This is a genomic window from Microbacterium terricola, assembly GCF_027943945.1.
GTDB classification, from domain to species: Bacteria; Actinomycetota; Actinomycetes; order Actinomycetales; family Microbacteriaceae; genus Microbacterium; species Microbacterium terricola.
The window spans coordinates 1196743-1424712 of record NZ_AP027141.1 but is presented as its reverse complement, the minus strand read 5'-3'; the positions used below and the strand labels follow the sequence as shown (position 1 = coordinate 1424712).

Genomic DNA, 227970 nt, shown 5'->3' with positions numbered 1-227970 from the left:
TTCCAGATCAAGCTCGGCCCCGGCGGCATCCGCGACATCGAGTTCACGGTGCAGCTGCTGCAGCTCGTCCACGGGATGTCCGACGAGGGCATCCGCCAGCGCGGCACGCTCGACGCGCTCGACGCGCTCGTCGCCGAGGGGTACATCGGACGCAGCGACGCCGCGGCCTTCGCACGCGACTACCGCATCCTCCGCCTGCTCGAGCACCGCGGGCAGCTGCGGCAGCTGCGCCGCACCCATCTGATGCCCTCGCGGCAGGAGGACCTCCGGGTGCTGGCCAGGTCCACACGCCTCGCCGACTCCGGCCCCGCGATCTGGGGTCTCTGGGAGTCGGTCAAGCGGGAGGTGCGCGACATCCACGTCCGCATCTTCTACCGTCCGCTGCTGTCGGCGGTCGCGGCCCTCCCGGCCGAGGAGCGCGCGCTGTCCACCGCCCAGGCCCACGACCGTCTGGCCGCCATCGGGTTCACGGACCCCGCGGGGGCGCTGCGGCACATCGCCGCCCTCACCAGCGGCATCAGCCGCAAGGCGACCATCCAGCGGCACCTGATGCCCGTGATGATCCGGTGGTTCGCCGACGGCGTCGACCCGGACTACGGGCTGCTCGCGTTCCGGCGGATCAGCGAACGCCTCGGCGACACGCCATGGTTCCTGCGGATGCTGCGCGACTCGTCCGCGGCGGCCGAGAGTCTCACGCACGTGCTGTCCGGCTCGCGCTACGTCGGTGAGCTGATGGAGTGGACGCCCGAGTCGGTCGCCTGGCTGGACGATCCGGAGGCGCTGCGCCCGCGCAAGGGCACCGTCCTGCAGGAGGAGGCCAGGGCCATCCAGTCGCGGCACGACTCGACGGCCGACACGATGCGCGCCGTCAGGGCGCTGCGCCGGCGGGAGCTGCTCCGCACGGCCATGTCGGCGCTGCTGACCGACCTGACGATCGAAGGCGTCGCCGCATCCCTCACGACGATCACCGAGGTGACCATCCAGGCGACGCTGCGGGCGGTCCGCCGGGAGATCGTGCCGCCGGAGGACTCCGCGCTGGACTTCTCGGTGATCGCGATGGGCCGCTTCGGGGGCGCGGAGCTCGGCTTCGGATCCGACGCGGACGTGATGTACGTCTACCGGGCCAACGGTCTTGACCCCCAGCGCGCGAACGACCTCGCTCTGCAGCTCGTGGCGGGCCTGCGCACGCACTCGGAGGACCACAGGGTGCCGCTCGACCTCGACGCCGACCTCCGGCCGGAGGGTCGCAACGGCCCGTTGGCCCGATCGCTCGACTCGTACGCCGAGTACTACCGCCGGTGGTCGCTGTCGTGGGAGGCGCAGGCCCTGCTGCGCGCGCGAGGGGTCGCAGGCAGCGTGAAGCTCATCCGTGCCTTCACCGCGCTGGCGGACGACGTGCGGTATCCGGCTCAGGTGCAGGAGCAGGGCCTCCGCGAGATCAAGCGCATCAAGGCGAGGGTCGAGAACGAGCGGCTGCCGCAGGGCGCCGACCCCACGAGGCACCTCAAGCTCGGGCCCGGCACGCTGAGCGACGTGGAATGGCTCGTGCAGCTGCTCCAGCTCGAGCACGCGGCGCAGGTGCCAGGGCTGCGGACGACCTCGACGATGGACGCCCTGCGGGCCGCAGAGACGGCCGCACTGGTGCCCGCGGAGTCGGCCGACCTGCTGGCGGAGGCCTGGCGGCTGGCGAGCAGGCTGCGCTCGGCCAACACGCTGCTGTCCGGTCAGACCAGCGACGTGCTGCCCAGCGACCGCATGCGGCTGGACGGCATCGGCCGCCTACTGGGCTACCCGCCGCGCTCGGCGAGCCAGGTCGAGGAGGATTACCTGCGGACCACGCGCCGCGCCCGCCGCATCTTCGAGAAGCTGTTCTACGGCTGACGCGCCGACCGGGAAGCAAGAAGGGGACCCCGTTCCCGGGATCCCCTTCTGCGTCTGCGGTGCTGGTTACGAACGCCGAGGAGCGTGACGGTCGGCTAGCCCTGGAGGCTCGCTGACAATCCTTCGTCCATGCGATGACGGCCTTGAGGACGACGGCGGCGCGTAGGGTTGATCCACGAATCTCGACCGGAAGGCCCCGTAATGAGAGTCACATCGCTCATCGCATCGTGCGCGTGTATCGCGCTGGCGGGCGCGCTCATCGCGGCGGTCCCGGCGGCAGCCGCACCGACGATCCAGTCGAAGGCGCAGGTCCCCGTGGGCACAACGGTCGACGCTGGCTACGTCGACGTCGACGGCGACGGCAAGAAGGACAAAGTCGCCGTCAAGAAGGTCGCCGCGAACAAGTACAGAGTCGCCGTCCGAACGGCGACGCAGCAGACGGACTCCACGACGATCACATCGACGATCGAACAGAAGGGTTGGGCCGTCCTGGCGGATGCTGCCAGGCTCGATGACGCAAGTGGCCACGAGCTCATGTTCGTCGCCAGCTCACGCGACATTTCGGGCGGCATGGCCCTTTCGTACGTCGTACTCACGTGGCGCAAGGGCGCGCTCACGCGCGAGGCGACGCCGTATCCGCGTGACAACGCGTCTGGAAACAACTACCACTGGCGCATATCGGGGCCGACGCAGGATGAGGACAGTCTGGCGACGGATGAGGACATTCTGGGGACGGCGACGGAAACGAACGGCTACATCTTCTACTCGAAGGACGGCACGCGGTATGTGCAGCGGTACCAGACTCGGCTGGCTACCGACTCGCAGTGGACGGCAAAGTTCACCACGTCCACGTGGAGCGCGTCCGGGTGGGTGATGTCTTCGGAGAAGACGAAGACGCTTACCCCGAGACAGGTGTTCAACTCGTACCCCGGGGGCTGGGACGGAATCGGGATCTACGACGTCGACTAGATCCCCCGTACGAGTGGACCAAGCCTGAGGTGCCCATCACCATTGACCCGAAGCCGTCTCGGCGCGTTCGTGCGTGGGTGCGATTCGGGGACACCCCCGTCCGGGTCGCCCCGCGCGCATCGAGAAGGCCCCCTCCGTGACAGTCACGGAGGGGGCCTTCTCTGCGCGGTAGCCGAAGACAGGCTCGTTTCGCGAGCTCGACCGGACTATGGGCGTCCTGAGGAGGTCGCAAAGACCTGATTAGGCACTAAATTCCAGGTCAGACCCCGAAGTACAGCTCGTACTCGAACGGGTGCGGGCGTGCCGCGATCGGCTTGATCTCGTTCTCGATCTTGTACTCGATCCACGTCTCGATGAGCTCGGGCGTGAACACGTTGCCGCGCGTCAGGAACTCGTTGTCCGCGCGCAGCGCCTCGAGCGAGTCCAGCAGCGAGTTCGGCACCTGCGGGATGTTCTTGGCCTCCTCGGGCGGCAGCTCGTAGAGGTCCTTGTCCACGGGCTCGTGCGGCTCGATGCGGTTCAGGATGCCGTCGAGGCCCGCCATCATCTGCGCCGCGAAGGCGAGGTACGGGTTGCCCGAGGCGTCCGGCGCGCGGAACTCGATGCGCTTGGCCTTGGGGTTCGTGCCCGTGATCGGGATACGGATGGCCGCCGAGCGGTTTCCGGCCGAGTAGACCAGGTTGACCGGGGCCTCGTAGCCCTTGACCAGGCGCTTGTACGAGTTGATCGTCGGGTTGGTGAACGCGAGGACCGCGGGCGCGTGCGCGAGCAGGCCGCCGATGTACCAGCGGGCGGTGTCGGAGAGGCCGCCGTAGCCCTGCTCGTCGTAGAACAGCGGCTTGCCGTCGAGCCACAGCGACTGGTGCGTGTGCATGCCGGAGCCGTTGTCGCCGAAGAGCGGCTTGGGCATGAAGGTCGCGACCTTGCCCCACTGCTCTGCGGTGTTCTTGACGATGTACTTGAACTTCAGGATGTCGTCCGCCGAGTGCACCATCGTGTCGAAGCGGTAGTTGATCTCCTGCTGGCCGCCGGTGCCCACCTCGTGGTGCGAGCGCTCGAGGACGAAGCCGGCCTCGATGAGCTTGAGCGTGATGTCGTCACGGAGATCGGCCGTCTTGTCGACCGGGCTCACCGGGAAGTAGCCGCCCTTGTACGGGGTCTTGTTGGCGAGGTTGCCGCCCTCTTCGACGCGGCCGGTGTTCCATGCGCCCTCTTCGGAGTCGACGCTGTAGAAGCTGGAGTTCTGCTTCACCTCGTAGCGGACGTCATCGAAGATGTAGAACTCCGCCTCGGGGGCGAAGAACGCGGTGTCGGCGATGCCGGTCGAGGCGAGGTACTTCTCCGCCTTCTTCGCGACCTGGCGCGGGTCCTTGTGGTAGATCTCCCCGGTGCGCGGGTTGTAGATGTCGAAGATCATGATGAGGGTCTTCGCCTCGCGGAACTGATCGATGTACGCGGTGGTGACATCGGGGATCAGCTGCATGTCGGACTCGTGGATGTTGGCGAATCCGCGGATCGAGGAGCCGTCGAAGAGCTGGCCGACGGTGAAGAACTCCTCATCGACGGTGGCAGCGGGGATGTTGAAGTGCTGCTGGACACCGGGAAGATCCGTGAAGCGGATGTCGAGGAACTTGACGTCCTCGTCCTTGATGAACGCGAGCACCTCGGATGAATCTTTGAACATGGAGTCTCCAAGATCGGGTGAGGAACGGCCACCTCGAGGGGGCTTGACCTGCACGCTATCGGGAGGGCATTGCCCGGCAGTGACGCAAATGTTTCCGGGATGTTACGCGCGCACCAGCACGGTGCCGGCGAGCTTGTCGTGCAGGCCGCGCTGGTCGGCATCCCAGATCACCGCGGGGATCACGATCAGCAGCAGCAGGGTGCGGATGATGGGCCGCATCAGGCCGACCCAGCCGCCGCTCACGAGCTGCAGGCGCAGACCGAAGATGCGGTGCCCCGGGCTCCCGCCGATCGTGGGGATGAACACCAGATGCAGGATCGCGAAGACGAGCAGCGGGGAGAAGAGCGTGAGCCCCGCCTCCGACGGCAGCGCGAACTGGTCGTACCCGAGGAACGCCGTCGCGATGAGCGAGGCGGCGATGTAGTCGACGATCAGGCCGCCGGCCCTGCGGCCGAAGCGCGCGACCGAGCCGCTGCCGGTGGCGGGCAGACCGAGGCGCTCGCCCGGGTAGGCGTTGTCCGTCGAGGTCATGTCAGCGCGGGCGCGGTGCGCGCACCCTGGAGGGGTCGATGCCCTTCGGGATGGGCAGGGAGGCGAGCGACTGCGACACCGAGTCGACCCGCTTGATGACCGCAGCCATCGTGGTGCGGTCGATCTTCTTCGGCAGCGCCTTGATCGTGGGCGCCAGCTTCGAGATCGGCACATCATCGTCGCCGTGTCCGACGTAGAGCACCGTCACGGGCACCCCGGAGGCCACTCGCTGCGCCTTCGAGCGCTCGTCGTTGATCAGGCGGGTGAGCCGGCCGCGTGAGCCCTCGCCGACGATGACGACGCCTCCGCGCCCGATGGCGCGGTAGACCGCCTCCTGCGTCTTCGGGTTGATGCCGACCGGCATGTCGGAGCCCTGCCAGTGGCGCCCGAGCGCGGTGGACATGATGTGACCGGCGGCCCCCGGCATCCCGTCGAGCTTGCGGTACATCGCCAGCGTCGACAGTCGTGTCATCGTCATGAGCGAGCCCAGGACGCCCGCCATGAGGCCCGTGACGCCCCACAGGATGACGCTCCAGACCGCAACGGGCGGGACCAGGAATCCGATGCCGACGCCGGCGGCGATCCCGGCGAGCAGGATGCCCGCCAGCAGGAACGGCAGCCAGCGGTATGCCTCGTGCGTGAACGTGTAGAGGGACCGGATCTGCGAGAAGAAGCCGGGGCGCTTCTCCGGCGCGGTACTGCGAGCTGCCATACCCCCCAGCCTACCCACTTGTCGCCCTCGCGCCTGCTCCTCCCCACGGTCTCCCGGCACGCCCGAGTGCCCGGATCGGCGCGGAACGCGCCCGCGACACGCAGCGTGCGCGAGCCTACGAGGATGATGTCGACAGCGCCGACCGGCGCGGACGTGCTCACGGGCGTCCTCCGTCACGTCCGGCGGATGGATGCTGCGGAGGCGCCGTGGCCGGGAGTGCTCGTGCGCACGGCCGACGGCACCCTGCGCCTCCGCGTCGACGCATCCGACCTCGGCGCGGACTGGACGGGATGGGGCTGCACAGAGGCGGAGCACCTGCTCGCGCCGATCGACGTGCTGCGGACGCCGGAGGGACACTGCGTCCTGCTGCCGGTGTGCACCGAGCGCCTCGACGCCTTCCTCGACAGGCGGCAGGACGCCCCGTTGTCCGCGGGGGAGGCCGTCACCCTCGCGGTCAGCGTGCTGCGCGGCGCGAGAGAGGCCGGCGCCGACACGATCGGCCAGTGGTGGCTCACGGACGGCGGGCGCCCCGTGCTGGCCACCGACGTCGGCGACAGCCCCGCCCTCACGGTGACCGCCGATCTCCTCCGGCGGCTGGCGGACGATGCGGGCGACGAGGGTGCTCTCGACGCCGCGGCTCGCGCCCTGCGAGACGACCCGTTCGCGCGTGTGGCGTGGGACGCGCTCGAGGCCGAGCTCTTCGCTCAGTCCGAGCCGCGCGCGCTGGGCGTCGCAGGCCCGAGCTCCGGCTCGGGCGACCGGTGGCGCTCGGACGAACCGGCGGAGGTCGCCCGCGCCGGCGGATGGCTCGCCGGTGCGATCGCCCGTCACGTCGACGGCGAGCTGGCCGACATGGTCTCTCGGGCGACGACCGGGCTGTGGCGCCGACTGCGGCCTGCTCCCGGCAGCCCTCGAGGACGTCGCCGCGGCGCCTGGGTGGCCGCCGCGGCCGCGTGCGGCGTCGTCCTGGCCGTGGGGATGCTGTGGCCGGCCGAGCCGGACGCGGGGGAGCCGGCGACGGCAGCTCCGACGGGGAATGCGGCGCAGCCCTCCGTGACCGCCACCCCGCGCCCGCCCGACGCCGCGCCGAGCGCGGTCGCGTCCACGGACGGCGACCTGGATGCCGCGGGCGACGCCGTGCTGACCGCACGCACCGCGTGTGCGGGCGAGGCCAGCTGCCTGAGCGCCGTGGTCGAGGACCCCTCACGCACGTTTCCCGCGGGGGTGACGGACCTTCCCGCGGATCAGCGGGAGATCACCCTGCTGGACTCCTTCGGCGGTGCCGCCGTGCTCCGCGTCGATGCCCGTGCGCGGAAGACGGCATCTCAGCTCATCGTGCTCGTCGCCAGGGACGGAAAATGGCTGCTCCGCGACGTCCACGACGTCGCGGAGCAGCCATGATCACGGGCTGCGCAGCCTCAGATGCCGAGGTTGCCCTGGAAGTCGGCCGCCTCGAGGCGGGCCTTGACCGCACCGAGGAAGCGCGCAGCATCCGCACCGTCGACGATGCGGTGATCGTACGACAGCGCGAGGTACACGTACGAGCGGATACCGATGGCGTCGACGCCGTCGACCTTCACGACACCGGGCTCCTTGACGACCGCGCCGGTGCCGAGGATCGCCGACTGCGGCAGGAACACCACAGGCGTGTCGAACAGGGCGCCGCGCGAACCGGTGTTGGTCACCGTGAAGGTGCCGCCGGCGAGCTCGTCGGGCTTCAGCTTGTTCTCGCGCGTGCGTGCGGCCAGGTCGGCGATCTCACCCGAGATCTCGGCGAGCGTCTTGGTGCCCGCGTCGCGGAGGACCGGCGTGAGCAGTCCGCGCTCCGTGTCGACCGCGATCGAGATGTTCTCGGTCTGCGGGTACACGATGTTCGTGCCGTCGACCGTCGCGTTCACGACGGGGTAGGCCTGGAGGGCCTCGGCCGCGGCGAGCACGAAGAACGGCAGGAACGACAGCTTGCCGCCCGTCTTGGCGACGAAGTCGGACTGCACCGCGGTGCGGTAGCCGGCCACCTTCGTGACGTCGACCTTCACGACGGTCGTGAGCTGTGCGGTCTGCTGCATCGAGGCGACAGCGCGCTCGGCGAGGACCTTGCGCAGGCGGGAGAACGGCTGCGTCGTGCCGCGCAGCGGCGACACCTCGAGCGGTGCGGGAGCCGGAGCGGCCGGTGCGGCTGCGGGCGCGGCCGGCGCCTTCGCCGCCTCGGCGGCCTTCAGCACGTCCTCCTTGCGGATGCGTCCGCCGACGCCGGTGCCGGTCACGGTGCCGAGGTCGACACCCTGCTGCTGAGCCAGGCGGCGCACCAGCGGGGTGACGTACGCGACGTCCTCACCGACGGCGGCTGCGGCAGCAGCGGCCGGAGCAGCGGCAGGAGCCGGAGCGGCAGCGGCAGCGGCAGGAGCAGCAGCGGCCGGAGCCGGAGCTGCGGGAGCCGGGGCGGCGGGCGCCGGAGCCTCGGCCGCGGGAGCAGGCGTCTCCGCCGGCGCCTCAGCCGCCGGGGCGGCAGGAGTCTCGGCCGCGGGTGCGGCGCTGTCGCCGATGCGCGCGAGCGCTGCACCGACCTCGACGGTCTCGTCCTCGCCGACCAGGATGGCCTGGAGCACGCCCGCGAAGGGCGACGGGATCTCGGTGTCGACCTTGTCGGTGGAGATCTCCAGCAGCGGCTCATCGACCTCGACGCTGTCGCCGACGGCCTTGAGCCAGCGGGTCACGGTGCCCTCGGTCACGCTCTCGCCGAGTTCGGGGAGGACGACGTCCTTGCCCTCGCCGCTCGCCGCGGGCTGGGCCTCGGCCGCAGGTGCCTCCGCAGCAGGCTGCTCGGCAGCGGGCTGCTCGGCGGGGGCCTCAGCGGCAGGAGCCTCAGCGGGCTGCTCAGCGGGGGCCTCCGCGGCCGCACCCGAGCCGTCGCCGATCTTCGCCAGGACGGCGCCGACCTCGACGGTCTCGTCCTCCTGCACGAGGATCTCTTCGATCACGCCGCTGACGGGCGAGGGAATCTCGGTGTCGACCTTGTCGGTGGAGATCTCGAGGAGTCCCTCGTCCTCCTGAACGGTGTCGCCGACCTGCTTGAGCCAGCGGGTGACCGTACCCTCGGTGACGCTCTCGCCGAGCGCGGGGAGGACCACGGAAGTGCTCATGGACTTGTCTCCTTCAAGATTCGATGTCTGTGTCTAGCTTAGTGATGCGCGGAGCCGGGGGTGTCTGCGTTCAGAGCGCGTGCAGCGGCTTGCCCGCGAGCGCGAGGAAGGCCTCGCCCAGGGCCTCACTCTGGGTCGGGTGCGCGTGGATGAACGGCGCGATGTCTTCCGGATGCGCCTCCCACCCGACCGCGAGCTGACCCTCCGTGATGAGCTCGCCGACCCGATCGCCGACCAGGTGCACGCCGAGGACCGGGCCGTCGACGGCACGCACCACCTTCACCAGGCCCGCCGTTCCGATGATCTCGCTGCGGCCGTTTCCCGCCAGGTTGTACTCGTAGGCCACCACCCCGGCTTCGCCGTGCGCGGCGACGGCCTGCGCCTGGGTGAGCCCGACCGATGCGACCTCGGGACTCGAGTAGGTCACGCGCGGGATCTGGACATCCGGCACGAGCACCGGCGACAGTCCTGCGATCTCCTCCGCGACGAAGATGCCCTGCTGGAATCCTCGGTGCGCCAGCTGGAGACCCTGCACGATGTCGCCCACGGCCCACACATGCGGCACGGCGGTGCGGAGGCGCTCGTCCGTGCGGACGAAACCGCGGTCGAGCTCGACGCCCGTCTCGGCGTATCCCCGCCCATCGGTGGCAGGTCCGCGCCCGACGGCGACGAGGAGGTAGTCGGCCTCGATGGCGGTGCCGTTCTCGAGGCTGACGGTCACGGTGTCGTCGGTCTGCGTCACGCCGGCGAATCGAACGCCCAGCGAAGAGACGATGCCGCGTTTGCGGAAGGCGCGCTCGACCGCCTTGCTCAGAGCGATGTCCTCATTGGGCACGAGGTGGTCGAGCGCCTCGACGATCGTGACGTCCGAGCCGAAGGAGCGCCACACGCTCGCGAACTCGACCCCGATCACGCCGCCGCCGAGGATGACCACCCGACCGGGGATCTCGTCGAGCTCGAGCGCGTGCTCGCTGGTGAGGACGCGGCCGCCGATCTCGAGGCCGGGGAGGCTCCTGCTGTACGAGCCCGTCGCCAGCACGACGTCGGTGCCCCGGTAGAGGTCGTCGCCGACCCGCACAGCCGGACCGGCCTCGAGCCGCCCCTCGCCGGCGACGACGGTGATCCCGCGTGCGGCGACGAGCCCCTGCAGTCCCTTGTACTTCTTGGCGACGATCCCCTCGCGATAGGTCCGCACACCGGCGGGGTCGACACCCTCGAACGTCGCGCGGACACCGACAGCCGCAGCATCCTTCGCGGATTCGGCGACGTCTGCGGCGTGCAGCAGCGCCTTCGTGGGGATGCAGCCGCGGTGCAGGCACGTCCCGCCGACCTTGTCCTTCTCGATCAGTGCCACGGAGCGCCCGAGCTCGGCGGCACGCAGCGCGGCTGCGTAGCCGCCGCTCCCGCCGCCGAGGACCACCAGGTCGAACGTGTGCTCGGTCATGCTGCCGCCTCGCCCTCGATGTAGCCGATCAGCGATCGGACGGTCGCTCCGGTCGGTCCCTTGTCCGTGTAGCCGAACCCGCCGCCCTTGTTCATGCCGACGCCGGCGATATCCAGGTGCACCCACGGGATGCGGGGGGCATCGGCCTCGTCCGACACGCGACCGACGAAGTGGCGCAGGAAGAGACCGGCGAACAGGGATCCACCGGCGGGATCGCCGATCTTCGCGTTCTGGAGGTCGGCGATGGGGGAGTCCAGCTCCTCGGTCATGTGGGCGGGGAGGGGCAGTCGCCACGCGAGCTCCCCTGCGGCCTCGGCGGCGGCGAGGTAGCCGGCGACCGCGTCGTCATCGCCCATGACCCCGGCGTGCCGGGTGCCCAGCGCGACGGTGATGGCACCGGTGAGCGTGGCGACGTCGACGATCACGTCGGGGTGCTCCCGGCTGGCGGCGACGAGTCCGTCCGCGAGCACGAGGCGCCCCTCCGCATCGGTGTTGAGCACCTCGACCGTCGTGCCGTCGAGGATGCGCACGACATCTCCCGGGCGGGTCGCCCGGCCCGACGGCATGTTGTCCGCGACGCACAGCCAGGCCGTCACCCGGATGGGGAGGCCGCGCTCGGCGATCGCGCGCAGGACGGCCAGGGCGGTCGCCGCGCCGCACATGTCGTACTTCATGCCGACCATGCCGGCAGCGGGCTTGAGCGAGAGGCCGCCGGTGTCGAACGTGATGCCCTTGCCGACCAGAGCGATATGGCGCGAGGCGCCGGCCGGTGCGTAATCCAGCCGCACGAGTCGTGGCGGCCGGTCGGATCCCTGCCCGACCCCGACGATGCCTCCGTAGCCGCCGTCGCGCAGCGCCTGCTCGTCGAGCACCGTCACCTCGACGGGGAGGTCCGCCACGGCCGTGACGGCGCGCTGCGCGAAGTCGTCCGGCCCGAGCCATTCGGCCGGGATCGACACGAGGTCCTTCACGAGCGCCACGGCCGCAGCTCCCGCGCGCACGGCGGCGACCTGCTCGTCGGTCAGGGATGCGCCGTGCACGACGACCTGCGCGGCGCGGGGTTTCGGGGCCTCGGTCTTGTAGCCGTCGAACCGGTAGCCACCCAGCGTCGCGCCCTCGGCCGCCGCCTGCGTCAGTGCGGCGTCGTCGACGAGCAGCCCGACGGCGACGGTGGCGAACCCGGTCAGCTGACGCAGACCTGCGCCGACGGCATCCCGCACGGCGGCGACGTCAGTGCTGCCGCCGAGCCCCACGACCGCGAGGGGTCGCTCGACGCTCGCGGGGACGTGGAGCCGCTGATACGAGCCGACGGCACCCGTGAAGCCGACCGCCTGCAGCGTCGCCTCCAGCCCGGGCCAGCCGTCGAACGCCCCCGGCGCGGCACCAGCCAGGGCGGGCACGGCGAGGAGGATCGCGTCGGCGTCGGAGTCTCGGAGGGGGGACGTGCTGAAGGTGAGCTCGGGGAGCGACATGCACCCATCCTAGGGACGCGCCGCGCGGGCCCCGCCGCGGATGTTCGCTGTGAGCGGGACGCGCGCGCGCCGTCCGTCCCGGGCGGCTCGTAGCATTGAGTCATGCCTTCGTCCGCCGCGCTGTATGAGACCGTCGCCACCGCGCCGAGCGTTCCGCGCGGCCTGCCGCTGGTCATCACGCTGACCGGCTTCACCGACGCGGGCGGCGCCGTCGCCCGTCTGGTCGACTACCTGCGTGACGACCTCGACCTCGCGCCAATCGCGTCGTTCTCGAACGATGTGCTGCTCGACTATCGCGCGCGGCGTCCGCTCATCTCGTTCGACCAGGACCACCTCACCGGGTACCGCCCTGCTCGCCTCGAGCTCGCGCTCGCGCACGACGCGTTCGGTCAGCCGTTCCTGAGCCTGGCCGGCTACGAGCCCGACTTCGCCTGGGATGCGTTCACCCAGGCGGTGCTGGCGCTGGCCGAGGCCTACGAGGTGTCGACCGTGACATGGGTGCACGCGATCCCCATGCCGGTGCCGCACACCCGCCCGATCGGCGCGACCGTGAGCGGCACACGCGCGGAGCTGACCGAGGCCCACTCGGTCTGGAAGCCGCACACCCAGGTCCCCGCGAGCATCGGCCACCTGCTGGAGTACCGCTTCGCCGAGGCCGGCGCCGTGGTCGCCGGGTTCGCCCTGCTCGTTCCGCACTATCTGGCCGATACGGACTATCCCGCAGCGGCCCTGGCGGGGCTCGACAGCCTGACCGCAGCCACGGGTCTCGTCTTCAGCGGCGACTCGCTGCGCGACGAGAACCGCGAGTACCTCGCGAAGGTCGACGACCAGGTGTCCGGCAGCGATGAGCTCGCCCGGATGCTGCAGGGCCTCGAGGAGCGCTACGACGCCTACATGGCCGGATCGACCTTGGCCACGCCGATGATCCACACGGGCGATCTGCCGAGCGCCGACGAACTCGCGGCCGAGCTGGAGCGCTTCCTGGCCACGCGCCCGCACGGCGACGACGACCGCCGCTCCTGACCGCCACCGGCACTCGTCGCGGGGAATGCCGTGCCACGGCGCGCGGTTGAAGGTTGTGATACTCCACAGGCGTGCGCCGGCGCAAGCAGCGCGCGACAAGTGTGCGAGAATAGACCATCTGACCCGTTGTCAAACCGGTTCGGCGCCTGGTGCGCCGTCATCCGGGACTTGACAAGGGTCTTACTAGTGTCCGAAACCCAACCGCGGACGGTTCACCCCGTCCGCCGGTGAAAGGCGAACCGTGACCGCAGGCACGAAGACCACCACCCGCACCGCGAAGGACACCGACGCGTCCGACGAGACGACCGGAGGCGCCGCGACGAAGGCGGAGCCCGCGAAGAAGACCACCGCCGCGGCAGCCAAGAAGCCGGCCGCGAAGACGACGGCGGCCAAGGCGCCCGCCGCGGCGAAGGCAGCGCCCAAGGCGGCACCGAAGGCAGCGCCGAAGGCCAAGGCAGCCCCTCGTAAGGCGTCCAAGGCCACGGCCGCGGACGAGTCAGACGAAGAGGACGTGCTCGAGGACGACGTCGAGATCGACGCGACCGACCTCGAGACGGACGACGACACCGACGCCAAGGGCGCAGCCGCGAAGACCACGGCGCCCGCGGACGCCGACACCGACGCCGATGAGGACGACGACGAGGCCGAGACCAAGCCGGCCTTCTCCGAGCCGCTTCCCACCGGCGCGATCGTCATCTCCACCTCGGACGAGGACGACGTCCCGGTCTACTCGACCCAGATCACCGGCGCCACCGCCGACCCGGTCAAGGACTACCTGAAGCAGATCGGCAAGGTGCCGCTGCTGAACGCGGCCGAAGAGGTCGAGCTCGCGATGCGCATCGAGGCGGGCCTGTTCGCCGAAGAGAAGCTGTCGCACATGTCGGCCGCCGAGAAGTCGAAGCAGCTGGGTCTGGACCTGCAGTGGGTCGCCCGCGACGGCCAGCGCGCGAAGAGCCACCTGCTCGGTGCGAACCTGCGACTGGTCGTCTCGCTCGCCAAGCGCTACACCGGTCGCGGCATGCAGTTCCTCGACCTCATCCAGGAGGGCAACCTGGGCCTCATCCGTGCCGTCGAGAAGTTCGACTACACGAAGGGCTTCAAGTTCTCCACCTATGCGACGTGGTGGATCCGTCAGGCGATCACCCGCGCGATGGCCGACCAGGCCCGCACGATCCGCATCCCGGTCCACATGGTCGAGGTCATCAACAAGCTCGCCCGCGTGCAGCGGCAGATGCTCCAGGACCTGGGCCGCGAGCCCACGCCCGAGGAGCTCAGCCGCGAGCTCGACATGACCCCCGAGAAGGTCATCGAGGTGCAGAAGTACGGCCGCGAGCCGATCTCGCTGCACACGCCCCTCGGTGAGGACGGCGACAGCGAGTTCGGAGACCTCATCGAGGACACCGAGGCGGTCGTCCCGGCCGACGCGGTGGGCTTCACCATGCTGCAGCGTCAGCTCGAGTCGCTCCTCGACTCGCTCAGCGAGCGCGAGGCGGGCGTGATCCGCATGCGCTTCGGCCTCGGCGACGGTCAGCCCAAGACGCTCGACCAGATCGGCGACACGTTCGGCGTCACCCGTGAGCGGATCCGCCAGATCGAGTCCAAGACGATGGCCAAGCTCCGTCACCCCTCGCGGTCGCAGTCGCTGCGGGACTACCTCGAATGAGCGGCGACGCCACGGCCGGGCAGGCGAACGCCGGCAAGTCCCTCACGGTCACGATCGAGGGCACCGCGTACGCGCGCGTGCCGATCCGCACCAGGGTGGTCATGCCCGGTGACGACCTCGATGCGTTCATCACCGAGTACGCGGGTGACCAGGTGCAGCAGGGCGACCTGCTGTTCGTGACCGAGAAGATCGTCGCCATCACGCAGGGCCGGTCGTTCCCGATCGATTCCGTGCAGCCGCGCAGGCTCGCGTTCTTCCTGTCGAAGTACGTCACCCGCACGCCCTACGGCATCGGGCTCGGCATGCCCGAGACGATGGAGATGGCCCTGCGCGAATGCGGGACGCCCCGCATCCTGCTCGCCGCCGCCGTCGCCGCGGTCACGAAGGCGTTCGGACGCAAGGGTGACTTCTACCGCATCGCCGGTGACAAGGCGCGCGCGATCGACGGGCCGACCAAGGGCACGATCCCGCCCTACAACAAGGCCGTCGTGCTCGGACCCGACAAGCCCACCGAGGTCGCGAAGCGCCTCAAGGCGCTGCTCGGGGTGGACGCGGACGTCGCGGTCGTCGACATCAACGACCTGGGCGGCAACATCCTCGGGTCCACCCTGGACAAGGCGGGGGAGAAGCGCCTCGTCGCGATCCTCCGCGACAATCCGCTCGGCCAGGGCCACGAGTCGACCCCGCTCGGCATCGTCCGCCCGGCCTGACCCGCACACCTCACCGAGACCCACTTCTCGCGTCGAGACCCACGCCCCGCGGCGAGGTCTCACGCCGAGAGGTGGGTTTCGGCGTTTCCGGGACGGACGGGGGGTCTCGATACGCTCGCAAGCTCGCTACTCGACCTTGACACGCAGATGACTCAACGCGGGCTTCGCTCGCATTGAGTCATCTCGTGTCAAAACCCGATCGCGGCGCGGTAGCGCGGCTTGTGGCCCGTGCGGATGCCGGTGACGCTGGGCTTGTTCTCGTACACCCCTGCGCCCCAGTTGCCCTCCACGAGCACGGGACCCTCGGGGGTGACCACGATGTCCCAGCCGACGTACTGCACCTGGGGCACGACGCGGGCGACCTGGTCGACGAACGCGGCGACCTCGTCGAACAGCGGCAGCTGGAAGTCGGCGATGACCGCCCCCGAGTCCGGGTGCGTCGCGTGGACGTGGCCGTGCGAGTCGTACCCGGGGCCGGTCGCATGTCCGTGCTCGTCGAGCATCGTGTAGAAGCCGCCGAACGTCATCTGGTCGCTGACGGCGCCACGGCCGAACTTCTGCGCCATCGCCAGGATGTGGGTCCGCTCTCCGTCGAAGAACGCCGTCACCCGCGTCGTGTTGACGGTGCCGGGGCAGACCGCGGCCAGATCGGGATGCTGGCGGATGACCTCTTCGATGAGCAGCTCGCCGCGCTCGAGCAGACCCCGGTGGAAGCCGTCCCAGTCGTCGATCTCGGCGGCGTGGTAGCGGTGCACTCCGGTGCCGGCCTGACCGACCGGCTCCTTCGTGACGATGGTGCCGAGACGCTCCGCGAGAGCGCGCACCTCGGCGGCGTTGCCCGGCTCGACGACCATCCACTCACGGCGCAGGAACGGGTCGAACGTGCGGTCGAAGGCGATCTTGTCCTGGAACAGGTGCCGGAAGTCGGGGTGGTCGTACTTCTGCGAGATCTGGTTCGACACCGGGTGCGTCATGTACGTGTCGCGCTCGGCGCGGGTCAGGATGGCGAAGTCGTAGTCGATGTAGTCCTGGAACCCGACGTTGCGGAACCCGGCCTGCCACAGCATGTCCACCAGCACCGCCGGCGTCCACTTGTCGTGCAGCTCGGCGGCCTCCTTCGCGCGGTCGACCACGGACCCGACGTCGATGCGGCGGGCGCGGCCGGCGAGGTAGCGGAGGCGGGACGAGAGGCCGAGGCCCTGCTGTGACATGGATGCTCCGGGATCGGGACGGGGACCCCGATAGTCTAGTCAGCGTGACTGCGGCGACCCTGGGCGAGACCCCCGGTCCGCGCAGGAGCGCACCCGTCGCCTCGATCGATCACAGCGCTCTCCGCGCGAACGCGGCGGCCCTCCTCGCGGCGGCAGGCGGAGGAGAGACGGTCGCCGACCTGCGCCACGATGCGTGGGGCCATGGCGAGAGACTCGTCGCCCGCACGCTGTTCGGGGTGGGGGTCGACGCCGTGATCGTGAAGCAGTCGAGCCTGCCGGGCGGGCGCGACGGAGCGGATGCTGCGCGCTACCGTGCCGAGCCCGATGCCGGCGCCGATGCCGGCGCCACGCTCGACGCCGCCGCCCTCTACGGCCTCCCTGGTTCGGGCGGACGGCCGGTCATGCACCTGCGCGGCTTCGTGCTGAGCGTGAAGGAGCTCCGTGCCGGCGAGGGCGTCTCGTACGGGTACCTGCATCGGGCGCCGGCCGACACGCGGATCGCGCTCGTCACCGGCGGCTACGCCCAAGGCATCGTCCGCTCGCTGGGCGGCGCGGTGGACGTGCTCGTCGCCGGTGCGCGACGGCCCCTCATCGGACGCGTCGCGATGGACGTGTGCGTCGTCGACATCGGCGATGCCTCCGTCGAGCGCGGCGACCACGTGGAGTTCTTCGGCGACCCCGACTCCGGGCACCCGTCGCTCGCACCCTGGACCGCCGCGACAGGCCTGACGGCTGCCGAGATCGTCACCGCGGTCGGCACCCGCAGTCAGCGGGAGCACACGTCGTGAGCGCCGTCCTGCGCGTCGACCTCGACGCCTTCGCCGAGAACCTGCGCCGCGTCCGCGCGCAGGTCGCGCCCGCCGCGCACATGCTCGTCGTGAAGGACGACGCCTACAACCACGGCCTCGCGCCGATCGTCGCCCGCGCGTGGAGCGAGGGCGTGCAGTGGTTCGGCGCCTTCGACGTCCGCACCGGCCTGCAGGTGCGCGCCGAGCTCGGCCCCGAGGCCCGGATCTTCGTGTGGATCGTCGCCACCGCGGAGGAGGCGGCGCGCGCCGTCGCCGCCGATCTCGACATCGGTGTCGGCGACGCCCTCCTGCTCGAGGACGTCGCGGCAGCGGGCGGACGCGCCCGCGTGCACCTGAAGATCGACTCCGGCCTGCACCGCAACGGCGTGCGGCCGGAGCACTGGCCGGATTTCGTCGCGCGCGCGGCCGCGCTGGAGGCGGACGGCATCCTCGAGGTCGTCGGCATCTGGAGCCACATCGCCGAGGCCTCCGATGCCGAGGACGACGCCGCTCGTGCCGCGTTCGACGCCGCCGTGCAGACGGCGCAGGAGGCCGGCCTCCGGCCTTCGCTGCGGCATCTGTCCGCGAGCGCCGCCGCGTTCGCGCGGCCGGAGTTCCGGTACGACCTCGCGCGCATCGGCGCGTTCGCCTACGGGATCCGCCCCGCCGGCGGTCCGGGGGAGCCGGAACTGGGGGTCCGCCCGATCGCGGCGCTGACGGCATCCGTCATCCGCCTTGACGACGAGCACGCCGTCATCGGCATCGGCGCGCTGGACGGCCTGCCGTCCACCCTGGCCGGGCTGGTCGACGTGCGCACACCCGGCGGCATGCGGCCGCTGCGGGCCCTCGGTCTCGAGCAGAGCATCGTCGACCGCTGGGAAGACGCCGCCGTCGGCGACGTCGTCACCGTCTACGGCGAAGGCGCGGCGTCCGCGACCGATCTGGCCGAGCGGATCGGGTCGATCGGCGAGGAGATCGCGCTGCGGATCTCACCCCTGGTGGACAGGGACTACCGGTCGAGCTGAACGGTCAGACCGTCTCGGAGAGCCGGGCCGTCTCGTCGTGCCAGCTGGTCGCGATCGCGCGGAGCTTCTCTTCGTACTTGCGGCCGTGGTGGGCGCAGAAAAGCAGTTCGCTCCCATTGACCTCAGCGGCGATGTACGCCTGCGCGCCGCACGAATCGCAGCGGTCGGCGGCCGTGAGGCGGTACTCGAGGAGGGCGGTCTGCTCGGTCGGTGTCGATAGCGTGGTCATTTCGGGTCCTCCTCGTGCGCGTCGCGTTCTCAGTCCGTTTCACCCTTGCGGGTCATGACATACAACCACGCCGATGTTTCGAGAATGCCGCGAACGGGTGACATTTCGCTCAGCGCGTACCCGCGCCCGAGGCCCCCGTGTCTGTGCAGCCCGACGTCGGAGCCCGCGGATACGCTTGAGGATTGTGACAGCCGAGTACTCCGCCCATCACCTCCAGGTCCTGGAAGGGCTCGAGGCCGTGCGCAAGCGCCCCGGCATGTACATCGGCTCGACCGACTCCCGCGGCCTGATGCACTGCCTCTGGGAGATCATCGACAACTCCGTCGACGAGGCCCTCGGCGGCCACGGCACGCGCATCGACATCGTCCTGCACCCCGACGGCAGCGTCGAGGTGCGCGACCGCGGCCGCGGCATCCCCGTCGACGTCGAGCCGCGCACGGGCCTGTCCGGCGTCGAGGTGGTCTTCACGAAGCTCCACGCGGGCGGCAAGTTCGGCGGCGGCTCGTACGCGGCATCGGGCGGCCTGCACGGTGTCGGCGCGTCGGTGGTCAACGCCCTCTCGGAGCGCCTCGACGTCGAGGTCGACAGGGGCGGCAAGACCTGGGCCATGTCGTTCCACCGCGGTGAGCCTGGCGTGTTCGCCGGCGACACCCCGCAGTCCGCCTTCACCCCGTTCGACAAGAGCTCGGAGCTGCGGGTCGCAGGGCGCGCCGCGAAGGGCTCCACGGGCACGCGCATCCGCTACTGGGCGGACACGCAGATCTTCACCAAGGACGCCGGGTTCAACGTCGCCGAGCTCGAGCAGCGCGCCCGGCAGACGGCGTTCCTCGTTCCAGGGCTCGAGCTCGTCATCCGCGACGAGCGGCCGGCCGCGGCGGAGGGCGACGCGCCCATCGAGCGCAGCTTCCGCTACGACGGCGGCATCTCCGAATTCGCCGAGTTCCTCGCACCCGACGCCGGGGTCACCGACACCTGGCGCCTGAGCGGCACCGGACACTTCACCGAGACGGTGCCCGTGCTGCAGCCGGGCGGGGCGATGGTGGCCACCGAGGTGCAACGCGAGTGCCACGTCGACGTCGCGGTGCGCTGGGGCACCGGGTACGAGACGGTATCCCGATCGTTCGTGAACATCATCGCGACGCCGAAGGGCGGCACCCACCAGCAGGGCTTCGAGCAGGCGCTGATGAAGGTGCTGCGCGCGCAGATCGAGCAGAACTCCCGCAAGCTCAAGGTGGGCAACGACAAGCTGGAGAAGGACGACATCCTCGCCGGACTCACCGCGGTGATCACGGTGAGCCTGCCCGAGCCGCAGTTCGAGGGCCAGACGAAGGAGGTGCTGGGCACCCCTGCCGCGCGTCAGATCGTCTCGTCGGTGGTCGCCAAGGAGCTCGCCGCCCGCTTCTCGTCGCCCAAGCGCGACGACAAGTCGCAGACGGCTCTGCTGCTCGACAAGGTGGTCTCCGAGATGAAGGCGCGCATCTCCGCGCGCACGCACAAGGAGACCCAGCGTCGCAAGAACGCGCTCGAGTCGTCCTCGCTGCCCGCGAAGCTCGTCGACTGCCGCTCGAACGACGTCGCCGACTCCGAGCTGTTCATCGTCGAGGGCGATTCCGCGCTCGGCACCGCGAAGCTGGCCCGCAACAGCGAGTACCAGGCCCTCCTGCCGATCCGGGGCAAGATCCTCAACGTGCAGAAGGCGTCCATCAGCGACATGCTCGGCAACGCCGAGTGCGCGTCGATCATCCAGGTCGTCGGCGCCGGATCAGGGCGCTCGTTCGACATCGACGCGGCGCGGTACGGCAAGGTCATCATGATGAGCGACGCCGATGTCGACGGCGCGCACATCCGCACGCTGCTGCTGACGCTCTTCTTCCGCTACATGCGGCCGCTCATCGAGGCAGGGCGCGTCTTCGCGGCCGTGCCGCCGCTGCACCGCGTCATCGTCGTGAATCCCGGCAGCAAGCCGAACGAGACGATCTACACGTACAGCGAGCAGGAGCTGCATGCGCTGCTGGCCAAGCTCACCAAGTCCGGCCGCCGCTGGCAGGAGCCGGTGCAGCGCTACAAGGGGCTCGGCGAGATGGATGCCGACCAGCTGGCCACCACGACGATGGACCGCAGCGGTCGCACGCTGCGCCGTGTCCGGCTGGAGGATGCTGAGGCCGCCGCCTCGGTGTTCGAGATGCTGATGGGCAACGAGGTGGCTCCGCGTCGCGAGTTCATCGTCGATGCTTCCGCCCGGCTCGACCGCGACCGCATCGACGCCTGACTCGCCACCGCCCTCAGCCTCCATGGCCGGCATCGAAGCCTGGCTGTCGGGATGGGGACGGTGAGAGGATCGAGTCGATGGCAGATCAGGTCTCCTCCGCACGCATCCTCGAGCACGTGCAGCGCCTCGGCGAGCAGCATCCGCCGATCGAGCTCGCCTCCGTCGACCGGCACGTGCACGATCCTCGCGCGGTCGCGGGCCGATACGGCCATGTGATCGACTACCTCGCCCGGGTGGAGCTCGAGGTGGATCGCAACGTCCTCGAGCTGCTCGTCCTCCTGCCCGACGTGAGCGAGGTGGACCGGATGTTCTACGCGGACGTCTGGCAGCCACAGGAGATCCAGCACGGGCTGATCCTCGACCGGCTCCAGCAGGACCTCGGGCGTCCCGCGGCCGAACCGGAGCTCGAGGTGTCGTTCAAGATGAAGATCCTGGGCGCCCTGGCCCACTTCTCCGCGATCCAGGACATCGCCCGGCTCCTGTACTACCTGACCGGCGCCAGCACCGAGCGTCAGGCCGTGCTCGCCTACAACGTGCTCTACGACGGCATGCACGGCATGGGGGAGGGGGCGATCGCCGAGACGATCATCGCCCCGATCCGGCGGCAGGAGCCCGGACACTTCGCGTTCTACCGGATGAGCGCCACGGAGCTCGTGCAGAGCGGCGCGCTGCGGCCGTGGCAGCTGCACCTGGCCAGAATCATGCGCGAGAAGAGCTACAACCTGGTCGGCACCAACGGGCAGGACCGCTATCGGGCGCAGGTGGGCGGCGTCGCCCACGCGTTGGGATTCGACGCCGACGTGGAGAAGTACGCCCGCGAGGTCGGACGTATCGAAGCGCAGCTCCTGTGGGCGGACCGCAACGGCATGGACTACCCGCCGTACGTTCTCAAGGCGCTCCTCGACAGCATCGACCTCTACCGGGAGCGCGGGTTCGACGCCAGGGGCTGACGCGGGCGACGCCGCGACCTGCCGCCGGGTCTCTCACCGGATCGCGGTGCCCACCGCGGCGATGACGCCGTCGAGCGGCTGCCCCGACGCGTCGCGCTTCGCGCCGGTCGGCGGCAGGGTGCGCACCGAGCCGTCCGCGCCGACCGCCCTGGGCTCCTCGCCCACCCAGGCCACCGTGAGGGTGTCCTCCCCGCGCAGGAACCGCTGAGCCCGCACACCGCCGGTGGCTCGTCCCTTCGGCGGGAACTCGCCCAGCGCCGAGACCTTGCCCGACCCGGCATCGGCACCGAGCAGCGCCTGCGTCGAGCCGGCGATCGTGACGACCGAGACGTCAGCTGTGGGGTCGATGACGGTGAAGTGGATGACCTGCGCGTCCGGGGTCACCCGCACGCCGGCCATGCCACCGGCCGAACGCCCCTGCGGCCGCACCGCGCCGGAGTCGAATCGAAGGAGCTGCGCGTCGCTGGTGACGAACACGAGCTCCGTGTCGTCGGGGGCGGGGGCGGCGCCGACGACGCGGTCGCCGGGCTTCAGGGCGATGACCTCGATGTCGGGCTTGGTGCCGATCTCGCTCGCCGCCACGCGCTTGACGACGCCCTGCGCCGTGCCGAGGGCGATCGGCGGCGACTCGACCAGCGGCACCAGCGCCACGACGTGCTCGTCCTTGCCGAGCCCGAGGTACTGGTCCACGCGCACGCCCGCGGCCGGCTGCACGGAGTTGCCCGGCACCGACGGCAGATCGACGGGGGAGAAGCGCACGAGGCGTCCCGCGCTCGTCAGGGCGCCGATGTCGCCCCGGGTCGTCGTGTCGACCGAGGAGCGGATCGCGTCGTGCTTGGAGCGCCGCGTCGGGGGCACGATGCCGTTGCCGACGCCTTCGGCGTCGAGCTCCTGCGGCTGACGCAGATCGGCCCGAACCATCCGCCCGGTGGCGGAGAGGAACACCCGGCACGGCGCGTCGGCGATCTGGAGGTCGGCTGCCGCCGCGGCGCGGGAGGGCCGGGTGGCGACGGGTCCGCCGTTCAGCAGCAGCGTGCGCCGGGGCGTCCCATACGCCTCGGCAGCGGCATCCAGCTCGCTCGCGACCTGCGCGCGCAGCAGCACCTCGCTGCCGAGCAGCTCGACCAGCTGGGCGATCTCCGCCTGGAGTGCGTCCCGCTCCGCTTCCAGCTCCATGCGGGAGAACTTCGTGAGGCGGCGCAGCCGCAGCTCGAGGATGTACTCGGCCTGCGCCTGCGACAGCTCGAAGACCTGCATGAGCCGCGTGCGCGCCTGCTCGCCGTCGTCGGACGAGCGGATCACCTGGATGACCTCGTCGATGTCGAGGATGGCGATCAGAAGGCCCTCGATGAGGTGGAGCCGCTCGCGACGTCGCGCCAGACGGTACTCGCTGCGGCGGGTCACGACCCGCAGCCGGTGGTCGAGGTAGACGCGCAGCAGTTCGCGCAGTCCGAGGGTCTGCGGCTGGCCGTCGACGAGCGCGACGTTGTTGATGCCGAAGGAGTCCTCGAGCGGGGTCAAGCGGTACAGCTGCTCCAGCACGGCCTGCGGGTCGAAGCCCGTCTTGATGCCGATCACCAGCCGCAGCCCGTTCCTGCGGTCGGTCAGGTCGGTCACGTCGGCGATGCCGGTCAGCTTCTTCGAACCGACCGCATCCTTGATCTTCTCGATCACGCGCTCGGGACCCACCTGGTACGGCAGCTCGGTGATCACGAGGCCCGTGCGCCGTGGACCGAGCTGCTCGACCGCCACCTTGGCGCGGGTGCGGAAGGTGCCCCGCCCGGTGGCGTAGGCGTCCTTGATGCCCTCCAGCGCCGTGATGATGCCGCCGGACGGAAGGTCAGGACCTGGTACGAACGCCATCAGGTCCTCGACCGTGGCGTCGGGATTCTCGAGCAGGTGGATGGCGGCTGCGACGACCTCGATCAGGTTGTGCGGGGCCATGTTCGTGGCCATGCCGACCGCGATGCCGGCGGCGCCGTTGACGAGCAGGTTGGGGAAGGCGGCGGGCAGCACCTCCGGCTGCTGGAACTGGCCGTCGTAGTTGGGGATGAAGTCGACGACGTCCTCGTCGAGGTTCTCCGTGAGGGCGAGGGCGGCGGGCGCCAGCCGTGCCTCGGTGTAGCGCGGTGCGGCGGGGCCGTCGTCGAGCGAGCCGAAGTTGCCGTGGCCGTCGACGAGCGGCACGCGGAGCGAGAACGCCTGCGCGAGCCGTACGAGCGCGTCGTAGATGGGGGCGTCGCCGTGCGGGTGGAGCTTTCCCATCACCTCGCCGACGACACGGGCGCTCTTCACGTGGCCGCGGTCCGGCCGCAGACCCATGTCCGCCATCTGGAACAGGATGCGGCGCTGCACGGGCTTCAGCCCGTCGCGGGCGTCGGGGAGGGCGCGGGAGTAGATCACCGAGTAGGCGTACTCGAGGTACGAGCCCTGCATCTCGGCGGAGAGATCGATGTCCTCGATCCGCTCGGCGATCGGCGACTGGGGAGGGTGTGCAGGCATGACTGTTCCGGGCCTCGAGTGGACGAACGGGCAGGGCACGCAACCCCTGTGCGAGACTGGCCCCGATGTCCCTCAGCCTACCCGTGGACCCGCCGCGAGCCCGGAGCCTCACCGGAGTCGTCCCGCAGATGATCGCCGCGCTGAGCGGGGGATCCGACTGGTTCGCACCCGCGACGAGCGCGATCGTCCTGCTCGTGGACGGCCTCGGCGCACAGAACCTCGCCGCGCGTGCCGGGCACGCCCGCTTCCTCAGCGGAGCGAGCTCCAAGAAGGACACCGCGCGCACGGTCTTCCCTTCGACGACGGCGACGGCCCTGACCGGACTCCTCACGGGTGCCCCCGCGGGCAGGCACGGGATCCTGGGCTACCGTGCGCTCGTCCCGGAGCGCGACGAGGTGATCAACCAGCTGCGCGGATGGGACACCGACGGCCTGCCGATCTCCTGGCAGCGCGCACAGCCGCTGCTCGAGCGGGAGGCCGGCGCCGGTCGCCCGTGCTTCATCGTCTCCAAGCCCGAGTACGCCGGCACCGGCTTCACCGCCGCGACGATGCGCGGGGCCGAGTTCCACGGTGCGGCCGATCTCGCCGACCGGTTCGGGCTCGCCGCGCACCTGTCTGCGCAGCATCCGGGCTCCCTGATCTATCTGTACGCGAACGAGCTCGACGCGATCGGACACAAGCACGGGTGGGAGTCCGAGCGATGGACGCACGCGCTCGAGCGCATCGACGGCGCCGTCCGCACCCTGGCCGGCGCCCTGCCGGCCGACGTCGGTGTGGTGGTGACCGCAGACCATGGGATGGTCGATGTGCCGCGGCACCGGCAGCTGCTGCTGACCGACGGTGACGAGCTCGTGGACGGCGTGCGCCACATCGGGGGCGAACCACGGATGCTGCACCTGTACGCCGAGGACGGGCAGGCCGCCGCGGTGCTCGCGGCGTGGCGGGCGGCGGAGTCGGGGCGCTCGTGGGTGCTGAGCCGGGACGAGGCGATCTCAGCCGGCCTGTTCGGCGATGTCGACGCCGCGGTCGCGCCGCGGATCGGCGATGTCCTCGTCGCGGCGCGCGCGGGGATCGCGTACTACGACGACCGTCTCACCGACAAAGCGCCGCAGAAGATGGTCGGCCAGCACGGATCCCTCACGAACGAGGAGCGGGTGGTTCCGCTCATCCGGCTCGGGGCGTTCGCCTGACGGCGCCCGCTCTTCGCGAAGAGGGCTACTCGTCGGTCCGGGCGCCGAAGACGATCTCGTCCCACGACGGCATCGACGGACGGCCCTTGCGGCGGCCCGCCTCCGCGACGGCCGGCCGATCCACGTCGGCGATGGGCTCAGGGAGCGGCGGCGCCTCGTCGTAACCGGGCTCGAGCGCATCGAACAGTGCGACGGGGCTCTGGCCGCGATCACTGTCGCCGTCGACCATGCCGGGCAGCGGCTCGCGCTGACCCCGGCGACGGCGCAGCGCCTCGAGCAGGTCGGCGGTCTCCGCCGACGTCACGCTCGTCTCAGCGGCCCGCTTGATGGCGGCCTGCTGCACCGCAGGGGCGGTCGGCGAAGGGAGTTCGGGAGCATCGAGGTCGGCGTCGGGCAGGCGACGAGGGCCGAACGCGCCGCTGTCGAAGCGGGAGTCATCCTTCGGCGCGGCCGAGTCGAGGGCGCGCAGGCGCGGGATCAGGCCCTCGGGGAGCGAGCCCTGGCGCGAGAGCTGGATCGCGTCGGCGTTCAGCGGCGAGAGGGTCGAGCGGCGAGGGTCGAAGCTCCACCGCGCGTCGTGGTCCACCTCGGCGGAGGTGAACTCGAGCTTGACGATCCAGCCGGTCTGCTCCTTCCAGCTCGTCCAGCGCTCACCCGATGCGGCGGCCTCGGCGAGCTTCGCGCGGACGGCGGCGCCGAATGTGGGGTTGACGTCGTGTTCGAGGTCGGAGCCCAGCAGCACGGGCACAGCGAGCGCCAGTCCGACGATGTGCTCGCGCTCGGCCAGGACAGGCCCCTCGAAGCGGGCGACGTCCTCGACACGCGCGCCGAGGAGCTCGGCGACCTCCTGCGCGGACAGACCAGAGCGGATGTGCGCCTGGATGTCACGCGGGCTGAGCGTGCTCGTCTTCTGCTCGCCCTCGCGCTCGCGACGCACCTTGCGCAGTTCGATGCGCAGCACGTCGTCCAGAGCGAGGGAGAATCGCTCTCCCGATTCGGTCGCCAGGACGAGCACGTCGTCCTCGGTGCCGATCACCTTGAGCTGTTCCATGGGGAATCGCCTCTCCGATCCAGCGGTGTGCGCCCATGGTTTCACAGCCCGGTGCGCAAGCCGGGAATATCCGGCGCGCGCCGCGAGTTTCCCGCCTTGACAGCCCGATGAAACCGCACGGCGCATTTGCGAAAAGCCCCCAGGTCGTGCAAACTGTCGCCGCCCGTCAGGGCCTGCATACTCGAGATACTCCGGAAGTTGAGACCGCCGAAATGGCTACCGATTACGACGCCCCCCGCAAGACCGAAGACGACAGCGAGTCGATCGAGGCCCTGAAGGAGCGGGTCCCCGACAAGCTGTCGGGAGCGGTCGGCGACGAGGACGCGGACAACCCCTCAGGCTTCGAGCTGCCGGGGGCCGACCTGTCGGACCTCGAGCTCGACGTCGTCGTGCTGCCGCCCCAGGAGGACGAGTTCACGTGCTCGAACTGCTTCCTGGTGAAGCACCGCTCGCAGCTCGACCACGAGACGAAGACCGGCCCTATCTGCCAGGAGTGCGCCGCGTAGCCTGAGCCCGCCGGACGGCCGCCGCGAGGCGGTCGGGCGTGCGCGACGAGATCACCCACGTCGGCGCGGGGTCGTCGGCATCCTCCACGTCGATCGTGAGGATGCCGTCGATGCCGCCGCGGATCACGTGCCAGGCATGCGCAGGGAGTCCACCTCCACGCGCGTGTCTGGCCTCCTCGCCGGTGAGCGCGCGAGGCGTGCCCAGCAGGGCGACGTCGATATGGGCGCGCCCGGCGAACAGGACGCCGTCCTTCACCCGCACGACGGGGGATGCGGCGACCATCACGAGGATGATCAGCACACCCACCACGACGCCCACGGTCAGCGACACGGTCGCATCCAGCGGCGCGAACACGAGGGCGGCCATGGGCGCGCACACGGCGGCGCTCACGATCGCCCACAGAGATGGGCTGAGTCTTTCGCGGTAGTCGACGGCCGTCGTGCGGCCGTCACGCGCTGCTGTCTTCTGCATTACCCTCGTTGCGTGACCGAAAGCGTGGACGTCCCCATCATCGCATCCGACGCACCGGTGTACGCCCACCCCGGCGACGCGGGCGCCGACCTGACGGCGGCGGAGGCGGTGCGCCTCGAACCCGGCCAGCGCGCCCTCGTCGGCACCGGCCTGCGCATCGCGCTCCCCGAGGGCTACGTCGCGTTCGTCGTGCCGCGCAGCGGCCTGGCCGCCAAGCACGGGATCACGATCGTGAACTCGCCCGGCACGGTCGACGCCGGCTACCGGGGCGAGATCAAGGTCTCCCTGCTGAACACCGACACCGATCACGCGTTCGACGTCGCCGTCGGCGACCGGATCGCCCAGCTCATCGTGATGCCCGTCCCGCGCGCACGATTCATCCCCGTCGACACCCTCCCGGACAGCGTCCGCGGCGAGGGGGGCTTCGGCTCGACGGGCTACCAGAAGGACGGAATTCCGGCATGACCGAAATGACACCCGCCGACGACGCCGCAGAGGACCAGGTCGAGGGAGAGACGGAGACTGCCGAAGAGACGGCCGACGTCTTCACCCAGGAGACCCGCGCGGCCGGCGGCCCGTTCGACGAGACCGAGGCCAATCCGGTTCGGCCCTACATCGACCTCGGCGGAGTGAAAGTCCTGCCGCGCGAAGGCCTGAACCTGCGACTCGAGGTCGAGGAGCAGACCAAGCGCATCGTCGCCGTCGGCCTCGACTACGCAGACTCGACTCTGCAGGTCCAGCCGTTCGCGGCACCCCGCTCCGCCGGGCTCTGGGAGGAGACCCGCGAGCAGATCCGCGAGCAGATCCGCCAGCAGGGCGGCCGGGTGCAGGAGCGCCAGGGTCCGCTCGGCCCTGAGCTGCTCGCCGAGGTGCCCGTGGTCGCCGGTCCCGACGCGGCTGCCGGCAAGCGGCTCGCCCGCTTCGTCGGCGTCGACGGTCCCCGCTGGTTCCTCCGCGGCGTCATCGGGGGAGCGGCCACGTCCGATGTGGATGCTGCTGCCAAGGTCGAGGACCTGTTCCGCTCGATCGTGGTGGTCCGCGGAGGATCGCCCATGCCGCCCCGCGACCTCATCCCGCTGAAGATGCCGGCGACCCCGGGCAGCGCGTGACCGCGCCCGACCAGGCGCCCGAAGACCAACCCGAGCAGGAGCCCACCGCATCCGACCTGCTCGGTGCAGCGCTCGGCAGCGCCGCGCGCCGCGCCGGACTCGACCCGGCGGCCGAGGCCAGCACCGGCCACGTCGTCTGGCACGCCATGGGCGGCTGGCGCGGCATCCTGGAATCCGTCCTCCCCGGTCTCGTGTTCATCGTGGTCTACACGCTCACGATCGACCCCGAGAGCGGCGACGGCGACCTCTGGCTCTCCCTGGGCCTGTCGGTGGGCATCGCGGCGGTGTTCACCGTCGTCCGCCTGATCGCCCGGCAGCCCATCACCGCCGCCGTCGGAGGACTGGTCGCCGCGGGAGTCGCCGCGGCATTCGCGGCGTTCACCGGCGAGGCGAGCAACAACTTCATCCCCGGGTTCGTGACCAACGCGCTGTACGGGTCGGCGTTCCTCATCTCGGCCCTGGTCGGCTGGTCGCTGATCGGTCTCGCGGTCGGCTTCCTGATGGGCGAGGGCACGGCCTGGCGTCGCGACAAGCGCAAGCGCCGTGCGTTCTTCTGGCTGGCGATCGCCTGGGCGGGGCTGTTCGCCGCGCGCCTGCTCGTGCAGCTCCCGCTCTACTTCGCGGACAACGTCACGGCGCTCGGAACGCTCAAGCTGATCATGGGTTTGCCCCTGTTCGCGCCCCTCGTCGCGGTCACGTGGCTCGCCGTCCGCGCGCTCTATCCCCGCGCTGCGGAGTGATACATTTATCTTGACATCAAGATAAATTTCCCTCCGTTCGGGTTAGGTTCGCCTCACTAGCCGAGGCCGCCGGAGCGGGGGAAGATGGGCAGTGACGGGCTCCGCCCGCTCCTCCCGCCGCCGACGAAGGAGACAGACGTGTCCACGGTTGACAGCTTCGGTGCCAAGAGCACCCTGACGGTCGGCAGCACCGACTACGAGATCTTCCGCCTCGACACCGTCGACGGCTACGAGAAGCTCCCGTTCAGCCTGAAGGTGCTGCTGGAGAACCTCCTCCGCACCGAGGACGGCGCGAACGTCACCAAGGAGCAGATCGAGGCGCTCGGCTCGTGGGATGCCGCGGCAGAGCCCAACACCGAGATCCAGTTCACGCCCGCGCGCGTCGTGATGCAGGACTTCACCGGTGTCCCGTGCATCGTGGACCTCGCCACCATGCGCGAGGCCGTGGAGGCGCTGGGCGGCGACCCGAAGAAGATCAACCCGCTCTCGCCCGCGGAGATGGTCATCGACCACTCGGTCATCGCGGACCTGTTCGGCACCGAGAACGCCCTCGAGCGCAACGTCGAGATCGAGTACCAGCGCAACGGCGAGCGGTACCAGTTCCTCCGCTGGGGCCAGACGGCGTTCAACGACTTCAAGGTCGTCCCCCCCGGCACCGGCATCGTGCACCAGGTCAACATCGAGCACCTCGCCAAGGTCATCTACGACCGCAACGTGAACGGCGTGCTCCGCGCCTACCCCGACACCTGCGTCGGCACCGACTCGCACACCACGATGGTCAACGGCCTCGGCGTGCTGGGCTGGGGCGTCGGCGGCATCGAGGCAGAGGCGGCCATGCTCGGCCAGCCCGTGTCGATGCTCATCCCGAAGGTCGTCGGCTTCAAGCTCTCCGGCGCGATCCCGACCGGCGTGACCGCGACGGACGTCGTGCTCACGATCACCGACATGCTCCGCAAGCACGGCGTGGTCGGCAAGTTCGTCGAGTTCTACGGCGAAGGCGTCGCCTCTGTGCCGCTGGCCAACCGCGCCACCATCGGCAACATGAGCCCCGAGTTCGGGTCGACCGCCGCCATGTTCCCGATCGACAGCGTCACGATCGACTACCTGCGCCTCACCGGCCGCGACGAGCAGCAGCTCGCGCTGGTCGAGGCGTACGCCAAGGAGCAGACGCTCTGGCACGACGCGTCGCGCGAGCCGGTCTTCAGCGAGTACATGGAGCTCGACCTCTCGACGGTCGTCCCGTCGATCGCCGGCCCCAAGCGCCCGCAGGACCGCATCGTCCTCTCCGAGGCGAAGCAGCAGTTCGAGAGCGACCTGAACAACTACGCCCAGGTCTCGCACGACCTCGTCGACCTCGAGGGCTCCGAGTCGTTCCCGGCGTCCGACCCGCCCGGAAACTCGCCCGAGGACGAGCACAGCCTCCACCAGCACCACCACCGCAGCCACGCGCCGCAGACGGCCTCGAAGCCCTCGCCGGTCACGCTCGCGGACGGTGAGAAGTTCGTCCTCGACCACGGCGCGGTCACGATCGCCGCGATCACCTCGTGCACGAACACCTCGAACCCCTCGGTGATGCTCGCCGCCGGTCTGCTCGCGCGCAACGCGGTCAAGAAGGGCCTCAAGGCCAAGCCGTGGGTGAAGACCACCCTCGCGCCCGGCTCCAAGGTCGTCACCGACTACTACGAGAAGGCCGGCCTGACGCAGGACCTCGAGGAGCTCGGCTTCTACACCGTCGGCTACGGCTGCACGACGTGCATCGGCAACTCCGGACCCCTCATCGAAGAGGTCTCGGCGGCGATCAACGAGAACGACCTCGCCGTTACCGCGGTGCTCTCGGGCAACCGCAACTTCGAGGGCCGCATCAACCCCGACGTGAAGATGAACTACCTCGCGAGCCCGCCGCTCGTGATCGCGTACTCCCTCGCCGGCTCGATGAACTTCGACTTCGAGACCGACGCGCTGGGCAAGGACCACGACGGCAACGACGTCTTCCTCCGCGACATCTGGCCGGACTCCGCAGAGGTGCAGTCGACGATCGACTCGTCGATCAACAAGGAGATGTTCACGCACCAGTACGCGAGCGTCTTCGAGGGCGACGAGCGCTGGCAGACCCTGCCGACCCCGACGGGCGACGTCTTCGAGTGGGACGACGCCTCGACCTACGTGCGCAAGCCCCCGTACTTCGACGGCATGACGATGGAGCTCACGCCGGTCACCGACATCTCGGGTGCGCGCGTCATGGCGACGCTGCTCGACTCGGTCACGACCGACCACATCAGCCCCGCCGGCAACATCAAGGCGGACAGCCCGGCCGGTCAGTACCTGGCCGCGAACGGCGTGGACCGCAAGGACTTCAACTCGTACGGCTCCCGCCGTGGCAACCACGAGGTGATGATCCGCGGCACCTTCGCGAACATCCGCCTGAAGAACCAGCTCGTCCGCGAGGTCAACGACGGCGCAGAGGTCGAGGGTGGCTTCACCCGCGACTTCACCCAGGAGGGCGGCCCGCAGTCGTACATCTACGACGCGAGCCAGAACTACCAGGCGCAGGGCACCCCGCTGGTCATCTTCGGCGGCAAGGAGTACGGCTCCGGCTCGTCGCGCGACTGGGCGGCCAAGGGCACCAGCCTTCTGGGCGTCAAGGCCGTCATCACCGAGAGCTTCGAGCGCATCCACCGCTCGAACCTCATCGGCATGGGCGTCGTGCCGCTGCAGTTCCCCGCCGGCGAGAGCTGGGGGTCGCTCGGTCTGGACGGCACCGAGATCGTCTCGATCTCGGGTCTCGAGCAGCTCAACGAGGGCGTCACGCCGAAGACGGTCCACGTGACCGCGGCGCCGAGCGAGTTCTCTCCCGAGGGCAAGCAGACGGTCGAGTTCGACGCGGTCGTGCGCATCGACACGCCCGGTGAGGCCGACTACTACCGCAACGGCGGAATCCTGCAGTACGTGCTGCGGTCGCTGGTCTGATCCACCTGCACTCGAGGGCTCCCGGTCGCATGCGATCGGGAGCCCTCGCCGTTGTCGGATGCGACGACGCGTAGACTCGATGGATGCTGCGGCGCGCCGCGCACGACGACGAAAGGCGGACGGCATGGGCCTTCTGGAGGAGATCGGCGGTCCTCGCGACCTCGACGCCCTCTCCACGGAGCAGCTCGAGCAGCTCGCTCAGGAGATACGCGACTTCCTCGTGGAGAACGTCGCCCGCACCGGCGGGCACCTGGGTCCGAACCTCGGCGTCGTCGAGTTGACGATCGCCCTGCACCGCGTGTTCGACTCGCCGAACGACCCCGTCATCTTCGACACGGGACACCAGTCGTACGTGCACAAGCTGCTGACCGGGCGGCAGGACTTCTCCAAGCTGCGCGACCGCGACGGCCTCGCCGGCTATCCGCAGCGCTCCGAGAGCGTGCACGACGTGGTGGAGTCCTCCCACGCCTCCAGCTCGCTCAGCTGGGCCGACGGCGTCTCGCGCGCCCTCACCCGCACCGGCCGACGGGACCGGCACGTCGTCGCGGTCGTGGGCGACGGCGCCCTCACCGGCGGCATGACGTGGGAGGCGCTCAACAACATCTCCGACGACAACGACCGCAACCTCGTCATCATCGTGAACGACAACGGCCGCTCGTACGCTCCGACGATCGGCGGCATGGCACGCTACCTCAACCGTGTGCGCACGACCGACTCGTACCGCACGCTGCGCGAGGGCTCGTCGTCGTTCTTCGGCAAGTTCGGCCCGGCCGGCCGTGCGGTCTACCGCGGCGTCCGCGGCGGCACGCACGGCTTCCTGTCGCGCTTCACGAACAACGCGGCGCTGTATTCCAATCTCGACATCAAGTACCTCGGCCCCGTCGACGGCCACGATCTCGGCACGATGATCGAGACACTGCAGCTCGCCAAGGACTACGGCGCGCCGGTCATCGTGCACACGATCACCGAGAAGGGCCGCGGCTACGCGCCTGCGCTCATGGACGAGGCCGACCAGTTCCACGCCGTGGGACGCATCGATCCGGTCTCGGGGGAGTCGCTCAGCACGTCGGCCGCACTCGGCTGGACCGACGTGTTCTCCGACGAGCTCCGCGCGATCGGCGAGGAGCGCGCGGACATCATCGGGGTGACCGCGGCGATGCTGCGCCCCACCGGTCTGCTCGAGTTCGCGCAGCGGTTCCCCGATCGTGTGTACGACGTCGGCATCGCCGAGCAGCACGCGGTCGCCTCGGCCGCCGGCCTCGCGTTCGGCGGTCTGCATCCGGTCGTCGCCATCTACGCGACCTTCATGAACCGCGCGTTCGATCAGGTGCTGATGGACGTCGGGCTGCACAAGGCCGGCGTCACCTTCGTGCTCGACCGCGCGGGCGTGACCGGGCCGGATGGCCCGAGTCATCACGGCATCTGGGACCTCGCGATGCTGCAGCTGGTGCCGCACATCCGGATCGCGGTTCCCCGCGACGAGGTCCGCCTGCGCGAGGAGCTGCGCGAGGCGGTGGCCGTCGAGGATGCACCGACCGTCATCCGCTATCCGAAGGGCGCCGTCAGCCCTGAGCTGCCCGCCGTGGAGCGCCTCGCGGACGGCGTTGACGTGCTCCGCCGCGCGGACACCGAGGACGTCCTGCTCGTCGGCATCGGCCCGATGGCGCATCTCGCGATGGAGGTCGCCGACCGGCTCCGTGCGCAGGGGATCGGCGCCACGGTCGTCGACCCGCGATGGGTCGTACCCGTGCAGCCCTCGATCGTCGAGCTGGCAGCATCCCACCGTCTGGTGATCACCATCGAGGACGGCATCCGCGTCGGCGGCGTCGGCACGCGCGTCCGTCAGGTGCTGCGCGAGGCCGGGGTCGACACGGCGGTCGATGAGCTGGGTCTGCCGGACGAGTTCATCGCGCACGCCTCGCGTGAGCAGATCCTTGCCGACGCCGGACTCACCGCCGGCAAGATCGCGCAGGATGTCGTGGCTCAGGTGCTCGGGACGCGCATCCCGGTCGCCCGCCCCGCGACGGCCGAGCTGCCGCTCAGCGCGTGGGAGCGCGGTCGAGCCGAGGCGTAGCCGCGCCTACGCGGATCGTCAGGCTCGCACCTCGCCGACCATCTCGAGCAGCTCCCGCAGCGGTGCGCGCAGCACGGGCACGCGCGTGAGCGGGAGGGCGAGCTTCAGCAGCCGGAGCCCTCGGCTCAGCAGCGCCTGGGTGCGCTCCTGACCGGGTGACGAGTCGTACACCCAGAACAGGGCGAGCAGCAGGTGGGCGAGCACGAGCGCGCGGGGGAGCGCGTCGACGAACTCGGACGGCAGCCGGTGCGTCGCCCCGCTGACGGCCTCCTGGAAGAGCCCCTCGACGACCTCGAGAGCCGGCGCGGACTGCACCGACAGCGGGTTGATCGCCGAACGCGGCGAGACCGCGGCGGAGAGTAACTCACCCGCATGCGGGTGGTAGGGCTCGAGCTGCTCGAGCCCGGTGCGGTAGACGATGCCGAGGCGCTCGATGAGATCGTCGGATGCTGCCAGCAGCGGCTCGGCGGCGCTCCGATGGCCTTGCTGCACGTCGAGGTAGAGCTCCTGGACGAGCTGGTTCTTCGATGCGAAGTGGTAGTTGGTCGTGCCGACCGAGACTCCGGCCTCGGCGGCGATCTGCCTGATCGTCGTCGCGTCGTAGCCACGCTCGCGGAACGAGGTGAGGGCGATGCCGCGCAGCAGCGCGCGCGTGCGCTCGCTCTTCGTCGACGGGACCTCGGATGCGCTGAACATGTTCAGAGTCTAGGCCGCTTGCGTCGCTGAACTGATCTGATCGGGGTCAGAAGTCGATGGCGTCGGCGTATTGGTCGGGTGGGGTGAGCCAGGGTGTGTCGAGGTATCGGCGGCGGGTGAGGAGTGGTTCGTCTGGAACGAATCTGACCTGGGGTTCGGGCCGGTCGGTGTGTTTTCGGCCGGAGGGGCTGGTCCACACGAGCACTCCGGCGGCGATCTGCTGCACGGTCCAGGGTGCGGCGTGTTTCAGGGTGTGGTGCCGTTTGCAGAGGTGGGCGAGGTTGCAGACGGTGGTCTTGCCGCCGGTGGCGTAATCGTGGGTGTGGTCGATGTCGCAGCGGTGCGCGCGGCGTCGGCAGCCGGGGAACCGGCAGTGCTCGTCACGGACCTGCAGGAACCGGGTGATCGCGGCGGTGGGCCGGTACCGGTCCACCGCGAGGATCTGTCCGGTAGCAGGGTCGGTGAACACCCGCTCCCACACGGGCGACTGGGCGGCGAGGATGCGGGCGGTGTCGGGGGAGATGGGTCCGTGCCCGGCGAGCAGGCACGGCTCCGTGCCCGCCCCGGTCATCGTGAGCACCGGGATCGTGACCTGCACGGTCGCGCGGATCCCCCCGATCCCGTCACCGGCGACCGCCCGGTCGGGCGTGCCGGTCAGCAGCAGGTCGGTGACGATGTCGGCACGGAGCTGATCCATGGTGCGCGGGTCCGCGTCGGCAGTCCCGTCGCCAGAGGTGTGGGCTCGGTCGGCTGCATCGCCGTCTGAATCTGTGTCGGATGTCGTGTCGGTGCTGTCGTTGCGGAGGGCGCGGGCCTGGTCGGTGAGGCGGGCTTCGATGCCGTGCACGAGGGCGGCTTCGGCGATCAGGGTGAGCGCGGCCATCCCGTCGGCAAGGTCCGACACGTCCACCCGCCGCGTCCCGGCCGCATCCGCATGCCGTTCCGCGAGGGTCCGGTGCAGGAACCGTTCCGCGAGCACCCGCACCACCGGGCCCAGCCGGCCCGGCGTGACCCCGACCGCCCGATCCAGAGCCGCCCGGATGTACGCGGCGCGGTCGGTATGGTCGTCGATCCGGTCGCCGGCGTCGTGGATCACCGCCGCATGCTGCCGGGAGATCTCGCCCCGCTCCACCGCGTCCACCACCGGCCCGAACCGGGCGCACAGGTCCGTCGCCTCGGTCAGCAGCCGGGTCACCGTCCACTCACTCATCCGCACCGCACACGCGAGCTCCGCGACCAGGGACCGGCGGGCCATCTCCCCGACCGTGGCCCTCCCGGTCCCCGCGACCTCCGCGACCAGCGTCCCGACCCGGGCGAGCAGCCGGATCTCCGCAGCCTCCACCCGGGCCCGCTGCCGCCGCAGCGCAACGAACTCGTCCACGAACTGCTCCACCCGCCGCGACACCACCCGACCACGCTCCGCCGCCCCCGCCGCAGACACCCCGGGCACCGGCCCCACCGGGCCTTCGGGCACCGGCCCCTCCGGGGCGGGCTGAGCAGGAACAGCAGACATGAACGGGAACTCCGAGCAGACAGGAACACGGGCCGAGAGCACCCCCGGACGCGAACCCCCGCGCCCCCACTCAGCCCCGTGCGTCCTCACTCACCCGCCGGCGGATGCCACCGGCATCCCACCCGAACCACTCGATCTCTCGCTACCACACACGATACGACCCACCTCCGACACTCACGACGAGGGGCGGGGTCCGATCTTCGGACAGCGGAAACGCCCCTGGCAGCGCATGCCAGAGGCGTCTCCGAACGGCGATGTCAGCCCGCGATGCCGCGGATGGGCGGCTCGTGGAACGTGGCGCCGAACACGCGCTCCGACGCGCCCTCGCGGTCGAGGTAGGGCGATGCGCCGCCGTCGATGAACGGCCAGCCGGCGCCGAGGATCAGGCACAGGTCGATGTCCTCGACCTCGGGCACGACATCCTCATCCAGCATCAGCTTGATCTCCTGCGCGAGACCGTCCTGGACCCGGCCGAGGATGGTCGCGGCAGACGCCGGCGTCGAACCGACGTGACCCTTGAGCACCTTCTCCGCCGCCTTCGTGAAGCCGGTGACGCGTCCGCCCTTGTCCTTCTCCACGACGCCGTCGAGCTCCGCCAGCGCGTGGAAGTTCTCGTTCGCGTAGAAGCGGTCGGGGAAAGCCCGCACCATCGTGTCCTGCACGTGCGCGGCGACCTTCCAGCCGACGAGGTCGATGAGCTGGAACGGGCCCATCGGCAGACCGAGGGGCGCGAACGCCTTCTCGACATCAGCGACCGGCGTGCCTTCGTAGACCGCTCGCGCGGCCTCGCCCATGACCTTGGCCAGAAGACGGTTGACCACGAAGCCGGGCGCATCCGCGGTGAGGACCGCGTTCTTGCCGAGGCCCTTCGCGACCACGAAGGCCGTCGACAGCGCGGCGTCCGCCGTGTGCGGCGTCTTCACGATCTCGATCAGCGGCATGACGGCCACCGGGTTGAAGAAGTGGAAGCCCACGAGGCGCTCGGGGTTCTTCAGCTTCGCGCCGATCTCCTCGACCGACAGCGACGAGGTGTTTGTTGCGAGGATCGCGTCCTCCGCGATGATCTGCTCGATCTCGCCGAAGACCGCCTGCTTGACGCCGACCTCTTCGAAGACGGCTTCGATGACGAAGTCGCAGTCCGCGTACTCCGCCTTGTCGGTGGTGCCGCGGATCAGACCGCGCAGCTTGTTGGCCGCGTCGCCGTCGAGGCGTCCCTTGGCCTCGAGCTTGGCGATCTCGTCGTGGATGTAGGCGAGGCCCTTGTCGACGCGCGCCTGGTCGAGGTCGGTGATCAGCACCGGCACCTGCAGCCTGCGCACGAACAGCAGGGCGAACTGGCTGGCCATGAGCCCGGCGCCGATGATGCCGACCTTCGTGACCTTCTTCGCCAGCGCCTTGTCAGGTGCCCCGACCGGACGCTTGGCGCGCTTCTGGACGAGATCGAAGGCGTACATGGATGCGGCGAACTGGTCTCCCGTGACGAGCTCGGCGAGAGCCTCGTCCTCACGGGCGAATCCCTCCGCCTTGGTGCCGCTCTTCGCCTTGTCGAGCAGGTCGAGCGCGACGTAGGGGGACCGGGGCACGGTGCCGATCTTCGATTCGAGCATCCCGCGGGCCATCTTGATCGCGATGGGCCATTTGGTGAGGCGCTCGATCTTGCCCGGCTCGTTCCGGCGCTCGACCTTGGTCGCGCCGGTCAGGACCCGATCCGCCCACCGGAGCGAATCCTCGAGGTAGTTCGCTGCGGGGAAGATCGCGTCGACGATCCCGTAGTCGAACGCCTGCTGGGGCTTCAGCATCCGGTTCTGCTTGAGCGGGTTGGAGACGACCACCTCGAGCGCGTTCTCGATCCCGATGAGGTTCGGCAGCAGGTACGCGCCGCCCCAGCCGGGGATGATCCCGAGGAAGACCTCGGGGAGGGCGATCGCTGCGGCCGACGCATCCACGGTGCGGTAGCTCGAGTTCAGTGCGATCTCGAGTCCGCCGCCGAGCGCCAGCCCGTTGATGAACGCGAACGACGGGACGCCGAGCTCGCTCAGCTTGCCGAGCACGTGGTGACCGAACTGGGCGACCAGCTTGGCGTTGTCCTTCGAGCCGACCTTGGTGATGTCGCTGAGGTCGGCGCCGGCCGCGAGGATGTACTGCTTGCCGGTCACGGCCACCGCGTGGATCTCACCGGCAGCGGCGCGCACCTTCAGCGCGTCGAGCGTGGCGCCGAGCTCCTGGAGCGTGGCCGGCCCGAGCGTGTTGGGCCGGGTGTGGTCGCGCCCGTTGTCGAGCGTCACCAGTGCGAGCACCTTGCCGGAGGCGAGACGGATGTCGCGCACGGGGGAGTGCGTGATCACCTCGCCGTCGGTCATCGCGAGGATGGGGGAGAAGTCGATCTGTTCGTAGTTCGTCATCGAGTCGGCCTTACTTCTTCTTCTTGCCGTCGAAGAACGGGTTCTCCCAGATGACCGAGCCGCCCTGTCCGAGGCCCACGCACATGGCGGTGAGGCCGTAGCGGACGTCAGGGCGCTCGGCGAACTGGGCGGCGAGCTGGATCATGAGGCGCACGCCGGACGCGGCGAGCGGGTGGCCGACGGCGATCGCGCCGCCCCACTGGTTCACACGCGGGTCGTCGTCGGCGATGCCGAAGTGGTCGAGCAGCGAGATCACCTGGATGGCGAAAGCCTCGTTGAGCTCGAACAGGCCGATGTCGTCGATGGTGAGACCGGCCTTCTTCAGGGCCTTCTCGGTGGACGGGATCGGACCGATGCCCATGATCTCGGGCTGGACACCCGCGAACGCGAACGAGACGAGACGCATCTTCGGGGCGAGCCCGAACTCCTTGACCGCGCCGCCGCCGGCGAGCAGCGACATGGTCGCGCCGTCGGTCAGGGGGGAGGAGGTGCCTGCGGTCACGCGCCCGTGCGGGCGGAAAGGGGTCTTCAGCGCGGCGAGGTCATCCATCGTGGTCTGAGGGCGGCGGCCCTCGTCCTCGGTGGCCAGACCCCACGCGCCGTCGGCGCCCTTCACGGCGACCGGGACGAGATCGGGCTGGATCTTGCCGGCGTCGTACGCGGCCTGCACCTTGTGCTGGCTCAGCATGCCGAAGCGGTCGGAGCGCTCCTTGGTGAGGTGCGGGAAGCGGTCGAAGATGCGCTCGGCCGTGACACCCATGTTCAGCGCGCCCGGGTCGACCATCTTCTCTGCGACGAACCGCGGGTTCGGGTCTGCGTTGCTGCCGATCGGGTGGTGTCCCATGTGCTCGACGCCGCCGGCGAGGGCGACGTCGTACATGCCGACCCCGATCGATCCGGCCATGGTGGTCACGCTCGTCATCGCGCCCGCGCACATCCGCTCCACGGCGAAGCCGGGCACGGTCTGCGGGAGGCCGGCGAGGATCGCCACCGAGCGCCCGAGGGTGAGCCCCTGGTCGCCGGTCTGCGACGTCGCCGCGATCGCGACATCGTCGATGCGCTCCGCCGGCACGCCGGGGTTCCGCTCCATCAGCCCGATGGTCGCCTTCACGGCGAGGTCATCGGCTCGGGTGTTCCAGTACATGCCTTTTTCGCCGGCGCGCCCGAAGGGGGTGCGCATTCCATCGACGAAGTAGACATCCGAAAGCTCGGCCACTCTGCCTCCAATTTTCAGGGATCTCCCCGAGCCTAGGAGCGCGGCTCGACCGCCCGGAATCGGTTGGGTCGAATCTACGAAGCGGTTTCAGGGGCGTCCGACGGCGGTTGCACGGAATGCACAAAGGCATCGACGATCACCTGTGCGGTTTGCGCAATCTGCCAGGGGCGCGCACCGAGCGCGAGCAGCGCGTCGCCGACGGATGCGGCATCGAGCGGTGCGGGCGGAGCCCACGCGACGCGCCGCAGCATCTCAGGCGTAAGGAGGTTCTCGGTCGGCATCCCGAGCTCCTGCGCCGCCGTCTCGACGGCGGGTCGAGCGGCCTTCAGCCGCGCGTCGGCCTCGGGGTTGCGATCCGACCAGGCGCGCGGCGGCGGCAGGGTGTCGCCGCCGGAGACCCGCTCGGGCGGGAGGTTGGTCTCGGCGCGACCTCGCTCGATGGCCGACCACCAGCGGTCGAGCTGGGTGCGGCTCGCGCGTCCCGTGAAGTCCCGCATCGCCGCGAGCTCCTGCTTGCTCTTCGGGTCGGCGAGGACTGCGGCGACCAGCGAGCGGTCGGGCACGAGCCGACCGGGCGAGATGTCCTGCTGCTGCGCGTACTCCTCGCGGGCGAGCCACAGCGATCTCGCGACCGCCAGCGACTTGCGCCCGCGCACCACGTGCAGACCGCTGAGTCGGCGCCAGGGGTCTTCCCGTGCGGGCTTGGGGAGCCGGTTCAGCACCGCGTCGAACTCCTCCGCGGCGAACGCGGTCTTGCCCTGCTCGTCGAGTTCGGCTGCCAGCGCGTCGCGCACGTCGATGAGGTGCTCGACGTCGAGAGCGGCGTACTCGAGCCACGACTGCGGCAGCGGCCTGGTCGACCAGTCCGACGCCGAGTGGGCCTTCGCGAGCGTGATCCCCAGCGTGTCCTCGACGACCGCGCCGAGACCGACGCGCTCGTGCCCGAGCAGTCGCGCGGCGAGCTCCGTGTCGAAGATCGTCGGCGGCACGAGATCGAGCTCGCGCAGCGACGGCAGGTCCTGGCTGGCGGCGTGCAGCACCCACTCCACATCGCCGATGGCCCGCTGCAGGGCGGTGAAGTCGCCGATCGGCGGCGGGTCGAAGAGGAAGACGCCGGCGCCGCGCCGGAACACCTGGATCAGGTAGGCGCGCTGCGAGTAGCGGAAGCCGGAGGCCCGCTCGACATCGACGGCGACGGGTCCGTGGCCCGCGGCCAGTGCGTCCGCGGCTTCGGCGAGAGCGACAGCATCCGCGAGTACGACGTATTCAGCCACGAGACCCCTTGCGCGACGATCCGAGAACGGAGATCCCCTCCGACCCGGGCGGGAGGCCCGCGAGCATGCAGACGAGCTCAGCCCATGCCTCGATGTGCACCGTCAGATCGCCCGTCGGGCTCCAGGAGGCACGCAGCTCGATCTGTGCTCCATCGCCCTCCTCGGCGAGCGTGCCGAAGCCCTTCGACAGCGTCTTGGTCGCCGTGCCGGACGCGGCGCGGTAGTCGGCGCCGCGCGAGTCGAGGGCGTCGACGAGCCAGGACCAAGCGACATCGGCGAGGAGCGGATCGATGCCGATGTCGGTCTCGAGCGGTGCCTGCGCGAAACAGACGATCCGCCATGCCCCATCCCACGGGCTCGGCTCGTCCTCATCGTGCAGCAGCACGAGTCGACCGGTGCCGTACGGGGAGTCCACCCCGTCCTCTTCGGGGCGCACGTCGCCTGCGAGCGCCAGCGCCTCCGGAGCGAGACCGGTCGGGGCCGGGATCTCGCGAACGACGAAGTCGGATCGGAATTCGGTGGCCCGCACGGCGGCAGCCGCCTGCGCGAACGCGGACGGCGCCGCGGGAGGATTCTCAGCCACGCGGACAGACTAGAGTGAGGCCACGATGGTCGTCCCCAGGCGCGCCGCGATGACCGGCGCCTCACCTCTCACGATCGCCGCAGTCCGCACGGCTCTGATGGTGCTCAGCACCGCCCTCGCCGGCGTGCTCGCCGCGATCGGGCTGGCGAGCCTCGTGGCGGCACGGCGCGTCGTCACCCCTGCCGGCCGGGTGCCGGACACCCGCATCCTCGATCTCGACACCGCGGCGCAGACGATCACGCTCACGCGCACGGCCGACACGGGCCTGCCGGGCCGCTACGCCCTGTTCACGACGGGCACCTCGCAGTATCTGAAGCTCGGGTCGGTCCTCGCCGAGGATGCCGGGAGCGTCAAGCGCAAGCTGCTCACCCACGTCGCCCCCACCGCCCGGCTCGGCGCAGACGCCGCCTTCAGCGGCTGGTACTACGACAGCGCGGACGAGCTCCAGCTGCCGTACACCGACGTCGCCGTGCAGACGCCACTCGGACCTGCGCCGGCGTGGGTGTTCCCAGCGCCCGACGGAGGCGATGTCTGGGTGGTGCAGGTGCACGGCCGTGGCACCACGCGGGCGGAGTGCCTGCGCGCCGTGCCGCTGTTCCACGCGCTCGGTGTCACCTCGCTGCTGGTCTCATACCGCAACGACGGTGAGGCTCCCGCGAGCCGCACGGGCACCTACACGCTCGGCGCCACCGAATGGCGCGATGTCGAAGCCGCCATCGAGTACGCCCGCTCGCACGGGGCCCGCCGGGTCCTGCTGATGGGCTGGTCGATGGGCGGCGCTGTGGCTCTGCAGACGGCTCTGCAGTCGCGTCACGGCGATCTCATCGCCGGCGTCGTCCTGGAGTCGCCGGTGATCGACTGGCGGGTCGTGCTGGACTACCAGGCGAAGCTGGCCAAGCTGCCGCAGGCAGTGTCGGACCTCGCGATCGGCGCGCTCGGCGCGGAGTGGGCGACCCCCCTCACCCGCGGCGCGATCCCGTTCGACCGGCTCGATGTGGTCGCCAGGGCGGCGGAGCTGCAGCATCCGATCCTCATCCTGCACAGCGACGACGACGGCTTCGTGCCCTCGGACGCCTCGCACGCGCTGGCGCAGGCGCGACCCGATCTGGTCGACCTGCGCGTGTTCGACACCGCGCGTCACGCGAAGCTGTGGAACTACGACCAGGAGCGGTGGAGCAGCAGCATCCGGGACTGGGTTCAGGCGATCGGCATCACGGACGCACGCGCAGGCGCAGATAGCTGAACCCGGCCTCGTCGACGAGCATCCCGGCGACGTCGGTGGCGAGTCGCCGCTGCACCGGCAGGAAGGCGTGCGCCGCCGGCTCGAGGGCAGGCGCCACGGTGACGCAGTACTCGTCGATGAGTCCCGCCTCCGCGAACTGCGCCGCGAGGGTCGGACCGCCCTCGCAGACGAGACGTCGCAGGCCCCGCTCGGCGAGCGCAGCGACGATCGCCGCGGGCTGGAGCCTGCCGCCGTCGTCCGGCACCGCCACGACCTGCACGCCGTGCGGCAGGACCCGCGCGGCGATCTCATCGGCGCGCGACTGCGGGCACACGATCAGCACGCGGTCCGGTGAGGCTCCCGCCTCGAGCGACAGCCGGTGGCCGGCCAGGTCGCCTGAGCCGGTGACGATCGCGAGCCGCGCGGTGCGGGGCACGACGTAGCCCTCCGCCCGCACGCTCTGCGCGCCCACCACCACGACATCGGCATCGGCCCGCAGGACGCCGAGGATGCGGCGATCCACGCGGTTCGTGAGCGTCTCGCTCGTGCCGTCCGAGCCGGCCGCCGAGCCGGTGAGGCTCGTGATCATGTTCAGGCGCACGTAGGCCGGATCCGGTCGCGCGTAGCGCTCGGCGATCCAGGTGCGTCCTTCGTCCGAGGTGACGTCGGTGGACGCGCCGGTGCGGGGGACGACCTCTGTGACGATCATGGAGCGGTCAGCTCGCGCGCTTCTCGCGCACCTGCCGCTGCACACGCAGCAGCATCCCGGTCATCCCGGCGATGCGCAGCGGCGAGACCGCCCGGGTGAGGCCGATGCTCTGCGGGTAGTCGTCAGGGACCGCCAGCACGTCGTCTGCGGCGAGGCCGCTCAGGCCATGGGCGAGGATGCTGGCGAATCCGCGCGTGGTGGGAGCCTCCGGCGGCGCGGTGGCGTGCATCGTGACGACGTCGTGCTCATCGACCTCCACGACGATGTACACCGGCGACTGGCACTCCGCGACCCGCTCGGTGAGCTCCGGGTGGTCGGCATATCGCTGCGGGACGGCCGGGAGGTCCTGGGAGTACTCCAGCAGCAGCTGCAGACGATCGGTTTCCTCGAGCTCGAGGAACTCCTCGCGGATCTCTGCGAGCGAGGCGGGAAGAGCGGATTCAGACATCGCGCCCATCATCCCACGCAGCGACTACGCGCGCTTCGGCACAGCGCCAGGCGCGGATCCGGTGACGATCGGCACGCGCACCGCGCTGCCCCATTCCGTCCACGAGCCGTCGTAGTTGCGCACCCCGTCGAAGCCGAGCAGGTGGTGTAGGACGAACCAGGTGTGACTGGACCGCTCGCCGATACGGCAGTACGCGATCACCGCATCGCCTGCGGACAGACCTGCGTCACCCTGGTAGATCGCCTCCAGCTCGGCGCGCGGCTTGAAGCCGCCGTCCTCGGCGACGGCGCGGCCCCAGGGAACGCTCTGCGCGGACGGGATGTGGCCGGCGCGCAGGGCGCTCTCCTCCGGGTAGGCGGGCGCGGTCGTGCGGGTCCCGTCGTACTCCTCCGGGGAGCGCACATCGATCAGCGGGCTGCCCAGATGGGCGAGCACGTCGTCCTTGTAGGCGCGCAGGGCGCGGTCGTCCCGGTCGATCACCGGGTATTCGGTCGCGGGGCGCGTGGTGGGCTCTGTGGTGAGCGGGCGCCCATCCGCGATCCAGCCGTCGCGACCCCGATCGAGGAGACGCACGTCCTCGTGGCCGAACAGCGAGAACACCCACAGGGCGTAAGCGGCCCACCAGTTGTTCTTGTCGCCGTAGATGACGACGGTGTCGTCGCGGGCGATGCCCTTGCGGGAGAGAAGCTCGGCGAAGCCGGCGCCGTCGACGTAGTCGCGCACCACCGGGTCGTTCAGCTCGGTGTGCCAGTCGACCTTGACGGACCCCGGGATGTGGCCGACCTCGTAGAGCAGCACGTCCTCGTCGGATTCGACGACCACGAGGCCCGGCTCGCCGAGGTGCTCGGCCAGCCACTCGGCGGTGACGAGGCGGTCGGGATGGGCGTACTCGGCGAACTTCGCCGACGTCGAGTCGGGTGCGACGGGCATGGTCACTCCTGGGTAGCGCGGATCGGAGCCGCGGATCGGACGGCATAGGGTGGAACCGTTCCCTGCCATCCTGGATTCCCGGGTGGGGGAGTGCACCCCGCCCGTAAGACTGCGATACAGGACTGCCCGCATGACCGCTGCCGCGTCACCGATTGGGATCGTGCACCTCACCGAGCGCGCACCGCAGATCTCGGGTGCCGAGATGGTCGCCGCCCTCGTCCCACCCCCGCAGTTCGACGACGCGACCTTCGACTCGTACCGGGCCGACGCGGCCTACCCGTCGCAGCAGGACGCGAAGGATCGGCTGATCGCCTTCGCCGGGGTGGGCGCACCCGCGGCGCGCGGCGGACTGTTCCGACGCGCCAAGAAGGAGCCGGAGCTCAAGCCGGGCGTGTATCTCGACGGCGGGTTCGGCGTGGGCAAAACCCACCTGCTGGCATCCGTCTACCACGCCATGCCCGCACGCCGGAAGTACTTCGGCTCGTTCATCGAGTACACCGCCCTCGTCGGCGCACTCGGCTACAAGAACACCGTCGAGCTCTTCCGGGGCGCCGATCTGCTCTGCATCGACGAGTTCGAGCTGGACGACCCCGGCGACACCATGGTGATGACCCGGCTGCTCGCCGAGCTGGTCGGCAGCGGCACCCGCCTGGCCGCCACGTCGAACACGCCCCCCAACGCACTCGGCGAGGGCAGGTTCGCGGCTCAGGACTTCCTCCGCGAGATCCACGCCATGTCGGCGAGCTTCGACACCATCCGCATCGACGGCACGGACTACCGCCACCGCGCGGTCGACGGTCACGCCGCCACCCTGACCGACGAGGCGTACACCGCTGCGATCGCGGCGGCCGCAGCATCCGGCGTCGCCTCGGACGACGCCTTCGCCGATCTCGTCGGACATCTCGCTCAGGTGCACCCGTCGCGCTACATCAGGCTGATCGACGGACTGTCGGTCGTCGGTCTCCGCGATGTGGCGGAGTTCTCCGACCAGTCCGCGGCCCTGCGGTTCGTCGCGTTCATCGACCGCGTCTACGACGCGCAGCTGCCGATCCGCGCCACCGGGCTGTCACTCGACCGGATCTTCCCTGACGAGATGCTCGGCGGCGGATACCGCAAGAAGTACCTGCGCGCTGTCTCCCGGCTGGTCGCATCCACCCTCTCCTGAGCGGTCGCTCCGTCCTTTCGCGGAAACGCGAAACGTGATGTTTACACCCGACGGGCATGCGTAACCGTCTGGAAACACGGGGTGGGCGGCGCTTGAAATGCGCTCTCGCGACACTGGGGACACCCGACGCGACACCTGCGTCCCTGCAGAGAGGTTCCATTCGAGATGGATCAAGGCAATACCGCATTCATTCTCCTCGCAGCCGCACTCGTCCTCCTGATGACGCCTGGACTGGCGTTCTTCTACGGAGGCCTGGTCAAGGCGAAGAGCGTCATCAGCATGATGATGCTCAGCTTCGGCGCACTCGGACTCATCGGAGTCCTCTGGGTGATCTACGGCTACGCGATCGCTTTCCCGGGCGCTGAGGGCACGCTCGCTCCCTGGTCCATCGACTGGAGCGCCATCGGCCTGACGAGCCTGCTCGAGACCCCCGACGGCGCGGCGTACCCGCCGCTCGCCTTCGTCGCCTTCCAGGCGACGTTCGCGATCATCACCGTCGCGCTCGTCTCCGGCGCCATCGCCGACCGCGCAAAGTTCGGCTCCTGGCTGATCTTCGCGGCCATCTGGGCCACCGTGGTGTACTTCCCGGTCGCGAGCTGGGTCTTCAACTTCGGCCTGGCCGAGGACGGCAGCTTCGCCTACGGCGGCTGGATCACGCACGGCCTGCAGGATGTCTTCGGACTCGGCGCGATCGACTTCGCCGGTGGTACCGCGGTGCACATCAACGCCGGTGCCGCAGCGCTCGCCCTCGCCCTGGTGCTCGGCAAGCGCGTCGGCTTCCAGAAGGGCGTCCACGTCCCGCACAACCCGCCGTTCGTCCTGCTCGGCGCCGGTCTGCTGTGGTTCGGCTGGTTCGGCTTCAACGCCGGCTCGGAGCTCGCCGCCGACGGCACCGCCGCACTCGCCTTCGTCAACACAATCGCCGCTCCGGCAGCAGCCCTGCTCGCCTGGCTGATCGTCGAGAAGATCAAGGACGGCAAGCCCACCTCGGTCGGCGCCGCATCCGGTGCCGTCGCCGGCCTCGTCGCCATCACCCCCGCGTGCGCCTCGCTCACCCCGATCTGGGCCATCGTGCTCGGGCTCATCGCCGGTGCGGTCTGCGCCCTGGCGATCGAGCTGAAGTTCAAGCTCCGCTTCGACGACTCGCTCGACGTGGTGGGCATCCACCTGGTCGGCGGCCTCATCGGAACGCTGTACCTGGGCTTCTTCGCCACCGGCACCGGCCTGTTCACCGGCGGCGACGGCACCCAGCTGCTCGTCCAGGCGATCGCCGCCTTCTCGGTGCTCATCTACTCGTTCGTGCTCGCCTACGCCATCGGCTTCGCGATCGAGAAGACGATCGGCTTCCGCGTCAAGAACGAGGACGAGATCGCCGGCATCGACACCGTCGTGCACGGTGAAGAAGGCTACGTCCTGGCCGAGACTCGCGCCTGACCTGTTCCAGCCGAGAAGGGCGTCGCGGATTCCTCCGCGGCGCCCTTCCTCGCGTGCGCGTAGCCTGGCGCCCATGGAAGCGCACCCCGGTGACGGGCACGACCCTGACACGGCGACGATCGAGGTGGAGCTCCCGGCGCCCGGCGCGCTGCGGATCGCCTACGCACCGGATGCCGATGGGTCGCCGGACGCGGGCGAAGTGGTCTGGACCTGGGTGCCGTACGTCGAACGGGACGGGCGCGGCAAGGATCGCCCCGTGCTGGTGATCGGCGCACACATGGAGGATCGCGTCTACGCGGTCCGGCTGACGAGCCGTTCGCACGATGGCGAACGCGACTACCTGCCGATCGGCCCCGGACCGTGGGATTCGCAGGGGCGGCCGTCGTGGGTCGACGTCGACCAGCTGTACAGCGTGCACGTGCACGGGATGCGCCGCGAGGGGTCTGCGCTGGACGAAGCGACGTTCGACCACGTCGCCGCCCTGCTCCACGAGCGTTTCGGCTGGGCGCTGGGGGAGACCGGCCCGCTATCGTGACGGGGTGCGTCTCCTCACCGCGATCCTCGACCTCTTCCGGCCTCGTCCGACACTGCGGCCCCGGCGTGGCCTGCCCAAGCAGGCCGACCTGTCGCGATCGGGCGCGCTCGCGACCGTCGAGGTGACGCTGCCGCCGCACGGAGGCCTGCGGGTCGAGTACGCGCCGAGACGGAACGGGATGGCCGACGCGGGCGAGATCGTGTGGGCGTGGGTGCCCTTCCAGGAGGATCCCACGCAGGGCAAGGACCGTCCGCTCCTCGTGATCGCGCGGCAGGACTCGCGGCGGGTGCTCGCGCTCAAGCTCACGAGCCGGCCCCGCGACCGCGACAGCGATCACCTGGCGATCGGCGCAGGCCCGTGGGACGCGAGCGGCCGGCCGTCGTGGATCGACATCGACCAGCTGTACAGCGTGCATCAGCACGGCATCCGACGGGAGGCCGGAGCACTCGATCACGCCGTGTTCGTTCGCGTCGCGGATGTCCTCCAGCGCCGCTACGGCTGGGAGAGGGCCTACTGACGAAGAAAGGCCCGGGTCTCCCCGGGCCTTCTGATGGTGGGCGATACCAGACTCGAACTGATGACCTCTTCCGTGTGAAGGAAGCGCGCTACCAACTGCGCCAATCGCCCATGACCCCGCGGGGTGGAGTCTCGATATTACCGGATGCGGGGAGTGCTCGTTGACCGCCTGCCCGAGACACGCGCGAGACGCGCCTGGTTTTGCGTGTGCGTCAGTTTCGGCTAAAGTCGATCAAGTGCCCGGAGCGATTCGGGTCACGCGGATGTAGCGCAGTTGGTAGCGCACAACCTTGCCAAGGTTGGGGTCGCGAGTTCGAGTCTCGTCATCCGCTCGAGTGCGGTGATCCTCTTTCGAGAGGATCTCGCCGTGGGTCGAACCACACACGGTGGCGTGGCCGAGCGGCTAGGCACCGGCCTGCAAAGCCGTTTACACGGGTTCGAATCCCGTCGCCACCTCGCCTCATAACTGAACAGCCTTCACAGGCGCGATTGGCGCAGCGGTAGCGCGCTTCCCTGACACGGAAGAGGTCACTGGTTCGATCCCAGTATCGCGCACCGAAAGAAAAGCCCCGGGTGACCGGGGCTTTTCTTGTATACCTGAACCGGCGGGTCCGCAGCCTGGGCGCTGAGCGGGGGGCACGCCTCGACCGTGGCACCGTTCTCAGACGGCCTTACGTGCTCACCAGCCGGGGCTACCGGATCGTGGAGGTTGCTTTCGAGACCTTCGCCAGGGTCGTGTAGCCCGCCTTCTTGCCGGTGACCTTCACTTTGATGGTCTTCCCCCGGTCGGCCGCTGTCAGCGTGTAGGTGGACTTGGTCGCGCCCGTGATCGCGGTGCTGCCCCGGTACCACTGGCGCGTGAACGTGACGCCGGACGGCTTCCATGTGCCCGTCGTCGAGGTGAGCTTGCTGCCAACCTTCGTGGTGCCGGTGATCTTCGGGGTCGCCGCGGTGATGGTGCCGGCGGCGACGGTCTTCGTCGATGCGGAGACCTTCGACAGGGTGGCGTAACCGGCCTTCGAGCCGATGACCTTCACCTTGATCGTCTTGCCCTTGTCGGCAGCGCTGAGGGTGTACGCGGACTTCGTGGCGCCGGAGATGGCCGAGTTGCCCCGGTACCACTGGTATTTCACGGTCGTCGCGGCTGGCGTCCAGGTGCCGGGGAGGGCGGTGAGCTTCGCGCCGACTCTCGCGGTGCCGGAGACCTTCGGGGCGGGTGCGGTGAACGCGCCAAGAACGGCACTGGTCGGTGCGGATGTCTTGGTGATGTTGCCGTCCCCGGACCACCCGGTGACCTTCACACTGATGGCCTTGCCGGCATCCGCTGACGTGGGTGTGTAGGTGCTGGCGACGGCACCGGCGATCGGAGTGCCGCCCCGGAGCCACTGGTAGTCGAAGCTCTCGTTCCACCAGCCCCAGAAGCCGAGCGAAACCGACAGCGGCTTCCCGACAGTGGCGGTCTTCGGGATGTTCGGCTCGTCCGAGCCACCCTCCGCCGCGAGCGTGTAGTACCACCAGCCGGTCGTGCCGACATCCCAGTCCGGCCGGTACTCGAGCGTGCCGAAGATACCGCCGGCGGCGACGTCCTCCGCGTTCGGGGTGTACGTCGTCGTGCACGTGATGGTCTCACCCGGCTGCATGGTGTCCGGGAGTTCGTAAGCGTGCTGGTACGCGACCCAGGGGTCGGGGAATCCGACCCCAGCCATCTCGCACCCGCCGGTGAACGCGGAGGCGTTACGGTTCTGCATCATCGACACGACGACCCGCGCGTTTTCAGGGAAAGTGATGGCGCTGGACTGTGCGTTCTTCGCGGTGAACGTGAAGGAGACCTGCTCGCCCGCGGTGAAGATGTACGCCGACTCAGGCACCTCGATGCTGAGCGCGAGCGGCGAGGCGTCGAGTGCCTGCGCTGCGGCGGGTACGGCAACCACCCCTGCGAGTGCGAGCACTGCGGTCACCGCACCAGCTGTGATGCGCCGTGCGGCGCGCGTCAAACTACCGGTCACCGGATCCCCAATCCGCGGCTCTTCGGGGAGCCGACGAGCCGAGCATATTGGGATTGCCGCAGCTTCAGCCAGCAGATCTTCGACCAGAGGATGGGGAGCCTTAGTCGAACCGCCGCTGGAGCTATGTCGACGGTTCTGGATACGACCCAAAGAGATGTCCGGAGGTCGCGGACTTCTCATGCGACCGATCACCGAGCGGTTACGGCCGCTGCAGAAAGTGATGGCGTCGCCAGTCAGGGTGTCGCTAATGTTCAGCCAGGTCCGATCTCGGGCCACTGGGGATCTCTCTGGGGGAGATGGCTGTGGGGAATAGCTTCGTCGCGCGTGCGCGCATCAGTACTGCCCGGCAATGGGCGGCGGGTCTCGCGCTCGCGCTCACCGTGTCCATGGTCGCTGCGCCGCCCGCTGCCGCCGCGTCGGTGACGGAGGTGGAGCCGAACAGCACGTCTGCTCAGGCGCAGAGTATCCCCTTGGCGACGACGGTGAACTCCACCTTCGGGACCTCCGGTGACTGCGACAACGGGGCATACGACTGCGACTTCTACCGCGTGACCCTCGGCACCTCGGGCCGGGTGGTCATCGACCTCCGGTTCTCCGACGCGCTCGGGACGGACGGGAAGCTCGATCTGCATGTGCTGGATGGGGCGGGGAAGACGATTCAGTACGAGAGCGTGAAGACCACCGACTACAGCGGTGCCAGGGTGCGCGGCCTCGCGCTGTTTGCAGGCCCGGGCACGTACTACGTGTCGCTGAAGGCACGCGTCACCGGGTTCTCGAGCAACGCCATCTGGAAGGGCCAGCCGTACACGCTCGCGGTGAAGACGTCCGCGATGCCTTCCGAATCAGAGCCGAACAGCACCTCCGCGACGGCGGATCTGCTCGCGCTCGGAGGCAAGGTGAACGGGTCTGTGCTGTATGGGGACAGCGTGTGGGGAATGGACAGCGACTACTATCGGCTGCCGCTGACGAAGGCCCGCAAGATCTCGATCGACTTCCGGTTCCCGTGCGGACTCGGCACCGACGACATCTACGACATCGAAGTGTGGGTCGGAGACGAGTACCTGACGACATACGACGTCCCCGGCGGCTGGTGCTCGGGCTCGAAGCTCCGCGCCAAGACGATCGCCGCACCGGCAGGAAACGCCTACATCATGGTGGACTCCAGCTTCGGCTCCGGGACCACTGTCAAAGGCAAGGCGTACAGCCTCACCGTCCGTGGCGTCCTCACGAAGGGCACCCCCACCGTCAGCGGGACGGTGAAGGTCGGGAAGACCCTGACCGTGAAGCCCGGCACGTGGAAGCCGGCACCGGTCGCTCTCTCGTACCAGTGGCTCCGGAACGGGAAGCCGATCGCGAAGGCCACCACGGCGAGCTACAAGCTGACCACCGCCGACCGCGGCAAGAAGATCTCCGTCAGGGTCACCGGACGCAAGTCCACGTACCTGACCGCGTCCAGCGTCAGCGCAAGCAAGACTGTCCTGTAATGGCCGAGCGGACCTCCCAACGGGCGAGCCTGATTGTCGCGCTTGCCGCACTCATCGGCGGCGGACTCATCACCCTCACGGCGGCGGCACCCGCCAGCGGGAACGCCGAGCCGCCCCCGGGGTATGTCGACCGATCAACGGAGCTCACCAACCTGGGCGTGCCCCTCGACGAGCAGGAGTACTACCTCGAGGAGGAGCCGCAGGAGACGGGCCCGGCACTAGAGCCCGTCCAGTTCACGCTCATCGTGGAAGGCGACGACTAGCCACTGCCATCATTCGCGGCTGAGCTCGACGGTCTTCGTCCCCTCAGCGACTGCTATCGCACGCGTTCCATGGGGGATCTCGACAACGCACCCCGCAAGGCTGGCGAGACGGAGACCCGAGTCGTCCCCGGAACCGAGTGCCGCTCGGTTTGACATCGCGGCTCGCCATGGCGGATGCTGTGCAGGCTGTTCCCCCCGCCCCCTTGTCACGATGGAGTGCCATGAGGCCCATCCGACGTCCCGTCGTCGCGCTCATCACCATGCTCGCCCTGGTCGCCGTCCAGGCGATCGCCGACCCCACCGGGCTGCTCGCGCTCGTGGGATGGTCCGGCGCCGGCGCACGCGTCGACGCCGCCTGGACATGGGCACCGTACGTGGTCTACCTGCCCGTCCTGCTCGGCGTACTGTGGTGGGTCTCGGTCCGCGCAGGGGACCGCTTCTGGACCCTCGTACCCGGTGTCGTCCTCGCGGTGATGCTGGCGCAGGCGGCCACCGGCCTCGTCATGACCTGGGATCCCGCGATCGCCGCCTGGGCCGCCGCGTACGTCACCGCCAAGGCGGTGCCTGCGGCGCTGATCGTCGCTGCGTTCGCGCGATGGTTCGGCGGCCCCTCCGACCGCCAGAAGCACGAACCCGGCGCCATCTGGGTGCCCGCCGCGCTCTTCGCAGCCACCGCGCCCCTGCTCGCCGGCCTGTGGTGGACGAGCACGGTCTACGCCCCCGGCGTGCCCGCGGCGCGCCCCGACCGCGGCGTGCTGTCGGTCGTCGTCGCGATGGTGCTCATCGCCGGCGCCACCGCACTGTGCCTGCAGTGGATGCGCGCCCGCGTTCCCGGAGTGCTCGCCGGCTGGCTGGCCGCGCTGGTCGCCGGAGGCATCGTCGGCCTGCTCCAGGCGCTGATCGCCCTCGTCGTCGACGGGTTCCACGGTGACATGTGGCCGCTGATGTCGGCGTACGTCGCCGTCGCGGACGGCCTGTCCTTTGGAGCGTGCCTGGGCTGGATCGCCGGTGCGGGCGCCGTCGTCGCCGATCGAGTGCTCGCCAAGAGCGGCGTGCGCGCCCCCCGGTTCGCCGCGGCGGGTATCGCCGCGGTGGCCGTCATTGCAGTGGCCGTGACGGCCCTGACCCCTCCGACCGGTGCGGCGGCAGCATCCGACGATCAGATCGACTCAGGGTTCCTGCGCGCCGAATCCGGCGTGATCGCGGACGGGGAGGGCAACGAGGTCCTGCTCCGCGGCGTCAACGTCAACCAGCTCGTCGACTTCTACCGCCCCCGGCCCGAGGTGGACGACACCACGCCCCTGACCGAGGACGACGTCGCCGGGATCGCGGCGCAGGGCTTCAACGTGGTGCGGCTGAACATCTCCTGGTCGGCGCTCGAGCCGACCAGGGGCACCCTGAGCGACGCGTACCTGAAGCAGATCGACGAGGCGGTCGAACTCGCCGACGCGCACGGCCTGTACGTCGTGCTCGACATGCACCAGGACTCGTGGTGGAACGAGGGAACCCCGGCCGACGCGGAATGCCGTGCCGGCACGGATCCGATGTGGGGATACGACGGAGCGCCGGCGTGGGCCACGAAGACGGATGGCGCGCCACGCTGCCAGTTCCAGGGTCGGGACATCTCGCCCGCCAGCGACCGGGCGTTCCAGAACTTCTACTTCGACGCCGACGGCGTCCAGACCGCTCTGATCTCGACATGGGCCGCGCTCGCGGCAGAGTTCCGGGACGAGCCGGCCGTCGCGGGATTCGACCTGATGAACGAGCCGGGCTTCGGCGAGACCGCGCCGGTCACGACATCGTTCCTCCTTGGTCGGTTCTATGACCGCGCGATCCAGGCGATCCGCGACGCCGGCGCGCCGCAGATCGTGTTCGTCGAGCCGAGCATCCTCTGGTCGGGTCTCGGGTTCGACAGCGGCCCTCCGCCGCGGTTCACCTCGGACCGCAACATCGTGTTCTCCCCGCACCTCTACGCCGAGTCGATCACGATGGACCGCGCGCTCGGCCTCCCGCCGATCGTGTCGATGGAGCGTCAGTTCACCCTCGCGCAGCGCGCGGCCGACGCCTACGGCGCTCCGCTGTGGTCGGGGGAGTACGGCTACTGGGGCGAGGACGCCGACCGCGTGGAAAAGCTGACGCGCTACGCGGACCTCGAGGACCAGCACCGGCTCGGCAGCGCCTACTGGGTCTGGCGGCAGGCGTGCGGCGACCCGCAGGGCGGGATCGTCGACGTGACCGATGCCCTCATGCGCACGGACTGCGCGACAGGAGAAGACGTCGCACCCCGCACCGACCTCCTCGAGATCCTGGGTCGGGCCTATCCCCGGTCGGCGCCCGGGGTGCTCACGGCACTCACCGGCGACGGCACCCACGTCGACCTCGCCGGGCGGGCAGACGAGCAGAGCTGCGGTCTGGAAGTGTGGGTGCCTGGCGCGGTCGAGCCCGACGTCACCGTGTCGGGGGTCACCGACGTCGCCACGGCTCAGGTGCCCGGTGGCTGGATCGTGACCGGCTGCGCCGAGGGGGAGTACGCGCTGTCGACCGACGGCTGACCCTGTCTCGACACCGGAGCGCCGCGCGTCGGTATGATCCGCGGATGGGGACACCGAGGTCGCTGGTGTGGCGACGTGGCGCGGCGGCGGCGTGCGCCCTGGCGTCCGCCGTGTCGCTCGGCGCGTGCGCGAGCTCTTCGACTCCGCCCAGTTCGCAGTCGGCATTCGTGCGCGCCGACGATGTCGCGCTGCGGACAGTGACCCTGTCGGAGGCGACCGCCGTCCCTGCGGTGGTCGAAGCGAGCCGCGCGCTCGGCACGACGGCGCTGTCGCTGGCCCCGCAGGACCAGAACGCGGTGGTCTCGCCGGCGGGCCTCGCGACCGCGCTGGCGATGCTCGCCGAGGGCGTCGGCGGTGCGAGCCTCGCCGAGCTGGAGAACGTCCTCGGCGCGCCCGGAGCCGAGCGGCGCGATGCCTTCGCCGCCCTGCGGGCTGCACTGCTCGAGTGGGACGGGGATCCCGCGTCCGCAACGGGAGGCGACCTTCCGGAGCGCCCACTCGTGCACCTCGCCGACGAGGTCGTCGTGCATGGAGGCTTCCCTGTGCACGAGGACTATCTTCGCGCCCTCGCGTCGGGCTTCGACGCCGGCGTGCAGTATGCCGACTTGAGTTCTGCGTCGGGCAAGGCGGTGCTCGACGAGTGGGTGGCCCGCCACACCGGGGGACTGATCGAGGAGTCGGCGATCACTCCGAACCGTGACCTGAAGCTCGTCCTGCAGGACGCGATCGTCCTGGCGGCGCGCTGGCGGACGCCGTTCGACGCCTCCAACACCTCAGCAGCTCCGTTCAGGCTCGGCGACGGCAAGACGGTCGATGTCGAGACCATGAGCAGCCACGACCTCCACGCCGCATACGCGGAGGTCGACGGCTGGGTGGCGCTGCGCCTGCCCTACACCGATGCGCTGCACGCCGACGTCCTGCTGCCGCCCACGGGAACGGACCCGGCCGCGCTGACCCCCGACCTGCTGGACGCTGTGTCGAGCTCGCTCGACAGCGCCGCACTCGCGCGCATCGGTCTCGCGCTGCCCACGCTCGACATCGCTCCGCCGGCGCTGGACGTGGTGCCGATGCTGCCCGCCCTCGGCCTCGGCAGCCTCCGGTGCGGGTCCAGGACAGATCTGCGCGGGATCGCGGACGCCGAGCTGTGCCTCGGTCAAGCCGCGCAGCAGAGCATGCTCACGATCGACGAGGACGGCACCGTGGCTGCTGCGGTCACGGAACTCGGCATCGTGGCGACCTCCGCAGACGTGGTGGATCACGAGGTCGCATTCGACCGGCCGTTCATCGTCTCCGTGTCGCACACGGAGACCGGATGGCCGCTCTTCCTCGCCGCCGTACGGGATCCCCGACACGGATAGACTCGGAAGATGGAACAGCGCCGGATCACCGTTCTCGCGGCGGTCGTCGCGGCCGCCGGCACGCGAACGCTTCAGGCCTGAGCGGGCAGGGCGCAGCGCGCGCCCGAAGCTGAGCACCACCTTCCGAGCAACCCTCCTGGAGAAGTTCCCTTGACTGACGTCGTCATCCCGTCGGACGTGCCGTACCCCGCCGACGGCTTCGCCCTGTTCCCCGATCGCTCCGTCGTCGCACTCCGCGTCAACGGCGAGCTGAAAGACCTCGCCACCGTCGTACAGTCGACGGATGCCGTCGAGCCGGTGACGATCGACAGCGCGGACGGCCTCAGCATCCTCCGTCATTCCGCCGCGCACGTGCTCGCGCAGGCGGTGCAGCGCATCAAGCCGCAGGCGAACCTGGGCATCGGGCCGCCGGTCGAGAACGGCTTCTACTACGACTTCGGCGTCGACCAGCCGTTCACGCCCGAGGACCTGAAGGCCATCGACAAGGAGATGCAGCGCATCGTCCGCGAGGGCCAGCGCTTCGTCCGCCGGGTCGTGACGGACGTCGAAGCGCGTGCCGAGCTCGCGAACGAGCCGTTCAAGCTCGAGCTCATCGACCTCGCCGGCGGGCCCGGCTCGGGTGCGCACGCGGCCGAGGGCGCCTCCGTCGAGATCGGCGCGGGCGAGCTCACCATCTACGACAACGTCGATCGCGACGGCGTGACGGTCTGGAAGGACCTCTGCCGCGGCCCGCACGTGCCCAGCACCCGGGTGATCGGCAACGGCTGGGCGCTGCAGCGGATCGCCGGCGCCTACTGGCGCGGCAGCGAGAAGAACCCGCAGCTGCAGCGCATCTACGGCACCGCGTGGCCGACCAAGGACGAGCTGCGCTCCTACCAGCAGCGCCTCGAGGAGGCCGCCAAGCGCGACCACCGGAAGCTCGGCAAGGAGCTCGACCTCTTCTCGTTCCCCGACGAGATCGGCTCCGGCCTGTCGGTATGGCACCCCAAGGGCGGCATCATCCGCCAGGAGATGGAGCAGCACGCCCTGCTGCGTCACCGCCAGGGCGGGTACACCTACGTCTACACCCCGCACATCACCAAGAAGGACCTGTTCATCAAGTCCAACCACCTCGTCACCTACAAGGAGGGCATGTTCCCGCCCATCCACCTGGACGAGGAGCGGGACGAGCAGGGCGAGGTCACGAAGCAGGGGGTCGACTACTACCTCAAGCCGATGAACTGCCCGATGCACATCCTCATCTACAAGGAGCGTGGCCGCAGCTACCGCGATCTGCCGATGCGTCTGTACGAGAACGGCACGGTCTACCGCTACGAGCTCTCCGGCGCGCTGCACGGGCTGACCCGCGTGCGCGGCTTCACCCAGGACGACTCGCACCTGTTCGTCACCCCCGAGCAGCTGGAGGACGAGGCCGAGAAGGTGCTCGACTTCGTGCTGTCGATGCTGCGCGACTTCGGCCTCACCGAGTTCGAGCTCGAGCTGTCGATGCGCGACGACGAGAAGGACAAGTGGATCGGCGACGAGGAGCACTGGGCGATGGCCACCGACGCGCTCCGTCGGGTCGCGCAGGCCTCCGGCCTGAAGCTCACCGAGGTCGCGGGCGAGGCGGCCTTCTACGGGCCGAAGATCGATCTGAAGACCAAGGACGCGCTCGGCCGCACCTGGCAGCTGTCGACGGTGCAGATCGACTTCAACCTGCCCGAGCGCTTCGAGCTCGAGTACACCGGGTCCGACGGCGAGCGTCACCGTCCCGTCATGATCCACCGCGCGCTGTTCGGCTCGGCTGAGCGGTTCTTCGCGATCCTGCTCGAGCACTACGCGGGCGCGTTCCCGGTGTGGCTCTCGCCCGTGCAGGTCGTGGGCATCCCGGTCGCCGACGAGTTCTCGGACTACCTGCAGGCGGTCATCGCCCGACTCCAGGCCGACGGCGTGCGTGCGGAGCTCGACCACAGCGACGACCGCATGCAGAAGAAGATCCGCACGCACACCACGCAGAAGGTCCCGCTCATGCTCATCGCGGGCGAGCAGGACCGCTCGGCGAACACGGTGTCGTTCCGCTTCCGCGACGGCTCGCAGACCAACGGCGTGCCGATCGACGACGCCGTGGCGCTCATCCGCGCGGCGATCGACGGCAAGGTGCTCGTGAACTCCGCGGAGGACCTGGCGTGACCGAGGAGCTCGTCGACGCCGCATCGCTCGCCGGTGTGCCCGACGGGTTCCAGCGCCTGTGGACGCCGCACCGCATGGCGTACATCAACGCCGGCGCCGACGCCATGCGCGCGGACTGCCCGTTCTGCGCGGCGCCCGGCAAGTCCGACACGGACGGCCTGATCGTGCACCGCGGCGAGACTGCGTACGTGCTCCTGAACCTGTTCCCGTACAACTCAGGGCACCTGCTCGTCTGCCCGTACCGGCACATCCCCACCTACGACCAGGCGACGCCGGAAGAGGTCGCCGAGATCGGCGCGCTGACGCAGACGGGGATGCAGGTGCTGCGCGAGATCGCGCGGTGCGACGGATTCAACATCGGCATGAACCAGGGCGCCGTCGCCGGTGCCGGCGTCGACGAGCATCTGCACCAGCACATCGTGCCGCGCTGGGCGGCGGACGCGAACTTCTTCCCGATCATCGCCAGGACGAAGGCCCTGCCGCAGCTGCTCGGCGAGGTGCGCGAGGCGGTCGCGGCCGCCTGGCCGGCCTGACCGGGGGGAGGGCTCAGCGGACCTGGGTGACCTCGAACTGCATGCTCGGGTGCGCGTAGGACTCCTGCGCCTCGATCAGCTGCAGCTCGCGCTGACCGGACACGTGCGTGCGGGTGAGCAGGTCGAACACGCTCGACGTCGTCCGCGCCAGGGCATCGGCGGCATCGCCGCTGGCAAGGTAGTGCGCGGTGAACAGCGCGGCCGTCACATCGCCCGACCCGTTCGCCTTCATCGGGATGTGCGGCGTCTGCACGATCCACGCGCCGTCGTCGGTCACCGCGAGCATCTCGATCGTGCCCGTGGGCCGGTCGGGGCGCTCGACGCTCGTGACGAGCACGGTCCGCGGGCCCATGTCGCGCGCGAGGTCGGCTGACGCGAGGGTCGACGCCAGGTCGGCCGGCTCGGTCTCGGTCAGGAAGCCGAGTTCGAACTGGTTCGGGGTGATGATGTCGGCGGCCGGCACCACGCGCTCGCGCAGCAGCACGGGAATGGCCGGAGCCACGAAGCATCCGGACTTCGCGTTGCCCATCACGGGGTCGCACGCGTACACGGCGTCGGGGTTCGCGGCCTTGACCCGCGCGACCGCGTCGAGGATGACGTCGCCGATGCCCTCGCCGCCCTGGTAGCCGGAAAGGACGACGTCGATCTCCGGGAGGACGCCGCGCTCCTCGATGCCGGTGATGACCTCGCGCACGTCGTCGGGGGAGATGAGCGGACCGCGCCACGCGCCGTATCCGGTGTGGTTCGAGAAGTTCACCGTGTAGACCGGCAGCACCTCGACGCCGATGCGCTGCAGCGGGAAGACGGCGGCGGAGTTTCCGACGTGACCGTACGCGACGGCCGACTGGATCGAGAGGATCTTCACCGCTCGATCATCCCACGCGCGAGACGGCGGACACCGCGGCTGCCACGTCCCGCGCCAGCCGTTCGGCGTCGTCGTCGTCGAGGTCGTGCACCGTCAGGCGCAGGTGGCTCGCGGCCGCGGCGTCGGCGAGCACGAACTCGTCGCCGGGGCGTGCGAGCCAGCCGCGGCGCATCAGCTGGGCGGTCACGCCGCGGGCGGGCACCGGCAGCGGCACCCACAGGTTGAGGCCGTCGCCGACCTCGGTCGGCAGGCCGTGGGCGGACAGCCTCCCGGCGAACGCCGCGTTGCGATCGGCGTAGTGCGCCGCGGCCGCGCGGATGCGCTCGAGCACGTCCGCGTCGCTCACGAGCGTGTGCGCGAGTCGCTGCAGCAGGTGGCTGACCCAGATCGTGCCGGGGCTCAGCCGCATCGCGAGCCGCTCGGCGGTCTCCGGATCGGATGCGGTGACCGCCAGGCACATGTCGGGCCCGAGGAACTTCGAGACCGAGCGGATCAGTGCCCAGCGCAGCTGCTGCGGGCCGATCAGCGAGTGGTACGGACGTGACGAGAGCATCGAGAAGTGGTCGTCTTCGATGACGAGCACGTACGGGTGGTCGGCGAGGAGCGCCCGCAGTGCCACCGCCCGCGCGGCGCTGAGGCTCGCACCGGTCGGATTCTGCGCCCGCGGCGTGCAGACGACCGCGCGCACCCCCGCCTCGAGCGCTGCCTGCAGGCCCGCCACCGTCATCCCCTCGGAGTCCACCGGGACCGGGACGGTGCGGTAGCCGCCGAGCCGCACCGTGTTCATGCTCGGCAGGAAGCACGGGTCCTCCAGCGCGACCGCGTCGTCGCGCGTGAGCGTCTGGGTGAGCAGCCGCTCGATCGCGTCGGAGGCGCCGCTGGTGACGGTGAGCCGCAGCTCGAGCGCGGGGTCGACGGCCGCGCGCATCCAGTCATGCGCCCAGCCCTCGAGCGCCCGGTCGATCACGGGCTCGCCGTACAGCACCGGCCGGCCCGCCATGCCGGCGAGGGCGGCCGACGGGTCGGGGATGAGGTCGGGGTCGGGGTTGCCCGTGCCCACGTCGCGCAGCACCGTGTCGGCCGCGTAGCCCTCCTGTGCGATCGGGTCGGGGTCGGCGATCCTCGTGCCGCCGCGGCCCTTCGAGGTGACCAGGCCCGCGAGAGCGAGCTGACGGTAGGCCGCCATCACGGTGTTGCGGTTGACGCCGAGCCGCTCGGCGAGCGCTCGGACCGGCGGGAGTGCGTCACCGGGCCGCAGCAGCCCACGTTCGCGCTGCTCGCGCACGCTCTCGACGATCTCGGATGCGGACGCCCCCGCGATCTCGCTCTGCACCGTCATCTGAGCCTCCCTGCGGCAAGTGTACGAGGTGGGACATGCTATCTTTTGGCCTAGGTCAAAGAAGGAGCCTCGCATGTCCACGCCCACCACCGGATCCTCCCGCGTCAAGCGCGGTCTCGCCGAGATGCTCAAGGGCGGCGTCATCATGGACGTCGTCACCGCCGATCAGGCGAAGATCGCCGAAGACGCCGGCGCCGTCGCCGTCATGGCGCTCGAGCGCGTGCCGGCCGACATCCGCGCCGAAGGCGGCGTCTCGCGCATGAGCGACCCCGACATGATCGACTCGATCATCGAGGCGGTCTCGATCCCGGTGATGGCCAAGGCCCGCATCGGCCACTTCGTCGAGGCGCAGATCCTGCAGGAGCTCGGTGTCGACTACATCGACGAGTCCGAGGTGCTCTCGCCCGCCGACTACGTCAACCACATCGACAAGTGGGGCTACACGGTGCCGTTCGTCTGCGGTGCGACCAACCTCGGCGAGGCGCTCCGCCGCATCAACGAGGGCGCCGCCATGATCCGCTCGAAGGGCGAGGCGGGCACCGGCGACGTGTCGGAGGCCACCAAGCACATCCGCAAGATCACCAGCGAGATCAACGTGCTGCGCTCGATGACGAAGGACGAGCTGTACGTCGCCGCGAAGGAGCTGCAGGCGCCGTACGAGCTCGTCGCCGAGGTCGCCGAGACCGGCGCCCTGCCGGTCGTGCTGTTCGTCGCCGGCGGCGTCGCGACCCCCGCGGACGCGGCGATGATGATGCAGCTCGGCGCCGACGGCGTCTTCGTCGGGTCCGGCATCTTCAAGTCGGGCAACCCGGCTGAGCGCGCAGCGGCGATCGTGAAGGCGACGACCTTCTTCGACGACCCGAAGGTCGTCGCCGAGGTGTCGCGCGGACTCGGCGAGGCCATGGTCGGCATCAACGTGTCCGACCTGCCGGCGCCGCACCGCCTCGCCGAGCGCGGCTGGTGATCTCGATACGCGGGCTGCGCCCGCTACTCGTTCCAAGGAGCAGGGAGCATGAGTCCTAGGGTCGGCGTCCTCGCCCTGCAGGGCGATGTGCGTGAGCACGCGCGCGTGCTCACCGAGCTCGGCGCGGACGTCAGCCTGGTGCGACGCCCGGACGAGCTCGCCGCCGTGCAGGGGCTGGTGATCCCCGGCGGAGAGTCGAGCGTCATCGACAAGCTGTCCCGCACGTTCGGGATGCAGCATCCGATCCGCAACGCGATCGCCGCCGGCCTGCCGGTCTACGGCACGTGCGCCGGCCTCATCCTGCTCGCCGACCGGATCACCGGCGCGATCGACGGCCAGGAGACGTTCGGCGGCCTGGACGTCGTCGTCGCCCGCAACGCCTTCGGCAGCCAGGTGGACTCGTTCGAGACGACCCTCGGGGTCGACGGCTTCGACGGGCCGCCCGTGCACGCGACGTTCATCCGCGCGCCGCTCATCACCCACGTCGGCGAGCGCGCGACGGCGATCGCGACGCTGCCGGACGGCGGCGTCGTGGCCGTGCAGCAGGGGCCTCTGCTCGGCACCTCCTTCCATCCAGAGGTGTCGGGGGAGACGCGCTTCCACGAGCGCTTCCTCGCTGTCGTGCGTGCGGCGTAGCCTGACGGGCGTGACCGAGTGGATCGCGCTCCTGCGCGGAGTGAACGTGGGCGGGATCACCGTCCGCAGCGCCGACCTGGCTGCGCTGTTCACCGAGCTCGGACTGAAGGACGTGCGCACCGTGCTCGCGAGCGGCAATGTCCGGTTCGAGGCGGATGCTGCACCCTCCCGCCGCGGGCCGCTCAAGGCCTCCATCGAGAAGGGCCTGGCCGACCGCTTCGGCTACGACGCCTGGATCCTCCTCGTCACACGTGACGAGCTGCGTGCGGCGATCGCGGGGTTCCCGTTCGACGCGTCCGACGACGGCAGGCAGCCGTGGGTGGTCTTCTGCGTCGACGCCGACACCCTCGGCGAGCTCACCTCTGCCGCGGCATCGCTCGACGCAGACGTGGATCCGGTCGCCGAAGGGCCAGGCGTCGTCTACTGGAATCCGGCGAAGGGCTCCACCACCGATACCGCCTTCGCGAAGGTGCTCGCCAAGAAGACGTTCAAGAGCCGCACCACCAATCGCAATCTGCGCACCCTGGTCAAGATCCTCGGCTGACCTGCTCCTCGGCCAGTCGTGCGATCGCCGCCACGGTGCGGTCGATGTCATCTTCCGTCGTCGCCCACGACGACATCGAGCAGCGCAGCGTCGGGTGCCCGTCCCACTCGGCTCCGGTCAGCGCCGCCGTCCCGTCCGCGAGGATCGCGGCGCCCAGCGCCCTGGTCGCGTCGTCGTCGTCGAGCCGGAACATGACCTGCGTGTAGACCACCTCGTGGACGACGGTGATCCCCGGCACACGACCTAGCCCGGCTTCGAGGCGCCGCGCGTTCGCGTGCAGCCGGTCGACGAGGGCGGCCGCGCCCTCTCGGCCGAGCGATCGGAGCGCCGCCCACACCGGCACGCCGCGCGCACGGCGAGACAGCTCGGGCGTGACGTCCCACGGGTCGAGGCTCGTGAACACGAGGTAGTCGCCGCCGGTGCGGAACATGGCGATGGAGTCGGCCGGGTCCCGGACGATCGCCATGCCGCAGTCGTACGGCACGTTGAGCGTCTTGTGGGCGTCGGTGGTCCACGAGTCCGCGCCGCCGATCCCGTCGGTGAGGTGATGCAGTGCGGGAGAAGCCGCCGCCCACAGTCCGAACGCGCCGTCGATGTGCACCCAGACGCCGTGCTCCTTGGCGAGCGGCACGAGCTCGGCCACCGGATCGAACGCGCCCGTGTGCACTTCGCCCGCCTGCAGGCAGACGATCGTCGGGATGCCGGATGCCCCCGCGAGCGCGGCGACCAGGCCGGCGGGCAGCATCCGCCCCTCGGCATCGGCCGGCACGACGGTGATCTCGTCGGCCCCGATCCCGCAGAAGCGCAGCGCCCGGTCTATCGAGCCGTGCCGGTGGGCGCCGACGATGACCCGCACGGGCGGCGCGCCGCGCAGGCCCGCTCGGGTCAGATCCCAGCCGGCGCGCCGCAGCACCGCGTGCTGCGCGATCGACAGGCACACCCAGTTCGACATCTGCGCACCCGTGACGAACCCGACCGAAGCGGTGGCAGGCAGCCCGAGCAGGTCGCAGATCCAGGCGCCCGCGATGCGCTCGAGGGCTACCGTCGCGGTCGTCATGGTGCTCGAGCCGGAGTTCTGATCCCAGGCCGAGACGAGCCAGTCGGCCGCGAGGGCCGCGGGCAGGGTGCCGCCGATCACGAATCCGAAGAACCGACCGCCCGGGATGCCGACGAGTCCGGGCGTCGCCCGGGCGGCGAGGTCGGTCACCAGGGTCTCCGCGTCGACACCCGTGTCGGCGAGCGGGCCGCCGAACTCCGCCAGCATGTCGTCGAGGGTCGCGCGAGGCCAGACGGGGCGATCATCGAGGCCGGCGAGGAACTCGAGCGCGGCTGACCGCGCAGCGCCGAGGGCGCGTTCTCGTTCGTCCATGCCGACAGTGTGCTCCGCCGGCGGCGTCTGCACCACCGGCGTGATCGCGTCGACGCAGCGGCGCCACCGCCCCGGTTGCCCGGCGGCCCACAGGCGAGTATCTTCCCCTCATCCGCGTGCCCGAGGGGACGGGCGAGGAGGTTCGCGCATGGCCACAGCACTGCCCGCATCCGGGGCCGAGCCGCCCGACGGCGCCGGCTGTCAGCCGGACGACCTCATCCTGGTCCACAACGCGTTCCGCCGGCTCTACGCGCTGCTGCCGGACGGGGTGCGCGGAACGCCGGCGCACGATCGCGCGCGCGTGGCGGCGGTGGAACGCAACGTCGCGCTGGTCAATGCGGCGCTGCACCACCACCACCGCTTCGAGGACGAGTTCTTCTGGGACACCCTGTCGACGCGGCGCCCCGCCTGCGCGATCCATGTGGACCTGATGAAGGAGCATCACGCCCAGGTGGCTGCCCTGCTCGATGCCACGCCGCCCCTCGGAGCCGCCTGGCGGGAGCAGCCGGTCGGCGCCACCGCGGAGTCCCTGGCCTCGCACCTCGCCGCCATCGGCGCGCTGCTGCGCGTGCATCTGGCCGCGGAGGAGGAGCTCATCGTCCCGGTCATCGAGCAGAGTTTCAGCCAGGCGGAGTGGGATGCGCTCGGGACCGAGGCGCAGAAGGCCTACGACCGTTCGCAGATCTTCCTGTTCTTCGGCCTGATCCAGGACTCGATGACCGAGGAGGATGCGGCCGAGCTGCTCAGCGAGGTTCCCGCGGTCATCCGTCTGCTCTACCGCCTGTACGGCCGGCGGCAGTACGAGAAGAAGCTCGACCTGCTCTCCGCGGGAACCGCGCGTCCCGGCCGGTACGACAGCGGCGTCCTCGGCGACGCACCGTAGACTGGTCGGCATGTCCGGCCACTCCAAGTGGGCGACGACGAAGCACAAGAAGGCCGTCATCGACAGCCGTCGCGCGAAGTCGTTCGCCAAGCTCATCAAGAACATCGAGGTCGCCGCCAAGCTCGGCGGTGCGGACCTCTCAGGCAACCCGACGCTCTACGACGCCGTCCAGAAGGCGAAGAAGACCTCGGTCCCCAACGACAACATCGACCGCGCGATCAAGCGCGGTGCGGGGATCGGCGGCGAGGCCGTCGAGTACACCACGATCGTCTACGAAGGCTACGGACCCAACGGCGTCGCCCTGATGATCGAGTGCCTCACCGACAACAAGAACCGCGCGGCGGCGGAGGTGCGCACGGCGCTCAGTCGCAACGGCGGCACCCTGGCCGATCCGGGCAGCGTCGCCTACAACTTCCACCGCAAGGGCGTCATCGTCGTCTCGGGCGAGGGCACCACCGAGGACGACGTCATGATGGCGGCCCTCGAGGCCGGCGCCGAGGAGATCGAGCCGCACGCGCAGGGCTTCGAGGTGCTGACCGAGCCGTCGGATCTCGTGCCTGTGCGCAAGGCGCTGCAGGACGCGGGCCTGGACTACGAGTCCGCCGACGTGGAGTTCGTGCCCTCGCTCAAGGTGGAGATCGACGCCGACACCGCCCGCAAGGTCTTCCGCCTCATCGACGCACTCGAGGACAGCGACGACGTGCAGAACGTCTTCAGCAACTTCGACCTCACCGCCGACGTGCAGGCCGAGCTCGAGAACGACGAGTAGACCCTTCCGACGGGATGCTGCGGGGCGCGCCTCGGCTCGCCTGTCGCACCTCTCGCCTAGCGTGGGGGAGTGGCAACCACCCGCAGCGGCGTCCTGAGAGTCCTGGGCATCGACCCCGGCCTCACCAGGTGCGGCGTCGGTGTCGTGGACGTCGCACGTGACCGCTCGGCGACGCTCGTGCACGTCGGAGTGGTCCGCTCGGCGCCGACCATGCCGATCGAGGAGCGCCTGGCGACGATCGCCGCGGGGCTGCGCGCCGTGATCGATGCGCACGATCCTCAGGTCGTGGCCGTCGAGCGCGTCTTCGCTCAGCACAACAGGCAGACCGTGATGGGCACCGCTCAGGCCAGCGGCATCGCGCTCCTCGTGGCCGGCGAGCGGGGACTCCCCGCGACCACGCACACCCCCACCGAGGTGAAGGCCGCCATCACCGGCTACGGCGCCGCCGACAAGCGGCAGGTGCAGACCATGGTGGCCCGGATCCTGCGCCTGGACGAGCTGCCCCAGCCGGCCGACGCGGCGGACGCCCTGGCGCTCGCGCTCTGCCACGCGTGGCGAGGCGGGGTGCGTCCGAGCGGGGCGGTCGGCGCGAGCGCGCTCACTCCTGCTCAGCGCGCGTGGGCAGACGCCGAGCGCGTCGCCCGCCGGTGAGCGTGTCGCTCGAACAAAACTGCGAACCCCTCCGTAGGCTCGATCCATGATCTCCTCACTGCGCGGCCGCGCCGTCCACGTCGACGCCGAGGCTGTCGTCGTCGAGGTCGGGGGCATCGGTCTCTCGGTTGCCGTCCCCGCGCCCACGGCACGCGCGGTCCATCTGGGCGACGAGGTGCACCTGCACACGCACCTGGTCGTGCGCGAGGATGCGCTGGCGCTGTTCGGCTTCGACAGCCGTGAGGAGCTCACGGTCTTCACCCTGCTCATCTCGGTGACCGGGGTGGGCCCGAAGTCCGCCCTCGGGGTGCTCTCGACGCTGACGGTTCCGCAGATCGCCGACGCGGTCAGCGCCGACGACGATGCGCCGTTCCGGCGCGTGTCTGGCATCGGCCCGAAGACGGCGAAGCTCATCGTCGTGCAGCTCGCCGGCAAGATCACCGCGGCGTCCGCCGTCACCGGATCGGCCGGAACGGCGACGACGCCCGATGTGATCGCGCGGGTCGCCCAGGCGCTGATGGGGCTCGGCTGGTCGGAGCGCACGGCCGCGGACGCGGTCGCGACCGTCGCCGCCGATGCGGCCCCCGCCGACCGCGCGTCGGTGCCCGCCCTGCTCCGGCTGACCCTCGCAGCATTGGGCCCGGCCCGTCAGGAGGCGGCACGTGGATGAGCTGAGGGATGCGGCGGAGCCCGTCGACGAGACGGAGCTCGCCATCGAGGGCGCACTGCGCCCGGCCTCGCTCGCGGAGTTCGTCGGGCAGCACAAGGTGCGGGGGCAGATGCAGCTGCTGCTCGACGCCGCGCGGATCCAGTCACGGCCCGCCGACCACATCCTGCTCTCCGGTCCTCCCGGTCTCGGCAAGACGACGCTCGCGATGATCGTCGCGCATGAGAGCAACCGGCCTCTGCGGATGTCCAGCGGCCCCGCGATCCAGCACGCCGGCGACCTCGCCGCGCTGCTGTCGAGCCTGACGCCGGGCGAGGTGCTCTTCATCGACGAGGTGCACCGGATGGCGCGCTCCGCCGAGGAGATGCTCTACCTCGCGATGGAGGACTTCCGCATCGACATCATGGTCGGCAAGGGAGCCGGGGCCACCAGCATCCCGCTCGACCTCGCGCCGTTCACCCTCGTCGGCGCCACCACGCGCTCCGGGCTGCTGCCCAACCCGCTGCGCGACCGCTTCGGCTTCACCGCGCACCTCGAGTACTACGAGCCTGCGGAGCTCGAGCGCGTGCTCGAGCGCTCGGCGGCGATGCTCGGCGTGACCCTGCCGCCGCAGGCGCGGGCGGAGATCGCGCGCCGCTCGCGGGGGACTCCGCGCATCGCGAACCGGCTGCTGCGGCGCGTGCGCGACTACATCATCGTGTACGGCGACCCGTCGACGGGCTCAGGGGCCGGAGCGACGGAGGCGATCGTCGATGCCGCGCTCGACCTGTACGACGTCGACCGGATCGGCCTGGATCGCCTCGACCGTGCCGTACTGGACGCCGTGGTGCGGCGCTTCCGCGGCGGCCCCGTCGGGCTCAGCACCCTCGCCGTCACGGTGGGGGAGGAGGCCGAGACCATCGAGTCGGTCGTCGAGCCGTATCTCGTGCGCATCGGCTTCCTCGGGCGGACGCCGCGCGGGCGTGTCGCGACCCCCGAGGCATACGAGCATCTCGGCGTTCCGCACGGCGACTCAGCGCTGAGATTCGATGACCTATAATCGCTGAAGGCTCACGAGCCCCTCTGCGCGGCCTCTCGCGCGCCTCCCCGAAAGGTTTGTCCCCTCATGGCTGATTGGATTCTGCCTGGCCTTCTGGTCGTGCTCCTCGTCTTCATGTTCTGGAGCTCGCGTCGTCGCATGGCGAAGCAGAAGCTCGAGCAGGAGGAGAAGGCGAACCAGACCGTTCCCGGCGCCGAGGTCCTGCTGCAGGGCGGCCTCTACGGCACGATCGTCTCGTTCGACCCCGAGAACCTCGACCAGCCCGCGATCGTCGAGCTCGCTCCGGGCGTCGAGATCAAGGTGCACAGCCAGGCGATCCTGCGCGTCGTGACGCCGACCGTCGTCGAGGAGGGCGCAGACGCCCCCGAGATCGAGACGATCTCCGAGACCGACGCACCTGAGATCGAGACGATCGAGGAGACCCGTGCGCGTCTCGACGACGAGAGCACGCCCGACACCGATCCCGGAACCAAGCCTCAGGCCTGACCCGCTCGCCCGTCAGGGCACCCGAGAAAGCTGACCCCTCGTGGCGACATCCACCCCCGTCCGGCACGCCTGGCGCGCGCTGACCGCTCTGCTGGTGATCACCGCTGTCCTGTTCGGCATCAACGCCCTCGGCGTCTATGTCTTCAAGGGCAGCTCGTGGACGCCGGAACTCGCCCTGGATCTCCAGGGCGGCACGCAGATCATCCTCGAAGCGCAGACCGCGGACGGCACCGCTCCCACGTCGGAGCAGCTGGACCAGGCCGTGACGATCATCCGTCAGCGCGTCGACGCCTCCGGCGTCGGCGAGGCGGATGTCACCACCGAGGGCGGCAAGAACATCGTCGTCCAGATCCCCGGTCAGGCCGACGAGGAGACCCGCCAGCGGATCGAGGCGGCGGCACAGCTGCAGCTGCGCGCCGTGCTCTACGCCGGCGCTCCCGCCACCACTTTCGTGGGTGAGGACGGCGAGGAGACTCCGTACCCGACGCCGGACCCGACGCTGAACTCCACGCCGACGGCCTCGCCGACGAACGGCAGCGACCCCGCGTGGATCACCGACGCGCTGTACGCCGAGTACCTCGCGTACGACTGCACCGACCCGGCGAACGATCCGGCATCGGCGCCGGAGGACGAGCCGCTGATCACGTGCGACGCGGACAACACGGTGAAGTACATCCTCGGACCGGTGGAGCTCGACGGCACCTCGATCACCGACGCGAGCGCCGGCCTCGAGCAGACCAGCGGCCAGTGGGTCGTCAACATCAAGTTCGACGACGCGGGCACGAAGACCTTCGGCAAGATCAGCGAGCGGCTCTACGGCGCCGAGGCTCCGCTGAACCAGTTCGCCTTCGTGCTCGACGGATCGGTGCTCTCTGCGCCGTCCATGAACGCCATCATCCTCGGCGGCAACCCGAGCATCTCGGGCAGCTTCACGCAGGAGACGGCGCAGGCGCTCGGCGACCAGCTCAAGTACGGCGCCCTGCCGCTGAGCTTCGAGGTCGTCAGCTCCGACACGATCTCGGCGACGCTCGGCTCGCAGCAGCTGCAGATCGGCCTCATCGCCGGCCTCATCGGCCTCGTGCTGGTCGCGATCTACTCGCTGATCAGCTACCGGGCCCTCGGCTTCGTCATCATCGCGTCGCTCGCGGTGATGGGCATCCTGACGTACGTGATGCTCTGCATCCTCGGCTGGCGCCTCGGATTCCGCCTGTCGCTGGCCGGTGTCGCCGGTCTGATCGTGACCATCGGCTTCACCGCCGACTCGTTCATCGTCTACTTCGAACGCATCCGAGATGAGCTGCGCGACGGGAAGTCGATCACCGGCGCCGTCGAGGACGGGTGGGGTCGCGCGAAGCGCACGATCTACATCTCGAAGTCGATCAACATCCTCGCCGCCGTGGTGCTGTACATCCTCGCCGACGCGACGGTGAAGGGCTTCGCGTTCACGCTCGGCCTCACCACCGCGCTCGACATCCTGATCTTCATCCTGTTCACGCACCCGGTGATGCAGCTGCTGGCGCGCACCAGGTTCTTCGGATCCGGTCACCCGCTCTCCGGGCTCGACCCGACCGCGCTCGGCGCGGTGTACCGCGGGCGCGCGCAGTTCCGGGCGCCCTCGGCGGCCGCGCCGAAGACCGCGGCTGAGCGCCGCAACGCGAAGTCGCGCGGGGAGGCGGAGCGCAGGCAGACGATCGCCGAGCGCAAGCAGGCCGCCCTCGCGGCCACCGATGCTCCGAAACCCGGCTCGAAGACCCAGGAGGGAGAAGACTGATGCGCTCCATGAGCCAGCTCGGCAACGACCTGTACACCGGAAAGACCTCGTTCCCCTTCGTGGGACGCCGGCGCCTGTGGTTCCTCATCGCGGCACTCCTCGTCATCGGCTCGGTCCTCGTGCCGCTGGTGCGGCCGATCCAGTTCTCGATCGAGTTCACCGGTGGGTCGCAGTTCACCGTCTCGAGCCTCTCCAACCCCGATCAGGCGCTGGCGACCGAGGCCGTGCAGTCGGTCGTCCCCGACGCCCACACGAAGGTGACCACCGTCGGCGACAGCGCCGTCCGCGTGCAGACCGACCAGATGTCGCCCGACGACACCCAGGCCGTCACCGCCGCGCTCGCCGACATCTACGGCGTCGACGAGAGCGAGGTCACGTCCTCCTTCATCGGCCCGAGCTGGGGCGCTGACGTCACGCGGCAGTCGCTGTGGGGTCTCGCGATCTTCCTCGCGCTGACATTCCTCATCCTCGCGCTGTACTTCCGCACCTGGAAGATGTCCGCGGCCGCCATCATCGGCGTCGTCGACGTGCTCATCATCACGATCGGCATCTACGCCCTGTGCGGCTTCGAGATCTCCCCTGCCGCCGTGATCGGATTCCTGACGATCCTGGCCTACTCGCTGTACGACACGACGGTCGTCTTCGACAAGATCCGTGAGAACACACAGGAGGACGGCGAGGTGTCCGGGCGCACGTTCGGCGAATCGGTGAACCTGGCCGTGAACCAGACGCTGATCCGCTCGATCAACACGACCGTCGTCGCCATCCTCCCGGTGGGCGCGATCCTGTTCATCGGCGCCTTCGCGCTCGGCGCGCAGACCCTCAGCGACATCTCGCTGTCGATCTTCGTCGGCATCATCGTCGCGGCCTACTCGACGCTGTTCGTCGCCGCCCCGCTGTACTCGCTGTTCCGTGAGAACGAGCCGGGCCTCGCCGAGCGCGACGCCCGCATTCTCGCGGCTCGCGAGCGCGCGATCGCCCCGGCCTGAGCGGCCGGGGCGCCGGCGGCCCGGGCGTAGGATTGACCGGAACAGCGGAGGGGAGGGATCGGATGGCCGAGACCGTCCCGCCCGCCCAGTCCTCCTCACTGCGGCGGCTGGTGCCGCGCATCTTCTCCCGGTCTGCGCGCCGCGACGACGTCGAGCAGCTGCTGCGCACCGTGCGCACCCACCACCCCAAGGGCGACCTCTCGATCATCGAGCGCGCCTACACGGTGGCTGCCCAGGCGCACTCCGGTCAGGCGCGGCAGAGCGGTGAGCCCTACATCACCCATCCGCTCGCTGTCGCGCAGATCCTCGCCGACCTGGGCCTCGGTCCGAAGGCCATCGCGGCCGCCCTGCTCCACGACACGGTGGAAGACACCGGGTACGGCCTCGATGAGCTGACCGCCGAGTTCGGCGACGAGGTCGCCCTGCTCGTCGACGGGGTCACCAAGCTCGACAAGGTCAAGTACGGCGAGAGCGCCCAAGCCGAGACGGTCCGCAAGATGATCGTGGCGATGTCGCGCGACATCCGGGTGCTGCTCATCAAGCTCGCCGACCGACTGCACAACGCGCGCACGTGGGGCTTCGTCCCGCCCGAGAAGGCGGCGAAGAAGGCCACCGAGACCCTCGAGATCTACGCGCCGCTCGCGCACCGGCTGGGTATCCAGACCGTCAAGTCCGAGCTCGAGGACCTCTCGTTCGCAGTGCTGCACCCCAAGCTGTACGCCGAGATCGAGGGGCTGGTCAAGCAGCGCACCCCGCAGCGCGAGCAGTACGTGCACAACGTGATCGAGGCGGTCGACACCGACCTGCGCGAGCTCCGCATCCGCGGCCGCGTGATGGGCCGCCCCAAGCAGCTGTACTCCGTCTACCAGAAGATGGTGGTGCGCGGCCGCGAGTTCGACGACATCTACGACCTGATCGGGATCAGGGTGCTCGTGACGAGCGTGCGCGACTGCTACGCGGTCCTCGGCGCCATCCACGCCAGGTGGACGCCGCTGCCCGGCCGGTTCAAGGACTACATCGCGACCCCGAAGTTCAACCTCTACCAGTCGCTGCACACCACGGTGATCGGCCCGGGCGGGCGCACGGTCGAGATCCAGATCCGCACGAACGAGATGCACCAGCAGGCCGAGTACGGCGTCGCGGCGCACTGGAAGTACAAGGAGCAGGTCAACGGCGGCAAGCCGGGCGGCAAGTCTCTCGACAACGACATGGCGTGGCTCGCGCACATCTCCGACTGGCAGGCCGAGACGGCCGATCCCGGCGAGTTCCTCGACTCGCTGCGGTTCGAGATCGGCGCCAAGGAGGTCTACGTCTTCACGCCGAAGGGTCGGGTCATCGGGCTGCCCGCCGGCGCGACTCCCGTCGACTTCGCCTACGCCGTGCACACCGAGATCGGCCACCGCACGATGGGCGCGAAGGTCAACGGCCGGCTCGTGCCGCTGGAGACCGAGCTCGGCAGCGGAGACGTGGTCGAGGTGTTCACCTCGAAGAACCCGGATGCGGGTCCCAGCCAGGACTGGCTCGGCTTCGTCCGCAGCACCCGCGCACGCAACAAGATCCGCGGATGGTTCACGAAGGAGCGCCGCGAAGAGGCGATCGAGCAGGGCAAGGAGGCGATCGCCCGCGCGATGCGACGGCAGAACCTGCCGCTGCAGAAGCTGATGAGCCAGGACTCGTTCACCGAGGTCGCGCACCAGCTGCGCTACGAGGACGTCTCCGCGCTGTACGCGGCGGTCGGCGAAGGGCACGTGTCGACGCAGTCCGTCATCGAGAAGGTCACCGCGCTGGTCAGCGCCGACGAGGACACCTCCACCGGCGCCCTCGAGCTGCCCGCGATCGGACGCTCCCGCCAGTCCCGCAACTCCGATTCCGGTGTGCTCGTGCGCGGCGCTCCCGACATCCTGGTGAAGCTCGCGAAGTGCTGCACGCCGGTGCCGGGCGACGAGATCGTCGGCTTCGTCACCCGCGGCAGCGGTGTCTCCGTGCACAGGACGGACTGCACGAACGTGAAGTCCCTGATGACCGACGCCGAACGCCTCATCGACGTGGAGTGGGCGCCCACGACCAAGAGCGTGTTCCTGGTGCAGATCCAGGTCGAGGCGCTCGACCGGTCCGGGCTCCTCAGCGACGTCACCCGGGTGCTCAGCGAGCACCATGTGAACATCCTGTCCGCCACCGTCTCGACCACCAACGACCGGCTGGCCCTGAGCAAGTTCGTCTTCGAGATGGGCGACATCGTGCACCTCGACCGGGTGCTGAACGCGGTGCGCCGCATCGACGCGGTCTACGACGTGTACCGCGTCACCTCGTCCTGACGCAGCATCCGCAGCGCCTTCGCCTTTCCGGGCAGCGGTCCGTGCTCCGACAGCCACGCGACGGCCCCGCTGCGCACGCGCGGCATCGCGTCGGCCATCGCGGCGGCTGCGGCCTGGTACCGTGGATCGGCGATGCGCGCGAGGTCGGCGAGCGTCCGCGGGGGAGCGGTGACCCACACGCCGCCGATCCTGACCAGATCGGCGGGATCCACCTGGAGGTCGCGGTACACGATGCGCCGACCGAGGACGTGGTGCAGTCGCCGGCTCGCCGCACGCTGCACGGTGTGCCGCCCCGGCGGGTCAGGGAGCACGCCGTGGATCCAGGCCGCGCTCAGGTGCGTGGCCGCCAGGTCGGCGCCGAGCAGCTCCGACAGCGACCCCGCCCGCAGGGCGGCTGTCTCGACCGCGTCCGCCGGGATGTATCCCTCGCCGAGATCGACGAGGTGGCCGTCGAGGCAGGCCGCCGTCAGCTCGGCCGTCGAAAGCCGGTCACCCGCGAAGTACAGGAACGGCGACCCCATACCGCGAGTGTGCCGGAGCGGCCGCGCCGACGGCGGGGCCGTCCGCTCTCTGTGGAGAACCGGACAGCCCGCCCGTCGGGGGAGAGGTCAGCCGCCGAGCGCCTTGAGCCACGCCTGACGCGCGCTGAGCGCCTCGCGGGCCGCCGCGATCGCGGCCTTGTCGCCTGAGGCCTCCGCGGTGGCCAGCTCGGTCTCGAGCTTGGCGATCGCGTCGGTGAGCTGTCGCGTCATGTCGTTGGCGCGCGCCTTGGTCTCGGGGTTGTTGCGCTTCCAGTCGGTGTCCTCGCGCTGGCGCACGGCGAGCTCGATCTTGCGCAGCTCGTCATCCAGCGCGCGCTCCTTGTCGCGCGGGAAGATGCGTCCGATGTCGTCCCAGCGCCGCTGGACGGCGGTGAGGAGCGAGCGCGCCTTGGCGGTGTCGGACTCGTCGCCGATCACGCGTGCCTCGTCGAGCAGCGCCGACTTGGCCTCGATCTTCTCGACCGAGGCCGCGGCGTCGGCCGCCTCCCGCTCGCCGCGCGCGCTGTAGAGCGCATCGCCCGCGGCCTTGAAGCGCGCCCACAGTGCATCGTCGGCCTTCTTGCCTGCGCGTCCGGCGGACTTCCAGTCCTCGAGCAGGTCACGGTAGGCGCCGATCGCGTCCTCGCCGCGGGGGGCGAGGGCCTCGGCGCGCTCCACCAGCCGCGCCTTGCGGTCGCGGGCTGCCTTGTGGGTCTCGTCGAGCTCGGCGTAGAACTCACGGCGGTGCTTGTCTACGATGGCGCGCGCGTCGCGGAATCGCTTCCAGAGCTGCTGCGCGATCGACTTCGGCAGGCGCGGGCCGTTCTGCTGGTGGTTCTGCCACTGGTCGAACAGCGAGGTGAGGTCGGCAGAGGCCTGCTTCCACTGCACGCCGCGCGGATCGCGCGCGGCGAGGGCCTCGGCCTTCTCGACGAGGTCGGTGCGGAAGCGGATGGCCTCGTCGACCGCTTCGCGAGCGGCGGCCGCTTCGGTCTCGGATGCGGCTGCCAGCGAATCGGTGAGCGCTGCGAGTCGTGCGTCGAGCCCGGCCAGGTCACCGACCGCGGAGGCGCCGACCACTTTCTCGCGCAGACCGGATGCGGTCGAGCGGAGGTCGGACGCGGACGCGCCGCCACGACGGTGGCGGACCTCGAGCAGGCTGACCTCTGCGGCCAGATCGGCGTACTTGCGCTCGAAGTAGGCGAGCGCCTCGGCGGGGGAGCCGTCGGGGAACTGGCCCACCTCGCGCCACTGGTCGCCCTCACGCACCGAGACGGTGCCGTCATCGGTGACACGACCCCACGGCTCCTCGGCGGGGCGCGGCTTCGGAGCCACCCCCGATCCGGAGGGACGCGGCCGGGGCATCGGCGACGGCGACGGAACCGGCGCCTTCGGGACCACGGGAGCCTCCTCGGCGGGGGCCTCCTCGGCGGGGGCCTCCTCGGCGGGAGCCTCCTCGACGGGAGCTTCCTCGGCGGGAGCCTCCTCGGCGGGGTTCTCCGCCGTCACGGGAGCCTCCTCGGCGGGGGCCTCCTCGGCGGGGGCCTCCTCGGCGGGGGCCTCCTCGGCGGGAAGGTCGGGAGTGGGGTCTGCTGCGGCAGTCACGAAAATGCACCTCATCACGGCTCACGCCGTCTGCGGGGGATGGACGGCCCCAGCCTAGTACGGAGCAGTCCGCCCGCTCAGGCCGATCCGCTACGGCGTGACGGTGGGCGAGGGGGTGGCGGAGCCGGTGGGCGCCGGCGTGGCGGTCTCCGTCGACGTGGGAGTGGGCGTCGCGACCGGCGCGGTCGCCGACGGCGTCGGCGTCGGTGTGCCCGGCCCCGCGGTGAAGTAGAGCGTCTGCGCACCGAGCACGGCGAGGATCAGCACACTGCCCGCGACGCCCGCGATCACGTTGTCGCGCGTGCGGCGCCGCTGCTGCCCCTCGTGCAGCTGCTGACGCGCCTGGTACACGCGTGCACGTTCCCGCGCTTCACGCGCGGCGCGATCCTTGCCCACTGCGGCCACGGGTCCTCCCTCGTCTCCGGGAGACCCCGGCTGGTCGATCCTACGCATCCGCGTCGAGGCGCTCCAAACCCCGACGTCGCCCGCGGCGGCTAGCCTGGACGGGTGAGTTCTCCGACCGCGCTCTTCCAGGGGCAGACGCCCCTCGCGGTGCGGATGCGGCCGGTCTCGCTCGATGAAGTCGCGGGGCAGTCCCACCTCCTCCGACGCGGTTCTGCACTCGTCGCGCTGGCCAGCCCCGACACGACCACGACCGCCACGTCGGTCATCCTCTGGGGGCCGCCGGGCACGGGCAAGACGACGCTCGCCCAGGCGATCGCACGCTCGTCGGGTCGGCGCTTCGTCGAGCTCTCCGCCGTCACCGCCGGCGTCCGCGACGTGCGCGAGGTCATGCAGGACGCACTGACCCAGCGCGACCTGTACGGGCAGTCGACGATCCTCTTCCTCGATGAGATCCACCGCTTCACCAAGGCCCAGCAGGACGCCCTGCTCCCCGGTGTCGAGAACGGCTGGGTCGTCCTGATCGCCGCGACCACCGAGAACCCGTCGTTCTCGGTCATCTCGCCTCTGCTGTCGCGATCGCTGCTGCTCACCCTTCGCCCGCTGACCGACGACGACCTCGGGATGCTGATCGACCGCGCCGTCGACGACCCGCGCGGCCTCGCCGGTGCCGTGACTCTGCTGCCCGAGGCGCGCGACGCCCTCGTGCGGCTGTCCTCGGGCGACGCACGCCGTGCGCTCACCGCTCTGGAGGCCGCAGCATCCGTCGCCGGCCCCGCGCCGGACGACGACGAGCCCCCGGCAGATACGGCGACCGACGGCGCTGAGGCCGTTCCCGAGGTGACCGCCGACCACGTCGCGCAGGCGGTCGACCGCGCGCTGCTGCGCTACGACCGGCAGGGCGACGAGCACTACGACGTCATCAGCGCGTTCATCAAGTCGATCAGGGGCTCTGACGTCGACGCGGCCATGCACTACCTCGCCCGCATGATCGAGGCGGGGGAGGACCCGCGCTTCATCGCCCGCCGCCTCATCATCTCGGCCGCGGAGGACATCGGCCTCGCCGACCCGCAGGCGCTCCCGCTCGCCGTCGCCGCCGCCGATGCCGTCCAGTTCATCGGCATGCCGGAGGGTCGCATCCCGCTCGCCGAGGCCACCGCCTATCTCGCGACCACGGCCAAGTCGAACGCCGCCTACCTCGCGATAGACAAGGCCATCGCCGATGTGCGCTCCGGCGGCTTCGGGCGCGTGCCGCCGCCGCTGCGCGATGCGCACTATCCGGGCGCCAAGCGGCTGGGCCACGGCAAGGGCTACCGGTACCCCCACGACTCCGAGATCGGCGTCGTCGCGCAGCAGCATCTGCCCGACGAACTGCGCGGCCGGCGCTACTACGAGCCCACGAACCACGGCTCCGAGCGCGACGTGCAGGCGAGGCTGGAGAAGATCCGCCGCATCCTCGACGGCGAATAGCCCCCTGCGCCGGCTCTGGTAGACTTAATCGGCTCGAAACGGAGTTTTCGGGCATCCCCTCTCTTCTTGACCGACCTTCCGGCATGCCCCGGCGTGCAGTCCGGACAGGGCGAGGAGAGGCGATACGTCCGCGAGTCGTGAAAGACACGACCGCGTCATCGGAAGGATCCTTCGTGGCAACGAAGTCCCAGGACCGCCGCAAGGTGCGCCTCTCGCGCGCCCTCGGCATTCCACTGACCCCCAAGGCCGCCCGCTACCTCGAGAAGCGTCCCTACGCTCCCGGCGAGCACGGCCGCACCAAGCGCAAGCAGGACAGCGACTACGCCGTCCGTCTCCGCGAGAAGCAGCGTCTGCGTGAGCAGTACGGCATCCGCGAGAAGCAGATGCGCAACACGTTCAACGAGGCCCGCCGCAAGGACGGCCTGACCGGTGAGAACCTGGTCGAGCTGCTCGAGATGCGTCTGGACGCCCTCGTGCTGCGTGCCGGCCTCGCCCGCACCACCGCGCAGGCCCGCCAGCTGGTCGTGCACCGTCACATCCTCGTCGACGGCCAGACCGTCGACCGCCCGTCCTTCCGCGTGAAGCCGGGTCAGCTCATCCACGTCAAGGCCAAGAGCGAGGGCACCGAGCCCTTCCAGGTCGCAGCCGCCGGCGGTCACGCCGAGGTCCTGCCTCCCGTTCCCGGCTACCTCGAGGTCGAGCTCGACAAGCTGCAGGCGCGCCTCGTGCGTCGCCCCAAGCGCGCCGAGGTCCCCGTGACCTGCGACGTCCAGCTCGTCGTCGAGTACTACGCCGCTCGCTAAGAGCACCTCTCGCTCGTTCGAGCGGAGCCGAAGGGCGTCGGGGAGACCCGGCGCCCTTCGTCGTTCTACGATGGGGGAGGCCGCGCCCGCGGCGGAGGAGTGGTGACATGAAGAAGTTCGTGTGGTTCGTGCTCGGCATCGCCGGCGGATTCATCGCCGCCCACTTCCTGAACAAGGACCCCCGCGGCCACGAGCTGCTCGCCGAGGTCGATGCGCGCATCACCGAGTTCACCGATCGCATCGGCGACGCCTACCGCGAGCAGGAGGCCCGGTTCTCGGGCCTCGTCTCCGACGCGAAGGATGCCGCATCCGCCGCCGTCGACAAGGCACAGGACGTCGCCTCGGCCGCCGCGGACAAGGTGCAGGAGGCGACCGCGGCCGCCGCCGATGCCGCCCAGGACGCCGCAGCCGCCGCCGCGAACGCCGTGCAGAGCGCCGCCGCCAAGCTCGACGACTGACCACCCCGACTTCCGCCCCACCCGGGGCAGACGCACGCCCACCGAGGATCCCCCGCATGAAGACCGCCGAGATCGCTCAGCGCTACCTGGACTACTTCGAGAAGAACGGCCACACGATCGTCCCGAGCGCCTCGCTCGTCACCGACGACCCCGCGCTGCTGTTCACGGTCGCCGGCATGGTGCCCTTCATCCCGTACCTGAGCGGCGACGTCCCCGCGCCGTACGCGCGTGCGGCCGACAACCAGAAGTGCATCCGCACGAACGACATCGAAGAGGTCGGCAAGACCCCGCGCCACGGCACGTTCTTCCAGATGCTCGGCAACTGGTCGTTCGGCGACTACTTCAAGGAAGGCGCCATCACCTTCGCGTGGGAGCTGCTGACCTCCTCCGAAGCGGACGGAGGACTCGGCTTCGACCCGAAGGACCTCTGGGTCACCGTGTACGAGGAGGACGACGAGGCGCGGGAGCTGTGGCTCCGCATCGCCGGCCTGCCCGACGAGCGCATCCAGCGGCTCGGCAAGGACACCAACTACTGGAGCACGGGCCTTCCCGGCCCCGCCGGCCCCTGCTCGGAGATCTTCTTCGACCGCGGACCCGCGTACGGCATCGACGGCGGTCCCGCGACCGACGACGACCGCTACGTCGAGATCTGGAATCTCGTGTTCATGCAGTACGAGATCACGGATGTGCGCTCGAAGTACGACTTCACGATCGTCGGCGAGCTGCCCGCGAAGAACATCGACACCGGTATGGGCCTGGAGCGCATCGCGTTCATCAAGCAGGGCGTCGACAACATGTACGAGACCGACCAGGTGCGCCCCGTCCTCGACAAGGCCGTCGAGCTCGCCGGGAAGACCTACGGCGCCGACCACGAGGACGACGTCCGGTTCCGCGTCATCGCCGACCACATCCGCTCGTCGCTGATGCTGCTGTCGGACGGCGTGACGCCGTCCAACGAGGGCCGCGGCTACATCCTGCGCCGGCTCATGCGGCGCGCGATCCGCGCGATGCGACTGCTGGGTGTCGACGGGCCGACGTTCGCCGACCTGTTCGCCGCCTCCCGCGATGCCATGAAGGACGCGTACCCGGTCGTCGCGAGCGACTACGAGCGACTCTCCCGCTACGCCCTCGCCGAGGAGGCCACGTTCCTGCGCACCCTCGCGGCGGGCAGCGAGATCCTCGACGAGTCCGTCGCGCAGACCACCAGCCGCGGCGGCACGCAGCTCAGCGGATCGCAGGCGTTCCTCCTGCACGACACCTACGGCTTCCCGATCGACCTCACCCTCGAGATCGCCGAGGAGGCGGGTCTCTCCGTCGACCGCGACGCGTTCGACGCGCTCATGAAGGAGCAGCGCGACCGCGCCAAGGCGGACGCGCGCTCGCGCAAGCGCCAGCTCGCCGACACCAGCGTGTACCGCGACTTCCGCGCGCAGGGCGAGACCGTCTTCACCGGCTACAGCGACCTCGAGACCGAGTCGCGGGTGCTCGGCGTGCTCGTCGACGGACTGTCCGTCGACCGCGCCACGCAGGGCCAGATCGCCGAGGTGATCCTCGCGGAGACGGCGCTGTACGCCGAGTCGGGCGGCCAGGTCGCCGACAAGGGCATCATCGTCGGCCCCGGGTTCGAGCTCGAGGTGCTCGACGTGCAGAAGCCCGTCGCCGGGCTCATCAGCCACACCGTCGAGGTCACCACCGGCGAGGTCGGCGTCGGCCAGCCCGCCACCGCAGTGGTGGACGCGGCCAACCGCCGTGCCGCACAGCAGGCGCACTCGGCCACCCACCTCGTGCACGCCGCCCTCCGCGACACGCTCGGCAAGACGGCGACCCAGGCCGGCTCGCTGAACCGCGCGGGCTACCTGCGCTTCGACTTCGCCTGGGGCGAGGCCCTGTCGCCGGACACCCGCACCGAGATCGAGGAGATCGCCAACAACGCGGTCCGGGACAACCTCGAGGTGACCACCCGCGTGATGAGCCTCGATGAGGCGAAGTCGCTCGGCGCGATGGCCCTGTTCGGCGAGAAGTACGGCGAGACCGTGCGCATGGTCGACATCGGGGGCCCATGGTCGCGCGAGCTCTGCGCGGGCACGCACGTGGCCTCGAGCGCCGAGATCGGACTCATCAACCTGGTCGGCGAGTCGTCCGTCGGCGCATCGAACCGCCGGGTCGAAGCCCTGGTGGGGCTCGACGCCTTCCGCGAGCTGGCGGCGGAGCGCGCGATCGTCTCCCAGCTGACCTCCTCGCTGAAGACGCCGCGCGACCAGCTGCCCACCCGCATCGCCGAACTCGCCGCCAGCCTGAAGGCCGCGGAGAAGAAGATCGCGGCGTTCGAGTCGAAGGCCCTCGGCGACCGGCTGCCGGCGCTCGTCGACACGTCGTCGGTGCGCGGGCCCTACCGGGTCGTAGCGGAGTCGCTCGGCACCGCCGCATCGACCGACGACGTCCGCTCGCTCGCGCTCCAGGTGCGCGACCGGCTCGGTGCAGAACCGGCCGTCGCGGCGCTCGGCGCCGCGGTCGACGGACGCCCCGTCGTCATCGTCACCGTCAACGAGGCCGCGCGTGCCGCCGGCGCCAAGGCCGGCGTGCTGGCGAAGGCCGCGGCAGCGATCCTCGGCGGAGGCGGCGGCGGTCGCGACGACATCGCGCAGGGCGGCGGCGCGGACGCGGCGGCGCTCCCGGCGGCCCTCGCGGCCGTGAAGGACGCCCTCGGCGCCGCATGACCGGGTTCCGACGAGGCGTCCGGCTCGGCATCGACGTCGGCAAGGCCAGGGTCGGTGTCGCGAAGTGCGACCCGGACGGGATGCTGGCGACCCCGGTGGAGACCGTGGCCCGCGACGAGGGCGCCGAGCGGCGCGTGATCGACCTCGCGACGGAGCACGGCGCCGTCGAGCTGCTAGTCGGGCTGCCGCTGAACATGCGCGGCGAGGACACCGCGTCGACCCAGGATGCGCGGGGCTTCGCCGCCGCGCTGGCGACAGCATCCGGTCTGCCGGTCCGGCTCGTCGACGAACGGCTGAGCACCGTCTCCGCGCACGCCGCGCTCCGTCAGTCCGGTCGCTCCCAGCGAACCTCTCGTAGCATTGTGGATCAGGTCGCCGCCGTCGTCCTTCTCCAGCAGGCACTCGATGTCGAGAAGAGCACCGGCCGCGCGGCCGGCACTCTCGTCCCACCCAGCCAGGAGCCCGCCTGACATGCCCGACCCGACGTCGAACGACGATGAGTTCGCCGACCTGTTCCAGAAGCTCCCTGATCCGCGCGGTCGGGTGACGCCGCCCGCGGTCGCGGGCGCTCCCGCGACCGAGCCCGCCGCCTCCGAGGCGCCCGGTTCCCGCCGCGCCGCCCGCGAGGCCGCAGCCGCGGGCCAGCAGGCGGAGCCCACGACACCGCCCCTGGCACAGACCACCGCACCGCCCACCGAGCCGGCACCCGTGACGGCCCCCGCGCCGACGTCGTCCGCCGCCGGGCTCGAAGACCTCTTCACCGGCAGGACGACCACCCAGGACCTCGGCCACGTGCCGCCGCCGCCGAGCAGGCGCAAGCGACGCGCCGGCGGCTGGATCGCCCTCGGCATCGTCGTCGTGCTGCTCGGCGGACTCGCCGCAGGCGGGCTCTGGGTGTGGAACTCGTACGAGCCGCAGATCCGCGAGCTGATGGGCTGGGAGGAGCCGCTCGACTACGAGGACGGCATGGCGACCGGCGAGGCGGTCATCGAGGTCGTCGACGGCGACACCGGCCAGTCGATCTCGCCGAAGCTCTACGAGGCCGGCGTCACCATGACGCCCGAGGCGTTCTACTCGTACCTCGTCGACACCGGCCAGAACCCGCCGTTCGTCCCCGGCGTGTTCCAGCTGCAGAAGAAGATGACCTCCGAGGCCGCGCTGGCCGCGATCCTCGACCCGGAGAACAAGCTGGAGAACTCCGCGGTGATCCCCGAGGGGCGCACGGTCGACAACACGCTCGAGCTGCTCTCCGAAGGCATGGGCATGCCGCTGAAGGATCTGAAGGCGGCCGTGAAGCACCCGGCCGACTACGGTGTCGAGGCGGACAGCCTGGAGGGCTGGCTGTTCCCGGCGATGTACACGGTGAACCCCGACACGACGGCGCCCGAGCTGATCCAGAAGATGGTCGACCGCACGATCGAGGCGCTCGACAAGGCTGACGTGCCCGAGGCCGACCGGCAGGAGATCCTCACCATCGCCTCGATCATCCAGCGCGAGGCGCGGTTCGAGGACGACTTCTACAAGGTCTCCCGGGTGATCCAGAACCGGCTCTCCCCGGATAACCAGGAGACCTACGGCAAGCTGCAGATGGACTCCACCGCGCAGTACGGCTACGGCGAGATGCACGACGGCACCGTCAGCTCCTCCGCCGAGGCGCTCGCCGACGACAACCCGTGGAACACCTACATCCACCCCGGCCTCCCGGCGGGTCCGATCGCCAACTCCGGCGAGCTCGCGATCGACGCCGCGATGCACCCCGCCGACGGCGACTGGCTCTACTTCGTCACGGTGAACCTCGACACCGGCGAGACGGTCTTCACGAGCAACCTCGCCGACCACGAGGCCGCCGTCGCGCAGTGGCAGTCCTGGTGCGCCGACCACCCGGATTCGGGGTGCTGAGCCCGGACGCCACACGGCTCGCCGTGTGGGGCGACCCGATCGCGCACAGCCGGTCGCCCCAGCTGCACGCCGCCGCCTACGCCGTGCTGGGCGCGGACTGGACGTACGAGCGGCGCCAGGTGCCCGAGTCGCTGTTCGCGGGCTTCCTCGCCGAGCTCGACTCCACCTGGCGCGGGCTCTCGTGCACGATGCCGCTCAAGGCCGCGGCGTTCGCCGCATCCGTCGTCCGCGACCGCCGCGCGAAGCTGACCGGCGCCGTCAACACGCTGCTGCTGGACCCATCGGGGCCGCGCGGGTTCAACACCGACGTGGGAGGCATCGTCCGCTCGCTGCAGGACGAGGGCATCACGGCCGTCGACGGCGCCCGGATCGTGGGCGCGGGTGCGACGGCGGCATCAGCCCTCGTCGCCCTCACCGAGCTCGGCGCCCGGCACATCGAGGTCGTCGCGCGGCGCCCGCACGCCGTGGCGCCGCTCGAGGCCATCGGCGAGCGGCTCGGCGTCACGGTGCGCCCGGTCCCGCTGGACGCACCGGCGCACGCGCCACTGCCCGTGACCGTCGCGACGCTGCCGGGGGACGTGCGCCTTGCCGCACCGTCGGCCGAGGCCCTCGCGGTCGGTGGCGGGCTGCTGGTCGACGTCGTGTACGGCCAGTGGCCCACCCCGCTGGCGCAGGCGTGGCCGGCGGGCGGCGGGCGGGCCGTGTCCGGCCTCGGGATGCTGCTGCACCAGGCCCTGCTGCAGGTGCGGGTCTTCGCCCACGGCGACGTCGACGCGCCGCTCGGCGGTGAGGACGTCATACTCGCCGCGATGCGCCAGGCGCTCGATGCGGGCGTGGGAGACTAGAGCAATGCTCCGCGTGCTCACGGCCGGCGAATCTCACGGCCCAGAACTCGTCGCCATCATGGAGGGCCTTCCCTCCGGCGTCCCCGTCTCCCGTGCCGCCATCCAGGCCGACCTCGCCCGACGCAAGCTCGGCTACGGTCGCGGCTCGCGGATGAAGTTCGAGGAGGACGAGCTCACGATCTCGTCGGGGGTCGTGCACGGCACGAGCCTCGGCAGCCCGATCGCCCTGCGCATCGGCAACACGGAGTGGCCCAAGTGGGTCGAGGTGATGAGCCCCGAGCCGGTGGAGCTCACCGACCGCTCGCGCGGACGTGGCGCGGCGCTGACGCGTCCTCGCCCCGGTCACGCCGATCTCGTCGGCATGCAGAAGTACGCCTTCGATGAGGCACGGCCGATCCTCGAGCGGGCCAGCGCCCGTGAGACCGCGGCGCGGGTCGCGCTCGGCGCCGTCGCCCGCGGATTCCTCGGCGAGCTCCGCATCCGGCTCGTCAGCCACACCCTGTCCATCGGACCCGTTCGCGTTCCAGACGATGCCGTGCTCCCGTCGCCGGACGACGTCGACGCGCTCGACGCCGACCCGCTGCGGTGCTTCGACGCCGCCACGAGCGCCCGCATGGTGGCCGAGGTCGACGACGCCCGCAAGGAGGGCGACACGCTCGGCGGCATCGTCGAGGTGCTCGCGTACGGCCTGCCTCCGGGGCTCGGCTCGCACGTGCACTGGGATCGGCGACTCGATGCCAAGCTCGCGCACGCCCTCATGAGCATCCAGGCGATCAAGGGCGTCGAGGTCGGCGACGGCTTCGAGACCACGCGTCGTCGCGGCTCCGCCGCGCACGACGAGCTGTTCGTCACCGGAGACGGCATCACGCGCTCCAGCGACCGCGCCGGCGGCACCGAGGGCGGAATGTCCACCGGAACCGTCCTGCGCGTGCGCGCGGGCATGAAGCCGATCGCGACGGTGCCCCACGCGCTGCGGACGGTCGACGTCGCCACCGGCGACACCGCCTCGGCGCACCACCAGCGCTCCGACGTCTGCGCCGTCCCTGCTGCGGGCGTCGTGGCCGAGGCGATGGTGGCGATCGTGCTCGCCGAGGTCGTCCTGGAGAAGTTCGGCGGCGACAGCGTCGCCGAGACCCGCCGCAACCTCCGCGCGTACCTCGACGCCATCCCGGAGACGCTGCGCACCACCGCGGTCAGCGACGCTGACCTGCTCGAGCATGACCTCGGCTGACGCCGGGGCCATCGTGCTGGTCGGCCCCATGGGCGCCGGCAAGACGAGCGTCGGACGACGGGTGGCGCGCGCACTGGGCACCACCTTCACCGACACCGACAAGATGGTCGTCCGAGAGCACGGACCCATCCCTGAGCTGTTCGTGCGGTACGGCGAGGCGCACTTCCGCGGGCTCGAACGGGCGGCGGTCACCGAGGCGCTGGCCGGCGGCGGCGTCGTGGCGCTCGGCGGGGGAGCAGTGCTCGACGCCGGGACCCGCGCCCAGCTCGCCGAGCACCGGGTCGTGCTGCTCACCGTCGCCCCGCACATCGTGTCGTCGCGCATCCTCGGCTCCGACCGCCCGCTGCTCGCGGGCGAGGAGGATCCGATCGCGCGCTGGCAGCGGATCTTCGACGAGCGCCTGCCCCTCTACGAGCAGGTCGCCGATGTCACCTTCGACACGTCGACGGGCCCCCTCTCGGGCGTCGTCACCGCGATCGTCGACTGGGCCCAATCGACCACCCGACCGGAGGACGAGGCATGACCGAGACCACCACGATCACCGTCGCGGGCGATCGCCCGTACGACATCACGATCGGCCGCGGCATCCTGTCCGGTCTGCATGAGACGCTGCCGCCCGCTGCGCGCAAGGTCCTCGTGGTGCACCCGCCCACGCTCCGCGTGCAGGCCGAGGCGCTCCGTGCCCAGCTGCTGGGTGATCGTGAGGTGCTGCTCGCCGAGATCCCCGACGCCGAGGCGGGCAAGCGCATCGAGGTGGCCGCGTTCTGCTGGCAGGTCATGGGACAGGCCGACTTCACCCGGACCGACGTCGTGATCGGCTTCGGCGGGGGAGCGGTCACCGACCTCGCGGGCTTCGTCGCCGCCACCTGGCTGCGCGGTGTCGCCGTCGTGCAGGTGCCGACCACGGTGCTCGCGATGGTCGACGCTGCGGTGGGCGGCAAGACCGGCATCAACACCGCCGAGGGCAAGAACCTCGTCGGCGCGTTCTGGCCCCCGCACGCCGTGATCTGCGACCTCGAGCTGCTCGACGGGCTCAGCCGCAACGAGCGCGTCGCCGGCTTCGCCGAGGTGGTCAAGGCCGGCTTCATCTGGGCGCCGGAGATCCTCGACATCATCGAGGCAGACCCCGAGGCGGCGATCGACCCGGCCACGCCCGGGTTCCGCCGTGCGATCGAACTCGCGATCGACATGAAGGCACGGGTCGTCGGCGAGGACCTCCGTGAAGCGGGCCTCCGCGAGATCCTCAACTACGGCCACACCCTCGGGCACGCGATCGAGCACGCCGAGCGCTACCAGTGGCGGCACGGTGCCGCGATCTCGATCGGCATGGTGTTCGCCGCCGAGCTCTCGCGCCTGGCCGGACGGCTCAGCGACGAGGTCGCGCAGCGCCACCGTGACGTGCTCGGCGCGCTCGGCCTGCCCATGACCTACCGCCCCGGCGCGTGGCCGCAGCTGCTGGCGACGATGCAGCGCGACAAGAAGAGCAGGGGCGGGATGCTGCGCTTCATCGTCCTGGACGACCTCGCGCGCCCGACGGTGCTGCAGGCCCCGGACGAATCGCTGCTGTTCGCCGCGTACCAGGAGCTCGCCGGGTGACCGAGCCGGTCGCGGTGCGCCGCGTGCGTGCCGACGAGTGGGAGCTCGTGCGCGCGCTGCGCCTCGCCGCGACGGCCGACCCCGACGCCGCCATCGCCTTCCTCGAACTCCACCACGATGTCGCGGCCCGGCCGGACGAGTTCTGGCGAGACCGGGCGGCGCTGGCCGCCGAGAGCGAGACGGTCGCCCAGTTCGTCGCCGAGATCGGCGGCGAGAGCGTCGGCAGCCTGTCCGTCCTCGTCAGGGCGACCGGTCAGACCGACCACCTCGGCAGGTTCATCGACGATCGCCGCGCAGATGTCGTCGGCGTGTGGGTGCGGCCGGACAGCCGCGGGATCGGAGCGGTGGACGCACTGCTCGAGGCCGCGGCGGAGTGGGTGTCGGCGCTCGGACTGCGGCGCGTGCAGCTGGACGTGCACCGCGACAATGCACGGGCGCAGGGCGCCTACCGACGGGCCGGTTTCGCGCCCACCGGCGAGACGCTCACCGGGCCGATCGGCCCCGAGATCGTGATGGAACGTCCGCTGCCCTGAACGACGGATGCCGCCCCCGCCGCAGCGGAGACGGCATCCCTCAGCCGCGATCAGGCCGCGACGGGCTCCGCGACCCGCTCGGCCCGTTCGCCGAGTTCGCGGGTGGGGACGGTCTTCGTCTCGTGGGCGGTCAGCGCGCTGATGGTCGCGATCAGGCAGATCACGCCGGTGAAGATGCTGATCACCACCCAGCCGCCGTCCGCGACACCGCCGAGGGCGGTCACGATGGTCGGCGCGAAGCCGGCCATCAGGAAGCCCAGCTGCGTGCCGATCGCGACGCCCGAGAAGCGCACCCGGGTGCTGAACATCTCGCCGTAGAACGACGGCCACACCGCGTTGGCCGCCGCATAGCCGAACGAGAACGTCAGCACCGCGAGCAGGAACGTCACGAACCCGTTCCCGCCGCTCATCGACAGCATGTAGAACGGCATCAGGACGGCCGACGACACCGCGCCGTAGATGAAGACCGGCTTGCGGCCGATCCGGTCGGCGAGCATCCCGAACAGCGGCTGGGTGCCCAGCGCGAAGAAGTTCGCGACCACGACGAGCCACAGGGTCAGGCTCGCGGCGAGACCCACCTCGGCGCCGTACGCCAGGGCGAGGTTGCCGAACACGGTCGAGACCGCGGCGATGAACGCGCAGCAGATCACGCGGAGCACGTCGCGCCAGTGGTCGCGCAGCAGCGGGATGAGCGGCATCCGAGCGATCCGGCCCTCCGCCTTGGCGTTCTCGAACTCGGGCGTCTCATGCAGCGACCGGCGGATGAAGTACGCCACCAGGACCACGATCGCGCTCAGCCAGAACGGGATGCGCCAGCCCCACGTGTACTTGATCTCGTCGGGGAGCGCGACCACGGGGATGAACACGAGCGCGGCGAGGATCTGCCCGCCCTGGGTGCCCGTGAGCGTCCAGGAGGTGAAGAACGACCGCCGGTCGTCCGGCGCATGCTCGAGCGTGAGCGAGGAGGCGCCGGCCTGCTCACCGGCGGCGGACAGGCCCTGCATGAGACGGCAGAGCACCAGCAGTGCCGGGGCGAACCACCCGATCTGCTCGAAGCCGGGGAGACAGCCGATGATGAACGTCGACACGCCCATCAGGACCAGGGTGAACATCAGGACCTTCTGGCGGCCGATGCGGTCGCCGAAGTGACCGAGGATGACCGCGCCGACCGGACGCGCGATGTACGCGAATCCGAAGGTCGCGAACGACATCACGAGGGCGGCGTCATCCCCGGAGGGGAAGAACACGGTCGGGAAGATGAGCGCGGCGGCCGACCCGAACAGGAAGAAGTCGTAGTACTCGACGGCGCTGCCCATGAAGCTGGCGATCGCCGCCTTCACAGGGGTCTTCCGCGTCGTTGCGGAGGTGGTCATGGATGCTCCAATCAGATGAGGATGGGTTGGGGTGCGACAAGGGACTGGAAGTGGCGGGTCATGCGGTCGGCGTCCGGGCGGACGCCGGTGATCAGCTCGAAGGCGTCGACGGCCTGGTACACGGCCATGCGGCCGCCGTCGAGCGTGCGACAGCCCGCGGCGCGCGCCGCCTGCAGCAGCGCAGTGTCGAACGGACGGTAGACGATGTCGGCGACCCAGAGCTCCGACCGCAGCAGGTCGGGGGAGAAGGGGGTGCCCGGGTGCTCCTTCATGCCGGTCGGGGTGCAGTGCACGACGCCGTCCGCCCGCGCGAGGAGGTCGGGGAGGTCATCGGGTGCGGCACTCGCGACGGGCCGGTCGTGGCGTGCGGCCAGTTCGCGGGCGAGCTCGCCGGCGCGGGTCTCGTCGACATCGACCACCGTGAGGCGCGTCACTCCGAGGCGCATGAGCGCGTCCGCGACCGCGGAGCCGGCGCCGCCGGCCCCGAGGATCACGACGTCGCCGGTCGCGGCACCGGGCAGTCCCGCGCGGAAGCCCGCCTCGAAGCCGGTGGTGTCGGTGTTGTAGCCCGTGCGACCGTCGGGGGAGAACAGCACGGTGTTCACGGCGCCGAGCGCCGCAGCGCGCGGGTCCACCTCATCGAGGTGGTCGAGGACGAGTCGCTTGCAGGGATGCGTGATGTTGAGGGCGTCGAAGCCGAGCCGCTCCGTCCAGGCCAGCACGTCGCCGATGTCCTCCGGGGCGATCGCCAGTTCGGTGAGGTCGATCGTGCGGTAGACGTAGTCGAGTCCGAGCGCACGCGCCGCCTCCATGTGCATGGGAGGAGTCAGCGACGGGGTGACGCCGGTGCCGACGAGGCCGACGAGATACGGGCGTGCCGCTGTCACGAGTACTCCTTCGTACGTTCGGTTCCAGTAATGTACTAACTGGTACGTTCACAGTGAACACGCGAAGAAGCGTCGTGTCAAGAGGGGAACCCGGCTGCGCCGGTCAGCGGATCAGACGGTCAGCCAGCCGACGACGACATCGCCGATGATCGCGCGCATGTGCTCGCGGCGCTTCGGGTCGTCGAACGAGATGTCGAAGAGGTACCCGAATGTGTAGCGGTTCGCCACCTGGAACACGCAGTAGGCGCTGATGACGAGGTGCACGTCGATCGCATCGACGTCGGTGCGGAAGACGCCGCTCGCACGACCGCGCTCGAGGATCTCGTCGAGGAGCGTCTTGGCGGGCTGCCCGAGCGACTTGAGGGTCTCGATCTGGCGGATGGACTCGCCGCGGTGGATGTTCTCGATCGCCACCAGGCGCACGAAGGCCGCGTGCGAGACGTGGTGATCGAAGGTGAGCTCGGCGAGCCGCCTCACCGCGACGACGGGGTCGGTGCTGTCGACGTCGATCGCACGCTCGGCCTCGCGGATGCCGCGGTAGGCGCTCTCGAGGACAGCCCGGTACAGACCTTCCTTGCTGCCGAAGTAGTAGTAGATCATGCGCTTCGTCGTGCGGGTGCGCTCGGCGATGACGTCGACCCTGGCGCCGGAGTAGCCGTCCTCGGCGAACACCTCGGTCGCCACCGCGAGCAGCTCGGCGCGGGTGCGTTCGGCGTCTCGCTGCAGGGTGGTCACGCCGCCAGGATAGCCCAGCGGGGGAGCGACCCTACCCGCACAATGTACCAACTGGTACATTGACGCCATGCGGACATCGATCGCGACCGTGTGCGTCAGCGGCACCCTCGTCGACAAGCTCCACGCCTGCGCGGCCGCCGGCTTCGACGGAGTGGAGATCTTCGAGCCCGACCTGATCGCGGCCCCCGAGAGCCCGGAAGAGGTGCGCGCCCTCGCCGCGCGCCTCGGGCTCACGCTCGACCTCTACCAGCCGATGCGCGATGTCGAGGGCGTCGACGAGGCCGGGTTCGAGCGGGTCCTCGCCCGCGCGGAGGCGAAGTTCGCGCTCATGCAGCGCCTCGGCATGGATCTGGTGCTCTGCTGCAGCAACGTCGCCACCGCGACGATCGACGACGACGACACGAGCGCCGGCCAGTTGCGTCGCCTCGGCGACCTCGCGACCCGCTACGGCGTGCGCATCGCCTACGAGGCGCTGGCCTGGGGTCGCTTCGTCGACGACTACCGCCGCTCGTGGGAGATCGTCCGCCGCGCCGACCACCCGGCGGTCGGCCTCTGCCTCGACTCGTTCCACATCCTCTCGCGCGGACACGACCCCGCAGCGATCGAGCAGATCCCCGGCGAGAAGATCTTCTTCGTCCAGCTGGCGGATGCGCCCCTCCTGTCGATGGACGTGCTGTCGTGGAGTCGCCACCACCGCCTGTTCCCCGGCGAGGGCGGGTTCGACCTCGCCGGGTTCGTCGGGCACGTCCTGCGCGCCGGGTACGACGGCCCGCTCTCGCTCGAGGTGTTCAACGACACGTTCCGGCAGACGGATCCCGCGCGCACGGCACTGCACGCGCGTCGCTCGCTCCGCTGGCTGGAGGATCGCACGGCCAGGGGCGGCAGCATCCCCTCCACCGCACCCGTCGCCCTGCTGCCCGACAGCGCGGAGCCCGCCGGGTTCGACTTCGTCGAGATCCGCGCCGAGGACACGTCCGAGATCGAAGGGATGCTGGCCAGTGTCGGCTTCACCCCGCGGGGGCGCCATCGCACGAAGCCGGTGACGCTGTGGACCGCGGGGCGCGCGCGGGTCGTGCTCAACGAGCAGCACGCCCGCGACCAGGCGCCGCACCTGGCGGCACTCGGCTTCGAGGTGGACGACGCCGAGGCTGTCACCCGGCGGGCGACCGAGCTGCGCACACCGCGCGCCTACCGCCGCACCTACGCCGCCGAGCAGCCGCTCGCCGCGGCGGTCGCCCCCGACGGCACCGAGGTGTTCTGGGGCCAGTCGGCGGACGAGGGCGAGCCCGCCTGGGTCGCGGAGTTCGAGCACGGCGACCCGGTCCGCGAGAGCCGCATCCTCGACGTCGACCACGTGAGCCTCACCCAGCCATGGCAGGTGATGGACGAGTCGGTGCTCTTCTACACGGCGACGTTCGCGCTGCGGTCGGAGAGCGCCACCGAAGTGGCCAGCCCCCGCGGGCTGGTGCAGAGCCGCGTGATCGCGTCGCCGGGCGGGCGCATCCGGATCCCGCTGAACGTCGCCCCGCCGATCGTCGCGGAGCGCGGCTCGGCGACCGGCCTGCCGCAGCACGTCGCGTTCGCGTGCACCGATGTGGTGGGTCTCGCCGAGCAGGCACGGGAGCGAGGCCTCGAGCTGCTCGCCATCCCCGACAACTACTACGCCGACCTCGCTGCGCGCACCGACCTCCCCGAGGAGCGGATCGCTCGGCTGCGGGAGCTCGGCATCGTGTACGACCGCGACGGCGCGGGGGAGTACCTGCACTTCTACACCCGCACCGTGGGCCAGATCTTCTGGGAGTTCGTCGAACGCCGCGGCGGATATGACGGCTTCGGCGCCGGCAACGCCCCGATCCGCCTCACCGCCCAGAACGCGGACGGACCCGCTGGTAGGGTGCGACGGTGACCGCCCCCCGCCGCCTGCTGCTCGTCAACGGACCGAACCTCAACCTGCTCGGCGTGCGCGAGCCGGGGATCTACGGCAGCGACACCCTCGCCGATGTCGAAGCCCTCGTCGCCGCGCGGGCCGCGACCCACGGTTTCGAGGTGCGCGCCGTGCAGAGCAACCACGAAGGGGTGCTGCTCGACGCCATCCACGACGCCCGCACCGACTGCGCGGGCATCGTGATCAATCCGGGCGGCCTCACCCACACCTCCGTCGTGCTGCGCGACGCCCTGTCCGGCGTCTCGCTCCCTGTGGCTGAGGTGCACATCTCGGATGTGATGGCGAGGGAGTCCTTCCGCCACTTCTCCTATGTCGCCGACGTCGCCGTCGTGCACGTCATCGGGCAGGGCGTGCCAGGGTACGGGACGGCCGTCGACCTGCTCATCGACGTGATCGCCGGCCAGGCCGACGGCTGAGCATCCTGCCCTGCGCGGCAGCATCCCGTAGAATCGAACGTCGGCGCTTCGACAGCCTCCGCAATCCGCGTGAGCAGCGCCCCACACGAACGGACCTCCTTCCCTCATGGCATCCACCGCAGACATCAAGAACGGCGTCGTCCTCAGCATCGACGGCCAGCTCTGGAACGTCATCGAGTTCCAGCACGTGAAGCCGGGCAAGGGTGGCGCGTTCGTCCGCACGAAGCTCAAGAACGTCCTGTCGGGCAAGGTCGTCGACCGCACCTACAACGCGGGCGCGAAGATCGACATCGAGAACGTCGACCGCCGCGACTTCACGTACCTGTACAACGACGGCGACAACTTCGTCTTCATGGACGTCGCCGACTACGACCAGCTCAACGTGGCAGCGGCGACCGTCGGCGACGCAGCGCACTTCCTGCTCGAGAACCAGCAGGTGCAGATCGCGCTCAACAACGGCAACCCGCTCTACGTCGAGCTGCCCGCGTCGGTCGTGCTGGAGATCACCTACACCGAGCCGGGTCTGCAGGGCGACCGCTCGTCGGCCGGCACGAAGGCCGCCACGGTGGAGACCGGCTACGAGATCCAGGTCCCGCTGTTCGTCGAGCAGGGCACGAAGGTCAAGGTCGACACCCGCACGGGCGACTACCTCGGCCGTGTGAACTGACGCGTGGGCGCCCGCACCAAGGCGCGCAAGCGCGCCCTCGACATCCTGTTCCAAGCCGACGTCCGCGGCGAGGAGGTCGCGGCGACGCTGGCCGCGGAGGCGAAGCGCGCGTCGAACGAGCCCGCCCGAGAGGCCTCATGGCTGTACGCCCGTGAGATCGTCGACGGCGTGATCGACAACCGCGACGAGATCGACGAGCAGATCACCACGTTCGCGAAGGACTGGTCGCTCGCGCGGATGCCCGCCGTCGACCGCGCGGTCCTGCGCATCGGCGTGTGGGAGCTCCTGTTCAACGACGAGGTCCCCGCGGCCGTGGCCATCGACGAGGCCGTGGAGCTCGCCAAGGAGTACTCCACCGACGAATCGGGATCGTTCGTGCACGGCGTGCTCGGCCGCATCGCCCGCACCGTCTGACCTGATGTCCTGGCGCGCGCTGCTGCCGCCTGACGCCCCCGAGCGGCACACGCCGCTCGCGCTCGGCGTCGAGCTGCGCCAGCGCGAGACCGCGCGCGCGGCCCACTGGGGGCCGCGGCGAGTCGAGGCCGTGACGGCGCGCGACCTCGCGCACCGTCAGAGCGACCTGCTCGTGGGGCTCCGGCCGCTCGTGCGCGGCACCCGCGGACAGTGGATCAAGGGCACGGTCTCGTGGGATTCCGTGCGGCGCCCCGGCGGCGCCCACGATCCGGCTCAGGCCAGGTGGTTCGCCGAGCTGTACACGCTGGCGCGAGATCTGCGCGTGCTCGGCGCGTTCAGCGACGTCTCGGAGTGGGTCACGCTCGACGCGGTCGAGTCGGCGCTGCTGTGGGCCCATCTCGCCCGCGCGACCGATCTGGGCATCCCGTTCGTGCCGACCAGACCGGGGCTCAGCGTGCGGCTCGCCGAAGCGGCCGAGGCGACTCTCGAGATCGCCCCCGACGGGGCGGGGCTCCGCCTGTCCGCGCACGTCCGCATCGACGGCGCGCCGGTGGACGGCGCGACCGTGCGTCCGGTCGGCCGCACCGGCGTGTACGCCTTCGCGATCGAGGGCCCCGCCGTGGCGCTCACCCTCGCACCCGCGCCACTCGGCGACGCCGTGCACGCCGTGCTCGCCAGCGGAGCGCCGCTCACCGTCCCCGCGGCCGACCGCGCGGAGTTCCTGCGCGACGCGTACCCGCGCCTCAGCCGCCAGGGCGACGTCTCGGCCGCACGCGGCTTCGAGCCCCCGCCGATCGCACCGCCGGTCCTCGTGGCGCGCGTGCGGTTCCACCCGGGCGACGAGATCGCGCACACGCTCGAGTGGGAGTACCCGGATGGCCGGCGCCATCCCTACCCGCCGGGCGGCGGCCCCGAGCGCGACAGCGACGGCGAAGCGCATCTGCGCACCGTCGTCGAGCACGCGTGGACGCAGGCGGGCCCGCTCGCCTTCGCCGCGGAGGGGATGCTGCGCGGCATCGACGCGGCGGAGTTCGGCGCGCATGTGCTCCCGGCCCTCGAAGCCCTGGACGGCGTCCGGGTGGAGGTGAGCGGCGCACCGCGCGCGTACCACGAGCTGACCGGCGATCCGCGGATCACCGTGTCGACGCTGGAGACCACCGACGTGGACTGGTTCGATCTCGGCGTGCTCGTCACCATCGACGGCCGCCGCATCCCCTTCCGGCCCCTGTTCACCGCGCTCGCCCTCGGACGCAAGAAGCTGCTGCTGAGCGATGGCCGGTACTTCTCCCTCGCGCACCCCGCGCTGCACCGGCTCCGCGACCTCATCGACGAGGCCGCCGACCTCGACGAATGGGAGACCGGGCCGCGGATCAGCCGCTATCAGCTGCCGCTCTGGTCGGATTTCGAGGATCTCGCCGACGTCTCGGAGCCCGCGGTCTCGTGGCGCGAGACGGCGAGCGCGCTGCGCGACGTCGAGCGGGTCGAGTCGACCCCTCCGCCGGCGGGCCTCACCGCGGAGCTGCGCCCGTACCAGCAGGCGGGGCTCGACTGGCTGGCGTTCCTCTGGCAGCACCGGCTCGGCGGCATCCTCGCCGACGACATGGGGCTCGGGAAGACCCTGCAGGTGCTCGCCCTCCTCGCGCACGCCAGGGAGCGCGGCGAGCGCCGCCCGTTCCTCGTCGTCGCCCCCACCTCGGTGCTCTCGACCTGGCGGGATGAGGCAGCGCGGTTCGCGCCGGACCTCGCCGTGCGGCTCATCCAGAGCACCGAGGCGAAGAGCGGGATGCCGGTGTCCGCCGCCGCCGCGGACGCCGACGTCGTCGTCACCTCGTACACGCTGCTGCGCCTGGACGAGCCCGCGTTCACGGCTCTCGAGTGGGGGATCGTGGTCCTCGACGAGGCGCAGTTCGTGAAGAACCCGCAGACCCGCCTCTACCGTGCCGCCCACGCGCTGCGGACCCCCGTCGCCTTCGCCGTCACCGGCACGCCGCTGGAGAACACACTCGGCGAGCTGTGGACGATCCTCTCGCTCACGTCGCCCGGGCTGTTCCCCTCCGCCCGGCGCTTCCGCGAGGAGTACATCAAGCCGATCGAGCGAGGCAAGGTGCCGGAGAACGCCGAGGGCGGCCCGTATCGCGCGCGCCGGCTCGAGCGCCTGCGCCACCGCATCCGTCCGTTCCTCCTGCGCCGGACGAAGGACCTCGTCGCCACCGACCTCCCGCCGCGTCAGGAGCAGGAGCTGCACATCGAGCTGAACGCCGCGCACCGGGCGGTGTACGACACGGTGCTGCAGCGCGAGCGCAGGAAGATCCTGGGCCTGCTCGACGATCTCGACCGCAACCGGTTCATCGTCTTCCGCTCGCTCACCCTCCTGCGGATGCTGGCGCTCGCGCCATCGCTCGTGGACGCGGACGACGGGTCGGTGCGCTCGAGCAAGCTCGACGCGCTCCTGGAACAGCTCGACGAGATCGTGGCAGAGGGCCATCGCACCCTCGTGTTCAGCCAGTTCACCTCCTACCTCGCGCTCGTCGCCCAGGCACTGGACGCGCGCGGCATCCGCTACACCTCCCTGGACGGCTCCACCCGGAACCGCGCCAGGATCATCGAGGGCTTCCGCACCGGCGACGATCCCGTCTTCCTCATCAGCCTGAAGGCCGGCGGCTTCGGGCTGACCCTCACCGAGGCCGACTACGTGTTCCTCCTCGACCCGTGGTGGAACCCCGCCGCTGAAGCCCAGGCCGTCGACCGCACGCACCGGATCGGCCAGACGCGGCCGGTGAACGTCTACCGGCTCATCGCGGCCGGCACGATCGAGGAGAAGGTGATGGCGCTGCAGCAGCGCAAGGCCCGCCTCTTCCGCGCCGTGATGGACGACGACGCGCTGTTCTCGCAGGCTCTCACCGCCGACGACATCCGTGGTCTCTTCGACCACGCGGACCGGCCTCCGAAGCCGATTTCCCCGGCCCGTCCCACGGGCTCCGGAGCACCGCTCGCGTAGACTCGTCTCCGCTCTACACGGGAGGTTTTCATGCGGATAACGGGCCTCGGCCACGCCGGGATGTTCATCGAGACGGCGGGCGGCAGCATCCTCTGCGACCCCGTCATCGGCCCGACGTTCTTCGGATCGTGGTTCCCCTTCCCCGACAACCGCGGCCTCGACTGGGAGCGGTTCGGCAAGGCGGACTTCCTCTACATCTCACACCGCCACCGCGACCACTTCGACCCCGCCCTGATGCACCGGCATGTGCCGAAGGACATCACGGTGCTCCTGCCGGAGTACCCGACCGACGAGCTCGAGACCGACCTGCGCAGCCTCGGCTACGAGAACATCGTGCACACGCAGGCGGGCGTTCCGCTGGAGTTCGGCGCGCTGAAGGTGATGGTGACGCCGCTGCGCGCGCCCAGCGACGGGCCGATCGGCGACTCGTCGCTCAGCGTCGACGACGGCACCGCCAGCATCCTGAACCAGAACGACTCGCACCCCCTCGACCTCGAGAAGCTGCTGTCGTTCGCCAAGCCGGAGGCGTACTTCACCCAGGTGTCCGGGGCGATCTGGTGGCCCATGGTCTACGACCTGCCGCAGGACGCCAAGCAGAACTTCGCCAAGCTCAAGCGCGACGCGCAGAACAAGCGCGCGATGTACTACATCGACAAGGTGGACGCCGAGCACGTGTTCCCCATGGCCGGCCCGCCGATGTTCCTGCGCGAGGAGCTGTTCCGCTACAACGGCCAAGGGCAGGACGGCGACGCGATCTTCACCGACCAGCGCGAGTTCCTGGCACACATGAAGCAGCTGCGTCCTGAGCAGAAGGGCTACGAGTTCCTGCCCGGCACGGTCGTCGAGCTGAACCACGGCGAGCTCACGGTGACGCAGACGCTCTACACGCAGGCCGAGATCGATCGGATCTTCGACGACAAGTGGTCGTATCTCGCGGAGCAGCGCGACTCGCGCCAGGACGAGATCCGCGCCGAGGAGGCGTCGCGCGCGCCGGTGCTGCCGCCGGTGGAGATGCTCGCCGCGATCAAGGAGTGGTGGGAGCCCCTGCTGCGCCGCGCCCGCACGATCCGCAACGGCGTGGGCGGCATGGTGCGGTTCCGCATCGGCGAGCTCGACATGGTCGTGGACTTCCCGAAGGCGAAGGTGCGCGAGTACGCGGGGGAGGAGTGCATCTACTGGTACACGATCCCCGCCGATCTGGTCTCGACCAACATCCGCGACCACGAGATCGACTGGTCGAACTCGATCTTCCTGTCGATGCAGTTCCAGGTGGGGCGCAGCGGCAAGTTCAACGAGTTCCTCACCACCTTCCTCAAGTGCCTCTCGCGCGACCGCATCGAGTACGTCGAGAACTGGTACGCGGAGCAGACCGATCAGACCGAGGACGCCCAGCTCGGCGACTGGGTGGTCCAGCGCCGGTGCCCGCACCTTCGGGCCGACCTCACGAAGACGGGGAAGATCGAGGACGGCGTCCTCACCTGCTCGCTGCATGACTGGAAGTGGGACCTCGCGACAGGGAAGTGCCTCACCAGCCAGGGTCACCCGATCAGGGCGGGCCGGGTCGAGGAGGACGCGGACACCGCCGCGGCCTGAGCGGCGCGGCCCGCCGATGCGACGACGCCTCGACCCGCTGCACGTCGTGGACGTGTTCGTCTACGTCGTCGTCCTGAACCTCGCCGTCGAGTACGTCCCCGGCATCATCACCGAGACCTTCACCCTGTCGCTGCTCACCGCGGTGCTCCTCAAGCTCGTGCTCGAGGTGGTGCTGGCGGTCAAGACGCGGGTGCTCGCCCGCATCCGCACCGCCGCGACGGGGCTCCGCAGGGCGGTGTCGATCGTGATGCTCGTGCTGATCCTGCCCGGCAGCAAGCTGCTGGTCCTGTGGCTCGAGGATCTCGTCTTCGGGGATGCTGTGAGCCTCGGCGGCTTCTTCGCCGTCACCCTGCTCATCGTCACCCTCATGCTGGCCAGGCTCGGCGTCCGGCGGCTGCTCGCACCCGCGCGCCCCTCATCCTGACCCTCCACCCGCGAGAAACCACTTTTGGGCTGAGACATCGCGCGTCGCGTGGTGTCTCAGCCCGAAAGCGGTTTTTCAGGTCATACGTCTCCTGGTCGGATGCGGTGGGTCAGGCGATCGCAGCGCGGGAGTGCGCCACGCGCCGCACGAGACGGACGGCGAGGTCGACCAGTCCGGCCGCCAGGATCAGCGCCATGCCGCTGAACACCGCCCATCCGAGCAGGTCGGTGCCCGTGCTCGCCTCGAGGAAGCCCTCCACGAGGTTCGAGAGCACCGCGAGGACGGCGAAGACCGGCATCGTCACGATGAGCACGAGCGCGAAGGCGCGCGAGCCCGCGTGCGTCCGCCAGGCGCGGACCATCGTCCAGGTGACCGCCACCGCCAGCAGCGGGATCCAGATCGCGACGACCCAGGAGAGCACCAGCGAGGCCACGACCGCGGCGGCGCCGATGGACGCGATCGCGACGGTCGATCCGTCGAACTGGCCGGTGGCACGCAGGTTCACGCCGATCAGCGCCGCGACCGTGGCCAGAACGGCCAGGGCGATCACGACCGACGAGACGAGATACCGCTCCTGGGTCCAGCCGCCGAGGCCTTCGGTCATCCCGAAGAAGGCGGCGACGGCCGCCGCGATCCAGAGCACGCCGGCCACCGCGGCGACGGCGCCGAGGTGGCGCGAGAAGAACAGGGGCATGAAGTTTCCTTTCGATGGGACTGCGGTGATGAGGGAGGCCACAAGGCGCGGCTCCCCGAAGCGTGCGAGCGCGCGTCGCTGCGCGGTCGCACTGTCGATACCGAGCGACTCGAGTCGCTCGGCCGCGGAGTGGAGATGGTCGGCGACCTCGTCGACGAGGTCGTCGCGATCCCGCCGCGAGCGGACGGAACGCCCGAAGGCGTCGAGGTAGCGGTCGATCAGGCCGTCTGCGGCCATGGGTTCCTCCTGAGGACGGATTCGACGGCGTCGACGAACTCGCGCCATCCCTCGCGCTGCTCGACGAGCCGAGCGGCGCCTGTCGCGGTGAGCCGGTAGAGCTTCCGGCGCCGGCCGGAAGCCTCGGACCACTCGTGCTCGAGCAGGCCCGCCCGCTCCAGCCGGTGGAGCACGGGGTAGACCGTGCCCTCGGCGAGATCGAACGAGCCCTCGCTCCGATCGCGCAGCCGCTCGATGACCCCGTATCCGTGGATCGGGCCGGCCGACACGACGGCGAGCACGAGCAGATCCAGATGGCCCTTGAGCGATTCCGCGTTCATACCTAGGGATGCTAGGCCTAGCGTGCCTAGGTGTCAAGCATCCGTTCGCCGAGCACGCTGCGCGAACGCTAGGCTGGGTGTTCGACAGCAACCTTTAACCCCGTCCTGTGAGGCGGAGAAGGGAGCGGCGGATGAGCACGCGCACCGTGCTGCATGCGGCCGACATCACCAGGGCCCTGACTCGGATCTCGCACGAGATCCTCGAGTCCAATCGTGGGCCCGACGACCTGGTCCTCCTCGGGATCCCGACGCGCGGCGTCGCCCTGGCCGAGCGGATCGGGGCCCTGATCGCCGAATTCGGCGGGCGCAGCGTCCCGATCGGGGCGCTCGACGTCACGATGTACCGCGACGACCTGCACCGCAACCCGACGCGGACGCCGCAGCCGACGCAGATCCCGCCTGGCGGCATCGACGGCAAGGTCGTCGTGCTCGTGGACGACGTGCTGTTCTCCGGGCGCAGCATCCGCGCCGCGCTGGACGCGCTCCAGGACATCGGCCGCCCCGCGGCCGTGCGCCTGGCGACGCTGGTCGACCGCGGTCACCGCGAACTCCCGATCCGCCCCGACTTCGTGGGCAAGAACCTCCCCAGCGCCCGAGACGAGCGCGTGAACGTGCGCCTGACCGAGGTCGACGGCGACGAGGGGGTGACGATCGGCTCATGAGGCATCTCCTGGACACCCAGACGCTCGGACGCGCCGATGCGATCCGCATCCTCGACGTCGCCGAGGACATGGCCGACACGCAGCAGCGCGAGGTCAGGAAGCTGCCGACCCTGCGCGGCAAGACCGTGGTGAACCTGTTCTTCGAGGACTCCACGCGCACCCGCATCTCGTTCGAGGCGGCCGCCAAGCGCCTCTCGGCGGACGTCATCAACTTCTCCGCGAAGGGTTCCAGCGTCTCGAAGGGCGAGTCGCTGCAGGACACCGCGCAGACGCTGCAGGCGATGGGGGCGGATGCCGTCGTCATCCGCCACGGCGCCTCCGGCGCACCGCTCACCCTCGCCACCAGCGGCTGGATCACCGCGGGTGTCGTCAACGCGGGGGACGGCACCCACGAGCACCCGACCCAGGCGCTGCTGGATGCCTTCACGATCCGCAAGCGCACCTTCGGCGCCGACAGCCGCGGGCGCGACCTCGCCGGCGTGAAGGTGACGATCGTCGGCGACGTGCTGCACTCGCGCGTGGCCCGCTCGAACGTGTGGCTGCTGGCGACGCTCGGGGCCGAGGTCACTCTGGTCGCCCCGCCGACCCTGGTGCCGCAGGACGTGTCGGGGTGGCCCGCGACGATCCTCTACGACCTCGACGAGGCGATCGCGCAGCGTCCGGACGCCCTCATGATGCTGCGCATCCAGCTGGAGCGCATGAATGCGGCGTATTTCCCGACTGAACGGGAGTATTCCCGACGCTGGGGCCTCGACCCGCAGCGGTTGTCCGCTCTCGGAGCCGGTAGCATGGTGATGCACCCTGGCCCGATGAACCGCGGCCTGGAGATCTCCGCAGAAGCCGCCGATTCGGCGCGCGCGACGGTGCTCGAGCAGGTCGCCAACGGAGTCTCGGTGCGCATGGCTGTGCTGTACCTGCTGCTGGCGGGCGAGCAAGCAGGCACCGACAGCGACAATCAGAGGGAGGCGAGCCGATGAGCCAGGTCCACCTTCTCCGGGGAGCACGACTGAACGGCGGCGACGCGGCCGACATCCTGATCGCGGACGGCGCCATCGCCGAGGTCGGCACCGGCCTCAGCCGAGCCGGCGCCACCGTGATCGACGCCGACGGACTGATCGCCCTGCCCGGCCTCGTCGACCTGCACACGCACCTGCGCGAACCCGGCTACGAGGCGTCCGAGACGATCCTCACCGGATCGCGGGCCGCCGCCGCCGGCGGCTACACCGCGGTGTTCGCGATGCCGAACACCTCGCCCGTCGCCGACACCGCAGGCGTCGTCGAGCAGGAGCTCGCGCTCGGGGAGGCCGCCGGCTACGTCACGGTGCAGCCCATCGGCGCCGTCACGGTCGGACAGAAGGGCGAGCGGCTCGCCGAGCTCGGCGCGATGGCCTCATCCCGCGCCCGCGTGCGCGTCTTCAGCGACGACGGCTTCTGCGTCTGGGACCCGCTCATCATGCGCAGGGCGCTCGAGTACGTGAAGGCGTTCGACGGCGTCGTGGCGCAGCACGCGCAGGACCCGCGGCTCACCGAGGGCGCCCAGCTCAACGAGGGCGCCGTGTCGGCCGAACTGGGACTGACCGGCTGGCCCGCCGTGGCGGAGGAGTCCATCATCGCCCGCGACGTGCTGCTCGCCGAGCACGTCGGCTCGCGGCTGCACGTGTGCCACCTGTCCACCGCGGGCTCGGTCGACATCATCCGCTGGGCCAAGAAGCGCGGCATCGCGGTGACCGCCGAGGTCACGCCGCACCACCTGCTCCTCACCGACGAGCTCGCCCGCGGCTACGACGCGCGGTTCAAGGTCAACCCGCCGCTGCGCCGCGCCGAGGACGTGCAGGCCGTCCGCGAGGGCCTCGCCGACGGCACGATCGACATCGTGGCGACCGACCACGCTCCGCACCCCGCCGAGGCGAAGGCGTGCGAGTGGCAGGCGGCGGCGAACGGCATGGTCGGGCTCGAGAGCGCGCTGCGCGTCGTGCAGGAGTCGATGGTCGACACCGGCCTGCTCGGCTGGGACGACGTCGCCAGGGTCATGTCGCAGGCGCCCGCGCAGATCGGACGCCTCGCCGGCCACGGCACGCCGCTGGCGGCGGGGGAGTCCGCGTCGCTGACGCTCTACGACCCGCGGCCCTCGCGCACCTTCTCGACCGGCGACCTGCGCGGTCGCAGCGTCAACTCGCCCTACCTCGGCAGGGAGCTGCCGGGCGAGGTGCGCTGGACCTTCTACCGCGGCGCCGCGACGGTCGCCGACGGCGCCCTGCTCGAGACGCCGGGGGTGCACGCGTGACGCAGGAAGCCGCACTGCTCGTCATGATCGGCGCGGCGGTGCTGATCCTCGGCCTGATCGCCTTCGGCTGGTGGCGGCGCACCCGGCGCGACCGCGGCCTGACCGCCCCGGTCGGGGAGCTCGCCGCCGATGCCACGACCCTCGGCGTCTTCCCGGCGCTGTACGTCGCCACCACCCGCCACGGCGAGCCGCTCGAGCGTCTCGCGATCCGCGGCCTCGGCTTCCGGTCCCGCGCCGACGTCACCGTGACCACGGCGGGCGTCGCACTGGACCTCACCGGCCGGCCGCGCGTCGTGATCGGCCGCGACGCGATCGTCGAGGTCGCCCAGGCGACAGTCGCCATCGACCGTGTGGTCGAGCGCGACGGACTCGTGCGCCTGACCTGGCGCATCGACCCCGCCACCACCGTGGATTCGTACCTCCGGCCGCAGGACGCCTCGGCCCGTGCCCTGAGCGACGCCATCGGGGCCCTCACCACATCGACAGGAAGCGACGCATGAACGCGCTGTTCACCAGAGACCCTGCTGTCCTCGTGCTCGAGGACGGCACCCGTCACACCGGCCGCGCCTACGGCGCCCGGGGGACCACCCTCGGCGAGGTCGTCTTCGCCACCGGCATGACCGGCTACCAGGAGACGCTGACCGACCCCTCGTACGCGGGTCAGATCGTCCTGCAGACCGCGCCGCACATCGGCAACACCGGCATGAACGGCGAGGATGTCGAGTCCCGCCGCATCTGGGTGGCCGGCTACATCGTGCGCGATCCTTCCCGCGTCGTCTCGAACTGGCGCTCGGAGAACTCCCTCGACGAAGCCCTCGAGACCGACGGCATCGTCGGCATCAGCGGCATCGACACCCGGTCGGTGACCCGCCACATCCGTGCGGCCGGCAGCATGCGCGGCGGCGTCTTCTCGGGGGATGCTGCGTCCATCGACCCCGACGAGCAGCTGCGCCTGGTGCGTGAGGCACCCCAGATGGCCGGGCTCAACCTGTCCGCCCAGGTGTCCGTCTCCACCGCCGAGGTCACCCCCGCGACCGGCGAGCGCCTCGGCAACCTGGCCGTGCTCGACCTCGGCGTCAAGCAGGCGACCGTGCTCAACCTGGCGGCCCGCGGCTTCGACGTCCACGTGCTGCCGCAGAGCGCGACGATCGACGACATCCGCGGGATCGACCCGGTCGGCGTCTTCTACTCCAACGGCCCCGGCGACCCCGCCGCCTCCGACGATCACGTCGCCCTCCTGCGCTCCGTGCTCGATGAGAAGCTGCCGTTCTTCGGCATCTGCTTCGGCAACCAGCTGCTCGGCCGCGCCCTGGGGTTCGGCACCTACAAGCTCCCGTTCGGCCACCGCGGCATCAACCAGCCTGTGCTGGACAAGCAGACCGGCCGTGTCGAGATCACCGCGCACAACCACGGGTTCGCCGTGGACGCGCCGACCGAGGGCGTCGTGGACAGCCCGGCCGGCTACGGCCGCGTCGAGGTCAGCCACGTCGGCCTCAACGACAACGTCGTGGAGGGCCTGCGCGCCCTCGACCTGCCTGCCTTCTCGGTGCAGTACCACCCCGAGGCGGCCGCCGGTCCGCACGATGCCAACTACCTCTTCGACCGGTTCCGCGACCTGGTCGTCTCCAGCAAGAAGGACAACGACTGATGCCCAAGCGCGACGACATCACGAGCGTCCTCGTCATCGGATCCGGACCGATCGTCATCGGCCAGGCGTGCGAGTTCGACTACTCGGGCACCCAGGCGTGCCGCGTGCTGCGCGAGGAGGGCGTGCGCGTCATCCTCGTCAACTCGAACCCCGCGACGATCATGACCGACCCGGACTTCGCCGACGCGACCTACATCGAGCCGATCACCTGGCAGGTCATCGAGACGATCATCGCCAAGGAGCGCCCTGACGCGATCCTCCCGACGCTCGGCGGCCAGACGGCCCTCAACGCGGCGATCGACCTGCACAAGAACGGCATCCTCGAGAAGTACGACATCGAGCTGATCGGCGCGAACTTCGAGGCGATCAACAAGGGCGAGGACCGCCAGATCTTCAAGCAGCTGGTGCTCGACTCCGGCGCGGACGTCGCCGACAGCCGCATCTGCCACACGATGGACGAGGTGCTCGCCGGCGCGGCGGAGCTCGGATACCCCCTCGTGGTGCGCCCGTCGTTCACGATGGGCGGCCTCGGCTCGGGCTTCGCGTACGACGAGACCGACCTGCGTCGCATCGCCGGCGCCGGTCTGCACGATTCGCCGACCAGCGAGGTGCTCCTGGAGGAGTCGATCCTCGGCTGGAAGGAGTACGAGCTCGAGCTCATGCGCGACACCGCGGACAACACGGTCGTGGTCTGCTCGATCGAGAACGTCGACCCGGTCGGCGTGCACACCGGCGACTCGATCACGGTGGCGCCCGCGCTGACCCTCACCGACCGCGAGTACCAGAAGCTGCGCGACATCGGCATCGACATCATCCGCGCCGTGGGCGTGGACACCGGCGGCTGCAACATCCAGTTCGCGGTCGACCCCGCGACGGGTCGCATCATCGTCATCGAGATGAACCCGCGCGTGTCGCGGTCTTCGGCGCTCGCATCGAAGGCCACCGGCTTCCCGATCGCGAAGATCGCCGCGAAGCTCGCGATCGGCTATCGCCTCGACGAGATCCCCAACGACATCACCAAGGTCACCCCGGCGAGCTTCGAGCCGACGCTCGACTACGTCGTGGTGAAGGTGCCGCGGTTCAACTTCGAGAAGTTCCCCGCAGCCGATGTCACGCTCACCACCACCATGAAGTCGGTCGGCGAGGCGATGGCCATCGGCCGCAACTACGCCACGGCGCTGCAGAAGGCGCTGCGCTCGCTCGAGAAGCGCGGGTCGAGCTTCCACTGGGCCGAGCAGACGCTGTCGGTCGAGGAGCTCCTCGAGATCGCCCGGACGCCCACCGACGGACGCATCATCGCGGTGCAGCAGGCGCTGCGCCTCGGCGCGACCGTCGAGCAGCTGTTCGAGGCCACGAAGATCGATCCGTGGTTCCTCGACCAGATCGTGCTCATCAACGAGGTGGCCGAGTTCGTCCGCACCGCGCCCGAGCTGGACGCCCACACCCTCCGCGTCGCGAAGGAGCACGGCTTCAGCGACGCCCAGATCGCCCAGCTCAGGGGGATCCCCGAGGCCGAGACGCGCAGCATCCGCCACGCCTTCGGCCTGCGTCCCGTCTACAAGACGGTCGACACCTGCGCCGGGGAGTTCCCCGCGCTGACGCCCTACCACTACTCGAGCTACGATTCCGAGACCGAGGTGACGCCGTCCGAGCGCACCAAGGTCGTCATCATCGGCTCCGGCCCGAACCGCATCGGCCAGGGCGTCGAGTTCGACTACTCGTGCGTGCACGCGTCGTTCGCGCTCTCGGACGCCGGGTTCGAGACCGTGATGGTGAACTGCAACCCCGAGACCGTCTCCACCGACTACGACACGTCGGACCGCCTCTACTTCGAGCCGCTCACGCTCGAGGACGTGCTCGAGGTGCTGCACGCCGAGTCGCAGTCCGGCGACATCCTCGGCGTGGTGTGCCAGCTCGGCGGCCAGACGCCGCTCGGACTGGCGAAGGGCATCGAAGACGCCGGCTACACGATCCTCGGCACGAGCCCCGCGGCGATCGACCTGGCGGAGGAGCGCGAGCTGTTCTCGCGCCTCCTCGACGACGCCGGACTCGTGGCACCCCGCAGCGGCACCGCGACCGACGTCGACGGCGCGGTCGCGATCGCGGAGGAGATCGGCTACCCGGTGCTCGTGCGCCCGAGCTTCGTGCTCGGCGGCCGCGGCATGGAGATCGTCTACGACACCGCCAGCCTGCGCGACTACTTCGTCCGCGTCGCCGATCAGGCCATCATCGGCCCCGGTGCGCCGCTGCTCGTCGACCGCTTCCTCGACGACGCGATCGAGATCGACGTCGACGCGCTCTTCGACGGCGCCGAGCTGTACATCGGCGGCGTGATGGAGCACCTCGAGGAGGCCGGCATCCACTCGGGCGACTCCAGCTGCACGCTGCCGCCCATCTCGCTCGGCCGCACCGACATCGACCGCGTGCGCACCGCCACCCGGGCGATCGCCGAGCGCGTCGGCGTCCGCGGCCTCCTGAACGTGCAGTTCGCGATCAGCGCCGGCGTGCTCTACGTCATCGAGGCGAACCCCCGTGCCTCGCGGACCGTGCCCTTCGTCTCGAAGGCGCTCGGCATCCCGCTGGCGAAGGCCGCCGCCCGCATCATGTCGGGCTCGACGATCGCCCAGCTCAAGGACGAAGGCCTGCTGCCTGCGCAGGACGGCTCGCGTGTGCCGCTGGACGCACCCGTCGCCGTCAAGGAGGCCGTGCTGCCCTTCAAGCGCTTCCGCACCAAGGACGGCCGGATGGTCGACTCGGTGCTCGGCCCGGAGATGCGCTCGACGGGCGAGGTCATGGGCATCGACCGCGACTTCCCGACGGCGTTCGCCAAGAGCCAGGAAGCCGCATACGGCGGCATGCCGCTCGAGGGCACCGTCTTCATCTCGGTCGCCGACGACGACAAGCGCGCCGTGATCCTGCCGGCCCACCGCCTCCAGGAGCTCGGCTTCACGCTCGTGGCCACCGAGGGCACCGCCGAGATCCTCGCCCGCAACGGCATCGCCGTGACCGTGGTGAACAAGTACTCCGAGACGCAGGCCAGCGGTGAGACCAACATCGTCGACCTGATCAACGCCGGCGAGATCGACATGATCGTGAACACCCCGTCCGGGGGCATGGCCCGCGCGGACGGCTACGAGATCCGCGCTGCGGCCGTCGCGGCCGACAAGGCGCTGTTCACCACGATGGCCGTGCTCGGCGCCGCGGTCAGCGCGCTCCCCGTGCTGCGCGAGGGCTTCGACGTGAAGAGCCTGCAGGAGTACGCCGCCATCCGCCAGGCCCGGGAACCGCAGGCTGGTCGCGCGTGACGGTCTCTGATCCGGTCGGAGGTTTCGGCACCCGTCTGCGCGCCCGTCTCGACGAGTTCGGGCCGCTGTGCGTCGGCATCGACCCCCACGAGCACCTGCTCGCCGAGTGGGGGATGGATGCGTCGGCCGCCGGCGTGCGCGAGTTCGGCCTGCGGGTGGTCGAGGCCGCCGCCGGCCGGGTCGCGGTCGTCAAGCCGCAGGTGTCGTTCTTCGAGCGGTTCGGCTCGGCCGGCTTCGCTGCGCTCGAGGAGATCCTCGCCGCGGCCCGCGCCGCGGACCTGCTGGTCGTCGCCGACGCCAAGCGCGGCGACATCGGCACCACGATGGACGGCTACGCGGCCGCGTGGCTGACCCCCGGCGCACCGCTCGAGGCGGACGCCCTGACGGTGAGCCCCTACCTCGGCCCCGATTCCCTGCGCGGCACCATCGCCCACGCCATGCGCGCGGGGAAAGGGCTGTTCGTGCTGGCCGCCACCTCGAACCCGGAGGGCTTCGGACTGCAGTCCGCCGAGGTCACGATCGCCGAGGCCCAGCGCGGTCAGACGGTGGCCGACTGGGTGACGCACGGCGTCGCCTGGGCGAACGGCCGCGCCGCGTTCGGTGAGGGGCTCGGATCGATCGGACTCGTCGTGGGCGCGACCGTCGACCGCGAGGCGGTCGGGCTCACCGACGCCGCCCTGCGCGGCGCGCCGATCCTGGCGCCGGGCTTCGGGGCGCAGGGCGCCCGGCCGGCCGATCTCGCGCGCATCTTCGGGTCGCACGCCCCCAACGTCCTCGCGAGCGAGAGCCGCAGCATCCTCTCGGCGGGTCCTGACGGTCTCGTCGACGCCATCCACATCAGCCAGAACGAGTACAGGAGCACCCGTGCCTGACGCTCAGCGTCCCCCCGAGGTCGATCGGGTCGCGGCTTCCCGTCGCGCCGTCGCCGCCCGCCGCGCCCGCGCGGCCGTCAAGAAGGATGTCGCCATGCGCGTCATCACCCCCCAGGAGCTGCTGCGCCGCGCCTGGGCCGACCCCGAGTCGCCGGCCGCCGCGATGCGCGTCACCGAGTTCCTCACCGCGATCCCCGCGATCGGCGAGGGCAAGCGCGACCGCCTGCTCGCCGAGCTCGCGATCTCCCCGGTCAAGCGGCTGGGCGGACTCGGCTCGCGCCAGCGCACCGCGCTGCAGGGGTTCCTGGACGGCCGCTGGCCGGAGCAGGGTCCGCGCGCGGGCCGCAGTCGCCTGATCGTGCTGGCCGGGCCGACCGCCGTCGGCAAGGGCACGGTCGCCGCGCACATCAAGGAGCACCACCCCGAGATCCACCTGTCGGTGTCGGCGACCACCCGCGCGCCGCGGCCGGGCGAGGTCGACGGCGAGCACTACTTCTTCGTCGACGACGCGGAGTTCGACCGCCTCATCGCAGACGGCGAGCTGCTCGAGCACGCCACCGTGCACAACCGCTTCCGCTACGGCACGCCGCGGCGTCCGATCGAGGAGGCCCTCGCCGCGGGCAGGACGGTGCTGCTGGAGATCGACCTGCAGGGCGCCCGCCAGGTGCGAGCCGCCGAGCCGAAGGCGACCCTCGTGTTCCTGCTCCCGCCCAGCTGGGACGAACTCGTGCAGCGGCTCGTCGGCCGCGGCACGGAGGACGAGGAGGAGCGCGCCAGGCGCCTGCGCACCGCGAAGACCGAGCTGGCCGCCCAGAACGAGTTCGACTACCGGGTCGTGAACGACGACATCGCCCGCGCAGCGGGCGAGGTCGCCTCGCTGACCCCCTGATAGACTGCAGGGATGCCCAGCGGATGCTGTGGCTGCCCGACTTTTCCATCGCTTGACCAGGAGGTCCATCCATGGCCGCACGCACCCAGGGCATTATCGACCCGCCCATCGACAGCCTGCTCGAGAAGGTCGACTCCAAGTACCAGCTCGTGATCTACGCATCCAAGCGCGCGCGTCAGATCAACGACTACTACTCCGACCTTCACGAGGGCAACCTCTTCGACAACGTCGGCCCGCTCGTCGACTCCAGCGTCGAGGACAAGCCGCTGACGATCGCGATGCACGAGATCCACGAGGACAAGCTGCGCCTGCGCGCCGCCGAGTAATCCTCCTCCCCAACGGCCGGCCCGCTGCGAGGTATGACGCCCTGAGGCGTTCTACCCCCGGCGTGTCGGCCGTTGCGGGCATACTGTGACCGGTTTCCCACCCCACCTGGAGCATCGATGAGCGACCTTCGCCTGTTCACCTCGGAGTCCGTCACCGAAGGTCACCCCGACAAGATCTGCGACCAGATCTCCGACAGCATCCTCGATGCCATCCTCACGGAAGACCCGCACGGGCGCGTCGCCGTCGAGACCCTCGTGACGACCGGTCTCGTCCACGTCGCCGGCGAGGTCTCCACGAGCGCGTACGTCGAGATCCCCGCCATCGTGCGCGGCGTCGTCAACCGCATCGGGTACACCTCGTCGGAGACCGGCTTCGACGGCGACTCCTGCGGGGTCAGCGTCTCGATCGGCGCGCAGTCCTCCGACATCGCGGCCGGCGTCGACAAGGCGTTCGAGCGTCGCGAGGGCGGCTCGGTCGACCCGCGCGACGAGCAGGGTGCCGGCGACCAGGGCATCATGTTCGGCTACGCCACCAACGAGACGCCCGAGCTCATGCCGATGGCGATCTGGACGGCCCATCGCATCGCCGAGCGCCTCACCGAGGTGCGGCGCGACGGCAGCCTGCCGTTCCTGCGACCGGACGGCAAGACGCAGGTCACCCTGGGCTACGACGGGTCGGTCCCGAAGACGGTCGAATCCGTCGTGCTGTCCACCCAGCACCAGCCCGACATCTCGCAGAAGGCGCTGCGCGCGGCGGTCAAGGCCGAGGTCATCGACCCGGTGCTCGAGCGCACAGGTCTCGAGCTGCCCGATGTGAGCTACTACATCAACCCGGCCGGGCCGTTCGTCATCGGCGGCCCCAAGGGCGACGCCGGGCTCACCGGCCGCAAGATCATCATCGACACCTACGGCGGCGCCTCCCGTCACGGCGGCGGCGCCTTCAGCGGCAAGGACCCGTCGAAGGTCGACCGCTCGGCCGCGTACGCCATGCGGTGGGTCGCGAAGAACGCCGTGGCCGCCGGGCTCGCCGACCGCCTCGAGGTGCAGGTCGCCTACGCGATCGGCAAGGCGAAGCCGGTGGGCCTGTACGTCGAGAGCTTCGGCACAGGGCACGTCGCCGACGAGGTCATCACCGCCGCGATCCGCGAGGTCTTCGACCTGCGCCCGAAGGCGATCATCGACCAGCTCGACCTGCTCCGCCCCATCTACGCGCAGACCGCCGCGTACGGCCACTTCGGCCGCGAGCTGCCCGACTTCACGTGGGAGCGCACCGACCGCGCGGACGACCTGCGCGCCGCCGCCGGACTCTGACGTGACGGCAGGCAGGCGCCGAGGCGAGTCGTGACGACGCTGCTGGTCGCGCGGGTGCTCGTCGACTCGCCGCTGCCGCAGCTGGATCGCCTGTTCGACTACGCCGTCCCCGACGCGCTCGCGGGCGAGGTGGCGCCGGGGGTGCGCGTGCGGGTGCCGCTGCGCACGGCCGGCCGCATGGTCGACGGCTACCTCGTCGAACTCGCCCAGGTCGAGCCGCCGGAGCGTCCGCTGTCCGACCTCGACGCGGTCGTCTCGCCGGTGCCGGTGCTCACGCCGTCGCTGTACGCGCTGGCGCGCCGGGCGGCCGACCGGGCGGCCGGATCGGCGAGCGACATCCTCCGGGTCGCGATCCCGAAGCGCATGGTGCGGGCCGAGAAGGCGTGGCTCGCCGGCGGCGGGGCCGAGTCGGTGCAGGTGGCGGCGGCATCCGGCTCCTGGTCGGCCGGCGTCCTGGCCGATTTCCCTGGACTCGACGACGCGCTCGCGGCGGGGGAGCGGGTCGCTCTGGATGCGCCGCCGTTCCCCGTGCAGCCGCTGGAGGGCGTCGACGTCGGCGCCTGGACCGAGCTGCTGGCCGCCGCAGCCGTCCGCACCCTCGCCAACGGCCGCAGCGCGGTGATCGTCGTCCCCGACCACCGTGATCAGGCGCAGCTAGAGCTCGTGCTCGCCGCACATGTGCCCGCCGGCGCCCTCGTGCGGGTGGACGCCAGGCAGAGCTCACCCGACCGGTACGGCGCGTACCTGCGGATGCTCGCCGACGAGCCGTGCGTCGTCGTCGGCAACCGCTCCGCCGTGTACGCCCCCGTGCACGCCCCAGGACTCATCGCACTGTGGGACGACGGCGATCCGCTGCTGTCCGAGCCGCTCAGCCCCGGGGTGCACGCCCGTGACGCCGCCCTGCTGCGACAGGAGGCCGACCGCTGCGCGCTGCTGTTCGCCGGCCACACCCGCACCAGCGACGTCGAGCGACTCGTCGCCGTCGGATGGGTGCGCGACCTTCCGGCCGCCCGGCGAGCCACCCCGCGGGTCGTGCTCAGCGCGACGCGCGAGGGAGAGTCGCGCGGTGCCCGCGTCCCGTCCGCCGCCTTCGCCGCCGCCCGCGAGGCCCTGCAGGACGGCCCCGTGCTCGTGCAGGTGTCCCGGCCGGGATTCGCGCCGGTGCTGGTGTGCGGCGAGTGCCGTCGACCCGCGCGCTGCGCCCACTGCTCGGGGCCGCTGCGGGCACGACGGCGCGGCGCGGTGCCCGAGTGCACGTGGTGCGGCCGCTCGGCACCGGGGTGGACCTGCCCGCACTGCGCGTCCGACCGGTTCCGCATGGCATCGTCCGGCAGCGAGCGCACCGCCGAGGAGCTCGGCCGCGCCTTCCCGGGCGTGCGCATCATCGTGGCCGACGGCGACCATCCCGTCAGCCACGTGGACGCCCGTCCCGCCCTCGTCGTCGCGACCCGCGGCGCGGAGCCGATCGCCGTGGGCGGATACCGCGCGGTGATCCTGCTCGACGGCGACCGGATGCTGCAGGCCGAGGATCTGCGCGTCGGCGAATCGTGTCTGCGCTGGTGGTCCAACGCCGCAGCCCTCGCCGCACCGGGCGCGCCCGTGCACCTGGTCGGCGTCGCCGGCCCTGTCGCCAGGGCGCTGGCGACCTGGACCCACGCCGCGTATGCCCGCGCCGAGCTCGCCGACCGTGCGCCGCTGCGGATGCCCCCGACCGTGCGGGTGGCCGCCCTCAGCGGCGACCGGCCGGCGGTCGACGCCGCGCTCACCGCACTGCGCACGGCCGTGCCCGCGCTCGACGCCGAGGCCGTGCTCGGACCGATGGCCGCAGACGAGGGCGTGCGCGCCCTCGTGCGGTTCGACTACGCGCAGGGCACGGCTGCCACCGAGAGCCTGCGCGCCTCGGTGATCGCCGAGGCGCTGCGTTCCCGCAAGGCGCCGAAGGGGCGCCCGGCCCGCCCGCGCAATACACTCAGGGTGCGGGTCGACGTACCCGATCTCGACCTGTGAAGGACTCCATGCGCCTCGTCTTCGCCGGCACACCAGAGGCGGCCGTTCCGTCGCTGCGCCGACTGCTCGCCTCCGACCACGAGGTCGCTGCGGTCATCTCGCGCACCGACGCCCCGCAGGGGCGCAAGCGCGTGCTGACCCCGTCCGCCGTCGCCGCGGCGGCCGACGCGGCGGGTGTGCCGGTCATCAAGGCCGACCGGCTCGACGCCGCGACCACCGCGCAGATCGCCGCCCTGGCGCCCGATCTGGGCGTCATCGTCGCGTACGGCGGGCTGGTGCGCGAGCCGCTGCTGTCGGCGCCCGTGCACGGCTGGATCAACCTGCACTTCTCGCTGCTGCCGCAGTGGCGCGGTGCCGCCCCCGTGCAGCGCGCGCTGATCGCGGGCGATCCGGTCCTGGGCGCGAGCGTGTTCCAGCTGGTCGCCGAGCTCGACGCCGGTGATGTGTTCGCCGAGCGCGAGGTGGCCGTGCCCGACACGGCGACGGCGGGGGAGGCGCTGCAGCTCCTCGCCGCAGCGGGCGCAGAGCTGCTTGCCGAGGTCGTCGACGCCATCGCCGCCGGCACCGCGACCGCCCGCCCGCAGGAGGGCGACGCCACCTATGCCCATAAGCTCACGGACGCCGACGGGCGCATCGGTTGGGACCAGCCGCGGGCAGCGGTGCTCTCGCACCTCCGCGGCGTCACGCCCGAGCCCGGCGCCCACACGATGCTGGACGGCGCGCGCGTGAAGGTGCACGAGGCCGCCGCCGCCCCGGACGACGCGCCCGTGCTCGGAGCCGGTGAGGCCGGACTCCACGGCAGGCGGATGCTGGTCGGCACGGCCGACGCGCCGGTCGAACTGGTGCGGGTCCAGCCGGCGGGCAAGCCGGCCATGGCCGCCGCGGACTGGTGGCGCGGCCTTCGCATCGAGAGCGCGGTGTTCGAGCGATGAGCGGCGCGAGCCCCGCCCGCCAGGTCGCGTTCGACACGATCAGGGCCGTCCACGAATCCGACGCGTACGCCAATCTGCTCCTGCCGCGCGCCCTCGCCCGGGCCGGACTGTCCACCGCGGACGCGGCGCTCACGACCGAGCTCACCTACGGCACACTGCGCCGGCAGGGCACCTACGACGCCGTCATCGGCCTGGCGGCCGACCGCAGCATCCACGACATCGATCCGCCGGTGCTCGACGCGCTGCGCCTCGGCGTGCACCAGCTGCTGTCGACCAGGGTGGCATCCCACGCCGCCGTCAACGAGTCGGTCGAACTCGCCAGGTCAGCGGGGGGCCGCGGGGCCGCCGGCTTCGCGAACGCCGTGCTGCGCCGCGTGGCGCGCGACACGCCGGGCGACTGGATCACCCATATCGAGCAGAGCGCGCGCTCGGACGACGAGCGACTGGGGCTGACCACGTCGCACCCGGTGTGGGTCGTGCGCGCGTTCCGCCGTGCTCTCGCCGCGGAGGGACGCGCGGACGAGCTGCACGCCCTGCTCGCCGCTGACAACGCATCGCCGCGCGTGACCATGGCCGCGCTGCCGGGTATCGCCGAGGTCCCCGATGGTGCACGGCGCACGCCGTTCTCGCCCGTCGGGTTCCGTCTCGAGGGCGGCGACCCGGAGGGGCTCATCACGTCGTCCGGCGGCACACTGCGGGTCCAGGACGAAGGGTCCCAGCTCGCCGCGCTCGCCCTCACCCGTGCCGTCCCCGTCAGGGCGGGGGAGCGGTGGCTCGATCTGTGTGCAGGACCGGGCGGCAAGACCGCCGTGCTGGCGGCCGAGGCGCTCGCCCACGGAGCGATCCTGGAGGCGAACGAGGTCTCCCCGGCCAGGGCCGGCCTCGTGAGGCAGGCCATCGCGGGGGTGCCGCTGAGGGTCGAGGTCTCGGAGCAGGACGGGCGCGTGCGCGCGGCCGCGTCGCCGGACGCGTACGACCGCATCCTCGTCGATGCCCCCTGCACCGGCCTCGGTGCGCTGCGCCGTCGTCCGGAGGCCCGGTGGCGGAAGGCGCCGACCGATGTGCCCGAGCTCACCGCGCTGCAGGGCGATCTGCTGCGCGCGGCGTTCACCGGACTGCGACCGGGCGGCATCGTGGCCTACGTGACATGCTCGCCGCACCTGGCGGAGACCGCATCGGTGGTCGCGGATCTGCGCCGTGAGGTGGGCGACCAGATCGAAGAGCTCGATGCCCGCGCCGTCATCCGGTCGGTGTCCCACTCCGAGCCCGATCTGCCGGAGCCGGCCGACGGCTCGGGCCGCGCGCAGCTGTGGCCGCACCGGCACAACACCGACGCGATGTCCATCACCCTGCTGCGCAAGCGCGCCTGATCCCGGTCGCGAGTAGATTCGCAGACATGAGCCGGTTCGCCACGTCATCCTCGATCGTCCTCGTCACCGGTCTCCTGGCGCTCGCGCTCAGCGGATGCGTGCCCGGCATCGGGCCGGGCTCCCGCGCCACGGTCGTCCCCTCGTCGGGAGGCGACGCGGCGAGCGCTCAGCCGAGCGACGATCCGAGCACCGAGCCCAGCACGGTGCCGTCCGAGTCGGCGACCGGCGACGCCCTCATCGACTGCGACACCACCGCCGACGTCCGGCTGAACGAGCCGGGCCGCGAATTCACGCTCACCGGCGCCTGCGAGAGCGTCACCATCGAGGGCCAGGACATCGAGGTCGATGCCGCCGACATCGGCACGCTCGTGATCCGCGGCGGCCGCAACAGCGTCGACGCCGTCTCGATCACGCTCGTGACGATCAGCGGCACCGACAACAGCATCGAGGCGTCCGGGATCGAGGCCGTCGAGATCAGCGGCGAGCGCAACGAGATCGACGTCGACGGACTCCTCGGCTCCCTCACGATCAGCGGCAACAACAACGAGGTCGACGCGGACGCCCTCACCGACCAGACCGTGTCGGGCGACCGCAACGAGGTCACCGTCGGCTGAGCCGCATCCCGGCTCGACATAATGAAGCGGTGACCGACAGCATCCGGATCAACCCCAGCATCCTCGCCGCCGACTTCGCCAACATGCAGGCCGAACTCGCCCGCATCGCCGCGGCCGACTTCGTGCACGTCGACGTGATGGACAACCACTTCGTGCCGAACCTGACGTTCGGACCGCAGATGGTCGGGCGCATCCAGGACACCAGCCCGATCCCGCTGGATGTGCACCTGATGATCGACGAGCCGGAGCGCTGGGCACCCGCTTACGCCGAACTGGGCGCCGCGTCGGTGACGTTCCATCTCGAGGCATCGTCGGAGCCGGTCGCGCTGGCGCGCCGGCTGCGCGCGATCGGCGCACGCGCCGGGGTGGCCGTGAAGCCGGGGACGCAGGTGGAGGGGCTGCTCGACGTGCTCGATGAGTTCGACCAGATTCTGGTGATGACGGTCGAGCCCGGCTTCGGCGGTCAGTCGTTCATGCCCGAGACCATGCCCAAGCTGCGGCTGCTCGCCGATGAGGCACGGCGTCGCGGCTCCGCCGTCTGGCTGCAGGTCGACGGCGGGATCGCCGAATCCACGATCGCGCAGGCGGCCGCCGCCGGCGCGGACACCTTCGTGGCCGGCTCGGCCGTGTTCGGCGCGCAGGACCCCGACGCCGCCATCGCTGGGCTGCGGTTCGCCGCCGCCCAGCACCACGTGCACTGACTCCCGCGCGTCCGGCCCGCGGACACACGGCGTCCGCCGTCGGCCCAGGCCCGGTAGCCTGTCAGGGTGAAGACGTTCGACTCGCTGTTCGCCGAGCTCACCGCCACCGCGGCCACGCGCCCGGAAGGATCGGGGACCGTCGCTCAGCTCGACGCGGGCGTGCACGCGATCGGCAAGAAGGTCGTCGAAGAGGCCGCCGAGGTGTGGATGGCCGCGGAGTTCCAGTCGAACGACGAGGCCGCCGAGGAGATCTCGCAGCTGCTCTACCACCTCCAGGTGATGATGCTCGCGAAGGGCCTGACCCTCGAGGATGTCTACCGACATCTGTGAGCGCGCCCCCGCCGACCCGCCCACGACCTGAAAGCCCTCTCCATGCTGCGAATCGCCGTGCCGAACAAGGGATCGCTCGCCGAGACCGCCCACGACATGCTCGCCGAAGCCGGCTACACCGGCCGCCGCGACCCGAAGGACCTGCACGTCATCGACCCGGCCAACGACGTCGAGTTCTTCTACCTGCGGCCGAAGGACATCGCCACGTATGTCGGGTCCGGCGCGCTGGATGTGGGCATCACCGGCCGCGATCTGCTGCTGGACGCGCGGATGCCGGGTGCCCGCGAGATCGAGGCGCTCGGCTTCGGCGGATCGACCTTCCGCTTCGCGGGCCCTCCTGGCGCGTTCACCGACATCTCCGACCTCCAGGGCGTGCGGGTCGCCACCGCCTACCCCGGTCTGGTCGACGCGTACCTCGATGAGCTGGGCATCGCGGCGGATCTCGTGCCGCTGGACGGCGCCGTCGAGTCGGCGGTCCAGCTCGGAGTGGCGGATGCCGTCGCCGACGTCGTCTCGACCGGCACCACCCTGAAGCAGGCCGGGCTCGAGATCTTCGGACCCGTCCTGCTGCAGTCCGAAGCGGTCCTGATCACCGGGCAGACCGACGTCGACGGCACGGACACCCTTCTCCGGCGCCTCCGCGGCGTCATGGTCGCGCGGCAGTACGTGCTCGTCGACTACGACCTGCCCGTCGCGCTGGTCGACCAGGCGGTCGCCATCGCACCCGGCATCGAGTCGCCCACGATCTCGCCGCTGCGCGACGCCGAGTGGGTCGCCGTGCGGGTCATGGTGCCGCGCAGGGGCGTCAATCAGGTGATGGACGACCTGTACGCCATCGGCGCGCGCGCGATCCTGGTCAGCGCAATCCACAACGCGAGGCTCTGATGTCGCTCGCCTGCCGCGTCATCCCGTGCCTCGACGTCGCCGCCGGCCGCGTCGTGAAGGGCGTGAACTTCGAGAACCTGCGCGACATGGGCGATCCGGTCGAACTCGCCCGCGAGTACTTCCGGCAGGGCGCAGACGAGATCACCTTCCTCGACGTCACCGCGACGGTCGACGAGCGGGCGACCACGTACGACGTGGTCCGCCGCACGGCCGAGGAGGTCTTCATCCCGCTGACCGTGGGCGGGGGAGTGCGCACGGTCGACGACGTCGCCCGGCTGCTGGCGGTGGGTGCAGACAAGATCGGCGTGAACTCGGCGGCGATCGCGCGTCCCGACCTGCTCGACGAGATCGCCGACCGCTTCGGCGCCCAGGTGCTCGTCCTCTCCCTCGACGTCAAGCGCGCGTCAGCGGAGCTCCGCGACCGCGTCCCGTCCGGTTTCGTCGTGACCACCCACGGCGGACGCACCGAGACCGAGCTCGACGCGCTGGAGTGGGCCCGCGAGGCCACCGAGCGCGGCGCGGGGGAGCTGCTGGTCAACTCCATCGACGCCGACGGCACCCGCGAGGGCTTCGACCTCGAGCTGATCTCGCTCATGCGCGAGGTCTCCAGCGTCCCGGTGATCGCCTCCGGCGGCGCCGGCGAGGTGGGCCACTTCGCCCCCGCGGTCGGTGCCGGCGCGGACGCGGTGCTGGCAGCATCCGTCTTCCACTCCGGCCAGCTGACGGTCGGCGACGTGAAGTCGGCCATGGCCGATGCCGGGATCGAGGTGCGCTGATGGCTGACGCCGCCCCTGACCCCGAGTCCGTCGAAGACCGCATCGCCCGGGTCGCCTTCAACCGCGACGGGCTCGTCGCGGCCGTCATCCAGCAGTGGGACAGCCTCGAGGTGCTCATGCTCGGGTGGATGGATGCGGAGGCGCTGCGTCGCACGCTGACGACCGGCCGGGTCACCTTCTGGTCGCGCTCGCGTCAGGAGTACTGGCGCAAGGGCGACACCTCCGGCCACATCCAGCTGGTGCGCGGCGCTCGCCTCGACTGCGACGGCGACACGATCCTCGTCACGGTGGATCAGGTCGGCGCCGCGTGTCACACGGGAACCCGGACGTGCTTCGACGCCGACGACCTCGGACCGCAGGTCGCCGACCTCGGGCGGGACGCGACGGCGTGATCGCCCGCGCCCGCTCGCTCGCCGTGATCGCGCTCGTCGCCGTCGGGGCGCTGGGCGTCATCTCCTCGACGCAGACCTGGCTGACCGTGACCCTCAGCGACGGCGCCCAGCACGAGCTGACCGTGCCCGGCGCCTCGGCGATCCCCGTGCTCGCACCGCTGAGCCTGGCGGTCCTCGCCCTCGGCGCCGCGCTGTCGATCGTCGGGCGGGTGCTCGCGCACGTGTTCGGCGCCCTCGCCGTCGTGCTCGGCGGGGTGCTCGCGGTGCTGACGTGGCAGGTCGCCTTCCAGCAGCCGATCGGAGCCGTGACGAGCGTCGTGACCGAGGCGACCGGCATCGCCGGGGCCGACGCGGTCGGCGAGCTCGTCGCCGGCATCGTCCCGACCCCGTGGCCAGCGGTCACGCTGGTCGGCTGGGTGGTGCTCGTCGCCGCAGGAGTCCTCATCGTCGCCACCGCACACCGCTGGCGGCGCGGCGGGCGGCGCTACCGCACCGACGCACCGGCCGAGGCACCCGCTGCGGCATCGGGTTCCCGCCCGCACGACGCCATCGACGACTGGGACGACCTGTCGCGCGGCGACGATCCCACGGCCACGTAGGCGCGCAGCGGCCCCCGTTGTGCCCCGGCTGACGCGCAGATACTGTGCGTGAGCGAGGGGGTAGACGATGAGTGCTGTCGCGACCGAAACCCGTGGCATTTACCGACGCAATGGGCTTGGCCTCCGGTGGACGCGCCGGATCGCACTCGCCGTCGTGCTCAGCATGTTCGTGGGGTTCGGGATCGCGGCGCCCGCCTATGCTGCCGGCGCGGTCACGTCCTCACCCACGCCGACGATCAGCGCGGCCAAGAAGGCGGCGACGCTCCGATTCACTGCCGCTCCTGTCCCGAGGATCAAGGGCAGTGCGAAAGCAGGGAACACTCTCACCGCCGTGCACGGCACGTGGAGACCCACGCCCACCTTCTCGTACCAATGGAAGCGCAACGGCAAGGCGATCTCCGGCGCCAAGTCCAAGACGTACAAGGCGCGCGCAGCAGATGTCGGCAAGAAGATCACCGTCACCGTCACCGGCCGCAAGTCCGGCTACACCAGGACCTCGCGGACCTCGGCGGCCCGCAACGTCGTGCAGGCCACCGGGACGATCACCGGCACCGTCGTGAACACCGCGGGACAGCCGCTCAACTCAGCCACAGTGCAACTCGCGTACCTCACCACCACCGGCGGCTACACCGAAGTCGCGCGGGTGGTCACCGGATCCGCCGGCACGTTCACGTTCACGAACGTCACTCCGGGGTACTACTACAACCTCTACGTCTCCCGTTCGGGGTACCTGTCGGGTTACGCCTATGGATCGCCCGGACTCATCGAGGCAGGGGCGAAGTACGTCTGGAATCCCGTGCTGAGCGCGGCGCCCGCCGCCACCGCGACCGCTTCGGGATGCTTCGATCAGAACACGATCAAGTACTCCCACGGCACGAGCAACATCCTCGCGTTGAGGTCGATAGACGGGGCCACCTGGACCGAGGGTGGACAGCTGCAGCGGGACTGGCAGGGGTGCTTCTCCGCGACCGTCACCTCCGGCTACTACTGGAAGTTCCGGATGACCGTCCTCATCGGGTCGATCGTCGCGGTCGCGGAATCCGACCCTCACTACTTCACCGCCGGTGAGAACTACAGCTATCCCTCAATCATCTATTTCGAGTGACGACGATCGCGGGGAGGCGACGATCCCACGGCGTGAGCCCCGCTAGACTTTCCAGGATCGCGCAAACCCGGAGGACGAAAATGAGCAGCAACCCCATCGGCGACCCTGGCCACGGTCACTCCCCGGCGGCATGGACCGCAGTGGTGATCATGCTGGTCGCCGTCGCCCTCGGCACGCTCTTCTTCTTCCTCGACCTTCCCGTCCTCGTCTGGGCCTCCGCCGGCCTGCTCGTCATCGGGCTCCTCGCGGGTGCGGCGCTGGCGAAGGCCGGCTACGGCGCCAACGGCCCGAAGTACGCGTCGAAAGAGCACTGATGGTGCTCGCCGACCTCACGGCCGGCGCGGTGGAGGATGCGCAGCAGCGCGCCGTCACGCGTCCTCTCGCCGAGGTCGAGCGCGCCGCGCTCTCCCGGCAGCCCGCCCGTGACGCCCTCGCCGCGCTCGCCCCGGCCGACCGGGTGAAGATCATCGCCGAGGTCAAGCGCGCGAGCCCCTCGCGCGGCGACCTGGCCAGCATCCCCGATCCTGCGCACCAGGCGAGCCTGTACGAGCAGGGTGGCGCCAGCGCCATCTCGGTCCTCACCGAGGGCCGCCGGTTCAAGGGCAGCCTCGCCGACCTCGAGGCGGTCACGACGGCCGTGTCGCTGCCGGTGCTGCGCAAGGACTTCATCGCCACGCCCTACCAGGTGCTCGAAGCCCGGGCCTCCGGCGCCGATCTGGTGCTGCTGATCGTGGCCGCCCTCGAGCAGCCGCTGCTCGCCGAGCTGCACGCCCTGGTGCTCGAACTGGGGATGACGCCGCTGGTCGAGACGCACTCGGCCGACGAGGTGTCGCGTGCCGCTGACATCGGCGCCCGTCTGGTCGGGGTGAACGCCCGCGACCTGTCCACCTTCGAGCTCGACCGCGACCTGTTCGGGCGGGTGGCCGACCGCATCCCCGCCGACGCGATCAAGGTCGCCGAATCGGCCGTCCTCGCTCCTGCAGATGTCGCGCATTACCGCGCCGCGGGCGCAGACGTCGTGCTGATCGGCGAGGCGCTCGTCACTGGCGACCCCGTCGCCACGCTCGGCGCCTTCCTCGCCGCCGGCGCGCCTACCGAGGGGGAGTCCGCATGAGCCTTCGCGACGAGTCCGGCCCCTTCTTCGGCGAGTTCGGCGGCCGGTACATGCCCGAGTCGCTGATCGCCGCCATCGACGAGCTCACCGACGTGTACGAGAAGGCGATCGCCGACCCGGAGTTCATCTCCGAGTTCCAGCATCTGCTGCGCACCTACGCGGGGCGCCCGTCGATCATCACCGAGGTGCCGCGGTTCGCCGCACACGCCGGGGGAGCGCGGGTCTTCCTCAAGCGCGAAGACCTCAACCACACCGGCTCGCACAAGATCAACAACGTGCTCGGACAGGCGCTGCTCACCAAGCGCCTGGGCAAGACCCGCGTGATCGCCGAGACCGGGGCGGGCCAGCATGGCGTCGCCACGGCCACCGCCGCCGCGCTGTTCGGCTTCGAGTGCACCATCTACATGGGCGAGGTCGACACCGAGCGCCAGGCGCTGAACGTCGCACGGATGCGGCTGCTCGGCGCCGAGGTCGTGCCCGTGAAGACCGGTTCCCGCACGCTCAAGGACGCGATCAACGACGCCTACCGCGACTGGGTCGCCAGCGTCGAGACGACGAACTACATCTTCGGCACCGCGGCCGGTCCGCACCCGTTCCCCGCGATGGTGCGCGACTTCCAGAAGGTCATCGGCGAGGAGGCCCGTCAGCAGCTGCTCGACGAGACCGGTCGTCTGCCCGACGCCGTGCTCGCGTGCGTCGGCGGCGGGTCGAACGCGATCGGCATGTTCGACGCCTTCCTCGACGACGCTGACGTGAAGCTGTACGGCGTGGAGGCGGCGGGCGACGGCGTCGACACGCCCCGTCACGCCGCCTCGATCGAACGCGGACGCCCCGGTGTGCTGCACGGCGCGAAGACCTACGTGCTGCAGGACGAGGACGGCCAGACCATCGAGTCGCACTCGATCTCGGCCGGCCTCGACTACCCAGGGGTCGGTCCGGAGCACGCCTGGCTCGCCTCGATCGGCCGGGCCGAGTACATCCCCGCGACCGATGACGAGGCGATGCAGGCGCTGCGCCTGCTGAGCGCGACCGAGGGGATCATCCCGGCGATCGAGTCGGCGCACGCGCTGGCCGGCGCCCTGCGGATCGGCCGCGAGCTCGGACCCGACGCCGTGCTCGCCGTGTGCCTCAGCGGCCGCGGCGACAAGGACATGGACACCGCCGCCCGCTACTTCGAGCTGTACGACGCCGACGCGGAGCCCGTTGCGGAGCCTGCGCCTGACGAGGCCGCCAAGGGCGACGGGGTGGAGCTGTGACGTCGCGGGTCGCGGCGGCCATCGAGGCCGCCCGCGCCGAGGGTCGCGGGGCGTTCATCGGCTACCTGCCGCTCGGGTTTCCCGACCTGCAGACGAGCATCGACGCCGCGGTCGCCCTGGCCGAGAACGGCGCCGACATCCTCGAGCTCGGTCCGCCGTACTCCGACCCGGTGATGGACGGCACGGTGATCCAGGAGGCCACGCAGGCCGCGCTGGCCGGCGGCTTCCGGCTGCGCGACATCTTCACCGCCATCCGCGAGATCACGAGCCGCGTCGACGTTCCGGTCGTCGTCATGACCTACTGGAACCCGGTGCTGCAGTACGGCGTCGACCGCTACGCGGACGACCTGCTGGCGGCAGGGGGAGCGGGACTCATCACGCCCGACATCACGCCGGAGGCCGCTCCGGAGTGGATCGCCGCGAGCGAGCGCACGGGTCTCGACCGCATCTTCCTGGCGGCACCGACCTCCACCGACGAGCGGCTCGAGCTGATCGCCCGCCACTCCACCGGATTCGTGTACACCGTCTCGACGATGGGCATCACGGGGGAGCGCGCTGAGCTGGATGCTGCGGCCCGCACGCTCGTCGGACGCCTGCGCGAGCATGGCGTCGAGCACGCGTGCGTCGGCATCGGCATCTCGACCGCCGACCAGGTGAGCGGGGTCGTCGACTACGCGGACGGTGCGATCGTGGGCACCGCGCTCGTGCGCGCACTCCGCGACGGCGGCGTGGACGGCCTCGCCGTGACCGCCCGCGCCCTGGCCGCCGGCACTACCCGCTGAGCTCTCCGTCGCTGAGCGAGGAGCGCAGCGACGAGACCCGGCACCCCCGGGCAGGCGGCTCACGCCGTTTCGTCTCGCTTCGCTCGCTCAACGGGCCGCAGGCGGCGCCGGACGCCCGGGTCGTTGAGCGAGGAGCGCAGCGACGAGACGAAACGCGCCGCACCTCCCGAGCAGGCGGCTCACGCCGTTTCGACTCGCTCCGCTCGCTCAACGGGCCGCAGACGCCGCCGGAGACCCCGGGTCGTTGAGCGAGGAGCGCAGCGACGTGACGAAACGCGCTGTGGATAACCCGATCGCCGTGTCGGCAGCTCGCCGTACCGTCGCGCCATGGCTCACGTGTACATCCTCGAGTGCGCCGACGGCACGTTCTACGTCGGCAGCACGCTCGACCTCCACCGTCGCGTCGCGCAGCACGCGGCAGGAGAAGGAGCGGCGTATACGCGGCGTCGGCTCCCAGTGAGGCTGATCTGGAACACCGAGTTCGACGACATCGGTGAAGCATTCCTGTGGGAGAAGCGCATCCAGGGCTGGAGCCACGCCAAACGGAAGGCACTCATCGAAGGCGGCCTCGAGGCCGTGATCGGCTGGAGCGCGCGCACACGCGGCCAGACACCCACGGCTCGTTGAGCGAGGAGCGCGGCGACGTTTCGTCTCGCTTCGCTCGCTCAACGACCCGCACCCTGCCGTCCCAGTTCGCCTCGCTGCGCTCGCTCAACGACCCGCACGGCGGCCACGCGGCGGGCGGGGACGGGCACCGTGCGGCGGCAAGTAGACTTCCCCTCGTGCTTTCCTCCGCCCTGGACGTCGTCGCCAGCATCCCGAGTCCGTCTGTCAGCTACATCGACCTCGGGCCGCTGCGCATCCACTTCTACGCGCTGTGCATCATCGCGGGCATCATCGTCGCGGTGCTGCTCACGAACCACCGCCTCACCAAGCGGGGTGCGGAGCCGTGGGTCGTCATCGACATCGCGCTGATCGCGGTGCCCCTCGGCATCATCGGCGCCCGCATCTTCCACGTGCTCACCCACCCCGGCTTCTACTTCGGGGAGGGCACAGACATCTGGGCGATCTTCCGCATCTGGGAGGGCGGCATCGCCATCTTCGGCGCCCTCATCGGCGGCGCGATCGGCGCATGGCTCGGCTGCCGCTGGACGGGCATCCGATTCTGGACATTCGCCGACGCTTTGGCGCCAGGTCTGATCATCGCCCAGGCGCTCGGACGCTTCGGCAACTGGTTCAACCAGGAGCTGTTCGGCCTCCCCACCGACGTGCCGTGGGGCCTGGAGATCGACAGCACCAACCCCGCCTTCCCTCCCGGCCTTGCCGAGGGCACGCTGTTCCACCCGACCTTCCTCTACGAGGTCGTCTGGAACCTGCTCGGCGCCGCCGTGATCCTCTGGGCCGGCCGGAAGTTCCGCCTCCAGTGGGGCCGCACCTTCGCGATCTACCTCATGTGGTACGGCGCCGGCCGCATCGTGTGGGAGTCGATCCGCATCGACCCGAGCGAGATCGTCCTCGGCCTGCGCACCAACGTCTGGGCGGCCATCATCTGCGTCGTCCTCGGCATCGTGCTGTTCTTCGTCCAGAAGCGCCGCCACCCCGGCCTGGAGCCCTCGCCGTACGTGCCCGGCCGCGAGTGGACCTCCCCGAGCGCGGTACAATCGCAGGACAGCAACGAATTCGTCGACACCAGCGCACCTCTCGCAGACGAAGTCACCGCAGGCACCGCCACAAGCACAGTCGCCACGAACTAACGCACGCACACGCGCGCAGGGCCGACGTCGTCCCATTTTGAGCATCAACGTGAGGACGGTAGCTATGCCATCGAGCCCCCGTCGCGGATCCACCCGGTTGGCCGCGAGCCAGCCAGGGATGGGCGCTTTCCCCGCCAAGCAGGGCATGTACAACCCTGCGTTCGAGAAGGATGCGTGCGGCCTGGCCATGGTCGCCACGCTCCGTGGCGAGGCAGGGCACGACATCGTCGCGCTCGCGCTCACTGCGCTGCGCAACCTCGAGCACCGCGGCGCGATCGGCTCGGACGCGGGCACCGGTGACGGCGCAGGCATCCTCACGCAGATGCCCGACGCCTTCCTCCGCGAGGTCGTGGAGTTCGAACTGCCCCCCGTCGGGGAGTACGCCGTCGGCATGGCCTTCCTGCCCGTCGACGACGCAGAGCGCGCGGCCCAGAAGGACGGCGTCGCCCGCATCGCGGCCTCCGAGGGTCTGACCGTGCTCGGCTGGCGTGTCGTGCCGACCGTCGACGACCACCTCGGCAAGCTCGCGTTCGCCGCACGTCCCGTCTTCGAGCAGCTGTTCGTCACCCGCGCGGGTGACGGCGAGACCGTGTCGGGCCTCGCGCTCGACCGCATCGCGTACCGACTGCGCAAGCGCGCGCAGCACGAGCTCGGCGCCTACTTCGTCTCCCTGTCCTGCCGCACGCTCGGCTACAAGGGCATGGTGACCACGCTCCAGCTCGAGCCGTTCTACCCGGACCTGCAGGACGAGCGCTTCGCCACCGAGCTCGCTGTCGTGCACTCCCGCTACTCGACCAACACGTTCCCGTCGTGGCCGCTCGCCCAGCCCCTGCGCATGCTCGCGCACAACGGCGAGATCAACACCGTCAACGGCAACCGCAACTGGATGCGGGCGCGCCAGTCGCAGCTCGAGTCCGAGCTGCTCGGTGACATCCGTCCGCTGCTGCCCATCTGCACCGAGGGCGCCAGCGACTCGGCCTCGTTCGACGAGGTGCTCGAGCTGCTCACGCTGACCGGGCGCAGCCTGCCGCACGCCGTCATGATGATGGTGCCGGAGGCCTACGAGAAGCAGGCCGACGTCGACCCGAAGCTGCGCGCCTTCTACGACTTCCACTCCATGCAGATGGAGCCGTGGGACGGCCCCGCCGCACTGATCTTCACCGACGGCACGATGGTCGGCGCGACCCTGGACCGCAACGGTCTGCGCCCCGGACGCTGGACCGAGACGACCGACGGCCTCATCGTCATCGGCAGCGAGACCGGCGTGCTCGACTTCGAGCCCGAGCGCATCAAGCGGCGCGGCCGCCTGCGCCCCGGCCGCATGTTCCTCGTCGACACCGCGCAGGGCCGCATCATCGAGGACGACGAGATCAAGTCTCAGCTCGCCGACCTGGAGCCGTGGCAGGAGTGGCTGGATGCCGGTCGTGTCCGCCTCGCCGACCTGCCCGAGCGCGAGCACATCGTGCACCCGATCGCCTCGATCACCCGCCGGCAGCGCACCTTCGGCTACACCGAGGAGGAAGTCCGCATCCTCCTCACCCCGATGGGGCAGAACGGCGCGGAGCCGCTCGGCGCCATGGGCAGCGACACGCCGATCGCGGTGCTCAGCGAGCGTCCGCGCCTGCTGTTCGACTACTTCACGCAGCAGTTCGCGCAGGTCACCAACCCGCCTCTGGACTCCATCCGCGAAGAGGTCGTCACTTCGCTCGCTCTGGGCCTCGGGCCCGAGCGCAACCTCCTCGACTGGGGACCTGAGCACACCCGCACGGTGACCCTCGACTTCCCGGTGATCGACAACGACGAGCTCGCCAAGCTGCAGCACATCGACAAGGCGCTGCCCGGTCGCCGTTCCGTCACCATCCGCGGTCTCTATCGACTGGATGCCGGGCCCGACCCGCTCAAGCTGCGGCTCGACGAGATGTGCGCCGAGGTCGACCACGCGATCGCCGAAGGCGCGGAGTTCATCATCCTGTCGGACCGCGACTCGAACAAGGACTTCGTCCCGATCCCGTCGCTGCTGATGGTGTCGGCGGTGCACCACCACCTCATCCGCAACGAGAACCGGATGAAGGTCGGTCTGGTCGTCGAGGCCGGTGACGTCCGCGAGGTGCACCACGTCGCGACGCTGCTCGGCTACGGCGCGTCCGCGGTCAACCCGTACCTGGCGATGGAGACGGCCGAGTACCTCGTGCGCTCTGGCTTCATCACAGGGATCGCACCGGAGAAGGCCGTCAAGAACCTGATCTACGCGCTCGGCAAGGGCGTGCTGAAGATCATGTCCAAGATGGGCATCTCGACCGTCTCGTCCTATGCGGGCGCGCAGGTGTTCGAGGCCGTCGGCCTCTCCGGCGAGTTCATCGCCGAGTACTTCACCGGCACCGAGTCCAAGCTCGGCGGCATCGGCATCGCCGAGGTCGCGGCCGAGAACAAGGCCCGCCACGACTTCGCCTACCCCGAGGACGAGGCGGTGCGCGCGCACGAGCGCCTGTGGACCGGCGGCGAGTACCAGTGGCGCCGCGACGGATCGCCCCACCTGTTCAACCCCGAAACGGTCTTCCGGCTCCAGCACTCGACCCGGACGCGCCGCTACGACGTCTTCCGCGAGTACACGAAGCTCGTCGACGACCAGGCCGAGGAGCTGAAGACCCTGCGCGGGCTGTTCAAGCTCAAGACGGGGGAGCGGCCTCCTGTGCCCCTCGACGAGGTCGAGCCGGTCGCATCCATCGTCAAGCGGTTCTCCACCGGCGCGATGAGCTACGGGTCCATCTCGAAGGAGGCCCACGAGACGCTCGCGATCGCGATGAACCGTCTGGGCGCGAAGTCGAACACGGGCGAGGGCGGCGAGGACATCAACCGTCTGCTCGACCCCGAGCGCCGCAGCGCCATCAAGCAGGTCGCCTCCGGCCGGTTCGGCGTGACGAGCATGTACCTCACGCACGCCGAGGACATCCAGATCAAGCTGGCGCAGGGCGCCAAGCCGGGGGAGGGCGGCCAGCTCCCGCCGGGCAAGGTCTACCCCTGGATCGCGCGCACGCGCGGCGGCACCGCCGGGGTGGGGCTCATCTCCCCGCCGCCGCACCACGACATCTACTCCATCGAGGATCTCAAGCAGCTGATCTTCGACCTCAAGCGCGCCAACCCGTCGGCCCGCGTGCACGTGAAGCTCGTCAGCCAGTCCGGCATCGGCGCGGTCGCCGCGGGCACCGCCAAGGCGCTGGCCGACGTCATCCTGGTCTCCGGCCACGACGGCGGCACCGGAGCGAGCCCGCTGAACTCGCTCAAGCACGCCGGCACACCGTGGGAGCTCGGCCTGGCCGAGACCCAGCAGACGCTGATGCTCAACGACATGCGCGACCGCGTCGTCGTGCAGGCGGACGGGCAGCTGAAGACGGGTCGCGACGTGCTGATCGCCGCGCTGCTCGGCGCAGAGGAGTTCGGCTTCGCGACCACGGCGCTCGTGGTCGAGGGCTGCATCATGATGCGCGTGTGCCACCTCGACACGTGCCCGGTCGGCGTCGCGACGCAGAACCCCGTGCTGCGCTCGCGCTTCACCGGCAAGCCGGAGTTCGTCGTCAACTTCATGGAGTTCGTCGCCGAAGAGGTGCGCGAGTACCTGGCCGAGCTCGGCTACCGCTCGCTCGACGAGGTCATCGGCCACACCGAGCTCCTCGACGTCGACGGGGCGGTCGAGCACTGGAAGACCAGCGGCCTCGACCTGCGCCCGATCCTGGAGGGACCGGCATTCGCCGCCGACGAGCCTCGGCGCAACATGCGGCCGCAGGATCACGAGCTCGGCGAGCACTTCGACGTCCAGCTCATCGAGCGCGCGCAGGATGTGGTCGCCCACGGCGGATCGATCACGATCGACCTGCCCGTGCGCAACACGGCGCGCGCGGTCGGGACGATGCTCGGCAACCGGGTCACCCTCGCGCACGGACAGAACGGCCTGCCCTCGGGCTCGATCACCGTCAACCTCACCGGTTCCGCTGGACAGTCCTTCGGCGCGTTCCTCCCGGCCGGCATCACGCTGCGGCTCGAGGGCGACTCGAACGACTATGTCGGCAAGGGTCTGTCCGGTGGGCAGATCGTCGTCCGCCCGCCGCGCGACGCCGGGTTCGACGCCTCGAAGAACGTGATCGCGGGCAACGTCATCGGCTACGGCGCGACGCAGGGGACCATGTTCCTGCGCGGCGTCGTCGGCGAGCGCTTCCTCGTGCGCAACTCGGGCGCCACCGCCGTCGTCGAGGGCGTGGGCGACCACGCGCTGGAGTACATGACCGGCGGCCTCGCCGTGATCCTCGGCGAGACGGGCCGCAACCTCGGTGCCGGCATGTCCGGCGGCACCGCGTACGTGTACCGGCTCGATCACGCACTCGTGAACCGCGAGGCGATCGCGCTCGGAGAGCTCGCCCTCGGCGAGCTCGGATCGGGGGATGCTGCCATCCTCCGCGATCTGCTCGAGCAGCACGTGGCCGAGACCGACTCGGCACTCGCTGCCGCACTCTTGGACGACTTCGAGAACGAGGTGCCCAACTTCGTCCTCGTGACACCGCGCGACTACGCCGCGGTGATGCAGACGCGTCAGGAGGCGGTCGCCGAAGGGCTCGACCCCGACGGCGACGTGGTCTGGAACCGCATCATGGAGGTGACGGGTGGCTGACCCGAAGGGCTTTCTGAAGGTCACCGAGCGTGAGCTGCCCGCGCGGCGGCCCGTTCCGGTGCGCATCATGGACTGGAAAGAGGTCTATGAGCCGGGTGACCCGGCCGTGCTGCGCCGCCAGGCCGGCCGCTGCATGGACTGCGGCATCCCGTTCTGCCACAAGGGCTGTCCGCTCGGCAACCTCATCCCGGAGTGGAACGACCTCACCTGGCGCGGGGAGGGCCGCTCGGCCATCGAGCGCCTGCACGCGACCAACAACTTCCCCGAGTTCACCGGTCGGCTCTGTCCCGCACCGTGCGAGAGCTCGTGCGTGCTGGGCATCAACCAGCCCGCGGTGACGATCAAGCAGATCGAGGTCTCGATCATCGATCAGGCCTTCTCGAGCGGCTGGGTCGAGGCCGAGCCGCCGGCGCGGCTGACCGGCAAGACCATCGCGGTCGTCGGATCGGGTCCGGCCGGACTCGCCGCCGCCCAGCAGCTCACCCGCGCAGGCCACACCGTCGCCGTCTTCGAGCGCGACGACCGCATCGGCGGCCTGCTGCGCTACGGCATCCCCGACTTCAAGATGGAGAAGCGTCACCTCGAGTCGCGCCTGCGTCAGATGCAGGACGAGGGCACGCGCTTCCGCGCGGGGGTCGAGATCGGCAAGGACATCTCCTGGTCGGACCTGCGTGCGCGCTACGACGCGGTGGTCATCGCCACCGGCGCGACGGTGCCGCGCGAGCTGGCCATCCCCGGTCGCGACCTGGCGGGCGTCCACTTCGCCATGGAGTACCTGGTCGAGTCGAACAAGGCGACCGCCGGCGACGCCGTCGCGAACCAGATCACCGCAGAGGGCAAGCACGTGATCGTGATCGGCGGTGGCGACACCGGTGCGGACTGCATCGGGACCGCACACCGTCAGGGTGCGCTCAGCGTCACGAACCTCGCCATCGGCAAGCAGCCTCCCGCATCCCGTCCGGACCACCAGCCGTGGCCGATGTCGCCGACGGTCTTCGAGGTGCAGTCCGCGCACGAGGAGGGCGGCGAACGCGCCTACCTCGCCTCGACCGTGGAGTTCCTCGGCAACGAGGTCGGCGAGGTCCGGGCGCTGCGCCTGGCGGAGACCGAGTACACGAGCGACGGCCGCCGCGTCCCCAAGAGCGGCACCGAGCGCGAGATCCCCGCCGACCTGGTCCTGATCGCGATGGGCTTCACCGGCCCGGAGCGCACCGCCCTGGAAGAGCAGCTCGGTGCCCAGTTCACCGGCCGCGGCAACGTCGACCGCGCGGCGGACTGGCAGACGACGGCGCCTGGCGTCTTCGTCGCCGGCGACGCCGGACGCGGCCAGTCGCTCATCGTGTGGGCCATCGCCGAGGGTCGCGCGGCCGCAGCCGCGGTCGACGAGTTCCTCATGGGCACCACGTCGCTGCCGTCGCCGGTGCGACCGACAGATATCGCGATCGGACTCCAGCCCGCGTAGGCTGGTTTCCTTCCCCCACCCCAAGAGAAAGATACGGATGAGACGCGCCAAGATCGTCGCCACGCTGGGCCCCGCCACCGACTCGTATGAGATGGTCCGGGCGATCATCGAGGCCGGAGTGGACGTCACCCGCTTCAACCTCAGCCACGGGAGCTACTCCGAGCACGAGAAGCGCTTCGCCAACGTGCGCAAGGCCGCAGACGACGCCGATCGCGCCGTCGCCATCCTGGTCGACCTCCAGGGCCCCAAGATCCGCCTGGGCAAGTTCGCCGCCGGGCCGCACGACCTGGCCGAGGGTGACATCTTCAAGATCACCACCGACGACATCGAGGGCACGAAGGAGATCGTCTCGACGACCTTCAAGGGTCTGCCTGCCGACGTCAAGCCGGGCGACTTCCTGCTCATCGACGACGGCAAGGTCCGCGTCGAGGTCGTGAGCGTCGACGGTCCCGTCGTGACGACGAAGGTCATCGTCGCCGGCGCCGTGTCCAACAACAAGGGCATCAACCTGCCCGGCGTCGCCGTGAACGTCCCCGCCCTGTCCGACAAGGACGAGGCGGATCTCCGCTGGGGCCTGCAGGCGGGCGCCGACCTCATCGCACTGTCGTTCGTGCGCAACGCCGCCGACGTGCAGCGCGTGCACGAGATCATGGCGGAAGAGGGACGCAAGATCCCCGTCATCGCGAAGATCGAGAAGCCGCAGGCGGTCGACAACCTCGAGGAGATCATCGACGCCTTCGACGGCATCATGGTCGCCCGCGGCGACCTGGGTGTCGAGCTCCCGCTCGAAGCCGTGCCGATCGTGCAGAAGCGCGCGGTCGAGCTCTGCCGCCGCATGGCCAAGCCGGTCATCGTGGCCACGCAGATGCTCGAGTCGATGATCGAGAACCCCGTGCCCACCCGCGCGGAGACCAGCGACGTCGCCAACGCCGTCCTCGACGGCGCCGACGCGGTCATGCTGTCGGGCGAGACGAGCGTCGGCAAGTACCCGGTCGTCGTGGTCGAGACGATGGCACGCATCGTGGCATCCACCGAGGACCACGGTCTCGAGCGCATCGCGCCGATGACGGCCAAGCCGCGCACGCAGGGCGGGGCGATCACGCTCGCCGCGATCGAGGTCGCCGACTTCGTCGACGCCAAGTACCTGTGCCTGTTCACCGAATCGGGTGACACCGCGCGGCGCATGTCGCGCCTGCGCCCGAAGATCCCGATGCTGGCGTTCGCGCCCGATCCCGCGATCCGCCGGCGGATGGCCCTCACCTGGGGCATCCAGTCGACGCTCGTCGAGCACGTCGCCCACACCGACCTCATGTACCTTCAGGTCGACAACCACCTGCTGGGCAACGGACTGGCCGAAGTCGGCGACCGCGTGGTCGTCATCTCCGGCTCGCCTCCCGGAATCATCGGGTCGACCAACGACATCCGCATCCACAAGGTCGGCGACGCCGTCCACGGCAAGGCACCGATCTACCGCGACCACGCCTGATATCCCCTGTGACTGACCGCGCCAGCTATATACTGGCGCGGTCATCCGCATATCTGGAGGTAGTGAGCACATGTTCCTTGGGGATTTCTTCTGGATGCTGCTGTGGTTCGTCTACGTCGTCTCTTATTTCTTCGTCGTGATCTTCGTGATCATGGATCTGTTCCGCGACGACACCGTCGGGGGATGGGGCAAGGCGGCCTGGATCTTCTTCCTGATCTTCGTGCCGCTGATCACGGCACTCGTCTACGTCATCGCCCGCGGCAGCGGCATCGCGGAGCGTGCGCGCGCTGAGCACTACCGCGCGCCGGAAGAGGACTCGTACCGCCCGTCGGCGTCGACGAGCCCCGCCGACGACATCGCGCGTGCGCAGCAGCTGCTCGACGCGGGCACGATCACGCAGGGCGAGTTCGACGCGCTGAAGAGCAAGGCTCTCGGCAACCAGTACTTCGGTGCCTGACGCCCCCATCGAGAGCACGCCCGAGGGGCCAGGGGAGTCCGACGCAGCAGTCGTCGACCACTGGAGGCCGCGCGGACAGCGCGCGCTCGTGCTCGTCAGCGCGGTCTGCATCGTCGGGGCGGCGCTCCTCGCGCTCTGGTCGAACAGCATCGTCGAGGACATTTACTACGCGCAGACCACCAATGTGGCATCTGCCAGCGAGTGGGCCTACGACGAGAGCTGGGACGACGGGGCCAGCGTGCTGAAGCCCCTCACGGGATCGTGGGCCGACATCCTCTTCCTCGTCGGCGTCGTGAGCGGTGTCGGGGCGATCGTCCTCGGCGGCGTCGCGGACGCCTTCCGGCGGTACCACCGCTGAGCCGACCGCCGGCGCGCTGGATCACCCTCGGGTGGCTTGGTACCGGTGGTGGGAGTCGAACCCACACGCCCTTGCGGGCAACCGAGTTTGAGTCGGTCGCGTCTGCCATTCCGCCACACCGGCCAGTGCGGAACGACGATACCGTAAGATTCAAAGGTGACCGAGCAAGAGCAGCCCGCTGCGCCCACCGCATCCGCCCCGCGTCGTGTCGTCGTCGCAGAAGACGAGTCGCTCATCCGCCTCGACATCGTGGAGATCCTCCGCGACAACGGGTTCGACGTCGTCGGCGAGGCCGGTGACGGCGAGACGGCTGTCCAGCTGGCCACCGAGCTGCGTCCCGACCTCGTGATCATGGACGTGAAGATGCCCCAGCTCGACGGCATCTCGGCCGCCGAGAAGCTCAGCAAGAACCACATCGCTCCGGTCGTGCTGCTGACCGCGTTCAGTCAGAAGGAGCTCGTCGAGCGCGCCAGCGAAGCCGGCGCCCTCGCGTACGTCGTGAAGCCCTTCACCCCGAACGACCTGCTGCCCGCGATCGAGATCGCGCTGGCCCGCTACGAGCAGATCATCACGCTCGAGGCCGAGGTCGCCGACATGGTCGAGCGCTTCGAGACCCGCAAGCTCGTCGACCGGGCCAAGGGCCTGCTGAACGAGAAGATGGGTCTGTCCGAGCCCGAGGCGTTCCGCTGGATCCAGAAGGCCTCGATGGACCGCCGCCTCACGATGCAGGATGTCGCGAAGGCCATCATCGAGCAGCTGGCCCCGAAGAAGGCCTGACCGACCGGCTCAGGCCGAAGGCAGGTCGCGGATCATGTTCGTGATCCGCACCGTCGAGCAGCGGCGTCCCTGATCGTCGGTGACGACGATCTCGTGGACGGTGATCGACCGACCGACGTGGATCGGCGTGCACACGCCGGTGACCGTGCCGGCCGTGGCCGATCGGGTGTGGGTCGCGTTGATGTCGACGCCGACCGCCAGGCGGCCCTCTCCGGCCAGAAGGTTGGCGTGCATCGAGCCGAGGGACTCGCCGAGGACGACGTATGCGCCGCCGTGCATGAGACCCACGGGCTGCGTGTTGCCCTCGACCGGCATGGTCGCCACAGCGCGCTCGGGGTTCAGCTCCACCCAGGTGAAGCCCATCTTCTCGGCGAGCGCCCCCACGCCCCGATCGAGCGCCCAGCGCAGGGCATCGGACGGCACGGTGGACTCGGTCATTGCAGACTCCCGGGGGTCGGACGAGGTGTCGGCCCCCGCGTCTAGGCTGGCAGGGTGACGGACTCCGCAAAGCCTACCCTCCTGGTCGTCGACGGCCACTCGCTGGCGTACCGGGCGTTCTTCGCCCTCCCGGTCGACAACTTCTCGACGAAAGACGGCCAGCACACCAACGGCGTCTACGGGTTCCTGTCGATGTTCGTGAACCTGATCAAGGCCGAGAAGCCGACGCACCTGGCGGTCGCGTTCGACACCTCGCGCCAGTCGTTCCGCACCCGCGAGTACACCGAGTACAAGGCGAACCGGTCCGAGTCACCCGCCGAGTTCCGTGGCCAGATCCCGCTGCTGCAGGACTGCCTGGCGGCGATGAACGTCACCGTTCTCCAGAAGGAGGACTTCGAGGCCGACGACATCCTGGCGACGCTGGCCACCCAGGGCGCCGAGGCCGGGTTCGACGTGCTGGTCTGCTCGGGCGATCGCGACACCATCCAGCTCGTCAACGACGACATCACGCTGCTGTACCCCAGCGTGCAGGGCGTCTCGCAGCTGAAGCGCTACGACCCGGCCGCCGTGATCGAGAAGTACGGCCTGCCGCCCGAGAACTACCCCGACATCGCCGCCCTCGTCGGCGAGACGAGCGACAATCTGCCCGGCGTGCCGAAGGTGGGGGAGAAGACCGCCGTGAAGTGGCTCACCCAGTGGGGCACGCTCGACGCACTGCTCGAGAACGCCGACAAGATCCCCGGCGTCGTCGGCGGCAACCTGCGCGACCACCTCGAGGACGTGCGCCGCAACCGCCGGCTGAACCGGCTGCTGCGCGATGTCGAGCTGCCGGTCGGGCCGGTCGATCTCGCCGTCCAGCCGATCGACGCCCAGGCCGTGCGTGAGATCTTCGCGCGGCTCGAGTTCCGGACCCTGCTCCCTCGGGTGTTCGAGGCCTCCGGCATCGTCGCCGACGAAGAGCCGGCCGCGCCGACCGTCGCACTGCCCGCATCCCGCTCGCTCACTCCCGCCGAGCTCGCCGACTGGGCCGCCGCTGCGACCGGCGAGGTCGGCGTCACCGTCACCATCGAAGGGGGCCTCCCCGCCCGCATCGGCCTGGCCACGGGTGACGAGGCGGTCGAGGCCACCTGGACGCCGGATGCTGCGGCCGCCCTGGCGCCGTGGTTCGCGTCCGCCGCACCCAAGGTCTTCACCGACGCCAAGCCGCAGGTGAAGGCGCTCGGGCGCGCGGGCGTCCGGGTGGATGGACTCGCCTTCGACCTGCTCGTCGCCGGCTGGCTGCTGCGGCCGAGCTTCCCCGACAAGAGCCTCGCCGACCTCGTCGACCGCTACCTCGGCGAGAAGCTGCCCGAGGCCGACCCGACGCAGCTCGTGCCCGAGACCGAGGGTGCGACCCCCGGGCAGCTGTCCTGGTTCGCCCTCCGGGTCGCCACGGCCCTGCGCGGCGAGCTGCCCGCCTCGGTGGCGACGGTGCTCACCGACATCGAGCTGCCGACGCTCCTCGCCCTCGCCGACATGGAGCTCGCGGGGGTCGCCGTCTCGCACGAGAAGCTCTCCGGGTTCTCCGGCGAGCTGTCCGCTCGCGCCGACGCGATCGCCCGCGACGCGTTCGCCGCGATCGGCCGCGAGGTGAACCTGGGGTCGCCCAAGCAGCTGCAGGAGGTGCTCTTCGAAGAGCTCCAGCTGCCCAAGACCCGCAAGACGAAGACCGGCTACTCGACCGACGCCGCCGTGCTCGCCGACCTGCAGGAGTCCCACCCGCATCCCTTCCTCGATCTGCTGCTCCAGCACCGTGAGGCGACGAAGCTGCGGCAGATCATCGACGCGCTCGACCTCGCGATCGGCGCGGACGGGCGCGTGCACACCACGTACGTGCAGACCGGCAGCCAGACCGGCCGCCTGTCGAGCACCGACCCGAACCTGCAGAACATCCCCGTCCGCACCCAGGAGAGCCGGCGCATCCGCGCCGCGTTCGAGGTGGGCGCCGATCACGAAAGCCTGCTGACCGCCGACTACTCGCAGATCGAGATGCGAATCATGGCGCATCTGTCCGAAGATCCCGGGCTCGTCGAGGCCTTCAACTCCGGCGAAGACCTGCACCGGTTCGTCGGCGCGCGCGTCTTCGGCGTCGAACCGGCCGAGGTGACCCCCGCGATGCGTACCAAGGTCAAGGCGATGTCGTACGGCCTGGTCTACGGTCTCTCGGCGTTCGGTCTGTCCAAGCAGCTGCGCATCGAGCAGTCCGAGGCCAAGCAGCTCATGATGGAGTACTTCGCCCGGTTCGGGGCGGTGCGCGACTACCTGCGCTCCTCGGTCGAGCAGGCCAGGATCGACGGCTACACCGAGACGATCTTCGGCCGGCGCCGTCCCTTCCCCGACCTCGCCAGCCCCAACCGGGTGCTGCGCGAGAACGCCGAGCGCGCGGCGCTCAACGCGCCGATCCAGGGCAGCGCGGCCGACATCATGAAGATCGCACTGTTCCGCATCCACCATGAGTTCGCCGCGGAGGGGCTGCGTTCGCGCATCCTGCTCCAGATCCACGACGAGCTCGTCGTCGAGGTCGCCGAGGGGGAGTGGGACGCCGCCGAGCGGATCGTCCGCGACCGGATGGGCGACGCCGCAGCGCTCTCCGTGCCGTTGGACGTGCAGATCGGCCGGGGCGCGAACTGGGACGAAGCCGCGCACTGACGCGCGTAGGCTCGGTGCCATGACAGAACCACAGCGCACTCCCACGCAGATCGACACGATCGCAGATGCGTGGGTCGACACTCTGGCCGAGCTCGAGCCGACGCTGGCCACCTACATCGGCCGATTCGAATTCAACGACCGCTTCGGCGACTACTCGCCGGCCGGCCACGACCGTCTCGCCGATGCCGCCCGTTCCACTCTCGCCGATCTCGGGGGCGCCGTCGCCGTCGATGCCATCGACCAGGTCACCAAGGACGATCTGACGCGTGAGCTCGAGCTGCAGCTCGAGCTGCACGACGCGAAGTGGCACCTGCGCGACCTCAACGTGATCGCGTCGCCCGCACAGGACATCCGCGCCGTCTTCGACCTGATGCCGACGGACACCGCCGACGACTGGTCGGTGGTCGCGAAGCGGCTGAAGAGCCTGCCCGACGCGATCGAGGGCTACATCGACACCCTCCGCGAGGGGATCTCGGCCGGCGTCGTGCCCGCACGCCGCCAGGTCAGCGAAGTCGTGACCCAGATCGCCCGCTACACCGTCGACAACGGCTTCTTCGCCACGTTCGCCGGCGAGGCCGCGCCCGCCGAGGGCAGCCTGCCGGCGTCGCTGGCGCGCGAACTCGCCGACAGCTCGGGGGCCGCACGCGTCGCGTACGACGAGCTCGCCCGGTTCCTCGCCGACGAGCTCGCTCCCGCGGCGACGGAGAAGGATGCGGTCGGCCGCGAACTGTACGCGCTCCAGTCGCGCCGGTTCCTCGGTGCGACGATCGACCTCGACGAGACCTACGAGTGGGGCATCGAAGAGCTCGCCCGCATGGTCGCCGAGCAGGAGTCGATCGCCGACGAGATCAAGGCGGGCGCCTCCGTCGAAGAGGCCGTCGCATTCCTCGAGGAGGACGCGAGCCGCAAGCTGGTCGGCACCGAGGCACTGCAGCGCTGGATGCAGGAGACCAGCGACCGTGCCGTCGAGGAGCTCGGTCGCACGCACTTCGACATCGCCGACCCGATCCGCAAGCTCGAGTGCATGATCGCCCCCACCAAGGAGGGCGGCATCTACTACACCGGCCCGACCGACGACTTCTCGCGTCCTGGCCGCATGTGGTGGTCGGTGCCAGAGGGCGTCGACACCTTCGACACCTGGCGCGAGCTGACCACCGTGTACCACGAGGGCGTTCCGGGACACCACCTGCAGATCGCGCAGGCGGTCTACAACCGGGCGCAGCTGAACTCTTGGCGCCGGCTGCTCGGGGGCACCTCAGGTCACGCCGAGGGCTGGGCGCTGTATGCCGAGCGCCTGATGGAGCAGCTCGGCTACCTCGACGACCCTGCTGATCGGCTCGGGATGCTGGACGGTCAGCGCATGCGCGCCGCACGCGTGGTGCTCGACATCGGCGTGCACCTCGAGAAGCCGCGCCTCGACGGCACCGGCACGTGGGACCACGACTACGCGCTCGACTTCATGCGCCGCAACGTGAACATGCCCGACGAGTTCGTGCAGTTCGAGGTCAACCGCTACCTCGGCTGGCCGGGTCAGGCGCCGTCGTACAAGGTCGGCCAGCGCATCTGGGAGCAGCTCCGCGACGACGTGAAGGACGCGAAGGGCGCGGACTTCGACATCAAGGCGTTCCACAAGCGCGCGCTGGATGTCGGCGGTGTCGGCCTCGACACCCTCCGCGCCGCGCTGGCCCGCTGACCGCTCCGGGTCAACGAGGGGCACGCAGCAGGCGCACCACCTCGTCGTCCTGGGTCTGGGTGAAATCGTCGTAGAACGGCCCCACCGCCCAGAAGTCCCGCATCCGATGCGGGCACACGTAGACGTCCGCGACGCCCTCGTCGGGTCTCCACCCGGCGGGGGCGACGGGCGCGGCCAGCACGATCTGCTCCGGATCGCGGGTGCGCAGCGCCAGGCAGGCGGCCGTCGCGGATGCCCCGGTCGCGATGCCGTCGTCGACCACGAGGACCGTGCGTCCGGCCAGCGCGAGATCGCCGCCGCCGTACACGCGCACGCGCCGGTCGAGCTCCACCCGCTCCAGATCCTGAGTGAAGGCGAGCTGCTCGGGTGTGACGTCCGCGCTGCGCACCGCATCCGCGTCGACCACGTTCACGCCCTCGGCGATCGCGCCCACGGCGTACTCCTCGTTCCAGGGAGCGCTGATCTTCCGGACCACCACGGCCGCGAGCGGCAGATCCAGCCGGCTCGCGACCTCCGCGGCCACCACGACGCCGCCGCGGGGGATGCCGAAGACCACGGCATCCGTCTCCCGCCATGCGTCGAGCGCATCGGCGAGGACTCGTCCGGCGGCCCGCCGGTCGGCGAAGATGGCCACGGGCACACCCTACGCCCGGGCGACGGAATGAATCGCCCGGGCGCCGGGTTCCTATCCACATGAATGGAATGAGGCGATCATGAGCGTCGACGCAGCAGCTCTCGAACTGGGACTCGACACCTTCGGCGACGTCACCCGTGACGACGCGACGGGCGAGATGCTCAGTGACGCGCAGACGATCCGCAACCTCGTCGACCAGGCCGTCCGCGCCGATGAGGTCGGGCTCGCCTTCTTCGGCGTGGGGGAGCACCACCGTCACGAGTTCGCGGTGTCGAGCCCCGAGATCGTGCTGGCCGCCGCCGCCGCCCGCACCCGCAGCATCCATCTGGGCACGGCTGTCACCGTCCTCTCCAGCGACGACCCCGTTCGCGTGTACGAGCGCTTCGCGACACTCGACGCCGTCTCGCAGGGGCGCGCCGAGGTGATCCTCGGACGCGGCTCGTTCACCGAGTCGTTCCCTCTGTTCGGCTACGATCTTCGCGACTACGAGACCCTCTTCGACGAGAAGCTCGAGCTGTTCTCGCGACTGCGCGAGGAGAAGCCGGTCACCTGGCAGGGCACCCTGCGCGCGCCGCTCGACGGCGCTGACGTGTTCCCGAAGACCGAGGGCGGGATCACCGCGTGGGTGGGCGTCGGGGGCAGCCCGGAATCGGTCGTCCGCACGGCGCGCTACGGCTACGGCCTGATGCTCGCGATCATCGGCGGACCCGCCGATCGGTTCCGCCCGTTCGTCGACCTCTTCCACCGTTCGCTCGACTCGTTCGAGCGCCCGCGTCTGCCGATCGGCGTGCACTCGCCCGGGCACATCGCCGACACCGACCAGCAGGCGTGGGACGAGATGTACCCCGCGATGGAGGCGAACCGCAACGCGATCGGCCGCGAGCGCGGCTGGCCCCCGTACAGCCGTCTGCAGTTCCAGCACGACGTCGGACCGGAGGGCTCGGTGTACGCCGGTTCGCCGGAGACCGTGGCGCGCAAGATCGCCGCGACGGTGCGTGCGCTCGGCATCGACCGCTTCGACCTCAAGTACTCCAACGGCACTCTCTCGCACGAGCGGATGCTGCACTCGATCGAGCTGTACGGCACCACGGTGGCGCCGCTCGTGCGGGAGATGCTCGCCGAGAGCTGAGGCACGTCAATACGATGGCGGGATGACCGACACCGTCACCGGCGCGCAGAGCGACGCTCCCGTGGAGTCCTCGATCTCCCAGCGCCTCGATCGGCTCCCGTTCTCGCGCAGTCATCTGCGCGTGCTCACCGGCTCGGGCATCGGCTGGGCGCTGGACGCGATGGACGTCGGCCTCATCTCGTTCATCATCGCGGCGCTGGCCGCGGAGTGGGCCCTCGAGCCGAGCGAGACCGCATGGATCGCGTCGATCGGATTCGTCGGCATGGCCGTGGGCGCGACCGTCGGCGGCCTCCTCGCCGACCGGTTCGGCCGTCGCCAGGTGTTCGCGGTGACCCTGCTCATCTACGGCATCGCGACAGGGGCGAGCGCGCTGGTCGGGGGCATCGCCCTCCTGCTCGTGCTGCGGTTCTTCGTGGGTCTGGGTCTCGGCGCGGAGCTGCCGGTCGCCTCGACCTACGTGAGCGAGTTCGCGCCCGCGCGCATCCGCGGGCGGCTCATCGTGATCCTGGAGGCGTTCTGGGCGATCGGCTGGACCGCCGCCGCGCTGATCGGCTACTTCGTGATCCCGGCATCCGAGAACGGCTGGCGCTGGGCCTTCGCGCTCGGCGCGGTCCCCGCGGCCTACGCCCTCGTGGTGCGGTGGGGCCTCCCGGAGTCGGCCCGCTGGCTCGAGCGCCGCGGACGCCATGAGCAGGCGGACGCCGTCGTGCGCGCCTTCGAGCGCTCCGCCTCGATGACGGATGCGGGATCCCGCCGCCTCAGCACGGGTCCGATCGAGACGGTGCCCGCCGCCACGACGGCGCGCGAGCGACTGGCGGGACTCTGGGCGGGGGAGTTCCGGGTGCGGACCGCGTGCCTCTGGCTGGTGTGGTTCTGCGTGAACTTCTCCTACTACGGGGCGTTCATCTGGATCCCGTCGATCCTCGTCGCCCAGGGCTACGACCTCGTGCGGTCGTTCGGCTTCACGCTCATCATCACTCTGGCGCAGCTGCCGGGCTACGCCGTGGCGGCCTGGCTCATCGAGGTGTGGGGGCGTCGGATCACGCTGTCGGCGTTCCTGACCGGGTCTGTGCTCTCGGCGCTCCTGTTCGGCACCGCGACGGGGGAGGGGATGGTGATCGCCGCCGGGATGGCGCTGTCGTTCTTCAACCTCGGCGCGTGGGGCGCTCTGTACGCGATCACGCCGGAGATCTATCCGACCTCGCTGCGAGCGACGGGGTCGGGGTGGGCGGCCGGCGTCGGCCGGATCGCCTCGATCGTCGCCCCGCTCGTGGTGCCGCCGCTGCTCGTCTTCGGCGGCGCGCCCCTGCTGTTCGGCGTGTTCGGGTGCTTCTTCGCTGTGGCCGCGCTCGCCGCGTGGGGGCTGGGCGACCGTCGCGGCCGCGCGCTCGACGACCGCTGACCTCGCCGTCCGCGGCGGGAGGAGCGACGTAGGCTGGACGGATGGCAGCTGTGCGGTACGTCGCGATCGGAGACTCGTTCACGGAGGGCGTCGGCGACGAACTGCCCGATGGGTACGTGCGCGGCTGGGCCGACCTCGCCGCTCAGGGATGGGCGGACGCCTCGGGCGACTCGGTCGAGTACGCGAACCTCGCGATCCGCGGCAAGCTCGCCTGGCCCATCGTCGACCAGCAGCTCGAGCGCGCACTCGCTCTGAAGCCCACGCACCTGTCCTTCAACGGCGGCGGCAACGACATGCTCCGCCCGCGCACGACGATCGCCCACATCGTCGACGCCTTCAGCCGTGTGCTGGAGCGCTGCGACGAGGAGGGGGTGCAGCTCATCCTGCTGTCCGGGGCGAACCCCTCGGCGCAGCTGCCCCTGCGCCGACTCATCCAGCGGCGGGGTGACCTGCTGTCGGCAGCCGTCGTCGCCCGTGTCGCCGAGCGGCCGGATGTCGTCAGGGCGCTGAACTGGCCGGACCGTGAGCTGTCGATGCCTGGCTACTGGTCGCAGGATCGGCTGCACATGAATGCGCGCGGCCATCACCGCGTCGCGGCGCGAGTGATCACGGCGCTCGGTCTGGAGCCACCCGCCGCATGGTGGTCGCTGCCCGAGCTGCCCGACTTCGCCCACATGCGACGTGCGGACTACATGCGGGAGCACCTCGGCCCGTGGGTGCAGCGCCGGATCACGCGGACATCGTCGGGCGACGGCCGCGAGGCGAAGTTCGGGACGTGGATCACTCTCGAGCCTCAGGCGGCGTGACCCGCGAGACCGTGTAGACGAGTTCGGCGAACTGACCGTTCTGGCGCACCGACTGCAGATGCAGCCGCTCGGGGCCGAGGCTGCGGGGGAGGAGCGGCTTGCCGGCAGGGAGCGTGGCCGGCGCGAGCGAGATCCGCAGCTCGTCGAGCAGGCCCGCGTCGTCGAACTGGCCGACCAGGTCGCCGCCGCCGACGACCCAGACGTCACGGTCACCCGCCGCCGCAGCGATGGCCGGCCACGCGTCGATGACCCGGCCCGACGCGAAGCGGATGTCGGCGCCCTCGACGGCCGGCAGCTCGCGCGTCGTGAACACCCAGCTCGGCCGCGCGCCGTAATAGCCTGGCCACTTCTCCGGGTGGGCGATGAGGTCTTCGTGGCGGAGCACCCACTCGTAGGTGCGGGAGCCCTGCACCAGCACCCCGATCCCCTCCAGGAACGCCGGGAACCCCTCGGTGCCGGAGCCTTCGCCGTCCCCGCCGGGGACCGCGAACAGCCAGTCGAGCGAGTCGTCCTCCGTGGCGAGGAAACCGTTGAGCGTTGCGGCGGTGTAGAAGATCACGCGAGGCATGCAGCCACGGTACTGCGCAGCATCCCCATGGCGCGGTTGTCAACCCCCCGCTCCTGGATGGTCCGGTCGGGCACAGTAGGGGACGTTCGACCCGACGAAAGGAATCACCATGAGTATCGGAGCCGGAATCGCCCTCTTCGCGATCGGAGCCATCCTCGCGTTCGCCGTGAACGTCGATGTTCCTGGCGTGAGCCTCGACATGATCGGATACATCCTGATGGGAGCCGGTTTCCTGGTGTTCGTCATCGGCCTCGTGCTGATGATGCGCCGCCGCCAGACCGAGTCCGTCACGCACGTCGCCGTGGACCCCGCCGGAGGGGAGCGGGTGACCCGCAACTCGACCAGCACGTCCGGCGACCAGGGCGTGTGATACTTCCCAGATGACCGAGATCGAGCTGGCGCCCATCGGCGCCGGCTCGATCCTTCTGCATGACGCGCGGCGCCAGGCCCGCCGCACGGTGGAACTGGAGCCGTTCGAGATCGGCGTCTTCCCGGTCACCGAGGAGCTGCTCGGCGAGCTGCTGGGGGAGACGGCGAGGTTCCCGCGGCGCCCCGCGGTCGAGGTCTCATGGCTGCGGGCGATCCGCTTCTGCAACGCCGCATCGGAGTGGGAGGGCTACGACCCCGCCTACACGTTCGACGGGGAAGAGGTCACCTGGCACGTCGACGCGGACGGCTACCGGCTGCCGACCGAAGCGGAGTGGGAGTTCGCGTGCCGGGCCGGATCCACCGGTGCGCACTACGGGCCGCTGCCCGAGGTCGCCTGGACGGCGGCCGACGGCGTGCGGACCGCGCAGGATGTCGGGGGCAGGATGCCCAACCTCAACGGCCTCTTCGACACGCTCGGCAACGTCTGGGAGTGGTGCTGGGATCTGCTCGACCCTGCCCGCTACGACGACTACCGGGTGTTCCGCGGCGGCGGCTTCGCCGACGACGCCTGGAGCGTCCGCGCGGGCACGCGCCGGGGCGGCTCGCCGAGACTGCGCCAGGACGACGTGGGCTTCCGGCTCGCGCGCGGCGGATTCGACGGGCCGGGTGCTGCGCAGGGCTGGTCATCGGCCGCCGACCGTGAGCGGGCAGCGGGGGAGGACCCCCGACCGCTCGGCTGGACGCCGCGGCGTTGATGTCAAGTTCACTTGACTTTTGGGGCGACTGAGGGATACTGTCAAGCGAACTTGACACGCCCGAAGGAGACCGCAGTGCCCGAGACCACCGGAACCGCCGCGCGGCGCGCGAGCAGCGCCGTCATCCGGCTCGCTGTCTGGACGCTCGCGTGGATCGCGACGCTCGCGGTGGCGCGCTTCGGGCCGGAGCTGCTGTGGACCGAACCCGCCGTGACGTGGGCCGCGATCGCCGTGAATGTCGCCGTCGGCGTCGGGTGGATCGTGGTGCACGCCGGATACCTCAGGGGAGTGGACGACCTGCAGCGGAAGATCCTGATGGACGCCATGGCGGTGGCGCTCGGCGTCGGCCTCGTCGGCGGGTTCGCCTACGCCGCCGCGAAGAGCGCGGGGCTGGTCGCCTTCGAGAGCGACATCGCCTTCCTCACCGTCCTCATGGGCGTCGTCTACGTGCTGGCCGTCGCGGGCGGCACGCTGAGGTACCGGTGAGGAATCGCGTGACGGAGCTCAGAGCCGAACGGGGCTGGACGCAGGGGGAGCTCGCGGAGCGGCTGAGCGTGTCGCGCCAGACGGTCAACGCGATCGAGAAGGAGAAGTTCGATCCCAGCCTTCCGGTGGCATTCCGCATCTCCCGCGTCTTCGGCCTGTCGATCGAGGAGATCTTCCTCGACGCACCGTGAGCCCGGAGCACCTGTTCCGGCGAGCACAGGTCGTTTCGGGGGCGAACCGTCCTGTGTACGCCAGAACAGGAGTTTTCGCGGTGGGGGATCAGCGGCCCTGAGCGCCGGCCTCGACGAGTTCCGCCAGCTGGCGTGTCACGGTTCCCCAGCCCTCGTGGAAGCCGAGCTGCTCGTGCCGGTCGCGGTCGGCCCTGCTGCGGTGCAGCGCGGTCGCGGTGTACTCGGTGCCGTCGGGGTGGTCGGCCAGAGTGAATCGCGCGGTCAGGAACGCCGACTCGGCCGGCCGCCAGTCCGCGGTCAGGGCATCGGTGAACACGATGCGCTCCAGCGGGTCGACGGCGAGGAAGCAGCCGGTGATGTGCGGGCCGAACGCGACACCGTCCTCGCTGAACTCCGTGCGGAACGAGCCGCCCGGTCGCAGATCCATGGAGACGATGCGGCAGACGTGCGGCGCCGGAACCCACCAGCGCACGAACAGCGCCGGATCAGCCCATGCATTCCACACCGCGGCTCGCTCCGCCCTGATGATGCGAGAGATGGTCAGGTCGAGTTCAGGGTCGTGGTCGTCCGTCATACCCACAGCTTTCTGCAGGGGGGTGGTGATGTCGAGACCATCCGGGTCAGTTCGAAGGAACTGACATAATGTGCATTATCGGCGATTACGGGATCGGGCCCGCAGCACCCGCTCAGGAGCCGACGTACGCCGCGAGGTGCTCGCCGGTGAGCGTCGACCGGTCGGCGATGAGCGCAGCGGGCGTCCCCTCGAACACGACGCGACCGCCGTCGTGGCCGGCGCCCGGACCGAGGTCGATGATCCAGTCGGCGTGCGCCATCACGGCCTGATGGTGCTCGATGACGATCACCGAGCGACCGGCGTCGACCAGGCGGTCCAGCAGCCCGAGCAGCTGCTCGACGTCCGCCAGGTGCAGACCGGTCGTCGGCTCGTCCAGGATGTACACGTCGCCGGACTCCGCCATCGCCGTCGCGAGCTTGATGCGCTGACGCTCGCCGCCTGACAGGGTGCTCAGCGGCTGCCCGAGGCTCAGGTATCCGAGTCCGACGTCGGCGAGGCGATGCAGGATCGCGTGAGCCGCGGGGATCCTGGCCTCACCGGCCGCGAAGAACGCCTCGGCGTCGGTGACCGACATCGCCAGCACCTCGCTGATGTCCTTGCCGCCGAGCTTGTAGTCCAGCACCGACGCATCGAACCGCTTGCCCTCGCACACCTCGCACGGGCTCGAGACCGTGGCCATCGGACCGAGGTCGGTGAAGATCACGCCGGCGCCGTTGCAGTTCGGGCAGGCGCCTTCCGAGTTCGCGCTGAACAGTGCCGGCTTGACGCCGTTGGCCTTCGCGAACGCCTTGCGGATCGGCTCCAGCAGTCCGGTGTAGGTCGCGGGATTGCTGCGCCGCGAGCCGCGGATCGCACCCTGGTCGATCGACACGACCCCGTCGCGTCCGGCGACCGATCCGTGGATGAGCGAGCTCTTGCCCGAGCCGGCGACTCCGGTGACCACCGTGAGCACGCCGAGCGGGATGTCGACGTCGACGCCCACCAGGTTGTTGGCCGTCGCACCGCGCACCTCCAGCGCCCCGGTCGGCGTGCGCACGGCATCCTTCACCGCAGCACGGTCGTCGAGGTGGCGCCCGGTGAGCGTGTCCGCGCGGCGCAGCGCGTCGACGGTGCCCTCGAAGACGATCTCTCCCCCGGCGGTGCCCGCGCGCGGACCGAGGTCGACGACGTGGTCGGCGATGGTGATCGCCTCAGGTTTGTGCTCGACGACGAGCACCGTGTTGCCCTTGTCGCGCAGCTGGATGAGCAGCTCGTTCATCCGCTGGATGTCGTGCGGGTGCAGTCCGATCGTGGGCTCGTCGAACACGTAGGTGACGTCGGTCAGCGACGAGCCGAGGTGACGGATCATCTTCGTCCGCTGCGCCTCGCCGCCCGAGAGCGTGCCGGACGGGCGCTCCAGCGAGAGGTAGCCCAAGCCGATGTCCACGAACGAGTCCAGGATGTGCCGCAGCGTCACCAGGAGCGGAGCCACCGACGGCTCGTCGAGCTCCCGCACCCACGCGGCGAGGTCGCTGATCTGCATGGAGCACGCATCCGCGATGCTGATCCCCCGGATCTTCGAGGCGCGTGCACCCTCGGCCAGACGGGTGCCCCCGCAGTCCGGGCACGTCGTGAAGGTCACGGCGCGCTCGACGAAGGCGCGGATGTGCGCCTGCATCGCGTCGCGGTCCTTCGACAGCATCGACTTCTGGATCTTGGGGATGAGCCCCTCGTAGGTCATGTTGATGCCGCTGACCTTGATCTTGGTCGGCTCCTTGTAGAGCAGATCGTGGCGCTCTCGCTCGGAGTACTCGGCGATCGGCTTGTCGATGTCGAAGAAGCCGGACTCCGAGTAGATCCGCACGGCCCAGCCGTCCACCGTGTAGCCGGGCACCGTGATCGCGCCGGCGCCGAGCGACTTCGTCTCGTCGTAGATCTGAGCGAGGTCGATGTCGTTGACCGACCCCATGCCCTCGCATCGAGGGCACATGCCGCCGAGCTGCGTGAACGTGCGCTTGACCGACTGCACGCTCGTACCGCGCTCGACCTTCACGGCCCCGGCACCCTGCACCGTGGGCACGTTGAAGGAGAAGGCCTGCGGCGAGCCGATGTGCGGCTGCCCGAGCCTGCTGAACAGGATCCGCAGCATCGCGTTGGCATCGGTCACCGTGCCGACAGTCGACCGCGAGTTGGCGCCCATCCGCTCCTGGTCGACGATGATCGCGGTGGTGAGCCCTTCGAGGAGGTCGACGTCCGGCCGCGCGAGCGTGGGCATGAACCCCTGCACGAACGCGCTGTAGGTCTCGTTGATCATCCGCTGCGACTCGGCGGCGATGGTGCCGAACACGAGCGAGCTCTTGCCCGACCCGCTGACTCCGGTGAACACCGTGAGACGGCGTTTCGGGATGTCGACGCTGACGTTCTTGAGGTTGTTCTCGCGCGCGCCCTGGACGCGGATCAGATCGTGGGTGTCGGCGGCATGCAGGTCAGTCACTGCGCGATGGTGTCACGCGGCGACTTGCCTTGTCCAGCCGGTCCGCGGTCCGTCACGGCGGGGTCACGGGACGGCGACACGCGCGACCACTCCCCTGCCGACCTTCGACCTCGGGTCTAGGCTGTCGAGTGGACCTTCCCAGGTAACTCCCAGAAAGGGGGCCAGCATGTCCAGCGAGTCTCTCGAGAAATCGGCCGTCAACGGCATTCGCACCGCACTCGGCGTCGGTGGTGTGATCGCCGTCATCGTGGGTGTCCTCATCCTCGTCTGGCCCGGCAAGACTGCCGCGGTCGTCACCGCCATCATCGCCATCTACGCCATCGCCGCGGGCCTCGTGTACGCGGGCCTCGGCATCTTCTCCAAGACCAAGGGCGGGTGGGCGCGCGTCGGCCACATCCTGCTCGGTCTGCTGTTCATCATCGCGGGCGTCCTGATGTTCGCGAACCTCACCGCCTCGACCGCCTGGTTCGCCGTGTTCTTCGGCATCCTCGTCGGCATCATGTGGGTCGTCGAGGGCATCGTCTCGCTGTCGACTCTGGGCGACGCCGCGTCGAAGGGCTGGACCGTCTTCTTCGCGATCGTCAGCATCATCGCCGGCATCGTGGTGATGTTCTCCCCGCTGTGGGGCGCCGTGTTCCTGTGGTGGCTGCTGGGCATCGCGCTGATCGTGCTCGGCATCATCAACGTGATCCGCGCCTTCACCTTCGGCAAGAAGGCCTGACCGCACGCACCGAACGAAGCGGCCCCGGGGAGACCCGGGGCCGCTTCCGTCTTGTCAGGCCGGCAGCATCCGATTCCACCAGTCGAGCACGGCGTCGAAGCGCTGCACCCGGTGCCGCGGCTGTCCGCCGCGGGTCAGCTCGTGGTTCTCGCCGGGGAAGATCAGCATCTCGGCGGGGGTGCCCTGCCGCTTGAGCGCCGCGTAGTACCGCGTCGCCTGCTCGAGCGGGCAGCGGTAGTCGAGCTCGGAGTGGATCACCAGGGTCGGCGTGGTCACCTGCCCCACGACGGCCATCGGACTCTGCCGCGCGATGTCGTCGGCGCTGGTGCCCACATACTCGTCGCCGAAGAACGCGCCGATGTCGCTGGTACCCTGGAAGCTCACCGGATCGAGGAAGCCGCGCTCGACGATCGCTCCGGCGAACCGGTGGTCGTGCGCGATCACCCAGGCGGTCATGTACCCGCCGTACGAGCCGCCCATCACGCCGACCCGCGCGGCGTCCAGGCGAGAGTCCGAGGCGAGGGCGCCGTCGAGGAAGTCCATGATGTCGGTGTAGTCGACGGTGCCCATGGCACGCCGGATGCTGCGCCCATGCGCCCGCCCGTAGCCCGCCGAACCGCGGGGGTTGCAGTAGACCACTGCGTAGCCGGCGTCGACGAGCACCTGGGTCTCGTCGAACAGGTGCACCCCGTAGCTCGCGTACGGACCGCCGTGGATCTGCAGGATCACGGGGAACGGCCCCTCCCCTGCCGGCGTCGCCACCCAGCCGTGCACCGGATAGCCGTCGCGCGCGTCGACGCTCAGCTCGACCGGGACCGCACTCCCCGCGGCCGCCGCCACGGCGCCGAAATCGGTGAGCGTGCGCACCTCGCCGCCGTCGATCAGCACGAGCTCGCCGTAGGACGTGGGCGTGGCGACCGCAGCCACCACCCGCTCCCCCGCCGCCGCATGGCCGGCGACCTCGTGGTCGCCGCCGAGCACCTCGGCCACCTCACCGGCGCGGGTCACGCGCAGCAGGCGCACCCTGCCCCTGGTGCGGTCCTGCACGAGGAAGTCGTCGCCGACGGCGGAGATGTGACTGCCGACCTCGCCGAGGTCGATGGACTCGGCGTCGGTGAGGCGACGCGGGCCGTCGTCTCCGAGGATCCAGAGCGCCACACCCGGCGCGATGAAGTCGATGCCGTCGTTGGTGGCGGCGAGCAGGGCGATCGTCCCGTCCGGCGCGACCGTGACGTCGTCGACCGAGAGGTGCGCTGCCCGGCCGATGAGTTCGCGCTCGCCTGAGCCGTCCACGGCGATCGCCACGACCGTCGAGCGCAGATCGATCGCGTCGTGCTCGATCTCGTCGCGCACGGTCAGCACCTCGCGCCCGTCCGCGGTGAACACGACCCCGTCGTGGCTCGCAGCCCCAGAGGTCAGCCGTCGCGGCTCCGCGGCGAGCACGCGCTTCTCCGGCGGCTGCTCGCCGTCGGGCCGGACGGCGGGGGCCGGCGGATAGAAGGGCTCGGATGCTGCAGCGGGCGCGTCGATGACGAACACCTGGGCGGAGCGATCGGCGAGATAGCCGAGCCCGTTCGCGTGCCAGCGGATGCCGGTGATGTGCCGGGGCGCCTCGGCGACGGCATCCAGTCCCTCCACCGAGCCGTATCGGCCCGGTTCGGGGATCCGCGCGGTGTACGCGAGCGAGGCACCGTCCGGCGACCAGGCGTAGGAGCCGACGCCGAGCGGGGCGTCGGTGGCCTGCACCGGCTCGCCGCCCGCGGCAGGGATCACGAAGATCTGCGACTTGTCCTTCGCGTCACCGCGGATGAAAGCCACCGACCCCCCGTCGGGCGACAGGCGCGGCGACACGTCGGCGATGCCCCGCGTCAGGCGGCGCGGCGAGCCGTCCGGCAGTTCGACGCGCCAGAGCTGACCGACGGCGCGGTTGGCCGCGAGGTCGGGCCGCGACGTCGCGAACACCGCGAACGAGCCGTCCGGGGCGAGCTGAGGCCGGCCGACCGCGACCAGGGCCTCGATGTCGCGCGGACCCACCTCACTCCCCCGCGAACGAGGAGGTGTCGCCGACCAGCCGGGTGTTGTCGGCCGGGACAGGATCGACGGCCGCCTGCGCGACCTCGGCAGCGAACTCGGCGACGTTGTAGAGGCGTCCGGCGTCCTCCTTGCGCGAGGCGATCGCGCCGGGGTTCGCGCGCTCGAGCAGCGTCGCGGTGATGGTGCCCTCGATCATGTCGCCGGAGACCACGGTGAAGCCGATCCCCTTCTCGGCGAGGGCGGGAATGCGCTCGCGCAGCGCGTCCTCGCCGGCGCGCTTGGACAGCGCGACCGGAACGTACTCGGGCATCGTCGGCGTGGTGCGGATGAAGTGGGCCTGGTGGCTCGTGACGAACACGACGCGCGACCCGTCCGTCAGCAGCGGCAGGGCCGTCTCGAGGACGTTCACCTGCGCATCCCGGTTGAGCTGGAGCGCGTAGTCCTCTGCCATGCCGGACTCCATGCCGCCGGAGGCGTTGAGCACGAGGATGTCGAGCCCGCCGAATGTCCGCTGCACCTCGTCGAACATCGCCTGCACCGACGCGGGGTCGGTGAGGTCGGCTCCGACGACGAGGGCCTCGACGCCGAGGCCGCGCAGGTCGGCCGCCAGCTTCTCGGCCCGCGGGGCCTTGTTGCGGAAGTTGATCACGACGTTCGCCCCCGCCTGGGCGAAGTAGCGGACGGTGTCAGCGCCGATGCCGCGGGACGACCCGGTGACCAGAGCGGTCTTGCCCGAGAGGGCGCCGGCGGGAAGGGGAACAAGGGTGTCAGTCACGCCTTCGACCCTACCAATCGGGCGTGTCACCCACCCGGATCCCGCCGGAGCCGCGTGATAGGTTCTGACCACAGGAGGCACATCGTGGAGTTCATCCAGACCATCGAAGATTTCGCGTGGATCGGGTGGCTCGTCCTGATCCTCGTCTTTCTCGTCATCGAGATGCTGACGCTCGATTTCACGTTCCTGATGCTGTCGATCGGCGGCCTCGCCGGGCTCGGCTCCGACCTGCTCGGCGCACCTCTCTGGGTGCAGGTGATCATCGCGGCCCTCGTTGCCGCCGTGCTGGTCGTCTTCCTGCGCCCGCCGCTCCTGCGCCGGCTCCGGCGAGGAGAGGACCCCACTCCGTCGAACGTCGACGCGCTGCGGGGGCTCTCCGGCCGCATCCTCGCCACGACATCCGACATCTCCGGTCAGGTCAAGCTGTCCAACGGCGACACCTGGACGGCCCGCCTGGAGGGTGACGGCGAACTCGCGCCGGGCACCCCCGTCCGCGTCAGCCGCATCGACGGCGCCACCGCCTTCGTCCGCCCCCTTCCCGAGGAGCAGATCCCGTGACCGACGTCGAGACCATCATCCCCGCCGCGATCGGATGGCTCCTGGCCATCGCGGTCTTCATCTTCGTGCTGGTCGTGATCGTCCGCTCGATCCGCATCATCCCGCAGGCCAGCGCCGGCATCGTCGAGCGCCTCGGCCGCTACCACAAGACGCTCAGCCCCGGCCTGAACCTCCTCGTGCCGTTCATCGACCGGCTGCGTCCCCTGATCGACATGCGCGAGCAGGTCGTCTCGTTCCCGCCGCAGCCGGTGATCACCGAGGACAACCTGGTCGTCTCGATCGACACGGTCGTGTACTTCCAGGTGACCGACGCGCGCGCGGCGACCTACGAGATCGCCAATTACCTCGGGGCGGTCGAGCAGCTCACCACGACCACTCTGCGCAACGTCGTCGGCGGCCTCAACCTCGAAGAGGCGCTGACCAGCCGCGACAACATCAACGGGCAGCTGCGTCTCGTGCTCGACGAGGCCACCGGCAAGTGGGGCATCCGCGTCGGACGCGTGGAGCTCAAGGCGATCGACCCGCCGCACTCGATCCAGGACTCGATGGAGAAGCAGATGCGCGCGGAGCGCGACCGTCGTGCGCTGATCCTGACCGCCGAGGGCACCAAGCAGTCGGCGATCCTCACCGCTGAGGGCCAGCGGCAGGCCGAGATCCTGAAGGCCGAGGGCGACAAGGCTGCCGCGGTCCTGCGTGCGCAGGGCGAGGCCGAGGCGATCACGACCGTCTTCAGCGCCATCCACCAGGGCGACCCCGACCCCAAGCTGCTCGCCTACCAGTACCTGCAGACGCTGCCCAAGATCAGCGAGAGCCCGTCGAGCAAGCTGTGGATCATCCCGAGCGAGTTCACCGAGGCTCTCAAGGGTGTGAGCGGTGCGTTCGCGAACACGGTGAAGGATGCCGCCGATCGCGCCGAGAAGTCGGCTCACCCGGCCGAGCCGACCCCGCAGATCCCGCCGGCTCCGCCCGCACCGTGACCCACCCCTGGTTCGCGCCGGCCGACCGGCCGCGGATCCTCGCGCATCGCGGACTCGCGGTGCCGGACGCCGATGGGCACGCTCCCGCGGAGAACTCGTTCGCGGCCGTCGCCGCCGCGCACGCCATCGGCGCCGACTATGTGGAGTCGGACTGCCACGTCACCGCCGACGGTGTCGTGGTCCTCTTCCACGACGTCGACCTGCGCCGAGTGACCGGCGACCCGCGGCCCGTCGCCGACGTCACCGCGGCGGAGCTCGAACGCCTCATGGCCCACCACGGCGGTCTCCTCACGCTCCGCCAGGCGCTGGAGTCGTTCCCGACCGTGCGGTTCAACCTCGACGTGAAGGCGGATGCTGCCGCACTGCCGGTCGGCCGGCTCGTCGGCGCGCACGCCGACCGCGTGCTGCTCACGAGCTTCTCCGACGGCCGGCGCCGCGCCGCGCTCGAGGCCGCGGTCGCGGCGAGCGGCGGCGCCCGCCCGGCGACGTCGGCGGGCTCGGCGACGATCGCACGGCTGCTGGGCGCGCTGGTCGCCCGGTCGCGGCGCGGCGCTGCCCGGCTGCTGGACGGCATCGACGCGCTGCAGATCCCGGAGCGGCAGGGCCGGCTGCGCGTGCTCTCTCCGCGCCTCGTCGCGGCCGCCCATTCGGCCGGCACCGAGGTCCACGTGTGGACGGTGAACGACCCGGCCGACATGACCCGGCTGGTCGCCCTGGGGGTCGACGGGATCGTCACCGATCGCGCGGATCTGGCGATCGCCGCCTTCCGCCGCTGACCCGCGCACAGCCACGCTTTCGGCGGCTGAGCATCCTCTGTGAATGCCTCCAGGACGCCCTCCGTTCGGATGATCCGCACAGGTGGCTTCGTTATACCTGAATACGCGACGAGAGGACCACACAATGGCAGAACGCAGCCTGCGAGGCGTGCGACTCGGCGCCCAGAGCCTACAGAGCGAAGAGGGCGTCGTTTTCCACGACCGTGCACAGCACACTTACTCCTGCACGTCCTGCGGACGTGACACGACCCTGACCTTCGCGGCCGACGCCGAGGTTCCCGACGCCTGGGAGTGCCGCACATGCGGTGCCGAGGCGCTGCTGCGTGTCGGCGAGGGCACCGCGACTGTCGACCACAGCGAGGACAAGATCCCGCGTACCCACTGGGACATGCTCCTCGAGCGTCGCACCCTGCCTGAACTCGAAGAGCTCCTCGAAGAGCGTCTGGCCTACGTGCGCTCGCGCCGCGGTGCCGGCGAGTCGATCGACAAGATCAGCGCCTGACCTTCCGCAGAGCGAAAAAGCCCAGCAGGATCAGCCCGACGAGGCTGCCCCACCCGAGCACGAGCTGCACGGCCGGCCCGATCACCACCGCACCCGTCAATCCGGTGCGCAGCGGCACGTCCGTGAGCATGTGTCCTGCGACGTCCGCGTCGAGACCATCGATGGTCGTGCCGTCCGGCGCGATCACCTGACTCGTGCCGACCGTCGAGAGATTCACGACGGAGCGGCCGGTCTCGATGGCGCGCATGCGCGCGAACGCGAGCTGCTGGAGGTTCTCGTCGGTGTCGCGGAAGTCGGCGTTGTTGGTCTGAAGCATGTAGACCTGAGCGCCGTCGCGCGCGCCCGTCCAGATCACGTCGTCGTAGATCACGTCGAAGCAGATGGCGAGGCCGACGCCCACGCCGTCGAGGTCGAAGAACGGCGGGTTGGTGCCGGGCGTGTACTCGCGCTGGATGAGTCCGATCAGGTCGGGGACGATCTTCTCGTAGAACCAGCGGTCGGGCACATACTCCCCCATCGGCACGGGGTGGGTCTTGTCGTGCAGCTGCACCGCCCCCTCGCCCGCGACCCAGAGCATCGACGTGTTGAACACGTCCTCGCCGCGCTCGGTCGCCGCGTTCACGATGAGCGGCGCGTCGACCTGCGCCGACAGCGCGTCGAGGGTCGCGGCCGTCGACGGGTTCGACAGCGGGTCGGAGTCGATGCCGCCTTCCGGCCAGAGCAGCACGTCCACGTCCTCGCCGAAGAGCGGCGCGGATGCCGCAAGCTGCGCGTTCAGCACGTCGTTGCGGCCGCGCTCGTCGAAGTACCCTGACGGGCCGTTGCCCTGCGCGCTGCCGACCCGGAGGGTGCCCGCAGGCGTCGTGGGGAACGCGGGCGTGAGCAGCAGCACGACGGCGACGACGGCCGCCGGGACGGCCGTGCGCACATCGCGGACCGCGCCGGAGCGCACCCACTCGATCAGCACGGCGCAGAAGAACACCATCAGGAAGGTCAGCCCGGCCACGCCGAGCCACGACGCCACGTGCGCGAGCGGACTCTGCGACTGGCTCATGCCGATCCGCGCCCACGGGAAGCCGGTGTACGGCCAGGAGCCCATGAAGAGCTCGCGCATCGTCCACAGTCCGGCGACAAGGGCGGGCAGCAGCAGCATCCGGAACCAGAGACCGGGCAGCACCCGGGGCAGCCACCGGTACGCGAGCGTGATCGGCAGCGACCCGACGGCGATGAACAGCGTCTCGAGGCCGGCGAGGGCGAACCACGGGACCACGCCGAGATAGCGGGTGATCCACTCGATGTGCACGAGGTAGAACGAGGCGCCGAACACGAAGCCGGCCAGCAGCGACCCGCCGAGGCTCCGCCCGATCAGCGCGAGCAGCGCGAGCCCGACGCCCACGAACGCGAGCGGCCACCAGCCCACGGACGGGTAGGCCAGGTCGAGCACGGGACCGGCGACCGCGGACGCGAGGACCGCGGCCCAGAGCGGCAGCGGCGGCCTCGGCGCACCCTCTCTCTGTGCCCGCGTCGTCTCGCTCCGCGCGCTCACCGATCCGCCCATCACACGCTCGAGTAGGAGACGATGCCGCGACGCACCGAGTCCAGGGCGGTGCGCGCGGTCGCGGCGAGCGGGCCGTCCGCGACGATGGACAGCTGGTCGAGGAGGTCGATGGTCTGCTTGGCCCACCGCACGAAGTCGCCGGCGGCCATGTCGGCCTCGATGAGCACCCGCTCGAGCGCGATGCCGCGAGCCCAGGAGTGCATCGACTCGGCGAGGCCGACGGCGACCGGCTCGGAGCCGGGCAGCCGGTGGTCGCGCTCGAGGTCGTCGAGCCGCGACCAGAGCGCCTGGGTGCGCTCCAGCGCCGAGCGGAACGCCCCGCGCGGCAGGCGCGCGTCGCCCGACTCGTCCCTGCGCGGCTCATAGACCAGACAGCAGGCCAGCGCAGCGAGGGAGGCGGGATCCAGTCCTTCCCACAGCCCCTGCCGCAGCGACTCGGCGACGAGCAGGTCGCGCTCGCCGTAGATGCGGCGCATCGTGCGCCCGGACGGCGTGAGCGCGGTCACGCCCTCGTCGTCCAGCCGCACGTAGTCCAGTTCGCTGAGCACGTCGACGACGCGGTCGAAGATCCGCGCCACCGTGCCCGTGCGGCTCTCGATCTGACGGCGCGTGCCGTCGGTCGTACGCTTCAGAGAGAAGTAGCGCTCGGCCCAGCGCGCGTGGCTCTCGCGCTCCGGGCATTGGTGACAGGGGTGACGCTGCATCCGCTTGCGCAGCGAGGCCAGCTGCTTCTGCCGGGTATCCCGCGTCGCCCTCGACGCGTTGGCGTCCTTGCGGTTGAGCCGCTCGAGGTCGGTGAGCTCGCGGCGGATCGAGCCGTACTCGACGAAATCGCCTCGATCGCAGGTCATCGCCTCGGCGTAGCCGGCGAGCGACTCCTCCTGCTCCTTGACCTGGCGGGCGAGCCCGACGACCGCACGGTCGGCCTGGAACTGGGCGAACGACGACTCCAGGATCTCGCGCGCGCGAGCGCGACCGAACTGGTCGATGAGGTTGACCGCCATGTTGTAGGTCGGGCGGAAGCTGGAGTTGAGCGGATAGGTGCGGCGCGACGCGAGCGCGGCGACCTGCTGCGGGTCGAGCCCCTCGGTCCACTGGATGACGGCGTGGCCTTCGACGTCGATGCCGCGGCGTCCGGCGCGTCCGGTGATCTGGGTGTACTCCCCCGACGTGATCGCGACGCGCGCCTCGCCGTTGAACTTCTCCAGCTTCTCGAGCACGACGGTGCGCGCGGGCATGTTGATGCCGAGGGCGAGCGTCTCGGTCGCGAACACCACCTTGACCAGCTTGCGCCGGAACAGCTCCTCGACGACCTCCTTGAACGCGGGCAGGAGTCCGGCGTGATGCGCGGCGATCCCGCGCTCGAGGTTGTCCAGCCACTCGAAGTAGCCGAGCACGGCGAGGTCCTCGTCGAGCATCGTGCGCACCCGCTCGTCGACGACCGCGCGGATCTCGGCCCGCTCCTCGGGGGTCGTGAGCCGCAGACCGGAGCGCCGGACCTGCTGCACGGCGGCATCGCATCCGACGCGGCTGAAGATGAAGAAGATGGCGGGCAGCAGCGTGGCGCGGTCGAGCAGCTGGACGACGTCAGGGCGGTCGAGCCGTTCGATGCGCTGCACGTTCGCCGAGCGCACCGGCCGTGTCCCACCCTTGTGGGGGCGTCGGCGGGCGTCACCGCCCTTCGAGCGGTACTCCTGCGCGCGACGGTTGTTCTCGAAGTTCGGGCCCTTGACCGACCGGATGCGCATGAGCTCCTGGTTGACCTGCGCGGTGGCGATGCCTGCGCGGTCGTCGAACAGCGGGAGCAGGTCTCCGCGGACCAGCACGTGCTGCTCCAGCGGCACCGGACGGATCTCCGAGACGATCACCTCGGTGTCGCCCCGCACCGTGTCGAGCCAGTCGCCGAACTCCTCCGCGTTGGACACCGTGGCCGACAGAGAGACCAGTCGCACCGACGGCGGAAGGTGGATGATGACCTCCTCCCACACCGCCCCGCGGAACCGGTCGGCCAGGTAGTGGACCTCGTCCATCACGACGAAGCGGAGTCCGCGCAGCGCACCAGAATCGGCGTACAGCATGTTGCGCAGCACCTCGGTGGTCATCACCACGATGCGCGCGTTGCCGTTGATGTTGGTGTCGCCGGTGAGCAGCCCGACCTCGTCTGCGCCGTACACCTCCTGCAGCTCGCGGAACTTCTGGTTCGACAGCGCCTTCATCGGGGTCGTGTAGAACGCCTTCTCCCCCGGCTGCTGCATCGCCAGGTGGATCGCGAACTCGCCCACGATGGTCTTGCCCGCCCCGGTGGGCGCTGCCACCAGCACGCTCCGCCCCTCCTCGAGCGCGTGGCATCCGGCGATCTGGAACGGATCGAGGTCGAACGCCTGTGCGGCGGCGAAGGCCGCGCTGACCGGGTGGCTCCGGGCGTCCTGCGCGCGCGCGTAGCGCTCCGCCGGACTCGGGTCCGTCACGCGTCGGCCTCGGACAGCAGGTCCTTCTGCAGCCGGCCGCGGCGGCGGTCGAACAGCATCGAGACGCCCGCCGCCGCGAAGAAGAGCACGATGAGGATCCCGCCGAGCAGGAGCATCGACACGACGTCGGCGGCCGGCGTCGCGACCGCCGCGAACAGCGTGGCGATCAGCACCGCCGCCCGCCACCCCTTCAGGATGCCGCGTCCGGTGATGACCCCGGCCAGGTTGAGCGCGACCAGGAAGACCGGGAGCACGAAGGAGACCCCGATCACCAGCAGGAGCTTGAAGACGAAGTCGTAGTAGTACGACGCGGTGTAGAACTGGGCGGTGCCCTCGGGGGCGAAGGTCGCCATGATCTCCACCATGTGCGGCAGCACGAACCAGCCGACCACCGTGCCCGCGAAGAACAGCGGCACCGCCGCAGCCATGAATCCGACGGTGTAGCGGATCTCCTTGCGGGTGAGACCGGGCATGAGGAACGCCCAGAGCTGCCAGAGCCAGACCGGAGCCGACAGGAGCAGGCCGATCGCGAAGGCGATGCGCATGCGCATGTCGAACGGCGCGGTCACCGTGTCGAAGTTCAGCTGAGCGAGGTTGTCACCGCGGTTGTCCGCGACCATGCGGATGGGCTCGGTGAGCAGCTCGATCACCGGGCCCGTGATGATGAACGCGATGATCATCCCGACGACCAGCGCGATCGCCGCGATCATGAGGCGCCGCCGCAGCTCGAGGAGGTGCTGCGCGAGCGTCATGCGCGTGTCGCGCCGAGGCTTCTCCGGCTCGTCGACGCGCGGTGGTCCGGCCGTGACCACGTGAGGTCAGGGCTTGGCGTCGGCGCTGCCGCCGGAGCTCGCCGACGTGTCGGCGGGTGCGGCTGCGTCCGATGTGACGGTCGGCGTCGCCGGCGGTGCGGGAGCGGCGGACACGTCGTCGTCCTTCATCGCCTTCATCTCGCCCTTGAAGACCCGCGCGGACTGCCCGACGCTCTTCGCGAGTGCCGGCAGCTTCGCCGCGCCGAACAGCAGCAGGATCACCGCAAGGATGATCAGGAGGTGCGGCCAGCCGAATGCGCCCATGGGGTTCTCCTCGTGGATGTGCGGGGTGACAACAGTGTAACCCTCGGTCCGCCGGCGCGGTCCCGCCGCCCCGGCGGGCCGGGCGATCAGCGGTACTGCGCGAGACCGGCGGCCGCCCACTCCGCCGCGGCGCGACGGGCGCCCTCGGGCGCCAGGATCTCGACCACCCCGCCCCTGCGGGCGGCGAGGCGGCGCAGGCTGTACTCGTCGGCCACCGTGACGGTCGCCGTCGACATCCCGTCGGCGGACTCGATCGTCGCCCTGTCGAGATACTCCCCCAGCAGCGTCGACAGCGAGTCGGGGAAGCGCACGCGCGCGACGATGTCGTCGGCGCCGGGCTCGAACCAGACGGGCACCGGCTCCTCGCCATGCGAGATGGGGATGCCGGTCGGCACGAGGTCGCTGACCCTGTCCATGTGGAACGTGCGCATCGCCTCCCGCAGATGGCACCAGCCCTGCAGGTACCACTGTCCGTCGGAGATGTGCACCTTGACCGGGTCGACGGTGCGGGTGGTGGCCTCCGCATCCGGCGCCTTGTAGGTGAACGACACCGCCACGCCTCTGGTGAGCGCGTCGGCCACCGTGTCACGCGCCTCGTCGACCGGGCCGGGGACCACGATGACGTCGGCGGGGGTGCTGGACGCGCCCAGTGCGAGCTTGGCGAGGAGACCCGTGTACACGTCGGTCCCTGCGACGCCCGGCAGGGTGCGGGCCAGCTGCAGTCCCGCGAGGAGCGCGGCGGCCTCGCGCGCGGTCAGGCGCGGGGCGCGCTCGAGTCCGACCGTGTTGGTGATGGAGATGATGTCGCGGTCGTCGAGCAGATCCCAGTCGATGTCGAAGAGGTCGTTGGCCATCTGCCAGTAGCCGCCGTCGCCGGGCAGCCCGATCAGCGTGAGCTTCTCGACCATCTCCCGCATGCGCGCGGGCGTCACCTCGAACTCGTCCGCCGCCTCCTCGAGCGAGACCTCGCCCTTGCCGATCAGGTACGGCACCAGCTGGAGCATCAGCGCGGCACGATCGGTCGCGAGCAGCGGCTTCTGCGCTTCCATCAGGAGACTCCGTTCATCCGCAGAGCGGCGTCGAGCCGCGCGATGACCTGGTCGCGGAGCACTGCAGGCTCGACCACGCGCACCTCGGGGCCGTAGGAGGCGAGCTCGTCGGCGAACACATGGACGTCCACGTACGGGACGACGATCCCCTGCTCGGCGGGGGTCGAGCGGCGGCTGAGACGGAGCGCCGCCTCGGTGCCCGGGTTGACCTCGAGGAGCGCGCGCTGGTGTGCGGCGACCTCGTCGAGCCCGCGCGTCGCCCGCTCGCCCGCACCCTCGCGCAGCGCGGGGTCGAACGACTGCCGGGTGATCTCGACATCGCCGACGATCCGCGACAGCAGGAAGGTCCGGTCGGACTCCACGTCCAGGTCGACGCCGAAGACGTGCCACCTGGCCTCGTACTCGACCAGCGCGAGCGGCTGCATGCGGCGGCGGCGCGGCTGCTCGTCGCCCGGCTTCAGGTAGGGGAACGTGACCGCGCGGCACTGCTCGATGGCCTGCTGCAGGTTGGGGAAGGACGGATCGCGCATGCTGATCCGGGGCGAGTAGCCGATGATGGGGGCGTCGACCACGTTGCCGAGCGCGCGGATCTTGCGCAGACCCGACCGGGCGTCGGCCGACATGGAGCTCTCGCTCCAGACCCCGCCCGCGAGGTTCAGCAGGGCGATCTCGGCGGGCGTGAACGCGATCTCCTCCGGCAGGGCGTACTCCGTGCTGGGGATGCGGTAGCGGGCCTCGCGCAGGTCGTCCGGCTCTGCCGAGTCGCCGATCGTGTCGATCGGGATCCCGAGGCCGCGCAGGCTCTCCTTGTCGCGCTCGAACATCTTCTCGAGCGCATCCTTCGACGCCGCGGCCGACTGCTCCCGGTATCCGGACACGCTGGAGAGGATGGTGTCCTTCGTGATGCCCTGCTCGGTCGCGATCAGCGCGACCACGAGATTGACGAGGCGCTCCTCAGGAGGGATCTTCGACGAGTTCGCGGGCACCCCCTCATATTACGGGCGGCCCGGCGGGCTACTCCGTCGGCGCGGCCTGATCCAGTCCGAGGATGTCGACCACGAAGACCAGGGTCGAGTTCGCCGGGATCGAGCCCTGCGCCGCGTCGCCGTAGCCCTCGCCGGGCGGGATGACGATGAGCAGCTGCGAACCGACCGTCGCGCCCTCGAGCGCCGTGGCCATGCCGGGCACGACGCCGTCGAGCGTCAGGGACGCCGGGGTGGTGTCCCAGGTCGAGTCGAAGACGGTGCGGTCTGCCCAGGTGACGCCCGTGTAGTGCACGCGCACGGGCCGATCGCCGGTCACCTCTTCGCCGTCGCCCTTCTTCAGGGTCTGGACGACGAGCTCGGTCGGCGCGTCCGCGTCGGGGACGATGATGCCGGGGCGGCCGTCGGGCGCGCGGACCACGGTGGGCAGGCCGCTGCCGCTGTTGAACTGGTTGGCGCCGTCTGCGTGCGGGAGGTACACCTTGCGGACGTCGACCACGGCGACGGCGGAGTCATCCTCGGCGAGCCCGAGGCTGACGGCCGTCTCGGTCTCGACGTCGCCCGGCGCGAGGCCGATGACGACGCGCGAGCCCTCGGTGGCGCACGTCAGGGCGTCGGAGAAGCCGGGGACCAGCTGGCCCCAGCGCTCGAGCGATGCGACCTGGCTGAGATCGCCGTCGTAGGCGGATGCCACGAGCGTGCGGCCGTCGGCCCCGCCGATGATCGTCAGGTCGAAGACCACGAGCTGGGCGTCGCTGGTGATCGCCGTGCCGTCGCCGGTGATGACGTCCTCGAACTCGGTCTGGTCGGTGCGGAACGGCGAGTACACCTCGACATCGGGTGCCGCGTCGGCCGTGCCGCTCACCGTCACCTTGTCGAGGGCACCTGTGCTGCTCTCGGGTCGCGGGCACGCCGCCGCGCCGGATGACGCGGAGCAGCCGACGAGTGAGACCGATGCGAGGGCGAGGGCGACGAGGGCGACGGGGATCTTGCGCACCGGAACAGTCTAGATGCCCGCCTCCGCGGCGTCTGACGTCGGCGCGTCGGGCGTCGCGGCCTGGCGTGCGCCCTCGGCTGCGCGCTGCGCCTCGCGCACCCGCTTGCGCAGGTTCTTGTCGGTGATCTGACGGTCGCCGACCGCCCCGGGCGTCCACAGTTCGACGTCTTCGTCGCCGTAGCTGCTCTTGGATGCGCGGCGCTTCTGCTCGGGGGCGACAGCACCGGGAGCGAGCCGCCTGGTCCAGATCAGGAAGCCGGTGTGGGCGACCATGCGGTGGTCCGGGCGTACCGCCAGGCCCTCCACGTGCCAGCCGCGGACCATCGTCTCGCTCGCCTCAGGATCGGTGAACAGCCCGGTGGCGCGGATGTACTCGGCGACCCGGCTGAGCTGGGTGGCGGTGGCCACGTAGCAGAGCACGACACCGCCCGGCGTGAGGGCGTCGGCGACGACGTCGATGCACTCCCACGGCGCGAGCATGTCCAGCACGACCCGGTCGACGGATGCCGGGGCCACCGTCGTCGGCAGGTCGGCGGCGAGGTCGCCGACGACGACCTCCCAGTTCTCCGGGACCCCGCCGAGGTAGGTCTCGACGTTCGCGCGCGCGACGTCGGCGAAGTCGGCCCGGCGCTCGAACGAGACGAGCCGCCCGGCCTGCCCGGTCGCCCGCAGGAGCCACAGCGACAGCGCACCCGAGCCGACTCCGGCTTCGACGACGACCGCCCCCGGGAAGATGTCGGCCTGCGAGACGATGTGCGCCGCATCCTTCGGGTACACGATCGCCGCGCCGCGCGGCATCGACATGACGAAGTCGCGCAGCAGCGGGCGCAGGGCGAGATACTCGTGTCCGCCGCTGTTCGCGACGACCGAGCCGTCCGGCCGGCCGATCAGCTCGGTGTGCTTGAGTACGCCGTGGTGGGTGTGCATCTCCCCGTCCTCGCGGAGGGTGATGGTGTGCAGCCGGCCCTTCGGGCCGGTCAGCTGCACGCGCTCGCCGACCCGGAAGGGGCCGCTCGGTCGGTCGATGCTCATCGTGATGCTCCTTGTGCTGTGTGCGCGGCGTGGACGCCGATCACGTCGTCGACGGTCCGGTCCGCGAGCGTCGCCCACTCGGCGTGGATGCCGGTTCCGGTGAGCGAGACCATGTGCGGGACGCCGACGACGACCGCGCCGGACGCGACCGCCGAGCGGGCCCCGTTGGGCGAGTCCTCGATGGCGACCGTGTCTGCGGGGTCGACGCCGAGCAGCGCGCAGGCCTGCAGATACGGGTCGGGGAAGGGCTTGGGGCGGGTCGCGTCGTCGCCGGCGATGACCACGTCGAACGCCTCGAAGTCGATCAGGTCGACGACGGTCTGCGCCATCCGGCCGAGTGACATGGTCACCAGGGCCGTCTTCACGCCCGCGGCCTTGAGGCTTGCGAGCAGCTCCCGCGCGCCCGGGCGGAAGGGCACGCCCTGCGTGCGCAGCGAGTTCATCACCTCGTCGGTGAGCGAGTCGACGATCTCGTGCACCGCCATGCGCACCCCCGCGTCCTGGAAGATGCGTGCGGCGTCCTCGAGGCCGAGACCCACGAGGCCCAGCGCCTGCTCGTGCGTCCAGGTGCCGCCGAATCGCTCGACCAGCGGCGTCTCGGCGGCTATCCAGTAAGGCTCGGTGTCGACGAGGGTGCCGTCCATGTCCCAGAGGACAGCGGCCAGAGCGGGTGAAGTCACTGCTTCATGCTATCCGGGGCCCATCCGGCGACTGTCGGCCTATCCTGGACACAGCCGGCCGACGAGGCGTGCCGGAGGCGAGGAGGTCGTGTGGACGCACTGGGCCGCAAGGTGCTCGTGACCGCATTCGACGGGTGGAACGACGCAGGAGAGGCCGCGTCGTCGGCCGTCTCGCTCCTGCGCGCCGAGGGCTCGTACGAGCCGGTGTTCTCCGTCGATCCCGAGCTCTACTTCGACTACCAGTACACCCGCCCGCAGATCTCGTCCGATGCCGACGGCGCCCGCATCCTGCAGTGGCCCGAGGCGACCCTGCTGCGCCCCGCGAAGCAGACGCGCGGCGGCACGCAGCTGTGGCTGCTCACGGGAGTCGAGCCGGCCAGGGCGTGGCAGGCCTTCGCCGCCGAGTTCATGGACGTCGCGCTGCGCGAGGACATCACGGGCTTCGTCTCCCTCGGCTCGATGATGTCCGACGTGCCGCACACCCGCCCCATCTCGGTGTTCGCCGGGAGTGAGAACGAGCACGTCCGCGGTGCGCTCGGCCTCGAGCGCAGCAGCTACGAGGGGCCTGTCGGCATCCTCAGCGTGCTCTCGCACGCCGCAGACACCGCCGGCATCCCGACGGCCACCCTGTGGGCGAGCGTGCCCCACTACGTCGCAGGGCACACCCCCTCGCCCAAGGCGACCCTGGCCCTGCTGGACCGGCTCGAGGACATCACCGGCGCCGTGGTCCCCCGCGGCGAGCTCGCGACCGAGTCGGCGGCCTGGGAGGCCTCGATCGACGCCGCTGCGGCGGACGACGAGGAGATGACCGAGTACATCCGTCAGCTCGAGCGCACGAGGGACACCTGGGATTCGCCCGAGGCGTCCGGCGACGCGATCGCGCAGGAGTTCGAGCGCTACCTGCGCCGGGGAGGCGACGGCCCGACGAAGCCGGGCCGCGACGACCCGCGGCGGTAGCCGCTCAGTACGCCTGCAGCACGCCCGTCGCGAGCAGCACGATCAGCAGCACGCCGACGGCGATGCGGTAGATCACGAACGGCAGGAAGCTGCGCTTCTTGATGTACGACATCAGGAACGCGATCACCGCCAGGCCGACGCCGAAGGCGACAGCTGTCGCGACCGCGGTCTCGGCGAGCGTGAAGACGGCCTGACCGGGTTCGCGGATCGCCTGCAGCAGCTCGTAGAACCCGCTGCCGAAGACGGCGGGGACGGCGAGCAGGAACGCGACCTCAGCGGCGGCGGGACGCGTGTAGCCGAGGGCGAGGCCCATCGTCGTGGTCGCGCCCGAGCGGGACACGCCGGGGATGAGGGCGAGCGCCTGCGCGAAGCCGAGGGCGAGGCCGTGCGGGTAGGTCAGGTCCGCCTCGAGCCGCGTGCGCTTGCCGAGCGCGTCGGCCGCGCCGAGCAGCAGGCCGAACACGATGAGCACGATCGCCACGAGCCAGAGGTTGCGGAACGTGTCGCGGATGACGTCCTGGAACAGGAAGCCGAGCACGCCGATCGGGATCGTGCCGATGATGACGATCCAGCCCATCCGCGCGTCGGGGTCGTTGCGGGGCGCCGCGCCGGTGAGCGAGCGGAACCACTGCGCGACGATCCGCGTGATCTTCTTCCAGAAGTACACGAGCACCGCGATCTCGGTGCCGATCTGCGTGATCGCCGTGAAGGTCGCGCCCGGGTCCTCCGCCGACGGCAGGAACTCGCCCGCGATGCGCAGGTGCGCGCTGGACGAGATGGGCAGGAACTCGGTCAGGCCCTGGACGAGCCCCAGGATGATCGCCTCGATCAGATGCATGAGGGCCTCTCAGTAGGTGCGGAGGAAGTCGGTGAGAACGGCCTGCCCGAACACGAGCGCGTCGAGCGGAACGCGCTCGTCGACGCCGTGGAACATGCCGGTGAAATCGATGCCGGCGGGCAGGCGCAGCGGCGCGAAGCCGTAGCCGGCGATGCCGAGACGCGAGAGCGCCTTGTTGTCCGTGCCGCCGCCCATCAGGTACGGGATGACGGGGACACCGGGGTCGTGGCGTCCGAGCGCGCCGACCATGGCCTCGACGATCGGTCCGGCGAACGGCACCTCGAGGCCGACGTCGCGGACGACCGTCTCGACCTCGATGTGCTCGCCCACCAGCGCCCGGATCTCGGCGAGGACCGCATCCTCCGTGCCGGGCAGGGTGCGCACGTCGATGAGCGCCTCGGCGCGATCGGGGATGACGTTGTGCTTGTAGCCCGCCGTCAGCCCGGTCGGGTTGGTCGTGGTGCGCAGGGTGGAGCGCAGGAAGGGGGATGCCGGCCCCGCCTGGTCGACGAGGGCGTCCGGGTCGGCGACGCCGCCGCCGGCCAGATCGGCGAAGCCGTCGAGGAACTGCCTGGTCGTGTCGGTGAGGGCGATCGGCCACGGTGTGCGGCCGAGCTTCGCGACGGCCTCCGCGAGCGCGGTGATCGCGTTGTCGGTCGGGAAGCTGCTGCCGTGCGCGGCGCGACCGCGGGCGGTGAGCTTCAGCCAGATCAGGGCCTTCTCCCCCACCTGCAGCAGGTAGGCGCGGCGGTCTCCGACCGAGATCGAATAGCCGCCTACCTCGCTGATCGCCTCCGTCGCCCCGGCGAACCACTCCGGCTTGTCGGCCACGACGAGCGCCGAACCCTCGACGCCGCCGTTCTCCTCGTCGGCGAAGAACGTGACCACGAGGTCGCGCTCCGGCTGCTCCCCCGCTCGCAGCAGGTCGCCGACGGAGGTGAGGATCATGGCGTCCATGTCCTTCATGTCCACAGCGCCGCGGCCCCACAGCATCCCGTCGCGGATCTCGCCGGCGAACGGGTCGACGCTCCAGTCCTCGGCGACCGCCGGCACCACGTCGAGGTGGCCGTGGACGACGAGCGCGGGCTTTGCGCTGTCGCGGCCAGGCACGCGCACCGAGACGTTCGCGCGTCGCGGGATCGGCTCGTAGTACTCGGGAACCAGTCCGAGCGACTCGAGGTAGGCGCCGACGTATTCGGCCGCCTCGCGCTCGCCGTTCGCACGGCCGCCGCCGTGGTTCGTGGTGTCGATGCGGATGAGATCGCGTGCGACGCGGACGACCTCGGGCAGCTCGGCGGGCGAATCGGGCATGCGGACCAACCTACCCTGGCCGCGCGGTCCGCCTCGGCGGGCAGGATTCGTCCGTCGCGCCCGAGCATGGTAATGTCGATCCTCGGTTGCGAAACCGGAAACACCACTCTGCGCGGGTGGCGGAATAGGTAGACGCGCTAGCTTGAGGTGCTAGTGCCCTTTAACGGGCGTGGGGGTTCAAGTCCCCCCTCGCGCACAGAACGAAGAAGGCCCTCCCGATCGGGAGGGCCTTCTTCGCGTCCGCCCTCGTTCAGCCGAGAGACACGCCGAAGAGCAGGCCGAGCAGGTAGGTGATCGCGGCCGCGCCGAAGCCGATCGCGAGCTGACGCAGCGCGCGGCGCAGCGGCGGCCCACCCGACAGGAGGCCGACCATCGCCCCCGTCGACATCAGCGCGATGCCGACCAGCACGAGCGCGATCACCACGGCGGTCACCCCCGACAGACCGAAGATCCACGGCAGGACGGGGATGATCGCTCCGGACGCGAAGAACAGGAAGCTCGACACCGCCGCGCCCAGGTCGCTGCCGACCACCTCATGGCTGCGCGTGCTGATCGGGCCGGTCTCGGTGCGCGAGTACGGCACGGAGCGATCGGCCGCCTGCGCGGTCTCCACGACCCGGCGGGCGCGCTTCAGCGCCTCATCCGCGGGCATCCCGCGCGTGCGGTAGACGAGGGCGAGCTCGTTGGCGTCGAGGTCGAGATCGGGCAGCAGCGCGTCGGCGTAGTCGCTGGGCTCGGTGGCATCCAGCAGCTCGCGCTGCGAGCGCACCGACACGAACTCGCCCGCCCCCATCGAGAGCGCGCCGGCGAGGAGTCCCGCGATGCCGCTGAACAGCACGAACTGGGGCGCCGCGCCGGTGGCGCCGATGCCCATCACCAGGGCGAGGTTCGACACGAGGCCGTCGTTGGCCCCGAACACGGCGGCGCGGAACGTGCCGGACAGCCGGCGCCGGCCGCGCGCGGCGAGGCCGCGCACCACCTCGTGGTGGATGCGCTCGTCCGCCACCATCGCCGGCGTCGCGGAGGGCTCGGTGTCGTACGGAGATCGCGCCTCGGCATTCTGGGCCAGTGCCAGCACGAAGATCGAGCCGAATCGTCGCGCCATCCATGCCAGCATCCGCGTTCCCGAATCGGCGCGCGGCAGGCGATCGGGCTCACCGCCGAGCAGTTCCAGCCAGTGCGCCTCGTGGCGTCCTTCGGCGTCGGCGAGGGCCAGCAGGATCTCGCGCTCCTCGCCCTCGCGGCGCGCAGCGAGGTCGCGGTAGACCCTGGCCTCGGCGCGCTCGTTCACGAGGTATTGCGCCCACCGGCGACGGTCACGGCTGGGGGGAACGGCGGGCGCGCTCAACGAGGCCTCCGAAGCGGCTGTGGGAAGGGGAACGGATCCACGCTACTGAGCAGACGGGATGCTGTGGCCCGTCGATGCCGGGATTGCCAGCATTTCGGGGTTCCGAACCCGCCCGCGCGAGGAGTGCCGGCTAGGAGTGCACGCGCTTGCGCAGCACGTCGATGCGGGCCTGCAGCTGGGCGACGGTGGCGTGCGAGACGGCCGGCCCGCCGCAGATGCGACGCAGCTCGGCGTGCACGAGACCGTGCTGCTCCCCCGCCTGCCGGGCGTACAGCCCGACGAGGCTGTTCAGTAGCTGCCGCTGCTCCTTGAGCGTGCGGTGCAGTGCGGCAGGCGGCGCGTCGTGCGGCGGACCGCCGGCAGGCGCCTCGGCGGCCTCGCGCGCCTTCCGGTGCCTGCTCTGCCTGGACTGGCGCTGCATGAGCAGCTCGTGCACGTGCTCGGGCTCCAGCAGGCCGGGCAGGCCGAGGAACTCTTCCTCCTCGGGTGTGCCGGGCACCGCCAGCTGGCCGAACTCGCGACCGTCGTAGAGCACGCGGTCGAAGTGCGCGAGCGAGCCGAGCGCCTGGTAGGTGAACTCGTACGTGAGGTCGTCGGAGGCGCTGTCGCCCTCCTCGGCGGCTGCCAGGGCGTCGTCGTCGAGCAGGCCGTCGTCGTCGCCCTCGCTGTCGCGGTCGAGGGCGTGGTCCCGCTGCACCTCGAGCTCGTGCGCCAGTGCGAGCAGCGTCGGCACGTTCGGCAGGAAGACGCTCGCGGTCTCGCCGCGGCGCCTGGCCCGCACGAAGCGGCCGATCGCCTGCGCGAAGAACAGCGGAGTCGAGGCCGAGGTGGCGTACACCCCGACGGCGAGGCGCGGCACATCGACGCCCTCGGACACCATGCGCACCGCGACCATCCACCGCGACGTGCTCTGCGCGAATGTCTCGATCCGCGAGGACGCCTCGGCCTCGTCCGAGAGCACGATGGTGGGCGCCTCCCCGGTGATCCGCTGCAGGATCTCGGCGTAGGCGCGCGCAGCGGTCTGATCGGTGGCGATGACGAGCCCGCCGGCGTCGGGCACCTGCTCGCGCACCTCGCTGAGCCGGCGGTCCGCGGACTGCAGCACCGCCGGTATCCACTCTCCTTCGGGGTCGAGCGCGGTCCGCCAGGCCTGAGCGGTGATGTCCTTTGTGTTGTCCTGCCCGAGCTGGGCCTCCATCTCGTCGCCCGTGCGGGTGCGCCAGCGCATCTGCCCGGCGTAGACGAGGAAGAGCACGGGTCGCACGACGCCGTCCTCGAGCGCGCGACGGTACCCGTAGGCGTAGTCCGTGCGCGAGATGCGGTGGCCCTTCGCGTCGGGGTGGTACTCGACGAACGGGATGGGTGCGGTGTCGCTGCGGAACGGGGTGCCGCTGAGCAGCAGTCGACGCGTGGCGCGCCCGTAGGCCTCGCGCAGCGCGTCGCCCCAGCTCAGCGCATCGCCGCCGTGGTGCACCTCGTCGAGGATCACGAGCGTGCGCGCATCGGCGATCAGCCGCTCGTGCACCGACGACTTCACCGCGACCTGCGCGTACGTGACGGCGACGCCGTGGTACTGGCGCGCCGGCAGCCCGTGCCTGTTGCTGAACGCCGGATCGAGCCGGATGCCGACGCGCGCGGCCGCGTCGGCCCACTGGGTCTTCAGGTGCTCGGTGGGAGCGACCACCACGATCCGCGTCACGACATGGCGGCGCAGCAGCTCGCTCGCCAGACGGAGCGCGAAGGTGGTCTTGCCGGCGCCGGGGGTGGCCGCGGCGAGGAAGTCGCGCGGGCCCTTCCCGACGCCGTCCGGCCCGTCCATCCCGAAGTACTGGTCGAGCGCCTCGGCCTGCCAGGCGCGCAGGCGCTGGGCTGTGCCCCACGGCGCGCGCTGCGGGTACGACGGGGAGAGGTGCTCGGCGGCGAAGCTGCCGATGTGCTCGGGGTCGGCGCCGGTCGGGGCGACGGCATCCGCCAGCAGAGTCTGGTCCTCCTGCACGGCACCCCCTTCCGTCTCGAACACGCGAGAGACCACCCTAAGCGATGCCACGGACCATCGGCCGCCGCGTCCGCGGGTACGCTCGAGAGCAGACGAACGAGGGAGAACGATGCCTGAGAGCAGCGATCCGAGAAGCCCGTACGTCCCGAACGCGGGCCCCCATCCGTGGCGTCGCTACGTCGCTCTGGGCGACTCGTTCACCGAGGGCGTCGGCGATCCTGAGCCGGATTCGCCCAATGGCCTGCGCGGCTGGGCGGACCGTGCCGCCGAAGTGCTCGCGAGCCAGGTCGACGACTTCGCGTACGCCAACCTCGCCGTCCGCGGAAAGCTCATCCGGCAGGTGGTGGACGGCCAGGTCGACGCCGCACTGGCCCTCACACCCGACCTCATCACCTTCTCCGCCGGCGGCAACGACGTGATCCGGCCTGGTGGCGATCCCGACGCGGTCGCCGTGCTGTTCGAGGACGCCGTGCAGCGCCTGTCGGCCGACGGCGCGACCCTCGTGGTGTTCACCGGCATCGACACGAACTTCACCCCCGTGTTCCGGGGCATCCGCGGCCGGGTGGCGATCTACAACGAGAACATCCGCGCCATCGCCGAGAAGCACGACGCGATCGTCGCCGACCAGTGGGGTCTGAAGGAGGTGCAGGACATGCGCTTCTTCGACGACGACCGGCTGCACATGAACCCGCTCGGCCACCACGAGGTCGCGCGGATGGTGCTGCGGGCGCTCAACGTCCCCAACGACCTGCAGCCGATGCAGCCCGATCCGCGGCCGGCGCACAACTGGCGCGAGGCGCGCGCCGGCGATCTCGTCTGGGCACGCACCCACCTCGTGCCGTGGGTGCTCCGGCGGCTGCGGCACCAGTCGTCGGGCGACGCCATCACGGCGAAGCGGCCGGAGGCCATGCCGGTGATCACGCTCGCGCCGGGAAGGGATGCTGCGGCCTCCCCCGGCGAGCAGGTCTGACCGCGCGGGCGGTCAGTGCGGGCGCCGCAGCTCCCACATCGCCACGGCGCTCGCCGCGGCCACGTTGAGCGAGTCCACTCCCCCGGCCATCGGGATGGTCACCACCGTGTCGGCGACGGCCAGCGCGCGTCGCGACAGGCCGTCACCCTCGGCGCCGAGCATCAGGGCGACGCGCTCGGGACCTCGCGCCGCGAACTCGTCGAGGGCGACCGCGTCGTCGGCGAGCGCGAGGGCCGCCAGGTGCAGGCCGGCGTCGTGCAGCAGACCCTGCGCCTCACCCCATGCGGGCAGACGCGTCCACGGCACCTGGAAGACCGTGCCCATGCTCACCCGCACGCTGCGACGGTAGAGCGGATCGGCGCAGCGCGGTGTGACGAGCACGGCATCGGCGCCGAGGCCCGCCGCCGCACGGAAGATGGCACCCACGTTCGTGTGGTCCACGAGGTCCTCGAGCACCACGACGAGCCGTGCGCCCGCCACGACCTCGTCGACCGGGCGCAGCGCCGGCCGGTGCATCGCGGCGAGCGCGCCGCGGTGGACGGCGTATCCGGTGAGCTTCTCCGCGACCTCGGGGGCGACGACGTACACGGGCACGTCCACCGTCTCCAGGAGCGCGGTGACCTCGGGCAGCCATTTCTCTTGCAGCAGGACGGATCGCGGCAGGTGGCCCGCGGCGAGCGCCCGCGCGATGACCTTCGCGGATTCGGCGATGTAGAGCCCGCCCTCGGGTTCGAGCACCCTGCGCAGGGCGACATCGGTGAGGTCGCGGTAGTCGGCCAGCCGTGCATCGTCGGCCGCATCCACCCGTTCGATCCGCATCCGTCCACTCTCGCACGCTGTAACACGCCCGAAAACCGGGACGCCTAGACTCGGCCGCGAGGGGATGACCGTGACGACTGCGACACCGACCGACACGGCGACCGCCGAGGCGATCGCCGCGGCCGTCGACGCGCTCTCCGGTCGTCGCATCGCCGTGCTGACCGGCGCGGGCGTCTCGACGGACTCCGGGATCCCCGACTATCGCGGCAAGGGTGCGCCCGTGCGCGCGCCGATGACGGTCGAGCAGTTCCTCGCCAGCGACGAGGCACGCCGGCGCTACTGGGTCGGCAGCCACCTGGGTTGGAAGGCATTCGCGGCGGCCTCGCCCAACGCGGGCCACCGCGCCCTCGCGGAGCTCGAGGGCAGGGGCATCGCGACCGGGGTGGTGACCCAGAACGTCGACGGCCTGCACGTGCGGGCGGGCAGCCGCCGGGTCGTCGAGCTGCACGGCACGATGCGCCGCGTGTTCTGCACCCACTGCGGGCAGGTGTTCGACCGGCGCGACCTCGCGGTGCGCGTCGAGACCGACAACCCGTGGATCTCGGTGCCCGAGAACGTCCCGCTGGGGCCGGACGGCGATGTGCTGCCGGAGACCACCGACGGGTTCCGCATCCCGGCGTGCAGCGTCTGCGGGGGGATGCTGAAGCCCGATGTCGTCTTCTTCGGCGAGTTCATCCCGGCCGAGAAGTTCCGCGAGGCCGAGCAGCTCGTGCGCACGAGCGAGGCGCTCGTCGTGGCCGGCTCGTCACTCGTGGTGAACTCCGGCATCCGGCTCCTCGAGCGCGCGCGGCGCAGGCGTCTGCCGATCGTCATCGTCAACCGGGGCGTCACGCGGGCGGATGCGCGGGCCACCGTGAAGATCGACGCGGGCACGAGCGACGTGCTCGCCGTCCTCGCCCGCGACCTGCCGTCGCTCTGAGCCGGGCTACCCTCGAAGGGTGACGATCCTCACCCTCGTACGCCATGGCGAGACCGACTGGAACCGCGACCGGCGCGTCCAGGGCTCGACCGACATCCCCCTGAACGACACCGGACGTGCCCAGGCGCGGGGTGCCGCCGCCGCCCTCCGAGCCTCGCTTCCCGCGGATCTCCCCGTGGTCATGGCGGCCAGCGACCTGGCACGCGCCCGCGAGACCGCCGAGATCATCGCGGCCGACCTCGATGTGGCGGCCCCGGCGCTCTACCCCGACCTGCGCGAGCGCGGCTACGGCGAGGCCGAGGGCGTCGACGTGGTCGAGTGCAACGAGCGGTGGGGCGACTGGGCCACCGCGGTGATCCCCGGCGCCGAGCCGTGGCCGGCCGTGCGCGCCCGCGCGCTGCGCGGACTGCGTGCCGCCGTACGCGATGCCCGTCGCACGACGGCCCCGGCCGACGCCGCGCTCGTGATCGTCAGTCACGGCGCCCTCATCCGCGAGCTGATCCGCCACGCCACCGGCGGGGAGTTCCCGCTGCACGGCGAGCGGCTCGGCAACGCGTCGCTGCACACGCTGCGCTACGAGCGAGACCGCCTGAGCCTGCTGTCGTACGCCGGGTCCTCCCTCTAGAGTCGGGGCATGTCCGCTCCCGAGGTCGACACGTACATCGCGGGGTTCCCGCCCGAGGTCGCCGCACGGCTCCAGCGCATCCGCGAGATCATCCTCGGCCGCGTCCCCGGGGCTGAGGAGAAGATGCGCTACGGCATCGCGGCGGTCATGCTCGGCGGCCGGTACGCGCTGCACTACGCGGGCTGGAAGAAGCACATCGGGCTCTACCCGGTGCCGACCCTGTCCGCCGGTCTCGAAGCGCGCGTCGCGCCCTACCGGAGCGAGAAGGACTCGGTGGCGTTCCTGCACCGCGACCCGCTGCCGTTCGACCTGGTCGACGAGATCGCCGCGGAGGTCAGCGCCCTCCGCGGCAGCTGATAGAGCGCGGGCCAGCTGATCAGGCGCGCGCGATGATCGCCCTGGCGTGGCGCAGCACCGGCTCGTCGACCATCCGCCCCTCGAAGCGGAACACCCCGCCGTTCGACTCCGCCGCGGCGAGCACCCCCTCCGCCCACGCGAGCGTGGCGGCGTCGGGCCGGTAGGCGGCCCTGATCGTCTCGACCTGGTCGGGATGGATGCACGCGGTCGCCGCGAAACCGGAGGCCGCAGCATCCCTCGCCTCCCTGCGCAGCCCCCGCGCATCGGCGATGTCGAGATGCACGGCGTCGATCGCCGCCTTGCCCCGTGCGCCCGCTGCCAGCAGCACGCGTCCGCGCGCATGCCGCGCGACGTCGCGGTAGGCGCCGCTGTGCTTGCGGCTGGACGTGCCGCCGAGGCTCGCGACGAGGTCCTCCGCACCCCACATCAGTCCGATGACGTTGTCGAGCGCGGCGATCTTGTCGGCCGCGACGACACCGCGGGCCGTCTCGCACAGCGCCACGACGACGAATCTCCGGTCGATGGACCCGATGCGCTTCGCGCTCTCGGCCTTGGCCACCATGATCGTGCGGTGGTCGGTCTGCGAGAGCGTCGCGATGTCGGCTGCGAAGTCGGCCGAGCCGACCGGATTCACGCGCACGATCACCCGCTCCGGATCGAGTTCGGCCTCGATGAGCGCACCGCGTGCGGCCGCCTTGTCGGCGGGGGCGACGGCATCCTCCAGGTCGATGATCACCCCGTCGGCACGATCCAGGGCCTTCGCGAACCGCTCGGGCCGGTCGGCGGGGCAGAACAGCAGAGCGGGTCCGGCGACGGCGGTCATGCGTCCTCCTCGGGTGCGCGCCACATCAGTGCGATGCGGGTGGCCGTGGCGACCACGACGTCGTCCTGGTTGCGACCGGTGTGGCGCATCGTGACGATCCCCTGCCCCGGCCGCGAGGCCGACGGACGCTTGGCCAGGATCTCGGTGTCGACGTAGAGGGTGTCGCCGTGGAAGAGCGGCGCGGGGAAGGTGATGTCGGACAGACCGAGCTGCGCGACGAGGGTCCCCTGCGTGAGCTGCGAGACCGAGGCGCCCACCATCGTGGCGAGGGTCCACATCGAGTTCATCAGGCGCTGGCCGAACGGCTGGCCGGCGGCGTAGGCGGCGTCGAGGTGGAGGGCCTGCGTGTTCATCGTGAGCGAGGAGAACAGCACGTTGTCGGCTTCGGTCGCCGTGCGCCCCGGTCGGTGCAGGAAGTGCGCACCGACCTCGATCTCGTCGTAGTAGAGCCCGCGCTGGATGATCTCGCCCACGGCGCTCACGCTACCCGGTTCATGCGAGGCCGAGGGCGCGCGCGATGACCAGCAGCTGCACCTCGGTGGTGCCCTCGCCGATCTCGAGGATCTTCGAATCGCGGAAGTGGCGCGCGACCGGGTACTCGTTCATGAACCCGTTGCCGCCGAAGATCTGGGTGGCGTCGCGGGCGTTGTCCATCGCGGCGTCGCTCGCGGTGAGCTTCGCGATGGCGGCCTCCGTCTTGAACGGGCGTCCGGCGTCGCGCAGACGGGCCGCATGATGCCAGGCGAGCCGCGCCGTGTGCACCCTCGCCTGCATGCGGGCGATCATGAACTGGATGCTCTGCCTGCCGGCCAGCGCCTCACCGAAGACGATGCGCGACCTGGCGTAATCGACCGCGGCCTCGAGGCACCCCTCCGCCGCCCCCGTGGACAGCGCGGCGATGGCGATTCGGCCCTCGTCGAGGATGTGCAGGAAGTTCGCGAACCCGCGGCCGCGCTCGCCCAGCAGGTTGGCCGCGGGCACGCGTGCCCCGGTGAACGTGAGCGGGTGGGTGTCGGATGCGTGCCAGCCCACCTTGTCGTACGCGGGCTCGACCGTGAAGCCGGGTGTGCCGCTGGGGACGATGATCGTGGAGATCTCCTTGCGTCCGCCCGACTCGCCGGTGACCGCGGTGACGGTGACGAACCGCGTGATGGCGGTGCCCGAGTTGGTGATGAACTGCTTGGCCCCGTCGATCACCCACTCGTCGCCGTCCAGCCGTGCGGTGGTTCGCGTGGCGCCGGCGTCCGAACCGGCTTCCGGCTCGGTGAGCCCGAATCCGGCGAGCGCGCGTCCGGCGAGCAGGTCGGGCAGCAGTTCGGCCTTCTGCTGGTCGGTGCCGAACCGGAACACCGGCATCGCGCCGAGACTGACCCCGGCCTCCAGGGTGATGGCGATGGACTGGTCCACCCGGCCCAGCGCCTCGATCGCGAGGCACAGCGCCATGTAGTCGCCGCCCTGCCCGCCCAGCTCCTCGGGGAACGGCAGCCCGAACAGGCCCAGCTCGCCCATCTGCGCGACGACGTCCAGCGGCAGGGTCTTGGTGCGGTCGGCCTCATAGGCGACCGGGGCGACCACCGTGTCGGCGAACTCGCGCACCATCCCGGCGAGCTCGCGCTCTTCGTCGGTGAGATCGAACGTGTTCATGCAGGCTCCTCCTGGTCGGCGATCACATGGGCGAGCACTTGGTCGCGGCGCACCTGGTCGCCGACGGCGACCTCGATGGTGACGACGCCGTCGTGCGGGGCGGTGACCGGGTGCTCCATCTTCATGGCCTCGATCGTGACGATCCGGTCGCCGCTCACGACCCGGTCGCCTGCCGCGGCATGGACGGCGACGACGGCGCCCGGCATCGGGGCGCGCAGGTCGGGATCGGATGCTGCACCCACCCGGTCCTGCGCGGCCAGCCGCCGCTGCATCGCCTGCCGGCGGGTCAGGGGGCGCAGGCGGTGGGTCGCCCCGTCCGCGTGGACCCAGATCGCGCCGTCGCCGTCGACCGCAGTGGGCGTTGCGGTGGCAGTCCCTGCCGCATCCGCGCCGTCCGTGCGACCCGAGCTGACACCATCCGTCACGATCTCGTCCGTGTCGGTCAGGAACCGGGCGAGCGGCACGACGTGATCGGCCCCCGCACGCCAGCCGGGCCGTGCGCCCCATGTCCTCGCGGCCCCCGAGCCGACCGCGGCTGCGCCGGCGTCAGCGGCTGCCGCAGCGGCGGCGGCGGCGGCCAGCGCCGCCGGCGACGGGTTCGGGGCGACGAACGGCGGGAGCCGGTCGATGAGCCCGGTGTCGAGGTCGCCGCGGTGCACGACCGTCTCCGCCAGCAGCGCCCGCAGGAATGCCACGTTGGTGTCGACCCCGAGCACGACAGTGTCCGCGAGGGCGGCATCCAGCCCGGCGAGCGCGGCGACGCGATCGGATGCGTGGGCGATGACCTTCGCGATCATCGGGTCGTAATCGGCGCTCACGGTCGAGCCCGTCTCGATGGCGGAGTCGGTGCGCACCCCGTCCGCGGCGGGCGCGCGCCAGGTCAGCACGGCGCCGGTCGCCGGGAGGAATCCGCGCGCGGGACTCTCCGCGTAGACGCGGGCCTCGATCGCATGCCCGGTGAGGCGAACGTCGTCCTGGGCGATGCTCAGACGCTCCCCCGCGGCGATCCGCAGCTGCTGCTCGACGAGGTCGATGCCCGTCACGAGCTCCGTCACGGGGTGCTCGACCTGCAGCCGCGTGTTCATCTCGATGAACGAGAACTCGTCTGGCCGGTCGCCGGCGACGATGAACTCGACGGTGCCGGCTCCCCGGTAGTCGACGGATGCTGCCGCCGCGCAGGCTGCGGCGCCCAGGCGCGCGCGGGTCGCGGCGTCCACGACGGGTGAGGGGGCCTCTTCGATCACCTTCTGATGCCGGCGCTGGAGTGTGCACTCGCGCTCGCCGAGGTGGATGACGTTGCCGTGGGCATCGGCGAGCACCTGCACCTCGATGTGCCGAGGGCGCTCGATGTACCGCTCGAGCAGGAGCGTGTCGTCGCCGAAGGCCGCCCCCGCGACGCGTCGGGCGGTCGCGAGCGCCTCGGGCAGCTCGGACGGAGCGCGCACCACCTGCATGCCCTTGCCTCCTCCGCCCGCCGATGGCTTGACGAGCAGGGGGAAGCCGGTCTCTGCGGCGGCGGTGGCGATCTCCGCATCCGTCAGGCCGATGGCGCTGAACCCCGGCACGGTCGGCACGCCGTGCACGGCGACGTGCTCCTTCGCGCGGATCTTGTCGCCCATCACCTCGAGCGCGCCATCGCCGGGACCGATGAACACGATCCCCGCCTCGACGCACGCGCGGGCGAACGCGACGTTCTCCGAAAGGAATCCGTAGCCGGGGTGAACGGCCTGGGCGCCGGAGTGGACAGCCGCCGCGACGACCGCGTCGATGTCGAGGTACGACCGCGCGGCGGCGGCCGGGCCGATCCGCACGGCGTCGTCGGCCTCGCGGACGTGCGGCGCGTCGGCGTCGGCATCGCTGTAGACGGCGACCGAGCGGATGCCGAGGGTCCGCAGGGTGCGGATCACCCGGCGTGCGATCTCGCCCCGGTTGGCGACGAGGACGGTGTGGAACATGCCCGCAGGCTCGTTGTGTCGCACGGGGATCACATCCGGAAGACGCCGAAGCGCGGTTCGGGGAGCGGCACGCGGGAGACCACGTCGAGGGCGAGGCCGAGCAGATCGCGGGTGTCGAGGGGGTCGATGACCCCGTCGTCCCACAGGCGCGCCGTGGCGTAGTAGGGGCTCCCCTGCTCGTCGTACTGCGCGCGGATCGGCGCTTCGAAGGCCGCCTGGTCGTCGGCCGGCCACTCTTCGCCTGCCGCCTCGAGCTGGTCGCGCTTCACCGTGGCGAGCACGGAGGCCGCCTGCGGACCGCCCATCACCGAGATGCGGCTCGCCGGCCAGGTCCACAGGAAGCGCGGCGAGTACGCGCGCCCGCACATCGAGTAGTTGCCTGCACCGAACGACCCGCCGATCACGACGGTGAGCTTGGGCACCCGCGTGGTCGCGACGGCGGTCACCATCTTCGCCCCGTCCTTCGCGATGCCGGCGGCCTCGGCATCCCTGCCGACCATGAAGCCGGAGATGTTCTGCAGGAACAGCAGCGGGATCCCACGCTGATCGCACAGCTCGATGAAGTGCGCGCCCTTGAGGGCCGACTCCCCGAACAGCACGCCGTTGTTCGCCACGATCCCGATGCGGTGCCCGTGGAGGCGGGCGAACCCGGTCACGAGGGTCTCGCCGTAGAGGCGCTTGAACTCGTGGAAGTCGCTGCCGTCGACGAGGCGGGCGATGACCTCGCGCACGTCGTACGGCTGGTTCACATCGACCGGGACGACGTCGTAGAGGTCGGACGGGTCCCGCGCCGGATCGACGCTCGCCGCCACATCCCACACCGGGACCGCGGGTGCAGGCAGGGTGGCCACGATGTCGCGGACGATCTCGAGCGCATGCTCATCGTCGTCGGCGAGATGGTCGACCACGCCGGAGCGGCGTGCGTGCAGCTCTCCCCCGCCCAGCTCCTCCGCGCTCACGACCTCGCCGATGGCGGCTTTCACGAGCGGCGGTCCGCCCAGGAAGATGGTGCCCTGGTCGCGCACGATGACCGTCTCATCGCTCATCGCCGGCACGTAGGCGCCGCCGGCCGTGCAGGAGCCGAGCACCGCCGCGATCTGCGGGATGCCGGCAGCCGACATGCGCGCCTGATTGAAGAAGATGCGCCCGAAGTGGTCGCGATCCGGGAAGACCTCGTCCTGCATCGGCAGGAAGGCGCCGCCCGAGTCGACGAGGCAGATGCAGGGCAGGCGGTTCTCCAGCGCGATCTCCTGCGCGCGCAGGTGCTTCTTGACCGTGAGCGGGTAGTAGGTGCCGCCCTTGACCGTGGCGTCGTTGCAGATCACCATCACATGCCGGCCGTGCACGAGGCCGATCCCGGCGATCACCCCTGCGGCGGGCGCCTCGCCGCCGTACAGTCCCTCGGCGGCGAGCGGGGCGACCTCGACGAAGGGACTCCCCTCGTCGAGCAGCCGCGTCACCCGATCACGCGGCAGGAGCTTGCCGCGGGCCACGTGCCGGTCTCGGGACGCCGGCGATCCGCCGAGGGATGCTGTCGCCAGCCGTGCGCGCAGCGCTCCGGCGAGCTCCGCCTGGGTGGTCATCTCGTCTCCATCGACGTCAGGGTCCGGCATGGGTATAGTTACAGCCCATTAACTGGATGACTTCAGGTTAGCGAGGATTAACTGAGATGGCAACCAGCCTCACCGACCGCGACCGGGCCAAGGCCGACCGGCAGGCAGCGATCCTGGAGCACGCGGCACGGCTGTTCGCGGAGCGCGGCTTCGCCGGGGTGAGCCTGGAGGACATCGGCGCGGCAGTGGGTGTGAGCGGACCGGCCGTGTACCGCCACTTCGCGAGCAAGCAGGCCCTGCTGGGGGCCATCCTGGTCGGCGTCAGCGATGGTCTCCTCGCCGGCGGCCGGCGCGTGCTCGAGGCGGACGCTGCGCCGCGCGCTGCGCTCGAGAGCCTCGTCGCCTTCCACCTCGACTTCGCGCTGTCGCGACCCGACGTCATCCGCGTGCAGGACCGCGATCTCGCCAGTCTCAGCGAGACCGACAATCACGCCGTGCGCCGACTGCAGCGCGAGTACGTCGACCTCTGGCTCGGCGTGCTCTCGCTGCTGCACCCGTCGCGCTCCCCCGACGACCTTCGGGTGCGGGCACACGCCTGCTTCGGTCTCCTCAACTCGACGCCGCACAGCTCGCGGACCGATGGCGCGGGCGCCACGGCCACCCGCACGATCCTCTCGGCCATGGCGATGGCAGCGCTCGAGGCCTGAGCGGCCGGACGCGCCCGACTGCTCAGCGCAGCAGCATCGCCCGTCCCGGTTCGCGCAGCACGTCCGAGACCGCACGCACCAACAGCGCCGCCTGCTCGCCGTCGACCAGCCGGTGATCGAACGACAGGCTCAGCGTCATCACGTCGCGCAGGGCGATCTCGCCCCTGTGCTCCCACGGCTGCCGGCGCACCGCGCCGAGCGCCAGGATGCCGGCCTCGCCCGGGTTGAGGATCGGCGTGCCCGCATCCACCCCGAAGACGCCGACGTTGGTGATCGTGAAGGTCCCCCCGCTCATCGCCGCCGGTGCGGTTCTGCCTGTGCGCGCCGTCTCGGTGAGCGCCCCGATCGCATCGGCGAGCTCGACCAGATCGAGAGCGTCCGCATCGGCGATGTTCGGCACGACCAGGCCGCGCTCGGTCGCGGCGGCGATGCCGAGGTTGACGTAGTGGTGCTCGACGATCTCGCCGGCGTCGGCATCCCACCGCGCGTTGAGTGAGGGGTGCTGTCGCAGCGCCAGGCAGACGGCCTTGGCCGCGACGGCCATGATGCCGATGCGGTGACCGGCGAGTGCGCGGTCGGCCATCAGCGACGCGATGAGCTCGGACGTCGCGGTGACGTCCACGGTGTGGAACGTCGTCGCGTGCGGCGCCGTGAAGGCGCTCCGCACCATCGCCTCCGCGGTGTGCTTCCGGACGCCGCGGATCGGGATGCGGGTGGTCCGTGCCGCGTCCGATCCCGCCGATCGCGTCGCCGCAGCATCCGGCTTCCCCGGTGCGGCCGCGGCGCCGGCGCCCGCCGGTGCCCGGCCGATGGTCGCGGCGTACGCGTCCACGTCGGCGCGGGTGATCCGCCCGGTCACTCCCCCGGCCGCGACGAGGGCGAGGTCGATGCCGAGATCACGGGCGTGGGCGCGCACGGGAGGCGTGGAGCGCGGACGCTCGAGCAGCCGATCGGCGGGGTCGGGCGTCTGCACGATCGCGTCGTGCGGAGCGGCCACCAGCACCGCGGAGTCGCGAGCGCCCGCCGCATCGGCGTGCCGGCCCTGTGCGCGCGCCCTCCGATGCGGTCGCGCACCGGACTGCGGGGCAGCGCCGTATCCGACCAGGTTGGGCTCTGCTCGCTCCGCGGTCTCTGCCCCTTCTGCCGCACCCGGCGCGGTGCTCATCTCCTGTGCCCCCAGGTCGAAGGAGATGAGCACCGCGCCCACCGCCACCACATCGCCCGGCGCGGCGTGCAGAGCGCTCACCGTACCGGCGTAGGGCGACGGCAGTTCGACGACCGCCTTGGCGGTCTCGACCTCGGCGATCGGCTGGTTCAGCGTGACCTCATCGCCCGCGGCGACCAGCCACTGCACGAGCTCAGCCTCCGGGAGCCCCTCGCCGAGGTCGGGCAGGCGGAAGTCCTCGGTCACCGTTCCACCCCCGTCAGGCTGTTCGGCCGATCGAGCACCCGGTCGACGGCGTCGAGGATGCGGTCGAGGTCGGGCAGATGGTGCTTCTCGAGCTTCGCCGGCGGGTAGGGGATGTCGTGTCCTGTCACGCGTGCGGGCGCGGCCTCCAGATAGTCGAAGCACCGCTCCGTGACGCCGGCGATCACCTCCGCGGCCAGTCCGCCCTCGCGGGGCGCCTCGTGGGTGACCACGACGCGGCCCGTCTTGCGGACCGAGCCGGCGATGGTCCGGTAGTCGATCGGCGAGAGCGACCGCAGGTCGATGACCTCCATCGAGACACCGTCGTCCTCGGCCGCCACCGCGACGTCCATGGCCGTGAGCACCTGGGCGCCATAGGTGAGCAGCGTCACGTCCGTGCCCTCGCGGACCACCCGCGCCAGGCCCATCGGCGCCGCGTCGGCGAGGTCCGCATCGAGATCGACGTCGCCCTTGCGGTGGTAGAGGCGCTTCGGCTCGAAGAACACCACGGGGTCGTCGGAGGCGATGGCCTGCCGCAGCATCATGTACGCGTCCTGCGGGTCGGAGACGGCCACCACGCGCAGGCCGCTGGTGTGCACGAAGTACGCCTCAGGCGACTCCGAGTGATGCTCGGCTGCCCCCACCCCGCCCGCCCAGGGGATGCGGATCGTCACCGGCATCCGCACGCGACCGGCGGTGCGGTAGTGCAGCTTCGCGACCTGGCACACGATCTGGTCGAACGCCGGATACACGAAGCCGTCGAACTGGATCTCCACGACCGGCCGGAAACCCCGGTAGGCCAGGCCGACCGCCGTGCCGACGATCCCGGACTCGGCCAGCGGCGTGTCGATGACCCTGGCCGCGCCGAACTCGTCGAGGAGGCCGTCGGTGACGCGGAACACCCCGCCGAGGCGGCCGATGTCCTCCCCCATGAGGAGCACGCGCGGGTCGTCCTTCATGGCACGTCGGAGCCCTGCTCCGATCGCCGCAGCCATCGTCATGCTCGTCACGGCTTCGCCTCCTGGTCATCGCCGAAGCCGTCGAGGTAGGCGGCGAACTGCGCCCGCTGCTCGTCGAGGCCGGCGTGCGGCTCTGCATACACGTGATCCAGCACCCCGATCGGCTCGCGGGACGGCGACGCGAGACACGCGGCGCGCATGTCGGCCGCGAACCGGTCTGCGGCCTCGGAGACATCGCGCGCGAAGTCCTCGTCGAAGGCGTCGATCGATCGCAGGTGCGCTTCGAGCCTGGTCAGCGGGTCGCGAGCACGCCAGCGCTCCACCTCATCCTTGTCGCGATAGCGGGTCGGGTCGTCCGAGGTCGTGTGCGGTCCCATCCGGTAGGTGACCGCCTCGATGAACGCGGGACCCTTGCCCGACCGCGCGTGATCGAGCGCCCACCGCATCGCGGCGAGCGAGCCGAGCACGTCGTTCCCGTCGATGCGCAGGCTCGGGATCCCGAAGCCCGGTGCCCGCCCGGCGATCGGGAACTTCCCCTGCACCGTGACCGGCTCCGAGATCGCCCACTGGTTGTTGCTGCACACGAAGACCACCGGCGCCTGGAACGACGAGGCGAAGACCATCGCCTCGTTGACGTCGCCCTGGCTCGTCGCCCCGTCGCCGAAGTAGGCCGCCGCCACCTGATCGTCGCCGTCGCGCTGGATCCCCATCGCGTAGCCGACGGCGTGGAGCGTCTGGGCTCCGATGATGATCTGGGGGGTCGCGACGTTCAGCTCGTATGGATCGAAGCTGGAGTGCTCCTCCCCGCGCCAGGTCAGCGTGAAATCGCCGGGGCGCGCACCGCGCACGTAGAGCACGCCCGCCTCCCGGTAGCTGGGGAAGACGAAATCGTCCTGCCGCAGAGCGCGCGCGGTGCCGACCTGCACGCCTTCCTGCCCCTGACAGGGCGCCCACAGGCCCAGCTGCCCCTGGCGCTGCAGGGCGACGCCCTCTGTATCGATGCGCCGCACGATCGTCATGTCGCGGTACAGCATCCTGAGCATGTCGGCGTCGACGTCGCGGACCCACGGATCGAGGTCGGGATGCGGGATGCGCTCGCCGCGTGCCGTCAGCAGCCTCGCCACGTCGTCGATGTCGGTGGCGGTGTCCGCCGTGCCGGTCCAGGTGTACGTCATCGTCCCGTCCTCCTCTGCGTCCCGCCCTCGTGAGGCTTCCGCGGTGGATCGCCGGCAGCGTCGCCGACAGGGTCGACGATACGTCTGTGACGCACCTAGCTCAAGCATCGTCGATGGCTTTGAGCATGTTGCGCAGAATCGGTCCGCGTCACCGTGCTATGGTTTCGCACTATGACTTCCCTCGATCACGTCGACCTGGAGCTGCTCGCCGCCCTCGCGGATGATCCGCGCGCCACCGTCGTCGCCCTCGCCGAGAAGCTCGGCATGTCCCGCAACACCGTCCAGGCCCGCATGGCGCGCCTCGACAAGTCGGGGGTCTTCCTTTCGTACGAGCGGGCGATCTCGTCGGGCGCCCTCGGCTTCCCGATCGAGGCGTTCATCAACGTGATGGTGCGTCAGGCCGATCTGCCGCGGATCAGCGCGGCACTGGAGCGGATCCCCGAGGTCATCCAGGCCCACGGCCTCAGCGGTCAGGTCGATCTGCTGGTCCGGGTCGCGTGCCGTGACACGCAGCACCTGTTCGACACCGACGCCCGCATCCTCGCGATCGAGGGCGTGGAGCGCACCGAGACCTCGCTCGCGATGGGCGAGGTGATCGGCTATCGGGTCGTGCCGCTGCTCGAGCTCGCCCGCGCCGACTCGTAGTCGGAGTCGAGGCGCACCAGCACCACGCCGGCGAGGATGAGCACCCCGCCGACCAGCTGGACCGGCCCCGGCGCCTCGCCGAGGAAGATCCACGCGAATCCCAGGGCGAAGAGCACCTCCGAGAGCCCAATGAACGAGGCGACGCGCGATCCGATGCGGGGCACCGCCGCCACCCCGAAGGCGTAGCCGAGGGTCGTGCCGATCGCCGCGACCCACACCAGCGGGACGAACCACGGCACGTCGACCCCGGCCAGGGTGACCGTCACCGCAGGAGCCGCGATCGGGAACACGCCCACCACCGCGAGCACGGCGATCAGGGCCGCGCCGGTCAGCAGACCGCCGGCGGCGAGGGCGAGCGGCGGCAGATCGTCGCCCGCTCGCTCCGAGATGAGGAAGTACGCCATCACGCACACGGCCGCGCACAGCGCGAAGACCGTGCCCAGCAGATCGAAGCGGGCGCCGGCGATGTCGACGACCAGCACCAGGCCGACGATCGCGACCACCGATCCCAGCGCGACGAGGCGGGACGGCGCACGACGCGTCCGCAGCCAGGTATAGCCCACCAGCAGCACGGGAGCGAGGTACTGGATGAGCAGGGCGACCGCGACGGGCATGCGCTGCATCGCTGAGAAGAAGAAGATCTGACAGCCTGCGACCGCCGTCAGCCCGAAGCCGACGATCAGAGGCCAGTGCCGACGCAGGAACGACCGCTCGCGCAGGATGGCGCGGACCAGAGCCGGCGAGAGGATGAGCCCGGCGACCCCCATGCGCACCAGCAGGGCCGCGCCGAGCGACCAGCCCGCTTCGAGCAGGGGCTTGATGAACGGCCCGGACGACGAGAATGCGAGCGCCGAGACGACGGCCATCACCAGTCCGGACGTGCGGCCATGTGCACGCGTCGCCGTCAGTACAGGATCCCGCGGCAGGACGACGGCGATCGGGGCGGTCTGGGCAGACATGGCGGCATCCCACAGTCAGGAGTCAAATGTGTTTACACTAGTGACACTAACGGTCGATTGTGTCAGGAGTCAACATGGTGTTCATCCGTGACACCCAGCGTGCGCTCGCGGCGACCGTCGACCTGGTCAACACCCTCCCCGGCGTGGACGACGCCGATACTCTGCAGACCCTCGACGACTTCGACGCGTATCTGCGGGCCAACCCGTACACGGGGCGCATCCGGCGCGACCGCGCGGAGCTCGAAGCGGTCCGCAGCATCCGTCCGCGCCTGCGCGAGCTGTGGACGGTCGACCGGGTGGCCGCCGTCGACCTGGTCAACGAGATGCTGCGCGACGGGCGCGCGCTCCCCCAGCTCGTCATCCACGACGAGTACGACTGGCATATCCATGCGACGTCCGACGAGGCGCCGCTGGCGACCCGCATCCTCGTGGAGGCGGCGATGGCGTTCGTCGACGTCATCCGCTCCGACGAGTACGGCCGGGTGCGGATCTGCGCCGCGGACGACTGCGACTCCGTCTACGTCGACTATTCCCGCAACGGCTCGAAGCGCTACTGCGACACCGGCAACTGCGGCAACCGGATGAACGTCAACGCGTACCGCGAGCGGAAGGCGCGAGAAAGCGGGTGATCGCCGCCGCCGCGTGCGCCGGCGTCTCGTAATGCACCAGGTGGCCGACACCGGGGATCTCCACCAGCTCGGCGTCGGCGAAGAGCGTCGCCAGGTGTCGCTGCGCCTCGATCGGGGTGATGTCGTCGCGCTGGGCGGCGATCAGCATCGTGGGCTGCGCGATGCGCGGCGCGTAGGCGCGCACGTCGTTCGACACCGACGTCACGAAGGCCTCGTGCAGCACGTCGCGGTCCGCGAAGCGGGAGAAGTACGTGTCGTGCTGGTCGTGGGCGAACCGTCGCAGCTCCGGGTCGCGGGTCTTCACCATGGACACGCTCATCACGCGCACGATGATGCGGCTGCGCAGCAGCGCGTCGCCGAGGCGCCGAGGGAGCTTCGCCCCGGCCCAGTAGTAGAAGACGGCGAGGCGGGTGAGGATGCCGCGCGGGCCCTCCAGCGCGGGCGCTCCGATCGGGTTGATCAGGATCACCTGGGGGGTCTCGAGGCCTCCCGCAACGGCCGCGGAGACCACGATCGAACCGAACGAGTGGCCCAGGATGACGGCGCCCGGCGCGACAGACCGAGCGAACAGCGTCAGCCATTCGGCGTAGGCGTCGATGTCGTGGGTGCGGCCAGGGAGCGGCGGGGTCTCGCCGAAACCGGGCAGGTCGGGCGAGATGACCCTGATGTCCGGCAGGTGTGCGACGACCGGGTCCAGCCCGTGATGCTCGCCGCGGAACCCGTGCACGGCCACGATCGTGGTCGCCGCGTCAGCCGGGCCGTACACCCAGTACGCGGTCGTCGCGCCGAGCACCTCGACCTCGCGGCGCTCCACGGGCACCTGCGCGAGCAGAGGGGCATACGGGTTCGGGGCGGTCACCGGTCCAGTCTACGAGGGGCGGCGCGGCGCGCCTGAGAGCCGATGTCGGTGGCGGTGCATACCGTGGGCGGCATGGAAGCGCTGCACGTGGTGGGGGTGTTCGATCTCGAGACCACAGGGGTCGATGTGAGGGCCGACCGCATCGTCACGGCGCACGTGGGAGTGCTCGACGCACGCGGCCTCGTGCTGCGGGCGCGTGACTGGCTCGCCGACCCCGGCGTGCCGATCCCCGACGGGGCGGCCGCCATCCACGGGGTGACCACCGCGCGCGCTCGCGCGGAGGGGCGCCAGGCGACTGAGGTCGTCGCCGAGGTGGTCGCGGCGCTACGCGAGCTGTTCGACGCCGGCATCCCGGTGGTCGCATACAACGCGCCGTACGACTTCTCACTGCTCAAGTACGAGGCGATCCGCCACGGCGTGGCGCCCATCCTGTCACCGTCGCCGGTGATCGACCCGCTGGTCGTCGACAAGGCCTTCGACCGCTACCGGCGGGGCAAGCGCACGCTCGAGATGGTCGCCGCGCACTACGCGGTGACACTCGATGCCGCACACGAGGCATCCGCCGATGCCGTGGCTGCCGGGCGCGTCGCCCAAGCCCTCGCCACGCGCTTCGCGCCGCAGCTGCCGCCCTCGCTCGACGAGCTGCACACCAGCCAGATCGCTTGGGCGCGCGCGCAGGCGGCCAGCCTCACGGACTACTTCATCCAGATCGGGCGGCTCGAGGCCGACGAGACCCTCGACGGCAGCTGGCCGATCCGCTGAGCCGCCCGGGTACGCAAGAAGCCCCGCCGAGGCGGGGCTTCTTGTCGGGGCTGCTTACTTGGAGCCGCCGAAGTTCTTGAAGCGCTGGTTGAACTTCTCGACGCGACCGGCCGAGTCCATGATGCGCTGCTTGCCCGTGTAGAACGGGTGCGAAGCCGACGAGATCTCCACGTCGATGACGGGGTACTCGACGCCGTCGACCTCGACGGTCTTGTCGCTGGACACGGTCGAGCGAGTCACGAAGATCTCGCCGGAGCCGAGGTCGCGGAAGGCGACGGCCTTGTAGTCGGGGTGGAGGTCAGTCTTCATGCGGAATCCTTGCGGGAGTGCGGTGGACGAGAGAAAGTCTGCGGTGCGATGCGCACCAAGGATCGATTCTATCATCCTTCGGCGGAGCTCAGGAACCGGCGCGAGCCGCGTACCTGCCATCCGCCTCGGTGAGGATGATCGGCATGCCGAACGTCTCGCTGAGAGCCTCGGCGGTGAGGGTCTCCCCGATCGGCCCCGCGGCGACCGCAGCCCCGTCGCGCAGCAGCAGCACGTGCGTGAATCCCACCGGGATCTCCTCGACGTGATGGGTGACCATGACCATCGCCGGAGTGGTCGGCGCCTTCGCGTAACCGCTCAGCAGCGTCAGCAGCTCCTCACGCGATCCGAGGTCGAGGCTCGCGGTCGGCTCGTCCAGCAGCAGCAGCTCGGGGTCGGTCATGATCGCGCGGGCGATCTGGACGCGCTTCTGCTCGCCATCCGACAGCGTCCCGAAGGTGCGGTCGGCGAGGTGGTCGAGCTTCCACTCGGCGAGCACCCGCAGCGCGCGGCGCTCATCGAGGTCCTCGTAGTCCTCGCGCCAGCGGCCGAGCACCGAGAACGCCGCCGTCAGGACGACGTCGAGCACGGTCTCCTCCGGGGGCACCCGCTTGGCCATCGCCGATGATGCGAACCCGATGCGGGGCCGCAGCTCGAACACGTCCGTGCGGCCCAGCTGCTCCTCGAGGATGACGACGGTGCCCGAAGTCGGGTGCATCAGCGTGTCGGCGAGCTGCAGGATCGTGGTCTTGCCTGCGCCGTTCGGCCCGAGGATGACCCAGCGCTGGTCGTCCGCGACCGACCAGGTCAGGCGGTCGACGATGTCTCTGGCGTTTCGGCGGACGACGACGTCGGAGAATTCGAGCACCTGCGGCATGCCCTCAGCCTATCGGCCGGCGGCGGTCACCTCGCGGTAAAGCGCCGTCGTCTGCTCGGCGATCCGCGCCCAGCTGAACTCCGCGGCAGCCCGTTCCCGGCCCGCTGCTCCGTACGACGCGGCCTGCTCGGGGTCTGACACGACTTCCGTGAGCACGCGCGCGAGATCGGCGACGAAGCGCTCCGGATCGGTGGGAGTGCCGGTGCCGTCCTGCACCTGCTCGATCGGCACCAGCCGGCCGGTCACCCCGTCGACGACGACCTCGGGGATGCCCCCGGTGGCCGTACCGACGACGGCGGCGCCGCACGCCATCGCCTCGAGGTTCACGATGCCCAGCGGCTCGTACACGGAGGGGCAGACGAAGGTGGTCGCGGCGGACAGGATCGCGCAGAGCTGGTCGCGCTGGAGGAAGCGGTCGATCCAGATCACGCCCTCGCGGGTCTGCTGCAGGCCGCGCACGAGACCCTCGACCTCGGCGAGGATCTCCGGTGTGTCGGGAGCGCCGGCGCAGAGCACGAGCTGCACGCCCTCGGGCAGCCGTTCGGCAGCGCGCAGGAAGTACGGCAGCCCCTTCTGCCGTGTGATCCGTCCGACGAACACGACGGACGGTCGGCCAGGATCGATTCCGAGCTCGGCCAGCAGTGCGGCGTCGTCCACCGGGCGCCACGCCTGCGTGTCGATGCCGTTGTAGATGACGCGCACCTTGTCGGCGTCGAGATCCGGGTAGCTGCGCAGGATGTCCTCGCGCATGCCGTTGCTCACGGCGATCACGGCGGCCGCGGCCTCGTAGGCGGTCTTCTCGATCTCGCTCGAGACGGCATAGCCGCCACCGAGCTGCTCGGCCTTCCACGGGCGCAGCGGTTCGAGGCTGTGCGCCGTCACGATGTGCGGGATGCCGTGCAGCAGCGAGGCGAGATGCCCGGCGAAGTTGGCGTACCACGTGTGCGAGTGGACGACGTCGGCGCCGTCCACGTCCGCCACGATGCGCAGGTCGACGCCCAGGGTCTGGATCGCCGGGTTGGCCGAGGCGAGCTCGACCGGGACGTCGTACGAGGTCGTGTCGACCTCATCGCGTTCCGCCCCGAAGGCGCGCACCTGGACCTCGATGCCATCGGCCCGGAGGGCGCGCACCAGCTCGGTCGCATGGACCCCCGCTCCCCCGTAGATCTCCGGCGGGTATTCCTTCGAGATGATGTCCACGCGCATGTTTCGAAACGCTAGTACACCGCCGCAGGGCGGCATAGTGTGGTCGCATGCCAGCCGCACCCAAGGTCTTCGGAATCATCCTCGCCGGTGGAGAGGGCAAGCGCCTCATGCCCCTCACCGCGGATCGCGCGAAGCCGGCGGTGCCGTTCGGGGGGCAGTACCGGCTGATCGACTTCGCCATCTCGAACCTCATCAACTCCGGTCTGCGTCAGATCGTCGTGCTGACCCAGTACAAGTCGCACAGCCTCGACCGGCATATCTCGCAGACCTGGCGGATGTCCGCGCTGCTGGACTCGTACGTCACCTCGGTGCCCGCGCAGCAGCGGCTCGGCAAGCGGTGGTTCTCCGGCTCGGCCGATGCGATCCTGCAGAGCCTCAACCTCATCAACGACGAGAAGCCCGACATCGTCGTGGTCATCGGCGCCGATCACGTGTATCGGATGGACTTCCAGCAGATGCTCGCCGCGCACATCGACTCCGGTGCGCGCGCGACGATCGCCGGCATCCGCCAGCCGCTGGCGATGGCCAACCAGTTCGGCGTCATCGACGTCGACCCCACCGACTCCGCGAAGATCCGCGACTTCCTCGAGAAGCCGCAGGACGCCACGGGCCTCGCCGACGCGCCGCACGAGGTGCTCGCGTCGATGGGCAACTACATCTTCGACACCGACGCACTGATCGAGGCGGTCGAGTTCGACGGTGAGCTGCCCACGTCGAACCACGACATGGGCGGCGACATCATCCCGTACTTCGTGAATCGCGGCGAAGCAGGCGTGTACGACATGAAGCGAAACGACGTGCCCGGCTCGACCGACCGCGACCGCGCGTACTGGCGCGACGTCGGCACGATCGACTCGTTCTTCGACGCCCACATGGATCTGATCTCGACGCTGCCGATCTTCAACCTGTACAACATGGACTGGCCGATCCACTCCCAGACGGTGAACTCGCCGCCGGCGAAGTTCGTCCGCGACGGCGTCGGCCGGATGGGCAACGCGATCGACTCGATCGTGTCCCTCGGCTCCGTGTTGTCCGGAACCCATCTGGAGCGCAGCGTCGTGGGGCCGTGGACGCTCGCGGGCGGAGGCTCCACGATCACCGACTCGGTGCTGTTCGACGACGTCAACGTCGGCACGGGCGCCCGCATCCACCGCGCGATCCTCGATAAGAACGTCCGGCTCGCACCGGGTGCCACCGTCGGCGTCGACCGGGAGCGCGACCTCGCCCGCGGCTACACGGTGACCGACTCCGGCATCACGGTCGTCGGCAAGAACGTGATCGTCGAGGCCTGATCCGCCGCTAGCGTGGGAGGGTGCCCGTCCCCACCGCCCGTTTCCTGGTCGTGCTTGACGCCGACTCCACCCTGATCCGCAACGAGGTCATCGAGCTGATCGCCGACGAGGCGGGGCGAGGAGCCGAGGTGGCAGCCGCGACCGAGGCCGCCATGCGCGGCGAGGTCGACTTCGCCACCAGCCTGCGCAGCCGGGTCGAGGCGCTGCGCGGCGTGCCGCTGGCGGCGTTCGCGCGCGTGCTCGCGCGCGTGGAGCCCACCCCCGGCGTCCGCGAGCTGATCGCCGCCGTGCACGAGCGCGGCGGAGCGGTCGGCGTCGTCTCCGGCGGCTTCCACGAGATCCTCGACACGGTCGCCCCCGACCTGGGCGTCGACGTGTGGCGGGCGAACCGTCTCCTCACGGAGGACGGCGCGCTCGCCGGCCGCGTCGACGGCACCATCGTCGACGCGGCGGGGAAGGCCGCTGCCCTGATCGAATGGGCCGCAGAGCGGGGTGTCCCGATGTCGCAGACGATCGCGATCGGCGACGGCGCGAACGATCTGCTGATGATGGATGCTGCCGCGCTCGGCCTCGCATTCAACGCCAAGCCAGCGGTGCGGGCACAGGCGGATCTCGTGATCGGCACCGTCGATCTCCGCGAGGTCATCCCCCTCCTGCCCTAGCCGATGCCGATGTCGGACGCGCGGAGTACCGTCGCCGACATGGACGTTCTCCTCATTCCCGGACTCTGGCTCGACGCGTCGTCGTGGCGCGACATCACCCCCGCGCTCGAGGCGGCCAGCCATACGCCGCACGCGCTGACGATGCCCGGCACGGGGTCGTCAGGTGCCGACAGCGCCGAGATCGGCATCGTCGACTGGGTCGACGCCGTCGTCGCCGAGATCGATGCGCTCGACGGCCCGGTGGCTCTGGTCGGTCACAGCGGGGGCGGCAACGTGGTGTGGGCCGCGGCCGCGCAGCGCCCCCAGCGGGTCGCGCGCGTCGTCTTCGTCGACACCGTCCCGCCGCCGCCGGGTCGCGGCATCTCCGAGTTCGAGATCGTCGACGGGGTCGTGCCCTTCCCCGGCTGGGACTTCTTCGACACCGAGGAGGTCGCCGACCTCGACGAGGAGACCCGCGCGGAGTGGGCGGCTCGGACCGCGTCTGTGCCCGCGCGCGTGCCGACCGACCCGCTGCCCCTCGACGGCGACGGCAGGTTCGGCGTGCCGGTCACCGTGCTCTCCGGCTCGATGGATGAAGACGCGTTCCGCGCGGCGGTGAAGGACTGGGGCCCGTGGGGCGACGAGTTCGCCGCGATCCGCGACGCCGAGGTCGTGCGCCTCGGCTCGGGTCACTGGCCGCAGTTCTCGCAGCCGCAGCATCTGGCCGGCGTGATCGTCGACGCCCTCAGGTGACGTCCTGACAGACGCTGCGGGCGTCGGTCAGTGCCCCATCCCGAGGCCGCCGTCGACCGGGATGACGGCGCCGGAGATATAGGCGGCGTCGTCCGAGGCGAGCCACGTCACCACACCGGCCACCTCGTCGGGGGTCGCGAAGCGCCCGGCCGGGATGCTGCGCCGATACTCGGCCTGGGTGTCTTCGGGGAGCGCCGCCGTCATGTCGGTCTCGATGAAGCCGGGGGCGACGACGTTCGCCGTGATGCCGCGGGCACCCAGCTCGCGGGTCAGCGACCGCGCGAAGCCGACCAGGCCGCTCTTCGACGACGCGTAGTTGATCTGACCGGCCGAGCCGTACAGCCCGACCACACTCGAGATGAGGATGACGCGGCCCCAGCGGGCCCGCAGCATCCCCTTCGAGGCCCGCTTCACGACCCGGAACGCCCCGCCCAGGTTGGTCGACACGACGCTGTCGAAGTCGTCCTCGGACATCCGCAGCAGCAGCGTGTCCTTCGTGACGCCGGCGTTGGCCACGACGATCTCGATCGGTCCGAGCTTCTGCTCCACCTCGGTGAAGGCGGCGTCGACGGCAGCGGCGTCGGTGACATCCGCGCGCACCGTCAGCGTGCCGTCAGGGCCCTCGCCCGAGCGAGCCGTCACGGCCACCCGGTAGCCGGCGGCGACGAAGCGCTCCGCGATGGCGCGGCCGATGCCGCGGTTTCCTCCGGTGACGACGACGACGCGATCCGTGGACATGATGCACTCCTGAACTGGCGGGGATCCCAGCCTAGCGGCGCAGGTTTGACACCTCCCGTCACCGCTGGGACGCTGGACGAAGACCTGATGAGAGGCGCGACCGTGAGCGACCAGAATCCCGTAGACCCACCCGCGAACCCGGCGCCCCCGGCCTACGAGCCGCCGGCCGCGCCGCCGTACGGTCAGCCGCAGCCACCAGCGCCGTACGGCCAGCCGCAGGCCCCGTACGGCCAGGCACCGGCACCCGCCTACGGTCAGCCGCAGAACCCGGCCTACGCCCAGCCCGGGTACCCGCAGCCCGGCTATCCTGCCGCGCCGTACGGCGGATATCCCACCCAGCCGCGCACGAACACGCTCGCGATCATCTCGCTCATCGCCTCGCTCGCCGGCGTCTTCCTCCTCCCGATCGTCGGCCAGATCGTCGGGATCATCACCGGCCACATGTCTCTCGCGCAGATCGGGTCGACTGGTGAGGGCGGTCGCGGCCTCGGTCTGGCCGGCACGATCATCGGCTGGGTCACGCTCGGGCTCTGGATCCTCGGGATCCTGCTGTTCTTCGCGATCATCATCCCTCTGGCCGTGACGAGCGGCGACTACTCGCAGGCCTGACGCGATCCAGGGCGTGCGCGGCGGCGTACCCTGGAAGCACCGTGAAGCACACCCCCTCTCCGCAGTCCGCCACGTCGCTGCCGCGTGCGCCCCGTGACGACGCGGGGGCGCGCTCCCGGCGGTATCTGGTCATGATGGGCATCCGGGTGGCCTGCTTCGTCGCGATGGTGCTGATCACCCCGTACGGCTGGTACACGTGGGTGCTGGGCGCGGCCGCGATCTTCCTCCCCTACATCGCCGTGGTGCTCGCGAACGTCGGATCCGACGTCGGCGGCGAGGCGGAGAGCCCCGAGCTGGCGCTGCCGGCCGCACCGAGCGCACCGCCTCCGCAGCCCGAGTCCCCCGCGACGGACACGCACGTCATCCGCATCGAGGAATCGCACTCCCCCGACCCGGACGCCAAGGCATGACCGCGGAGTGCTCACGCGCGGGATGCCGGGATGCGGCGCGCTGGCGCATCGACTGGCGCAATCCCCGCATCCACGCAGCAGACAGAGAGAAGACCTGGGTGGCCTGTGACGCGCACCGCGACTACCTGCGCGAGTTCCTCGCCGCGCGAGAGTTCCCCGTGCGGGTGACCGCGCTCGAGTCCGCGGGAGATCGCTCGTGAGCAGGCAGAGCGCGCCGGCGGCCGTCCGCTGGACGGCGTACGTCGCCGTCGCGATCGTGTTCGCGATCGCCTGCGCGTTCCTGTCCAACTGGCAGTTCACCCGCAACGCGACCCGTGCCGAGCAGCTCGCGCTGGTCGAGGCGAACTACGACGCCGCTCCGGTCCCCCTCGCCGAGGTCATCCCCGCGGGCGGAAGCCTCGAGCCGACCGACCAGTGGCAGCCGGTGACGCTGACCGGCACCTACCTGAGCGAGCAGCAGCTGCTGGTGCGCAACCGCGCGCACGGCGGAACCGCCGCGTTCGAGGTCCTGGTGCCGCTGCGCCTGACCGACGGTCGTGTCATCGTGATCGACCGCGGCTGGCTGCCGCCGGGCAACGAGCAGCCCGAGCCCGACGAGATCCCCGCCGCGCCCGCCGGCGAGGTGACGGTGATCGCGCGGCTGATGCCGGGCGAGGCGCTCCCCGCATCCGGACGCTCGGCGCCCGAGGGGCAGGTGCCGACCATCAACCTCGCGCTGATCGCCGACACTCTTCCGGCGGCCGACGCCGCGCTGCTGGAGGAGAGCGCCTACGGGCTGATGGCCTCGGAGGATCCGGCGCCGGCCACGCGGCCCAACCCCGTCGAGGATCCCTCCGTGGACCCCGGCCCGCACCTGTCGTACGCGATCCAGTGGATCCTGTTCGCCATCATGGGGTTCATCTTCATCGGGTATGTGATCCGCACCGAGCGCCGTCACCGGCGGGAGGATGCCGAGGAGCGCACACGGACCACGGTGCGGCGCAAGGACCGCGACGCCGATGAAGAGGACGCCCTGCTCGACGCAGCCGGCCGCTGATCCCGCTCGCTATGCGAGCGTGATCAGGTCCTGGTACTCGCGGTTCCAGATGTCCTCGACGCCATCGGGCAGGATGAGCACGCGCTCGGGATTGAGCGCCATGACGGCGCCCTCGTCGTGCGAGACCAGGACGACCGCTCCCTCGTAGTGCGCGAGCGCGCCGAGGATCTCCTCACGCGAGGCCGGGTCGAGGTTGTTCGTCGGCTCGTCCAGCAGCAGCATGTTCGCCGACGAGACGACCAGTGTCGCGAGCGACAGGCGGGTCTTCTCGCCACCCGAGAGCACCCCTGCGGGCTTGAGCACGTCGTCGCCGGTGAACAGGAACGAGCCGAGCACCTTGCGCGCCTCGGTCGCGTTGAGGTCGGGAGCTGCCGAGAGCATGTTCTCGAGCACCGAGCGGTTCACGTCGAGGTTCTCGTGCTCCTGCGCGTAGTAGCCGACCTTCAGTCCGTGCCCCGGTTCGAGCTGGCCGGTGTCCGGCTTGTCGACACCCGCGAGGATGCGCAGGAGGGTCGTCTTCCCGGCGCCGTTGAATCCGAGGATCACGACCTTGGAGCCACGATCGATCGCGAGGTCGACATCGGTGAAGATCTCGAGCGAGCCGTACGACTTCGACAGTCCCGTCGCCATCAGCGGGGTCTTGCCGCACGGTGACGGCTTCGGGAAGCGGAGCTTCGCGACGCGCTCGTCCTGACGCACGTCGTCGAGTCCCGAGAGCATCTTCTCGGCGCGGGCGACCATCTGATGGGCGGCAGCCGCCTTCGACGCCTTGGCACCGAATCGGGCGGCCTGCATCTGCAGCTGCGTCGCCTTCTTCTCGACGTTGACGCGCTCCTTCTTGCGGCGCTCCTCGTCGGCCACCCGCTGGCGCAGGTAGTTCTTCCAGTTCATGTTGTAGACGTCGATGACCTGACGGTTCGCGTCGAGGTAGAACACGCGGTTGACGGTCTCGCCCACCAGCTCGACATCGTGGCTGATCACGATCAGCCCGCCCTTGTAGTTCTTGAGGAACTCTCGCAGCCACACGACGCTGTCGGCGTCGAGGTGGTTGGTGGGCTCGTCGAGGATCATCGAATCCGCGTCGGAGAACAGGATGCGGGCGAGCTCGATGCGTCGGCGCTGACCACCGGAGAGCGTGCTGAGCGGCTGGTCGAGCAGCCGGTCGGGCAGCGAGAGATTGTGCGAGATCGTCGCCGCTTCGGCCTCGGCGGTGTAGCCCCCCAGCGCCTCGAACCGCTCGGTCAGGTGCGCGTAGCGCTTCATGGCCTTCGTGGCGATCTTCTCGTCGTCGTCGCCCATCGCGAGCGCCGCTTCCTGCATCTCGATCGCGAGCGTCCCGAGTCCGCGGGCGTCGAGGATACGGGTGCGCGCCAGCATCGACGGGTCGCCCGAGCGGGGGTCCTGCGGGAGATAGCCGAGCTCACCCGAGGTGTCGACCCGACCGTCCGCCGGCTGGAGGTCGCCCGCGAGCACCTTCGTCAGCGTCGTCTTGCCGGCACCGTTGCGGCCGACGAGGCCGACCTTGTCGCCCGGGGAGACGCGGAACGACACATCCGACATCAGGACGCGGGCGCCCACGCGGATTTCAAGGTCGTGCACGGCGAGCACAGCGGACGTCCATTCGGTGGAGGTGGTGGAGAGACGGCCGAGCGGCCAGCCCTCAAGTATAGGCCGCGCTCCTGGGCGTCGCCTTTTCGTGACCGTGGCCGAGACGAAGCCCCGGTACGAGGGCGAGCAGGGCGAGCACCAGAGCCACGGCGAACACCGCGGGGAAGGCGAGCCCGCTGCCGTGCAGCGCCGTGAATACGAGCCCCATCAGGGCGATGGTCGCCGCCGCCCCGATGGCATCGAAGATCGACAGCGCCGCCGAGTTGAAGCCCTGGTTCTGCGGGGTCGAATACGCCAGCGTCAGCACCGTCAGCCGCGGGTACATCAGCCCCATGCCCGCGCCGGCCAGCGCCCATCCGGCGATGGCGACGGCCGGGGGCAGCTGCCACCACGCGGTCGCGCCGACGGACACGGTCGCGAGGGCGAGGAGGGTGACTCCGGTGACGCTGATCCGGGCGTTGCCGATGCGGTCGCCGAAGCGCCCCTGCACGTCGGCGGCGGCGGCCCACGCCAGTGCGGCAGCGGTGAGACCGAGGCCCGCCCAGGTGGGTGAGAAGCCGTAGTCGTCGATGAGCAGATAGGGCACGTAGATCTCGGCGCCGAACAGCGCGCCCGCGATGAGCCCGCGCATGAGGACCACGCTCGGCAGACCGCGCCGGGCCACGAGCGTCCCCCGCGGAAGGAGCGGTCGTGCGGCGAGGACGATCGCCAGACCGGATGCTGCCACCACCGCCCATGCCGCTCCGCCCGCCTCGCCCGCGAGGCTGAGTCCCAATGCCCCTGCCGCGACGGCGACGGCGCAGGCCATGCGCGCCCCGATTCTCCCCGTCGAGGGCTCGTCGGTGTGCAGCGGCGTGTGGTGGAGGCGCAGCGCCACCATCGCGAAGGCGACGACCGTGAGGGCCGCGACGCCGAGGAACACCCATCGCCAGTGCAGCAGCTCGGTGACCGCCCCGGCGAGGAACGGTCCGATGAGCGAGGGGACCACCCAGGCCGCCGAGAACGCGGCGAAGACGCGTCCGTGCAGCGCGGGCGGATACACCCGCGCCACGACGACGTACAGTGCGACGGTCTGCCCTCCCGTGCCGAGCCCCTGGATGAGACGCCCCGCCACGAGGGCGGGCATCGTCGGAGCGAGGCCCGCCAGGACCAGGCCGAGGGTGAAGAGCGCGACCGACGCGTAGAGCGGCGCCCGCGGCCCCGACCGGTCGCACCAGGCGCCGACGGCCACCATCCCGATCACGCTGGTGGCGAGGGTCCCGGAGAAGGCCACCGCGTAGAGCGCGGCCCCGTCGAGGTCGTCGCTGACGACGGGCATCACGGTGGTCACCGCGAGTGCCTGCATGGCCGCGAGGAAGATCAGCGCGACCGCACCGGCCGTCACCCAGACGTGCCGCGGCGACCAGATCCCCTCCAGGGTCGCTGTCTCGCTCACGAGGAGGCTGCGAGGGCGCCGATGCGCGCGACGGCTTCGCGCAGCACCTCCGGCGCGCACGCGAAGTTGATGCGCACGTGGCCCTTGCCCTCTTCGCCGAACAGGGGTCCGAGATGCAGCGCCACCTTCGCCTCGCGCAGGATGCGCCCGGCCGGATTGTCGCCCCAGCCGAGCGCGGTGAGATCGACCCAGGCGAGATAGCCCGCGTCGGGGATCCGGTACCGCGCCTGCGGCAGGTGCTCGGCGAGCAGCTCGGCCAGCAGGCGACGGTTCTCGTCGAGCGCGGCGAGAAGGCTGTCGAGCCAGGGGTCGCTCCCCTCGTCGAAGGCTGCGGCGTTCGCGAGCGCGCCGAACAGGCCGGTGCGCCACTCGACCTCGTCGGGGAGTCCGCGCACGATCGCCGTGTGCTCGTCGGAGGCGGTCACCATGACGGCGCACTTCAGGCCGGCCAGGTTGAAGGCCTTGCTGGCGCTCGCGACGGTGAAGCCGACGCGCGGCGCGACCGGAGACGCGGCCAGGAACGGAGTGAAGGCGACACCGGGGTGCACCAGCGGAGCGTGGATCTCGTCGCTGATGACGACAGCCCCGAAGCCGGCGGCGATGTCAGCAAGATCCGCGAGCGCCTGCGCCGAGTGCACCGTGCCGGTCGGGTTGTGCGGGTTGCACAGCAGCACCGCGCGGGATCCGCCGGCCAGTGCGGCCTCGATGCCGAGCAGATCGAGCTCCCAACCGTCTCCGGTGTAGACGAGCGGCACCCGCTCGTCGACGGCGCCGACTTCTTCGATGCACGAGTAGAACGGCGGATAGACCGGCGGAGTGACCACCACCCGGTCGCCGGGCACGGTGACGGCGCGGAGGATCTCGACGACGCCCATCATCACATCGCACGTCGTGCGCACCCTGGCGGGGTCGACCTGCCAGCCGAAGCGGCGCTGCGCGAACCCGGCGTAGGCGCCGGCGATGCCCGGGTCCGGCGGGGTGTAGCCCGTGTCGCCGAGCGCGACGGCCTCGGCGAGCCGAGCCGTGATGGCAGGTGCGAGCGGAAAGTCGGTCTCGGCCACGAACAGCGGCAGCACATCATCGCCGTACTTGCGCCATTTCGTGCTGGAACGCCGCCGCAGCTCGTCGAGCGGAAGTGCCTGGAGAGGGGATGCGGTCACCCTTCGACTCTATCGACGGCCACGGACGCGACCGCGTCGGGGTCGGACTGTGACACCTCCGCATCCGTCGCGTCCACGCGCTCGGGCGCGTCTCCCCCGTCGGTTCGTTCCCCCTCGTCGGCGGTCCGATCCCATGGGCGCGCGATCAGGAGCCACAGCAGCAGCGCTCCGACGAGGTAGACCACGTAGAGGCCGATCCAGGCGGAGAGGTTCAGCGACACCTCGGCCCACGAGAACGGCATCGGCATCAGCACGACGAAGAACGCGAAGAGGCCGAGGAGGTAGCACGCACCCCACACCCAGCGGTTCCACGCGAACACCGCTGCACCCGGCAGCCCGCGCACGGGGAACAGGGCGATCGGCAGCGCCGCCATTCCACCGATCGCCGCGGCGGACAGCAGCTCCACGGTGAACGTGCCCCAGAAGGACTCACCCGACGCCGCGCCGCCGCCCAGCATCCCGTACAGGACCCAGGCGACCAGGGCCACGACGAACGCGTAGCCCAAGCTCGTCAGGGCGACGCGGGCCTCCTGGGCCCTGCCGGCCAGCGCGCCGAACGCGACACCCGCCACGAGGCCGAAGACGATCCCCGGCTCGAACCCGGTGATCCGCGTGAAGACCACAGCGAGGACGACGATCAGCAGGGTCAGCGGCTGGAAGTCGAAGGTGTGCGTCGCGCCGGGGACCGCGCGGCGCATCACCATGACCACGACCACCCAGCCCATCACGACGTCGAGCGCGAACGACGCCAGGATCGAGAGGATCACGCGCGCGCTGCCCGGATTCAGCCCGAACTGCGGATCGACGAAGGCGGAGATGATCCCCGCGGCCAGCACGCCCGCGCCTGCCCACCACCAGGAGTGCAGCCAGGCTCGCGGTCGGGGAAGCCCGGTGTCCTCCTCGACCGGGCCGGACGTGCGCGCCCTCCGGCCCGCCCACCATCCGGCGAGGCGGCCCGAGCCCTGCTCTGCGGCCGAGTTGAGCAGCGCCGTCGGGAACGCGACCAGCAGCACCAGGACGATCGCGAGCAGCGCGGCGAGGCCGAGCTGCACGGGTGCCGTGCCGGCTGTCGCGGGGGTGGCGAGTCCGCTCAGCACGCTCGGCGCGGCTGGATCCCCCGACCAGAGACGGGATGCGGTGACCGCACCGTCGAGGCACCCCTGCTCGTCGAAGACGCACGCGTCCGCGGCGACGAGGGCTCCGGTCCACGTGATGTCCCTGCCGTGTCCGTAGGCATCGGTGCCGTCGGGGCACTCCTCCCAGTCGAGCGGCGATTGCGTCAGGTGCGCTTCGAAACCCGTGTCGGACGCCGACACCACGATCTCGCGCTCGCCGCGCCCCTGGGTGCACGCACTCCCCGCGCCGTCGGAGCTCGTCTCGCCGGACAGAGCACCGGACGCGAGCGCGGTGCCGGCCAGCACGCCCGGTCCTGGCGCCGCGACGACCGCGCAGACGGTGCCGACGCACGCGATCCGCACCTCGCCGCTCGTGCTGCGCGGCTCGCCATCGCCATCCGGCCCGACGCTGATGTCGGTCACCTCGACGGCATAGACGGCCGTTCCGGGCGCGGCGACGTCGGTGTCGTCCGCGTCATCGGCCGCGTGGGCGGCGGGCGCAGCGCCGCAGATCGCGGCGGCCACCACGAGGGCGACCGCCCATCGCGCGGCGCGCATCATCCCTCCCTCTTCGTGAGGACGAGATCGGACGACGAGCTCCAGGTTCTCTCGAACTGCTCGCAGCCGGGGATGGCGGTCGGCTCCACGACGGTGTACCTCGCGTGGGTGTCCCCCGTGAGCTCCGTCACCACGAAGACGCCGTTACGCACCTCCGCCTTCGATGGCGTCACCTGCCATCTGATCACATTGGATGCCCGGCCCGTCTCGTGGGTCCCGGTCGCATCGTCGTATTGACAGATCGGCAGCTCGCTGTCCGTTCCCCAGGTGTAATCCTCGGCGCCAGCGACGAGTGGAGCCGTGGCATCCGAGATCTGATCCGTGAATGCGTCGACGGTCTGGGTGTCCACGCTCGCCGAGCACGGCTCGACGGCGCAGTCCTGATGGAACGAGTAGACCAGCTCGCGTGTGTCACCCGGAGCATGTCGGATAATGCCCGAACATCCCGGTCCGCTGCAGTCGGAGGTCTTGTAGGTCCGCAGCACATCGAACGTGCCGTCGAGAACGGCTCGCGACGGATCGGCATCCGCGAACAGGTCGACGACCGGCACGAAGTCGGCGTCCTCATCGAGTTCCGCGTTCTCCTGCGCCCAGGGGTCGGTCATCAGCTCGCCCCACGATGCCGGTGCACCCGAGTCGACGACCGTGTCCACCTTCCCGCGACGGAAGGTGGTCTCCGATCCGATGTCGGCTGTGCCGCCGGTCCCGAGGATCCGGCACGGGCTCTGCGTGCAGTCCACCAGGAAGAGGGGCCCGCGTCCCTCCGCGCGATCGGCCCCCACGATGTCGAGGGCGTAGGGCACGCCCGCCGCGGGATCGGCGGCCGCGGTGGACGTCGCGGCCGCGTCGTCCGACGCAGCAAGGCGGTTCCAGCTCATGCCCCCGTCTTGCGTTCCGCGCGTGCCGAGGCGCGCGTCCGGCTGGCCGACCGTGAACACCGTGGCGGGACCGAGCCTGGTCACGGCGCCGTCCGACCAGGTCAGCTCGACGACGGCGTCGTCGCCGTCCACGCGGATGACATCGCCTTCGACCACGACGTCGCCGTCGTCGAGGGTGCGTGTCGCGTCGGCGGTGTCGAGGGAGGCCTCGCCCGAGTGGACGAGGACGGTGGCGCTGACGCCCGGCTCCTCAGCAGGCGGCGACGAGCAGCCGCTCATCGTGAGCGCCGCAACGGCGCACAGCAGGACGATGGCGCGTGCGCGCATGGCCCACTCCCCCCCAGAAGCGCGATCGCGTCAGCGCGATCGTTGGCCGCATACTAGGGGCGGCTCAGAGGCGGCACAAGACCGTCTGCGAGGAGTCGGATCCGCTCAGATGGCGAAGCCGAGCGCGCGCATCATGTCGCGCCCGTCGTCGGTGATGCGCTCGGGTCCCCACGGCGGCATCCAGACCCAGTTGATCCGGAACCGCTCCACGACCTCGTCGAGCGCCTGCGCGGTTTGCTCCTCGAGCACGTCGGTGAGCGGGCAGCCCGCGGAGGTCAGGGTCATGTGGATGACCAGAGCGTCGTTCTCGTCGTCCCACGCCAGATCGTAGATGAGGCCGAGGTCGACGACGTTGATCCCGAGCTCGGGATCCATGACGTCCTTGAGAGCCTCGGTGACCTCGTCGTACTTCTCGGATGTGAGGGTCGCGGTCATGCTGCGATCCTACGCTCCGCTGCCGTCGGCGGCAGCGGCGATCTCGTCGGCGAACGGCTCGAGGAAGCGGTCGTAGCCCTCGTTCTCGAGGCGTTCGGCGAGCTCCGGCCCGCCCTCCTCGGCGATGCGACCGGCGACCATCACGTGCACGAAGTCCGGCTTGATGTACTTCAGGATGCGGGTGTAGTGCGTGATCAGCAGGACGCCGAGGTCGGTCTCGCCCTTGGCGCGGTTCACGCCCTCGGAGACGATCTTCAGCGCGTCGACGTCGAGGCCCGAGTCGGTCTCGTCGAGCACCGCGATCGCCGGCTTCAGCAGCTCGAGTTGAAGGATCTCATGGCGCTTCTTCTCGCCGCCGGAGAAGCCCTCGTTGACGTTGCGGGCAGCGAACTTCGGGTCCATGCGCAGGTTCTTCATCGCGCTCTTGACGTCCTTGGTCCACGTGCGAATCGCGGGGGCCTCGCCGTCGATCGCGGTCTTCGCGGTGCGCAGGAAGTTCGTGACGGTCACGCCGGGGATCTCGACCGGGTACTGCATCGCGAGGAACAGGCCGGCGCGTGCGCGCTCGTCCACGGTCATCTCGAGCACGTTCTCGCCGTCGAGCGAGATCGAGCCGCTCGTGACCGTGTACTTGGGGTGGCCGGCGATCGTGTACGCGAGCGTCGACTTGCCCGAGCCGTTGGGGCCCATGATCGCGTGGGTCTCACCGGTGCGGATGGTCAGGTCGACGCCGTTGAGGATCGGCGTGGTCCCGTCTTCGGTCTCGACCGTCACGTGCAGGTCGCGGATCTCCAGAACAGACATGTGTCTTCCTTCTTCAGTTCACTTCTTTGCGCACGGCCGGGTCGATGAGGACGTCGTCCCCGTCGATCGTGACCGCGTACACGGGCACCGGCTCGTAGGCCGGAAGGTTGAGGGGGCGGCCGGTGCTCAGCGAGAACGCCGAGCCGTGGGCCCAGCACTCGAGCGTGTCGCCCTCGACGAAGCCCTCGGACAGAGAGATGTCGCCGTGCGTGCAGGTGTCGCCGATCGCGTGCACCTCGCCGTTGCCGTCGAGGACCACGGCCATGGGCACGCCGTCTACCTCGACGCGCCGCGCGGTGTCCTGCTCCAGCTCGCTCAGCGCGCAGACACGGGTCGCGCTCACTCGGCGACCTCCGGCGCGACGGCCGCGAGCTCGGCCTCGATCGCCTCGGCGAGCTCGGCCTCCAGCGACGGGATGCCCAGCTTCTGGACGATCTCGGCCAGGAAGCCGATCACGACGAGGCGGCGCGCCTCGTCTTCGCTGATGCCACGGGCCTGGAGGTAGAACAGCTGCTCGTCGTCGAAGCGACCCGTGGCGCTGGCGTGGCCCGCGCCCTGGATGTCGCCGGTCTCGATCTCGAGGTTCGGCACCGAGTCGGCGCGGGCGCCGTCGGTGAGCACGAGGTTGCGGTTGGCCTCGTACGAGTCGGTGCCCACGGCATCCGGTCCGATGAGCACGTCACCGATCCAGACGCTGCGCGCGCCGACACCCTGGAGCGCGCCCTTGTAGAGGACGTCGCCCTTCGTGTGAGGGCCCTTGTGGAAGAGGAACACCTGGCTCTCCAGGTGCTGGCCGGCGTCCGAGTACGACAGGCCGTACAGCTTCGCCTCGGAACCGGCTCCGGCGAGCTCGACCGACGGGTTCACCCGCACGACGCCGCCGCCGAAGCTGATGACGGTGTGGATGAGGGTCGCGTCGCGGTCGACGCGGGCCTGGTGGGACGCGGTGTGGAGCGCGTCGTCCTCCCACCGCTGCACGGTGATGAGGTTGAGTCGGGCGCCGTCGCGGACGATGATCTCGACGTTCTGGGCGTACTGCGCCGAGCCGGTGTGGTGCAGCAGCACGGTGGCCGAGGAGTTCGGGAGGGCTTCGACGACCACGTGCGCGGTGGCGCGCAGCGACGCGTCGGTGCCGACGACATCGATCCGCACGAGGCCCTCGTGCTCGAGGTCGGCGGGGATGCGCACGTGCAGGGCGTCGGCGCTGCGCTTCCACGCGATGGCGGCTGACAGATCCTCCGGGCGGAACACCTCGCCGCGGACCGCGGCGTCGTGACCCTGCGACGGGACCACGAAGCCCTCGGGGGCATCGATGCGGTACTCGACCGCGTCGGCGGCGTCCTCGTCGGCGAACAGCGGGGCGAGCCGGTCCACCGGCGTGTACCGCCAGTTGACCTCCCGGTTGCTCGGCGCGGAGAAGTCGCCGGGTTCGAACGAGGTGGGGCGCTCGGACCGGGTCTGCACCGGAGTGAAGGCGCCGGCCCCGTCGGAGTGCGCTCGGGAACCCGGCACCACCTGGGGTGCCTCAGTCGTGGTCGTCATCTAGCCGACCGATCCTTCCATGCCCATCTCGATGAGCTTGTTCAGCTCGAGGGCGTATTCCATGGGCAGTTCACGGGCGATCGGCTCGATGAAGCCGCGGACGATCATCGCCATCGCCTCGTCCTCGGGCATGCCGCGCGACTGCAGGTAGAACAGCTGCTCCTCGCTCACCTTCGAGACGGTCGCCTCGTGGCCGAGCTGCACGTCGTCGACGCGGATGTCGATCGCCGGGTAGGTGTCGCTGCGGGAGATCGTGTCGACCAGGAGCGCGTCGCAGCGGACCGTGTTGGCCGAGTGGTGGGCGTTGGCGTCGACACGCACCTCGCCGCGGTAGCCGGCGCGCCCGCCGCCGCGGGCGATCGACTTCGACACGATCGAGGACTGCGTGTACGGCGCCATGTGGATCATCTTCGCGCCGGCGTCCTGGTGCTGGCCGGGGCCCGCGAAGGCGACAGAGAGCGTCTCGCCCTTGGCGCGCTCACCGACGAGGAAGATCGACGGGTACTTCATCGTGACCTTGGAGCCGATGTTGCCGTCGACCCATTCCATGGTCGCGCCCTCGTGCGCGATGGCGCGCTTGGTGACGAGGTTGTAGACGTTGTTCGACCAGTTCTGGATCGTCGTGTAGCGCACGCGGGCGTTCTTCTTCACGATGATCTCGACGACGGCCGAGTGCAGCGAGTCGCTCTTGTAGATCGGCGCGGTGCAGCCCTCGATGTAGTGCACGTACGAGTCCTCGTCCGCGATGATCAGGGTCCGCTCGAACTGGCCCATGTTCTCGGTGTTGATGCGGAAGTAGGCCTGCAGCGGGATCTCGACGTGCACGCCCTTGGGGACGTAGACGAACGAGCCGCCCGACCACACGGCCGTGTTCAGCGCGGCGAACTTGTTGTCGCCGGACGGGATCACGGTGCCGAAGTACTCCTCGAAGAACTCCGGGTGCTCCTTGAGCGCCGTGTCGGTGTCCATGAAGATGACGCCCTGGTCCTCCAGCTCCTTCTGGATCTGGTGGTAGACGACCTCGGACTCGTACTGCGCGGCCACACCGGCGACCAGGCGCGCGCGCTCAGCCTCGGGGATGCCGAGCTTCTCGTACGTGTTCTTGATGTCGTCGGGGAGGTCCTCCCACGACTGCGCCTGCTTCTCGGTGGAGCGGACGAAGTACTTGATGTTGTCGAAGTCGATGCCGCTGAGGTCGGCGCCCCAGGTCGGCATGGGCTTGCGCTCGAACAGCGCCAGGCCCTTGAGCCGGTTCTTCAGCATCCATTCCGGCTCGCTCTTGAGCGCCGAGATGTCGCGCACGACGGCCTCGCTCAGGCCTCGGCGCGCACTGGCACCCGCGGCGTCGGCGTCGTGCCAGCCGAACTCGTATTGACCCAGGCTCTCGAGCTCTGGTCGGTCGATCAGCACATCGGACATCGTCACGTTCTCCTCCGGGCCCGACGGTGTGATCCGTCCCAGCACCCGAACCCACCGGTGGAGATACCGGAGGGGGGATGCCGCTTCTCGGGCCCTCTCAATCGGCGCCGTTCGTCGCGCCTAAACTGTCAGTGGTGTGCGCCGCATTCGAGCGCGCACAGCCGACCCCTCGATTCTACAGGTTCCACCCCGGCAGGGCGCGCAGAGTGTCGCCCGACCGTCCGACGGAACCGCCCCTGGAGGCGATCGCCCGAATGTCCGCGAGTTCCGTGCCGCCTGCTCCTGCGCCCCCGGCCCTGATCGGCCGGCCGCTGCGCGTGCTCGCCTGGCTGTCGTTCCTCGCCGAGGTCGTGATCATCGGAACCGGCGGCGCCGTGCGCCTCACGTGGTCGGGGCTGGGATGCTCGGAGTGGCCGCTGTGCACACCCGAGTCGCTCGTCCCTCTCCCCGAGCAGGGCATCCACGGGCTCATCGAGTTCGGCAACCGCACGATGACCGGTCTCGTGGGCCTCCTGGCGCTCGCCGTGCTGCTCTTGACCCTCCGGGCGATCGGCACCGGTCTCGTCACGCGGGCCCTGTGGTTCGCCGGCGGCGGAATCGCGCTCGGCGTGGCGGCGTACTTCGCAGCTGCCCCCTTCGGGCTTCCGGCGTTCGGCTTCTTCTCCGGGGCGCTCCTCCTTGCCGTCGTGGTCGCCGGCGTCGACTCCCTCCGCCGCGTGACGCGGCGTCGCGATCTCGCCGCCCTGGCATGGATCGTGCTCGGCGGGGTCATGGCGCAGGCCGTCGTGGGCGGCATCGCCGTGGTCTCGGACCTGAACGCCTTCGTGGTGGGGTTCCACTACACCGCCTCCCTGCTCCTGGTCTGCGTCACCGCCGCCTACCTCGTGCGGATGAACGCGGGCGAGGGTCAGCGCGTGCGCGCGGTGCCGACGTGGTTCGCGGTCCTCACGCATGTCACAGGCGTGGCGCTTGCGACCACGATCCTCTTCGGCGTGCTCACCACCGGGTCCGGCCCGCACTCGGGCGACGAGAACATCATCCGGACCGGCTTCGATGCGACGGTCCTCGCTCACGTCCACTCGTGGCCCGGATACATCCTGGCGGCGCTCGTGACCGTCCTCGCGATCTCGGCGTGGGTGCTGAAGCTCCCTGTGCGGGCGTGGACGCTCGTGCTGGTCGTCGCGATCCTGGTGCAGATCGGCGTCGGCATCTGGCAGGCCCGAGAGGGTCTCCCCGAGATCCTCGTCGGCATCCACATGATGCTCGCCTCGCTCTCGGCCGCCGCCTACACGGTCCTCGCACTCAATCTGAAACAGCCCGCGGCCACGATGACGGACACAGCCGCACAGCAGATCCATAGGGTTCGCATCGGTCGCGCACGAACAGCCTTGCAAGGGTGAGGGATGCCGCGGCCGACCGTGCCGCGCCCGAGGAGTGATTCACGAATGTCCCACCGCCCGAGCCTTGCCCGCAGCACCCCGTTCTGGGGGCTCATCGTCGCCTCCGCCGCCAGCGCCGCCGCAGGCGCACTGATGCTCGTCGACAAGATCGGCGTGATGTCGGCAGCGCTCACCGCCGGCACGGCGACGGGTATCGAGGTCTACGTCGGCCAGTCGGTGGCCGTCGTCGGCGCGGTGCTCGTGGGCGCCGGCGTCGTCGGCATCCTGCTGGCGCTGGCCATCGCCGCGCTGTCGACCCTGCGTCCTGCCCTCCCGGTGGAGGTCGTCGAGTCCCCCGAGGACGCGGTGGACGAGCCCGCCGTCGCCGAGGACCGCGACGAGCGGACCCTCGACGACATCGAGGTCGTCGAGGCGGACGAGAAGGACCTCACCGCCGCACGCTGATCAGTGCGGAATGCCGAAGGGCCCGGGGTCTCGACCTCGGGCCCTTCGGCATTGCCGCGCCGCGGCGTTGTCGTGGATCAGAAGGGCAGCAGCGGGTCGACCGCGATGGCCACGAAGATCAGCGTCAGGTACGTGATGGAGGCGTGGAACACGCGCATCGGCCGCGGCTCCGTGCCGCGCACCGCGCGGTTGTAGAGCCGGTGCGACTCGTAGATGAACCATCCGCCGAACACGAGCGCCGAGACCGTGTACACGAGCCCCATCTGCGCGACCGGGATCAGCAGCAGCGAGCATGCGACGGTCGCCCACGCGTACAGGATGACCTGCAGACCGACCTGCGAGCCGTTGCGGGTCGCTCCGAGCATCGGCACGTCGACGTTGTCGTACTGGTCCTTGTACTTCATCGACAGCGGCCAGTAGTGCGGCGGCGTCCAGAGGAACACGAGCACGAAGAGGATCACGGGTGGCCAGGCGAGCGAGCCGGTCACGGCGGTCCAGCCGATCACGACGGGGAAGCAGCCGGCGATGCCGCCCCACACGATGTTCTGCTCGGTGCGGCGCTTGAGGATCATCGTGTAGATGACGACGTAGAAGAAGATGGCTGCGGCCGAGAGCGTGGCGGCGAGCCAGTTCGTCGTGACCAGCAGCCAGACGGTGGAGACCACGGCCAGCGTCCAGGCGAAGATCAGCGCGCCGCGCGGAGACACCTCGCCGGTGACCAGCGGCCGGTTGACCGTACGCTGCATGTGGGCGTCGATGTCGCGGTCGAGGTACATGTTGAACGCCGCGGCGGAGCCGGCGCTCATCGACCCGCCGATGACGGTGGCCAGCACCAGCCAGATCGACGGCATGCCGTTCTGCGCGAGGATCATCACCGGCACCGTGGTGACCAGCAGCAGCTCGAGCACCCGAGGCTTCGTGAGGGTGATGTAGGCACGGATCGTGCGTCCGAGCGAGTGCGGAACGGTCGCCGCAGTCGTGTGCGACGTCGTCGAGATGTCCATCGTCCCCCGCATCGAGCGCTGTTCGGATCCTGGATCATTCTAGGGCATCGCCCACGCGGACCGCGGCGGCGGCGTACCCCTCGCCGCCGCGTAGGACTGCGTCATGGAACGGGCTGCATGGCCGGGGCGACCCGCCCCTTCGCTATGCTGAGACAACACGCGCGCCCGTTGCGCCGATCCCTCTTCCCCTCTCGACGAGGGCCGCGGACCGGCCTGCGATGGCGCTCCCTCTGAGAAAGGCGGCCGGGTGTCGGATCTGCGTTGGGATGAAATCGATCGGCGCGCGGTGGACACCGCTCGCGTGCTGGCAGCGGATGCCGTGGAGAAGGTCGGCAACGGCCACCCCGGCACCGCGATGAGCCTGGCGCCCGCCGCCTACCTGCTGTACCAGCGGGTGCTGCGCCACGACCCGGCGGACACGCACTGGCTCGGCCGCGACCGGTTCATCCTGTCGGCGGGGCACTCGTCGCTCACGCAGTATGTGCAGCTGTACCTCGGCGGCTTCGGCCTCGAGCTGGACGACCTGAAGGCGCTGCGCACGTGGGGCTCGAAGACCCCCGGCCACCCTGAGTTCGGACACACCGACGGCGTCGAGATCACCACGGGCCCGCTCGGCCAGGGCCTGTCGTCGGCTGTCGGCTTCGCGTACGCCGCGCGCTACGAGCGCGGACTGTTCGACCCGGATGCTGCCGCCGGCACGTCCCCGTTCGACCACTTCATCTATGTGGTCGCCGGCGACGGCGACCTGCAGGAGGGCGTGACCAGCGAGGCGTCGAGCCTCGCCGGCCACCAGCAGCTCGGCAACCTCATCGCGATCTACGACTCCAACCAGATCTCGATCGAGGACGACACGAACGTGGCGTTCACCGAGAACGTGGCCGCGCGCTACGAAGCGTACGGCTGGCACGTGCAGACGGTCGACTGGAAGCAGACCGGAGAGTACGTCGAGGACGTCGCCGCGCTGCACTCCGCCATCGAGGCCGCGCAGGGCGTGACCGACAAGCCGTCGCTCATCGTCCTGAAGACGATCATCGGCTGGCCGTCCCCCGGCAAGCAGAACAGCGGCAAGATCCACGGCTCGGCGCTGGGCGCGGACGAGCTCGCCGCGACGAAGAAGGTGCTCGGCTTCGACCCCGAGCAGAGCTTCGTGGTCGCCGACGACGTGCTCGCCCGCACGCGTTCGCTGAAGGACCGCGCCGCCGAGGCGCGCGCCGTCTGGCAGGAGTCGTTCGACGCCTGGGCGTCGGCCAACCCCGACCGCAAGGCGCTCCTGGACCGCCTCGAGGCCCGCGAGCTGCCCGGCGACATCGCCGACGCGCTCCCCGTGTTCGAAGCGGGCAAGGACGTCTCGACGCGCGCCGCGTCCGGCACGGTCATCAACGCCCTGGCCGAGCAGCTGCCCGAGCTCTGGGGCGGTTCCGCCGACCTGGCCGAGTCGAACCTGACGACGATCAAGAGCGGCGCGTCGTTCATCCCGTCGGAGTGGTCGACGCACGAGTGGTCCGGCGACCCCTACGGCCGCGTGCTGCACTTCGGCATCCGCGAGCACGCGATGGGCGCCATCGTCAACGGCATCGTCCTGCACGGCCCCACCCGCGCCTTCGGCGGCACCTTCCTCATCTTCAGCGACTACATGCGCCCGTCGGTGCGCCTGGCCGCCCTGATGAACATCCCGTCGATCTTCGTGTGGACGCACGACTCCGTCGCCCTCGGCGAGGACGGCCCGACCCATCAGCCGGTCGAGCAGCTCGCCACCCTCCGCGCGATCCCCAACCTCGCCGTGGTGCGCCCTGCCGACGCCAACGAGACGTCGGTCGTCTGGCTCGAACTGCTGCGCCGCAACGCCGGGCCGGCCGGCCTCGCGCTGACCCGCCAGAACATCCCCGTGTTCGCCCGCGGCACGGGCGAGGCGTCCGGCGACGAGTTCGGCTCCGCCGACCTCGCGGTCAAGGGCGCGTACGTGCTGGCAGAGGCACCCGGCGGCACGCCCGACGTCATCCTCATCGCCACCGGCTCCGAGGTGCAGCTGGCCGTCAGCGCCCGCGAGACCCTCGCCGCCGAGGGCGTCAACGCCCGCGTGGTGTCGGCTCCGTCACTGGAGTGGTTCGCCGAGCAGGACGAGGCGTACCGCGAGTCGGTGCTGCCGAAGGCCGTCACGGCGCGCGTCTCCGTCGAGGCCGGCTCGCCCCTGACCTGGCGCGGCATCGTCGGCGACAAGGGCCGCTCGGTCGCGATCGACCACTTCGGCGCGTCCGCCGACTACAAGACCCTGTTCGAGAAGTTCGGCATCACCGCCGACGCGGTCGTGGAAGCGGCACGCGCAACCATCCAGGAGAGCAACGCATGACCACTCCCACCGCAGACCTCGCCGCCGCAGGCGTCAGCATCTGGCTCGACGACCTGTCCCGCTCCCGCATCACCTCCGGCAACCTCGCCGGCCTGATCGAGAGCCGTGACGTCACGGGCGTCACCACCAACCCCACGATCTTCCAGTCCGCGATCGGCAACAAGAACGACGACTCGTACAGCGCGCAGATCGCGGACCTCGCCGGCCGCGGCGCGAGCGTCGACGAGACGATCTTCGAGCTGACCACGGATGACGTGCGCGACGCGGCCGACATCTTCCGCCCCGTGTTCGACGCGACCGACGGCCTCGACGGCCGTGTATCGATCGAGGTCTCCCCCGACCTCGCACACGACACCGACGCGACGATCGCGCAGGCCAAGGAGCTGTGGGCGAAGGTCGACCGGCCGAACGCGCTCATCAAGATCCCCGCGACCAAGGCGGGCCTGCCCGCGATCACCGCGGTGCTCGCCGAGGGCATCTCGGTGAACGTGACGCTCATCTTCAGCCTCGACCGCTACGCCGACGTCATCGACGCGTACCTGGCCGGCATCGAGCAGGCTCAGGCCAACGGCCACGACGTGTCGAAGATCCACTCGGTCGCGTCGTTCTTCGTCTCTCGCGTGGACACCGAGGTCGACAAGCGCCTCAGCGCCTACAGCGACCCCGCCGCCGAGGAGCTCAAGAGCACCGCGGGCATCGCCAACGCCCGCCTCGCCTACGAGCTGTTCGAGGAGGTGTTCGCCTCCGAGCGCGCCACCGCCCTGACCGGCGCCGGCGCCCACGTGCAGCGTCCGCTGTGGGCCTCCACCGGTGTGAAGGACCCGTCGCTTCCCGACACCCTCTACGTCACGGAGCTGGTCGCACCCGGCACGGTCAACACCATGCCGGAGAAGACGCTCGAGGCCACGTTCGACCACGGCGTCATCGCCGGGGACACGGTGACAGGCAGCTACGTCGGCGCGCATCACGTCTTCGACAGCCTTGCCGAGCTCGGCGTCGACTTCGACGACGTCACCCAGGTGCTGGAGGACGAGGGCGTGGAGAAGTTCATCGCCTCGTGGCACGACCTCCAGAAGACGGTCGCCGAGGCGCTGGCGCAGGCGCCGGAGACGGCACGATGAGCTTTCGGATCCACCTGTCCGGCCACGTGAAGTCGGTGGTCGAGGAGGTCCTGCCCACTCTGGTCGCCGACCTCGTCGCCTCCGGCATCACCGCCGGCGACGCGAGCCTGTGGGGTCCCGACGCCGAGGCTGAGGCCGCGCAGCGGCTCGGCTGGGTGGAGGCGGTCAGCGTCTCCCGGCCGCTCGTCGCCGAGATCGAGGCGCTGCGCGACGAGCTGCGGGCGAACGGCGTCACGCGCGTCGTGCTCGCGGGCATGGGTGGATCCTCGCTCGCCCCTGAGGTCATCGCTCAGACGGCCGGCGTTCCGCTGGTGATCCTCGACTCCACCGCCCCCGGGCAGGTCCTGGCTGCGCTCGACGGCGACGCCGAGACCGGCGGGCTCGCGCAGACGGTGCTCGTGGTCTCGTCGAAGTCCGGCTCGACGGTCGAGACCGACTCCGCGAAGCGCACCTTCGAGGCGGCTTTCCGCGACGTCGGCATCGACCCCCTCGCGCGCATCGTCGTGGTGACCGACCCCGGTTCGCCGATGGATCAGGCCGCACGCGCCGACGGCTACCGTGTGTTCAACGCGGATCCGGCGGTCGGCGGGCGCTATTCGGCGCTGACCGCGTTCGGGCTCGTCCCGACCGGCCTCGCCGGCGTCGACCTGACCGAGCTGCTCGACGAGGCCGACGCCTCGCTGCTCGAGCTCGCGATCGACAGCCCCGAGAACCCTGCGCTCGTCCTGGCCGCTGCCATCGCGGGTGGCAGCCCGCGCAAGGACAAGCTGGGCCTCATCACCGACGGCACCCACATCGTCGGGCTGCCCGATTGGATCGAGCAGCTCGTCGCGGAGTCGACCGGCAAGGCCGGCACCGGCATCCTGCCCGTCGTCCTCCTGCCCGTCTCGCCCGAGGTCGAGTTCGCTCCCGCCGATCTGCAGATCGTCCGGCTGGTCGACGAGGCGGACGAGTTCCACTTCTTCGAGCGCCACGAGGGCGAGATCCTCGTGAGCGGCACGCTCGGCGCGCAGCTGGTCGTCTGGGAGTACGCGACCGCGATCGCCGGACGGATGCTGGGCATCAACCCGTTCGACCAGCCCGATGTCGAGTCCGCCAAGGTGGCCACCCGCGGTCTGCTCGATGCGCGCCCCGAGCCGACGGCACCCGCGTTCGTCGTCGACGGCGTCGAGGTCAGGGTCTCCGACCCGGCCCTCGCCGCCAGCGGCACCGTGGCGGGCGTCCTCGACGCCCTGTGGGCGCAGCTGCCGGACGACGGCTATGTGTCGATCCAGGCCTACGTCAACCGTCTGCAGCTGTCCCAGCTGGAGGGGCTCCGCGAGCTCGTCGCCGCCGACTCCGGTCGTCCGACGACGTTCGGGTGGGGGCCGCGCTTCCTGCACTCCACCGGGCAGTACCACAAGGGCGGTCCGGCCAACGGCGTGTTCGTCCAGATCCTGGAGAGCACGGAGGTCGACCTCGAGATCCCCGGCCGACCGTTCACGTTCGGCCAGCTGATCCAGGCGCAGGCCGCGGGAGACGCGAGCGTGCTCGCCGACGGCCACGGTCGACCGGTCGTCACCCTCACCCTCACCGACCCCCAGGCCGAGGTGCTCTCGCTCTTCGAAGCCGCCCAGTAGGAGCAGACGCGCCCATGACTGTGGAGACCCCTGGATTCAGCCCTGTCGAGATCTCGCGCGGGCACAACCCGCTGCGCGACGCCGAAGATCACCGCCTCAACCGCATCGCCGGCCCGAGCGCGCTGGTGATCTTCGGCGTGACGGGCGACCTCTCCCGCAAGAAGCTCATGCCCGCCGTGTACGACCTCGCCAACCGAGGCCTGCTGCCGCCCGGGTTCGCGCTGGTCGGGTTCGCCCGGCGCGACTGGGAGGACCAGGACTTCGCCGAGGTCGTCCACGAAGCGGTGAAGGCCAATGCCCGCACCGAGTACCGCGAGGACACCTGGCAGCAGCTTCTCCAGGGGATCCGCTTCGTCTCCGGCGAGTTCGGCGACGACGACGCGTTCCGGCGGCTGCGCGAGACGATCGAGAAGCTCGACGTCGAACGCGGCACGATGGGCAACCACGCGTTCTACCTGTCGATCCCGCCCAAGGACTTCCCTGTGGTGGCCGATCAGCTCAAGCGCTCGGGCCTCGTCGACGACACCGCCGACCCGTACGAGCGGTGGCGCCGCGTCGTCATCGAGAAGCCGTTCGGCCACGACCTCGCGTCGGCGCGCGCGCTGAACGACGCGCTGCGCAGCGCGTTCCCGACCGACTCGATCTTCCGGATCGACCACTACCTCGGCAAGGAGACGGTGCAGAACATCCTCGCGCTGCGCTTCGCGAACGAGCTGTACGAGCCGATCTGGAACCGCAACTACGTCGACCACGTGCAGATCACGATGGCCGAGGACATCGGGGTCGGCGGTCGGGCCGGGTACTACGACGGCATCGGCGCCGCCCGCGACGTGATCCAGAACCACCTGCTGCAGCTGATGGCGCTGACCGCGATGGAGGAGCCCATCAGCTTCGACGCCAAGCACCTGCGCGCGGAGAAGGAGAAGGTCCTCGCCGCGGTCACGCTGCCCGACGACCTGGCGCGGTCCACGGCACGCGGCCAGTACGCCGGCGGCTGGCAGGGCGGTGAGAATGTCGTGGGGTTCCTCGACGAAGAGGGGATGGACCCCGCCTCGACCACCGAGACCTTCGCCGCGATCACCCTCGAGGTCAACACCCGACGATGGGCCGGGGTGCCGTTCTACCTCCGATCGGGCAAGCGCCTGGGCCGCCGCGTCACCGAGATCGCGGTCGTCTTCAAGAAGGCGCCCGAGGTGCTCTTCCCGCGCGCAGACTCCGCCGGACAGGGCCAGAACGCGCTCGTCATCCGCGTGCAGCCCGATGAGGGCGTCACGATCCGCTTCGGCTCCAAGGTGCCTGGCGCGGGCAGCCAGGTGCGCGACGTCACCATGGACTTCGGCTACGGGCACGCGTTCACCGAGCAGAGCCCCGAGGCCTACGAGCGTCTCATCCTCGACGTGCTCCTCGGCGACCCGCCGCTGTTCCCGCGCCACGAGGAGGTCGAGCTGTCGTGGAAGATCCTCGACCCGATCGAGCAGTTCTGGGAGGCGCAGGGCGGTCCGCTCGAGCAGTACTCCCCCGGCTCGTGGGGTCCCCCCTCAGCAGATGAGATGCTGGCCCGCGAGGGCCGGGTCTGGAGGCGACCGTGATCATCGAGCTGCCTGACACCACCGTCAGCAAGATCTCCCGTGCGCTCGTCAACGTGCGCGAAGAGGGCGGCGCCGTCGCGCTCGGCCGCGTGCTCACCCTCATCATCGCGACGCGCCACGGCGCGGAGGAAGAGGTCATCGAGGCCGCGAACGCCGCGTCGCGCGAGCACCCGATGCGGGTGATCGTGCTGATGATCGGCGACGAGACCGGCGAGCCCCGCGTGGACGCGCAGATCCGCATCGGCGGCGACGCCGGGGCGAGCGAGGTCATCGTGCTGCGCGCCCACGGCGCCGCCGGCTCGAACACCGAGAGCCTGGTGACCGGCCTGCTGCTGCCCGACGCACCGGTCGTCGCCTGGTGGCCCGGTGAGACGCCGGACATGCCGTCGAAGACGCCGCTCGGCCGGATCGCGCAGCGTCGCATCACCGACGCGTCCGAGCAGGCGGACCCCGCGGCATGGGTCACCTCCCTCGCGGGGCACTACGCCCCGGGCGACACCGATTTCGCATGGACCCGCATCACCCGCTGGCGCGAGCAGCTCGCCGCCGTGCTGGATCAGCCCCCGTACGAGCCCGTCCTCGGCGCCGAGGTGCTCGGTGCGGCGGACTCGCCGTCGACGAGCCTGCTCGCGGCGTGGCTGCGCCTGAAGCTCGACGTGCCGGTGACGTACCGCTACCTGCCGACCGACGAGTGGTCGCACGGGATCAAATCGGTGCGGCTCGATCGCCCCGCCGGGCCCACGCTGCTCGAGCGTCCGGAATCGGGTGTCGCGGTGCTGACGCAGCCTGGGCAGCCCAGCCACGACCTGGCATTCCCGCGGCGGACGCTGCGCGAGTGCCTGGCCGAGGAGCTCCGTCGCCTCGACGCCGACGTCCTGTATGGTCGAGTCATCGCCGAGGGCCTGGAGCTCTTGGGAGCACCGACGACGCAGGAGACCGATGGCTGAGTTCGGAGCCGAGAAGCGTGTGGTGATCAGCTCTGACTCCACCACGCTGACGGATTCCGTCGCCCGGCGCCTGCTGCATCGGATCGCCCGGCGGACCCAATCAGGCAAGGTCGCTCACATCGTGCTGACCGGCGGCGTGATGGGCCTCGCCGTACTGCGCAGCGCCGCCGCCGACCCCGGCCGAACGGATGTCGACTGGTCCCTGGTGCACTTCTGGTGGGGCGACGAGAACTACGTCCCGTCCGACTCCCCCCACCGCAACGAGCGGCAGGCGCGCGAAGCGCTCCTCGACGAGATCGACGTGCCCGAGCAGAACATCCACGCGATGGCGGCATCCGACTCCGGCCTCGAACTGGATGCCGTCGCCGACGCGTACGCGCAGGAGCTCGCCCGCTTCGCCACGGCCGAACAGGACTGGCCCCGTTTCGACGTGTGCTTCCTGGGCGTCGGGCCCGACGGGCACATCGCGTCGCTGTTCCCCGATCGCCCGGAGATCACGGTGACCGACGCCGTGGCCATAGCGGTGCGTGATTCGCCCGTGCCGCCGGCGGAGCGCGTCAGCCTGACCCGGCCGGTGATCAACTCGTCGAAGCGGGTGTGGCTCGTGCTGTCCGGCCACGACAAGGCGTCAGCGCTGGGCCTCGCCCTCGCCGGAGCCGCCTATCCGACCGTGCCTGCTGCGGGCGCCAAAGGCACCCGCAGCACGGTCTTCTTCGTCGATGCTGCCGCGGCCGAGCAGGTGCCGGCCGAGCTCATCGACCAGGACTACTGACCGCGACGCTCCCGCAGCTGCTGGAGCGCGTCGTCGAGGAGCGTCTCCGCCTCTTCCTCGGTGCGACGCTCCTTCACATAGGCGAGGTGCGTCTTGTAGGGCTCGGTCTTCGCGAGCGCCGGAGGGTTCTCCTTGTCGCGCCCGGCCGGAAGGCCCGAGTGCGGCGAGTCGATGACCTCCGGGATCTCCTCGTCGGGGATGCCCGCGGCGAAGTAGCGGACGGTCTCGTTGCCGAGGGCGTCCCAGTACGACACCGCCACGCGCTCCGCGTGGAAGCCGTGGTCCTGCTCGCCCATCGGACCCGCGCCGACGCGGGTGCCACGGATCGCGTTGCCTCCGGTAGCCATCAGACCATCCCCTGGAACTTCGTGATGAGACCCAGCGCGACGATCGAGACGAACCACACCAGCGCGAGGATCACGGTGAATCGGTTGAGGTTGCGCTCGGCCAGCCCGGACGAGCCGAGTGCGGACGTCATGCCGCCGCCGAACATGTCGGACAGACCGCCGCCACGACCCTTGTGGAGGAGGATCAGGAGGGTCAGCAGGAGACTGGTGATGCCCAGCAGCACCTGCAGGATGAGCTCGAGGATCTGCACAGACCTTTGCCTTTCACCGCGCCTCAGCGGGCGCACGGCTTCTCAGTATAAAGCGTCGACCGCGGGTCAGACGCCGACGTGCTTCTGGTAGCGGATGATCGAGGCGAACTCGTCCACGACCAGGCTCGCACCGCCGACGAGCGCGCCGTCGACATCGGGCTCGCGCATGAAGCTGGCGATGTTGGCGGCCTTCACGGACCCGCCGTACAGCACACGGGTGCGGGCGGCAGCATCCTCCCCGAGCTTCTCGGCGATGACGGCACGCAGGGCGGCGCAGACCTCCTGCGCCTGCTCCGGCGAAGCGACCTGGCCGGTGCCGATCGCCCAGACCGGCTCGTAGGCGACGACGACGTCCGCATCCGCGGGCACACCGTCGAGGGCGACCTGCAGCTGGGCGACCGAGACCGCGGTCGGGCCGGACTCCTCACGCTGCTCGAGCGTCTCGCCCACGCAGATCACCGGCACGAGCGAGTGCTTCAGCGCAGCCTGCACCTTCGCCGCGATGACCTCATCGGTCTCGCCGTGGTACTCGCGGCGCTCGGAGTGGCCGATGATGACGTACTTCGCGTCGAGCTTCGCCAGGAACGCGCCGGAGATCTCACCCGTGTAGGCGCCGGAGTCCTTCGTCGACAGGTCCTGCGCGCCGAGGGCGAACGGGATCTTGTCGGCGTCGAGCAGCGTCTGCACGGTGCGCAGGTCGGTGAACGGCGGGAAGATACCGACCTCGACCGACCCGTCCTCGTGCTTGGCGTCCTTGAGCGACCAGTGCAGCTTCTGCACGAAGGCGACCGCCTGCAGGTGGTCGAGGTTCATCTTCCAGTTGCCTGCGATGAACGGGGTGCGCGCTACGACCATCCGAGGACCTCCAGCCCTGGTAGCTTCTTGCCCTCGAGGAACTCGAGGCTGGCGCCTCCGCCCGTCGAGATGTGACCGAACTGGTCGTCGGTGAACCCGAGCTGGCGTACCGCCGCGGCGGAGTCGCCGCCGCCGACGACGCTGAGGCCGTCGACCTCGGTGAGCGCCTTCGCGACCGCCTGGGTGCCCGAGGCGAACGCGTCCATCTCGAACACGCCCATCGGGCCGTTCCAGAACACCGTCTTGCTGTCGCGGATCGCGTCGGCGAACTGCGTCGAGGTCTCCGGCCCGATGTCGAGGCCGAGGCCCTCGGCGCCGAACGGGGTCTCCTCGAGCTTGTCTGCATCCGCGATCTCGTGCGCCGCATCGGCGGAGAAGGATGCTGCCATCACGGCGTCGACGGGCAGGACGAACTCGACGCCCCGCTCTGCGGCCTGGGCGAGGTAGCCCTTGACCGTGTCGATCTGATCCTCCTCGAGCAGGCTCTTGCCCACCTTCGAGCCCTGAGCGGCCAGGAAGGTGTACATCATGCCGCCGCCGACGCAGATCTTCTCCACGCGCGGCAGCAGGTGCTCGATGACACCCAGCTTGTCGCTCACCTTCGATCCTCCGAGCACCACCGTGTAGGGGCGCTCCGGGTTCTCGGTCAGGCGGTCGAGCACGTCGACCTCCTTCTCGATGAGGAAACCGGCGGCCGACGGCAGGATCTCGGCGAGGTCGTAGACGCTCGCCTGCTTGCGGTGCACGACGCCGAAGCCGTCGGAGACCAGCACGTCGCCGAGGTCCGCGAGCTGGCGGGCGAACGCGCCGCGCTCCCCCTCGTCCTTCGCGGTCTCGCCCGCGTTGAACCGCAGGTTCTCGATGACCGCGACGTCGCCGTCCTCGAGGGCGGCGACCGCCTCGTGGGCGGATTCGCCGACGGTGTCGCGCGCGAACGCGACCGGCTTGCCCAGCAGCTCGCTCAGTCGCTGGGCGACGGGGGCGAGGCTGTACTTCGGATCAGGTGATCCGTCCGGGCGTCCCAGGTGCGAGCACGCGATGACGCGTGCGCCCTGGTTGATGAGGTGGTTGATCGTGGGGAGCGCTGCCCGCACGCGGCCATCGTCCGTGATGACGCCGTCCTTCAGGGGGACGTTGAAGTCGACACGGACGATGACGCGCTTGCCGGCGAGCGAACCCAGCGAATCGAGGGTGCGCAGAGCCATGAGGTGATCGCTTAGAGGCGCTCGGCCACGTACTCGGTCAGGTCGACGAGACGGTTGGAGTAACCCCACTCGTTGTCGTACCAGGCCGAGACCTTGACCAGGTTGCCGCTGACGTTGGTCAGCTCGGAGTCGAAGATCGACGAGTGCGGGTTGAGCTGGATGTCGCTCGACACGATCGGGTCGGCGGTGTACTCCAGGTACCCAGCCAGCGAGCCCTCGGCCGCGGCTGCCTCGTAGGCGGCGTTGACCTGGTCGACCGTGAGGCCCTCGGTCGGCGTGATGATCGTCAGGTCGACGATCGAGCCGGTCGGGACGGGCACGCGGTACGACGAGCCGCTCAGCTTGCCGTTCAGCTCGGGCAGGACGTGCCCGATGGCCTTGGCGGCACCCGTGGAGGCGGGGACGATGTTGATCGCCGCGCCGCGCGCACGGCGCAGGTCGCTGTGCGGGCCGTCCTGCAGGTTCTGGTCTGCGGTGTAGGCGTGCGCGGTCATCATGAAGCCACGCTCGATGCCGAACGCGTCGTTGAACACCTTGGCCAGCGGCGCGAGGCAGTTGGTGGTGCAGGACGCGTTCGAGATGATGACGTGGTTCTCGGGGTCGTACTCGCCCTCGTTGACGCCCATCACGATGGTGACGTCGTCACCGGTGGCCGGTGCCGAGATGAGGACCTTCTTGGCGCCGCCGGCGATGTGCTTCTTGGCGTCTTCCGCCTTGGTGAAGCGGCCGGTCGACTCGATCACGATGTCGACGCCCAGGTCGCCCCAGGGCAGGTTGGCCGGGTCGCGCTCTTCGAAGACCTTGATGGCCTTGCCGCCGACGGTGATCGAGTCGCCGTCGTACGAGACCGACTCGCTGAGGTTGCCGCCGACCGAGTCGTACTTGAGCAGGTGTGCCAGCGTCTTGTTGTCGGTGAGGTCGTTCACCGCCACGATTTCGAGGTCTGCGCCCTGCGCGAGAGCCGCGCGGAGGTAGTTGCGTCCGATACGGCCGAAGCCGTTGATTCCGATCTTGACAGTCACGGAAATTCTCCTGAATGTGTCGTGCGCGAGTGCGCGGTTTCAGACGTAGGACAACGGCGTCCCGGCGGGCCATCCCACCGGGAGGCCCACTTGCTATGACAGTACCAGCAGGCCCCCGGTCTTCTCACGGGCCGTCGTGAAGCGCTGCTGAACGTTCTCCCAGTTCGCGATGTTCCAGAACGCCTTGACGTAGTCGGCGCGGACGTTCTTGTAGTCGAGGTAGTACGCGTGCTCCCAGACGTCGAGGAGCAGCAGCGGAACGCTGCCGGCCGCGAACTGCGACTGCTGGTCGAAGAACTGCTGGATGATCAGGTTCTCGCCGATCGAGTCCCAGAACAGACCCGCCCAGCCCGAGCCCTGCACGCCGAGCGCTGCGGCGGTGAAGTGGGCCTGGAACTTGTCGAACGAGCCGAAGTGGTCGTCCACCGCGCTGGCGAGGTCGCCGGTGGGCTTGTCGCCGCCGTTCGGCGAGAGGTTCGTCCAGAAGATGGAGTGGTTGGTGTGGCCGCCGAGGTTGAACGCGAGGTCCTTCTCGAGCTTGTTGACGTTCGCGAAGTCGCCCTTGTCGCGTGCTTCGGCGAGCTGGTCGAGCGCGGTGTTCGCGCCCGTGACGTACGCCTGGTGGTGCTTCGAGTGATGCAGCTCCATGATCGTGGCGCTGATGCTCGGCTCGAGCGCCGCGTAGTCATAGGGGAGTTCGGGGAGGGAATACTTCGCCATGTTCTCTTCTTTCCTGTCGGCGCGGCGCCGAGGTTCCCCGGCGCAGCGAGGGTGACGTCCTCATCCTACTGAGCGGGAACCGCGGCGACAGGGGGTTGATTCCCCCTGTGACGAACGCCGAGAAGAGAGCGGGCGGATCAGTCCTCGAGGCCGGCCGGGACGGCCGATTCCGTGTCGGGGACGCCGTCCTGCTCGGCCTTCTTGTCGGCCATGGCCAGCAGGCGACGGATGCGGCCGGCCACAGCATCCTTCGTCAGCGGAGGGTCGGCGTGGTGGCCGAGCTCGTCGAGGCTCGCGTCGCGGTGCGCCAGTCGCAGGTCGCCCGCCTCGCGGAGGTGCTCCGGCACCTCGTCGCCGAGGATCTCGAGCGCGCGCTCGACGCGTGCGCATGCGGCGACCGCGGCCTGGGCGGAACGCCGCAGGTTCGCGTCGTCGAAGTTGACGAGCCGGTTGACGCCTGCGCGCACCTCGCGCCGCTGGCGCAGCTGGTCCCACTCGGCGGCCGCCTTCTCGGCGCCCATCTGCGCGAGGGCGGTGCGGATGGCCTCGCCTTCGCGGACGACCACGCGCGGCACGCCGCGGACCTCGCGGGCCTTGGCCGAGATGCCGAGGCGGTGCGCCGCGCCGACGAGCGCCATGGCGGCCTCCCCGGACGGGCACGTGATCTCGAGCGCCGCCGACCGGCCGGGGTCGCTGAGGCTGCCCGCCGCCAGGAAGGCGCCACGCCAGATCGCGGCGAGGTCGGGGCGCGCTCCGGTCGTCAGCTTGTTCGGCAGGCCGCGCACGGGGCGGCGGCGTTGATCGAGGAGACCGGTCTGACGCGCGAGGGTCTCGCCGCCGTCGATCACGCGCACGGCGTAGTGGCTGCCCGCGCGGCCGCCGGAGCCCTGCACGTGCACCAGCTCGGGGCGGACGCCGTAGATCTCCATGAGATCGCGGGCCACCCGGCGGGCGAGCATGTCGCTCTCCAGCTCGGCCTCGACGGCGACGCGGCCGGCGATGGAATGAAGGCCGCCGGAGAACCGCAGCAGGGCGGTCAGCTCGGCGACACGCGCGGAGGGACGGGGGTCGCGGGCGGCGGCAAGCTCTGCCTTCACGTCAGCGGTCAGCGACACGGAGATCCTCGCGTTCGGGGAGTGTGGGGATGAACGACAAGCCTAACCCTCGCGGGCTACTCCCGCCCGAGGTCGCGATGCTTCACGCGCACCGCGACGCCGGGATTCGCCGCGAGCCGCGCAGCGAGCGCCTTCGCGACCGCGACGGAGCGGTGCTTGCCGCCGGTGCAGCCGACGGCGACGACGGAGTGCCGCTTGTTCTCGCGCTGATAGCCCGCGATGACCGGGGCCAGCGCGGCGGCGTAGGCGTCCAGGAACTCCTGAGCGCCCTCCTGCGCGAACACGTAGTCGGCGACGGCGGCGTCCTCTCCGGTGAGGCCGCGCAGGCTCTCGTCCCAGAACGGGTTGGGCAGGAACCGCATGTCGGCGACCAGGTCGGCGTCCGGCGGCAGCCCGTACTTGAAGCCGAAGCTCATCACGGTGAGGGTGTGCCGCGCACTCCCCTGCGCCGCGAACAGCTCGACGATCTGCGTCGCGAGCTGGTGGATGTTGTAATTCGACGTGTCGATGATGACGTCGGCGTTCTCGCGCACGGCCTCCAGCCGATCGCGCTCGCGGCGGATCCCGTCGAGGATCGTGCCGTCGTACTGGAGCGGATGCGGGCGCCGCACCGCCTCGAAGCGGCGCACCAGCACATCGTCGGCGGCGTCGAGGAAGACGACCCGGATCTGGCGGCCCTCCCGGAGCACCCGCATCGCCTCGGGCAGATCCGCGAACAGGTCGCGGCCACGGACGTCGACGACCACGGCCACCCGCGGGAGCGCGCCGCTGGCGAGCTCGGTCAGGTCGATGAGGGGCCGCAGCATCTGCGGCGGCAGGTTGTCGACGACGTACCAGTCGAGGTCTTCGAGCGCGTCTGCGGCGGTCGATCGTCCTGCCCCGGACATGCCGGTGACGATCAGGACCTCCCCGGTCTCACCCTCGGCCATCGCGCTCCCTTTTCGCGCCC

At 70.5% G+C, this 227970-nt stretch carries 215 protein-coding genes and 6 tRNA genes (1 of these 221 only partly in view); 133 read left to right on the top strand and 88 right to left on the bottom strand.

Translation table 11 applies throughout. The features are described from left to right. Window positions 1-1881, top strand: partial view of a bifunctional [glutamine synthetase] adenylyltransferase/[glutamine synthetase]-adenylyl-L-tyrosine phosphorylase gene (locus Microterr_RS06675; protein WP_263795447.1) — the 3' portion only. Its footprint begins 1116 nt before the window's first position; only the last 1881 of its 2997 coding nucleotides appear in the window; its start codon lies beyond the left edge, outside the window; the stop codon is at window positions 1879-1881. 201 nt (window positions 1882-2082) lie between these two features. Then, complete coding sequence (locus Microterr_RS06670; protein ID WP_263795448.1) at window positions 2083-2850, top strand: hypothetical protein; 768 nt, start codon at window positions 2083-2085, stop codon at window positions 2848-2850. A gap of 259 nt (window positions 2851-3109) precedes the next feature. Here Microterr_RS06670 and glnA read toward each other — a convergent pair whose 3' ends face one another. The 3 genes from glnA to Microterr_RS06655 form a co-directional block, all read right to left on the bottom strand. Continuing rightward, the gene (gene glnA, locus Microterr_RS06665) at window positions 3110-4534 is read right to left on the bottom strand and encodes a type I glutamate--ammonia ligase (RefSeq protein ID WP_263795449.1); all 1425 of its coding nucleotides are present in this window, start codon (window positions 4532-4534) and stop codon (window positions 3110-3112) included. Window positions 4535-4636: 102 nt separating this feature from the next. After that, a complete protein-coding gene (locus Microterr_RS06660) occupies window positions 4637-5065 on the bottom strand; it encodes an RDD family protein (protein WP_263795450.1) in 429 nt (142 codons plus the stop codon). Between the two features lies 1 nt (window position 5066). Then, entirely contained in the window at window positions 5067-5777 is a 711-nt protein-coding gene (locus Microterr_RS06655; protein ID WP_263795451.1) for a DUF4191 domain-containing protein, read from the bottom strand. A 123-nt stretch (window positions 5778-5900) separates the two neighbouring features. On the opposite strand from Microterr_RS06655, the gene Microterr_RS06650 reads away from it, so the two are divergent. Further along, the gene (locus Microterr_RS06650; protein WP_263795452.1) at window positions 5901-7178 is read left to right on the top strand and encodes a hypothetical protein; all 1278 of its coding nucleotides are present in this window, start codon (window positions 5901-5903) and stop codon (window positions 7176-7178) included. 17 nt (window positions 7179-7195) lie between these two features. Here Microterr_RS06650 and sucB read toward each other — a convergent pair whose 3' ends face one another. From sucB to Microterr_RS06635, 3 genes are all read right to left on the bottom strand, one after another. Beyond that, a complete protein-coding gene (gene sucB / locus Microterr_RS06645) occupies window positions 7196-8917 on the bottom strand; it encodes a 2-oxoglutarate dehydrogenase, E2 component, dihydrolipoamide succinyltransferase (protein ID WP_263795453.1) in 1722 nt (573 codons plus the stop codon). 70 nt (window positions 8918-8987) lie between these two features. Then, the gene (lpdA, locus tag Microterr_RS06640; RefSeq protein WP_263795454.1) at window positions 8988-10361 is read right to left on the bottom strand and encodes a dihydrolipoyl dehydrogenase; all 1374 of its coding nucleotides are present in this window, start codon (window positions 10359-10361) and stop codon (window positions 8988-8990) included. Further along, window positions 10358-11833 (bottom strand): leucyl aminopeptidase, encoded by a 1476-nt coding sequence (locus tag Microterr_RS06635; protein WP_263795455.1) that lies wholly within the window; start codon window positions 11831-11833, stop codon window positions 10358-10360. The genes lpdA and Microterr_RS06635 overlap by 4 nt, the downstream gene beginning before the upstream one ends. A gap of 102 nt (window positions 11834-11935) precedes the next feature. Between Microterr_RS06635 and Microterr_RS06630 the strand changes: the two genes are divergently transcribed. The 3 genes from Microterr_RS06630 to Microterr_RS06620 all read left to right on the top strand — a co-directional run bounded on the left by Microterr_RS06630 (window position 11936) and on the right by Microterr_RS06620 (window position 15229). Next, window positions 11936-12856 carry a proteasome assembly chaperone family protein gene (locus Microterr_RS06630; RefSeq protein WP_263795456.1) on the top strand — a complete coding sequence of 307 codons (921 nt, stop codon included), beginning with the start codon at window positions 11936-11938 and terminating at the stop codon, window positions 12854-12856. 241 nt (window positions 12857-13097) lie between these two features. After that, complete coding sequence (locus tag Microterr_RS06625) at window positions 13098-14519, top strand: RNA polymerase sigma factor (RefSeq protein WP_263795457.1); 1422 nt, start codon at window positions 13098-13100, stop codon at window positions 14517-14519. Next, window positions 14516-15229: a coenzyme F420-0:L-glutamate ligase gene (locus tag Microterr_RS06620; RefSeq protein ID WP_263795458.1), complete on the top strand. Its 714-nt coding sequence runs from the start codon at window positions 14516-14518 to the stop codon at window positions 15227-15229. The genes Microterr_RS06625 and Microterr_RS06620 overlap by 4 nt, the downstream gene beginning before the upstream one ends. Before the next feature lie 188 nt (window positions 15230-15417). Here the strand turns inward: Microterr_RS06620 and Microterr_RS06615 are convergent, their stop codons facing one another. After that, on the bottom strand, window positions 15418-16440 hold the full coding sequence (locus Microterr_RS06615; protein ID WP_263795459.1) for a sugar-transfer associated ATP-grasp domain-containing protein: 1023 nt from the start codon (window positions 16438-16440) through the stop codon (window positions 15418-15420). Between the two features lie 44 nt (window positions 16441-16484). Between Microterr_RS06615 and Microterr_RS06610 the strand changes: the two genes are divergently transcribed. Then, a complete protein-coding gene (locus tag Microterr_RS06610; RefSeq protein WP_263795460.1) occupies window positions 16485-17228 on the top strand; it encodes an alanine racemase C-terminal domain-containing protein in 744 nt (247 codons plus the stop codon). Continuing rightward, window positions 17225-18253: an alanine racemase gene (locus tag Microterr_RS06605; RefSeq protein ID WP_263795461.1), complete on the top strand. Its 1029-nt coding sequence runs from the start codon at window positions 17225-17227 to the stop codon at window positions 18251-18253. The genes Microterr_RS06610 and Microterr_RS06605 overlap by 4 nt, the downstream gene beginning before the upstream one ends. A gap of 4 nt (window positions 18254-18257) precedes the next feature. Here the strand turns inward: Microterr_RS06605 and Microterr_RS06600 are convergent, their stop codons facing one another. Then, on the bottom strand, window positions 18258-18482 hold the full coding sequence (locus Microterr_RS06600) for a DUF7455 domain-containing protein (RefSeq protein WP_263795462.1): 225 nt from the start codon (window positions 18480-18482) through the stop codon (window positions 18258-18260). A 184-nt stretch (window positions 18483-18666) separates the two neighbouring features. Between Microterr_RS06600 and Microterr_RS06595 the strand changes: the two genes are divergently transcribed. Both Microterr_RS06595 and Microterr_RS06590 read left to right on the top strand, forming a co-directional pair. Next, on the top strand, window positions 18667-20751 hold the full coding sequence (locus Microterr_RS06595; protein ID WP_404810154.1) for a DNA gyrase/topoisomerase IV subunit B: 2085 nt from the start codon (window positions 18667-18669) through the stop codon (window positions 20749-20751). Window positions 20752-20828: 77 nt separating this feature from the next. Beyond that, entirely contained in the window at window positions 20829-21701 is an 873-nt protein-coding gene (locus Microterr_RS06590; RefSeq protein ID WP_263795463.1) for a GTP-binding protein LepA, read from the top strand. A 33-nt stretch (window positions 21702-21734) separates the two neighbouring features. Here the strand turns inward: Microterr_RS06590 and Microterr_RS06585 are convergent, their stop codons facing one another. Beyond that, on the bottom strand, window positions 21735-24203 hold the full coding sequence (locus Microterr_RS06585) for a DNA gyrase/topoisomerase IV subunit A (protein WP_263795464.1): 2469 nt from the start codon (window positions 24201-24203) through the stop codon (window positions 21735-21737). A gap of 65 nt (window positions 24204-24268) precedes the next feature. Here Microterr_RS06585 and Microterr_RS06580 point away from each other — a divergent pair, with 65 nt between their 5' ends. Further along, entirely contained in the window at window positions 24269-25393 is a 1125-nt protein-coding gene (locus Microterr_RS06580; RefSeq protein ID WP_263795465.1) for an alkaline phosphatase family protein, read from the top strand. Between the two features lie 25 nt (window positions 25394-25418). Here Microterr_RS06580 and sepH read toward each other — a convergent pair whose 3' ends face one another. Continuing rightward, window positions 25419-26444: a septation protein SepH gene (gene sepH / locus Microterr_RS06575; protein WP_263795466.1), complete on the bottom strand. Its 1026-nt coding sequence runs from the start codon at window positions 26442-26444 to the stop codon at window positions 25419-25421. A gap of 212 nt (window positions 26445-26656) precedes the next feature. Between sepH and Microterr_RS06570 the strand changes: the two genes are divergently transcribed. Then, window positions 26657-26950, top strand: a complete 294-nt coding sequence (locus tag Microterr_RS06570; protein WP_263795467.1) for a DUF4193 domain-containing protein — start codon at window positions 26657-26659, stop codon at window positions 26948-26950. Here the strand turns inward: Microterr_RS06570 and Microterr_RS06565 are convergent. Next, window positions 26925-27422, bottom strand: a complete 498-nt coding sequence (locus Microterr_RS06565) for a DUF3093 domain-containing protein (protein ID WP_263795468.1) — start codon at window positions 27420-27422, stop codon at window positions 26925-26927. The two genes, Microterr_RS06570 and Microterr_RS06565, sit on opposite strands and share 26 nt — an antisense overlap. A gap of 12 nt (window positions 27423-27434) precedes the next feature. Here Microterr_RS06565 and dut point away from each other — a divergent pair, with 12 nt between their 5' ends. The 5 genes from dut to dxs all read left to right on the top strand — a co-directional run bounded on the left by dut (window position 27435) and on the right by dxs (window position 34312). Continuing rightward, window positions 27435-27887 (top strand): dUTP diphosphatase, encoded by a 453-nt coding sequence (dut, locus tag Microterr_RS06560; RefSeq protein WP_263795469.1) that lies wholly within the window; start codon window positions 27435-27437, stop codon window positions 27885-27887. Beyond that, window positions 27884-28531: a DUF3710 domain-containing protein gene (locus Microterr_RS06555; RefSeq protein ID WP_263795470.1), complete on the top strand. Its 648-nt coding sequence runs from the start codon at window positions 27884-27886 to the stop codon at window positions 28529-28531. The genes dut and Microterr_RS06555 overlap by 4 nt, the downstream gene beginning before the upstream one ends. Then, window positions 28528-29271: a DUF3159 domain-containing protein gene (locus Microterr_RS06550; RefSeq protein ID WP_263795471.1), complete on the top strand. Its 744-nt coding sequence runs from the start codon at window positions 28528-28530 to the stop codon at window positions 29269-29271. Before Microterr_RS06555 ends, Microterr_RS06550 begins: the two co-directional genes overlap by 4 nt. A 138-nt stretch (window positions 29272-29409) precedes the next feature. Continuing rightward, window positions 29410-32238, top strand: a complete 2829-nt coding sequence (acnA, locus tag Microterr_RS06545) for an aconitate hydratase AcnA (protein WP_281974261.1) — start codon at window positions 29410-29412, stop codon at window positions 32236-32238. Between the two features lie 124 nt (window positions 32239-32362). Further along, on the top strand, window positions 32363-34312 hold the full coding sequence (dxs, locus tag Microterr_RS06540) for a 1-deoxy-D-xylulose-5-phosphate synthase (protein WP_263795473.1): 1950 nt from the start codon (window positions 32363-32365) through the stop codon (window positions 34310-34312). Window positions 34313-34330: 18 nt separating this feature from the next. On the opposite strand, the gene Microterr_RS06535 is transcribed toward dxs, so the two are convergent. From Microterr_RS06535 to Microterr_RS06510, 6 genes are all read right to left on the bottom strand, one after another. Beyond that, window positions 34331-35008: a TetR/AcrR family transcriptional regulator gene (locus tag Microterr_RS06535; RefSeq protein WP_263795474.1), complete on the bottom strand. Its 678-nt coding sequence runs from the start codon at window positions 35006-35008 to the stop codon at window positions 34331-34333. Window positions 35009-35054: 46 nt separating this feature from the next. Continuing rightward, a complete protein-coding gene (locus Microterr_RS06530) occupies window positions 35055-36521 on the bottom strand; it encodes an HNH endonuclease signature motif containing protein (RefSeq protein WP_263795475.1) in 1467 nt (488 codons plus the stop codon). Window positions 36522-36778: 257 nt separating this feature from the next. Beyond that, on the bottom strand, window positions 36779-38923 hold the full coding sequence (locus Microterr_RS06525; RefSeq protein WP_263795476.1) for a 3-hydroxyacyl-CoA dehydrogenase NAD-binding domain-containing protein: 2145 nt from the start codon (window positions 38921-38923) through the stop codon (window positions 36779-36781). A gap of 10 nt (window positions 38924-38933) precedes the next feature. Next, a complete protein-coding gene (locus Microterr_RS06520; protein WP_263795477.1) occupies window positions 38934-40139 on the bottom strand; it encodes a thiolase family protein in 1206 nt (401 codons plus the stop codon). A 74-nt stretch (window positions 40140-40213) separates the two neighbouring features. After that, window positions 40214-41413 carry a ribonuclease D gene (locus Microterr_RS06515; protein ID WP_263795478.1) on the bottom strand — a complete coding sequence of 400 codons (1200 nt, stop codon included), beginning with the start codon at window positions 41411-41413 and terminating at the stop codon, window positions 40214-40216. After that, window positions 41406-41996, bottom strand: a complete 591-nt coding sequence (locus Microterr_RS06510; protein ID WP_263795479.1) for a DUF3000 domain-containing protein — start codon at window positions 41994-41996, stop codon at window positions 41406-41408. The genes Microterr_RS06515 and Microterr_RS06510 overlap by 8 nt, the downstream gene beginning before the upstream one ends. 25 nt (window positions 41997-42021) lie before the next feature. Here Microterr_RS06510 and Microterr_RS06505 point away from each other — a divergent pair, with 25 nt between their 5' ends. Continuing rightward, entirely contained in the window at window positions 42022-43239 is a 1218-nt protein-coding gene (locus Microterr_RS06505; protein ID WP_263795480.1) for an alpha/beta hydrolase family protein, read from the top strand. Here the strand turns inward: Microterr_RS06505 and Microterr_RS06500 are convergent. Genes Microterr_RS06500 through Microterr_RS06490 form a run of 3 tightly spaced genes read right to left on the bottom strand, consistent with a single transcriptional unit; the run spans window position 43208 to window position 45305 of the window. Then, window positions 43208-43927, bottom strand: a complete 720-nt coding sequence (locus tag Microterr_RS06500) for a dihydrofolate reductase family protein (protein ID WP_263795481.1) — start codon at window positions 43925-43927, stop codon at window positions 43208-43210. The two genes, Microterr_RS06505 and Microterr_RS06500, sit on opposite strands and share 32 nt — an antisense overlap. A 7-nt stretch (window positions 43928-43934) precedes the next feature. Next, the gene (locus Microterr_RS06495) at window positions 43935-44375 is read right to left on the bottom strand and encodes a SufE family protein (RefSeq protein ID WP_263795482.1); all 441 of its coding nucleotides are present in this window, start codon (window positions 44373-44375) and stop codon (window positions 43935-43937) included. A 24-nt stretch (window positions 44376-44399) separates the two neighbouring features. Further along, window positions 44400-45305 (bottom strand): sulfurtransferase, encoded by a 906-nt coding sequence (locus tag Microterr_RS06490; RefSeq protein WP_263795483.1) that lies wholly within the window; start codon window positions 45303-45305, stop codon window positions 44400-44402. A 130-nt stretch (window positions 45306-45435) separates the two neighbouring features. On the opposite strand from Microterr_RS06490, the gene zapE reads away from it, so the two are divergent. The 4 genes from zapE to Microterr_RS06470 all read left to right on the top strand — a co-directional run bounded on the left by zapE (window position 45436) and on the right by Microterr_RS06470 (window position 48956). Further along, window positions 45436-46470 (top strand): cell division protein ZapE, encoded by a 1035-nt coding sequence (gene zapE, locus Microterr_RS06485; protein WP_263795484.1) that lies wholly within the window; start codon window positions 45436-45438, stop codon window positions 46468-46470. A 165-nt stretch (window positions 46471-46635) separates the two neighbouring features. Beyond that, entirely contained in the window at window positions 46636-47904 is a 1269-nt protein-coding gene (locus tag Microterr_RS06480; RefSeq protein WP_263795485.1) for an ammonium transporter, read from the top strand. 73 nt (window positions 47905-47977) lie between these two features. After that, the gene (locus Microterr_RS06475; RefSeq protein WP_263795486.1) at window positions 47978-48439 is read left to right on the top strand and encodes a type II toxin-antitoxin system PemK/MazF family toxin; all 462 of its coding nucleotides are present in this window, start codon (window positions 47978-47980) and stop codon (window positions 48437-48439) included. A gap of 4 nt (window positions 48440-48443) precedes the next feature. Beyond that, window positions 48444-48956: a type II toxin-antitoxin system PemK/MazF family toxin gene (locus Microterr_RS06470; protein WP_263795487.1), complete on the top strand. Its 513-nt coding sequence runs from the start codon at window positions 48444-48446 to the stop codon at window positions 48954-48956. 34 nt (window positions 48957-48990) lie between these two features. On the opposite strand, the gene Microterr_RS06465 is transcribed toward Microterr_RS06470, so the two are convergent. Beyond that, window positions 48991-49066, bottom strand: a tRNA-Val gene (locus tag Microterr_RS06465). Window positions 49067-49214: 148 nt separating this feature from the next. Between Microterr_RS06465 and Microterr_RS06460 the strand changes: the two genes are divergently transcribed. The 3 genes from Microterr_RS06460 to Microterr_RS06450 all read left to right on the top strand — a co-directional run bounded on the left by Microterr_RS06460 (window position 49215) and on the right by Microterr_RS06450 (window position 49510). After that, window positions 49215-49287 (top strand) — tRNA-Gly (locus Microterr_RS06460). 53 nt (window positions 49288-49340) lie between these two features. Then, window positions 49341-49411, top strand: a tRNA-Cys gene (locus Microterr_RS06455). Between the two features lie 27 nt (window positions 49412-49438). Continuing rightward, window positions 49439-49510, top strand: a tRNA-Val gene (locus tag Microterr_RS06450). A gap of 137 nt (window positions 49511-49647) precedes the next feature. Here the strand turns inward: Microterr_RS06450 and Microterr_RS06445 are convergent. Next, a complete protein-coding gene (locus Microterr_RS06445; protein WP_263795488.1) occupies window positions 49648-50913 on the bottom strand; it encodes a hypothetical protein in 1266 nt (421 codons plus the stop codon). Between the two features lie 350 nt (window positions 50914-51263). Here Microterr_RS06445 and Microterr_RS06440 point away from each other — a divergent pair, with 350 nt between their 5' ends. The 6 genes from Microterr_RS06440 to Microterr_RS06415 all read left to right on the top strand — a co-directional run bounded on the left by Microterr_RS06440 (window position 51264) and on the right by Microterr_RS06415 (window position 59320). After that, window positions 51264-52445, top strand: coding sequence for a PPC domain-containing protein (locus Microterr_RS06440; protein ID WP_263795489.1), 1182 nt, complete (start codon window positions 51264-51266; stop codon window positions 52443-52445). Beyond that, a complete protein-coding gene (locus Microterr_RS06435; protein WP_263795490.1) occupies window positions 52445-52708 on the top strand; it encodes a hypothetical protein in 264 nt (87 codons plus the stop codon). Before Microterr_RS06440 ends, Microterr_RS06435 begins: the two co-directional genes overlap by 1 nt. 221 nt (window positions 52709-52929) lie before the next feature. Beyond that, window positions 52930-55260: a cellulase family glycosylhydrolase gene (locus tag Microterr_RS06430; protein WP_263795491.1), complete on the top strand. Its 2331-nt coding sequence runs from the start codon at window positions 52930-52932 to the stop codon at window positions 55258-55260. Between the two features lie 44 nt (window positions 55261-55304). Beyond that, complete coding sequence (locus tag Microterr_RS06425; protein WP_263795492.1) at window positions 55305-56618, top strand: serpin family protein; 1314 nt, start codon at window positions 55305-55307, stop codon at window positions 56616-56618. 150 nt (window positions 56619-56768) lie between these two features. Beyond that, on the top strand, window positions 56769-58787 hold the full coding sequence (thrS, locus tag Microterr_RS06420) for a threonine--tRNA ligase (protein WP_263795493.1): 2019 nt from the start codon (window positions 56769-56771) through the stop codon (window positions 58785-58787). Continuing rightward, window positions 58784-59320 (top strand): HIT family protein, encoded by a 537-nt coding sequence (locus Microterr_RS06415; protein ID WP_263795494.1) that lies wholly within the window; start codon window positions 58784-58786, stop codon window positions 59318-59320. Before thrS ends, Microterr_RS06415 begins: the two co-directional genes overlap by 4 nt. A 13-nt stretch (window positions 59321-59333) precedes the next feature. On the opposite strand, the gene pdxY is transcribed toward Microterr_RS06415, so the two are convergent. Continuing rightward, entirely contained in the window at window positions 59334-60185 is an 852-nt protein-coding gene (gene pdxY / locus Microterr_RS06410) for a pyridoxal kinase PdxY (RefSeq protein ID WP_263795495.1), read from the bottom strand. A 7-nt stretch (window positions 60186-60192) separates the two neighbouring features. Next, a complete protein-coding gene (locus Microterr_RS06405; RefSeq protein WP_263795496.1) occupies window positions 60193-61524 on the bottom strand; it encodes an aminotransferase class I/II-fold pyridoxal phosphate-dependent enzyme in 1332 nt (443 codons plus the stop codon). A 73-nt stretch (window positions 61525-61597) separates the two neighbouring features. Between Microterr_RS06405 and pdxS the strand changes: the two genes are divergently transcribed. From pdxS to Microterr_RS06390, 3 genes are read left to right on the top strand one after another with little or no spacing between them, the layout of a single operon-like run. Further along, window positions 61598-62488 (top strand): pyridoxal 5'-phosphate synthase lyase subunit PdxS, encoded by an 891-nt coding sequence (pdxS, locus tag Microterr_RS06400; RefSeq protein ID WP_263795497.1) that lies wholly within the window; start codon window positions 61598-61600, stop codon window positions 62486-62488. Between the two features lie 48 nt (window positions 62489-62536). Then, window positions 62537-63124 carry a pyridoxal 5'-phosphate synthase glutaminase subunit PdxT gene (gene pdxT / locus Microterr_RS06395; protein ID WP_263795498.1) on the top strand — a complete coding sequence of 196 codons (588 nt, stop codon included), beginning with the start codon at window positions 62537-62539 and terminating at the stop codon, window positions 63122-63124. Between the two features lie 10 nt (window positions 63125-63134). Then, window positions 63135-63668, top strand: a complete 534-nt coding sequence (locus Microterr_RS06390; RefSeq protein ID WP_263795499.1) for a DUF1697 domain-containing protein — start codon at window positions 63135-63137, stop codon at window positions 63666-63668. Here the strand turns inward: Microterr_RS06390 and Microterr_RS06385 are convergent. Continuing rightward, window positions 63652-65037, bottom strand: a complete 1386-nt coding sequence (locus Microterr_RS06385) for a pyridoxal phosphate-dependent decarboxylase family protein (protein WP_263795500.1) — start codon at window positions 65035-65037, stop codon at window positions 63652-63654. The two genes, Microterr_RS06390 and Microterr_RS06385, sit on opposite strands and share 17 nt — an antisense overlap. A 148-nt stretch (window positions 65038-65185) precedes the next feature. Between Microterr_RS06385 and Microterr_RS06380 the strand changes: the two genes are divergently transcribed. From Microterr_RS06380 to Microterr_RS06340, 9 genes are all read left to right on the top strand, one after another. Further along, window positions 65186-65920, top strand: coding sequence for a hemerythrin domain-containing protein (locus tag Microterr_RS06380; protein ID WP_263795501.1), 735 nt, complete (start codon window positions 65186-65188; stop codon window positions 65918-65920). Between the two features lie 10 nt (window positions 65921-65930). Continuing rightward, complete coding sequence (locus Microterr_RS06375) at window positions 65931-66689, top strand: YebC/PmpR family DNA-binding transcriptional regulator (RefSeq protein ID WP_263795502.1); 759 nt, start codon at window positions 65931-65933, stop codon at window positions 66687-66689. A 69-nt stretch (window positions 66690-66758) separates the two neighbouring features. Next, window positions 66759-67340: a crossover junction endodeoxyribonuclease RuvC gene (ruvC, locus tag Microterr_RS06370; RefSeq protein WP_263795503.1), complete on the top strand. Its 582-nt coding sequence runs from the start codon at window positions 66759-66761 to the stop codon at window positions 67338-67340. A gap of 46 nt (window positions 67341-67386) precedes the next feature. Next, entirely contained in the window at window positions 67387-68010 is a 624-nt protein-coding gene (gene ruvA, locus Microterr_RS06365) for a Holliday junction branch migration protein RuvA (protein ID WP_263795504.1), read from the top strand. Further along, window positions 68003-69046 carry a Holliday junction branch migration DNA helicase RuvB gene (ruvB, locus tag Microterr_RS06360; protein WP_263795505.1) on the top strand — a complete coding sequence of 348 codons (1044 nt, stop codon included), beginning with the start codon at window positions 68003-68005 and terminating at the stop codon, window positions 69044-69046. The genes ruvA and ruvB overlap by 8 nt, the downstream gene beginning before the upstream one ends. Before the next feature lie 66 nt (window positions 69047-69112). Then, window positions 69113-69532 carry a preprotein translocase subunit YajC gene (locus tag Microterr_RS06355; RefSeq protein ID WP_263795506.1) on the top strand — a complete coding sequence of 140 codons (420 nt, stop codon included), beginning with the start codon at window positions 69113-69115 and terminating at the stop codon, window positions 69530-69532. A 40-nt stretch (window positions 69533-69572) separates the two neighbouring features. Continuing rightward, window positions 69573-71303, top strand: a complete 1731-nt coding sequence (secD, locus tag Microterr_RS06350; protein ID WP_263795507.1) for a protein translocase subunit SecD — start codon at window positions 69573-69575, stop codon at window positions 71301-71303. Then, window positions 71303-72292 (top strand): protein translocase subunit SecF, encoded by a 990-nt coding sequence (gene secF / locus Microterr_RS06345; RefSeq protein ID WP_263795508.1) that lies wholly within the window; start codon window positions 71303-71305, stop codon window positions 72290-72292. The genes secD and secF overlap by 1 nt, the downstream gene beginning before the upstream one ends. Before the next feature lie 62 nt (window positions 72293-72354). After that, window positions 72355-74607: a RelA/SpoT family protein gene (locus tag Microterr_RS06340; protein ID WP_263795509.1), complete on the top strand. Its 2253-nt coding sequence runs from the start codon at window positions 72355-72357 to the stop codon at window positions 74605-74607. On the opposite strand, the gene Microterr_RS06335 is transcribed toward Microterr_RS06340, so the two are convergent. The 3 genes from Microterr_RS06335 to Microterr_RS06325 form a co-directional block, all read right to left on the bottom strand. Beyond that, window positions 74577-75128, bottom strand: coding sequence for a type IV toxin-antitoxin system AbiEi family antitoxin (locus Microterr_RS06335; protein ID WP_263795510.1), 552 nt, complete (start codon window positions 75126-75128; stop codon window positions 74577-74579). The genes Microterr_RS06340 and Microterr_RS06335 overlap by 31 nt on opposite strands. 87 nt (window positions 75129-75215) lie before the next feature. Continuing rightward, complete coding sequence (locus tag Microterr_RS06330; RefSeq protein WP_263798815.1) at window positions 75216-76493, bottom strand: DUF349 domain-containing protein; 1278 nt, start codon at window positions 76491-76493, stop codon at window positions 75216-75218. Between the two features lie 330 nt (window positions 76494-76823). Next, entirely contained in the window at window positions 76824-77138 is a 315-nt protein-coding gene (locus tag Microterr_RS06325; RefSeq protein ID WP_263795511.1) for a dioxygenase, read from the bottom strand. Between the two features lie 153 nt (window positions 77139-77291). On the opposite strand from Microterr_RS06325, the gene Microterr_RS06320 reads away from it, so the two are divergent. The 11 genes from Microterr_RS06320 to Microterr_RS06270 all read left to right on the top strand — a co-directional run bounded on the left by Microterr_RS06320 (window position 77292) and on the right by Microterr_RS06270 (window position 88687). Next, entirely contained in the window at window positions 77292-78605 is a 1314-nt protein-coding gene (locus Microterr_RS06320; RefSeq protein WP_404810200.1) for a replication-associated recombination protein A, read from the top strand. A 173-nt stretch (window positions 78606-78778) separates the two neighbouring features. Continuing rightward, entirely contained in the window at window positions 78779-79408 is a 630-nt protein-coding gene (gene rpsD, locus Microterr_RS06315; protein WP_263795513.1) for a 30S ribosomal protein S4, read from the top strand. Between the two features lie 107 nt (window positions 79409-79515). After that, on the top strand, window positions 79516-79866 hold the full coding sequence (locus Microterr_RS06310) for an ATPase (RefSeq protein ID WP_263795514.1): 351 nt from the start codon (window positions 79516-79518) through the stop codon (window positions 79864-79866). Between the two features lie 56 nt (window positions 79867-79922). After that, window positions 79923-82583, top strand: coding sequence for an alanine--tRNA ligase (alaS, locus tag Microterr_RS06305; protein ID WP_263795515.1), 2661 nt, complete (start codon window positions 79923-79925; stop codon window positions 82581-82583). Continuing rightward, entirely contained in the window at window positions 82580-83053 is a 474-nt protein-coding gene (gene ruvX, locus Microterr_RS06300) for a Holliday junction resolvase RuvX (RefSeq protein ID WP_263795517.1), read from the top strand. The genes alaS and ruvX overlap by 4 nt, the downstream gene beginning before the upstream one ends. A gap of 1 nt (window position 83054) precedes the next feature. Continuing rightward, on the top strand, window positions 83055-84482 hold the full coding sequence (mltG, locus tag Microterr_RS06295; protein WP_263795519.1) for an endolytic transglycosylase MltG: 1428 nt from the start codon (window positions 83055-83057) through the stop codon (window positions 84480-84482). Next, window positions 84452-85327 (top strand): shikimate dehydrogenase family protein, encoded by an 876-nt coding sequence (locus Microterr_RS06290; RefSeq protein WP_318528807.1) that lies wholly within the window; start codon window positions 84452-84454, stop codon window positions 85325-85327. Before mltG ends, Microterr_RS06290 begins: the two co-directional genes overlap by 31 nt. Before the next feature lie 4 nt (window positions 85328-85331). Continuing rightward, window positions 85332-86558 (top strand): chorismate synthase, encoded by a 1227-nt coding sequence (gene aroC / locus Microterr_RS06285; RefSeq protein WP_263795520.1) that lies wholly within the window; start codon window positions 85332-85334, stop codon window positions 86556-86558. Then, window positions 86545-87081: a shikimate kinase gene (locus Microterr_RS06280; RefSeq protein ID WP_263795521.1), complete on the top strand. Its 537-nt coding sequence runs from the start codon at window positions 86545-86547 to the stop codon at window positions 87079-87081. The genes aroC and Microterr_RS06280 overlap by 14 nt, the downstream gene beginning before the upstream one ends. Further along, window positions 87078-88154, top strand: a complete 1077-nt coding sequence (gene aroB / locus Microterr_RS06275; protein WP_263795522.1) for a 3-dehydroquinate synthase — start codon at window positions 87078-87080, stop codon at window positions 88152-88154. Before Microterr_RS06280 ends, aroB begins: the two co-directional genes overlap by 4 nt. Continuing rightward, a complete protein-coding gene (locus tag Microterr_RS06270; protein ID WP_263795523.1) occupies window positions 88151-88687 on the top strand; it encodes a GNAT family N-acetyltransferase in 537 nt (178 codons plus the stop codon). Before aroB ends, Microterr_RS06270 begins: the two co-directional genes overlap by 4 nt. Before the next feature lie 50 nt (window positions 88688-88737). On the opposite strand, the gene Microterr_RS06265 is transcribed toward Microterr_RS06270, so the two are convergent. The 3 genes from Microterr_RS06265 to Microterr_RS06255 form a co-directional block, all read right to left on the bottom strand. Continuing rightward, a complete protein-coding gene (locus Microterr_RS06265; RefSeq protein ID WP_263795524.1) occupies window positions 88738-90060 on the bottom strand; it encodes an MFS transporter in 1323 nt (440 codons plus the stop codon). An 11-nt stretch (window positions 90061-90071) separates the two neighbouring features. Continuing rightward, window positions 90072-90947 carry a shikimate dehydrogenase gene (locus tag Microterr_RS06260; protein ID WP_263795525.1) on the bottom strand — a complete coding sequence of 292 codons (876 nt, stop codon included), beginning with the start codon at window positions 90945-90947 and terminating at the stop codon, window positions 90072-90074. Window positions 90948-91058: 111 nt separating this feature from the next. Continuing rightward, a complete protein-coding gene (locus Microterr_RS06255; RefSeq protein ID WP_263795526.1) occupies window positions 91059-91682 on the bottom strand; it encodes a TetR/AcrR family transcriptional regulator in 624 nt (207 codons plus the stop codon). Between the two features lie 67 nt (window positions 91683-91749). Here Microterr_RS06255 and Microterr_RS06250 point away from each other — a divergent pair, with 67 nt between their 5' ends. The 7 genes from Microterr_RS06250 (at window position 91750) to Microterr_RS06220 (ending at window position 100139) form a co-directional block, all read left to right on the top strand. Next, the gene (locus Microterr_RS06250) at window positions 91750-93588 is read left to right on the top strand and encodes a bifunctional sugar phosphate isomerase/epimerase/4-hydroxyphenylpyruvate dioxygenase family protein (protein WP_263795527.1); all 1839 of its coding nucleotides are present in this window, start codon (window positions 91750-91752) and stop codon (window positions 93586-93588) included. Beyond that, window positions 93585-94043 carry a type II 3-dehydroquinate dehydratase gene (locus Microterr_RS06245; protein WP_263795529.1) on the top strand — a complete coding sequence of 153 codons (459 nt, stop codon included), beginning with the start codon at window positions 93585-93587 and terminating at the stop codon, window positions 94041-94043. The genes Microterr_RS06250 and Microterr_RS06245 overlap by 4 nt, the downstream gene beginning before the upstream one ends. Before the next feature lie 106 nt (window positions 94044-94149). Next, window positions 94150-94710 carry an elongation factor P gene (gene efp / locus Microterr_RS06240; protein ID WP_263795530.1) on the top strand — a complete coding sequence of 187 codons (561 nt, stop codon included), beginning with the start codon at window positions 94150-94152 and terminating at the stop codon, window positions 94708-94710. 3 nt (window positions 94711-94713) lie between these two features. Further along, on the top strand, window positions 94714-95124 hold the full coding sequence (gene nusB / locus Microterr_RS06235) for a transcription antitermination factor NusB (RefSeq protein WP_263795531.1): 411 nt from the start codon (window positions 94714-94716) through the stop codon (window positions 95122-95124). A 4-nt stretch (window positions 95125-95128) separates the two neighbouring features. Next, the gene (locus Microterr_RS06230) at window positions 95129-98122 is read left to right on the top strand and encodes a DEAD/DEAH box helicase (protein WP_263795532.1); all 2994 of its coding nucleotides are present in this window, start codon (window positions 95129-95131) and stop codon (window positions 98120-98122) included. Between the two features lie 30 nt (window positions 98123-98152). Continuing rightward, window positions 98153-99715, top strand: coding sequence for a Rieske 2Fe-2S domain-containing protein (locus Microterr_RS06225; RefSeq protein ID WP_263795533.1), 1563 nt, complete (start codon window positions 98153-98155; stop codon window positions 99713-99715). 16 nt (window positions 99716-99731) lie between these two features. After that, window positions 99732-100139: a hypothetical protein gene (locus Microterr_RS06220; protein WP_263795535.1), complete on the top strand. Its 408-nt coding sequence runs from the start codon at window positions 99732-99734 to the stop codon at window positions 100137-100139. Between the two features lie 109 nt (window positions 100140-100248). Here Microterr_RS06220 and Microterr_RS06215 read toward each other — a convergent pair whose 3' ends face one another. Continuing rightward, window positions 100249-101070: a permease prefix domain 1-containing protein gene (locus tag Microterr_RS06215; protein ID WP_263795537.1), complete on the bottom strand. Its 822-nt coding sequence runs from the start codon at window positions 101068-101070 to the stop codon at window positions 100249-100251. Continuing rightward, window positions 101052-101390, bottom strand: a complete 339-nt coding sequence (locus Microterr_RS06210) for a PadR family transcriptional regulator (protein WP_263795538.1) — start codon at window positions 101388-101390, stop codon at window positions 101052-101054. The genes Microterr_RS06215 and Microterr_RS06210 overlap by 19 nt, the downstream gene beginning before the upstream one ends. A 131-nt stretch (window positions 101391-101521) precedes the next feature. On the opposite strand from Microterr_RS06210, the gene pyrR reads away from it, so the two are divergent. From pyrR to Microterr_RS06050, 32 genes are all read left to right on the top strand, one after another. Then, window positions 101522-102052, top strand: a complete 531-nt coding sequence (pyrR, locus tag Microterr_RS06205; RefSeq protein ID WP_263795540.1) for a bifunctional pyr operon transcriptional regulator/uracil phosphoribosyltransferase PyrR — start codon at window positions 101522-101524, stop codon at window positions 102050-102052. After that, entirely contained in the window at window positions 102049-103029 is a 981-nt protein-coding gene (locus Microterr_RS06200; RefSeq protein ID WP_263795541.1) for an aspartate carbamoyltransferase catalytic subunit, read from the top strand. The genes pyrR and Microterr_RS06200 overlap by 4 nt, the downstream gene beginning before the upstream one ends. After that, entirely contained in the window at window positions 103026-104336 is a 1311-nt protein-coding gene (locus tag Microterr_RS06195) for a dihydroorotase (protein WP_263795543.1), read from the top strand. The genes Microterr_RS06200 and Microterr_RS06195 overlap by 4 nt, the downstream gene beginning before the upstream one ends. After that, complete coding sequence (locus Microterr_RS06190) at window positions 104333-104836, top strand: PH-like domain-containing protein (protein WP_263795544.1); 504 nt, start codon at window positions 104333-104335, stop codon at window positions 104834-104836. Before Microterr_RS06195 ends, Microterr_RS06190 begins: the two co-directional genes overlap by 4 nt. Then, on the top strand, window positions 104833-105984 hold the full coding sequence (gene carA / locus Microterr_RS06185; RefSeq protein ID WP_263795545.1) for a glutamine-hydrolyzing carbamoyl-phosphate synthase small subunit: 1152 nt from the start codon (window positions 104833-104835) through the stop codon (window positions 105982-105984). The genes Microterr_RS06190 and carA overlap by 4 nt, the downstream gene beginning before the upstream one ends. Then, on the top strand, window positions 105984-109289 hold the full coding sequence (gene carB / locus Microterr_RS06180; protein WP_263795546.1) for a carbamoyl-phosphate synthase large subunit: 3306 nt from the start codon (window positions 105984-105986) through the stop codon (window positions 109287-109289). The genes carA and carB overlap by 1 nt, the downstream gene beginning before the upstream one ends. Then, window positions 109286-110161: an orotidine-5'-phosphate decarboxylase gene (gene pyrF, locus Microterr_RS06175; protein WP_263795548.1), complete on the top strand. Its 876-nt coding sequence runs from the start codon at window positions 109286-109288 to the stop codon at window positions 110159-110161. Before carB ends, pyrF begins: the two co-directional genes overlap by 4 nt. Further along, window positions 110154-111050, top strand: a complete 897-nt coding sequence (gmk, locus tag Microterr_RS06170) for a guanylate kinase (protein WP_263795549.1) — start codon at window positions 110154-110156, stop codon at window positions 111048-111050. The genes pyrF and gmk overlap by 8 nt, the downstream gene beginning before the upstream one ends. A 71-nt stretch (window positions 111051-111121) precedes the next feature. Then, window positions 111122-111376 carry a DNA-directed RNA polymerase subunit omega gene (gene rpoZ / locus Microterr_RS06165; protein WP_263795550.1) on the top strand — a complete coding sequence of 85 codons (255 nt, stop codon included), beginning with the start codon at window positions 111122-111124 and terminating at the stop codon, window positions 111374-111376. Window positions 111377-111493: 117 nt separating this feature from the next. Beyond that, window positions 111494-112687, top strand: a complete 1194-nt coding sequence (gene metK / locus Microterr_RS06160) for a methionine adenosyltransferase (RefSeq protein ID WP_263795551.1) — start codon at window positions 111494-111496, stop codon at window positions 112685-112687. 30 nt (window positions 112688-112717) lie between these two features. Beyond that, complete coding sequence (locus Microterr_RS06155) at window positions 112718-114694, top strand: primosomal protein N' family DNA-binding protein (protein WP_263795552.1); 1977 nt, start codon at window positions 112718-112720, stop codon at window positions 114692-114694. Between the two features lie 8 nt (window positions 114695-114702). Continuing rightward, window positions 114703-115626, top strand: coding sequence for a methionyl-tRNA formyltransferase (fmt, locus tag Microterr_RS06150; protein WP_263795554.1), 924 nt, complete (start codon window positions 114703-114705; stop codon window positions 115624-115626). Continuing rightward, on the top strand, window positions 115623-116996 hold the full coding sequence (locus Microterr_RS06145; protein ID WP_263795555.1) for an RsmB/NOP family class I SAM-dependent RNA methyltransferase: 1374 nt from the start codon (window positions 115623-115625) through the stop codon (window positions 116994-116996). The genes fmt and Microterr_RS06145 overlap by 4 nt, the downstream gene beginning before the upstream one ends. Before the next feature lie 26 nt (window positions 116997-117022). Further along, window positions 117023-117610, top strand: a complete 588-nt coding sequence (locus Microterr_RS06140) for a DUF3060 domain-containing protein (RefSeq protein WP_263795556.1) — start codon at window positions 117023-117025, stop codon at window positions 117608-117610. Between the two features lie 29 nt (window positions 117611-117639). Next, complete coding sequence (gene rpe / locus Microterr_RS06135; protein WP_263795557.1) at window positions 117640-118311, top strand: ribulose-phosphate 3-epimerase; 672 nt, start codon at window positions 117640-117642, stop codon at window positions 118309-118311. Window positions 118312-118377: 66 nt separating this feature from the next. Continuing rightward, window positions 118378-118641, top strand: coding sequence for a phosphoribosyl-ATP diphosphatase (locus Microterr_RS06130; protein ID WP_263795558.1), 264 nt, complete (start codon window positions 118378-118380; stop codon window positions 118639-118641). Between the two features lie 42 nt (window positions 118642-118683). Next, window positions 118684-119526 carry an ATP phosphoribosyltransferase gene (hisG, locus tag Microterr_RS06125; RefSeq protein WP_263795560.1) on the top strand — a complete coding sequence of 281 codons (843 nt, stop codon included), beginning with the start codon at window positions 118684-118686 and terminating at the stop codon, window positions 119524-119526. Next, window positions 119526-120302: an imidazole glycerol phosphate synthase subunit HisF gene (gene hisF / locus Microterr_RS06120; RefSeq protein ID WP_263795561.1), complete on the top strand. Its 777-nt coding sequence runs from the start codon at window positions 119526-119528 to the stop codon at window positions 120300-120302. Before hisG ends, hisF begins: the two co-directional genes overlap by 1 nt. Beyond that, window positions 120302-120694 carry a phosphoribosyl-AMP cyclohydrolase gene (gene hisI / locus Microterr_RS06115; protein WP_263795562.1) on the top strand — a complete coding sequence of 131 codons (393 nt, stop codon included), beginning with the start codon at window positions 120302-120304 and terminating at the stop codon, window positions 120692-120694. Before hisF ends, hisI begins: the two co-directional genes overlap by 1 nt. Next, a complete protein-coding gene (locus Microterr_RS06110; RefSeq protein WP_263795563.1) occupies window positions 120691-121293 on the top strand; it encodes a Trp biosynthesis-associated membrane protein in 603 nt (200 codons plus the stop codon). The genes hisI and Microterr_RS06110 overlap by 4 nt, the downstream gene beginning before the upstream one ends. A 163-nt stretch (window positions 121294-121456) precedes the next feature. Continuing rightward, the gene (locus Microterr_RS06105; RefSeq protein WP_263798817.1) at window positions 121457-122398 is read left to right on the top strand and encodes a carboxypeptidase-like regulatory domain-containing protein; all 942 of its coding nucleotides are present in this window, start codon (window positions 121457-121459) and stop codon (window positions 122396-122398) included. A gap of 80 nt (window positions 122399-122478) precedes the next feature. Further along, on the top strand, window positions 122479-122712 hold the full coding sequence (locus Microterr_RS06100) for a DUF6704 family protein (RefSeq protein ID WP_263795564.1): 234 nt from the start codon (window positions 122479-122481) through the stop codon (window positions 122710-122712). Window positions 122713-122714: 2 nt separating this feature from the next. Next, on the top strand, window positions 122715-123512 hold the full coding sequence (gene trpC / locus Microterr_RS06095; RefSeq protein ID WP_263798818.1) for an indole-3-glycerol phosphate synthase TrpC: 798 nt from the start codon (window positions 122715-122717) through the stop codon (window positions 123510-123512). After that, complete coding sequence (trpB, locus tag Microterr_RS06090; RefSeq protein ID WP_263795565.1) at window positions 123509-124768, top strand: tryptophan synthase subunit beta; 1260 nt, start codon at window positions 123509-123511, stop codon at window positions 124766-124768. The genes trpC and trpB overlap by 4 nt, the downstream gene beginning before the upstream one ends. Next, window positions 124765-125550 carry a tryptophan synthase subunit alpha gene (trpA, locus tag Microterr_RS06085; protein WP_263795567.1) on the top strand — a complete coding sequence of 262 codons (786 nt, stop codon included), beginning with the start codon at window positions 124765-124767 and terminating at the stop codon, window positions 125548-125550. Before trpB ends, trpA begins: the two co-directional genes overlap by 4 nt. A 327-nt stretch (window positions 125551-125877) precedes the next feature. After that, window positions 125878-126177: a GIY-YIG nuclease family protein gene (locus Microterr_RS06080; RefSeq protein WP_263795568.1), complete on the top strand. Its 300-nt coding sequence runs from the start codon at window positions 125878-125880 to the stop codon at window positions 126175-126177. A gap of 155 nt (window positions 126178-126332) precedes the next feature. Next, window positions 126333-127304, top strand: a complete 972-nt coding sequence (gene lgt / locus Microterr_RS06075; protein ID WP_263795569.1) for a prolipoprotein diacylglyceryl transferase — start codon at window positions 126333-126335, stop codon at window positions 127302-127304. Between the two features lie 64 nt (window positions 127305-127368). Continuing rightward, window positions 127369-131964: a glutamate synthase large subunit gene (gltB, locus tag Microterr_RS06070; protein ID WP_404810155.1), complete on the top strand. Its 4596-nt coding sequence runs from the start codon at window positions 127369-127371 to the stop codon at window positions 131962-131964. Continuing rightward, window positions 131957-133426, top strand: coding sequence for a glutamate synthase subunit beta (locus Microterr_RS06065; RefSeq protein WP_263795571.1), 1470 nt, complete (start codon window positions 131957-131959; stop codon window positions 133424-133426). The genes gltB and Microterr_RS06065 overlap by 8 nt, the downstream gene beginning before the upstream one ends. 37 nt (window positions 133427-133463) lie before the next feature. Next, window positions 133464-134912, top strand: coding sequence for a pyruvate kinase (gene pyk / locus Microterr_RS06060; RefSeq protein WP_263795572.1), 1449 nt, complete (start codon window positions 133464-133466; stop codon window positions 134910-134912). Window positions 134913-134982: 70 nt separating this feature from the next. After that, a complete protein-coding gene (locus tag Microterr_RS06055) occupies window positions 134983-135369 on the top strand; it encodes an SHOCT domain-containing protein (protein WP_263795573.1) in 387 nt (128 codons plus the stop codon). Then, window positions 135362-135727 carry a hypothetical protein gene (locus Microterr_RS06050; protein WP_263795574.1) on the top strand — a complete coding sequence of 122 codons (366 nt, stop codon included), beginning with the start codon at window positions 135362-135364 and terminating at the stop codon, window positions 135725-135727. The genes Microterr_RS06055 and Microterr_RS06050 overlap by 8 nt, the downstream gene beginning before the upstream one ends. Window positions 135728-135764: 37 nt before the next feature. Here the strand turns inward: Microterr_RS06050 and Microterr_RS06045 are convergent. Then, window positions 135765-135850: transfer RNA gene (locus Microterr_RS06045), tRNA-Leu, on the bottom strand. Between the two features lie 33 nt (window positions 135851-135883). Between Microterr_RS06045 and Microterr_RS06040 the strand changes: the two genes are divergently transcribed. Further along, window positions 135884-136504 carry an ANTAR domain-containing response regulator gene (locus tag Microterr_RS06040; protein WP_263795575.1) on the top strand — a complete coding sequence of 207 codons (621 nt, stop codon included), beginning with the start codon at window positions 135884-135886 and terminating at the stop codon, window positions 136502-136504. A gap of 9 nt (window positions 136505-136513) precedes the next feature. On the opposite strand, the gene Microterr_RS06035 is transcribed toward Microterr_RS06040, so the two are convergent. Continuing rightward, the gene (locus Microterr_RS06035; protein ID WP_263795576.1) at window positions 136514-136942 is read right to left on the bottom strand and encodes a hotdog fold thioesterase; all 429 of its coding nucleotides are present in this window, start codon (window positions 136940-136942) and stop codon (window positions 136514-136516) included. 54 nt (window positions 136943-136996) lie between these two features. Here Microterr_RS06035 and polA point away from each other — a divergent pair, with 54 nt between their 5' ends. Together polA and Microterr_RS06025 are read left to right on the top strand one after the other, a co-directional pair. Beyond that, the gene (gene polA, locus Microterr_RS06030) at window positions 136997-139630 is read left to right on the top strand and encodes a DNA polymerase I (protein WP_263795577.1); all 2634 of its coding nucleotides are present in this window, start codon (window positions 136997-136999) and stop codon (window positions 139628-139630) included. Between the two features lie 19 nt (window positions 139631-139649). Continuing rightward, entirely contained in the window at window positions 139650-141323 is a 1674-nt protein-coding gene (locus Microterr_RS06025; RefSeq protein WP_263795578.1) for a DUF885 domain-containing protein, read from the top strand. A gap of 10 nt (window positions 141324-141333) precedes the next feature. On the opposite strand, the gene Microterr_RS06020 is transcribed toward Microterr_RS06025, so the two are convergent. Beyond that, window positions 141334-141957, bottom strand: a complete 624-nt coding sequence (locus Microterr_RS06020; RefSeq protein WP_263795579.1) for a phosphoribosyltransferase — start codon at window positions 141955-141957, stop codon at window positions 141334-141336. 79 nt (window positions 141958-142036) lie between these two features. On the opposite strand from Microterr_RS06020, the gene Microterr_RS06015 reads away from it, so the two are divergent. The 3 genes from Microterr_RS06015 to Microterr_RS06005 are packed head-to-tail and all read left to right on the top strand — an operon-like array spanning window position 142037 to window position 145294. Continuing rightward, window positions 142037-143086: an LLM class flavin-dependent oxidoreductase gene (locus Microterr_RS06015; RefSeq protein WP_263795580.1), complete on the top strand. Its 1050-nt coding sequence runs from the start codon at window positions 142037-142039 to the stop codon at window positions 143084-143086. Window positions 143087-143108: 22 nt separating this feature from the next. Then, complete coding sequence (locus tag Microterr_RS06010; protein WP_263795581.1) at window positions 143109-144488, top strand: MFS transporter; 1380 nt, start codon at window positions 143109-143111, stop codon at window positions 144486-144488. Window positions 144489-144529: 41 nt separating this feature from the next. After that, window positions 144530-145294, top strand: a complete 765-nt coding sequence (locus Microterr_RS06005) for an SGNH/GDSL hydrolase family protein (protein WP_263795582.1) — start codon at window positions 144530-144532, stop codon at window positions 145292-145294. On the opposite strand, the gene Microterr_RS06000 is transcribed toward Microterr_RS06005, so the two are convergent. Next, window positions 145269-145862, bottom strand: a complete 594-nt coding sequence (locus tag Microterr_RS06000; protein ID WP_263795583.1) for a dihydrofolate reductase family protein — start codon at window positions 145860-145862, stop codon at window positions 145269-145271. The two genes, Microterr_RS06005 and Microterr_RS06000, sit on opposite strands and share 26 nt — an antisense overlap. A 109-nt stretch (window positions 145863-145971) precedes the next feature. On the opposite strand from Microterr_RS06000, the gene Microterr_RS05995 reads away from it, so the two are divergent. The 4 genes from Microterr_RS05995 to Microterr_RS05980 all read left to right on the top strand — a co-directional run bounded on the left by Microterr_RS05995 (window position 145972) and on the right by Microterr_RS05980 (window position 147663). Further along, window positions 145972-146232 (top strand): DUF6458 family protein, encoded by a 261-nt coding sequence (locus Microterr_RS05995; RefSeq protein ID WP_263795584.1) that lies wholly within the window; start codon window positions 145972-145974, stop codon window positions 146230-146232. A 10-nt stretch (window positions 146233-146242) separates the two neighbouring features. Continuing rightward, window positions 146243-146986: a formylglycine-generating enzyme family protein gene (locus tag Microterr_RS05990; protein WP_263795585.1), complete on the top strand. Its 744-nt coding sequence runs from the start codon at window positions 146243-146245 to the stop codon at window positions 146984-146986. Between the two features lie 75 nt (window positions 146987-147061). Further along, entirely contained in the window at window positions 147062-147472 is a 411-nt protein-coding gene (locus tag Microterr_RS05985) for a hypothetical protein (protein ID WP_263795586.1), read from the top strand. Window positions 147473-147480: 8 nt separating this feature from the next. Continuing rightward, a complete protein-coding gene (locus tag Microterr_RS05980; protein WP_404810156.1) occupies window positions 147481-147663 on the top strand; it encodes a helix-turn-helix transcriptional regulator in 183 nt (60 codons plus the stop codon). A gap of 88 nt (window positions 147664-147751) precedes the next feature. On the opposite strand, the gene Microterr_RS05975 is transcribed toward Microterr_RS05980, so the two are convergent. Continuing rightward, a complete protein-coding gene (locus Microterr_RS05975) occupies window positions 147752-148237 on the bottom strand; it encodes an SRPBCC family protein (RefSeq protein WP_263795589.1) in 486 nt (161 codons plus the stop codon). 112 nt (window positions 148238-148349) lie between these two features. Further along, complete coding sequence (locus Microterr_RS05970) at window positions 148350-150710, bottom strand: excinuclease ABC subunit UvrA (RefSeq protein WP_263795590.1); 2361 nt, start codon at window positions 150708-150710, stop codon at window positions 148350-148352. Between the two features lie 166 nt (window positions 150711-150876). Between Microterr_RS05970 and Microterr_RS05965 the strand changes: the two genes are divergently transcribed. Then, entirely contained in the window at window positions 150877-151431 is a 555-nt protein-coding gene (locus tag Microterr_RS05965; protein ID WP_263795591.1) for an HdeD family acid-resistance protein, read from the top strand. Window positions 151432-151485: 54 nt separating this feature from the next. Here the strand turns inward: Microterr_RS05965 and Microterr_RS05960 are convergent, their stop codons facing one another. Beyond that, window positions 151486-153465, bottom strand: coding sequence for a S9 family peptidase (locus tag Microterr_RS05960; RefSeq protein WP_263795592.1), 1980 nt, complete (start codon window positions 153463-153465; stop codon window positions 151486-151488). 1 nt (window position 153466) lies between these two features. Then, window positions 153467-154240 (bottom strand): SDR family oxidoreductase, encoded by a 774-nt coding sequence (locus Microterr_RS05955; protein ID WP_263795593.1) that lies wholly within the window; start codon window positions 154238-154240, stop codon window positions 153467-153469. A gap of 84 nt (window positions 154241-154324) precedes the next feature. Here Microterr_RS05955 and Microterr_RS05950 point away from each other — a divergent pair, with 84 nt between their 5' ends. From Microterr_RS05950 to Microterr_RS05935, 4 genes are all read left to right on the top strand, one after another. Then, a complete protein-coding gene (locus Microterr_RS05950) occupies window positions 154325-154798 on the top strand; it encodes an NfeD family protein (protein WP_263795594.1) in 474 nt (157 codons plus the stop codon). Beyond that, window positions 154795-155775, top strand: a complete 981-nt coding sequence (locus Microterr_RS05945) for an SPFH domain-containing protein (RefSeq protein WP_404810157.1) — start codon at window positions 154795-154797, stop codon at window positions 155773-155775. The genes Microterr_RS05950 and Microterr_RS05945 overlap by 4 nt, the downstream gene beginning before the upstream one ends. Next, window positions 155772-156551 carry a glycerophosphodiester phosphodiesterase family protein gene (locus Microterr_RS05940; RefSeq protein WP_263795595.1) on the top strand — a complete coding sequence of 260 codons (780 nt, stop codon included), beginning with the start codon at window positions 155772-155774 and terminating at the stop codon, window positions 156549-156551. Before Microterr_RS05945 ends, Microterr_RS05940 begins: the two co-directional genes overlap by 4 nt. A 124-nt stretch (window positions 156552-156675) precedes the next feature. Beyond that, a complete protein-coding gene (locus Microterr_RS05935) occupies window positions 156676-157053 on the top strand; it encodes an RNA polymerase-binding protein RbpA (protein ID WP_263795596.1) in 378 nt (125 codons plus the stop codon). Here the strand turns inward: Microterr_RS05935 and lnt are convergent. The 9 genes from lnt to Microterr_RS05890 form a co-directional block, all read right to left on the bottom strand. Beyond that, entirely contained in the window at window positions 157043-158611 is a 1569-nt protein-coding gene (gene lnt / locus Microterr_RS05930) for an apolipoprotein N-acyltransferase (RefSeq protein ID WP_404810158.1), read from the bottom strand. The two genes, Microterr_RS05935 and lnt, sit on opposite strands and share 11 nt — an antisense overlap. Further along, window positions 158611-161079, bottom strand: coding sequence for a DEAD/DEAH box helicase (locus tag Microterr_RS05925; RefSeq protein ID WP_263795599.1), 2469 nt, complete (start codon window positions 161077-161079; stop codon window positions 158611-158613). The genes lnt and Microterr_RS05925 overlap by 1 nt, the downstream gene beginning before the upstream one ends. Then, window positions 161076-161831: a twin-arginine translocase subunit TatC gene (tatC, locus tag Microterr_RS05920; protein WP_263795600.1), complete on the bottom strand. Its 756-nt coding sequence runs from the start codon at window positions 161829-161831 to the stop codon at window positions 161076-161078. The genes Microterr_RS05925 and tatC overlap by 4 nt, the downstream gene beginning before the upstream one ends. Before the next feature lie 66 nt (window positions 161832-161897). Further along, window positions 161898-162155, bottom strand: coding sequence for a twin-arginine translocase TatA/TatE family subunit (tatA, locus tag Microterr_RS05915; RefSeq protein ID WP_263795602.1), 258 nt, complete (start codon window positions 162153-162155; stop codon window positions 161898-161900). An 86-nt stretch (window positions 162156-162241) separates the two neighbouring features. After that, window positions 162242-163204, bottom strand: coding sequence for a helix-turn-helix transcriptional regulator (locus tag Microterr_RS05910; RefSeq protein WP_263795604.1), 963 nt, complete (start codon window positions 163202-163204; stop codon window positions 162242-162244). Further along, a complete protein-coding gene (locus tag Microterr_RS05905) occupies window positions 163204-164190 on the bottom strand; it encodes a helix-turn-helix transcriptional regulator (protein WP_263795605.1) in 987 nt (328 codons plus the stop codon). Before Microterr_RS05905 ends, Microterr_RS05910 begins: the two co-directional genes overlap by 1 nt. Before the next feature lie 28 nt (window positions 164191-164218). Further along, window positions 164219-165184 carry an FKBP-type peptidyl-prolyl cis-trans isomerase gene (locus Microterr_RS05900; RefSeq protein ID WP_263795606.1) on the bottom strand — a complete coding sequence of 322 codons (966 nt, stop codon included), beginning with the start codon at window positions 165182-165184 and terminating at the stop codon, window positions 164219-164221. A gap of 9 nt (window positions 165185-165193) precedes the next feature. Further along, complete coding sequence (locus Microterr_RS05895; protein WP_263795607.1) at window positions 165194-166216, bottom strand: tRNA (adenine-N1)-methyltransferase; 1023 nt, start codon at window positions 166214-166216, stop codon at window positions 165194-165196. Continuing rightward, window positions 166213-166896, bottom strand: coding sequence for an HAD family hydrolase (locus Microterr_RS05890; RefSeq protein WP_263795608.1), 684 nt, complete (start codon window positions 166894-166896; stop codon window positions 166213-166215). Before Microterr_RS05890 ends, Microterr_RS05895 begins: the two co-directional genes overlap by 4 nt. Window positions 166897-166986: 90 nt before the next feature. Between Microterr_RS05890 and Microterr_RS05885 the strand changes: the two genes are divergently transcribed. Further along, window positions 166987-167853 carry a PAC2 family protein gene (locus Microterr_RS05885; RefSeq protein WP_263795609.1) on the top strand — a complete coding sequence of 289 codons (867 nt, stop codon included), beginning with the start codon at window positions 166987-166989 and terminating at the stop codon, window positions 167851-167853. Window positions 167854-167857: 4 nt separating this feature from the next. Here the strand turns inward: Microterr_RS05885 and Microterr_RS05880 are convergent, their stop codons facing one another. Next, window positions 167858-168691, bottom strand: coding sequence for an undecaprenyl-diphosphate phosphatase (locus Microterr_RS05880; RefSeq protein ID WP_263795610.1), 834 nt, complete (start codon window positions 168689-168691; stop codon window positions 167858-167860). A 9-nt stretch (window positions 168692-168700) separates the two neighbouring features. Beyond that, a complete protein-coding gene (locus Microterr_RS05875; RefSeq protein WP_263795611.1) occupies window positions 168701-170002 on the bottom strand; it encodes a M20/M25/M40 family metallo-hydrolase in 1302 nt (433 codons plus the stop codon). A 110-nt stretch (window positions 170003-170112) separates the two neighbouring features. Here Microterr_RS05875 and Microterr_RS05870 point away from each other — a divergent pair. Continuing rightward, a tRNA-Leu gene (locus Microterr_RS05870) sits at window positions 170113-170198 on the top strand. 54 nt (window positions 170199-170252) lie between these two features. On the opposite strand, the gene Microterr_RS05865 is transcribed toward Microterr_RS05870, so the two are convergent. Together Microterr_RS05865 and Microterr_RS05860 are read right to left on the bottom strand one after the other, a co-directional pair. Continuing rightward, a complete protein-coding gene (locus Microterr_RS05865; RefSeq protein WP_263795612.1) occupies window positions 170253-171350 on the bottom strand; it encodes a VIT1/CCC1 transporter family protein in 1098 nt (365 codons plus the stop codon). A gap of 130 nt (window positions 171351-171480) precedes the next feature. Continuing rightward, a complete protein-coding gene (locus tag Microterr_RS05860; protein ID WP_404810201.1) occupies window positions 171481-173325 on the bottom strand; it encodes a DEAD/DEAH box helicase in 1845 nt (614 codons plus the stop codon). 130 nt (window positions 173326-173455) lie between these two features. Between Microterr_RS05860 and Microterr_RS05855 the strand changes: the two genes are divergently transcribed. Then, the gene (locus Microterr_RS05855; protein ID WP_263795613.1) at window positions 173456-174316 is read left to right on the top strand and encodes an SGNH/GDSL hydrolase family protein; all 861 of its coding nucleotides are present in this window, start codon (window positions 173456-173458) and stop codon (window positions 174314-174316) included. Window positions 174317-174328: 12 nt separating this feature from the next. Here Microterr_RS05855 and Microterr_RS05850 read toward each other — a convergent pair whose 3' ends face one another. Beyond that, the gene (locus Microterr_RS05850) at window positions 174329-175135 is read right to left on the bottom strand and encodes a TrmH family RNA methyltransferase (protein ID WP_263795614.1); all 807 of its coding nucleotides are present in this window, start codon (window positions 175133-175135) and stop codon (window positions 174329-174331) included. 64 nt (window positions 175136-175199) lie between these two features. Here Microterr_RS05850 and Microterr_RS05845 point away from each other — a divergent pair, with 64 nt between their 5' ends. The 3 genes from Microterr_RS05845 to Microterr_RS05835 are packed head-to-tail and all read left to right on the top strand — an operon-like array spanning window position 175200 to window position 177036. Further along, window positions 175200-176054, top strand: a complete 855-nt coding sequence (locus Microterr_RS05845; RefSeq protein WP_263795615.1) for a Sir2 family NAD-dependent protein deacetylase — start codon at window positions 175200-175202, stop codon at window positions 176052-176054. Between the two features lie 19 nt (window positions 176055-176073). Next, window positions 176074-176679, top strand: coding sequence for a histidine phosphatase family protein (locus tag Microterr_RS05840; RefSeq protein ID WP_263795616.1), 606 nt, complete (start codon window positions 176074-176076; stop codon window positions 176677-176679). Window positions 176680-176688: 9 nt separating this feature from the next. Then, window positions 176689-177036 carry an iron chaperone gene (locus tag Microterr_RS05835; protein ID WP_263795617.1) on the top strand — a complete coding sequence of 116 codons (348 nt, stop codon included), beginning with the start codon at window positions 176689-176691 and terminating at the stop codon, window positions 177034-177036. A gap of 19 nt (window positions 177037-177055) precedes the next feature. On the opposite strand, the gene Microterr_RS05830 is transcribed toward Microterr_RS05835, so the two are convergent. The 5 genes from Microterr_RS05830 to Microterr_RS05810 are packed head-to-tail and all read right to left on the bottom strand — an operon-like array spanning window position 177056 to window position 183071. After that, window positions 177056-177859 (bottom strand): HpcH/HpaI aldolase/citrate lyase family protein, encoded by an 804-nt coding sequence (locus Microterr_RS05830; protein WP_263795618.1) that lies wholly within the window; start codon window positions 177857-177859, stop codon window positions 177056-177058. Beyond that, complete coding sequence (locus tag Microterr_RS05825; RefSeq protein ID WP_263795619.1) at window positions 177856-178332, bottom strand: MaoC family dehydratase; 477 nt, start codon at window positions 178330-178332, stop codon at window positions 177856-177858. The genes Microterr_RS05830 and Microterr_RS05825 overlap by 4 nt, the downstream gene beginning before the upstream one ends. Before the next feature lie 19 nt (window positions 178333-178351). Beyond that, window positions 178352-179503, bottom strand: a complete 1152-nt coding sequence (locus Microterr_RS05820; RefSeq protein WP_263795620.1) for an acyl-CoA dehydrogenase family protein — start codon at window positions 179501-179503, stop codon at window positions 178352-178354. Beyond that, window positions 179500-181458: an acetyl/propionyl/methylcrotonyl-CoA carboxylase subunit alpha gene (locus tag Microterr_RS05815; protein ID WP_263795621.1), complete on the bottom strand. Its 1959-nt coding sequence runs from the start codon at window positions 181456-181458 to the stop codon at window positions 179500-179502. Before Microterr_RS05815 ends, Microterr_RS05820 begins: the two co-directional genes overlap by 4 nt. A gap of 29 nt (window positions 181459-181487) precedes the next feature. Next, window positions 181488-183071, bottom strand: coding sequence for a carboxyl transferase domain-containing protein (locus Microterr_RS05810; RefSeq protein ID WP_281974259.1), 1584 nt, complete (start codon window positions 183069-183071; stop codon window positions 181488-181490). Window positions 183072-183127: 56 nt separating this feature from the next. Between Microterr_RS05810 and Microterr_RS05805 the strand changes: the two genes are divergently transcribed. After that, the gene (locus Microterr_RS05805; protein WP_263795623.1) at window positions 183128-183718 is read left to right on the top strand and encodes an SACE_7040 family transcriptional regulator; all 591 of its coding nucleotides are present in this window, start codon (window positions 183128-183130) and stop codon (window positions 183716-183718) included. A 22-nt stretch (window positions 183719-183740) separates the two neighbouring features. Here Microterr_RS05805 and Microterr_RS05800 read toward each other — a convergent pair whose 3' ends face one another. From Microterr_RS05800 to pdhA, 3 genes are read right to left on the bottom strand one after another with little or no spacing between them, the layout of a single operon-like run. Then, window positions 183741-185129: a dihydrolipoamide acetyltransferase family protein gene (locus Microterr_RS05800; protein ID WP_263795625.1), complete on the bottom strand. Its 1389-nt coding sequence runs from the start codon at window positions 185127-185129 to the stop codon at window positions 183741-183743. Then, window positions 185126-186136: an alpha-ketoacid dehydrogenase subunit beta gene (locus Microterr_RS05795; protein WP_263795627.1), complete on the bottom strand. Its 1011-nt coding sequence runs from the start codon at window positions 186134-186136 to the stop codon at window positions 185126-185128. Before Microterr_RS05795 ends, Microterr_RS05800 begins: the two co-directional genes overlap by 4 nt. Beyond that, a complete protein-coding gene (gene pdhA / locus Microterr_RS05790) occupies window positions 186133-187260 on the bottom strand; it encodes a pyruvate dehydrogenase (acetyl-transferring) E1 component subunit alpha (protein ID WP_263795628.1) in 1128 nt (375 codons plus the stop codon). Before pdhA ends, Microterr_RS05795 begins: the two co-directional genes overlap by 4 nt. Window positions 187261-187431: 171 nt before the next feature. Between pdhA and Microterr_RS05785 the strand changes: the two genes are divergently transcribed. Next, the gene (locus Microterr_RS05785) at window positions 187432-187905 is read left to right on the top strand and encodes an Lrp/AsnC family transcriptional regulator (protein WP_263795629.1); all 474 of its coding nucleotides are present in this window, start codon (window positions 187432-187434) and stop codon (window positions 187903-187905) included. On the opposite strand, the gene Microterr_RS05780 is transcribed toward Microterr_RS05785, so the two are convergent. Next, the gene (locus Microterr_RS05780) at window positions 187860-188864 is read right to left on the bottom strand and encodes an EamA family transporter (RefSeq protein WP_263795630.1); all 1005 of its coding nucleotides are present in this window, start codon (window positions 188862-188864) and stop codon (window positions 187860-187862) included. The genes Microterr_RS05785 and Microterr_RS05780 overlap by 46 nt on opposite strands. 74 nt (window positions 188865-188938) lie before the next feature. Between Microterr_RS05780 and Microterr_RS05775 the strand changes: the two genes are divergently transcribed. Then, a complete protein-coding gene (locus tag Microterr_RS05775; protein WP_263795632.1) occupies window positions 188939-189493 on the top strand; it encodes a CGNR zinc finger domain-containing protein in 555 nt (184 codons plus the stop codon). Here the strand turns inward: Microterr_RS05775 and Microterr_RS05770 are convergent. Beyond that, the gene (locus Microterr_RS05770) at window positions 189453-190352 is read right to left on the bottom strand and encodes an alpha/beta fold hydrolase (protein ID WP_263795634.1); all 900 of its coding nucleotides are present in this window, start codon (window positions 190350-190352) and stop codon (window positions 189453-189455) included. The two genes, Microterr_RS05775 and Microterr_RS05770, sit on opposite strands and share 41 nt — an antisense overlap. 72 nt (window positions 190353-190424) lie before the next feature. Here Microterr_RS05770 and Microterr_RS05765 point away from each other — a divergent pair, with 72 nt between their 5' ends. Next, entirely contained in the window at window positions 190425-191114 is a 690-nt protein-coding gene (locus Microterr_RS05765) for an exonuclease domain-containing protein (RefSeq protein WP_404810159.1), read from the top strand. A gap of 54 nt (window positions 191115-191168) precedes the next feature. On the opposite strand, the gene Microterr_RS05760 is transcribed toward Microterr_RS05765, so the two are convergent. From Microterr_RS05760 to glgA, 3 genes are all read right to left on the bottom strand, one after another. Further along, entirely contained in the window at window positions 191169-191423 is a 255-nt protein-coding gene (locus Microterr_RS05760; RefSeq protein ID WP_263795636.1) for a type B 50S ribosomal protein L31, read from the bottom strand. An 88-nt stretch (window positions 191424-191511) separates the two neighbouring features. Next, window positions 191512-192297 (bottom strand): ABC transporter ATP-binding protein, encoded by a 786-nt coding sequence (locus Microterr_RS05755; RefSeq protein ID WP_263795637.1) that lies wholly within the window; start codon window positions 192295-192297, stop codon window positions 191512-191514. 9 nt (window positions 192298-192306) lie between these two features. Next, window positions 192307-193503, bottom strand: a complete 1197-nt coding sequence (gene glgA, locus Microterr_RS05750) for a glycogen synthase (protein WP_263795638.1) — start codon at window positions 193501-193503, stop codon at window positions 192307-192309. A 47-nt stretch (window positions 193504-193550) separates the two neighbouring features. Between glgA and glgC the strand changes: the two genes are divergently transcribed. From glgC to Microterr_RS05735, 3 genes are read left to right on the top strand one after another with little or no spacing between them, the layout of a single operon-like run. Then, window positions 193551-194795, top strand: a complete 1245-nt coding sequence (glgC, locus tag Microterr_RS05745; RefSeq protein WP_263795639.1) for a glucose-1-phosphate adenylyltransferase — start codon at window positions 193551-193553, stop codon at window positions 194793-194795. A 20-nt stretch (window positions 194796-194815) separates the two neighbouring features. Then, a complete protein-coding gene (serB, locus tag Microterr_RS05740; protein WP_263795640.1) occupies window positions 194816-195457 on the top strand; it encodes a phosphoserine phosphatase SerB in 642 nt (213 codons plus the stop codon). Window positions 195458-195496: 39 nt separating this feature from the next. Next, entirely contained in the window at window positions 195497-196189 is a 693-nt protein-coding gene (locus tag Microterr_RS05735; protein WP_263795641.1) for an alpha/beta fold hydrolase, read from the top strand. Window positions 196190-196216: 27 nt separating this feature from the next. On the opposite strand, the gene fabG is transcribed toward Microterr_RS05735, so the two are convergent. Further along, on the bottom strand, window positions 196217-196927 hold the full coding sequence (fabG, locus tag Microterr_RS05730) for a 3-oxoacyl-ACP reductase FabG (RefSeq protein WP_263795642.1): 711 nt from the start codon (window positions 196925-196927) through the stop codon (window positions 196217-196219). A 102-nt stretch (window positions 196928-197029) separates the two neighbouring features. On the opposite strand from fabG, the gene Microterr_RS05725 reads away from it, so the two are divergent. Genes Microterr_RS05725 through Microterr_RS05710 form a run of 4 tightly spaced genes read left to right on the top strand, consistent with a single transcriptional unit; the run spans window position 197030 to window position 198982 of the window. Continuing rightward, window positions 197030-197536: a DUF4190 domain-containing protein gene (locus Microterr_RS05725; RefSeq protein WP_263795643.1), complete on the top strand. Its 507-nt coding sequence runs from the start codon at window positions 197030-197032 to the stop codon at window positions 197534-197536. A 41-nt stretch (window positions 197537-197577) separates the two neighbouring features. Then, window positions 197578-197946 carry a DUF3099 domain-containing protein gene (locus Microterr_RS05720; RefSeq protein ID WP_263795644.1) on the top strand — a complete coding sequence of 123 codons (369 nt, stop codon included), beginning with the start codon at window positions 197578-197580 and terminating at the stop codon, window positions 197944-197946. Further along, a complete protein-coding gene (locus tag Microterr_RS05715; RefSeq protein WP_263795645.1) occupies window positions 197943-198146 on the top strand; it encodes a hypothetical protein in 204 nt (67 codons plus the stop codon). The genes Microterr_RS05720 and Microterr_RS05715 overlap by 4 nt, the downstream gene beginning before the upstream one ends. Further along, window positions 198143-198982, top strand: a complete 840-nt coding sequence (locus tag Microterr_RS05710; protein ID WP_263795646.1) for an SURF1 family cytochrome oxidase biogenesis protein — start codon at window positions 198143-198145, stop codon at window positions 198980-198982. The genes Microterr_RS05715 and Microterr_RS05710 overlap by 4 nt, the downstream gene beginning before the upstream one ends. 9 nt (window positions 198983-198991) lie before the next feature. Here Microterr_RS05710 and Microterr_RS05705 read toward each other — a convergent pair whose 3' ends face one another. From Microterr_RS05705 to sufB, 10 genes are all read right to left on the bottom strand, one after another. Beyond that, window positions 198992-200590 (bottom strand): ABC-F family ATP-binding cassette domain-containing protein, encoded by a 1599-nt coding sequence (locus tag Microterr_RS05705; protein WP_263795647.1) that lies wholly within the window; start codon window positions 200588-200590, stop codon window positions 198992-198994. Window positions 200591-200642: 52 nt separating this feature from the next. Next, complete coding sequence (locus Microterr_RS05700; RefSeq protein WP_263795649.1) at window positions 200643-202025, bottom strand: MFS transporter; 1383 nt, start codon at window positions 202023-202025, stop codon at window positions 200643-200645. After that, on the bottom strand, window positions 202022-203185 hold the full coding sequence (locus Microterr_RS05695) for a MalY/PatB family protein (RefSeq protein ID WP_263795650.1): 1164 nt from the start codon (window positions 203183-203185) through the stop codon (window positions 202022-202024). Before Microterr_RS05695 ends, Microterr_RS05700 begins: the two co-directional genes overlap by 4 nt. Beyond that, window positions 203182-204858 (bottom strand): hypothetical protein, encoded by a 1677-nt coding sequence (locus Microterr_RS05690; protein ID WP_263795651.1) that lies wholly within the window; start codon window positions 204856-204858, stop codon window positions 203182-203184. The genes Microterr_RS05695 and Microterr_RS05690 overlap by 4 nt, the downstream gene beginning before the upstream one ends. Further along, the gene (locus tag Microterr_RS05685; RefSeq protein ID WP_263795652.1) at window positions 204858-206063 is read right to left on the bottom strand and encodes a FecR family protein; all 1206 of its coding nucleotides are present in this window, start codon (window positions 206061-206063) and stop codon (window positions 204858-204860) included. Before Microterr_RS05685 ends, Microterr_RS05690 begins: the two co-directional genes overlap by 1 nt. A 105-nt stretch (window positions 206064-206168) precedes the next feature. Then, a complete protein-coding gene (locus Microterr_RS05680; protein WP_263795653.1) occupies window positions 206169-206498 on the bottom strand; it encodes a metal-sulfur cluster assembly factor in 330 nt (109 codons plus the stop codon). 9 nt (window positions 206499-206507) lie between these two features. Then, window positions 206508-207302 (bottom strand): Fe-S cluster assembly ATPase SufC, encoded by a 795-nt coding sequence (sufC, locus tag Microterr_RS05675; RefSeq protein WP_263795654.1) that lies wholly within the window; start codon window positions 207300-207302, stop codon window positions 206508-206510. Between the two features lie 13 nt (window positions 207303-207315). Then, on the bottom strand, window positions 207316-207645 hold the full coding sequence (locus Microterr_RS05670; RefSeq protein WP_263795655.1) for a non-heme iron oxygenase ferredoxin subunit: 330 nt from the start codon (window positions 207643-207645) through the stop codon (window positions 207316-207318). Next, window positions 207642-208844 carry a Fe-S cluster assembly protein SufD gene (sufD, locus tag Microterr_RS05665; RefSeq protein WP_263795656.1) on the bottom strand — a complete coding sequence of 401 codons (1203 nt, stop codon included), beginning with the start codon at window positions 208842-208844 and terminating at the stop codon, window positions 207642-207644. The genes Microterr_RS05670 and sufD overlap by 4 nt, the downstream gene beginning before the upstream one ends. Next, complete coding sequence (sufB, locus tag Microterr_RS05660; protein ID WP_263798822.1) at window positions 208845-210263, bottom strand: Fe-S cluster assembly protein SufB; 1419 nt, start codon at window positions 210261-210263, stop codon at window positions 208845-208847. Between the two features lie 254 nt (window positions 210264-210517). On the opposite strand from sufB, the gene Microterr_RS05655 reads away from it, so the two are divergent. Together Microterr_RS05655 and Microterr_RS05650 are read left to right on the top strand one after the other, a co-directional pair. Beyond that, window positions 210518-211663 (top strand): COX15/CtaA family protein, encoded by a 1146-nt coding sequence (locus Microterr_RS05655; RefSeq protein ID WP_263795658.1) that lies wholly within the window; start codon window positions 210518-210520, stop codon window positions 211661-211663. Between the two features lie 45 nt (window positions 211664-211708). Next, entirely contained in the window at window positions 211709-212107 is a 399-nt protein-coding gene (locus Microterr_RS05650; protein WP_263795659.1) for a dinucleotide-utilizing enzyme, read from the top strand. Between the two features lie 77 nt (window positions 212108-212184). On the opposite strand, the gene Microterr_RS05645 is transcribed toward Microterr_RS05650, so the two are convergent. Beyond that, window positions 212185-213111 carry a heme o synthase gene (locus Microterr_RS05645; protein WP_263795660.1) on the bottom strand — a complete coding sequence of 309 codons (927 nt, stop codon included), beginning with the start codon at window positions 213109-213111 and terminating at the stop codon, window positions 212185-212187. A 247-nt stretch (window positions 213112-213358) separates the two neighbouring features. Here Microterr_RS05645 and tkt point away from each other — a divergent pair, with 247 nt between their 5' ends. From tkt to pgl, 6 genes are read left to right on the top strand one after another with little or no spacing between them, the layout of a single operon-like run. Beyond that, the gene (gene tkt / locus Microterr_RS05640) at window positions 213359-215458 is read left to right on the top strand and encodes a transketolase (RefSeq protein WP_263795661.1); all 2100 of its coding nucleotides are present in this window, start codon (window positions 213359-213361) and stop codon (window positions 215456-215458) included. Further along, window positions 215455-216579, top strand: coding sequence for a transaldolase (gene tal, locus Microterr_RS05635; RefSeq protein ID WP_263795662.1), 1125 nt, complete (start codon window positions 215455-215457; stop codon window positions 216577-216579). Before tkt ends, tal begins: the two co-directional genes overlap by 4 nt. Continuing rightward, window positions 216576-218198 carry a glucose-6-phosphate isomerase gene (locus tag Microterr_RS05630; protein WP_263795663.1) on the top strand — a complete coding sequence of 541 codons (1623 nt, stop codon included), beginning with the start codon at window positions 216576-216578 and terminating at the stop codon, window positions 218196-218198. The genes tal and Microterr_RS05630 overlap by 4 nt, the downstream gene beginning before the upstream one ends. Window positions 218199-218212: 14 nt before the next feature. After that, a complete protein-coding gene (gene zwf / locus Microterr_RS05625) occupies window positions 218213-219787 on the top strand; it encodes a glucose-6-phosphate dehydrogenase (protein WP_263795664.1) in 1575 nt (524 codons plus the stop codon). Beyond that, on the top strand, window positions 219784-220734 hold the full coding sequence (locus tag Microterr_RS05620) for a glucose-6-phosphate dehydrogenase assembly protein OpcA (RefSeq protein ID WP_263795666.1): 951 nt from the start codon (window positions 219784-219786) through the stop codon (window positions 220732-220734). Before zwf ends, Microterr_RS05620 begins: the two co-directional genes overlap by 4 nt. Beyond that, entirely contained in the window at window positions 220727-221506 is a 780-nt protein-coding gene (gene pgl / locus Microterr_RS05615) for a 6-phosphogluconolactonase (RefSeq protein WP_263795667.1), read from the top strand. Before Microterr_RS05620 ends, pgl begins: the two co-directional genes overlap by 8 nt. Here the strand turns inward: pgl and Microterr_RS05610 are convergent. The 8 genes from Microterr_RS05610 to rapZ form a co-directional block, all read right to left on the bottom strand. After that, a complete protein-coding gene (locus tag Microterr_RS05610) occupies window positions 221500-221853 on the bottom strand; it encodes an RNA polymerase-binding protein RbpA (RefSeq protein WP_263795668.1) in 354 nt (117 codons plus the stop codon). The two genes, pgl and Microterr_RS05610, sit on opposite strands and share 7 nt — an antisense overlap. After that, entirely contained in the window at window positions 221853-222104 is a 252-nt protein-coding gene (secG, locus tag Microterr_RS05605) for a preprotein translocase subunit SecG (protein ID WP_263795669.1), read from the bottom strand. The genes Microterr_RS05610 and secG overlap by 1 nt, the downstream gene beginning before the upstream one ends. A gap of 66 nt (window positions 222105-222170) precedes the next feature. Further along, window positions 222171-222959, bottom strand: coding sequence for a triose-phosphate isomerase (gene tpiA / locus Microterr_RS05600; RefSeq protein ID WP_263795670.1), 789 nt, complete (start codon window positions 222957-222959; stop codon window positions 222171-222173). Then, on the bottom strand, window positions 222950-224164 hold the full coding sequence (locus Microterr_RS05595) for a phosphoglycerate kinase (RefSeq protein ID WP_263795672.1): 1215 nt from the start codon (window positions 224162-224164) through the stop codon (window positions 222950-222952). Before Microterr_RS05595 ends, tpiA begins: the two co-directional genes overlap by 10 nt. A gap of 11 nt (window positions 224165-224175) precedes the next feature. Next, entirely contained in the window at window positions 224176-225186 is a 1011-nt protein-coding gene (gene gap / locus Microterr_RS05590) for a type I glyceraldehyde-3-phosphate dehydrogenase (RefSeq protein WP_263795673.1), read from the bottom strand. Between the two features lie 93 nt (window positions 225187-225279). Then, window positions 225280-225906: a superoxide dismutase gene (locus Microterr_RS05585; RefSeq protein WP_263795674.1), complete on the bottom strand. Its 627-nt coding sequence runs from the start codon at window positions 225904-225906 to the stop codon at window positions 225280-225282. A 137-nt stretch (window positions 225907-226043) separates the two neighbouring features. After that, window positions 226044-227021: a DNA-binding protein WhiA gene (gene whiA, locus Microterr_RS05580; RefSeq protein WP_263795675.1), complete on the bottom strand. Its 978-nt coding sequence runs from the start codon at window positions 227019-227021 to the stop codon at window positions 226044-226046. Between the two features lie 56 nt (window positions 227022-227077). Next, window positions 227078-227950 (bottom strand): RNase adapter RapZ, encoded by an 873-nt coding sequence (gene rapZ / locus Microterr_RS05575; protein WP_263795677.1) that lies wholly within the window; start codon window positions 227948-227950, stop codon window positions 227078-227080. Between the last annotated feature and the right edge of the window lie 20 nt (window positions 227951-227970).

Bases quoted from the DNA above. Each gene is read 5' to 3' on its own strand.
- Microterr_RS05585 (WP_263795674.1), bottom strand. From the start codon at position 225,906: ATGGCGAAGTATTCCCTCCCCGAACTCCCCTATGACTACGCGGCGCTC.
- Microterr_RS05680 (WP_263795653.1), bottom strand. From the start codon at position 206,498: ATGACCGCGACCCTCACATCCGAGAAGTACGACGAGGTCACCGAGGCT.
- Microterr_RS06025 (WP_263795578.1), top strand. From the start codon at position 139,650: ATGACAGAACCACAGCGCACTCCCACGCAGATCGACACGATCGCAGAT.
- Microterr_RS06525 (WP_263795476.1), bottom strand. From the start codon at position 38,923: ATGACGAACTACGAACAGATCGACTTCTCCCCCATCCTCGCGATGACC.
- Microterr_RS05910 (WP_263795604.1), bottom strand. From the start codon at position 163,204: ATGGAAGCGCAGAAGCCGCTGCTCGCGACCGATCGTGCCGCGCTGATG.
- pdxS (WP_263795497.1), top strand. From the start codon at position 61,598: ATGTCCACGCCCACCACCGGATCCTCCCGCGTCAAGCGCGGTCTCGCC.
- fabG (WP_263795642.1), bottom strand. From the start codon at position 196,927: ATGTCCACGGATCGCGTCGTCGTCGTCACCGGAGGAAACCGCGGCATC.
- pyk (WP_263795572.1), top strand. From the start codon at position 133,464: ATGAGACGCGCCAAGATCGTCGCCACGCTGGGCCCCGCCACCGACTCG.
- Microterr_RS06380 (WP_263795501.1), top strand. From the start codon at position 65,186: ATGGCCACAGCACTGCCCGCATCCGGGGCCGAGCCGCCCGACGGCGCC.
- Microterr_RS06660 (WP_263795450.1), bottom strand. From the start codon at position 5,065: ATGACCTCGACGGACAACGCCTACCCGGGCGAGCGCCTCGGTCTGCCC.
- Microterr_RS05975 (WP_263795589.1), bottom strand. From the start codon at position 148,237: ATGACGGACGACCACGACCCTGAACTCGACCTGACCATCTCTCGCATC.
- Microterr_RS06480 (WP_263795485.1), top strand. From the start codon at position 46,636: ATGGATCAAGGCAATACCGCATTCATTCTCCTCGCAGCCGCACTCGTC.
- Microterr_RS05655 (WP_263795658.1), top strand. From the start codon at position 210,518: ATGTCCGCGAGTTCCGTGCCGCCTGCTCCTGCGCCCCCGGCCCTGATC.
- efp (WP_263795530.1), top strand. From the start codon at position 94,150: ATGGCATCCACCGCAGACATCAAGAACGGCGTCGTCCTCAGCATCGAC.
- Microterr_RS06010 (WP_263795581.1), top strand. From the start codon at position 143,109: ATGACCGACACCGTCACCGGCGCGCAGAGCGACGCTCCCGTGGAGTCC.
- Microterr_RS05595 (WP_263795672.1), bottom strand. From the start codon at position 224,164: ATGGCTCTGCGCACCCTCGATTCGCTGGGTTCGCTCGCCGGCAAGCGC.
- Microterr_RS05880 (WP_263795610.1), bottom strand. From the start codon at position 168,691: ATGCATCTGATCGAGGCGATCATCCTGGGGCTCGTCCAGGGCCTGACC.
- trpB (WP_263795565.1), top strand. From the start codon at position 123,509: ATGAGCCTTCGCGACGAGTCCGGCCCCTTCTTCGGCGAGTTCGGCGGC.
- hisI (WP_263795562.1), top strand. From the start codon at position 120,302: ATGGCTGACGCCGCCCCTGACCCCGAGTCCGTCGAAGACCGCATCGCC.
- Microterr_RS06310 (WP_263795514.1), top strand. From the start codon at position 79,516: ATGAAGAAGTTCGTGTGGTTCGTGCTCGGCATCGCCGGCGGATTCATC.
- gltB (WP_404810155.1), top strand. From the start codon at position 127,369: ATGCCATCGAGCCCCCGTCGCGGATCCACCCGGTTGGCCGCGAGCCAG.
- Microterr_RS05895 (WP_263795607.1), bottom strand. From the start codon at position 166,216: ATGAGCATCGACCGACCGAGCGGCCCCTTCCGGGTCGGCGAGCGCGTG.
- Microterr_RS05785 (WP_263795629.1), top strand. From the start codon at position 187,432: ATGACTTCCCTCGATCACGTCGACCTGGAGCTGCTCGCCGCCCTCGCG.
- Microterr_RS06195 (WP_263795543.1), top strand. From the start codon at position 103,026: ATGAGCCAGGTCCACCTTCTCCGGGGAGCACGACTGAACGGCGGCGAC.
- Microterr_RS06000 (WP_263795583.1), bottom strand. From the start codon at position 145,862: ATGCCTCGCGTGATCTTCTACACCGCCGCAACGCTCAACGGTTTCCTC.
- Microterr_RS06015 (WP_263795580.1), top strand. From the start codon at position 142,037: ATGAGCGTCGACGCAGCAGCTCTCGAACTGGGACTCGACACCTTCGGC.
- Microterr_RS06585 (WP_263795464.1), bottom strand. From the start codon at position 24,203: ATGCCTGCACACCCTCCCCAGTCGCCGATCGCCGAGCGGATCGAGGAC.
- glgC (WP_263795639.1), top strand. From the start codon at position 193,551: ATGCCAGCCGCACCCAAGGTCTTCGGAATCATCCTCGCCGGTGGAGAG.
- Microterr_RS06055 (WP_263795573.1), top strand. From the start codon at position 134,983: ATGTTCCTTGGGGATTTCTTCTGGATGCTGCTGTGGTTCGTCTACGTC.
- Microterr_RS06555 (WP_263795470.1), top strand. From the start codon at position 27,884: ATGACCGAAATGACACCCGCCGACGACGCCGCAGAGGACCAGGTCGAG.
- aroB (WP_263795522.1), top strand. From the start codon at position 87,078: ATGACCGAGACCACCACGATCACCGTCGCGGGCGATCGCCCGTACGAC.
- Microterr_RS06080 (WP_263795568.1), top strand. From the start codon at position 125,878: ATGGCTCACGTGTACATCCTCGAGTGCGCCGACGGCACGTTCTACGTC.
- Microterr_RS06565 (WP_263795468.1), bottom strand. From the start codon at position 27,422: ATGCAGAAGACAGCAGCGCGTGACGGCCGCACGACGGCCGTCGACTAC.
- Microterr_RS06435 (WP_263795490.1), top strand. From the start codon at position 52,445: ATGGCCGAGCGGACCTCCCAACGGGCGAGCCTGATTGTCGCGCTTGCC.
- Microterr_RS06145 (WP_263795555.1), top strand. From the start codon at position 115,623: ATGAGCGGCGCGAGCCCCGCCCGCCAGGTCGCGTTCGACACGATCAGG.
- mltG (WP_263795519.1), top strand. From the start codon at position 83,055: ATGCCCGACCCGACGTCGAACGACGATGAGTTCGCCGACCTGTTCCAG.
- zwf (WP_263795664.1), top strand. From the start codon at position 218,213: ATGACTGTGGAGACCCCTGGATTCAGCCCTGTCGAGATCTCGCGCGGG.
- Microterr_RS06500 (WP_263795481.1), bottom strand. From the start codon at position 43,927: ATGATCGTCACAGAGGTCGTCCCCCGCACCGGCGCGTCCACCGACGTC.
- Microterr_RS05965 (WP_263795591.1), top strand. From the start codon at position 150,877: ATGTCCAGCGAGTCTCTCGAGAAATCGGCCGTCAACGGCATTCGCACC.
- Microterr_RS06100 (WP_263795564.1), top strand. From the start codon at position 122,479: ATGAGCAGCAACCCCATCGGCGACCCTGGCCACGGTCACTCCCCGGCG.
- carA (WP_263795545.1), top strand. From the start codon at position 104,833: ATGAACGCGCTGTTCACCAGAGACCCTGCTGTCCTCGTGCTCGAGGAC.
- tatC (WP_263795600.1), bottom strand. From the start codon at position 161,831: ATGACGCTCGCGCAGCACCTCCTCGAGCTGCGGCGGCGCCTCATGATC.
- Microterr_RS05780 (WP_263795630.1), bottom strand. From the start codon at position 188,864: ATGTCTGCCCAGACCGCCCCGATCGCCGTCGTCCTGCCGCGGGATCCT.
- Microterr_RS05810 (WP_281974259.1), bottom strand. From the start codon at position 183,071: ATGCCGGACCCTGACGTCGATGGAGACGAGATGACCACCCAGGCGGAG.
- ruvA (WP_263795504.1), top strand. From the start codon at position 67,387: ATGATCTCCTCACTGCGCGGCCGCGCCGTCCACGTCGACGCCGAGGCT.
- Microterr_RS06105 (WP_263798817.1), top strand. From the start codon at position 121,457: ATGTTCGTGGGGTTCGGGATCGCGGCGCCCGCCTATGCTGCCGGCGCG.
- Microterr_RS06505 (WP_263795480.1), top strand. From the start codon at position 42,022: ATGGTCGTCCCCAGGCGCGCCGCGATGACCGGCGCCTCACCTCTCACG.
- fmt (WP_263795554.1), top strand. From the start codon at position 114,703: ATGCGCCTCGTCTTCGCCGGCACACCAGAGGCGGCCGTTCCGTCGCTG.
- pyrR (WP_263795540.1), top strand. From the start codon at position 101,522: ATGAGCACGCGCACCGTGCTGCATGCGGCCGACATCACCAGGGCCCTG.
- carB (WP_263795546.1), top strand. From the start codon at position 105,984: ATGCCCAAGCGCGACGACATCACGAGCGTCCTCGTCATCGGATCCGGA.
- Microterr_RS06530 (WP_263795475.1), bottom strand. From the start codon at position 36,521: ATGTCTGCTGTTCCTGCTCAGCCCGCCCCGGAGGGGCCGGTGCCCGAA.
- Microterr_RS05690 (WP_263795651.1), bottom strand. From the start codon at position 204,858: ATGCGCGCCGCGCGATGGGCGGTCGCCCTCGTGGTGGCCGCCGCGATC.
- tatA (WP_263795602.1), bottom strand. From the start codon at position 162,155: ATGGGCGCATTCGGCTGGCCGCACCTCCTGATCATCCTTGCGGTGATC.
- pgl (WP_263795667.1), top strand. From the start codon at position 220,727: ATGGCTGAGTTCGGAGCCGAGAAGCGTGTGGTGATCAGCTCTGACTCC.
- Microterr_RS06615 (WP_263795459.1), bottom strand. From the start codon at position 16,440: ATGTCACAGCAGGGCCTCGGCCTCTCGTCCCGCCTCCGCTACCTCGCC.
- pdhA (WP_263795628.1), bottom strand. From the start codon at position 187,260: ATGACGTACACCTGGACCGGCACGGCGGACACCGCCACCGACATCGAC.
- sufB (WP_263798822.1), bottom strand. From the start codon at position 210,263: ATGTCCGATGTGCTGATCGACCGACCAGAGCTCGAGAGCCTGGGTCAA.
- secF (WP_263795508.1), top strand. From the start codon at position 71,303: ATGCGCTCCATGAGCCAGCTCGGCAACGACCTGTACACCGGAAAGACC.
- Microterr_RS06590 (WP_263795463.1), top strand. From the start codon at position 20,829: ATGGCAGATCAGGTCTCCTCCGCACGCATCCTCGAGCACGTGCAGCGC.
- Microterr_RS06265 (WP_263795524.1), bottom strand. From the start codon at position 90,060: ATGACCACCTCCGCAACGACGCGGAAGACCCCTGTGAAGGCGGCGATC.
- Microterr_RS06210 (WP_263795538.1), bottom strand. From the start codon at position 101,390: ATGAACGCGGAATCGCTCAAGGGCCATCTGGATCTGCTCGTGCTCGCC.
- Microterr_RS06570 (WP_263795467.1), top strand. From the start codon at position 26,657: ATGGCTACCGATTACGACGCCCCCCGCAAGACCGAAGACGACAGCGAG.
- Microterr_RS06495 (WP_263795482.1), bottom strand. From the start codon at position 44,375: ATGTCTGAATCCGCTCTTCCCGCCTCGCTCGCAGAGATCCGCGAGGAG.
- lpdA (WP_263795454.1), bottom strand. From the start codon at position 10,361: ATGACCGAGCACACGTTCGACCTGGTGGTCCTCGGCGGCGGGAGCGGC.
- Microterr_RS05735 (WP_263795641.1), top strand. From the start codon at position 195,497: ATGGACGTTCTCCTCATTCCCGGACTCTGGCTCGACGCGTCGTCGTGG.
- pdxT (WP_263795498.1), top strand. From the start codon at position 62,537: ATGAGTCCTAGGGTCGGCGTCCTCGCCCTGCAGGGCGATGTGCGTGAG.
- alaS (WP_263795515.1), top strand. From the start codon at position 79,923: ATGAAGACCGCCGAGATCGCTCAGCGCTACCTGGACTACTTCGAGAAG.
- Microterr_RS05820 (WP_263795620.1), bottom strand. From the start codon at position 179,503: ATGAACACGTTCGATCTCACCGACGAAGAGCGCGAGCTCGCCGGGATG.
- Microterr_RS06620 (WP_263795458.1), top strand. From the start codon at position 14,516: ATGAGCGGCGACGCCACGGCCGGGCAGGCGAACGCCGGCAAGTCCCTC.
- Microterr_RS05715 (WP_263795645.1), top strand. From the start codon at position 197,943: ATGACCGCGGAGTGCTCACGCGCGGGATGCCGGGATGCGGCGCGCTGG.
- Microterr_RS06330 (WP_263798815.1), bottom strand. From the start codon at position 76,493: ATGCCCCGGCCGCGTCCCTCCGGATCGGGGGTGGCTCCGAAGCCGCGC.
- Microterr_RS05855 (WP_263795613.1), top strand. From the start codon at position 173,456: ATGCCTGAGAGCAGCGATCCGAGAAGCCCGTACGTCCCGAACGCGGGC.
- zapE (WP_263795484.1), top strand. From the start codon at position 45,436: ATGACCGCTGCCGCGTCACCGATTGGGATCGTGCACCTCACCGAGCGC.
- Microterr_RS06385 (WP_263795500.1), bottom strand. From the start codon at position 65,037: ATGGACGAACGAGAACGCGCCCTCGGCGCTGCGCGGTCAGCCGCGCTC.
- Microterr_RS05835 (WP_263795617.1), top strand. From the start codon at position 176,689: ATGTCCGCTCCCGAGGTCGACACGTACATCGCGGGGTTCCCGCCCGAG.
- Microterr_RS05815 (WP_263795621.1), bottom strand. From the start codon at position 181,458: ATGTTCCACACCGTCCTCGTCGCCAACCGGGGCGAGATCGCACGCCGG.
- hisG (WP_263795560.1), top strand. From the start codon at position 118,684: ATGCTGCGAATCGCCGTGCCGAACAAGGGATCGCTCGCCGAGACCGCC.
- Microterr_RS06635 (WP_263795455.1), bottom strand. From the start codon at position 11,833: ATGTCGCTCCCCGAGCTCACCTTCAGCACGTCCCCCCTCCGAGACTCC.
- Microterr_RS05760 (WP_263795636.1), bottom strand. From the start codon at position 191,423: ATGAAGACTGACCTCCACCCCGACTACAAGGCCGTCGCCTTCCGCGAC.
- Microterr_RS06650 (WP_263795452.1), top strand. From the start codon at position 5,901: ATGATGTCGACAGCGCCGACCGGCGCGGACGTGCTCACGGGCGTCCTC.
- tal (WP_263795662.1), top strand. From the start codon at position 215,455: ATGACCACTCCCACCGCAGACCTCGCCGCCGCAGGCGTCAGCATCTGG.
- Microterr_RS05685 (WP_263795652.1), bottom strand. From the start codon at position 206,063: ATGCGCGCACGCGCCATCGTCCTGCTGTGCGCCGTTGCGGCGCTCACG.
- sufD (WP_263795656.1), bottom strand. From the start codon at position 208,844: ATGACGACCACGACTGAGGCACCCCAGGTGGTGCCGGGTTCCCGAGCG.
- Microterr_RS06405 (WP_263795496.1), bottom strand. From the start codon at position 61,524: ATGACGGTGCAGAGCGAGATCGCGGGGGCGTCCGCATCCGAGATCGTC.
- Microterr_RS06355 (WP_263795506.1), top strand. From the start codon at position 69,113: ATGGCTGATTGGATTCTGCCTGGCCTTCTGGTCGTGCTCCTCGTCTTC.
- rapZ (WP_263795677.1), bottom strand. From the start codon at position 227,950: ATGGCCGAGGGTGAGACCGGGGAGGTCCTGATCGTCACCGGCATGTCC.
- glnA (WP_263795449.1), bottom strand. From the start codon at position 4,534: ATGTTCAAAGATTCATCCGAGGTGCTCGCGTTCATCAAGGACGAGGAC.
- Microterr_RS06035 (WP_263795576.1), bottom strand. From the start codon at position 136,942: ATGACCGAGTCCACCGTGCCGTCCGATGCCCTGCGCTGGGCGCTCGAT.
- Microterr_RS06655 (WP_263795451.1), bottom strand. From the start codon at position 5,777: ATGGCAGCTCGCAGTACCGCGCCGGAGAAGCGCCCCGGCTTCTTCTCG.
- Microterr_RS05645 (WP_263795660.1), bottom strand. From the start codon at position 213,111: ATGGACATCTCGACGACGTCGCACACGACTGCGGCGACCGTTCCGCAC.
- Microterr_RS05610 (WP_263795668.1), bottom strand. From the start codon at position 221,853: ATGGCTACCGGAGGCAACGCGATCCGTGGCACCCGCGTCGGCGCGGGT.
- Microterr_RS05755 (WP_263795637.1), bottom strand. From the start codon at position 192,297: ATGCCGCAGGTGCTCGAATTCTCCGACGTCGTCGTCCGCCGAAACGCC.
- Microterr_RS06335 (WP_263795510.1), bottom strand. From the start codon at position 75,128: ATGGGGTCGCCGTTCCTGTACTTCGCGGGTGACCGGCTTTCGACGGCC.
- Microterr_RS06430 (WP_263795491.1), top strand. From the start codon at position 52,930: ATGAGGCCCATCCGACGTCCCGTCGTCGCGCTCATCACCATGCTCGCC.
- Microterr_RS06005 (WP_263795582.1), top strand. From the start codon at position 144,530: ATGGCAGCTGTGCGGTACGTCGCGATCGGAGACTCGTTCACGGAGGGC.
- Microterr_RS06225 (WP_263795533.1), top strand. From the start codon at position 98,153: ATGCGGATAACGGGCCTCGGCCACGCCGGGATGTTCATCGAGACGGCG.
- Microterr_RS06250 (WP_263795527.1), top strand. From the start codon at position 91,750: ATGCGGACATCGATCGCGACCGTGTGCGTCAGCGGCACCCTCGTCGAC.
- hisF (WP_263795561.1), top strand. From the start codon at position 119,526: ATGTCGCTCGCCTGCCGCGTCATCCCGTGCCTCGACGTCGCCGCCGGC.
- tpiA (WP_263795670.1), bottom strand. From the start codon at position 222,959: ATGGTCGTAGCGCGCACCCCGTTCATCGCAGGCAACTGGAAGATGAAC.
- glgA (WP_263795638.1), bottom strand. From the start codon at position 193,503: ATGCGCGTGGACATCATCTCGAAGGAATACCCGCCGGAGATCTACGGG.
- Microterr_RS06220 (WP_263795535.1), top strand. From the start codon at position 99,732: ATGCGACGACGCCTCGACCCGCTGCACGTCGTGGACGTGTTCGTCTAC.
- dxs (WP_263795473.1), top strand. From the start codon at position 32,363: ATGGGCCTTCTGGAGGAGATCGGCGGTCCTCGCGACCTCGACGCCCTC.
- Microterr_RS06535 (WP_263795474.1), bottom strand. From the start codon at position 35,008: ATGTTCAGCGCATCCGAGGTCCCGTCGACGAAGAGCGAGCGCACGCGC.
- Microterr_RS05805 (WP_263795623.1), top strand. From the start codon at position 183,128: ATGGCAACCAGCCTCACCGACCGCGACCGGGCCAAGGCCGACCGGCAG.
- Microterr_RS06670 (WP_263795448.1), top strand. From the start codon at position 2,083: ATGAGAGTCACATCGCTCATCGCATCGTGCGCGTGTATCGCGCTGGCG.
- Microterr_RS06630 (WP_263795456.1), top strand. From the start codon at position 11,936: ATGCCTTCGTCCGCCGCGCTGTATGAGACCGTCGCCACCGCGCCGAGC.
- Microterr_RS06140 (WP_263795556.1), top strand. From the start codon at position 117,023: ATGAGCCGGTTCGCCACGTCATCCTCGATCGTCCTCGTCACCGGTCTC.
- metK (WP_263795551.1), top strand. From the start codon at position 111,494: ATGAGCGACCTTCGCCTGTTCACCTCGGAGTCCGTCACCGAAGGTCAC.
- Microterr_RS05650 (WP_263795659.1), top strand. From the start codon at position 211,709: ATGTCCCACCGCCCGAGCCTTGCCCGCAGCACCCCGTTCTGGGGGCTC.
- Microterr_RS05850 (WP_263795614.1), bottom strand. From the start codon at position 175,135: ATGCGGATCGAACGGGTGGATGCGGCCGACGATGCACGGCTGGCCGAC.
- aroC (WP_263795520.1), top strand. From the start codon at position 85,332: ATGCTCCGCGTGCTCACGGCCGGCGAATCTCACGGCCCAGAACTCGTC.
- Microterr_RS05775 (WP_263795632.1), top strand. From the start codon at position 188,939: ATGGTGTTCATCCGTGACACCCAGCGTGCGCTCGCGGCGACCGTCGAC.
- Microterr_RS06320 (WP_404810200.1), top strand. From the start codon at position 77,292: ATGCGGCCGGTCTCGCTCGATGAAGTCGCGGGGCAGTCCCACCTCCTC.
- Microterr_RS06600 (WP_263795462.1), bottom strand. From the start codon at position 18,482: ATGACCACGCTATCGACACCGACCGAGCAGACCGCCCTCCTCGAGTAC.
- lnt (WP_404810158.1), bottom strand. From the start codon at position 158,611: ATGGGCGGATCGGTGAGCGCGCGGAGCGAGACGACGCGGGCACAGAGA.
- Microterr_RS06215 (WP_263795537.1), bottom strand. From the start codon at position 101,070: ATGGCCGCAGACGGCCTGATCGACCGCTACCTCGACGCCTTCGGGCGT.
- rpoZ (WP_263795550.1), top strand. From the start codon at position 111,122: ATGGCCGCACGCACCCAGGGCATTATCGACCCGCCCATCGACAGCCTG.
- Microterr_RS05990 (WP_263795585.1), top strand. From the start codon at position 146,243: ATGACCGAGATCGAGCTGGCGCCCATCGGCGCCGGCTCGATCCTTCTG.
- Microterr_RS06280 (WP_263795521.1), top strand. From the start codon at position 86,545: ATGACCTCGGCTGACGCCGGGGCCATCGTGCTGGTCGGCCCCATGGGC.
- Microterr_RS06580 (WP_263795465.1), top strand. From the start codon at position 24,269: ATGTCCCTCAGCCTACCCGTGGACCCGCCGCGAGCCCGGAGCCTCACC.
- Microterr_RS05935 (WP_263795596.1), top strand. From the start codon at position 156,676: ATGGCAGAACGCAGCCTGCGAGGCGTGCGACTCGGCGCCCAGAGCCTA.
- Microterr_RS05875 (WP_263795611.1), bottom strand. From the start codon at position 170,002: ATGCCCGATTCGCCCGCCGAGCTGCCCGAGGTCGTCCGCGTCGCACGC.
- Microterr_RS06200 (WP_263795541.1), top strand. From the start codon at position 102,049: ATGAGGCATCTCCTGGACACCCAGACGCTCGGACGCGCCGATGCGATC.
- sucB (WP_263795453.1), bottom strand. From the start codon at position 8,917: ATGAGCACTTCCGTGGTCCTCCCCGCGCTCGGCGAGAGCGTCACCGAG.
- Microterr_RS05765 (WP_404810159.1), top strand. From the start codon at position 190,425: ATGGAAGCGCTGCACGTGGTGGGGGTGTTCGATCTCGAGACCACAGGG.
- Microterr_RS06340 (WP_263795509.1), top strand. From the start codon at position 72,355: ATGGCCGAGACCGTCCCGCCCGCCCAGTCCTCCTCACTGCGGCGGCTG.
- sepH (WP_263795466.1), bottom strand. From the start codon at position 26,444: ATGGAACAGCTCAAGGTGATCGGCACCGAGGACGACGTGCTCGTCCTG.
- Microterr_RS06375 (WP_263795502.1), top strand. From the start codon at position 65,931: ATGTCCGGCCACTCCAAGTGGGCGACGACGAAGCACAAGAAGGCCGTC.
- Microterr_RS05630 (WP_263795663.1), top strand. From the start codon at position 216,576: ATGAGCTTTCGGATCCACCTGTCCGGCCACGTGAAGTCGGTGGTCGAG.
- Microterr_RS05995 (WP_263795584.1), top strand. From the start codon at position 145,972: ATGAGTATCGGAGCCGGAATCGCCCTCTTCGCGATCGGAGCCATCCTC.
- Microterr_RS06490 (WP_263795483.1), bottom strand. From the start codon at position 45,305: ATGCCCGTCGCACCCGACTCGACGTCGGCGAAGTTCGCCGAGTACGCC.
- Microterr_RS05845 (WP_263795615.1), top strand. From the start codon at position 175,200: ATGACCGTGACGACTGCGACACCGACCGACACGGCGACCGCCGAGGCG.
- Microterr_RS06425 (WP_263795492.1), top strand. From the start codon at position 55,305: ATGGGGACACCGAGGTCGCTGGTGTGGCGACGTGGCGCGGCGGCGGCG.
- ruvX (WP_263795517.1), top strand. From the start codon at position 82,580: ATGACCGGGTTCCGACGAGGCGTCCGGCTCGGCATCGACGTCGGCAAG.
- sufC (WP_263795654.1), bottom strand. From the start codon at position 207,302: ATGTCTGTTCTGGAGATCCGCGACCTGCACGTGACGGTCGAGACCGAA.
- Microterr_RS06230 (WP_263795532.1), top strand. From the start codon at position 95,129: ATGTCCTGGCGCGCGCTGCTGCCGCCTGACGCCCCCGAGCGGCACACG.
- Microterr_RS05830 (WP_263795618.1), bottom strand. From the start codon at position 177,859: ATGACCGCCGTCGCCGGACCCGCTCTGCTGTTCTGCCCCGCCGACCGG.
- Microterr_RS06475 (WP_263795486.1), top strand. From the start codon at position 47,978: ATGGAAGCGCACCCCGGTGACGGGCACGACCCTGACACGGCGACGATC.